Origin of the sequence: Microbacterium oryzae (genome assembly GCF_030406385.1) — a bacterium.
Lineage (GTDB): Bacteria > Actinomycetota > Actinomycetes > Actinomycetales > Microbacteriaceae > Microbacterium > Microbacterium oryzae_A.
The window spans coordinates 56639-253049 of sequence record NZ_JAUEPM010000004.1; the positions used below are offsets into that span (position 1 = coordinate 56639).

The window sequence follows — 196411 nt, forward strand, 5'->3', positions numbered from 1 at the left end:
CACGGACTCCTCCGCCGAGAGCGGTGCGAAGGACGTGGCGGACACCTCGTGATCGTATCGCGGCGCATGGACACGGCTCTCGGGAGCCGCAACATTCCGACTCCCCCGGCCCACGGCCATCCGGCCTGCGTCAGCTCGCGGCGGCTGCTTCCGCCGCGTCGTCCTCGGTGGCCACGAGCTGCCCGCAGGCCCCGTCGATCTCCTTGCCGCGGGTGTCGCGGATGGTCGTGGGGATGCCCGCGTCGTTGAGGCGGCGGACGAACTCCAGCTGCGCCGAGCGCTCCGACGCGTCCCACACCGAGCCCGGGGTCGGATTCAGCGGGATGGGGTTCACGTGCACCCACCCGCGGCCGCGGGCGTTGAGCTTGTCGGCGAGGAGGTCCGCACGCCACGGGTGGTCGTTCATGTCGCGGATGAGCGCGTACTCGATCGAGACGCGGCGGCCGGTCGCGTCGAAGTACGCGCGCGCGGCGTCGAGCGCCTCGTCGACCTTCCAGCGCGAGTTCACCGGGATGAGCTCGTCGCGCAGCTCGTCGTCTGGCGCGTGCAGCGACAGCGCGAAGGTGACGGGGATGTCCTCGGCTGCGAGCTTGCGGATGGCCGGGACGAGTCCGACGGTCGACACCGTGATGCCGCGCGCGCTCATGCCGAGGCCGTCCTTCTTGTCGACCATGACGCGCACGGCCTGCATGACGCGGTTGTAGTTGGCGAGGGGCTCGCCCATCCCCATGAAGACGATGTTGGAGACGCGCTCGGCGCTGTGGTCGTCGGACTTCTTGCCGCCGAGCTCGCCCGACGCGATGACCCGGTTGGCGCGCACGATCTGGTCGACGATCTCCGCGGCGGACATGTTGCGCGTGAGGCCGGCCTGGCCCGTCGCGCAGAAGGGGCAGTTCATGCCGCAGCCGGCCTGCGACGAGACGCAGAGCGTGATGCGGCCCGGGTAGCGCATGAGCACCGACTCGACGAGCGCGCCGTCGTGCAGGCGCCACAGGAACTTGATCGTGTCGCCGCCGTCGGTCTGCAGGCGACGCACCTCGGTCAGGAGCGGCGGGAGCATCCCGGCGACGAGCTCCTCGCGGCTCTCGGCCGGGAGATCCGTCATGTCGGCGGGGTCGCTCGTGTGGTGCGTGAAGTAGTGCTTGGCGAGCTGCTTGGCGCGGAAGCCGGGCAGGCCGAGCTCCTTCACCTTCGCCACGCGCTCCTGCGCAGTGAGGTCGGCGAGGTGCACAGGCGGCTTGCCGCGCTTCGGGCTCGCGAACTGCAGCAGCGGACGCCCGGTGTCGTCCTTCTGCTGCTGCCATCCCTCGGTGCGCGGACGCACCTGGCGCACGCCGGTGCTCTTCGGGCGTGTCGTCGTGATGTCGGGGCGCTCGCTCATGATCTCCAGGGTACGGGTCGGCCCTGCGAAGGTGCTGGTGCCGGCGCTAGAGGAACACGTCGGGGATGAGGTCCTCGTCGGGCGTTCCGGGAACCGCGGCGTAGCGCGCGAGATCGGTCACCCCCGCGTCCGCGAGGACGTCCTCCACGAGGAGCGTCTGTCCCGAGCAGCCGCGCGCGGGCTGGCTGAGCACGAGGTGCGCGGCGTCCGCGTAGATCTCGGGCGTGCGGCTGCGCGCCATCATCGCGTCGCCGCCGATGACGTTCTGCACCGCGGCCGTGGCGATGAGGGTCTTCGGCCACAGCGCGTTCGCGGCGATGCCGGCGTCGGCGAACTCGGCCGCGAGACCGAGCGTCGCCATCGTCATCCCGAACTTCGCCAGACTGTATCCGGGGTGCGCGCCGAGCCACCGCGGAGTCGTGTTGAGCGGCGGGGACAGCGACAGGATGTGCGGGTTCGCGCTCTCGCGCAGCGCGGGGATGGCCGCGCGGCTGAGCATGAAGGTGCCGCGGACGTTCACGTCCTGCATGAGGTCGTACTTCTTCGCCGGAAGATCCCCCGACCGCGACAGGTCGATCACGCTGGCGTTGTTGACGATCGCGTCGATGCCGCCGAAGGCCCCGACGGTCTCCCGCACCGCGCGCGCGATGGACTCGTCGTCGCGCACGTCTCCCACGATCGGCAGCGCCCGCCCGCCGGCGGCGCGGATGGCCTCCGCCGCAGTGTGCACCGTGCCCTCCAGTCGCGGATGGGGATGGTCGGTCTTGGCCAGCAGCGCAACGTTGGCGCCGTCGCGCGCGGCGCGCAGCGCGATGGCCAGGCCGACGCCGCGGCTGCCGCCCGACATGAGGATCGTCCGCCCCGCGAGGGAACCGTCGTGGATCATCCGCTCTCCTTCGAGCCGCACCCGGTGCGTCACCAGCGGGGGTGGATCGCCTCTCGCAGCCGCGCGTCGTAGATGCGGCGGACGCCGGACTCGAACGCGTCGCCGAGCGGCGGGATGGCGCCCGCCGCGGCGTTGCCCTGCGCCTGCGTGACCGAACGCGCCCCGGGGATGACCGTGCTGATCCCCGGCTGCTGCCACAGCCACGCGATGGCCGCCTGCGCGGGCGTCACGCCCTCCGGCGCGTGCTCGCGGACGAGGGCGGCGAACTCCTGCGCGGCGGCGACGCCGGTCGCGAAGTCCACGCCCGAGAACGTCTCGCCGACATCGAACGCCTCGCCCGCCCGGTTGAACGTGCGGTGGTCGTCGGCCGCGAACGTCGTCGACTCGTCGTAGCGGCCCGACAGCAGTCCCGACGCCAGCGGCACGCGCGCGATCACGCCGACGCCGGCTTCCCGCGCGGCGGGGAGGACCTCGTCGAGCGGCTTCAGCCGGAACGCGTTGACGATGATCTGCACGGTGGCGACATTCGGCCGGGCGATGGCCGTGAGGGCCTCGTCGACCGTCTCGACGCTCACGCCGTAGTTCGCCACGGCGCCGGACTCGACGAGCGCGTCGAGGGCATCGAACACGGCGTCGGATGAGTAGACCGCGGTCGGCGGGCAGTGGAGCTGCACGAGGTCGAGCGTGTCGACGCCGAGGTTCCGTCGCGAGCGGTCGGTCCAGGCGCGAAAGTTCTCGGCCGTGTAGTTCTCCGGCTCCTGCGCGAGCCGGCGGCCCATCTTCGTCGCGACGGTCACCTCGCCGCGGAGACCGCGCTCGTCGAGGAAGTGGCCGATGATCTGCTCGCTGCGGCCGTCGCCGTACACGTCGGCCGTGTCGAAGAGGGTGACGCCGCCGTCGACCGCGGCAGCCAGCACGCCGAGCGCGTCCGCCTCCGACACGTCGCCCCAGTCCGCGCCGAGCTGCCACGTGCCGAGCCCCACGACGGAGACCTCGCGCCCCGTCCGTCCGAGAGTGCTGTGCTGCATCATGCGCCTTTCGTCATTGGTCGCGCCGCTCTCGATCATGCCACCGGTTCAGAGCTCGAGGACGAAGGTCCACGTTCCCATCGCGACGGCTGCGGCGACCGAGACCGCCGCGATCACGACGAAGAGCAGCACGAGCAGCCCGTCCCGCAGATGCAGGCGCGACGGCCGCGCCCACGTGCGCGCGCCGGGAGCCCCGAAGCCGCGGGCCTCCATCGCCGTCGCGAGTTTGGACCCGCGGCGGATCGCCAGCACGAACAGCGCGAACGTCTGCCCCGCCAAGCGCCGCAGCCGCCCGGTGTCGGCGACGCCGCGTGCACGCCGCGCGAGCCCGAGCTCGCGCCAGTCCTCGACGAGGAGTCCGACGAGCCGCAGTCCCGCGAGCGCCCCGAGGACGAACCGCGCCGGCACCCGCAGGATCTGCGCGAGCGCGTCGGCGAGATCGGTCGGGTCGGTGGTCGCGAAGAGCACCACGGACGGCACCACGATCGCCAGCACGCGCAGCAGGATGGCCAGGGCCAGGCTGAGGGACCCGTCGCTGATGCGCAGGAGACCCCACTCCAGGTACGTCGTGCCGCTCTGGCGTCCGTACAGGGCCGTCGCGATGCAGGCGATGAGCGCCGATGCCGCGATCGGCCACAGCCGCAGCCACAGGTCGCGCGCCGGCAGGCGGGCGAACGGCAGCAGCACGAGCGTCAGCGCGAGCGAGACCCCGGCGGACACGGGATCGATGGACAGCAGCAGCGCGATCCCGAGGACGAGCGCGGCGGCGAGCTTGGCGAGCGCGTTCACGCTCCCCAGTGGCGAATCGTGCACGTCGAGCACGACGAGGCTCATGACGCGCCCGCCAGGGGCACGGCACCGAGCGCGAGGACGTCGTCGGCGAGGGCCGCGACGAGCGGATGGTCGTGGGTCACGACGACGAGTCCGGTCCCGCCCGCGCGGACGTCGTCGAGGAGAGCGGCGAGCTCCCGCCAAGTGCGCGCGTCCTGCCCGTACGTGGGCTCGTCGAGGACGAGGACGCGCGGCCGCGTCATGAGCGAGGCGGCAACGGTGAGGCGGCGCTTCTCGCCTCCCGAGAGGGTGAACGGGTTGACGTCGGCGAGAGCGGTCAGCCGCAGTCGCTCGAGCAGCTCGTCGACCGCGCGCGCGACTGCGGCGGGATCGGCCTTCAGCGCCCGCGGGCCGACCTGGAGCTCCGCACGCACGGACGCCGTGAGGAGCTGGTGCTCGGGCGACTGGAACAGCATCCCGATGCGGGTGAGCAGCTGCCGGGACGACCACCGGTGCGGGGCGGCGTGCGCGGACCCGGCGAGCTCCGAGGTGGCGGTCAGCGTTCCGTCGACGGGCGGCAGGAGACCGGCGAGCGTGGCGGCGAGCGTCGACTTGCCGGCGCCGTTCGGCCCGACGACGGCGAGAGCGCGCCCGGAGGAGACGACCGCATCGATCTCCGCGGCGACCGCGAGCGGCTCGCGCGCTCCGAACGCGCGGCGGCCGACCGCGAGGGAACGGGCGTGGAGCAGCACGGTTCCCTCCTCGCGCGGGGCGGTGCGCGGCACGTCGGGGACGACGCCGGGCACCCAGACGCCCGCCGTCGTCAGCTCGCGCTCGTGCCGGGCGAAGACGTCGACGGGGCGTCCGTCGGCGAGCAGTCCGCCGTCGGGTGCGAGCACGATCACGCGATCGACGTGGTCGGCCCACAGCTCCACGCGGTGCTCGACGACGACGAGGGTCGCGCCGGTCTGCGCCGCGGCCGCCACCACCGCGTCGCGCACGTCGAGGGCGCCGGCGGGGTCGAGGTTCGCCGTCGGCTCGTCGAGCAGCAGCAGCTGCGGCGCCATGGCGAGCGCACCGGCGAGCGCGAGGCGCTGCTTCTGGCCACCCGAGAGGGCCGATGTGGAGTGGTCGAGCGGCAGGTGGAGACCGACCGACGCGAGCGCCCGCGGCACCCGTCGCCAGATCTCGTCACGCGGGACGCCGAGGTTCTCGCACGCGAAGGCGACGTCGTCGCCGACGCGGGCGAGCACCACCTGGGCGTCGGGGTCCTGCAGCACGAGTCCGGCGCGACCGCGGGCATCCGCCGGCCGGACGCCGTCGACGAGCAGCTCGCCGGCGGCGACGCCGTCCTCCTCGTCGCCGAGCACCCCGGCCAGTCCCCGCAGCAGTGTGGACTTGCCCGATCCGCTCGCGCCGAGGAGCAGCACCCGCTCCCCCGGCTGGATGACGAGGTCGACGCCGGACACGGCCCAGCGGCTGCGGCCGGCATGACGCCAGCCCCAGCCGCGCGCGTCGACGCGGGCCGTCACGCTGCTCCGGTCGCCCCGCGCCTTGCCGTCCGCAGCTCGCGGCCCGAGGCGAACCGGTCGAGCGCCCCGGTCGCCGCGAGCGCGCGGGTGATGAGGAACGACAGCAGACCGGCGATCACGATGCCGGAGACGACCGCCGCGACGAAGTAGATCGTGCGGGCCTCGAACGCGTAGGCGGCGACCGACGAGAAGTTCGTATCGAGGATGCCGACGGCGACGCCGGCGAGGGCGCCGGAGAGGAGCGCTCCCGTGATGCGCCAGCTCGAGTAGGCGAGGATCGCGAACCCGAGCTCGGCACCCAGCCCCTCGACGATGCCCCAGATGAGAGTGGTGAAGCCCCACTGGGTGCCGACGAGCATGGACACGACGGCCGCCACGACCTCGGCGTAGAGAGCGGCACCCGGCTTGCGGATGACGAGACCTCCGAGGACGCCGGCGAACAGCCATCCGCCCGACAGGAGGCCCGACAGACCGGGCGTGAACGACAGCAGGCTGTCGAGGGCGGGCCAGGCCTGGCCCCACAGCCAGAACACGACGCCGGACGCGACGCCGATGACGCTCGCGACGACGATGTCGACCACGCGCCACGAGTAGCGGCGCCGTACGGCAGGTGTCTGGGTTCCGGAAACGGACGCGGACATTCGTTCTCCTTCCTTCGCCGGCATGACCCGGATCAGGTTCGACGGTCGACGCGCGGCTCGCGTCCTCTCAGTCCGGCTCGGCGGACTCCCGTGTGATGTGCGGCCGATTCTAGTCGCATGCGCTCGTGCGCGCCGCATCGTCGGAGCGCGAACCGGTAGCGTAGGCAGGTGCCCTCCGACGACACCCCGGCCCGCGAGCCCGCCGCCGAAGCGACGCTGCTCACGGCCCTGGGATGGGTGGACCCCGAGACGGTGGCCGCGATGCCGGCGGCCGGCCCGCTCAGCACGAGCCGTCTCGTTCCCGTCGAGCCCTCGCTGCTTCCGCCGCGACCGCGTCGCCGCGTGTGGCTGGGTCCCGCCGCGACCGCCGGCGCGCTCGCCCTCGCGTACGTCGCGGGCTGCGGCCTCTGGCCGCTGACGGAGGCCGCGCCGACGATCTCCGACCTCACCGTCGAGACGCCGATCGGCGAGGAGTTCCCCGTCACCTGGCCGGCGGATGGCAGCGCGGCGCTCGCCGCCGTCGGCGGGCCGGGCGGTCCGATCTCGTCGAACGACGAGGTGCTCCCCATGGCCAGCATCACCAAGGTGATCACGGTGCTCATGATCATCGAGCGCGCGCAGCTCGAGCCGGGCGAGGATGGCCCGTCGTACGCGTTCACGCAGGCCGACAGCGACGAGTACTGGACATACCTCTACGCGCAGGAGTCGTCCCTCGACGTGCCGGTCGACGGCACGCTGACCCTGCACCAGATGCTGCAGGGTGTGCTCCTCGGCTCAGCCAACAACTACACCGACCGGCTCGTCGACGAGATGTGGGGCACGCAGGAGGCCTGGCTCGTCGACGCGCGGGTGTGGCTCGACGAGCACGACCTGACCGGCATCACGGTGACCGATCCCAGCGGCATCGACCCCGGGAACGTCGCCGACACGCGCTCCCTCATCTCGCTCGCCGACATCGCGATGCAGAATCCGGTGCTCGCGTCGATCGTCGCGGAGAAGTCGGTGACGCTGCCCGGGGCGGGGGTCGTCGTCAACTCGAACCCCCTCATCAACGACGCGGGCGTGGTGGGGCTGAAGACCGGTTCCCTCTGGTCGACGGGCACGCCGTACTGGAACCTCCTGGCCGTGAAGGACGTCACGATCGGCCAGACGACCGTCACCCTGTACTCCGCGGTGATCGGCCAGCCCGATGAGGAGAGCCGCGAGAGCGTGAGCCGCAGCCTCCTCGAGCAGCTGGAGGAGGGCATCCAGCTCACCACCGCGGTGGCCCCCGACGTGCCCGTCGCGCATGTGCGCACCCCGTGGGGCGCGCAGAGCACGATCGTCACCGCCGACGAGGCCGAGGTCATCTCCTGGCAGGGGGTCGCGCCCGCCACCGACCCGGACTACGACGTCGAGGTCGGCGCTGACGCCGGGGACGTGGTCGGCACGCTCGCCGTTCAGGGCGGGCTGGACGACACGTCCGTCGACCTCACGCTCACCGACGACGTCCCGGCGCCTTCGTTCTGGTGGCGCCTGACGCACCCGCTCACCCTGCTCGGCCTGGACTGAGCGGGTCCGCGCGCGGACATCCATGTCTCACTCCCGGCGGGTATGACCGGACCCATCCCACAGGAAGTGAGACACGGCAGGTGCCCATGTCTCACTCCGTGCGGGTATCCCTGCGGGTATCCCGCAGGGAGTGAGACACGGTGCGTACCCATGTCTCACTCCGTGCGGGTATCCCTGCGGCTATCCCGCAGGGAGTGAGACACGGGCCACCGCTCAGGCGTCGGCGAGACCCGGGATCGCGTAGCGGCGCTCGTTGCCGAAGCGGTGCGCGGTGACCGACACGGCCTGCTCGTGCAGGAACGGCAGCATCTCCACGCGCCCCGCGGAGGTCACCGGACCGCCGTAGACCGCGACGTTCGGGGCGCCGTCGGTCGCGGCGATGACCTCGTCGAGCGGCGCCCCGACCAGGCGGACGCGTCCGCCGGTGCGAGCGAGGTCGCGCGCCCGCGTCGCCCAGGCGTCCGCGTCCTCGAAGGCGATCTCGACGCCCTCGGCGCCCAGCCAGGAGGCGACGGACGCGGGCAGCGCCACCGGTGTGCTGACGACGATGGCGGCACCGGCGCGGAGGCCGGCCGCCACGACGCGCACGAGCTCGACGACCGGGCGGTCCTCGAACCGCACCGTCACGGGAACCGGCGCGTAGCGGAGCACGTTCTGCTCGAGTCGCAGGCCCTGCACGTCACGCGCGACGCCGAACTCGTCGGCGAACGCGGCGATGTCGGCCGCGAGTGCCGACCCCAGCCAGCCCCGGCCATCCGCCTCGCCGAGGGCCGACATCGCACGACGAGCGGCGCCGTCCGTCTCACCCTGTGCACGGACGGGAGCGTCGGACCAGCTGCCCAGTCCGAAGAGGTAGCTCGGGCCGCCGGCCTTCGTGCCCGCGCCGACCGACGACTTCTTCCAGCCGCCGAACGGCTGTCGCTGCACGATGGCGCCGGTCGTGCCGCGGTTGACATAGGCATTGCCGACGTCGATGCGCTCGAGCCAGCGGGCGATCTCCGCCTCGTCGAGGGCGTGCAGCCCCGAGGTGAGGCCGTAGTCGACGGCGCGGACGATGTCGATCGCCTCGTCGAGCGTCTCCGCGGTCATGATGCCGAGCACGGGGCCGAAGTACTCCGTGAGGTGGAATTCGCTCCCGGGCTGCACGCCCTCGCGGATTCCGGGCGTCCACATCCGGCCCTCGTCGTCGAGCTTGCGCGGCTGCCGCACCCAGCGCTGGCCGGGTTCGAGCTCCGTGAGCGCGCGCTGCAGCTTGCCCTCCGCGGGGCCGATGAGCGGGCCGATGCGCGATGTGGCCTCCCAGGGCATGCCGACGGCGTAGCCCTCGACGGCGTCGATGAGCTGGCGGCGGAAGCGCTCGCTGCGCGCGACGGATCCGACGAGCACGACGAGCGATGCGGCCGAGCACTTCTGACCGGCGTGACCGAACGCGGAGTAGGCGACGTCCTTCGCGGCGAGATCGAGATCTGCCGACGGCGTGACGATGACCGCGTTCTTGCCGCTCGTCTCGGCGAGGAGCGGCAGGTCGCGGCGGAACGAGCGGAAGAGCTCCGCCGTCTCGTACGCCCCGGTGAGGATGACCCGCTCCACGCTCTCGTGCGAGACGAGGCGGCGGCCGAGGTCGTCCTCCTCGACGCGCGCCAGGTGCAGCACGTCGCGCGGAACACCCGCCTCCCACAGCGCCTCGGCGAGCACGGCTCCGCAGCGCCGCGCCTGCGACGCGGGCTTGAGGATGACCGGCGACCCCGCGGCGAGCGCCGCGAGCGTGGAACCGGCGGGGATGGCCACGGGGAAGTTCCACGGCGGGGTCACGACGGTGAGGCGGGCGGGGTCGAACGTCGCGCCGTCGACGTCGGCGAGGTGCCGAGCGCTCTCCGCGTAGTAGTGCGCGAAGTCGATCGCCTCGGAGACCTCGGGGTCGCCCTGCTCGATGACCTTGCCGCACTCCGACCCCATGACCTCGAGAAGGTCGGCGCGGTGCGCCTCGAGCACGTCGCCCGCGCGATGCAGGATGGCCGCGCGTCCCTCCGGACCGAGGGCACGCCATCCCTCGCCCGCGGCGAGTGCCTCGGCGACCATCGCGTCGACCTCTTCGACGGTGCGGAGCGTGTGCTGCGCGAGGGTCTCCTGACCGAGCGCGGAGTGCTCCATGCGCGAGCGGATGGCCGTGGCCCACTTGCGGTTGCCCGCGATGCTCGGGTCGCTGTCGGGCGTGTTGCGGAACCCGTCTCGCAGCCCCTCGGGCTGCGGCTCGCGCCGATCCTGCACGCGGTTCGGGCGCGGCACCTCGTTCGGGATGAGGTCGATCGAGGTGAGGAAGCGCTCCTTCTCCCGATCGAACAGCGCGGGGTCGGCGTCGAGGTCGAATACCGCCGACATGAAGTTCTCGCGGCTCGCCCCCTCCTCCAGACGCCGGATGAGGTACGCGATCGCGACGTCGAACTCGCGCGGGTGCACGACGGGCGTGTAGAGGAGCAGCGAGCCGACGTCGCGGCGGACGACCGCGGCCTGCGCCGTGGCCATCCCCAGCAGCATCTCGAATTCGACACCACGGCCGTCCGCGATGCCGCGCCTCTTCGCGAGCAGCCAGGCGAGGGCGATGTCGAAGAGGTTGTGACCGGCGATGCCGAGACGGACGTTCGCGACGCGCTCGGGGTGCAGGGCGTAGTCGAGCACCGCCTTGTACGACGCGTCGGTGTGCTGCTTGCTCTGCCACGTCGCGAGCGGCCAACCGTGGGTCTCGGCGTCGACCTGCTCCATCGGGAGGTTCGCGCCCTTCACGACGCGCACCTTGATGGCGGCGCCGCCGCGCTGCACGCGCTCCTGCGCCCATTCCTGCAGGCGCATCATCGCGTCGAGTGCGTCGGGGAGATATGCCTGGAGGACGATGCCGGCCTCGAGGCCGAGGAACTCGGGGCGCTCGAGGAGCCGCATGAAGACCGCGAGCGTGAGGTCGAGGTCCTTGTACTCCTCCATGTCGAGGTTGATGAAGGTGCCGTTGGCCTTCGCTGTCTCGTACAGCGGCGCGAGGGCGTCGACCGCGTGGGTGACTGCCTCCTCGAACGCCCACGGGCTGTGCGGTGCGACCGTCGACGAGACCTTGATGGAGACGTAGTCCACGTCGTCGCGCTCGAGGAGACGACGGGTGCCGGAGAGGCGGCGGTCGGCCTCCCGCTGGCCGAGGATGGCCTCGCCGAGCAGGTTCACGTTGAGCTGCACGCCCTCGCCGCGAAGCTGGGCGAGCGTCTTCCCCAGCTTCTCGTCGCGCGCGTCGACGATGAGGTGCCGCACCATCTGGCGCAGCACCACGCGGCTCGCGGGCACGACGACGCCCGGCAGCACCGGCGCGAACGCGCCGCCCAGGCGGATGAGCCCGCGGAGCGGGGCGGGGAGGAAGCGCGGGATGAGCGGGACGAGGTTCGCGAGGTTCCGCGCGGCCACGCGCGTGTCCTCGGGGCGCACGACGCCGTCGACGAAGCCGACTGTGAAGGCGAGGCCGTTCGGGTCGCGGAGGACGCCGGCGAGATTCTTCGCCGAGGCGTCGACCTTCTCGTCCCGCGCGCCGGCAAGCCAGGTGCGCACCTGGGCGATCGCCTCCTCGGCGAGCTGCCGGTCGATGCCGGGCAGGGGTTCCGAGGTGGCGGCGGAAGAGGGGGCGACGGTGGTCATGACGAGGTCTTTCTCGAGGGGATCCACTCCAGTGTGCGCCCGCGGACCCCACGGGAAAAGAGCGTTTCCCCGCGCATGACTCTTCGATATCTTCGAAGGATGGTGGCACTGTGGAACGGGCGAGGTCTGCTGCTCCTTCACGAGCTGCGCATGCGGGGAACCATCGCGGCAGTCGCGGCCGCACTGAACTACAGCGCCTCGACGATCTCTCACCAGCTGAGGCAGTTGGAGCGCGAGGTCGGCGTCGACCTCCTCGCACCGGAAGGGCGCGGACTGCGGCTCACCTCCGCCGGCGAGGCGGTGGCGCGCCATGCCCAGCGGATGCTCGCCGCACAGGAGTCCCTGCACGGTGACCTCGCCACGCTCGCGCCGTCCGCGGCTCCTCTGCGGATCGCGGCCCTGCAGACCAGCGCGCGCACGCTCATCCCCCGCATGCTCGACGCGCTTCCCGGATACCGCGTCGAGGTGGTCGTCACGCCGCCCGAGCACGGACTGTTCGAGACGGAGGCGGGCGCCTTCGACCTGGCGATGGCTGAGCAGTACCCGGGCCATACGCGCCCGCATCGCGCGGGTCTCGACCGGGAGCTGCTCGGGCGCGACCAGATCCGCCTCGCGGTGGGGGCGGCGAGCGGCGTGCGCGCGCTCGCCGAGGCGCGGGACGCGGCCTGGGTGACGGAGCCCGAGGGCACGGCGGCCCGCGCGTGGACCGTGCAGCAGTGCCGCGCCGCGGGCTTCGAGCCCGACGTGCGCTACGAGGCGACCGACTTGTCCGCCCACCTGCGGCTCATCGCAGCAGGGCATGCGGTCGGACTCATCCCCGGCCTCGCGCTGGCGGCCGAGGAGGCGGAGCTGCGCCTGATCGATCTGCCCGGCGCGCCGCGGCGCGAGGTCTTCACCGCCACCCGTCTCTCCGCGCGGGCGCTGCCCGGCGTGCGGGCCGCACGTGCGGCACTGACGGACGCATTCGCCGCTCTTCCCGAGACGTGATCCGGGGCGCGGCGAAGATCTTTCACGACGCAGTCCACGATCTCCGGAACGCCGCCGCTCGGATGGCGGTCTGATGTGATGAGGTGGCTCGCGTGGATATGACGCAGTGGCTCTGGGTGGCGTGCGCGGTGGCGGCGGTGCTGCTCATCGCGGTGGTGGTGCTTCTGGTCGTGATGCGCCGCGACCGGAAGCGGACGGCGCAGCGCATCGACGAGATCGAGACGACGCACGCGACGGAGGTGGGCGAGCAGAACCGTGCGCATGAGGAGCAGGTCGCGAGCCTCGCGCAGAATCACGAGCGTCAGGTCGTCGCACTGTCGGACGAGCACGATCGCGAGGTCGAGCGCATGCGCTCGGAGGTGCGGAACTCGCAGGACGTCGCTCGCCGCGCGCGGGAGACCCTCGCGACCGGCCTCAAGTGGGAGGCGGCCTCGCGTCGTCTGATCCTGCGCGTCTGCGAGCAGCTGGGCCTGCGCGGGAGCCTCCTCACCAACGTCGTGTTCATGCCGGACGAGGGGACCCCGGCGAGCTTCGTGACGCAGGTGGACCACGTCCTGCTGCTCGACGGTGCACGCGTGGTGATCGAGAACAAGCGCTGGCAGGGGATCCTCTTCGACGGCATGCGGCCATCCGAGGTGCATCCTGACTTCGGGAAGCTCATCGACGAGACGAGCCTCGGGGAGCGCTTCGCCCTGCAGCTGCGCAGCGACCGCGAGGCGTCGTCGATCTCCATCCACCGACACGTCGGCGAGCGGTCGCCCGTGGTTCAGGTACGGCGGTACGCGCAGCAGCTGTCGCGCTTCGTGGAGGAGGAGATCTCCGAGCCGATCTGGTTCGACACCTGCGTGCTGTACTCGCACGAGACCGCCGAGGCGCACCTCAAGCACAAAGATCAGACGGCCGGCGGCGCGACGACGTGGGTCGTCGCGGGTGCGGCAGGGCTCGAGGAGTGCCTGCGCGTGTTCGCCGGGCGCCCTACAAGCGACGACATGCAGCGCGACAACGCCGCGGTGCTTCAGGCGCTCTCGTCGCTGGGTGCCGACGCGACGACCTTCGGGAGCGACCCGGCCCATCAGCCGGGAACGTGATCCCGCGTCCAGGCGTCGACGGGGTCTCGCTCGGTCTGCAGGAAGGCGTTGATCTCGTCGGTCCTGGCACGGTCGTGCGCGATCGGACGGCCGTCGACCGCCGTCACGGATTGGACGAACGAGCCGCCCATCATCCACACCTGGTCCGCTTGGAAGAGCCGGTCGGCGGCGACGTCGTCGTACGCGGTCTGCAGACCGTTCAGCGCGGCCCAGGCGAATACCTCGACCTGGGTGGTGCCGTGCAGGATGCCGATGCGCGGGTGCGGTGTCACCACGCGGTCTCCTTCGCGCAGCACGATCGATGACTGCGGGCCCTCCAGCAGGAACCCGTCGCGCGTGACGAAGACGGCGTTCTGCACGCCGCGTCGCTCGTACTCGCGCCGGGCGGCCATGTTGGGCGCGTAGGACAGTGTCTTCGCTCCGACGAGAAGCCAGGGTGCGCGCTGCGCGGAGTCGCGCATGAGCTCGCGCTCGAGCGTCGCGATCTCGACCTCGGGACTCTTCCGCGCGTAGGCGGTGTCGACGACCGCGAAGACGGTGGCCACCTGGTCGGCTCCGCCGCGGGTGACGATCACCTTGATATGGGCCTCGGTCGCTCCGCTGTGGCGGATGGCCGCGGCCGCGAACGCATGGAGGGCGCCGGTGTTCGGCAGGGGGAGCTCCAGTGCGGCCGCCGACTGCCGCAGCCGCCGCGCGTGCAGGTGCCAGGCGAGGGGGACGCCGCCCACGATGGTCGTCGCCTCGAAGACCCCGTCGCCGCGCATGAGTCCGGCGTCGAACACCGACACCGTCGCGTGCCCGGGGTCGACGGCCCGGATGTCGGGCTCCCCCTCGAAGGACTCGTCGAGCAGCTGATCTGCCCGACCGAAGTACACCGCGACGTCGCTCATGCGATCACGCTAGCGCGGTGACTCATCGCCGTCTTCGCCTTGCACGTCCTCGCCCTGCACCGTCTCGCCGTTGCGCGGGAGCGAGCCGCGGAACGTGATGGGCACGGCCTCCGCGACCTCGGCGTCGGGACCGGCCATCGCCTGGACGTGGACGTGCGGCTCCGTGCTGTTCCCCGAGTTGCCGCAGCGTGCCAGCACGTCACCGAGGGAGACGCGCTGCCCCGGCAGCGCGCGGACGCTGCCCTGCTGCAGGTGGCAGAGGGCGACGACGATTCCCCCGCTCTCGATCAGGACATGATTCCCGGCGAGCGCCAACCACCCTGCCGCTGCTCGCCGGGCCTGCGTCAGCGCATAGGCGATCGAGGGCACCCCTCGACGCGCCGCATGGTCAGGCTGGTCATCGAACGCGGACACGACCGTGCCGTCGAGCGGCGCCAGGATCGTGCGTCCGAACCCGGGAAACGAATCGGGCGGCTCGGGATGCAGCAGGGAGGCGATCGTGAAGGGCGCTGTCCGCCGGGCGCCGACGACCGGCACGAAGTCGATGGCGTGGGCCGTTGCGAATCTCCTCGTGCCATGACCGGGCACACGGTTCGCCGGGCTGTTCTGCACCAGCCACCGCCCTTCGAAGGGGAATGCCAGGTCGATGGCGACGCTGCTCATGCGGTTCCTTCCGACGACACGGGTGCGGTCCGCGGTCACGCTGTTCCCATCTTCGACCGCCCACTGTTCCGATCGAACCCTGTTCCGATCGACCCCTGTTCCGATCGACCCCGTGCCGGCCGAGGTCATATCCGCTGGCGGATCTTCGTGTGGAGTCGGGTGGTGGAGGTCGGGGCGGGCCGGTAGCGGTGGTGTCGGTCGATCCAGATCGGGGCGGCGATGTAGGGGGTGCCGTTTCGTATCTGGATGTCCCACCCGGAGTGTTCGAGGTGGTGGTGGTGCCACCAGCACAGCAGGACGCCGTTGTCGGTCCGGGTGGGGCCGCCTCGGGCGTGGTCCTGGACGTGGTGGATCTCGCACCACGCGGCGGGAATCGTGCACCCGGGGATGATGCACCCGCCATCGCGGGCAGCGATCGCCTTCCGCTGGGTGGCGGTGAAGGTGCGCTGCACGCTGGTGAGGGACAGGATCCTCCCGTTCGGGGCGTACACGGCGCGGAGGATGTCGCCGCTGCACCCGATCCGCCGAGCGACGGACGCCGGCACGGCCCGAGAGACCCCGTCGAGATGCGCGATGCCGTGCTTCGAGCGGTTGCCGACGGGTACGGGCGGCTCGTCGTCGGGTCGAGCGGACGCGAGGTCCTGCTGCGCGACGTGAACCATCACCGTGGGGACAGCGCCTCCGAGCGTGGGAGTCTCAGCCGCGCGAGACGCGGCCTGGATCATCGCGGTGAGGGCGTCATGGCGTTTCTGCCCAGCAGTGCGGGGGTCATGGACGATCTCCTCCGCCGCCCAGGGCGCATCGCCCTGATCCTCGGGTGGGATCCCGTCGAGGAATCCGCCATCGGCGTCGGGAGCGAAGGTGACGTTGCGGGCGGGATTGGTGTGTGCGGACAGCAGCATCTGCAGCAGGGCGCCCGTCTCGGGAACGAGCGTCCCGTTCACGCGGAAAGCCCCGCTGGGCAGTTCGGTGACCGTCAGCGTCCGAGCCTTCATCGTGTGCTCGTGGTCGAGGTCGGGATCGATGCCGTCGGCGGTGAGCACGTCCACCCACGCGTCCGCGTGCGCCTTCACCACGCTCCAGGGCACCACGCACCCGGTGTCGCCGCCCGATGCGGCGAGCGCCTCGGGTGGAGTGGCGTCGTCGAGGTCGGAGTCGATGGTTCCGGTGGCGATGCCGACGAGGTGGTGCTCCATCGCCTCCACCCGATCTCGCAGAGCGGCGGGCGTGGCTCGCCGGGCGGCCTCGAGGGCCTTCAGCAGCAGCCCGACGGGCTCCGCCCCGATGAGACCGGCCGCGAACGCCGCGCCGAGCACGGGGTACTCCGCGGGGAGCGGCAGCCCCGTCGCGCTCTCCCGCTCCCGAGTGCGCTCATCGACGCGCGCGCGGGTGGCGAGGGACTGCCCGGGAACACCGGTGACGCGTTCCAGGAGCTCTCGCCCGGTCCGGCACCCGAATCCTTCCGACAGCGGGTGCTCGAGGCTCGACTTCGACGGCGGGACACCTCCCCCGCCGCGCGCGTGCGGAGTGCGTCGACGATGCGCCCGAGCTGCTCCACTCGCCCGGTCAGCAGCACCAGGTCCGCGTCCGCGACGCCCTCCACGCGCGGGAACAGGCTCGCAACCGCCGAGAGGGCGGTGTTCACCCCCGCGATGGGATCGGTCGCTGTGACCGGGCTGGCGTCCTTGACCATGCCCTCACGATACGAGCGACCACCGACACTCCCGAGGCTCAACAATCGAACATATCGAGCACTGTGAACAATTCGATGAGACTCGCCGTCGCCGACCGGCCTGTGCACATGGCGATCACACCGAGCCCGGAACAGCGCCCCTTCAACAGATGATCGGCCACACGGGAATGCCTCGCGTCGATACGCGAATGTTACGAGAGGCCCGCGCCTTGAAGTAAGAATTACGCTTAACGCGCCCGCGCATTCCTCAAGCCGCACTCGTCCGCCGGACTGGACCCATGCCATCCGACGACGACCTCGACGACGTCAGCAGAGCAGTCGGTCGATCTCCGGGAACTTCGCCGCATACCGGGCGAGGAGCTGCTCGGCGACCGCGACCGAGTCGACCAGCGGATGCGCGGCGAACGCACGCCAGGCGAGCGACCGGGATCCCTCGCGCGCAGCGGCGATCACCAGGCGCTCAGCGGCCTTGACGGGCGCGATGAGGCCGAGCATCTCGGACGAGAGGGGCGCGATCGGCAGCGGATGGACCCCATCCGCGTCCACTCGGCAGCCGACCTCGACGACCGCGTCCTCCGGCAGCTGCGGAACGCTTCCGCCGTTGCGGACGTTGAGGATCATCGTCGCGGACCGCCCAGTCGCCAGCGCCGCCATGAGGTCGAGTGCGACGCGCTGGTATCCGCCGCCGTCGACGTCCTCCGCATGCCGCTCCTCGTCCGATTCCCTGCTCTCGGCCATGTAGCTGGCCTCGCGCTCGTGCCGCACGCGCAGCCACGACGCCAGCGGATCCGTCCCCGGCTCCTGGAAGAACGCCGACTGCTGACGATCCAGGAACTCACCGCGGGTCTCCGCCGCCGCCCGGATGCGCTCCCGCGCCTCGCGCGCGAAGTAGTAGTAGAAGAGATACTCGTTCGGCAGCGCGCCGATCGCGCGCACCCAGTCGAACCCCATGAGGCGCGCCTCCTCGATCTCCTCGAGGGCGGCGTCCGACGCCAGCAGTCCGGGGAGCGCATCGCGACCGTCCACGACGAGCCCGCGCAGCCATCCGAGATGGTTCAGTCCGACGTAGTCGAAGGAGACCTCCGACCCCGCCGTCGCCCCGACTGCCTGCAGCGCGCGGCGGATGAGCCCGATCGGGGTGTCGCAGATGCCCACCACGCGGTCGCCGAGCACCGCGCGCATCGCCTCGGTCACGATGCCGGCGGGGTTCGTGAAGTTGATCACCCAGGCATCCGGTGCGACCTCGCGGATGGTCCGGGCAAGGTCGGTCATGAAGGGGAGCGTCCGCAGGGCGTAGGCGAGGCCGCCCGGACCGATGGTCTCCTGGCCGAGCAGGCCGAGCCCGAGCGCGACGCGCTCGTCGGTCACGCGTCCGGCGGATCCGCCGATCCGCACGGCGCTGAACACGAAATCCGCGCCGGCGAGGGCGTGGGCGAGGTCGGTGCTCGCGGTCACCCGCGGCGCGTGCGCGAACCGCGGCGCCAGGGCGTCGACGACACGCCGGATGGTCTCGAGCCGGTCCGCCGACACGTCGTACAGCACCAGGTCGTCGATGCGGACCGGAGCATCGTCGGCGGCGATGGCCTCGTAGACGCCCGGGATGCGGAATCCGCCGCCGCCGATGATCACGAGCTTCATGCGAAGAGCACCTCCACGTCCGCCTGCTGCAGCCGATCGCACGTCGCGCGGTCGGCCCCGGAGTTCGTCACCACGGTCGAGAGCTCCTCCGGCCCGCAGACGCCGAGCAGCCCGGTGCCGGGGAACTTCGCCCGGTCCGCAAGCACCACCACCCGCTGCGAGGACGCGATCATGGCGCGCTTCACCGGCACCTCCATTCCCGTCGTGTCCGCGATCGAGCCGTCGGCGCGCACGCCACTCGTGCCGAGGAAGCAGATCGTCGCGCGGATCTGCGCGAGTGCCTGCTCGGTGAGCGCGCCCACCATCGAGTAGTAGTTCTTCCGCAGCGCGCCGCCCAGCACGATGAGCTCGACGAGGTCGTCGTCCCGGAGCGCGTCGATGACCGCGAGACTCGCCGTGATCACGGTGATGCGGCGCCCCCGCAGCCGCTCGGCGAGGAGCGCGGTCGTGGTGCCGATATCGATGAGCACGACGTCGCCATCCGCGACGAGCTCGGCCGCTCGCTCCGCGACCGCGGCCTTCTCCTCGCTCTGGTGCGCGGCGACATCCCGGAACGGCACGCGGTCGGCTTCGACGCTGCCTCCCCCGCGCACACGCCGCAGGAGTCCGTCTGCGTCCAGGGAGTTGAGGTCACGCCGGATGGTCGAGGGCGAGACCCCGAAATGGACCGCCAGGTCCTCCACCCGCACCTCGCCGCCCGCGCGCACTCGCTCGAGGATCTTCGCCTGCCTCGTCGCCGTCAGCATGCGCGCCATGCTAGCAGTCATGATCACGCGAATACGAGCACTTGTGCGCAGCACTGCGCATGCGGGACAGTAGGAGCGGGCGCACTCGGAAAGCGCCGTGGCGGCGCTCGACCGCCGGGCAGGAAGGAGCGGCGACGTGGACATCACCCCGACGCATGACGTGCTCCTCGCCGGCCCGACGTTCTTCGATCTCGTCCTCGGCGGGCTCGATGCGGGTCCCGCTCCGGGCACCGAGGTCTTCGCCTCGCACCTCGACACGAGCCCCGGTGGCATCGCGAACCTGGCGGTGGCGACCGCTCGCCTCGGCCTCCGCACCGCTCTCGCCACCGCCCTGGGCGACGACGTCCACGGCCGCTGGTGCCGCACCGTTCTCGCCGACGTGGAGGGAATCGACCTCGCCCCCAGCACGGTGACGGCCGGATGGGAGACGCCGCTCACGGTGTCGATCGCGCACGACGGCGATCGCGCGATGGTCACGCGCGAGGACCCCGCTCCCGCGCTCGACCCGCTCGCGAGCGGGGTGAGTGCGCACGCCATCCTCGCCGATCTCCCCGCTCTCCGCCGTGCCGACGCCGAGGCTCGTGGCGACGCCTGGTGGCGTCACGCGGCGCTGGACGGCGCGCGCGTGTTCGCCGACGCGGGATGGGACCCCGCCGGCACCTGGGACGCCTCGCTGCTCGACCCGCTCGACGCCTGCTTCGCCTTCACCCCGAATGAGCGCGAGGCCGCCGCGTACACGCGGGCGGACTCCCCTGAGCGAGCCGCACGCGCGCTCGCCGACCGGGTGCCGCTCGTCGTGGTCACCCGCGGCGCGGCGGGGGCGTACGCGATCGATGCGGCCACGGGTGAGACCGCGGATGTCTCCGGCGTCGCCGTCACGGCGCGCGACACGACCGGCGCCGGCGACGTCCTGCAGGCCGCGCTCGCCTTCGGAGTCCTGCGCGAGCTCCCCCTCGCCGACGCGGTCGCGTTCGCGGTGCTGTGCTCCGCGCTGTCGGTCGAGCAGCTGGGCGGCGCCAGCGCGAGCCCCTGCTGGGGCGACATCGCCGACTGGCGCGCCGCCCACGCCGACCCGCGCTACGGCTTCGTCGACGACCTGCTCGCCGACATCCCCCATCCCCTGCCCCACCGCGCCGACCGGCGCTTCCCGTTCGCGCGCTTCGGAGCTGAGGCGCACACCCTGAGAGGAACATGACATGCACCGTCATCACCGCATGGTCGCCGTGAGCGCCGTCGGCGCGGCGTTCGCGCTCGGCCTCACCGCCTGCGCCCCCGGCGCCGACAGCACGGCGCCCGCCGAGGAGTCGCCGGCCGGCGAGGTCTCCACCGACGTCAACGAGCTCGGCGACGTCACCCTGAGCGTCTGGGACCAGGAGGTCCGCGGCGGCCAGAACGAGCAGATCGAGCAGCTGAACGCCGCCTTCATGGAGGAGCACCCGAACATCACCATCGAGCGCAACTCGCAGGCGTTCGATGACCTCGCCACGACGCTCCGCCTCGCGATCACCGACGACGACGCCCCCGACGTGGTGCAGGCGAACAACGGCCGCAACACCATGGGCGCGTTCGTCGAGGCCGGCCAGCTGCGCCCGCTCGACGACTACGCCGACGCCTACGGCTGGTTCGATCGGTACTCGCCATCGATCCTCCAGTACTCGACGTACAGCGAGGACGCGACGGAGTTCGGCGAGGGCAACCTGTACGGCCTGCCGCAGGTCGGCGAGGTCGTCGGCGTTTTCTACTCCAAGAGCAAGCTCGAGGGCCTCGGCCTCGACGTGCCGCAGGACTGGGCCGCGTTCGAGGAGGCGCTCCAGGCGGCCAAGGACGCCGGCGAGACGCCGATGCTGCTGGGCAACATCGAGAAGTGGCCGGCGCTGCACGTCTTCGGACCGCTGCAGGGGTCGCTCGTCGACGCCGAGGAGATCACCGACCTCGGCCTCGGCAACCCCGGCGCGAGCTGGACCACGCCCGAGAACGAGGAGGCCGCCGCCCACATGCAGGGCTGGGTGGAGGACGGCTACTTCAACGACGGCGTCAACGGCACCGACTACGACGCGGCATGGCAGTCGCTCGCGGCGGGAGACGGCGTCTTCCTCATCGGCGGCTCCTGGCTGGCTGCCGACCTCGAAGATGCCATGGGCGACGACGTCGGCTTCTTCGTGCCGGCCAAGGAGGACGGGACGAAGGCCACCACGGGCGGTACCGGGCTGCCCTTCGCCATCACCTCGGCTTCGGAGAATCCGGACGCCGCCGCCGCGTACATCGATTTCCTCACGAGCGACGACGCGATGGACGTGCTGGCCGAGACCGGCAACCTGCCGGTGAACGACACCGCCGAGCACGCGCCGGACTCCGGCGTGCAGGCCGACGTGTTCGCCACGTTCGGCGAGGTCACCGAGTCGGGCGCGGTACTCCCGTACCTCGACTACGCGACGCCGACCTTCGCCGACACCCTCGGGCAGGCCCTGCAGGACCTGATCGACGGACGCGTGACCCCGGCGGAGTTCACCGAGACGCTCGAAGCCGACTACAGCGACTTCACCGCCGGCGGATGACAGACACCGTCGCGATCGTCACCGGGCGGAGGGCCAGGCGACCCCCCGCCCGCGTGACGCGGCGGCGCTGGCTGCCGTACGCCTACCTCGCCCCTGCTCTGCTCCTGTACGGCCTGTTCCTGCTCGTCCCCCTCGGGCGCGCCGCGCAGTTCTCGCTGTACGAGTGGGATGGCCTCGGTGCGTCGACCTTCGTCGGTCTCGACAACTACGCGGCCGTCTTCCAGAGCGCGCAGCTGCGGGAGGCCTTCGCGCACGCGCTCGTCCTCATCGTGTTCTTCGCGGTGCTGCCGCTTGCGCTCGGCCTCGTGCTGGCGGCGCTCCTCACCCGCGCGCGCGTGCGCGGCCTGGGGTTCTTCCGGACGATCGTCTTCCTGCCGCAGGTCATCGCGATGGTGGTGATCGCGGTGACCTGGCGGCAGATCTACGCGCCGGAGGGCCCGCTCAACTCGGCGCTCGGCGCGATCGGCCTCGACTCGCTCGCCCGCGCGTGGCTGGGCGACTACGACTGGGCGCTGCCGGCGGTCGGGCTCATCGGCACCTGGGTGTCGACCGGGCTCGTCACGGTGCTGCTCATGGCGGGCATGGCGCGGATCCCCCGCGAGCAGTACGAGGCGGCCCGGCTGGATGGCGCGGGTGCGGTCCGCGAGTTCCTCGCGATCACGCTCCCCTCGGTCCGCGGTGAGATCACGGTCGCGCTGACCCTCACGATCGTCGCGGCCCTGAAGACGTTCGACCTGGTCTACGTGACCACGAGCGGCGGGCCCGGCACCTCGACCACGGTGCCGAGCTACGAGGTGTACCGCCTGGCCTTCACCATCGGCGAAGTGGGCGCCGCGGCCGCGGTCGGCATCGTCCTCACCGTCATCGTGTTCCTCATCAACGCCGTCGTGAACATGATCGGAGAGCGCCGATGAGAGTGTCCCGCTTCGAGACGGCCGCGAACTACGTCATCCTCATCGGCTTCGCGCTGGTGATCCTCGCCCCCATCGGCGTGATCGTGACGCTGGCGCTGGGCCCCGAGCGCCTCTCGTCGGGCGGCGGCCTCCACTTCGAGAACTTCGCCCGCGCCTGGGAGGTCGGCCGCTTCGGGCAGTACATGACGACGTCGGTCTCCGTCGCCGCCATCGTCGTGGTGGTCGCGGTGACCGCGTCGATCCTCGCGGGCTACGCGCTGGGAGCGATGTCGTTCCGCGGCGCGACCGCCTTCTTCTACCTCTTCCTGCTCGGCATCATGGTGCCGACGGAGGCGTTCATCGTGCCGATGTTCTTCGACATGCGCTCGCTCGGCCTCACGAACACGATCTGGGGCGTCGCGCTGCCGCAGATCGCGATGTCGATCGCCTTCGGCACGTTCTGGATGCGCACCTACTTCCGCGGCGCCAGCCGCGAGCTCATCGAGGCGGCGCGCCTCGACGGCGCCGGGTCGTGGCGCATCCTGTGGCAGATCCTCGTCCCCATCGGGCGCCCGGCCATCCTCACCCTCGTGCTGCTGACCTTCATGTGGACGTGGAACGAGTTCCTCATCCCGCTCGTCATGTCGCCGAACGGCGCGGTGCGCACCGCTCCGCTGGGGCTGGCGTTCTTCCAGGGGCAGTACACGCAGGGCACCGCGCTCCTCGCGGCGGGGGCCATCCTCGTCGCCCTGCCCGTGGTGGTGCTCTACGTCATCCTGCAGCGGCACTTCATCAAGGGCATGATCGAGGGCGCCGTCAAGTAGCGGACCAGACCCCGCTCGTGCCGCGGCGATGGCTGCCCATGAGGTGCGTGTCGACGATGCCCACCGCCTCCATGAGCGCGAACATCGTCGTCGGGCCGACGAAGCGGAAGCCGCGCGCCTTCAGCGCCTTCGACAGCGCGACCGACTCCGGCGACGTCGTGGGGATGTCTGCGAGGGTCGTCGGGACCGGAGTCTCGGATGGCCGGTGCCGCCAGATGAGGTCGGCGAGCCCGCCCTCCTCCCGCAGCGCGATCGTGGCGCGCGCGTTCCCGATCGTGGCGAGGATCTTCGCCCGGTTGCGGACGATGCGCGCGTCGCCGAGCAGCCGCTCCACGTCGTCGTCGCCGAACGCGGCGACCGCGTCGGGATCGAATCCGGCGAACGCCTCGCGGAACGCCGGGCGCTTGCGCAGCACGATCGCCCACGAGAGCCCGGACTGGAACGCCTCGAGGCTCAGCCGTTCGAAGAGCCCGGTCTCGTCTCGGATCGGCATCCCCCACTCGGTGTCGTAGTAGGCGCGCAGCAGCTCGTCGGATGCCGCCCACAGCGGCCGGGCCAGGCCATCCGCCCCGACGACGAGATCGGGAACGGGCGCGATCTCAGCCATCAGCGCTCGGTCGCCTCGTCTGCCGCGTCGACCACCTGCGCGGTCGGCGCGACGACGGGTGCCGGGCTGGCTGTCACCGGCACGGGCGCTGCTCCCTGTGCGGGCGTGTCCTCGGCGTCTGCGAGCGCCGCGACCTCCTCGTCGAGGTCCACCGCGGCGTGCTCGAACTGCGACTGGTACAGCCGCCAGTACGCGCCCTGCCGTCGGATGAGCTCGTCGTGCGTGCCCTGCTCCACGATGTCGCCGTGCTCCATGACGAGGATGAGGTCCGCGTCGCGGATGGTCGAGAGCCGGTGCGCGATGACGAACGACGTGCGCCCCTCCCGGAGCGCGGCCATCGCCTGCTGCAGCAGCAGCTCCGTGCGGGTGTCGACCGAGCTCGTCGCCTCGTCGAGGATCAGCACGCTCGGCCGCCGCACGAACGCGCGCGCGATGGTCACGAGCTGCCGCTCGCCGGCGGACAGATTGGCGGCGTCCTCGTCGAGAACTGTGTCGTAGCCATCCGGCAGGGAGTGCACGAAGCGGTCGACGTAGGTGGCGCGGGCGGCCGTCGTGATCTCCTCGTCGGTCGCCGAGGCGCGCCCGTAGCGGATGTTCTCGCGGATGGTTCCGGCGAAGAGCCAGGGATCCTGCAGCACCATGCCGGTCCGGGAGCGGACGTCGGCGCGGGTCAGCCGCGAGATGTCCTGTCCGTCGAGGAGGATGGCGCCGCCGTCGAGCTCGTAGAAGCGCATCACGAGGTTGACGAGGGTCGTCTTGCCGGCGCCCGTCGGGCCCACGATCGCCACGGTCTGACCCGGCTCCACGCGGAACGACAGGTCGCGGATGAGGGGCTTGTCCGGCGAGTACGAGAACGCGACGTTGCGGAACTCGATCACGCCGCGGCCGTCCGGAACCGCCGGCGCCTGCTCGTCGTCGGGCTCCTGCTCGTCCTCGTCCAGCAGCGCGAACACGCGCTCAGCCGAGGCGGTGCCGGACTGGACGAGCGGCAGCATGCCCCCGAGCTCCGTGAGCGGCTGGGTGAACTGCTGGGAGTACTGCACGAACGCCTGCACGTCGCCGATGCGCAGCTGACCGCTGGCGACCATGAGACCGCCGAGCACCGCGATGCCGACGTAGGTGAGCGAGCCGATGAACTGCATGCTCGGCATCATCACGCCGGAGAGGAACTGCGCCCTGAAGGCGGCCTGGTAGAGCTCCTCGTTCTCCTCCTGGAACGACTCGCTCATCGACCTCTCGCGACCGAAGACCTTCACGAGGGCGTGGCCGGAGAACGACTCCTCGACGCGCGCGTTGAGACGGCCGACCTTCGTCCACTGCGTCTGGAATGCCTTCTGCGAGCGCGGCCCGATGACGAGCATGACGAACGCGATGAGCGGCAGGGCCACGAGCGCGACGAGCGCGAGCTGCCACGAGATCGAGAACATCATGACGAGGACGCCGACCACGGTGAGCAGCGAGGTGATCGCCCCCGACAGCGCCTGCTGCAGCGTCTGCGTCATGTTGTCGATGTCGTTCGTCACGCGCGAGATGAGCTCGCCGCGCTGCACGCGATCGAAGTACGCCAGGGGCAGGCGGTTGATCTTCCGCTCGACGTCCTCGCGGAGACCGAACATCGTGCGGACCATGATCACGTTGATGACGTAGCCCTGCACCCACTGCAGCAGCGACGAGAGCACGTAGATCACCAGCGCCCAGGCGATGACCACGCGGAGGGCGTCGAAGTCGATGCCGGCGCCGAGCCGGAAGTGCTCCATCGCGCCGACCAGGTTGGCGAGCTCATCCTCCCCCGCCGCCTGCAGCGCCGCGACGACCTCGGCCTGCGACGCGCCGGCCGGGAACTGTCCCGTCAGCGTCGAGGAGATGACGCCCTCGAACACGATGTTCGTGGCCTCGCCGAGCACCTTCGGCGCGATGACGGCGAGCACGACGCCGATCGCGCCCAGCAGAGACACGAATGCGAACACCCATGCGTACGGACGGAGGAGCCCGACGAACCGCGCGAAGCTCTTGCCGAACTCCGCGGCCTTCCCCGGCGCGACCGATCCCCAGTCGCCGGAAGCCTGACGGGCCTGCTCGGCGAGCTCCAGCTCCGCCTGCTCGTCGGCGGTCGGCTGCGTCTTCTCGCTCACGCTTCCACTCCCAGCTGCGAATCGACGATCTCGCGGTAGGTCTCGTTCTCGGAGACGAGCTCCTCGTGGGTGCCGGACCCGACCATCCGCCCGCCGTCGAGCACGATGATGCGGTCGGCGTCGGTGATCGTCGAGACACGCTGCGCGACGACGATCTTCGTCACGTGCGGCAGCTCGCGCCACAGCGCCTGCCGCAGCCGGGCGTCGGTCGTCAGGTCGAGCGCTGAGAAGGAGTCGTCGAAGACGAGGATGTCGGGGGCGTGCACGATCGCCCGGGCGATGGAGAGCCGCTGGCGCTGCCCCCCGGAGACGTTCGTGCCGCCCTGCGCGATCCGCGACTCCAGGCCATCCGGCATCTCCTCGACGAAGTCCTTCGCCTGCGCGATCTCGAGCGCGCGCCACAGCTCCTCGTCTGTCGCGTCCTCCCGGCCGAAGCGGAGGTTGCTCGCCACCGTCCCGTTGAAGAGGAACGGCCGCTGCGGTACGAGGCCGATGGTCTTCCAGAGCCGCTCGAGATCGGCCGAGCGCACGTCGACGCCGCCCACCTCCACAGCGCCCGCCGTGACATCGAACAGCCGGGGGATGAGGGAGACGAGCGTCGTCTTGCCCGATCCCGTCGAGCCGATGACGGCGAGCGTCTCGCCCGGCCCCGCCTGGAAGCTCACGCCCTCGAGCACGGGCGCCTCGGCGCCCGGGTAGGTGAACGCGACGTCCTGCAGCCGCACCGCGCCGCGCCGCGGGAACTCCGTCACCGGGTTCGCGGGGCGCACGAGCGTGGACTCGCTCGCCAGCACCTCGCCGACGCGATCGGCGGAGACCGCGGCCCGCGGGATCATGATCGTCATGAAGCTCGCCATCATGACGCCGCCGAGGATCTGACCGACGTACTGCATGAAGGCGAAGAGCGTGCCGATCTGGGTCTCGCCGGCGTCGACCTGGATGCCGCCGAACCACACCACCGCGACGATCGTGACGTTGAGCACGAGCATCACGAGCGGGAACATCAGCACGAACAGCGACCCCACCTTGCGCCCGACCACCATGATGTCGGTGTTGGCCGTGCGGAAGCGATCCTCCTCGATGTCCTCGCGCACGAAGGCGCGCACCACGCGGACGCCGGTCAGCTGCTCGCGCATGATGCGGTTCACTCCGTCGAGCTTCTGCTGGTAGGCGCGGAACAGCGGCACCATGCGGCCGATGATGAGCCCCGCGATGAGGAGCAGCGCGGGGATCGAGACCGCGAGGATCCAGCTCAGGCCGACGTCCTGACGCAGCGCCATGATGATGCCGCCGATCGCGAGCATCGGCGCCTGGACGAGCATCGTGGCGCTCATCATGGACACCATCTGGATCTGCTGCACGTCGTTGGTGTTGCGCGTGATGAGAGAGCCGGCGCCGAACTGCGACACCTCGCGCTCGCTGAAGCCGCTGACCTTGCCGAAGACGTCGCGGCGGATGTCGCGCCCGGCGCTCATGGCCGCGCGCGCCGCGCAGAAGGTCGCGACGATCGACGCGAGGATCTGCCCCAGCGACACCGCCAGCATGAACAGGCCGGTGCGGACGATGTATCCCGTGTCGCCGCGCGCGACGCCGTTGTCGATGATGTCGGCGTTGAGCGTCGGCAGGTACAGCGCGGCGAGCGCCGAGGCCAACTGGAAGACGAGGACGCCGACGAGCAGCCAGCGGTACTGCCGCAGGTAGCGGATGAGGAGCTTCAGGAGCACCTCGACAGGATCCCACCGACCGGCGACATTCTCATCCCCCTCAGGTGGGAGATCGACTCAGACGGTCTCGTCGACGATCGCCTCGACCGGTTGTCAGGCCGCCGTCACGAGCGTCTCCGCCCGCACGGGATGAGCGAGCGCCTCTCCGATCGAGATCCGACGCAGCTCGTCGATCTGCGCGTCGATCATGCGATCGACCTCGGTGCCGACGGAGCCCGCGATGTGAGGGGTCAGCAGCACGTGGGGGTGGTCGTAGAGGGGATGGTCCTCCGGCAGCACCCACGGGACAGTGACGTCGAGGACGGCATGGAGGTCTCCGCTCAGGACACGCGCAGTGAGCGCGTGCTGGTCGACGATCTCACCGCGTGCGGTGTTGATGAGGGTGGCGCCCTGAGGCATCGACGCGATGTGGGCGGCCGAGATGAGCCCGTGGGTGGCTGGCAGCGACGGCGCGTGCACAGAGACGACATCGCACGTGCGGCACAGCTCCTCCAGCGACGCCGGCGTCGCGCCGAGCGCGCGCACCTCTTCATCGGACAGCGTCGGGTCGAACAGCCGCACCTCGAGATCGAACGGCCGAAGCAGATCGACGACGCGCCGTCCGATCCGCGAAGCGCCGACGATCCCGACGGTCCGGCGGTAGTTCCCGACGACCCCGAGGCCCGCCTGATCGACGGACGCCCGCCGCTCCCGGTAGGTTCGCGCGATCTCGATGACCCGCTTGTTCGCCAGCAGGATGGCCGCGAGAGTGAACTCCGCGACCGGGACCGCGTTCGCGTCGACGGCAGAGGTCACCTGGATGCCGCGATCCCAGACAGCGGCGCAGAGCTGCTCCTTCACGGACCCCGCGATGTGGAGGATCCATCGGAGGTTCGGTGCGGCGTCGAGCACGCTCTCGTCGATGCGCGGCGTGCGCCACCCGGTCACGAGCACCTCGGCCGCCGCGAGCGCCGCGCGCTCGGACGGCGTCGAGAACCCGTCGACCGTCGCCAGCAGCTCACCGTGCTCGGCGAGCCGTCGCGCGAGATGCGCCTCGGACTGGGGGGTGAAGGCACCCGAGCCGACAGCGCTGAGCACGCGGAGGCGGCGCGGCTCGGCCGCGGAGGGTGCCGAGGGAACGGAGCTCATGGATGGCCCTTCGGGAGCGGTCGACACGTCAGACCTCCGCCGTCTGCAGCGCCGGCTGCAGGGTGTGGCGCCCGCCCGCCCACACGACGTAGAGGCAGGCGGCAGCGGTGAGGCCGATGCCGAGGGCGGGAGCGGCCGTGATCACGGCGATCTGCACTGCGATGACCGCGAACGATGCGATGGTCAGGGGCCAACGGCGAACCGCGAGCACGGTCGCCACCCGGACCACGTCGCGCAGGCGCGCGCGCGGGTCCTCCGCGAGTGCGACCATCCCGACCATGCCCGCAGCGAGTGCGAGCACCGCGACGACGATCAGCAGCGGTGCGGCGATCGCACCGGCGCCGGTGGGAACGAGCACGAACACGTCGACCAAGGCGACGACGAGCACGGCGACCACCAGAGCCGACAGGGCAAGCGCTCGGCGCCACATCGTGCGCAGCGACCGCAGGAAGACGCTCAGCACCGCGCTCTCGCCGTCCGCGTGTGCACGGAAGGTGCCGAAGGCGGCGGCGACACCAGGGCCCGCCAGCGCCGCGGCCACAGCGAGCAGCGGCCACGAGAGCGACGGATCCGTGGTCACGAGCAGCACGATGAGCGGCAGGGCGAGGACGGCGAGCGCCAGATTGACGCCCAGCGCGAGGTGCACGACGCCGAAGAGGGTCGCGTATGCGCTGTGGGGGATGCGCTTCATCGTCAGCCCTTCATGCCACTGGTCGCGATGCCCTCGACGAAGAACCGCTGCCCGAGGAGGAAGACCACCGCGATCGGGACGACGGAGATGACCAGTCCGGCGAACAGCACGCCGTAGTCCACGTCGTAGAGGCTCGCGACGAAGTTGTTGAGGCCGAGCTGCATGGTCCACAGGCTGGGGTCGCGGAGGTAGATGAGCGGCCCGAGATAGTCGTTCCACGTGTTGACGAAGGTCAGCAGCGACAGGCTCGCGATGGCGGGCACCGACAGCGGCAGCATGATCCGCCACCAGATGCCGTACTCGCTGAGGCCGTCGAGTCTGGCGGCCTCAGAGAGGTCCTCGGGAACCGTCTCGTAGAACTGCTTCATGAGGAACACCCCGAACGCGCCGAACGCCTGCAGCAGGATGATCGACCACAGCGTGTTCGCGACGTTCGCGTTGGAGAGCAGGATGAACTGCGGGATCATGTACGACTGCCACGGGACGGCGATCGTGGCCACATACAGGAGGAACAGCGCATCCCGGCCGGGGAAGCGGATGCGCGAGAAGCCGTACGCGGCGAACGACCCGGTGAGCACCTGCAGCGCCGTGACGGTGACCGAGAGGACGAGCGTGTTGCGGATCCAGGTGAGGATGTCCGAGCGCGTCCAGATGTCGACGTAGTTGTCCCAGACGAACACCTCGGGCAGCCAGCGCACCGGCACCGAGAAGACCGAGTTGGCGTCCTTCAGCGAGCTCATGATCATCCAGAAGAACGGCGTGAGCATGGCGACCGCCGCGATGATGAGGACCACGTAGAGCAGCGTTCGCCCGACCGTGTTGCGACCGCGACCCGCGGGGCGCGAGCGCGGATTCGGCTCGATGCCGAAGCGCTCGCGGCGGCGGGGCGGCGTGACCAGGGTCATCGTCTCGCTCATCACGATTCCTTCCGCTTGTTCCACAGGAACTGCACGATCGTCACGAGGATGCACAGGAGGAACAGCACGACGGCCGCCGCCGAGGCGTAGCCGAAGTCGTTCTCCTGGAACCCCTTCCGGTAGATGAACTGGGAGATCACGGTCGTGGACTGACCCGGCCCGCCGTTGGTGAGCACGAGGATGAGATCGAAGATCTTGAAGGAGTTGATCGTCAGCATCACCGTGACGAAGAACATCGTCGGCCGCAGGCACGGCAGGGTGACGTTGCGGAACCGCTGGAAGACATCGGCCCCGTCCATGCGTGCTGCCTCGTGCAGCTCGCGCGGCACCGTCTGCAGCGCGGCGAGGAAGAGCACCATGTAGTAGCCCATGTCGCGCCAGGTGCTGATGATCACGACGGCGGGCATCGACCACTGGGCAGAGGTCAGCCATCCGGGCGGCTCGGAGATGCCCACGAACCGCAGCATCTCGTTGATGGGGCCGTAGTCGGGGCTGAACAGCAGGTTCCACACCAGCGCGATCGCGACGATGGAGGTGATGTAGGGGAAGAACGCCGCGGTGCGGAAGAACGCCACCCCGCGCAGCTTGTTGTTGAGCAGCAGCGCGAGCCCGAGCGACACGACGATCGTGAGCGGGATGTGCAGCACCGAGTAGTACAGCGTGTTGCCGAACGCGGTGCGGAAGCTGCCGTCGCCGATCAGCCGCTGGAAGTTCTGCAGCCCCACGAAGGTCGATGTGCCGAAGATGTTCCAGTTCGTCATCGACATGTAGAACAGCACGATCACGGGCACGAGCGTGAGCGTCGCGAAGCCGAGGAAGTTCGGCAGGATGAAGCTCCACCCGAGGAGGGTGTTGCGCATCCGCAGGCGGGATGGCCGGCGTCGGGGCCGCGGCGCCGCCGCGACCCGGACCGGCGGTTCCGTGGTGACTGTCATGGTTCTCCTCCTGTCATGTCTCACTCCCCGCGGGGAGGACGTGCGCCCTCCCCGCGGGAAGTGAGACACGGGGTGGCTTACTCGGTGCCGACCTCGTTGGCCACACGCTGCTCGGCCTCGGTGATCGCGGCATCGATATCCGTGGACCCCGACAGGATGGCCGAGTGCATGTCGTCGAGGATGTTCTGCACGGCCGCGGTCCTGCTCGAGGTCGGGTTCTCGGGGAGCGTCTCGTGCGTCTGCACGGCGAACTTCGACAGCTCGTCCTGGGGCGCGCCCTCGACGCTGAAGTACGCCTCGATGACGGGGTCGCTCAGCAGCGCGGGAGTGATCCCGATCTCGGCCAGCGCGGTCGCGGCCTCCTCGCTCGCCGCATAGGCGAGGAAGTCCTTGGCCGCCTGGACCTTCGCGTCGTCGATGTTGGCGTTGATGCCGAAGCCGGTCGGGTCGCCGAAGGTGACGGGCGTCGCGTCCATTCCGGTGGTCGAGGAGTCCTGCTGCGGGATCGGCGCGATGCCCCACTCGAAGTCGTCCGCCTCGCCCGACTCCTGCTGAGCCAGCAGCGTGGCGACGAACCAGGTGCCCATGGGGAGCATCGCGGCGTGCTGCTTGCCGAACTCGCCCTGGTAGGTGAGCTGGTTCGCCGTGACGGTGTTGAACGCCTCCTGCGCGCCGGCGTCCTGCAGCTCGATCACGCGCTCGTAGTAGGGGGCAAAGTAGTCGTACTCGCCGCTCAGAAGGTCCGCGCCCTCGGTCTGCGCCGTCGCGAAGCCCTGCACGGTGGACTTCCAGGCGTGCTGGTACGTGCCCTTGGCGGCGCCGGCGTCGGCGAGGGCGGTGGTGAGCTCCTCGGCAGCGGCCGAGTAGTCATCCCAGGTCCAGGAGCCGTCCGGATAGTCCATGTCGGCCTGATCGAAGAGAGCCTTGTTGTAGAAGAGGACCCAGGAGTCCTGGCGGTAGGGAACGGCGTAGGAGGTGCCGTCCACCTCGAAGGACTCGGCGCCGCCGATCCCGTCGGGAAGCTCGACGTCGGACACGTCCAGGAGCTGCCCGCCCTCCTGGAAGGTGTTGACGTACTTGACCTCCTTCTGCGTGATGATGTCGGGGCCGCTGCCGGCGGCGAGGTCCGCCGTGAGGAGCGTGTTGTACTCGACGGGGTCGTAGTCGACCACCTCGACGGTCACGTCGGGGTGGTCCGCCTCGAATCCGTCGGCGAGGAGCTGGAACTCCGGCGTCGTGTCGACGCTCCAGCCCGAGACGGTGAGAGTGACGGGTCCGTCGGCCTCTGTCGGCTCCGCCTCGCCGCTGCACCCGGCGAGGGCGACGGCGCCCACGGCGATGCCCGCGGTGGCGATGATGATGCGCTTCATGAGAATGCTGCTCCTTTGCTGCAGGGGGGTCTTCTCGGGGTCACCGCGGCGCGGGCTGCGCCGAGCGGATGTCTGTGAGGCTCGTGGTCGTCGTGACGCCATCGGGCCAGGTGATGTCGACGCTGTCGTCGGCCAGGGCGACGGTGGCAGCAAGCTGCGGCTCGGCGGCGAGCACGAGTTCGACCGCGAACCACTCGCCCGCGCGGGCCGCGCTCTCGAGCACGGGAACCCCGCTCGTGGGGCCGAGGGGGCTCGCGCCCTCCCGCACCTCGACGTCAGCGCTCGCGCGGTGGGACAGCGCGCGCAGGGTGCTCGTCACGTCACCCGATCGCACCTCGGCCAGCGTGTCCGGAGCCGACGCGGTGCGCGAGGTGACCGCATCGCCCGCCACGGGCCATCCGCCCCAGCGCAGCCGCCAGTCGGCGATCTCGGTGCCGGGAGCGAGGTCGTCGAGGCGGGTGAGCCGCACCTCCGTGGCGCCGCGGACGAGCGAGACGACCGTCAGGCGCCCGACCACGGACGCAGCCCCGACCAGGCCGGAGCCGTGGCGCTGCTGTCGCTCGTCGACGGCGAGCGTGTGCGCGCGCCACGTCGAGGCCGCGACGCCCAGGCCGTCGACGACACGTGCATCCAGAAGCTCCATCGCCGCACGGTGCGTCGCATCTGCTGCGTCCACCAGGGTCACCGACTGCTCGAGCGGCTCGCGCCACCCGCGCTCGTCGAGGAGGGGGCTGGTCGCCGTGGAGTAGGCCAGGCGCGCGTAGAGAGGCGAGTCGCCCACGAGCGCGCCTGCGGCCGCGTGGTCGGTGCCGTGGTTGACGACGCGGACGATGCCGTCCGCCGCGGTTCCCGCCGCCACCCACCCCGGAGCCGCGATGGCGCGGACGAAGTCCGCTGATTCCACCGGCAGCGGCTCAGCCGGAGCCGTCCACACCGGATGGTCGGCCGGGAGCGCGATGCCGAGGAGCCCCTTGGCGGCCCAGTACGGCGAGCCCGGCCCCGAGTACGACTGGGCCAGCGGCCGCCACTCGTCATGCCAGCCCATCGTGAGGAGCCCGCGGGCGTCGGGGACGCCGTGACCGGCGAAGTGCGACACGATGCGATCGGCGGCATGGCGCAGCGCGCCCGCGGAGTGGGAGGGGACCTCGGCGAGCACGCCGACCCAGAACGGCGCGGCCGCCGCGAAGCGGTAGATGAGGCTGCGGCCCTGGAGGAGCGGCGAACCGTCAGCGCCGACAAGATGCCGGGCGTCGACGAGGAAGCGGTCCAGGGCCGCCACGTCCTTCGCGGTCCTGCCCTTCGCGAGCTCGTCCGCACCCTGCATGCGCGCCCACAGCACGGGGTAGAGATGCAGCGCCCAGCCGACGTAGTGGTCGAACGAGCGCTCCTCGCCGTCCGACATCCAGCCGTCGGCGCGGATGAACGAGTCGTGCAGTGTGAGGTCGGCCTCGACGTCCTCCGCCGACCACGGGCCACCCACCGAGCGCAGGAAGGTCTGCACGACCAGGCGGAACCACAGCCAGTTCGTGCGCGGATAGGTGTCGTCGCCGACGGCGGGAGCCAGATAGTCGATGACGCGCTGCTGGGTGATCTCATCGAGACGTGCCCAGATCCAGGGGCGCGTCATGTCCAGGATGAGCGCGATCGAGGCGGCCTCCACCTTCGCCTGCGCGTGCTCCTCCAGACGCACCCATCGGTCCGGGGCCTGCGGGTCGACGCCGGTGCGGATGCCGGTGGCGAAGAAGTCGATGAGAGCGTCCACGCCCTCTCCTCGCTCGCCCGCGATGCGGAAGCCGGCGAGGAGGAAGGTTCGGGCGAACCCCTCGAGGCCGTCGACGTCCCGGCCGTAGCCGCCCGAGGCTCCGGGAGGCGTGATGCGAGCGCGGCCGGGCGAGGCCCAGGCCATAGCGCCCTTCAGGAGGCGATCGGCGTACGCCGTCCAAGCACCGCGGCTCCAGTCGGAGGCGCTCGGCGACGAGGGGGCGTGAGCGGTCACGGATTCTCCTTCGAATGACGACCTGTGGCGAACGATCAGGAGCGTATCAATCAGTTCCGGTCGATTCAAACGTTAGTTGCACGGTCCTGATCGGTTATGATCGATTTGGCCGCCGGCCGCTTCCGGAGGAGATCGATGATGACGAAGACGTCCGAGGCGCCGCCCTTCCGCGGCCCTCTCTCGCGCGAGCTCGCCGCGGAGGCGGGCGTCGCGGAGGAGCACCTCGCCGCAGCGCTCGCCGCGCGGCTGGCAGCCCCCGTCGACGCTCTGCCTCTCGCGCCCGCTTTCGATCGGGCCCCCGATGCGGTCACGCTCGCTCACCTGCTGGGACGCGCCGAGGGCGAGGCCGACACCCCCTGGCCGCAGCCGCGCGCGCATGACGCCGCGCGCTTCCACGGCGACGGCGACCGCGTCGCGTGGGAGACGCCCGCGTTCGCGCGCCAGCATCGCCTCACCCGCGTGGCCGTGCTGGCCGCCGCCACCGGCGAGGAGCGCTGGCTGGACGAGACGGTGGACGGAGTCATCATGCTGTGCGAGCAGAGCTCGTGGTGCTGGCCTGCGCATGACGACACCTTCGCGCGGCACGGCGCCGTACTCGCCACGGTGGAGGACCCGTACCTGGACCTCGGCGCCGGAGAGGTCGTCGGTCAGCTGGCATGGCTCGATCACCTGCTCGGCGGCTCTCTCGACGCGCGTTATCCGGGAGTGCGGGGTCGGATCCGGCGCGAGGCGCGCAGGCGCATCTTCGAGCCGTTCCTCGGCCGCCGCGACTGGCACTGGCTCGGCCTGGACGGCCACGTCCACAACTGGAATCCCTGGATCCACGGCAACGTCCTCGTCGCGGCTCTGCGTCTGCTCGACGGCGATGACGAGAGCGATGTCCGCGCGCGCATCGTGGCGCTCGTCGTCGAGGGGCTCGACCGCTACGTCGCGTCCCTCCCCGGCGACGGCGCGATCGACGAGGGCTACGGGTACTGGTGGAACGGCGCGTGCCGGCTGCTCGAGGCACTCGATATCCTCGCGCATGCCACCGACCTCGACCCCGTCGCGCAGATCCCCTCGCTGCGAGAGACCGTGGCCTTCCCTCACCGCATGCACCTGGGCGGGGACTGGTTCGTGAACGCCGCGGACGGACAGGCGCGCTCCGACGAGTCTCGACCATGGCATGCGCTGCACCGAGCCGCTCGTCGCGCCGACGACGCGGAGGCCGAGGCCTTCGCGGCTCTCCACCGGGACCCGAGCCGCCCGGCCGCCGACGCGACCGAAGGCCTCGGGCGCCTGCTGCGGGCGCTGTCCGATCCGGCATGGCTGAGCGCGCGGGGAAGCGCCGCGCCGCTCCCCCGGTCGGTCTGGCTGCCGTCCACGCAGATGCTGATCGCCCGGCCGCACGCCGGCTCGCCGCGAGGCCTCGCGGTGGTCGCCAAGGGCGGCCACAATGCCGAGAGCCACAACCACAACGACGTCGGAAGCGTGATCGTGGCCTCCGACGGCGTCCCCGTCGTGATCGACGCGGGCCGCCCGACCTATGACGCCCGCACCTTCGGCGCCGAGCGGTACACGCTGTGGCCGATGCAGAGCGAATGGCACAGCGTGCCCCTCGTGCGCGGCGCCGGGCAGGCAGCGGGGCGCGCACATGCGGCTGAGCTCCTGTCCGTGCGACAGGAGACCGGCGTCGACGAACTCGTCCTGGACCTCGCCGCCGCGTACGACGCTCCGGCGCTCTCCTCGTGGCGCCGGAGCGTTCGACACGAGGGCGGGTCCGTGACGGTGCGCGACGAGTGGTCGTGGAGCGACGACGACGCGGCGAGTGGCGATGGCGCGGACGCCACGCAGATCCGGCTGATCATCGCGGGCGAGATCGAGCTGGCGGCCGGCCGGGCGCTCGTGCGCCCGCTGGATGCGGCGACGCCTGTTCTCATCGAGTGGCATGGCGCCGCCCCCGCCACCGTCACCGAGCGTCTGCTCGACGACCCCATGCTCTCCGACGTGTGGGGTCGGTCACTGCGGCGCATCGAGATCGACGTCTCCGGCAAGTCCTCGGCGACGGTGACGATGCGTCAGGATGAATCCACGAGCGAGAGGACGAGGGGATGACCGACCAGACGGTGCCGCTGGCGGCCTCACGCCGCGACCTCATCCTCGACGTGCTCGCGCGCACGGGCGCGGTCAGGGTGTCGCAGCTCACCGAGGAGTTCGGCGTCGCGGCCGTCACGCTGCGCCGGGATCTTCAGCAGATGGAGTCCGAGGGCCTTCTCGTGCGCGTGCACGGCGGAGCCGTCCCCCCTCCCGGGGGCGTCGTGCCTCGTCCCACCGGCCTCGATGTCACCGCGGTCGGCGGCCGGATCGGCGTGCTCGTGCCGTCCCTCGACTTCTACTGGCCCGCGGTCGTGCGCGCCATGGAGCAGGACGCCCGTTCTCGCGGCATGTCGCTGCTTCTGCGTGGGACGTCCTACGACCTGCAGGACGAGCGGCCGGTCCTCGAGCGCATGCTCGAGGCGGACGGCGTCGCCGGCCTCGTCGTCGCCCCCAACACCGATACCGAGTACGCGCAGGACGTCGTCTCCTGGCTCGGCGCGGCGGGCGTGCCCTTCGTGCTCGTGGAGCGCGACGCCGTGCACGGGCGAGACGGTGCGCCTGTCGAGGCCGTCGCCACCGACCATGCACTGGGAGCGGTGCTCGCCGCGCGTCATCTCGCGCATCTCGGCCATCGCAGGGTGGGGCTGCTCATCTCGCGCAGCTCGCCGACCTCGCGCAAGATCATCGCCGGCTGGTCGGCCGCCTGCCGGGAGCTAGAGCTCACTCCGAGCGAGCACGTCGAGCGGCTTCTTCCCGACCCCAGCATCCCGGGCTTCTCGAAAGCCGTCGACGCCGTGCTGGACGCGGTGCTCACGGCCGGAGTGACGGCGCTGCTCGTGCACTCCGACCGCGAGGCCATGGCGATCGTCGACCTCGCGCTCGCTCGCGGCCTGGATGTCCCGGGCGACCTCTCCGTCATCGCCTACGACGACGAGTACGCGGAGCTGTTCACTCCCGCGCTCACCGCCGTGTCGCCCCCGCGCGCAGCGCTCGGACGCGCGGCGCTGGATCTGCTGCTCGCGCGCATGGCGGATCCCGAGCGGCCCGTGCACCGCGTGACGCTGAGCCCCACGCTCAACGTGCGCGCGTCAACGGGCGCCCCCCGCGATGCGCGCTAGCCCTGCGGCGCGCAGTGAGACGGCCGCCTGACGCCCCCAACGGGTCAGCGCGCCAGCTGATCGAGCCCCAGAGCCGAGGCGATGCGCTCGAGCGACCCGAGCGGGTCGTCGCCGAGCGCCTGCACGGCGACGTGGTCGGCTCCCGCGTCGAGATGCGAGTGGATGGCCGCGGCCGCGCGCTCCGCGTCGGGGCCGGCGATGAGGCGGTCGATGAACTCGTCGGACCCGCCGTCGGCGAGGTCCTCGCCCGTGGCGCCGAAGCGCTCGAGCGCGCCGACGTAGTTCGACAGGCGGGAGTATCGACGCCAGAACGCACGGGCGGCATCCCGCGCGCCATCGCCATCCGACCCGAGCGCGACCGTCACCTCGGGAGCGAGCAGCGCGTCGCCGAGGATCGCGCGCGCGTGCGCGGTGTGCGGCGGGAGGGTGAGGTAAGGATGAGCGCCGAGGGTGCGCTCTGCGGCGAGCGCGAGCGTGCGATCTCCGAGCGCGGCGAGCAGGCGCTGATCCTGGCGCACCCCCTCCGCGTCCAGCACGTCGAGGTAGGAGCGGAGCGCGGTGAGCGGCTTCACGCGCTCGGGCGTCGCCTCGCGGTGGCCCGATCCGATCCCGAGCACCAGCCGCCCGGGATGGGAGTCCTCGATGCGGTGGAACGCCTGCGCGACGCTCGCGGCGTCGGCCTGCCAGATGTTGACGATGCCGGTGGCGACGACCAGGTCCGTCGTGGCATCGAGCAGCTCCTCCACGATGACGAGGTCGGCGGCGGGCGAGCCGCCCACCCACAGCGTGCGGTAGCCGAGCTCCTCCACGCGACGCGCGAAGCCGCCATCCGCCTGACCTGCCGAGCGCCAGACGCCCCAGGCGCCGAGATCCGACTTCTGCGTCATGATCGTCCTTCCGTCTCGGAGAACAGCGTCCGCGCGGCGCGATGCGCGAAGGCCCGCCCCACGGTGTCGTCGGGCACGTCTGCCACGGCGGCGGGCTGCCACCGCGGCTGCCGGTCCTTGTCGATGACCTGGGCGCGGATCCCCTCGGCCATGTCCGGCTGCGTGCGGAGGTACCACGACATGAGGTGGTACTCCTGCTCGAGCGCGTGCCGCAGCGACGGCAGCGCGCGAGCCGAGCGGATGGCCGCGAGGGTCACGACGAGTGCGGTGGGCGAGCGCTCGTCGAGGGCGGTGAGCGCCGAAGCGGGGGTGCGCTCCTCCCCCGCGCCGATGCCGGAGGCGACGAGCTCCGCCAGGCGCGCGCGGATCTCCACGACGGTGTCGGCGGCGAACGCATGGTCGATCCACGGCTGCGCACGCTCGATGGGCCCCGCGGGCGGCGTCTCGTCGAAGAGCATGACGAGCTCGGTGGGGCTGGACGGATCGGCGCGCATCTCGAGCGCATCGACAACCGACTCGATGCTGTCGTGCGGCACGAAGTGGTCCGCGAAGCGGCAGTGGATGGCGTCGGCCGCGTTCATCGTGTCGCTCGTGAGGGCGAGGTACTCGCCGAGGCGCCCGGGCGCGTGCGCGAGCAGCCACGATCCGCTCGCGTCGGGCGAGAACCCGATCCGGGCCTCCGGCATCGCGAGTCGGGAGCGCTCTGTGACGATGCGCACATGCGCGTTGCCCGCCAGGCCGATGCCGCCGCCCATGGTGACGCCGTCGGCGATGGCGACCACGGGCTTGGGGTACTCCGCGACCGCGGCGTCCACCCGGTACTCGACGCGGAAGAAGGAGTCCGCCGCCGCCTCGCCGCCCGCCGTGATGCGCGCGTGGAGGTCGCGGATGTCGCCGCCTGCGCTGAACCCGCGCTCCCCCGCTCCCTGCAGCAGGACGATCGAGACATCCGGCTCCGCGCGCCATCCGTCGAGGGTCTCGCCGACCGTCTCGAGCATCTCCTGCGTCAGCGCGTTGATGCTCTCGGGGCGGTCGAGCGTGAGGCGTCCGACCCCGCCGCGCATCGTCGAGCGGACTCGGGTGGGCGCGGCGGTGTCGATCACGCCAGCCACGTTACCGCTCGCGCGGGGCGCGCCCGACAGGCCCCTCCGGTGGCGGCTTCCCCCGGATGTCCCACGGTTTCCCTCCTGATTCCGCCAAGATAGGGGGAACATGCATGCAGATGAAGGGGTCGAGATGACCGACGGCAAGGTGCTCGAGTTCACGGGCGTCACCAAGACCTTCGACGGGATCGCGGCCGTGTCGGACTTCACCGCCCGCGTCGACCCCGGGTTCGTCACCGCGTTCCTCGGCCCGAACGGCGCGGGGAAGACGACGACCCTGCGCATCCTCCTCGGTCAGCTCCGCGCCAACGCGGGCAAGGCGACGATCGACGGCCGGACCTTCGCGCAGCTCACCAGCCCCCGCCGTCACGTCGGCTGGGTCCCGGAGTCCCCGACCTTCCGCGCCCGCCGCACCGCGACCAAGCACCTCACGACGGTGGCGCGTCAGGCCGGCGTGCCCGCTTCGCGCGTGGCGGAGGTGCTCTCGCTCGTCGGGCTCTCCGACGTCGCCGACATGCGCATCTCCGGGTACTCGCTCGGCATGACCCAGCGACTCGCCGTCGCCGAGGCGCTCATCGGCGACCCCGGTGTGCTCATCCTCGACGAGCCCGCCAACGGCCTCGACCCCGAGGGCATCCGCTGGATGCGCCTGCTCATGCGTCGCCTGGCCGACGAGGGCCGCACCGTGTTGGTGTCATCGCACCTGCTCAGCGAGATCCAGCAGGTCGCCGACCGCCTCCTCGTCATCTCCAACGGGTCGCTCGTCTTCGCCGGCGCCATCGAGGACCTCGAGGACGCCTCCTCCCTCAGCGTCACCGTCGACGCCGCCGACCGCGCGGCCCTCTCCCGTGCGCTGCGCGACGCGGGGTACGAGTTCGAGCTCCTCCGTTCCGGCATCAGCGTGCACGGCGCCTCGGCCGCGCAGATCGGCGCCCTCGCCGCATCCGCCGGCATCGCCCTCACCACGCTGCAGCAGCGCAGCCCCAGCCTCGAGGACGTCTTCATCCAGCTCGTCAGCGGCCAGTACGTCGCCCCGATGACCGCGGCGCTTCCGCCCGCTGCCGGCGGTCCCGTGGATGGCGAGGGTGCGGAGGCGACGGATGACGCGGGTGCCGGAGCGACGGACGACCCGGGTGCGGACGTGACGGATGACGCGGGCGCCGAGGCGACGGACGACGCGGGCGCCGAGGCGACGGCCGACGCGGGTGCCGAGGCGACGGACGACGCGGGTGCGGAGGACGTCGTGATCGATCCCGAGCAGGCCGAGGGCTCCGAGCCGGACCCTGCCGAGGGCCGCGACTCCGCCGGCGATCCGGCGACCGCGGACGCCGGCGGCACGACCGAGGCCACCCCCGCCACGTGGGGCAAGCCGGCAGCGGGCGAGCCGACCAGCGACGAGGAGTTCGCGCGCGAGGTCGCCGAGGCCGACGCCTTCCTGCAGGCACCGGCCCTCGACGGCGACCCCGGCGCCGCACACGCCTGGGACGACGAGGACGTGGCTCCGCAGCTCACGCAGGACGACGCCGCCGAGGCCGAGGGGGCGTCCCCGAGCGCCTCCGGCGACGCCGACGATGCCGAGCACGCGCCGGCGGACGACGACCACGGTCAGCAGGACGAGCAGCACCACGAGCGGCATGATGAGCACGCGCCGGCCGACCACGGTGACGGCGAGCGCGACGACGCCGACGTCCCAGACGTCCTCGAGGAGCCCGACGAGATCGTCGAGTTGGACGACGACGAGGACGACGCCGCCGCCGCCGCCGAGGACCAGGACGAGACGGTCGCGGACGAGCCCCGGTCCGATCTCCCGCCGCTGAGCCTTCCCGGCTCGGCGCGGCTGGCGAATCTCCTCGCCGGCGGGTCGGAGCCGGTGGCGGGTGCCGCCGCCTTCCTCGGGCACGATCCGCTCGCAGACGACGCGGACCATCCGCCCGTGACCGCGACCTCCGCCGACGACCGCGCCACGCGGACGATCCTGATCCCGACCTTTGGCGTCGAGGAGTCCACCGAGGACGAGGACGCCGCGGTCGTCGAGGGCGAGAACGAGGAGGGGTACTCGTTCGACGACATCCTCAGCGGCGCGGACGGCGTCGGTGACGCTGACGCGTCGGGTGCAGACGGCGAGCAGTCCGACGACGACGGCGGCGTGGAGGAGAGCAGCGCCGAGGAGCGTCCCGAGGACGAGCACCGCGAGGACTGACCGCGAGGACTGGGCCGACGCGGTCGGTCCGGACGCGTCGAGTCAGACCGCGGGGCGCGGCACCGGCCGCGACGCAGGCTGCGGCGTCTTGAGGGGCTGAGTGCCCAGCTCCACCGCTTCGGCGGCCGCATCGAGGTCGAGGCGCAGTGCGCGCGTGAGCGCGAGCCCATGACGGGTCGACAGCACGAGGCGCTCGAACTCGCCCGTGCCATCCAGATCGATGACGACGCCGGGCAGGCGCCGACCACGGACGGCGATGAAGTCGTCACCGTCGGCCAGGCGCCAGGTGCCCAGCGCGACGGTTCCGGGAACGAGCGTTCCGCGAGCGCGCGCACCGCGGAGCCATGTCCACGGATCGCCGGTCAGCTGGACCTTCGCGATCGATGTGCGCGCGATGCGGATGCTCTCCCGACGGAAGGCGAGGGCGCGTTCGAGGGGCGAGAGCCCGATCTCGAGCTGCGCGTGGTCGAGGAGCAGCGTCACCATGACCACCATCCTGCCAGCGCCGCGCCGCGCCCGGGGGCGCGCGCAGTGCAAGACTGGGTCGGTGACCCTGCTCAGCGCGAACGCCGTCGAGTCCGCCCTGCAGCGCGCGGCGACCGGTGAGCGTCTGAACGCCGACGATGCGCTCGCGCTCCTCGAAGCCGACGGCCCCGATCGGGAGCGCGTGCTCGATCTCGCCGCCCGCACGCGCGACGAGGGGCTCGCCCTGGCGAGCCGCCCCGGCGTCATCACCTACTCGCGCAAGGTGTTCATCCCGCTGACCACCCTGTGCCGCGATCGCTGCCACTACTGCGTGTTCGTGGACACCCCGAATCAGCTCCTCAAGAAGGCCAAGCCGGCGTACATGTCGCCGGAGCAGGTGCTCGCCGTCGCGCGGCAGGGGCAGGCGCTCGGCTGCAAGGAGGCGCTCCTCACGCTGGGCGACCGGCCGGAGGACCGCTGGCCCGAGGCGCGCGCGTGGCTCGACGCGCACGGCTACGCCTCCACCCTCGAGTACGTCGGCGCGATGGCGCAGCTCATCCTCGACGAGACCGGGCTCCTCCCCCATCTCAACCCCGGCGTGATGCGACCCGACGAGCTCGCCGCGCTGCGGCCATCTGCCCCGTCGATGGGCGTCATGCTCGAGACGACCTCGCGGACGCTCTTCACCGAGCCCGGCCGCGTGCACCACCTCTCGCCGGACAAGGACCCGGCGGTGCGGCTCGAGCTGCTCGAGAACGCGGGCCGCGCGCGCATCCCGTTCACGTCCGGCATCCTCGTCGGGATCGGCGAGACCCTCCGTGACCGCGCCGAGTCGATGATCGCGCTGCGCGATGCGCATGACCGGCATGGGCACATCCAGGAGGTCATCGTGCAGAACTTCCGCGCCAAGCCGCGGACCGCGATGCAGGACGCCCCCGACGCCGCCCTGCACGAGTACGCGTCGGCCGTCGCCGTCACCCGCCTCGTGCTCGGCCCGCGCATGCGCGTGCAGGTGCCGCCGAACCTCTCCGACCCGCAGGAGTTCGCCCTGCTGCTCGGCGCTGGCGCCGACGACTGGGGCGGGGTCTCGCCCCTCACCGCCGACCATGTGAACCCCGAGCGCCCCTGGCCGCACGTCGACGACCTCGCCGCGCGGACGGCCGAGCTCGGCTTCACCCTGCGCGAGCGCCTCACCGCGCACCCCGAGTACGTGCGCGACGACGCGTGGCTCGACCCGGCCATCCGCGCGGCCACGCGCGCCCTCGCCGGGACCGATGGTCTCGCGCGGCAGGGGGCGGATGGCGCGGTGCTGCGCCCCGAGGGACGGGCGCCTTCCGGTGCGGCCACGGTGCCCGCCGCCGACCCGCGCGTCACCCTGTCTGCGCCCGGCGGTCTCATCGCGGCGGTCATCGAGCGCGCCGCGCAGGACCCGGCGTCGCTCGACGACGCCGAGTGGGAGCGACTGCTGGCGGCGACCGGCGACGAGCTCGACGCGCTCGCGCAGACGGCCGATGACGTGCGCCGGTACACCGTCGGCGAGACCGTCAGCGTCGTGGCGAACCGCAACATCGCCGGCACCGGCTTCCGCGCCGCGGGCGGGAGCGCGGACGACGAGTACGACCTCGCCCTCCTCGAGGCCATGGCGCGAGATGCCGTGGACCTCGGCCTCACCGAGATCTGCGTGCAGGGCGTGGTGGCCTCGACGGAGGCGCCCGACGCCTACCTCGACATCGCGCGCGCCGTGAAGAGCGCGGCCCCGGCCATCCATCTGCACGCATTCCGACCGCAGGACGTCGCCGACCTCGCCGACCGCGCCGGCCTCGGACTGGAGGGCGCGCTGGCGGCCATGCGCGAGGCGGGCGTCGACACCGTGCCGGGCACGGGTGTGAAGGTGCTGAGCGAGCGGGTGCGCCGTGAGGTCGCACCGGGCGGCCTCGAGATCGAGCGCTGGATCGAGACGATCTCGGCCGCGCACCGGGCTGGATTCCGCTCGACGGCGGTGCTGTTCTACGGGCACGTCGAGACGGCGGCCGAGCGGGTCGCGCACCTGCGGACACTGCTCGCCATCCAGGCCGCGACCGGCGGGTTCACCGAGTTCGTGCCCATCCCGATGCCCGGCTGGGGCGTGCCGCTCGTGGTCGACCGCAGGGCGGCAGACGAGCACCGCGCGATGGTCGCGGTGTCTCGCCTCATGCTGTCGGGCGCCATCCCGCACGTGCAGATCCCCTGGACGCGGCACGGTCTCGAGCTCTCCGCGGATCTCCTCCGTGCAGGCGGCGACGACCTCGGCGGCACGCTGCTGGATGGCCGCATCGGCCCTCGCGCAGGCGTCGAGGCGGGCCTGGAGCTGCCGGTCGCGACCGCGCGCGGCATCGCGAGGCGGCTCTTCCGGCCCTTCCGGCAGCGGACGACGACGTACGGGGACATTCCGCGGGGCGACGGATGACCACGATCGGCGGGGGTGCGGTCGGGGTCGGTGCAGGCGAGGCCGGCACGGCGACGGCCGGCACGGTCGAGGTCGGCACGGTCGAGGTCGGCACGGTCATCGTCGGGGCGGGGTTCGCCGGCATCGCGGCCGCGCTCGCCCTGCGCGCGGCGGGCGACGACGACTTCGTGATGCTGGAACGCGGGGCTTCGGTCGGCGGCACCTGGCGCGACAACACCTATCCGGGCGTCGCGTGCGACGTGCCCTCTTACCTGTATGCGCTCTCCGGCCATCCGTCACCCGCGTGGTCGCGCGTCTTCGCACCGGGCGCCGAGATCCGCGCCTACCTCGAAAGCGTGGTGCGCGAGGAGGGCCTCGAGCGGCACCTGCGGCTGGAGACGGCCCTGCGCGGCGCGCGGTGGGATGGCCAGGGCTGGGTCATCGAGGTCCGGACGGGACGCCCCGCGGTGATCCGCGCACGGCATCTGGTCCTCGCGTGCGGGCGGCTGACGGAGCCGCGGATGCCCGAGGTCCCCGGCCTCGAGGCATTCCCGGGCCCGATCTTCCACTCCTCGCGCTGGGACCACGACGCGGACGTCTCCGGGCGCCGCGTCGCCGTCGTCGGCACCGGCGCCAGCGCCGTGCAGCTCGTGCCCGCGCTCGTCGAGGCGGGCGCCGAGGTCACCCTGTTCCAGCGGACGCCGGCCTGGATCGTGCAGAAAGGCGACCGCGCGTACACACGGCAGGAGATCGACGCGCTGCATCATCCGGCGGCGGCAGCACGCCTCCGCGACGAGCTGTATGCCGAGGGCGAGGCGCGCTTCGCCTCCCGGTCCGGCGACGCGGCGGCCGCGGCCGCCGCGGAGGCCGTGGCGCGCGCGCACCTCTCCGCGCAGGTGGCCGATCCCGCGCTGCGCGGCGCCCTCACCCCCGGCTACGCCTTCGGCTGCAAGCGCGTGCTGCTGAGCGACGCGTTCTACCCGGCCGTCGCCTCCCCCGCGGTCCGGCTCGTGCCATCCGCTCTCGCCGCCGTCGGGAGCGACGGGCTGATCGCGGCCGACGGATCGCGTCACGCCGCCGACGTCGTGGTGCTCGCGACGGGCTTCGCCTCGACGCGGCAGCCGTACGCGCCGCTCGTGGCCGGCGAGCACGGGCTGACGCTCGACGAGCACTGGTCCGACGGCATGACCTCGGTCGGGTCGACGCTCGTGCACGGGTTCCCGAACCTGTACATCCTCGGCGGGCCGAACGCGGCCCTCGGGCACAACTCCGCTGTTCTCATCCTCGAGGAGCAGGCGGCGTTCGCAGCGGCGCGCATCGCCGGCGGTGGTGATGTGCGGGTGACCGTCGAGGCCGAGGCCGCCTACACGCGTGAGATCGTCGAGCGCTCGACCGGCACGCCGTGGGTCGCCGGCGGCTGCGACAGCTGGTACGTCGACGCCCGAAGCGGCCGCCTCACCCTCCTCTGGCCCGGCACCGTCGCGGCCTTCCGCGAGCGCCTCGCCCGCGTCGCCCGTGAACTCGACCCCCTGCCCGCGCTCGCGCACGAAGGAGCCCAGCCATGACCATCCCGTTCCGGTTCGGATACAAGGCGTCGTCGGAGCAGTTCGGCCCGCGCGAGCTGCTGGACTTCGCGGTCCTCGCCGAGGAGGTCGGCTTCGACTCGGTCTTCCTCAGCGACCACCTGCAGCCCTGGCGGCACGACGGCGGGCACGCTCCGGCCGCGCTTCCGTGGCTCGGCGCGGCGGCCGAGCGCACGTCGCGCGTGCTGCTGGGCACGTCGGTGCTGACGCCCACCTTCCGCTATCACCCGGGCGTCGTTGCGCAGGCGTTCGCGACGCTGGGCGCCATGCATCCCGGGCGCATGATCCTCGGCGTGGGCACGGGCGAGGCGCTCAACGAGGTGACGCTCGGGCTCGAATGGCCGGAGCCGCCCGAGCGCTTCCAGCGGATGAAGGAGGCCATCACCCTCATCCGCCGCCTGTGGACCGATGAGCGGGTGACCTTCGACGGCACGTACTACTCAGTGCAGAACGCCACGATCTACGACCGTCCTGAGGAGCTCGTGCCGATCTACATCGGCGCCTCGGGCCCCGCCGCTACCCGCCTCGCCGGCCGCATCGCCGACGGCTACATCACCACGAGCGGCAAGGAGCCCGCGCTCTACGCCGACAAGCTCCTGCCCGCGTTCGACGAGGGCCTGGCGAAGGCCGGCCGCACCCGCGATGACGTCGACACCCTCCTGGAGGTCAAGGTCTCCTTCCGCCCGGACCGCGCGCAGGCGCTCGAGAACACGCGCTTCTGGGCGCCGCTCGCACTGAGCCCGGAGGAGAAGACCGGCGTCGACGACCCCCGTGAGATGCAGCGCCTCGCCGATGCGCTGCCGATCGAGCGGGCGGCGTCGCGGTTCATCGTGTCGGACGACGTCGACGAGCACCTCGCCGCCATCCGCACGTACATCGATCTGGGCTTCCGGCACCTTGTGTTCCACGACCCCGGCCACGACCAGGAGGCGTTCCTGCGTCTGTACGGCACGGAGGTCCTGCCGCGGCTGCGCGCCGAATACGGCTCGTGACGGGGGCGGCGGGATGGCACGTCGTCATCCCGGTGAAGCCCGCGACGGTCGGGAAGTCGCGCCTCGCGGTGCCCGGGGTCGATCGCGTCGCGCTGGCCCGTGCGATCGCTCGCGACACCGTCGCGGCGGCGGCCCGGTCGACGCGCGTCGCCGAGGCGGTCGTGGTGACGGCGGATGGCCCCTGGCCGGACCTCGACGCCCGAGCGCCGGAGATCCCGCGCGAGACGGACCGGAAGGCGCCGACGGATCCGGAGTTCGCGGGATCTCCGGCCGTGCGCTTCGTCGCTGAGAGCGCGCCCAGCGGTCTCGACGCGGCCATCCGCACGGGCCTCGCGACCCTCGACCCCGGCCATCCGCGCGCCGTGCTGCTCGGTGACCTGCCCGCGCTGCGGCCATCCGATCTCGACGCCGCGCTCGCCCTCGCCGAGGATGTGCCGCGCGGGCTCGTCCCGGACGCCGAGGGCACCGGCTCGACGCTCGTCACGGCGCTTCCCGGCGTCGCGCTCGAGCCCGCGTTCGGCGACAACTCGGCCGCGCGGCACCGCGAGCTCGGCCACGCCGACCTGGACGTCCAGCCGGGCTCCACGCTGCGACGCGACGTCGACACGCTCCCGCAGCTTCACGACGCCGCGACTCTCGGGCTCGGACCGCGCACGGCCGCGCTGCTGGCCTCGCTCACCCCTGCGGAAGGGACCTCCGCTCCCTGATCGCCGCCTCGCCGGTGTTCGCCTGCCGGCCCGAGCGGTGCCCGGAGACATAGGCGGCGGCATCCGCGCCGCCGCGACGCCGCGCACGCCTGGTCGGGATGCCGTCGACGAACGCGTCCACGCGCTGGCGCCGGGACGCGAGCACGAGATCCGTGCCCGAGCCGGCCTCCTCGACGACGGCATTGCGGTTGTCAGTGATCCGCGCGGCCGCGCCCCCACCGAAGCCGCGGACGAACCCGCTTCGGGCGCGTCGTCTCTCGCTCTCGGAATGCCACTCGTACGCCACCCGAGCCGCATCCCACCACGCGCGCATGGCGACCATGGCCTGAATGCGGAGGCTCCCGATCAGCATCTGCGCCTGCCGCACATCGGACGCGTATCCGACGAGGATGAGGATCGAGCCGACACCGGCGAGCTCGGCTTGAAGCGGTCGGATGGTCCCCACCGCGAGGGCGACCGCGCCGCCGAGATCGCGGAGATCGCGGGCGTACGCGCCCGTGAAGACCATCCGCTCCTGCACGATCTCCTCCGGCGGGTGTCCGCCCCGCGCTCGGCGCTCATCGATGCGCGCCTGGTCGATGCCGTACTTCACCATGAGCCGCGCGGCGTGCTCGGTCAGCGCCTCGGCTTCCTCGGGCGTCGTGCTCTCGGCCTTCGCGAGCAACTTCGCGATGAGATCCAGTTTCGATTCCGTCATGGTCTCCTCCTCGATCGGATGCCTCACATCCTCCGAGGGACCACCCCCGCCAGCGGGCCAGGCTCGACGCCCCTGGGGAGGACACGCCGCGTCACGCGGGCCCTGTGCAGACGGCGTCGGCACACGGCGGGTCCGCCTCGCATGGCATGCGCCCCGCAACCACGCCGTCCGCCGCGGCGGATCCGCTCACGCGGCCGCGGCGGATCCGCTCACGCGGTGGCGGCGGCAGCCGCGCGAGCGGCGCCGGGCAGCGCCTCGAGGATGCGGCCCAGCGCGTCCTCGTCGTGCGCGGCCGTGAGGAACCACGCCTCGTACACGCTCGGCGGCAGGGCGACGCCCGCGTCGAGCATGGCATGGAAGAACGGCGTGTAGCGGAACGCCTCCTGCGTCTTCGCCGTCGCATAGTCGCGGGGCTCCTCTGGCAGGAACGCGAGGCCGAAGAGGCTGCCGGCGCGCGGGATGGCATGCACGACGCCGGCCTCCGTCAGGGCCGCACCCAGGCCATCCGCCACCGTCTTCGCGGCCGCGTCGACGGTCGCGTAGACCTCGGGGGTCGCGAGGCGCAGTGTGGTGAGCCCAGCCGCGACCGAGAGCGGGTTCCCCGAGAGGGTGCCCGCCTGGTAGACGGGGCCGACGGGCGCGAGCTGGTCCATGACGCGGCGCTTCCCGCCGAGCGCGGCCAGCGGCATGCCGCCGCCGACGACCTTGCCGAACGTGATGATGTCGGGCTCGAACAGCTCGCCCGCCTCGACCTGCAGACCCCAGTGCCCCGCGGGGTGCACGCGGAAACCGGTCAGCACCTCGTCGAGGATGAGCAGCGCGCCCGCGTCGTGCGCGATCTGCGCGAGCGCGGCGTTGTAGCCGGGCTGCGGCTGCACGACGCCCATGTTCGCGGGGGCGGCCTCGACGATGATGGCGGCGATCTCGTGCCCCCGCGCGGCGAAGATCTCGCGCACGGCGTCGAGTTCGCCGTAGGGCGCGACGAGGGTCTGGCCGGCGATCGCCGCGGGGACACCCGCCGTGCCGGGAAGCGCGAGCGTGGCCACGCCGGATCCGGCCGACGCGAGCAGTCCGTCGGAGTGGCCGTGGTAGTTGCCGTCGAACTTCACCAGCAGGTCGCGGCCCGTCGCGCCACGGGCGAGACGGATGGCGGTCATCGTCGCCTCGGTGCCGGTGGAGACCAGGCGCACCTGCTCGACGGGCTTCAGGCCCCCGGCCTGCACGCGCTCGACGATGAGGTCGGCGAGCTCCACCTCGCCCTCGGTGGGTGCGCCGAAGGAGAGCCCGCGGGTGGCGGCCTCCTGCACCGCCGCGACGACCTCCGGATGGGCGTGGCCGAGGAGGGCGGGGCCCCACGAGGCGACGAGGTCCACGTACTCGCGACCGGCGGCATCCGTCACGTATGCACCCCGCGCCGACGCGAGGAAGCGCGGCGTGCCGCCCACCGAGCCGTACGCGCGCACGGGCGAGTTCACCCCGCCGGGGATCACAGCGCGGGCGTGCTCGAACAGGGCGTCGTTCCGGTCGGTCATGCCTCTATTCTCCCGCACCCCTCCCCCGCGGCGGGCCGGACGAAGGATGACCATGTCTCACTCCCGACGGGTATGACGGCCCGTATCCCGCGTCGAGTGAGACACGGGGATGACCATGTCTCACTCCCGGCGGGTATGAACCCGCGGAACCCGCAGCATGTGAGACACGGTCGGCTCAGGCGGCCGACGCCGTAGCCTCAGTGCGCCTCGCGCAGCCAGCCCGCGGCCTCGACGGCCCAATAGGTGAGGATGGCGTCCGCGCCGGCGCGACGGATGCCCAGGAGCGACTCCTGGATGGCGCCGCGGCGGTCGATCCAGCCGTTGGCGGCCGCGGCCTCGACCATCGCGTACTCGCCCGACACCTGGTACGCCCAGACCGGCACGTCGACCGTTGCGCGCACGTCGGCGAGCACGTCGAGGTACGGCATGGCGGGCTTCACCATGACGATGTCGGCGCCCTCCTCGACGTCCATGATCGCCTCCCGGACGCCCTCGCGCGCGTTGCCGGGGTCGAGCTGGTACGTGCGGCGGTCGCCCTTCAGCTGCGAGTCGACGGCCTCTCGGAACGGGCCGTAGAAGGCGCCGGCGTACTTCGCCGAGTAGGCCATGATGATCGTGTCGATGAAGCCCTCGGAGTCGAGAGCCTCGCGGACGGCCGCCACCTGGCCGTCCATCATGCCCGACAGCCCCAGCAGGGTCGCCCCCGCGCGCGCCTGCGCGACGCCCATCGCCGCATAGCGCTCGAGGGTGGCGTCGTTGTCGACGCCGCCGTCCCCCCGTAGCACGCCGCAGTGACCGTGATCGGTGAACTCGTCGAGGCACAGGTCGGTCTGCACGACGAGCGCGTCGCCGACCTCCGACGCCAGGGCGGCCGCGGCGACGTTGAGGATGCCCTCGGGGTCGTCCGCGCCGGATCCGATCGCGTCACGCACCTCGGGGATGCCGAACAGCATGATCCCGCCGACGCCCGCTTCGGCCGCTTCGGCCGCAGCGCGCCGCAGGGAGTCGAGCGTGTGCTGGCGCACGCCGGGCATCGATCCGATGTCGACGGGCTCCGAGATGCCCTCGCGCACGAAGGCGGGCAGCACGAGCTGGGATGGCGCCAGGTGCGTCTCGCGGACGAGTCGGCGGACCGCCGGGGAGGTGCGGAGGCGACGCGGGCGGTGGGTGGGGAAGGTCATCGATCGTCCTCGGTGGCCGCGTCGGGGATGCGCACGACCTCGGTCGGGGTGGTCTCCGGGATGGCGCGCGCCTCAGCGCTCGACGGCGGGACCGGGATGTCGGCGAGCGCGTCGATCAGCGACTCCACGCTCTGCCGCGGTGCGACGAGATGGATGGGGAGGCCCGCCGCGTTCGCGTCCCGCGCGGTGCGCGGGCCGATCGCGGCGATGATCGTCTCCTCGGGGATGACGGGGAACTGCTCGCGCACCTGCTCGGCGACCGAACCGCTCGTCACGAGGATGGCGTTGATGCGGCCGTTCAGGACGTCGCGGTGCGCGCGCTCGGGAGCGGGCACGCCCACCGTGCGGTAGGCGACCACGCTGTGCACGTCGTGCCCCGCTGCGATGAGCGCGTCGGTGAGGACCGGCTTCGCGATCTCGCTGCGCAGCGTGAGGATGCGCCGCGGCTCGGGCTCGAGCGCGAGGAGCTGCCGGGCGAGGCCGGCGGCGGAGTTGTCGGTGTCGGGCACGAGGTCGACGCCGTATCCGACGGCCTGCAGCGCGGTCGCGGTGGTCTCGCCGACGGCGGCGACCTTCGTCCCCTCGGGGATCCGCGCGCCGTAGGAGTAGAGCACGTCGACGGTCGTGGCGCTCGTCACCGTGAGCCAGTGGAACCGGCCGTCGGCCAGGTCGCGGAGCGCCTGCTCGAGCGCGGCCTTGTCCTCGGTGGGAGCGAAGTTGATCAGGGGCGCGATCACCGGCGTCGCACCGCCCGCGCGGAGCCGAGCGGCGACGCTGTCGCCCCAGGGGCCGCCGCGCGGCACGAGCACCCGCCATCCGGCGAGAGGCTTTGCGGTCATAGGATCCAGTGGCTTCATGTAGTGGTCGAGGGTGTCACGAGCTCGGACGCCCCTCGGTCGAGAAGCTGACCGGCGACTGCGGTGCCGATCTCGCTCGCTCGTCGGGGGACGACGCGACGGGCGGCATCTGCACCGTCGCCGCCGCCCTGCGCATGAATATACTCCTGCGCCACGACCTCGGCGCTCTCCGCCGCGATCTCGACGCCGGGCTCCCCGTAGACCACCGCCGACACCCGCAGCTCGTCGCCCGTGAGGTCGGCGTGGATGCCGACCGGCGCGTGGCAGCCCGCCTCGACACCGGCCAGCACCGCGCGCTCGACCGTCACGGCGAACCGGGTCGCGGGGTCGTCGAGGGCTCGGATGGCGCGGAGCAGCTCGTCGTCGATGTCCAGCCGCGTCTCGACGGCGAGCGATCCCTGCCCGGCCGCGGTCGGCCATCCGCCGAGGTCCTGGAACTCCATGGCGAGGTCGATGTCCGATCCGAGCCGGGCCAGCCCCGCAGCGGCCAGCACGATCGCGTCGAGCTCGCCGTCGCGCACGCGCTGCATGCGCGAGTCGACGTTGCCGCGGAGGTCGTGCACCTGCACGCCGGGGTTGGCGCGCCGCACCTGCGCGATGCGACGGGGCGACCCCGTGCCCACGCGGGCTCCGGCGGGGAGCTCGGCGAGCGGCGTGCCGTCGCGCGTGAGCACGACATCGCGTGCGTCCGCGCGGACCGGCGTCGCGGCCACGAGGAGGCCGGGCGCCCCGGCGGTGGGAAGGTCCTTCAGAGAGTGGACGAGCAGGTCGCATTCGCCGGCGAGGAGCGCCTCGCGCAGTCGGGTGGCGAAGACGCCGGTGCCGCCGAGCTGCGACAGCGAGGCGCGCGAGACGTCGCCCTCGGAGACGATCTCGACGAGCTCGACCGGGCGGCCCGCCTTCTCCTCGAGAGCTCGCGCGACCATGGACGACTGCGACATCGCCAGCGCGCTGCGCCGGGTGCCCAGGCGGATGGCGGTGGTCACTGCAGCACCTCGGCCACCTCGGACGCGGGGATGCGTCGACCGGTGAAGAACGGCACCTCCTCGCGCACGTGGCGGCGAGCCTCGGTGTAGCGCAGGTCGCGCATCATGTCGACGAGCTCGTTCAGCTCGTCGGACTCCATCGGGAGCATCCACTCGTAGTCGCCGAGCGCGAAGGCGGCCATCGTGTTCGCAGTGACGCCGCGGAACGCCGCGCCCTTCCGGCCGTGGTCGGCGAGCATGCCGCTGCGCTCCTCGTCGGGGAGCAGGTACCACTCGTAGCTGCGCACGAAGGGGTAGACCGTCAGCCACCCCTTCGCGGCGATGCCGCGCATGTAGCCGGGCACGTGGCGCTTGTTGAACTCCGCGTCGCGGTGCACGGCCATCCCGTTCCAGGTCGGCAGGAGGTTCTTCAGCAGCTCAGTGCGACGCAGACGACGGATGGCCCGCTGCAGCTCCTCGGGCGCACCGCCGTGCACCCACACCATGAGGTCGGCGTCGGCGCGCAGGCCGCTGACGTCGTAGAACCCGCGGACCGTCACACCCTCCCCCGCGAGGAGGGAGACGATGTCCTCGAGTTCCGTCGCATCGGTCTCCGTCACCGGGCGGTCGGGGTTGCGTCGCCACACCGCCCAGAGGCTGTAGCTGTCGCCGGTCGTCTCGAGTTCGTCAGGCATGACTCCATCATGCTCCCGCTCGCGCGGAAGGCGAAAACGTCCGCCCGTTCAGCGGGCGATGAGCCGGGCGATGCCCCAGACGACGGCACCGACGGCCGCAGCGGCGCCCACGGCGGCCGCGACGGCGGCGGCGGGGTTGCCGTCGGCGAAGGCACGCGCCTTCACCGCGCCGCGCTGCATGGCGTCGGAGGCGCGGCGCGGCAGGTTGCCCTTGACCTCGATCGCGTTGAGGGCGGCCCGCAGCTCCGCGCGGGCACGCTCCACCGGGTCGTCGATGCCGCTCGGCACCACGGTCTTCGAGATGAGCGCCTCGCCGTGCATGCGATCAGAACTCATTCGCGACCTCCTTGACGATGGCGACGTCCGTGCGGGCCGCGCTGGCGGGGTTCTCGCTCTTGGCGAGGCGCTTGAACCGCAGCAGCCCCAGGAGCGCGAAGACGGCGGCGAGGATCACGCCGACGCCGAAGACGATGAGCGCGGACGCCCACACCGGCAGCCACAGCGACAGCAGCGCGATGACGAAGCACAGGAAGGCGGGGATGGCCCAGAACAGGAAGAACAGCGCGACGAGCATCCATCCGGTGCCGAACCCCGCGTCCTTCGCGGTCTTCGCCGCCCACTTCTTCGCGGCGTCGACCTCGGCGATGACGAGGTTGCGCACCAGCTCCGGCACATCGCCGATGAGCGTGAAGAGACTGTCGTCGGCGCGATCCCGCACGGGCGACGGCGGGAGCTGCGCCATCAGCCCTCGGCCTTCCCCGTGGCGCCCTTCACGTCGTCGACAGCGTCCCCGGTCTCATCGAGCGCGGCGTCCAGACGCTGGCCCGGCGTGCCGGACGTGGTGGCGGCCTTCACGACCTTGATCGCGCCGTTCCAGGCCACGCGCGGTGCCGCGAGAGCGCTCGACTTCGCGAGCTTGGAGACCTTCGCCGCCTGCGCCTGCACGACGGGAAGCTCCCACACCTCCTGCGCCCTGTCCTTGATCTGCTCGTAGCGCGCACGTCCGGCGCGCGTGCCGAGCACGTAGCCCGCACCGAGGCCGATCACGAGTCCCAGCTTCCCCCGCATCGGGTTCTCCTCACAGTCGTTCCGGCTTGCTCAGGACTCCACAGTAACCATGTATGCCGTTTTCGGCATCCGCCTTGCGCGCGCGTCGCCCGGGGTGTAGCCCCTTCAGCCGAACAGCGCCGTCCGCCGCACGCGCTCGGCCTCGGCGATCGCGTCGGGAATCACCTGGGCGAGGCCCGTGCCCGCCAGCCACGCGCCGACCGCGATGGCGCCGGGGATGGCCCGGATGGCCGTGCGCGCCTGATCGGTCGCCGCGCGCAGGCCGACGGTCGCGGCGGGCTGCGACTGGAGGTACCGCTCGCGTCGGGCGCCGCGGAGCTGGTCTGCGGCGAGCGGGGTGCCGAGGAGAGCCGAAGCCTCCTGAAGGGCGAGCGCCGCCGCCTCTTCATCGGAGAGGTGCGCGGTGGCGGGCTCCTCGTCCTGCGTGCCGAACGACACCCGCACGACATGCCGGTCGCCCGCGGCGTCGGCAACCCACTGCCACTTGGCGTTGGCGTGCGTGAGCGCCTTCGCGCGGTGGGAGCCGGGGACGGTGAGCACGCCCGTGCCGCGCGGCTTGGCGTCGAGGGCGGGAGCGTCGAGGACCAGCGTGACGATCTCCACCATGGGACCGGGGCGCGCGGGCTCCGCCGCGAGGCCCTCGGCGTGCGGCGCGAGGAGTCGGCGCGCGGTCGCCTCATCCGCCGCGACCACGACGAGGTCCGCGTCGAGAGCCGGCGCGGGGCCGTTCCCGGCATCAGACGATGTCGTCTCACCGAGCGCACCCGGGAAATCGCGGAATCCGGTGTCGCCGGGATGAGACGACATCGTCTGGCGGTCGGGCTGGCGGTCGGGCCCGTGCGCGTCCACACCGGCCGCGCCGTCTGCGAGATGCACCGTCCAACCGGCGTCCGTGCGGTCGAGCCGCTCCACGGCGCTGAGCGTGCGGATCTCAGCGCCGAGCACCTCGAGACGCTCGACGAGCGCATCGGCGAGTCGCGCCATCCCGCCCCTCAGCCCGAGGACGGCGCCGCCTGGCGCGCTCTTGCGGGCGCCGACGAGCTCGGCGACGGCGCCGGTGAGCGAGCCGGCGCGCGTGAGCGCGGCGTTGAGACCGGGCGCGGCGACGTCCGGGTCGATGTCGTCGGGGTGCGCGGAGTAGACGCCGGTCGTCACGGGCGCGACGAGGCGGTCGAGCGCCTTGGCGCCGAGACGCTGGCGCACGAGGCGCCCGAGGCTGTCGGAGTGCCCGATCGTGAGGACCGGCTTCACGCGGTCGAGGTACGCGCGCCACGCCCCGCTCCAGCCGAGGATGCGGCGCACGTCGGGCGCGAACGGGTTCGCCGGGATCCCGAGGAGGCCCCCGGCCGGGAGGGGCGCTGCGCCGACCCCCGGCACGCCCGCGACCCACGCGCCGCCCGCCCCCGTGCCGGGCGTGACGACGTCGGCGCCGAGGCCCAGCGCGTCGATGAGCGCGCGCACGTGCCCGCCGCGGGTCGCGAAGCTCTCCGCGCCGAGGTCGAGCACCACGCCGCCGACCTCGCCCGAGCGCAGCACGCCGCCGGGGCGCGCGCCGGCCTCGAGCACGGTCACGCGCATGCCGACCTTCGCGCACTCCCAGGCTGCGACGAGTCCGGCGATGCCGCCGCCCACGACGACCGCGTGCTTCTCGTGGGCGTGCGCGTACAGTTCGTCGAGCTTCTCGGTCACCGCCCCATCCTCTCAGGCGATGGCCTGGCGGGACGGTGACGAGCGCGGCTCAGAGGCTGTGGACGAGCTCCACGATGCGGGTCAGCACGGTGGGGTCGGTCTCGGGCGGCACGCCATGGCCGAGGTTCACGATGTGCGCGCGGGCGGAGCGGCCCCGCGAGACGACATCGCGCACGTGCGCCTCGAGGACGTCCCACGGCGCGGTGAGGAGCGCCGGGTCGATGTTGCCCTGCAGCGTCGTGCCGTCGCCGACGATCGCGGCGGCCTCGTCGAGCGGCACGCGCCAGTCCACGCCCACCGCCGCGGCGCGGCCGTCGAGCCGCATGTCGGCGAGCACCGGCCCGGTGCCCACGCCGAAGTGGATGACGGGCACCTCGAGGCCCTCGACCGCGACCGCCGAGTGCGGCGCCACGAACGCGCGGAAGTCCGCCGGTGCGAGCGAGCCCGCCCACGAGTCGAAGAGCTGCACGGCGGCGGCGCCTGCCTCGATCTGCGTGCGGAGGAATCCGCGCGAGACCTGCGCGAGCCATCCGGCCAGCGCATGCCAGGCCTCGGGGTCGGCGTGCATCATGGCGCGGGCGCGCAGGTGCTCCTTCGACGGGCCGCCCTCGACGAGGTAGGCCGCGAGTGTGAACGGGGCGCCGGCGAAGCCGATGAGCGGCGTGCCGGTCGCGTCGAGCTCCGCCACGACCGTGCGGACGGCCTCGCGCACGGGCTCCGCCGCCGCGACGACCTCGGCGGGATCGATCGCGGTGATGCGCTCCACATCTGCTCGAGTGCGCACGGGGTCGGCGAACACCGGACCGCGCCCCGGCACGATCTCGACGTCGATGCCCGCGAGACGCAGCGGCACGACGATGTCGCTGAAGAAGATGCCGGCGTCGACGCCGTGGCGGCGCACGGGCTGCAGCGTGATCTCCGCGGCGAGGTCGGGCGTCAGGCACGCGTCGAGCATGCGCGTGCCGACCCGCAGCTCGCGGTACTCGGGAAGCGAGCGGCCGGCCTGCCGCATGAACCAGACGGGGGTCGTCTCCGGGCGCTCGCCGCGCAGGGCGCGCAGGAGGGGCGCATCGAGGGAAGGCATGGTCTCATCCTCCCATCCGCCGCGGAGAGCGAGCAGGATGGCCGGCGCCAAGCGACGAAATCGCGCAGGGTGCCCGGAAAGCGCCGGTTAGGCAACCCTTTCTTTTCATGAATCATTCAGAACTGACTTTTACGAGGAGTAGAATGACGGATGTGCTGTTCTGCCTTTCTGCGAGTCACAAGACCGCGCCGTTCGATCTCCTCGAGCGGCTGAGCACGCAGACCACAGCCCTTGCTCCGCTCATCGCCGCGCACGGCGAAGAGGTCAAGGGCACGGTCGTGCTCTCGACCTGCAACCGCTTCGAGGCGTACATCGACCTCGACGTCCCGTCCGGCGCCGCGCGCGAGACGGGCCTCGCGGCCGCACACGAGGCCATCCGCGTCGCCACCGGCGTCACCGCCGACGACCTCGACGGCGCCGTCGAGGTCGCGGCCGGCCCGACCGTCGCCGAGCACCTCTTCTCCGTCGCGTCGGGACTGGAGTCGGTCATCGTCGGCGAGGGCGAGATCGGCGGCCAGGTTCGCCGCGCCCTCGACGAAGCCCGCGAGCACGGCACCACCTCGAGCGAGCTGGAGCGCCTCTTCCAGCGCGCCACCGAGACGCAGAAGGGCGTGAAGAACGGCACCGCCCTCGGCCGCGCCGGCCGCTCGCTCGTGCGCCTCGCCCTCGACCTCGCGGGCAGCCGCATCGCCGACTGGTCCACGCAGCAGGTGCTGCTCGTCGGCACCGGCTCGTACGCCGCCGCGACGATCGCCGCCCTCCGCGACCACGGCGTCGAGGACATCACGGTCCACTCCCCCTCCGGCCGTGGAGCGCGCTTCGCCGCCAAGCACGGGCTCTCGAGCGTCGCGCCCGAGGACTTCGCGCAGGCCGCCGTCGCCGCCGACCTCGTCATCACGTGCACCTCGCGCGAGGAGCCGGTCATCGACGCGGCGCTCCTCACCGAGGCGGGCTTCGCCGGCACCGGGATGATCATCGACCTCGGCATGCCGCGGAACGTCGCCCCCGACGTCGCGACCGTGCCGGGCATCACGCTGCTCGACCTCGAGACCATCCGCCTGCACGCTCCGCTCGAGGAGCTGCAAGCCACCGACGCCGCCCGCGCGATCGTGCAGGACGCCGCTGCGAAGTTCCACCTCGCCGGCCGTCAGCAGAGCGCGCAGCCCGCGATCATCGCGCTGCGCAAGCACGTCTTCGAGCTCACTCAGGCCGAGGTCGACCGCGCACGCGGTCGCGGCGAGGCCGAGCAGGTCGAGCAGGCCATGCGCCACCTCGTGGGAGTGCTGCTGCACACGCCGACCTCGCGCGCCGCGCAGCTCGCTGCCGAGGGTCGCTCCGACGACGTGTTCGACGCGCTCGAGACGCTCTTCGGCATCGACGCGCGTCCGGCCTCGGCCGTTCCCGCGGCGCCGGTCGCCGCCGCGCCGGTCTGCCCGTTCACGGGCGAGGCCCGGGCGTCCTGAGCCCTGCGGCACGCCTGAGGGGCCTTCGCCGCGTCCGTCCGCCGATGCCCCGGGACACCGGCTCGCCCTGAGACGATAGAGGCATGGCTCTCACGATCACGGGCGACGACGCCGCCGACACCCTCCTGAGCGACAACCCGCTCGCGCTCCTCATCGGGATGCTGCTCGACCAGCAGATCGCGATGGAGACGGCGTTCGCGGGGCCGGAGAAGATCCGCGAGCGCATCGGGTCGGTCGAGGCGGCGGCGATCGCCTCCCACGACCCTGAGGGCTTCGTCGAGGCCTTCCGCCAGACGCCGGCCGTGCACCGCTTCCCCGGTTCCATGGCGGGCCGGGTGCAGCAGCTGTGCCAGGCGATCGTCGACGATTGGGATGGCGACGCCGCGCAGATCTGGACCCGCGGCCATCCGTCGGGTGCCGACGTGCTGAAGCGGCTGAAGGCCCTGCCCGGGTTCGGCGATCAGAAGGCGCGCATCTTCCTCGCCCTCCTGGGCAAGCAGTGCGGCTTCGCCGGCGACGGATGGCGGGAGGCCTCAGCTCCGTACGGAGAGGACGGCGCCTTCCGCTCGGTCGCCGACATCACGAGCCCGGAGTCGCTGGCGAAGGTGCGCGAGCACAAGCGCGCCGTGAAGGCCGCCGCGAAGCAGGCCTGACACGGCGCGCTCGGCTCAGTGCATCACGGGGTGGGGCTGCCGCCGTTCGCGTTCACCGTGTCGCCGATGATGTAGCTCGACTCGGCCGAGGCGAGGAAGACGTAGGCCGGCGCCATCTCCGCGGGCTGGCCCATCCGGCCGAGCGGCGTCTGCTTGCCGAACTCCGCGACCTTCTCCTGCGGCTGGCCATCCGTCACCTGGAGCACCGTCCACACCGGACCGGGCGCGACGGCATTCACGCGGATGCCCTTCGGTGCGAGCTGCTGCGCGACCGCCTTCGTGAAGCCGTTGATCGCCCACTTCGTCGATGCGTAGTCGAGCAGCGTGGGCGACGGCGTGTAGGCCTGATGCGACGTCGTGTTGATGATCGTCGATCCGGGCTTCATGTGCGGCACGGCGGCCTTCGTGAGGAGGAACGTCGCGCGCACGTTGACGTCGAACGTGTCCTGCCACTGCTCGTCGGGCAGCGTGGTGATGTCCTCGTTGAAGATCTGCTTGCCGCCGTTGTTGACGAGGATGTCGATGCCGCCGAGCTCGGCGACCGCCTGGTCGACGAGACCGCGGCAGTAGTCCGGGTCGCTCAGGTCGCCGGGCAGCTGGACGGCCTTGACGCCCGCATCGCGGATGAGGCCGGCGATGCGCGCGGCGTCCTCCTCCTCCTGGGGCAGGTAGGCGATGGCGACATCGGCGCCCTCTCGGGCGAAGGCGATGGCCGTCGCCGCGCCGATGCCGGAATCGCCGCCCGTGATAAGCGCCTTGCGCCCGGCGAGACGGCCGGTGCCGCGGTAGGTGTCCTCGCCGAGGTCGGGCTTCGGGCCCATGTCGGCCTCGAGCCCGGGCTCGGTCTGGTGCTGCTTCTGCGGCTCGATGTCGCTGTAGAGCGCCGTGGGGTCGGTGAACGTGTACTGATCGCGTGCCATGTCGCATCCTTCCGTTCGTTGGGGATGCGTCCACTCTGCGCGCCGCCCGGTCGGATGTCTCGGGGTTGCGTCCGGCGGCGTCGCGGGGTAACCCCGTCCGGCATGTCCCACTTGTGCACGCCAAGACCGTGGGATGAGGTGCACAAGTGGGACATGCCGAGGGGTGCGAGCCGCTCCAGGGTGCCGACGACCGGGGACGCGACGGGGACGCGGAAGCGCCCCGCCCCGAGAACCGGGACGGGGCGTTGACGCGAAGGGCTCAGGCGCCGCGGAGACGCTCCGTGAGGTAGCCCTGCAGCGCGTCGAGCGGCACGCGCTCCTGCTCCATCGTGTCGCGATCGCGCACCGTGACCGCGCGGTCGTCGAGAGAGTCGAAGTCGACCGTGACGCAGAACGGGGTGCCGATCTCGTCCTGGCGACGGTAGCGACGGCCGATGGCGCCGGCGTCGTCGAAGTCCACGTTCCACGACGCGCGCAGCTGGTCGGCGACCTCGCGGGCGAGGGGCGACAGGCGCTCGTTGCGCGAGAGGGGGAGGACGGCGGCCTTCACCGGCGCGAGGCGCGGGTCGAGCTTCAGCACGGTGCGGGTGTCGGTGCCGCCCTTCGCGTTCGGCACCTCCTCCTCGCGGTACGCGTCGACGAGGAACGCCATCATCGAGCGGGTGAGTCCGAACGACGGCTCGATGACGTACGGCACGTACTTCTCACCCGAGGCCTGGTCGAAGAACGACAGGTTCGACTTGGAGTGCTCGATGTGGTTCGACAGGTCGAAGTCGGTGCGGTTCGCGATGCCCATGAGCTCGCCCCAGCCCTTGCCGGCGAAGCCGAAGGCGTACTCGACGTCGATCGTGCGATCCGAGTAGTGCGCGCGCTCGCCATCCGGCACGTCGAACTTCCGCATGTTCGCGGGATCGATGCCGAGGTCGATGAACCAGTTCCAGCACGCGTCCACCCAGTGCTCGAACCATTCCCCCGCCTCGGCCGGCGGCGTGAAGAACTCGATCTCCATCTGCTCGAACTCGCGCGTGCGGAAGATGAAGTTGCCGGGGGTGATCTCGTTGCGGAACGCCTTGCCCACCTGGCCGACGCCGAACGGCGGCTTCTTGCGCGCGGCCGTGACGACGTTCGCGAAGTTCACGAAGATGCCCTGCGCGGTCTCCGGGCGCAGGTAGTGCAGGCCGGACTCGTCGTCGACGACGCCCACGTACGTCTTCATGAGGCCGGAGAACGAGCGGGGCTCGGTCCACTGACCGCGGGTGCCGCAGTCGGGGCAGACGATGTCGGCCATCCCGTTCTCGGGGGCGCGGCCCTTCTTCGCCTCGTACGCCTCGATGAGGTGGTCCTCGCGGTGGCGCTTGTGGCACTGCAGGCACTCGACGAGCGGGTCGGTGAACGTCGCGACGTGACCGGACGCCTCCCAGACCTTCGTCGGCAGGATGATCGAGGAGTCGAGGCCGACCATGTCGCCGCGTCCGCGCACGAACGTCTGCCACCACTGGCGGCGGATGTTCTCCTTGAGCTCGGTGCCGAGGGGCCCGTAGTCCCACGCGGACCGCGAACCGCCATAGATCTCGCCCGCTTGGAACACGAACCCGCGGTGACGGGCGAGGGCGATGACTTTGTCGAGGCGGGACTGCTCGGCCACGGTGGCTCCAATGGTCGGAAGGGTTCGGATGGCGCGACACGGGTCGCGAGGATCCCGGGCACCGGTTCGATCCTAGACCGGAGCCCTGCGAGGAGCCGCCGAGCCGGGCTCGGGAGCGGTCGCCGCTGCGGTCGCCGCGGCGGCCGCCCTCGCGAGCCACGCCGGCGTCGCGCCGGGACGCTGCGGGGGTACGAGCCGCCCTGCCTCGGAGTCCTCGACGAGCTGACGCGTGCGCCGCTCGCGAGTCGCCTCCTGCTTGGCGGACATGATCCAATGCCGCACCGCCTTGCGATACCCCGGCGTCGCCTCCGCGAGGAACGCGGTCGCACCGGGCGACGCGTCGATGAGCGCCTGCAGCGGCGGTGACAGCTCCGCCTCCGGGTTCTCGTGCGAGTACGTCCCCGAGCGATCCTCGCGCCGCCGCTCGTACGCCGCCACGCCGGCCGGATGCATGCGCCCCTCCGCCGTGAGCCGCTCCACGTGCGCGATGTTGACCTTCGACCATGTGCTGCCCGGCTTCCGCGGCGTCCAGCGCTGCCGGCGCGCATCGCCGTCGATCGGCTGCGAGACGGAGTCGATCCATCCGAAGCACAGCGCCTCGAGCACCGCGTCCGCCCAGGTCAGCCCGCGGTCGGGCACGTGCGCGAGCCGCAGCCCCATCCACAGCTCGGTCGCGGTCTCGTGGTTCTGCTCGAGCCACGCGCGGAACTCCGCCGCATCGCGGAAGAAGACGGCGGGCCGCTCGTCCGTCCCGCCGGGGGTGCCCGGCTCCTGCGTCGTCACGCGACCAGGATGGCACGGGGCGCCGACATCGCGGATGGCGAAGCGCAGTGCCGGCGCGCGATGGCACGATGGGGGCATGGCAGCGGCATCGACGCCCGAGATCGGCATCGTCTTCCGTCCTCAGTCGGCCCCGGAGGACCTGCGCGCGGTCGCCCGTGCGGTGGAGGACGCCGGGGTGCCCGAGCTGTGGCTCTGGGAGGACTGCTTCCTCGAGGGCGGTCTGACGACGTCCGCGACCGCCCTGGCTGCGACCGAGCGCGTGCACGTCGGGATCGGCCTGCTCCCGGTGCCGCTGCGGAACCCGGCGCTGGCGGCGATGGAGGTCGCCACCCTCGCGCGACTCGAGCCCGGGCGCTTCGTGGCGGGCTTCGGGCACGGCGTGCTCGAGTGGATGGGCCAGGTGAGCGCGCGCGTCGCGTCGCCGCTCACCCTGCTGCGCGAGTACGTCACGGCGGTGCGCGCGCTGCTCGACGGTGAGACGGTCGACACGGTCGGGCGGTACGTGACGCTGCGGGACGTGCGGCTGGGATGGCCCCCGGCCGTGGTCCCCGAGATCACCGTCGGCGCGCGCGGACCGAAGACGCTGAGGCTCGCCGGGGAGATCGGCGACTCGGTCCTCCTCGACTCGGCCGCTGACGAAGCGGCGGTGCGCGCGGCGCGCGACCTCGTCGATGAGGGTCGGGCCGACTCGGGCCGCCCGGGACGCACGCACGTGCGCGTCTTCACCGAGATCGATCCCCGGGCCGACACCCTCGAGAGCCGCATCGCCGACCGTCTCGCGGAGCTGGCGGCCGGCGGGGCCGATGCCGTCGCCATCCAGGCACCTGCCGGCGCCCCAGATCCCCGTCCACTTCTGGACGCGCTGCCGCGATGACCTCCCGCGCCCTCGCGCCCGAGGAGATCACGACGTTCGCGGATGCTCCGGCGCCTCCCGGATGCAGCCCCTGGGTCGTCGAGCCCCGCGTCGAGGAGATCGAGATCGTCGACCACGACCCGGCGTGGGAGGGGCGGGCCGCGGCGCTCATCGACCGTGTCCGCGCCGCGCTGGGAGAGCGCGCGCTCGCGGTCGACCACGTCGGCTCGACCTCCGTTCCGGGGCTGCCCGCGAAGCCCATCATCGACCTCGACGTGACCGTCGCCGACTCCTCCGACGAGGCGTCGTGGCTTCCCCCGCTCGAGGCGGCGGGCTTCGTCCTCACCGTGCGAGAGCCCTGGTGGCACGAGCACCGCTGCCTCAAACCCGCCGATCGGGGCGCGAACATCCACGTCTTCTCCCCCGACAGCCCGGAGCTCGTCCGGCACGCCCTCTTCCGTGACTGGCTGCGGGCGAACGAGGCGGATCGGACTCTGTACGCCGAGACCAAGCGTCTGGCCGCCGCCGAGGCGACCGCGCGCGGTGAGGAGATGACGGCGTACAACGACCGGAAGTCCGCGGTGATCCGCGAGATCTACCAGCGCGCATTCCGCGCCGCTGGGCTCCTTGAGGGGTCGGTCACCCCCAGGGGCTGACGCCGACGCCGTCGAGTCGGAGTGGGCGCAGCTCGGGCGGAGGCGGCCAGGGCAGATCGATCAGCTCGTAGGGCACATCGATGGCACCGAAGTCGTCGGTCTTGACCACGACCCGTCCCGGTCGCACCGCGCCCGACTCGATGCGATCGGGTGAGAACTCCACCAGACGGACGCGGATGTCACGGCCGTCTCGGCGAAGAAGCCACGCCCCGGCCATCCAGGACAGGCCCTGCTCCTCGAGCACCTCCTCGGCGCTCAGCCAGTCCACGGGCTCCGTCAGGTCCGTACCGAAGAGCGACACCGCCACCCAGCCGTCGCCCGCCGGGCGCACCCAGCCGACGAGCTCGCCGTCCGACGCGCGCCGGTGCGGGATCCAGTCGGGGGTGATCATGCGCCCCACCCTAGGCGCTGAGGATGCGCCCGTTTACCTCCCGCTGCCACTCGCGCAGCTGCCACATCGGATGGTGCGGTGCCGCATTCGAGCAGAGCACGACGCCCCACACGCCGTTCTCGAGTGCCGTATCGATACCGCGCTCCGCCAGCGATCGACCGATCTCGCCCTCCTCGAAGGTCCCGTGCAATGGCGTGTAGCCGACCCAGCCTTCGCCGACGACCGCGGGGACCCGCTGCCAGCGGGCCCACTCCGCGATGGCGATCACGCGTGACTCGATCTCGCGGCGCATGACCTCGTGATACGCGGGATAGTGCGCAAAGAGCCAGTCGTCCCACGCCTGCGGGTTCAAGACGTCGTAGCCGTAGAACATCTGGTCGGTCACCACAGTCGCGCGGTACTTCCACTCCGCGGCTCGTCCGTACTCCTCGACCGTCGGCGCATCCGCCCGCAGCAGCGCGCGCAACTCGGCGTTGGGAAAGTCGCTCGACCCCTCCGACCGGATGTCTATCCGCTTCTGCAGCTCGTCGAGCACGCCGTAGCTATAGACGTGGAACTGGGCGGCGCCGAGTTCCACGGGAACGCGGTGCATGGCGAGATGCGGCGGCTTGCCGTAACTGGCGGTGACGAGGAGATCCGGGTGGCGCTCGGCGAGACGGGCGACCTCTGCCGCACCCCCGTCGGTGAGCGCCGGCAGCATGGAGAAGTCGACCTCGTTGTGCAGCTCGACCAGAGCGACGAGATGGCGCTGGCCGCGCTCGGTGATCCAGCCCAGCATGCGGTCCCATGCGTCCGCGAGCGCTCGATACCGCTCGCCGAGCGGAACGGCATCGATCGTCTCGAACCAGGTGGGATCGGCTGCGAACGCCGTCGACTGCTGGTACTCCCAGGAGGCCAGGATGAGGACGAGACCGTGCCGTTCGCACGCATCCAGCAGCTCGCCGAGCCGCTGGCGGACGTCGATGTCGTAGCCGCCCGGTGCGTCATACCACCGGGTGCGCTCTCCGTAGAAGCCCCCGTCGGCCCTCGCTCCCAGTCCCTCGATGCCGATGCGCGGATCCAGTCCGAGGTCGCCGAACGTGAGCAGCGGGGCGGCGCAGATGCGAATTGCGTTGTACCCGAGCGAGGCGGCGTCCACCACAGCGACGTCGATATCGGCGTAGGGCCCTCCCACCTCCGCTCGCGTGTACCAGGAGAAGTCCCACAGGGTGATGGTGAGCCGTTGCGGCAGGTGTGCAGGAACGACACCAGTCAGACCCTGACGGTCGTCCGAGACGGTTCCCGAGCCGAGATAGCGCTCCGTCATGCGAGTACCCCTTCCGGGTGTCGGCCCCGCGCTGCGAGTTCTCGCAGCTGGCGCGCCAGCGCGATGCGCGCGCCGGAGGTATCGGTGTCGAACAGAAGCAGCTCGGGCACCGAGGTCGCGAAGTAGTCCACCACGTCCTTCGTGCGCTCGAGCTCGTCGGCGCGGGCCTCCAGGCGCGCCCAGACGGCGCGGGCCTCCTCGTACTCCCCGAGCCGGCTGTGCGCGACCCCGATCCAGTAGTCGCGCTCGTCGGCGGGCCGCTCGTCGACGGCCAGCGGCGAGCGCGCGCACGCCCGCTGCCACGCGGACTCGGCTGCGGCGTCGTCGCCCATCTGCCGGTGAAGGTCGCCAAGGAGCACCAGCCGCTCGGCGATGGGGTCGGCGGGATGGCGTCCCTCGCCCAGGTGGGCGGGTGCCGCGACGCCCTCCTCGAGCAGCGCGATCGCGGCCCGAGCCTCCGAGTGTGCCGCCGCAATGCGGCAGGCCGCTCGGTCGTAGGCCGCGAGGGCCCGACCCTCGCCGCCCTCGAAGGGACGAAAGCGCCGCGTCGTGAGGAGGCGCCACGCCTCTTCGTTCCGCCCGACATCCAGGAGGAGGTTCGCGTGCACGACGGCCAGGTCGTCACGCTGATCGAGCAGGTCTGCGTGCTCCTCGAGCCGCGAGAGCCGCTCCCGCGCGCTCAGGCCGCGCACTCGATCGAGCACCTCGCGCTCGAAGACGAGACGCGCTTCGGGCGCGAGAGCGAGCGCGCGCTCGAGCAACCGGTCGGCGGCGGCCGGGTCGCCTCCCGTGGCCACCACCGCGAGCGCATGATTGCGCCACACCACGGGATCGATGCTGCCGCCCTCGGTCGCCGCGGCCAGGTGACTCAGTGCGTCCGCTGAGCGGCCGGCATCCAGCAGCCACATGCCGAGGAGCCCGTGCGCGACGACGTCGCCGGGGTCGGCGACGAGCGCCGCGACGAGGGCGTCGTGCTGGTCGAGTCCGGCGGGGAATGCGTAGTCGGCGGCGGCCGCGCGGGCACGCGAGCGCTCCTCATCGGCGCGCTCCGGCGGTCCGGCCTGATCGAGCCAATGCGCTCGCAGATAATGGCGCAACGGCTCGGGCACCCCGAAGCCGGGGTGGTCTCGGCGAGCGGCCGACTCCGTGACGGCGAGCGCTTCGCGAAGCGCGCCGGCGAGAGCGAACTCCGCGCCGATCTCGAGGGGAGTCCGCGGGTCGATAGAGGCGAGCGCTCCGTCGAGGGCGGCGAAACCCGGATCCAGCGGAGCAGCCGTCCGCGCCGTCTGCAGGAGCGCGCTGCTGTCTTCGCCGAGTCGTCGCAGCGCGAGGACCTCGATCCGACGCGCGGCCGGGACGACGGCGGCGACCTCGCGAGCGATGGCGAGCGCTCGGGCCGCGTCGCCTCGGCGCAGCGTGATCCGAGCGCGCACCAGCGTGGCGGCCGGCTGCCACGCCGCGTTCCACGCCGCTCGCCCGAGTACGCGCTCGGCCTCGTCGAAGTCGCCGAGGCGTTCGAGGACAAGGCCCAGCAGATAGCCGGTCTCGCCGTCGCGGGGGTTGAGGTTCCGGCGGGTCTGGCGCGCCATCGCCCGCTCGAGGAGCACGCGAGCGTCGTCGTACTCGGCCCGGCGGAGGCGCCAGCCGGCGAGCAGAGTCGCGGCCCGGAGGTCGGACTCGTCGCGCCGCAGCGCCTCCTCCAGGTATGCCACCGCCGACCGCGACGGGTGACGGTACTGCATGAGATGGACGGCGGTCAGGTAGAGCTCGTCGGCGGATTCGATCTGCTCGGGCTGCGGCGGCGCCGTCGCGACCCAGGGAGCGCCGTGGTCGCGCCGCTCCGACTGCCACTGCGCGAGCACCCGGTCCGCCGTGCGGACCACGACGCAGTCGACCGCGGCCGCAGGCACGGCGACCTGCACGGGGGCGTCCGGAGCGAGCGAGACGCGCTCCTCCCGAACGTCCTCTCCGACCACGATCTCGATCCGCGCCTCCGGGAACGCGCGCGTGACGAGGACGCCCACCCGCGTGCCGTCGCCATCCGGTCTCACGGAGATCGCGGCGTCGAGCGACGCCTGGCGCGCCGGCCCGATGTCGTGGATCGGATACCAGTACTGGCTGAACGTCCTCGTCTCCCCCGGCAGGAGCCAAGCGAAGTCGGGCTGGTTGTCCGTGTAGACGCCGGCCATGAGCTCGACATAGGGGCCGTCGCCATCCGTCAGCTGGTCATCCCAGGCGCGGCCGATCTCGCCGTCGCCCCAGGTCCACTGCTTCTTGCCGGGCGAGAGGGCGTGATCCGCCCAGTGGACGAAGCCCGCGTCGGCGCCGTGGTCGTAGCCGCCGAAGAACTCGTCGTCGGTGTCGGTGATCATGTACGACGTGGGCACCGGGATATTGCTGTAGATGTCGATTCGGTCCGCCCCTTCGCGCTCGGCGGCGAGCGCGGGGTAGTCCACGCCGTAGTACGGCCGGTCTGCGCGCGGGAACGCCGTGATCGCGCGCCGTGCGTGGTCGGCCACGTAGGTGACGTCATCAGGGAAGAACGACTGGTACTGCTCGTGCGAGCGGGCCGCGACGTTGGCCCACCAGAGGAACGTCTGCGGGGCATCCGTGCGGTTGTGCAACCGCACGTCCGCCTCGATGAGGGTGGAGCCGGGTCGCAGGCGCACCCCGTGGACCGACTGCATGCGCTGGAGCGGGTCGATGTCTCCGTGCCAGACCACGACGGCGCCATCGGCCTCGCGCTCGATCGATGTCTCGACGGGCAGGAAAGTGGCGGGGCGGTGATGCTGCGGCCAGTTGAACTCGACGCCGCCGGAGATCCACGGACCCGCGAGCCCCACGAGCGCCGGCTTGATGACGTTGTTGCGGTAGAAGAAGTCGTAGTCGGCGACCTTGTCGTACCCGATATGGATGCGTCCGCCGATCTCCGGCAGGAGCATGAGCCGCACGTACGCATTCTCGAGGTGGATCGCCCGCCAGCGCCGTGGGCGCTTCTCGTGCGAGATGGCATCGGTCATGGGCAGCGGGTAGACCTTGCCGCTCGACCCCTGGTAGACGCGGCGGTCGAGGAACAGGGGATAGCGGTCGGGGGCGGCCGGATCGTACGTGTCGATGACGACGTCCTCCTCCCAGCAGGCGACACCGCCCGCGTCGAGGATGTCGCGCTGGTCGGCGGGTGCACCGGGCAGGCAGATGCGGCTGAGGTCTTCGGTCACACTCCCACGCTACGAACGGGCATGGCCGCGCGGAATGGGCGATCCTCGTCGGCACATGGACGAACCGATGATCGAAGGCGCACAATTGAGGGATGGAACGCGCCGACGGCTTCGAACGGCAGCGCCTCAGCGTCGTCCCTCGCCCCCTGGTCGCCGCAGCACTCGAACGCCCCGTGACCCGACGGATGGTCGTGACCGATGCGGGATGCTTCCCTCGGGCCGAACATCACGGCAGGCGGCGACCTGGCGGGGCCGAGGAGACCATCGTGATCGTCTGCACGGCCGGCGCGGGCTGGGTCGAGACACGAGCCGGACGACGGCGTATCGGCTCGTCGACGGCGGTGGTGATCCCCGGAGGCGTCCCCCACTCCTACGGTGCGGATGCGAACGACCCCTGGACGATCTGGTGGTGCCACGTGCGTGGTACCGACGTGTCGGAGCTCGTGGTGGCCACGGGTACAACCGACGCCGATGTGACACTGTCGCTGCGCACTCCGGAACGTGCGACCTCGCTCATCGACGAGATCGTGACGAGCCTGGAACGGGATGTCAGTCCTGCTCGGCTGCTGGCGACCAGCGGGATGGCGTGGCGCCTCCTCACGCAGCTCGTCGTCGACCGACTGCTGCCGCACCGCGACACCACGCTCGAGCGCGCCATGCGCTACCTGGAGGAGCGTGTGGATGGGCGGGTGCAGGTGCCTGCGCTCGCGGCTCTGCTGGGCGTCTCCGCGTCGCACCTATCGGCGCAGTTCCGGAAGGCCACCGGCGGCGGAGTGCTCGCGCACCACACCTCGCTCAAGATGGCTCGCGCACGCACATTGCTCGACACGACCGACCTCAGCGTCGCGGAGGTCGGTCGGCATATCGGGATGGCAGACGCGTTCTACTTCTCCAGGCAGTTCCGAGCCGTGCACGGGATGAGCCCGCGCGCATACCGGGAGACGCGCAAGGGCTGAGCGCGACGGCGCTCCTCCCTTGCGCGTGTCGCGTCAGCCCTTCGTCGCCCCGGCGGTGAGGTCGGCCCGCCAGAACCGTTGCAACCCCACCATCAGCACGACCAGCAGCAGCGCCGAGACCGCGGACCCCGCCACCACGAGCGCGTAGAAGTCGGGGTCGCGCTGGGTCTGCGAGTTCCAGAGCGTGAGCCCGAGCGTGACGGGGAACGTCTGCGTGTCGTTCAGCATCACGAGCGGCAGCAGGTAGTTGTTCCAGATCGTGACGAACTGGAAGAGGAAGATGGTCACGAGCGCGGGGACCATCATCCGCGCCGACATGGTGGCGAAGATGCGGACCTCGCCCGCGCCATCCAACCGCGCCGCCTCGATCACCTCGTCGGGCACGCTCGAGGCCGCGTGGATGCGCGCAAGGTACACCCCGAAGGGGCTGACCATGCTCGGCAGCAGCACGGCCCAGTAGGAGCCGGTCATGCCGACCGTGTTGAGCAGGAAGTACAGCGGCAGCGCGATGACGGTCGCCGGCACGAGCACCCCGCCGAGGATGATCGAGAACAGCGCCTCGCGGCCCCGGAAGGGGTACTTCGCGATGGCGTAGCCGCACGCCGAGGCGATGAGCATGGCGACGAGCGCTCCGACGCCGGAGTACAGGATGCTGTTGAGGACCCAGCGGGTGAAGAGCCCGCCGTCCTGCGTAAACAGCAGCACGAGGTTGCCCCACGCGCGCGGTGTGTCCGAGAACCAGAGCCCGAAGGTGCCGAAGAGATCAGCGGGCGACTTGGTCGCGGCGACGAGGACCCAGACGAGCGGCAGCAGGAAGTAGATCGCCGCCACCACCAGGACGGCGTTGACCGCCACGTCCGAGACGGTCCCGCGCCGAGGAGCGCGCCGCGAGGGTGTCGAGGTCACCATGCGCGGTTCCCCTTCCGGTTGACGAGGCGGAGGAACCCGAACGAGAACGCGAAGCCGATGACGGCCACGACCACGGCCATCGCCGCGGCGAGGTTCGGGTTGCCCTGGGCGAACGCCTGGTTGTAGGCGGCGAGGTTGGGCGTGTAGGTCGAGCTGATCGCGGTCGTGAGCGGGCGCAGCACGAGAGGCTCGACGAACAGCTGCAGGGTGCCGATGATCGTGAACACGGTGACGAGGATGATCGACGGGCGCACGAGCGGGAGCTTGATGTGCCAGATCGTCGACCAGGAGGATGCGCCGTCGATGCGAGCGGCCTCATACAGCTCAGACGGGATCGCGTCGAGCGCGGCCATGAGGATGATCATGTTGTACCCGGCGAAGCCCCACAGCGCGATGTTCGCGATGGAGAAGAGGACTGTTCCACCGGAGAGCGGGTCGGCGTCGATGCCTACCGCGGATAGCGCCTGAAGCACCGGGCTCGTAGCGGGCACATAGAGGAAGCCCCACAGCAGCGTGGCGACCACCCCCGGCACGCCGTAGGGCGCGAAGTAGAGGACTCGGAACACCCGAGGGAAGCGAGCGCGCCCGGAGTCCAGCAGCAGGGCGAGGCCGAGCGCGGTCACGACCATGAGCGGCACGAGGATGGCGGAGAAGAGGATGAGCCGCCAGAGGCTCTCCACGAAGGTGGGGTCCGACAGCGCTCGGGCGTAGTTGTCGAAGAGCACGAAGGTCGGCGTCGAGGCGCCGAATCCAAGACCTGAGCTCCGCGTCGCGAAGAGGCTCTGAACGATGGCGTAGATGATCGGTGCGACGAAGAACAGCACGAACATCACGACGAAGGGGAGGACGAAGAGCCACACGGCGGCGGGGAGCCGACGACGGGGAGCGCGGACGGTCACGGGGTCTCCAGACAGAGGGGCGGGGCGTGCCGGCGTGCGCCGGCCCGCCCCGCAGGAATCACTTGTTGACCGAGATGCCGCGCTCTTCGAGCGCCGCGACCATGTCGGTCTGGGTCTTCGTGTACGCCTCGGTGATCGGCTCACCTGCGTCGACGGCGGCCTTCACGTTGTCCGTCAGCGACGCGAAGAGCGTCGATGACAGCGGCGGCCAGGTCCAGTCCGTCGCGACGGCCGCGTCGGACTCGGCGAACACATCCCAGATGTCCTGACCCCCGTAGAAGGCGAAGACCTCGGGCGCGTCCTGCAGCGACGCGATCTCGGACGTGTCGGCGATCGCCGGCCATCCCGCACCGACCTCGGTGAGAATGCTCACGCTCTCGGGGTCGGAGTTCAGCCAGAGCGCGAACTCTGCCGCGGCTTCGGGGTCCTTCGAGCCCTTCAGCACCGCGCTCGCGGAACCGCCCGCCCAGGTCGCGGAGGCCTCGTCGCCGGCGTTCCACTGCGGCATCGCACCGACGGCCCAGTTGCCGGAGGTGTCCGGTGCGGTGCCACGGAGGATGGCGTCCGCCCAGGAGCCGGAGATCCACGTGACGACATCGCCGTTCTGGATGTCGGCGTTCCACTCGCTCGAGAAGTCGGCCTCGATCTTCACCAGATCCTCGTCGATGAGCTTCTGCCAGAACTCCGCCACCGTGAGCGTCTCCGGGCCGTCGATGTCGACCGTCCAGGCGTCGTTCTCGGCGGCGAACCAGCTCGCACCGCCCTGCTGCGCGAGCCCGATCATCCAGGGTGCTTGGTTGAAGGCGAACGCGGCGATGTAGCGGTCGGGGTCAGAGGCACGGATGACCTTGGCCGCCTCGTAGAACTCGTCCCAGGTCGTCGGGTACGCCAGGCCGAGCGAGTCGAAGATGTCCTTGCGGTAGAACTGTCCCAGGGGACCAGAAGCCTGCGGAACCGAGTACACGCGGTCGTCGAAGACACCCGTCTGCCACTGCCACGGCACGAAGAGATCCTCGGAGTCGCCGACGTAGTCGGTGATGTCCTCCAGGGCGTCATTCACGAGGAAGTCGGGCACGGCGTCATAGCCGAGCTGCACGACGTCCGCCGGGTTGCCGGCTTTCACTGCCGACAGCATCTTCGCGTACCCTCCGTCGGGGCCCGCGGTGATCGTCTCGAGAGTCACGTGGATGTCGTCGTGCGATTCGTTGAACGCGTCGACCGCCTGGTCGATGTTCGGCACCCACGACTGGAAGGTGATCTCGGCTGGCTCATCGCTCGACCGTGTGTCGCCGCTGCCGGCGCTGCACCCGGCCACGACGAGCGCGAGCCCGGCGCCGAGCGCGACGGCACTGAGCGTACGGAATCCGCGGCGCTGCGTGATGGACATATCTGCTCCTTCGCAAGGGAAGCTCAGCGCGAGGGGCCGCCGAGCGTTTCCGAGAGTAGTTCCGCTGAAACGTTCCAAGGAATGTCGAAAACGCGCGCGCACCTGGAGGATCCGACGAGGGCACGACGATTCACCGCAACCGGTCCCCGTCAGCACGACCACGGCGTAGGCGCCAGCCCGCGGATAGTCTGAACGAGATGCGCGACGACGAGAACCCCCGCCGGCGGCGCACGCGGCACCCGCCCCGCTTCCTGACCGTCGGGGTGCTCGCGTTCGCGGGGCTCTGCTCCTCGTTCATGTTCACGCTGGTCGTGCCGCTGCAGGCCGAGCTGCCGATGCTCCTCGACGCATCCCGCGAGGACACGTCGTGGGTCGTCACCATCACGCTGCTCGTCGCGGCCGTCGCGACCCCGATCTCAGGGCGCCTGGGCGACATGTACGGCAAGCGCCGCGTGGTCGCCGTGCTGCTCGTGCTCCTCGTCGCGGGATCGCTCATCGCCGCCCTCGCGAGCTCGATCACCGGCGTGATCATCGGCCGCGCCCTGCAGGGCGGCGTGACCGGCGTCATCCCGCTCGGCATCGCGATCATGCGCGACGTGCTGCCGCCCCGACGTCTCGGAACGGCGGTCGCTCTGATGAGCGCGACCATGGGCGTGGGCGGCGCCATCGGCATGCCGGTGGCGGCATATCTCGCCCTCCACACCGACTGGCACACGCTGTTCTGGCTGGCCGCGGCGCTCGGCGCCGTGGGCCTCGTACTCGTCCTGCTCTTCGTCCCGGAGGACATCCTGCGCTCGTCGGGGCGGCTCGACGTCCTCGGCGCGATCGGGCTGGCCGTGGCGCTGACCGGACTGCTGCTGTTCGTCTCGCGCGGCGCAGAGTGGGGCTGGGGCTCCACCGCGACGCTGATCTGCGGCATCGGCGGGCTCGTGGTGCTCCTCGGGTGGGGCGTCTACCAGCTGCGCGTTCGGGACCCGCTCCTGGACCTCCGGGTCGCGGCGCGACCGGCGGTGCTCTTCACGAACATCGCCGCGGTGGGGATGGGGTTCGCCCTCTTCTCCTCGAACGTCGCCTTCCCGCAGCTGCTGGAGCTGCCCGTCGAGACGGGCTCCGGGTTCGGCCTCGACATGCTGGGTGCTGCGCTGATCGTCATGCCCGCGGGGCTCGTGATGATGGTGATCTCGCCGCTGTCCGGATGGCTCGAGCGCACGATCGGGCCGCGCCCCCTGTTCACGGGCGGAGCGTCCTTCATCATGCTCGCCTACGTTCTCGTGCTGCTGTGGTCGAGCGAGGTCTGGCACATCTTCGTCGCCAACCTCCTCATCGGCGTGGGGATCGGCTTCACGTTCGCCGCCATGCCGCTGATCATCATGCGGGCGGTCCCGGCCGACGAGACGGGCGCGTCCAACGGGCTGAACGCGCTGTTCCGATCGGTGGGCACCTCGAGCGCATCCGCCGTGCTCGGCGGCGTCCTCGCCACCATGAGCATCGAGATCGACGGCGTCGCGGTCCCCACCCGGGCGGCGTTCGATCTGTGCTTCTGGCTCGCGATCGCCGCGGGCATCGTCGCCGTCGTGCTGTCGCTCTTCATCCCCCGCCAGCCGATCGAGGGCCATCCGTCCATCCGCGACTGACCGCGAGTAACCGACGGTCACGCGATGCGACACGAGGCGCGCGAGAGCGGTAGCGTCGCGACGGGGCCCACCCCCGGAGCGAACAAGGAGCAGCATGACGACCATCGAGACGACCACCGCCGGCAGCCTGCCGCGCACACAGGCCCTCATCGACGCCAACGCGGCGCGGACCTTCGAGGATGACGGGTTCACCCTGACCTCGACGCCCGAGTACGAGGAGCTGGTGGCCGAGGCCGTTCGCGACGTCGTGGAGCGTCAGCGCGAGGCGGGCATCACGCAGCCCGGCGACGGCGAGTTCGGCAAGGCCATGTCGAGTTCCGTCGACTACGGCGCCTGGTGGGGATACTCCTTCCAGCGCGTCAACGGCCTCTCCCTCACCGAGGAGAACATCTTCACCCAGCAGCCCGTGCGCTCCGAGCCCGGCAGCGTCCGGCTCACCTCGTTCCCCGACCGCCGCGACTGGACGATCTTCCGCGACGCCTACACCGACCCGGCCAGCGGCATCTCCACGGGCAAGAACGCCACGGCCTTCCCGACCACGACCGGCGAGATCTCCTACCGGGGCCACGACGCGGTCGCCGCCGACGTGCGCCACCTCGCCGGCGCGCTCCGCGAGGGCGAGCGCGGCTTCCTGACCGCGATCGCCCCCGGGTCCGCCGCCCGCATCGCGAACGACTACTACGGCAGCGAGAACGAGCACATCCAGGCGTGGGTGGCGGCGCTGAAGCCCGAGTACCAGGCGATCACCGACGCCGGCCTCATCCTCCAGCTCGACGACCCGTCGCTCGCCGAGAACTGGGACCAGATCAACCCCGAGCCGACCGTCGAGGATTACCTCGCCTTCACGCAGATCCGCATCGACGCCATCAACGACGCGATCGCGGGCCTCCCCAAGGAGCAGGTGCGCCTGCACCTCTGCTGGGGCTCGTGGCACGGCCCCCACACCACCGACATCGAACTGAAGCACATCCTCAAGACGGTGCTGGGTGCGAAGGTCGGGCAGATCTCGTTCGAGGCCGCCAACGCGCGCCACGAGCACGAGTGGGCAGTCTGGGAGGAGAACAAGGACCTCGTCCCCGACGACCTCGTCCTCGTCCCGGGCGTCATCGGGCACTCCACGAACCTCGTCGAGCACCCCGACCTCGTCGCGCAGCGCATCGAGCGCTTCGCGAAGATCGTCGGCCCCGACCGCGTGATCGCCGCGACGGACTGCGGTCTCGGCGGCCGCGTGCACCCGCAGATCGCGTGGGCCAAGCTCGACGCGCTCGGTGAGGGCGCGCGCCGCGCGGCCAAGCGCCTCTGAGCCGCCAGCCAACGACAGGATGGTCCCTTCCGCGACGCGGGGAGGGACCATCCTGTTTTCGCGGTCAGCGCTGCCGTGCTCGCGAGCGCGGGCGGGCGGGCGGGATGGGCGGGCCGGCGACCGGGGCGCCGACGAATCCGACGAGCTCGCCGATCCCCTCCACCGTCATCCGCACCTCATCCCCTTCCTGGAGCGGGGGGAGGTCGCTGCCGCGCCCCCACAGCTCCCCGAGGCACCCGCCGTTGCCGACGGTGCCGGAGCCGAGGATGTCGCCCGGCACGACCCGTGAGTTCCGCGACGCGTAGGCGACGAGCTCCGGGAAAGGCCACCCCATGTTCGAGACGAGGTCCTCGCCGTAGCGCCGGCCGTTGACGGACACCTCGGCCCGCAGGGCGAGGAAGCCGTCGTCGTCGAGGTACGGCTCCAGCTCGTCGGCCGTCACGATCCAGGGTCCAAGGGTGGTGGCGAAGTCCTTGCCCTTGCAGGGACCGAGCTTGACCTTCATCTCCCGCGCCTGCAGGTCGCGCGCCGACCAGTCGTTCATGATCGTGTAGCCGAAGATCCGCTCGGCCGCGTCGGCGACGGTGAGGTTCTCGCCGTCGCCGCCGAGCACGACGGCGACCTCGAGCTCGAAGTCGAGGCGCTGCGTCTCCGGCGGCGCGATGACCTCTCCGGGACCGGCGATCGTGTGCGGGTTGGTGAAGTAGAACGTCGGGGCCTGATACCACTCCGGCACGACCTCGCCGCGGCCGTCGACCGAGGCGCTCACACCCTCGACGTGCTCCTCGAACGCGACGAAGTCGCGGACCGATGCCGGTGCCAGCGGAGCGCGCAGCGCCACCTCGGCGAGCGGGGCCACGGGAGTTCCCGCGCGCTCGCGCAGGGCGACCAGCGCCCCGAGACCGGCGGCCAGGACCTCGGCCACGGTCAGCTCGTCAGGGAACGGGAGCACCCCGCCCTCCTCGATGAAGCCGTCCTCGTCCGCTCCCTGCCGGCTCCAGCGGCCGATCCTCATGCGCCCTCCGCGAGAGCGGGCAGCAGGAGGTGCGCGCGCACGTCGAACGCGCCGCTCATGCCGGCAGCGCCATCTGCTGGGCGACGCCGAAGATGAGCCCGGCCGCGTCCGCGTCGCGATTGTGCTCGAGCTGCCAGCGGCCCAGCTGCACGGAGGCCTCGACCACCGCTCGGGCGCGAGGAGCGCGGCGGGCGTGGAAGGCGTCCCACAGGTCCTGGTCGACCGCGTCGGCCCCGACGAGCAGGTCGGCGAGCACGATGCCGTCCTCGAGCGCCTGCGCGGCACCCTGCGCGACCGTCGGCGGGCAGCTGTGCGCCGCGTCGCCGATCACCACGATGCGGCCGCGGTTCCAGGGGCCGTCGATGATGTGCGAGGTGAACCACGTGTAGTTGATGCGACTCGCCTCGGACAGGGTCGCCCGGATCTCGTTCCATGGGCCGCCGTATGCCGCCGCGATGCCCTTCATGATCTCCGCGGCCTCCTCGGGCCCCACGCCGAAGCGGTCCTGCGCGTCCTCGACGAGGAAGGCGTACATGGTGTCCTCGCCCGTGGGGGTGTACCCCGCGATGTAGGCGGGGCCGCCGTAGTACAGCTGGCTCTGCGTGACCTCGGCCGGGCGGGGCACGAAGGCGCGCCAGATGCCCATCCCGGTGTGCTCGGGCTGGATCTCGATGCCGATCAGCTCGCGCACGGTGGAGTGCAGCCCGTCCGCGCCGATGAGGAGGTCGAACTCGCCCGCCGGCGCACCGCCGGCCTCGACGAGCACACCGGACTCGGTCTCCCGGACCCCGGTGATCTTCGTGTCGAAGTGGATGCGCACCCCGAGCGACTCGGCGCGGGCGACGAGGATGCGCGCGAGGTCCGGGCGGTACATCCCCATGCAGGCGGGGAAGTCGGGGCCGCCGGTCTTCACCTCGGGGAGCTCGGCGATGATCGCGGCGTCAGGACCCGGACCGCGCAGCGTGAGCCCCTCGAACGGGTAGCCCTCGGCGGCGACCTCCTCCCATACGCCGAGCCGCCCGAGCGCGCGCAGGGCGTTGCCCTGCAGGGTGATGCCGGAGCCGAGCGCAGACAGCTCGGGCTTCAGCTCATACACGTCGACGGAGACGCCCGCCTCGGCCAGGGGGATGGCGGCCGCCATGCTGGCGGCACCGCACCCCGCGATCGCGACCTTCTTCACTGCGGTCATGGAAGAACCTCCTCGTTCTCGGATGTCTGAAGGGATGTCTAGAGGATCGCCAGGGGGTTCACCGGCGGCCTGAGGGCGCCCGTGATCGGCACGGTGGCGGGCCGCGTCGGCGCGGTCGGGCCCCCGACCGGCACGGGAACGGGGCGCTCAGCCTCGGCCATGCACAGCGTACGGGTTCAGCAGCGCTTCCCTGATCTCGTCGGGCACGCCCTCCTCGGTGGCGGAGGGGCCGTCGGCCGGCGGGAACGACTCGGTCATCGACATGGGCATCGCGCCGTTGCGGTAGAGGTTGTTCGAGCCGAGCGACGGCTTCCACGTCTGGGGCTCCCAGTCCGGCACGTAGTTGCGGTAGCCGCCGGTGTTGAGCTCGATGCGCAGACTCGAGGGCTCCCGGTAGTACAGGAACGTCTGCTCGCCGATCCCGTGGATGTTCGGTCCGTACTCGATGCGCGTGCCGTTCTCCATGAGCACGTCGGCGGCGATGAGCAGCTCCTCGCGGGTGTCCACCCAGAAGGCGTAGTGGTTGACGCGGCCGGCGCGCGAGGAGCCGTCGAGCACGACGCCGAGGTCGTGCGACTTCTCATTGGTCGTCAGAACGCTGAAGACGGAGATGGGCGCCTCGTCCAGCACGGTGCGGGCCATGATGCGGAACCCGAGCACGCGCTCGTACCACGTGGCGAACTCGTCGACATCGCGCGCGGCGATCGTGACGTGGTCCAGTTGCCGCGGCGCACCGGCGTGGGAGGAGCGGCGCTGCGGGCGGTCGGGGAAGATCGAGGCCTGGTCGGCGCCGGAGACGTAGTGCTCGACGTCCCAGTGCAGCGTCATGGGGTGCCCCTGCGGGCCGACGAAGCGATACGCGCGGCCGATCGCGTGACCTTCGAACCACTCACCCTCGATGCCCTCGGACTCCAGGCGGCGGACCGCCTCCTCGAGGGCCTCCGGGCTCGTGGTGCGCCAGGCCGCGGTCTCGAGGGCGGGCTCCTCGCCCGGCACCACGATCACGCTGTAGCGGTAGTAGTCGCCCCAGCAGCGGAGGTACACGGCGCCGTCGATGCGGTCGACGACCTGGAGGCCGACCTGCTCCTCGTAGAACTTCACCGACGCGTCGACGTCCGGCGACGTGATGGCCACGAAGGACAGGTGGGAGAGCAGTTTGATCATCTTCGATCCCTTCTCGGGGTGAGTCTGGATCCACTCTCGACCTGGCTCGCGCATCAGGGAACTCGAATTCGCCAATCCTCACTATCGCCGCCGTTTATGGTCCAGCAACTCCTCGTCCACCTCGTTCACGATCATCGATAGCGGCCATTCGGATCGCTGATAGCGGCTCGATCCGGCCGTCGCTGCGCCTACATTCGGAAGCCACGGCACCGCCGCCGCAGGACGCGGGCGCTGCGTGTGGACGAGGGAGTGACACGACGTGATCGACAAGCAGATCGAGACGCCGGCTGAGGCCGTCGCAGACATCCGCGATGGAGCGAGCCTCGCCGTCGGCGGCTTCGGGCTCTCCGGGAACCCGATCGCCCTCATCGAGGCGCTGCTGGCGCAGGGCACCACCGGGCTATCCATCGTGTCGAACAACTGCGGCGTCGACGACTGGGGTCTCGGCATCCTGTTGGCGGCACGCCGCATCCGCAAGATGACCTCCTCCTATGTCGGGGAGAACCGCGAATTCGAACGGCAGTTCCTCTCCGGCGAGCTCGAGCTCGAGTTGACCCCGCAGGGGACACTCGCGGAGAAGCTCCGCGCCGGCGGCGCGGGGATCGCCGCGTTCTTCACCGAGACGGGAGTGGGCACACAGGTGGCGGACGGGGGCCTCCCCCGCCGCTACGCCCCCGACGGCAGCGTCGCCGTGGCCTCGCCGGGCAAAGACGTCCGCACCTTCGACGTCGGCGGCCGCCGCCGCGAGTACGTCCTCGAGGAGGCGATCACCACCGACTTCTCCCTCGTCCACGCCTGGAAGGGCGACCGGCACGGCAACCTCGTCTTCCGCAAGGCCGCGCGGAACTTCAACCCGCTCGCCGCGATGGCGGGCCGCGTCTGCATCGCGCAGGTCGAGGAGCTCGTCGAGCCGGGGCAGCTCGATCCGGACGCCGTGCACCTGCCGGGGGTGTTCGTCCACCGGGTCGTGGACGTGGGCCCGGACATCGTCAAGCGCATCGAGAAGCGCACCGTCGCCGCCGGAGGGAACTGACATGGCGCTCACCCGCACCGAGATGGCCGCCCGGGCGGCCGCGGAGCTGCACGACGGCGAGTACGTGAACCTCGGCATCGGCCTCCCGACCCTTGTGCCGAACTTCATCCCGCCGGGCGTGACGGTCGTCCTGCAGTCCGAGAACGGCATCCTCGGCGTGGGGCCCTACCCCCGCGAGGATGAGGTGGACCCCGATCTCATCAACGCGGGCAAGGAGACGGTGACGACCCTCGCCGGCGCGGCGTTCTTCGACTCGGGGCTCAGCTTCGGGATGATCCGCGGCGGCAAGATCGACGCTGCCGTCCTCGGCGCCATGCAGGTGTCCGCCGGCGGCGACCTCGCCAACTGGATGATCCCGGGCAAGATGGTGAAGGGCCCAGGCGGCGCGATGGACCTCGTGCACGGCGCCGGCCGCGTCATCGTGCTCATGGAGCACGTCGCGAAGGACGGCTCGCCGAAGATCGTCGAGAACTGCTCGCTTCCGCTCACCGGACGCGGCGTCGTCGACCGCATCATCACGGACCTCGCGGTCGTCGACGTCACCGCGTCCGGCCTCGTGTTGCGCGAGCTGGCCCCCGGGGTCACACTCGACGAGGTCATCTCGGCGACCGGACCCGCGCTGACCGTCGCCCTCGAAGAGGAGGAAGCCGCATGAATCCCGCAGACGTCGTGATCGTCGCCGCCGCCCGCACCCCGCAGGGGCGGCTGAACGGCCAGCTCGCCGCCCTCACTGCCTCGCAGCTGGGCGCGGCCGCCATCCGCGGCGCCCTCGCCCGCGGTGCGGTCGATCCGGGCGCGGTGGACGCGGTGATCCTGGGCCAGGTGCTCCCGGCCGGCGCTGGGCAGAACCCTGCCCGGCAAGCGGCCATCGCGGCGGGCATCGGCTGGGCGGTCCCCGCGCACTCGGTGAACAAGGTGTGCCTGTCGGGGCTGACCGCCGTCATCGATGCCGCGCGCATGATCCGCCTCGAGGACGCGGAGGTCGTCGTCGCGGGCGGCATGGAGTCGATGTCCCGGGCGCCGCACCTCTTGATGGGCTCGCGCACGGGCTGGTCGTACGGGTCGGTCGAGGCGCTGGACCACATGGCGCACGATGGGCTGACCGACGCCTACGACGGCGTGAGCATGGGCTCGTCCACGGAGACCCACAACACTCGCCTCGGGATCGGCCGCGAGGAGCAGGACGCGGTGGCGGCGCTGTCGCACCAGCGGGCCGCCGCCGCCGCGAACGTCCTCGACGAGGAGATCGTGCCGGTGGAGATCCACCAGCGCCGCGGCGAGCCCGTGGTCGCGAGCCGCGACGAGGGCATCCGGCCGGAGACGACGACGCAGACGCTCTCGCGGCTGCGGGCGGCGTTCGCCGAGCAGGGCACGATCACTGCGGGCAACTCCTCCCAGATCTCCGACGGAGCCTCGGCCGTCGTCGTGACCACGCGCGCGCGAGCGGAGGCGGAGGGCTGGACGGCCCTGGCGACCGTGGGGGCGTCCGGGCAGACCGCCGGTCCCGACAACTCGCTGCAGGGGCAGCCGGCCTCGGCCATCCACAGCGCTCTGCAGAAGCAGGGCATCGCGGCCGACGAACTCGACTTCGTCGAGATCAACGAGGCGTTCGGCGCCGTCGTGGTGCACTCGGTGCGCGAGCTGGGCCTCTCCTCCGACATCGTGAACATCCATGGCGGGGGCATCGCCATCGGACATCCGATCGGAGCCTCGGGGGCGCGTCTCGTCGTCCACGCCGCGCACGAGCTCGCCCGACGCGGCGGCGGCACCGCGGCGGTGGGGCTGTGCGGCGGAGGCGGGCAGGGCGAGGCGCTGATCCTCACGCGCTGACCCGCGGGGCAGGTCATCAGTGAACCCTATGCAGGGGTTCGAGCGATCGATGCCGGTGATACGCTTCGAGGACGCTCGTCGTCGAGCGAATCGCCCCGAATCGAGGACCACGTCGCCGTGCCCGATCAGCCCCCGCTCTCTCGGCTCGACCTGAACCTGCTGGTGTCGCTGGACGCCCTCCTCACCGAGCGCAGCGTGACGCGCGCCGCGGAGCGCCTGCACCTGAGCCAACCGGCGCTGAGCGCCTCGCTCTCGCGCCTGCGCGCGCACTTCGACGACCCGATCCTCGCGCGCCGAGGCAACGCCTACGAGCTGACCCCGCTTGCGCTGCGCCTCACCGAGCACACCACCACCGCCCTCGAGGCGGCGCGCCGCGTATTCGAGAGCCAGGCCTCGTGGAACCCCGAGCAGTCCACGCGCGAGTTCTCGGTGTTCGGCTCCGACTACGGCTTCGCCACGATCGGACGGACGGTGAGCCGCCTCGCCCGCGAGCGGGCGCCCGGCGTCCGATTCCGATTCATGCTCCACAACCAGACCATCGTCGAGGATGCGGCGACCCGTCTGCGGGGGGCCGACGCGATGCTCATCCCGCACGGCTTCCTGGCCGACCTGCCGTATGCCGACCTCTGGCACGACGGATGGGTCGGCGTGGTGAGCAGGGAGGACGACAGCATCGGCGAACGCGCGAGCATGAGCGACCTCGCCGAGCACCCGTGGGTGTTCACCTATCAGTCGCGGGACGCCTTCACCTCGGCGAGCCGGCAGGTGCAGCAGCTCGGGATCGAGGCGCGTGTGGAGGCCGTCGTGGAGAGCTTCCTCGCGCTGGGCCACTTCGTCGAGGGCACCGACCGGCTCGGTCTCGTGCAATCCGCGCTGGCGCCGATCGTCGAGCGGTCCGCACGGGTGCGCACCTTCGCGCTGCCCTTCGACGCCACGCCCGTGCTCAACGCCCTCTGGTGGCATCCGGTCCACGACCGCGACCCCGAGCACCGTTGGATGCGGGAGCTCTTCGTCGACGCCGCAGCGGACCTCGCCGCGGCGACCGGTGAAGCGATCCTTCCGTAGACTCGGGCCACGGCGTGCCCGAGCGCCGGGCGGGAGGGTGACGCGAGGGTGACGACACGGACGGCGTTCGGGTGGTCCCGCCTGGCGGCGGCCGCCCTGTGCCTCGTCGCGCTCGTGCATCGCCTGCTGTGGGGGCTGGGGTCGCAGACCATCGCGGGAGAGAACTTCCTCGCCTACCTCACCATCCAGTCCAACATCGCGTTCCTGGTTCTGGCCGCCATCGCGGGGGTGATCGCACTGCGGCGCGGGGAGGACCCGCCCTGGCTCACCACCGCGCGCGCCCTGGTGCTGAGCTGGACGATCACGGCGGGCCTCGCGTTCGGGCTGATCGTCTGGCAGGCGAGCATGCGCGGCATCGCCATGAGCGTGCCGTGGTCGGACGTCGTGCTGCACTTCGTGCTGCCGATCTGGACGATCCTCGCTTGGGTGTTCGGTCCCGGCCGGCGTGCGGCGTCGTGGCGCGTGGTGCCGTTCGTCCTGCTGTACCCGGTGCTCTGGGGCGCGTTCACGCTGTGGCGCGGCACCGTCGTCGGCTGGTACCCCTACTACTTCCTCGACCCGCGCCAGGTCTCGGGCCTCGGCGAGTTCTGGGGCTCGTGCGCGGTGGCGCTGGCGATCTTCGCCGCGGTCGCCTCCGGGCTCGTCCTGCTCAGCCGGGTGCGCACGACCGCCGGGAACTGAGGCGTCCAGGCGCGCGCCGGCGTCACTCCCGGGCGAAGAACGCCAGCGAGGCGAGCGCCGCAGTCACCGCCTCGTCGTCGTCGAGCGCGGCGAACTCCGCCGCGGCGCCGCCGCCCACGAGCCCGACGAGCACCGGCTCACCCGTCACCGGCTCGAGGTTGAACCAGGTGCGGATGAGCGCATCGCCGCCCACGACGTGCCAGATCACGGCGTCGGTGGACCAGAAGCGCTCCTCGAAGCGCAGCCATGCCGTCTCGATGGTCCCCATCCCGAGCGCGGCGAGCGCCCCGCGATGCGCGGTCGGCAGCGCCGGAGCGAATTCGATGGACTCGCTCTGCAGCACTCCGAGCGGAACCGTGACGACGACGCGGTCGAACGACAGCGCCTCCCCCGTCGCGATGCGGAGGCTCACGCCGCGTTCGTCGTAGGCGATGCGGACGACCGGCGACGACAGCGTGACCTGGATGTCGGTCAGCGGACTCTCGACGAGCCCGCTCAAGTCGCCCGCCGCGCCGACGAGCGTCTCGGGCGGGATGGCCGGAGGGAACCAGCTCGAGGCGGCGCCGGGATCGGCGCCGGTCGTCGCGGCGAGCCAGGCGAGGGAGGCCTCGAGCGCGGGGTCCTCGACGTCGGCGCCGGCCTCATCGAGCGCGTCGGCGAGAGACGAGTCAGCCGGCTGGTCGGCCGCACGGTCCGCTGCCTGCCGCACCGCGTCGAAGCCGGGCGCCGCCGTCTCGCCCGACTCGGACCATCCGATCGCCGGCTCGAGATCGAGCTCCTCGACGCCCAGCAGGCGCAGGCGCCCGAGGAAGGCGGCGTCGTCCTCGCCGAGGGTCCATGCGCCCAGCTGCAGCGGGACCGGCCACGCGTCGTCGGGGACGGAGTGGATGCGGCCGCCGACGCGGTCGCGCGCCTCGAACACCGTGACGTCGAACCCCGCGTCCGCGAGGCTCCGCGCGACCGTCGCGCCGGCCGCGCCCGCGCCGATCACGGCCATCCGCTCGCCCTCGACCGCTCGGCCGAGCACCTCGGCCGCCGCGCGCGCGCCGGAGTCGTACGCGCCGAGCACCGAGCCCGGCCGGTCGGATGCGGTGGCCTCGCCGGCGAAGAAGACGCGGCCCTCGAGCGGGGCGGCGAGCGCGGCGCGCTGCTGCGGTGTCGCCCCGACCGGCACGAAGCTCACAGCCCCCCGGGAGAAGGGGTCGCTCGTCCATTCGCTGCGGAGCCACCGCTCGGGCCGCGGCAACGCGGGTGACGGCGTCGGCGTCATGGTCGTCGCGCTGGGGGTGGCCGTGGGCGTCGCGCTTCCGGTCGGCGAGGGGGATGGCCGCTGGCCGCCGGTGCACGAGGCGAGCAGCATCGCGGCGGCGCCCGTTCCGGCGCCGACGAGCAGGGTGCGGCGCGTGATCCTCATCGTGTGGCCAGACTATCCCGCGCCGTGCGGTTCGCCAGTGCCGCCCCTACTGGTTGCTGAACGCCGCGTCGAACGACGCCGCGGGCAGCTGCCACAGCAGCGAGCGGATGTAGCCGACGGCCTCGGCCGCACCGTGCAGGCGATCCATGCCCGCGTCCTCCCACTCGATGGAGATCGGGCCGTCGTAGCCGATCGACGCGAGCGCGCGGAACGCGTCCTCCCACGGGATGTCGCCGTGCCCGGTCGAGACGAAGTCCCAGCCGCGCCGCGGGTCGCCCCACGGCAGGTGCGAGCCGAGGATGCCCTGCCGGCCCGACGCGTGGCGGATCCGCGTGTCCTTGCAGTCCACGTGGTAGATCCGGTCGGCGAAGTCGGTGATGAACGAGACGGTGTCGATGCCCTGCCACGCCATGTGCGACGGGTCCCAGTTGAAGCCGAACGCGGGGCGCCGGTCGATGGCCTCGAGCGTGCGCACGCTGGTCCAGTGGTCGTACGCGATCTCCGACGGGTGCACCTCGTGGGCGAAGCGCACGCCCTCGTCGTCGAAGACGTCGAGGATGGGGTTCCACCGGTTCGCGAAATCCTCGTACCCGGCGTCGATGACCTCGGCCGGCACCGGCGGGAACATCGCCACGTACGGCCAGATCTTCGAGCCCGTGAAGCCCACGACGGTGTCGACGCCGAGCTTCCGCGCCACGCGCGCCGCGCGCTTCATGTCCTCTGCCGCACGCTGCCGCACGCCCTCCGCGTCGCCGTCGCCCCACACGTAGTCGCGCAGGATGGCCTGGTGGCGGAAGTCGATCGGGTCGTCGCACACGGCCTGGCCGGCGAGGTGGTTCGAGATCGCCCACACCTTCAGGCCGTACCTGTCGAGGATGTCCAGCCGCGACTGCACATAGGCGTCGTCCTCGTCGGCCCGCTGCAGGTCGAGGTGATCGCCGGATGCGGCGATCTCGAGCCCGTCGTAGCCCCACTCGGCCGCGCGCTGGGCGAGCTCCTCGAATGGCATATCGGCCCACTGCCCCGTGAAGAGCGTGACGGGATGGCGTGCGTCGGTCATGGGTCCTCCTGGATCAGGCGTCGAACGGCGTCGCGACCCACGCGCCGGAGCGCGCGGACTCCACGACCGCCTCGGTGAGCTGCGCGGCCCGCAGGCCGTCGCGGAAGGTGGGCAGCCCCTCGGGCTCGGCGCCCGTCGTGGCCGCGTATGCGTCGGAGACGAACGCGTTGAAGGCGTCCTGATAGCCCATGGGATGGCCCGAGGGCACCCGGCAGAGGCGGGCCGCGTCGGGCGCGAGGAGGCTCTCCTCGCGCGGCAGCAGCAGCGCGCCGTCGCGTCGTCCGATCCAGAGGTCCTCCGGACGCTCCTGCTCGAAGCGGTACGCGGCGTCGCCCGTGTGCACCTCGAGCGTCAGGCCGTTCTTTCGGCCGGCGGCCATCTGGGTGACGAGCGCCGTGCCGGGCGCCCCGCCGGAGAGCTGGAACAGCACGGCCGCGATGTCCTCGTTCTCGACCGGACGGCCATCCCGCTCGTCGTACACGGTCCGCGTGAGCGCGCACAGCCGCACGACCCGCTCCCCCGTGACGAACTCCAGCAGGTCGAACAGGTGCGAGCCGATGTCGGCGAACGCGCGCGACGCGCCCCCCGCCGCGCCCGCGCGCCAGTTGCCGTCCTCCTGCTCGAGCATCCAGTCCTGCAGGTAGGCGGCGTCGATCGAGAGCACGGCCTCGCCGCCGCGCGCGATGCGCGCCCGCGCCTCGCGCACCATCGGGTGATAGCGGTAGACGAAGGGCACAGCTCCCACGACGCCCGCCTCCGTCTGCGCATCGACGAGGCGTCGCGCGTCGGCCGAGGTGGTCGCGATCGGCTTCTCGCAGACGACGTGCTTGCCCGCCGCGAGGGCGGCCAGGGTCTGATCGGCGTGCTGAGCGTTCGGCGTGCACACGTGCACGACGTCGACCGCGGCGTCCGCGAGGAGCGCGTCGACTCCCGAGAACGCGTCCTCGACGTCCAGCTCCGCAGCGGCGCTGGAGGCGCGATCGGGTGACGACGAGGCGAGGCCGCGCAGGCGCGCGCCCGCCGCCCGTGCCGCTCGCGAGTGGACCCGAGCCATGAACCCGCCGCCGAGGAACCCCGCGCCGATGTCAGCGCTCATAGGGAGTCCAGTCCGCCGGGATGGGCTCCGGCCGCTCGATGCGGCTCGTGACGGCCACGCTCTCGCCGGTGGCGACGGAGGTGTCGATGGCGATCATCGTCTCGAGCACGTGCAGGCCGATGTCGCCGGTGGCGCGGTGCGGCTGCCCCGAGCGGATGCCGCGCACCATGTCGACGATGCCGAGACCGCGACCGCCGACGACGCCGTCGGTCGCGAGGTCCTCCCACACCGGCTCGGGCTGGGACACGGTCGGCGCGCGGAGGATGCGCAGCGGCCCCTCGAACATGTTCGGGTCGGGGATGGCGAGGGTGCCCTCGGTGCCCGTGATCTCGACCACGCCCATCCGCGTGAGCGCCGACTCCCAGCTGAAGATGCTGGAGCTGGTGCCGCCGGACTCGAATTCGAGGATGGCGTTGACGTGCGTCGGGACGCTCACGGGGAACTCCGCACCGATGCGCTCCCCGGCGCGGACGGTGCGCGTGGGCGTGCTCGTCAGACCGGCGGCGGATGCGCGCGCGACGGACCCGAAGACGTTCACGAGGGTGGTCAGGTAGTACGGGCCCATGTCGAAGACAGGTCCGGCGCCCGGAGCGAAGAAGAACTCCGGGTTCGGGTGCCAGCGATCGGGCCCGAGGCTCATCATGGCGGTCCAGGCGCCGATCGGGCGGCCGATCTCGCCGCGGGCGATCGCGCGCAGCGCGCTCTGCACTCCCTGCCCGAGGACGGTGTCGGGCGCGATGCCGACGCGCAGCCCCTTCTCGGCCGCGCGGGCGACGAGCTCCTGACCGGAGGCGTAGTCGACCGCGATCGGCTTCTCGCTCCACACGTGCTTGCCGGCCTCGACGGCCGCCAGCGACACCTGCGCGTGGACGGCCGGGATCGTGAGGTTCACGACGAGCTCGACGTCGGGGTGTGCGAGCACCTGGTCGGGCGTTCCGGAGAACCCGACCTCGTGCTTCTGCGCCTGCGCGGCGGCGCGCACGGTGTCGATGTCGCCGACGGCGACCACGCGCACGTCGGGGAACTGCCCCAGGTGCTCGAGATACGTGTCGCTGATCATGCCCGCGCCGATGAAGCCGACGCCGACGGGTTCTCGTTCGCTCACAGGCCTGTCTCCTTCTGTCTGTTCCGGTGCGACGTCACGCGCCGAGCAGCGCCCGCGTGCCCGCGAGGCCCTGGGCGATGCCGTCGAAGATGTCGCCGCGGTACTCGTCGAACTCGACCACGAGCAGCTCCGTCTGCGGCGCCGCCTCGAGGACGGGCTGCCAGGCGATCGCGCCCTGGCCGGCGGGGAGCTGATCCTCGCGGTCCTTGCTCAGGGCCCCGTCGATCTCCGGCGCGTCCTTGATGTGCAGGAAGCGCACGCGCGAGCCGAGCGTCTCCAGGAGCGCGGGCACGTCGGCGCCGCCGACGGCCGCCCAGTACGCGTCGACCTCGAGGGCGACGTCGTCGGGCAGGGCCCCCGCGAGCACCTCGAGCGCGGTCTGGCCGTCGAAGCGGTTCTCGATCTCCCAGTTGTGGTTGTGGTAGCCGAACGACAGCCCGTAGCTGCGCGCCTTCTCCGCGTTCGCCGCCAGCTCGTCGGCGATGCGCAGCACCTCGTCGCGGCTGGTCCACCGCTCCGGCGCGATGAACGGGTCGATGAGGGTCGTCACGCCCAGCGCCTGGGCGGCTTCGAACGCGCGCTCGGGCTCGCCGACGGACAGCGGCGCGTGGGCGGTGGGCGCGGCGAGCCCGTGGGCGGCAAGCGCGGCCTCCAGCTGCGGACGCCACTCGACGATGTTGAACAGCTCGATCTGCGTGAAGCCGATCTCCGCCGCACGCGCGAGGGCGGCGTCGACATCCTGCGCCACGGCGTCGCGGATCGTGTACAGCTGCAGGGCGACGGTGGCGTCGGACATCTTCGTTCTCTTCTCTCGTCGGCGGCGGCGGACGATGCCGCGGATCGCGACGCTACCAGACTTCTGCTTTCTAGCAAGCAAAAGCTGCGCATTTCCCGCGGAATCGGCGCCGCCGCGTCGAGAGGGCGACGGCCCCCTGCGCTGGGGGGCCGCTACTTCGTGGCGAAGGCGGCGTCGAAGGCCGCGTCGGGCGGGGTGATGGCGTTGAGCTTGCGAACGAACGCGAGCGCCTCGGGGGCGCCCTGGAGCCGGTTCATGCCGGCGTCCTCCCACTCCACGCTCGTGGGTCCGTCGTAGCCGATGGCGTTCAGCGCCCGGAACAGCGGCTCCCACGGCACCGCACCGTGACCGGTCGAGACGAACGTCCACCCGCGCCGCGGGTTCGCCCACGGCAGGTGCGAGCCGAGCACCCCGTTCCGGCCATCCAGGTTCGTCACCGACTCCTTCACGTGCACGTGGAGGATGTGGTCGGCGAAATCCAGCACGAACGCGACCGGGTCCAGCTGCTGCCACATGAAGTGCGACGGGTCGAAGTTGATGCCGAACCCCGGCCGGTGCCCGATCGCCTCCAGCGTCGCCTTCGCCGTCCAGTAGTCGTATGCGATCTCCGAGGGGTGGACCTCGAGCGCGAACCGCACCCCGACCTCCTCGAACACGTCGATGATCGGATCCCAGCGGTCGGCGAAGTCCCGGTAGCCGGCGGCGATCATCTCGTCGCTCGCGGGCGGGAACATCGCCACGTACTTCCAGATCGACGACCCCGTGAAGCCCGTCACCGTCCTCACCCCCAGCTTCGCCGCGAGCCGGGCCGTGTTCTTCAGCTCCTCCGCCGCCCGCCGCCGCACACCCTCCGGATCTCCGTCTCCCCACACCCGATCCGACAGGATGTCCCGATGCCGCTGATCGATCGGGTCATCGCACACCGCCTGCCCCTTCAGATGATTCGAGATCGTCCACACCTTCAGCCCGTGGTGCTCGAGGATGTCGAGCCGGTCCTGCACGTACGCGTCGTCATCCCACCGCCACGGGTCCAGATGATCCCCCCAGCACGCGATCTCCAGACCGTCGTACCCCCACTCCCCCGCAAGGCGGCACACCTCCTCAAACGGCAGATCAGCCCACTGACCCGTGAACAACGTCACCGGACGCGTCATCGCGAATCCCTCTCTCCTCCGGTGCTCATGGGCACCTCCATCCAGCGCGCCTCCGCCGACGCGCTCTCCTCGACCGCCGCCAGCACCCGCTGCACATGCAGTCCTTCCTCGAAGGAGGGCGCCGGGGTCGTCCCCGACGCGATGCCCTCGATGAGGTCCTTCACCTGATGCGAGAACGCGTGCTCGTAGCCGAGCATGTGACCGGCGGGCCACCATCCCTCGAGATACGGATGGCCTGGCTCGGTGACGACGATCCGCGTGAATCCCTGCTCGGTCACGGGGGCATCGCGGTCGTAGACCCACAGGACGTTGAGGTCCTCCAGGTCGAAGGCGATGGCTCCGCGGTCGCCGGATAACTCGACCGACAGCGCGTTCTTGCGCCCGGTGGCGAAGCGTGTCGCTTCGAAGCCCGCCAGCGCGCCGCACTCCAGCCGCGCGGTGAACATCGCCACGTCGTCGACCGTGACCGGCCCCATCTCCTCGCCGCCCACGCCCGCGATGCCGATGCGCTCGGTCTCGACCGGGCGCTCGGTCACGATCGTGTCGAGCACGCCCGTCACCCGCTCGATCCGCTGCCCCGTGAGGAACTGCACGAGGTCGACGGCGTGGCCACCGATGTCCCCAAGGGCTCCCGCGCCGGCCTTCTCCTTCTCGAGGCGCCACGACAGCGGCGCCCGCGGGTCGACGAGCCAGTCCTGCCGATACGCCGAGCGCACCTGCTGGACACGCCCGATGCGGCCATCGGCGACGAGGTCTCGCGCGAGCGAGAGCGCCGGCACGCGCCGATAGGTGAACCCCAGCATCGCGACGATGCCGCGTTCCGCCGCGCTCCGCGCGGCCTCGGTCATCCGCTCGGCCTCGGCCACGGTGTTGGCGAGGGGCTTCTCGCACAGCACGTGCTTGCCGGCCTCGAGCGCGGCGATCGCGATCTCGGCGTGGGAGTGGCCGGGCGTGACGATGTCGACGACGTCGATGTCATCGCGTGCGATCACCTCGCGCCAGTCGCTCGCGGCCTCGCGCCATCCCCACGTCCTTGCCGCCTCCGCGACCGCGGTCGCGTCACGGCCGACGATCACCGACAGCTCGACGGCGCTCGGCAACGCGAAGACCCGCGGCGCCGTGCGCCAAGCCTGCGAGTGCGCGGCGCCCATGAAGCCGTGGCCGATCATGGCGACCCGCAGCGTCCTCGTCATGTCTCACCCCTTCGTGCGACTCGGGCGCGAGGCCCGGCTGAACGGGGGCGCCGCCGTCGGCGCCCCCGCGTCGATCAGGACTCGAACGCCAGATCGATGTAGTCGGCGACGTTGTCCTTCGTCACGACCGGCGCGTCGAGCACGATCCGGTACGGCACGCTGGGGGTGACGAGGTCGCTCATCGTCTTCTCCTGGGCGACGAGGCGCGCGAGCGCGATGCCATCCGCGGCCTGCGTCGAAGGGTAGATGACGGTCGCCTTGATGACGCTGTCGTCAGCCTCGATGCGGTCCATCATGTTGACGCTGCCGGCGCCGCCGACGAGGAAGAACTCGTCCCGCCCCGCGGCCTCGATGGCGGCCAGCACGCCGACCCCCTGGTCGTCGTCGTGGTTCCAGATGGCGTCGATCTCCGGGTTCGCCGACAGCAGCTGCGACGCGGCGGACTCGCCGCCCGCGACGGTGAAGTCGGCCGCCACGCGGGGGCCGACCTCGAGATCGCAGTCCTCGAGCGCGTCCGAGAAACCCTGCGAGCGGTCCTGGGTGAGCGGCAGCGAGTCGATGCCGGCGATCTCGGCGACGACGGCGTCGCTCTGCCCCTCCAGCTGCTCGCAGATGTACGTGCCGGCGCTCACGCCCATGCCGTAGTTGTCGCCGAGGATGGTGGATCGCGAGGCGAACGTGCTGGAGAACTCGCGGTCGACGTTGATGACCGGGATCCCCGCCTCCATCGCCTGCAGGGCGACCTCGGTCAGCGCGGCGCCGTCGGTGGGGAGCAGGACGATGGCATCCACGTCCTCGTTGATGAACTGCTCGACGGCGGCGATCTGCTGGCTGGCGTCGTTCGTGCCCTCTGCCTGGCGCAGCTCGACGTCGTCGAAGCTCTCCGCCGCGGCCAGCGCACCGGAATTGATCGCCCCCAGCCAGCCGTGATCGGCCTCGGGGCCCGACCATCCGATGACAACGGTGTCGCCTGAGGCCGCGTTCTCGTCGCTGGACGTCCCCTGCTCGGCGACGTTCTCCTCGGGAGTCGTCTCGCCGCCGTCGCTGGTGCAGCCGGCCAGCAGTCCGACCGCGACGAGGGCCGCAACGCCCGTCACCAGGGAACGAGCGCCGGGTCTACGCATTGTCCGCATGTCTCCTCCTTGAACGTGATGCAGATGCGCCAATGCGTCCCCACGCCGCAGCGCATCCGATTTCGGAGAAGGTGTCCACATTGACGAGGTCAAGCTAACAGAAGCGGGCAAGGGGTGTACAGCTTTCGCTGACGGCTCGTCAGAAGTGCGCCTTACCGCTGTGACGACCGGGGAGAGGCCGGGTCAGCGTGACATTCTGCGAGCGGCGAGCCTCCGCCTCGAAGCCCCCGCTCGCCCCTGTACGACGGATGAGCGAGCTGTTATGTTCATCGCGTGATCAAAGATGACCACCGATCGACATTACTGTCCATGCGCCAGGTGAAGAAGAGCTTTGCAGGCGTGAAGGCACTTCGCGGCGTCGACCTCGACGTCCGCCCCGGCGAGGTGCACTGCCTGCTGGGTCAGAACGGCGCGGGCAAGTCCACACTCATCAAGACGCTTGCGGGCGTTCACCAGCCCGACTCCGGCGAGATCGTCTGGCAGGGCGAGACCGCCGACATCACCCACCCCCAGAAGGCCATCGAGCTCGGCATCGCCACGATGTATCAGGAGCTCGACGTCGTCGACGGCCTGACGATCGCCGAGAACATCTTCCTCGGCCACGAGCTGGACCGCGGCGGATTCACCCGTCGCGCGGAGTCCGCGCGCGAGACCCGGCGCCTGCTCGAGCGACTGGGACACGGCTCCCTCTCCCCGCACACCGAGGTCGGCTCGCTCAGCGCCGCGGAGAAGCAGATCGTGAGCATGGCGCGCGCCCTGTCGCACGACATCAAGCTCATCGTGATGGACGAGCCCTCCGCCGTGCTCGACGCCGAGGAGGTGCGGAAGCTCTTCCACGTCGTCCACGAGCTCACAGCGCAGGGGATCGCCGTGATCTACATCACGCATCGTCTCGAGGAGATCCGCACGATCGGCGATCGAATCACGGTGCTGAAGGACGGCCGCAGCATGGCGAGCAATCTCGCCGTCGCCGACACCCCCACCGATGTCCTCATCCGCCACATGACTGGCCGGACCGTCGAGAACGTCTTCCCTCCGGCCATCCCGCTGCCGGCGGATGCCCCCGTGCTGCTCGAGGTGGACGGCCTCGCTCTCGACGGCGTCTTCGAGGACGTGTCGTTCTCGGTCCGTGCCGGAGAGGTCGTCGGGCTCGCCGGGCTGGTCGGCTCCGGGCGCTCGGAGATCGTCGAGACGGTGTACGGGGCACGCCGCGCCACCTCCGGCACGGTGCGAATCGCCGGGAAGACACTGCCGCGCGGCTCCGTCGCCGCGGCGGTGGCCGCTGGCGTGGGACTCAGCCCCGAGGAGCGGAAGTCGCAGGGACTCGTGCTCGGCGAGCCGATCTTCCGCAACGTGACCCTGTCGTCGTTCGGGCGGCACGCGAAGGGCGGCTTCCTCGACGAACGGGCCGAGCGGCGCGTCGCGCGCGAGCAGATCGAAGCGCTGGAGCTGCGCCCGGCCGATCCCGACCGCCCCGCCGCGACCCTGTCGGGCGGCAACCAGCAGAAGATCCTGCTCGCGCGCTGGCTTGTCCACGGCAGCCGCGTGCTGCTGCTCGACGAGCCCACGCGTGGCGTCGACGTGGGCGCGCGCGCGGAGATCTACGGACTCATCCGACACCTCGCCGCTGCCGGCCACGCCGTCGTCGTCATCTCCAGCGAGATCGAGGAAGTGCTCGGCCTCGCGGACACCGTGCTCGTCGTCGGCGACGGACACGTCCTCGCCGCTCTTCCCGCCTCGGAGATCGACGAGCACGGCGTGCTAGATCTCGTCATGAAAGGAGCTGCGGCATGAGCGCGCAGACGTCCCCGGATCTCGCCGACCCCACCACGGCCACCGTGACCACCGCGCCCGCATCGCCCCTGCGCCGGCTCTTCTCGAGCTCCGCCGGGCGCAACCTCGGCCTTGTGGTGGCGCTGCTCATCATCGTCATCGTCGGCGCGATGACCGCGCCCGGCACCTTCACCACGTTCGACAACGCGCTCGTCATCCTGCGCCAGGCGTCGATCATCGGCGTGATCAGCATCGGCATGACCTTCGTGATCATCTCCGGCGGCATCGACCTGTCGGTCGGCGCGGTGACGGCGCTCGCCTCGGTGGCGGCGTCGCTGGCCGTCGTGCAGGACCTCGCGGACTCGATCCACTGGACCCTGATGATCCTCATCGCCCTCCTCATCGGCCTCGGAGCGGGGCTCATCAACGGCGTCGTCGTCGCCTACGGCCGAGTCGCGGCGTTCATGGCCACACTCGCGATGCTCGTCGGCGCCCGCGGAGTGGCGGAGATCCTCGCCGACAACCGCACCCTCGTCATCTCGGACCGCGACTTCGTGCGCGCACTCAACGTCGACATCCTGGGCGTCGACATCCTCATCTGGATCTTCGCCCTGGTCGCGGTCGCGGGCTGGCTGCTCCTGAACCGCACCACGTTCGGCCGCCGCACGGTGGCGATCGGCGGCAACCGCGAGGCCGCGCGCCTCGCGGGCATCAAGGTGAAGCGGCACACCGTGTGGCTCTACGCCCTCTCTGGGCTCACCGCGGGCATCGCGGCCGTGATGATCCTCGGGCGCACCACGGCCGGCACCTCGACGCACGGGACCCTGTGGGAGCTCGACGCCATCGCCGCTGTCGTCGTCGGCGGCACCCTCCTCATCGGCGGCCGCGGCACGATCACCGGCACCGTGTTCGGGGTGCTGATCTTCGCCACGCTGTCGAACGTCTTCGTGCAGAACAACCTCTCCTCCTCGGTGCAGGCCGTGGCGAAGGGCGTCATCATCGTCATCGCCGTGCTCCTGCAGCAGCGCTTCGCGGCGCGGGACACGCGCTCGAGCTGAGCCGTGGACGACGGGCAAGCGGCGCGAACCGACACCGCTTCGCCCGTCGTCGCAGCATGAGGGAGCGGACGCGCACGTAGGATGACGTGTCCGTGTCGAGCCGCGATCTTCTGCGGCGGCGCAGGGAGAGGAAGCGACATGCCAGAGGGATCGACGGGCCGCGCCGATGTCGGTCAGCTGTTCCAGCTGCTGCGCGACGGCGTGCCGCGCACGCGCGCAGAGCTGGCGAAGTCGACGGGGCTCGCCCGATCGACCGTCGCCGCGCGCGTGGACGAGCTCATGAGGATGGGGCTCATCACCCCCGCGGCCGACGCGGTGTCCACGGGCGGTCGCCCGCCCTCGCAGTTCGCCCTGAACCCGGCGGCCAAGGTCGTCGTCGCGGCCGACCTCGGCGCTTCGCACGCGACCGTCGCGATCACCGACCTGACCGGCGCTGTCCTGTCCGAGCACAGCGAGCGCATCGTCATCTCGGATGGCCCGGAGCCGGTCCTGACGTGGCTGATCGAGAGCGCGCATCGGCTGCTGGAGGAGACGGGGCGCGGCGAGGCCGACGTGGCGGCGATCGGCATCGGCCTGCCCGGCCCGGTGGAGTTCTCCACGGGCCAGCCGGTGAACCCGCCGATCATGCCGGGCTGGGACCGGTTCGACGTGCCCGGATGGGTGCGCTCACACCTTCCCGTGCCCGTGCCGGTCCTCGTCGACAACGATGTGAACATCTCCGCGCTCGGCGAGCGCGCCACGTCCTGGCCCGGCGCCGACCACTTCATGTTCGTGAAGGTCGCCACCGGCATCGGCGCCGGCATCATCTCCGGAGGTCGGCTGCAGCGCGGCGCGCAGGGCATCGCGGGAGACATCGGCCATGTCCGCGTGGCTCGCGGCGTCGACATCCCCTGCCAGTGCGGCAACACCGGCTGCCTCGAAGCGCTCGCCTCCGGGCCCGCGCTCGCGCGCGCGCTCAGCGAGCGTGGCGTGATCGCGCGGAGTGGAGGCGATGTCGTGGAGCTCGTCAAGCACGGCAACCTCCAGGCGATCCAGGCGGTCCGCCAGGCCGGACGCGACATCGGCGAGATCCTCACGGCGTCGGTGAGCCTCATCAACCCGTCGGTCATCGCCATCGGCGGGTCGATGGCACGCGTGGGCGAGCACCTCATCGCCGGGGTGCGCGAGATCGTCTACACGCGCTCGACGCCGCTGGCGACCGAGCATCTGTCGATCGTGCAGTCGGCGGCGGCGGACCGGGCGGCGGTCGTGGGCGCGAGCATGCTCGCGGTGGAGCACGCGCTCTCCCCCGCAGGCCTCACCACGAGCTTCGGCCGCGTCGCGGTCTGACACCGCTCACGCCCCGCGCACGCCTCCGCTCACAGCCCCGCGGAAACGCGGGAGGGGTCCGCGCATCGTCACGACGCGCGGACCCTCCCGATGCGGGTCAGACGCGGGTGAGGAGCTCCCGGACGACCTCCGTGCCGTCGACCTCGCCGCCGAAGCCCAGCAGCGTGCGCAGCGGCATCGACTCCAGCATCCGCACCATCTCCTCGTCGGAGATGATCGCGGCCACCTGAGCGCCCTGCTGACCGAGCGCCTCCGCCAGCACCTCGGCGCCCTGCGGGTGGCGCTGCCAGTCGCCCACGGTCGACTCGGCGTCGAGCGAGAAGACCGGAGCGGGCACGTCGAGCTCGATCGTCTCGGCCGCCGCGATGTCACGCGAGGACGTGCCGACCTCGACCGTGAACGCGCCGGGCTCGACGGTCCAGCCGTCCTCGCCCCAGAACGCGAACGCGCGGTCGTCGAGAGCGAGGCTCACGCGCGTCGACTCGCCGGCGGCGAGGCGCACCTTCTGGAACGCCTTCAGCTCGCGCACCGGGCGGTCGACCGAGGCCTCCGGGTCGCCCACGTAGACCTGCACGACCTCCGCGCCCGCGCGCGAGCCCGTGTTCGTCACGGTCACCTCGACGACGGCGTGCGCGCGGCCGGACTCGGGAACCGACACCGCGACATCCGACAGCTCGAAGGTCGTGTAGCCGAGACCGAAGCCGAACGGGAAGGCCACGTCGCGCTCGGTCATGTCGTACCAGCGGTAGCCGACATAGATGCGCTCGCCGTAGACGACCTTCTTCGGCGTGCCGGGGAAGTTGACGTGCGCGGGGTTGTCGGCGAGGCGCAGCGGGATGGTCTCGGCCAGGCGCCCGCCGGGCTCTGCGATCCCGAACAGCACGTCGGCGGCTGCCGAACCGGAGGCCTGGCCGCCCAGCCACGCCTCGAGGATGGCCGGGACGCGGCCCGCGATGCCGTCGAGCGAGACCACGGAGCCGTTCGAGAGCACGACGACGACGTTCGCGTTCACCGCGACGACCGCGTCGAGCAGCTCGCGCTGCACGGCGGGCAGGTCGAGGTGGGTGCGGTCGAAGCCCTCCGACTCCTCCGCATCGGGCAGCCCGAGGAAGAGCACGACGGTCTCGGCGCCGCGGGCGGCGGTGACGGCCTCGGCGACGAGCGCGGCGTCGGACTGACCGTCCAGGCGGAAGCCAGCCGCGAACGCGACGTCGCGGCTGGTCGCCTCGCGGACGGCCTCGAGCGCGGTGTCGAGGCGGGTGGGGTTGATGTGCGAGCTGCCGGCGCCCTGGTAGCGCGGCGCGCGCGCGAATTCGCCGATGACGGCGATCGCGCCGCCCTTCTCGGCCGAGAGCGGGAGGACAGCGCCCTCGTTGGCGAGGAGCACGGTGCTCTCGGCCGCGATGCGCCGCGCGAGGGCGTGGTGCGCCTCGAAGTCGACGGCCTCGGTCGCGCCGCGGTCGGCGCGGAGGCGGTCGTGCACGGCGAGGATGCGCGAGACGGCGAGGTCGATCGCGGCCTCGTCGAGTTCGCCCGCCTCGAGGGCGGCGCGGACGTCGGCGGCGTGGCGCCCGCCCGCGGCGGGCATCGTGAGGTCGAGACCCGCGGCGACGGCGGCCGGCGGGTTGTTGACGGCGCCCCAGTCGGAGACGACGTAGCCCTGGTAGCCCCACTCGTCGCGCAGGACGTCGGTGAGGAGCCAGCGGTTCTCCGACGCGTAGACGCCGTTGATGCGGTTGTACGAGCACATGACCGTCGCGGGCTGCGCCTCCTTCACCGTGCGCTCAAACGCGGGGAGGTAGATCTCGCGGAGGGTGCGCTCGTCGACCTCCGCGCTGATGCGCATGCGCTCGAACTCCTGGTTGTTCGCGGCGAAGTGCTTGAGCGAGGCGCCCACGCCCTGCTGCTGGACGCCGCGCACCCAGGCCGAGCCGAGCGCGCCGGCCAGCAGCGGGTCCTCGGAGAAGTACTCGAAGTTGCGCCCGCACAGGGGCGAGCGCTTGATGTTGACGCCCGGGCCGAGCAGCACGTCGACGTCGAGCGCACGGCTCTCGCGACCGAGGGCCTCGCCCATCTCGACGAGGAGCTCGGGGTCCCACGTGGACCCGGTCGCGGCCGCGGTCGGGAACGCGGTGGCGGGGTGGCTGTCGTTGATGCCGAGGTGGTCTGCGGCACCGGACTGCAGGCGCACGCCGTGCGGGCCGTCCGTCAGGGTCGCGCCCTCGATCTCGGCGTGCTCGATGCCGCGAGTGGACCAGAAGGTGTCGCCCGTGAGCAGGGAGATCTTCTCATCGAGGGAGAGGCGGGAGACGGCTGGGTGCATGGGGAGGCCTTTCTCGGTCCGTGCCGGACCTCGTCGCCGAGGTCGCTTACGCGCTTCAGTATGGGGTTGAATGTACCCCGAGCCCTTTCCGAACGCAAGGAAGCGCATGGCCCCTCCCTCTTCCCGCGGCACCCGCGCCGTCCGGGTGACCGCCGCCGACGTCGCCGCCGCGAGCGGGGTCTCTCGCGCCACCGTGAGCTACGTGCTCAACGACACCCCGGGACAGACGATCCCGGAGACGACCCGGCGACGCGTCATGCAGGCGGCCGCCGACCTCGGCTACGTGCCGAGCGTCCATGCGCGCGCCCTCGCGTCGGGGAGCACGGGCATCGTCGTGATCGACACCAGCACCATCCCCCACGGCGAGCTCGTCGCGAACGCGACCCGCGCGCTGTCGCGCGCACTCGTCGAGCGCGGCTACGTGCCGGTGGTGAACCAGTACACCGGCGCCGACGCAGGCGGCGAGGTGCTCGTCGCGCTCGCCGAGCGGCTGCGCCCGGAGGTCGTGCTGGCTCTCGGCGATCTGGATCCCGCGCTCGTCGCTCGGCTCGAGGGCATGGGCGTCGCGCGCGTCGTGGCGGCATCGTCGCAGGACCACATCGGCGTGATGGCGACGCTGCAGGTGGCGCATCTCGCCGAGCACGGGCATCGGTCGCTCGTCTACGTCGCGCCGCCCGAGCCGGAGCTCGCGGGGCTCTCCGAGCTGCGGCTGGCCGCCGCCCGCGCAGAGGCGACCGCACGCGGGGTCGCGCTCACGGCCATCCCGCTCGCCGAGCAGGAGCCGCTGGCCGCCGAGCTCGTGCGGCTGCGTGCCGCGGGGGCGACGGCCGTCGCGGCGTACAACGACGAGGTGGCCGTGGGCGTGCTCGGCGCCGCGCGCCGCGCGGGCATCGCCGTGCCGGTCGAGCTCGCCGTCATCGGGATCGACGACCTGCCGCTCGCCCGTCGCACCCACCCGCAGCTCACGACCGTCTCGCAGAGCGACGGCGACCATCCGCAGATCGGGCCGGAGCAGATCGACGCCGTCCTCGCCGGCGAGCAGCCGATCCTCCCGCCGGTGCGGCCGCGCGTCGTGGTCCGCGGCTCGGTCTGAGGTCGCGACCGACTACGCGGCGAGGCGGCGGAAGCGGTCGCTCACGCGCGTCGATCCCGACACCACGACCTCGGCGCCGGCGACGCCCGGGGCGCCGACATGCAGGATGGCCCTGGCCAGGACCTCGTCGCGCACCTCGCGTCGCGCATGATCGTCCGCCAGCATCTCCACGAGCGCGGCGACCTCGGCCTCCGCGCGTGCGGCGATCGGGAACCACGGCAGCGCCGCACGCCAGGCGCGGAAGGCCAGCAGCAGCAGGTCGTGCCGCTGCTCGACGTGCGCGCGCTCGTGCGCGATGACCGCCACGAGCTCGTCGGCGTCGAGGCGGTCGAGAAGCCCCCGCGACAGCACCGTCACCGAGCCGACGCCGCGCGGCAGGCAGTACGCCACCGGCACGGCGTCGTCGAGCACGCGCGTGCGGGCACGCGTCGGGTGCGGCGACGACAGCAGATCCAGCAGCGACAGGTGGCGGCGGCGCTGGCGCACCACCTGCACGATCGTCACGGCGAGGTGGATGAGCAGGTACAGCGCGAAGGCCCCCGCAGGAGCGAGCGCGAGCAGATGGCGGCCAGGGGCGGCCGCGTAGCCGGCGAGCGCGAGGGCGCCGATCATCGACAGTCCGCCGGCGAGGCCGATCGCCTGCCACAGCAGCAGCGCGATGACGGGCGCCCGCATCGGCCACACCGCCCGCGACAGGACGACCGGCACGGGCCAGGCCAGCGCGAGCGCGAAGAGGCCGAGCGCGACCGCGCTCCACACGATCATCTCGTGCGGGATGACGAGGGCCCCGTCGAGCCCGGAGGCCACGGCGTCGGCCGCGAAGCGCGTCACGGGCGCTCGCTCAGACCGCGCCGCGCAGCAGCTTGCGGAGCACGGCCGCGTCCTCCTCGGAGACGCCGCCGACGAACCGCTCGAGCACGGCCATCCGGTCGGCGGATTCGCCGAGCACCTCGTGCATGAGCTCGGCCACGTGGTCCGCGCGCGAGGCGACGGGCGTGTAGCGATGCGGCCGCACGGAGCGATCGGAGGCGACGAAGCCCTTCTTCTCGAGGCGCGACAGCACGGTCAGCAGGGTCGTCGCGGCGAGCGCGCGCCCCTGCTCCAGCTCGAGTCGGTCCTTGACGTCGTACGCGGTCAGGGGCATATCCGCATCCCACACCGCGTCCATGACGGCGCGTTCGAGTTCGCCCAGCGTTCCCATGCGCACCTCCCTGCTTCCCGATCCTCGCGACCACGGCCATCCGCACCGGTCGTGATCTGCCGCAATTCTACCCCCGGTCGAACTTGTTCTACGATCAGTCGAACTAGTTCTACAAGGCGTAGAATTAGACGTGGTCGAGCGAGGCGCCCGACCCGATCCCCCCGAAGGAGAACCCGCGTGGACGTCCTCGACATCGCCCGCTGGCAGTTCGGCATCACCACCGTCTACCACTTCCTCATGGTCCCGCTCACGATCGGGCTCGGCATGAGCGTCGCGATCTTCCAGTCCGCCTGGGTGCGCACGGGCGATGAGCGGTTCCTGCGCATGACGAAGTTCTGGGGGAAGCTCTACCTCATCAACTTCATCGTCGGCGTGGCGACCGGCCTCGTCCAGGAGTTCCAGTTCGGGATGGCCTGGAGCGAGTACTCGAGGTTCGTCGGCGACGTGTTCGGCGCCCCGCTCGCCCTCGAGGGGCTGCTGGCGTTCTTCGTGGAGTCGACGTTCCTCGGCGTGTGGATCTTCGGATGGGGCCGCCTGCGGAAGGGCATCCACCTCGCCGCTCTCTGGTGCGCCGTGGTCGGCTCCTGGGTCTCGGCGTACTTCATCATCGTCGCGAACTCGTGGATGCAGCACCCCGTCGGCGTCGAGCTCGGCGACGACGGCCGCCCGGTCATGACCGACATCTGGGCGGTGCTGACGAACAACACCGCGATCGCCGCGTTCACGCACACGATCCTCGGCGCGCTGGTCGTCGCCGGCATGTTCCTTCTCGGGCTGTCCTGGTATCACCTGTGGCGGCGGCGCCACGACGGCATCGACTCCGTCGACGACGACGGGCGCGTCATCGTCGGACGAGCGGATGTCCCGGGTCGCGACGAGAAGGATCACGGCGTCTGGCTGTGGTCGCTCCGCTTCGGCGCGGTCGTCGCCATCCTCGGCTTCGCGGGCACCGTCATCTCCGGCGACGTCCAGGGCAAGCTCATGTACGAGCAGCAGCCCATGAAGATGGCCGCGGCGGAGGCCGCCTGCCACACCGGCTCGTCCTTCTCCGTGCTGTCCCTCGGCGACCCCGGCTCGTCGGACTGCTCCGATGTCGTCACCCTCATCGAGATCCCCGGCGTCCTGGGCTTCCTCGGCACCGGCGAGTGGGGCGCGGAGATGCCCGGCATCAGCGACCTCGAGCCGCAGTACGTCGACCAGTACGGCGAGACCATCCCCGACGACGCGCTCTACGGCGACCGGGCCGGCAGCGAGGTGCAGTACGTACCGGTCATGTGGATCACGTACTGGGGCTTCCGGCTCATGATCGGGCTCGGCGGCATCGTCGCGGGCGCCGCCGTCATCGCGCTGTGGCTCACCCGCAAGGGGACCGTGTCGCGCTCGCCCTGGATCATGCGCCTCGCGCTCCTGGGCATCCTCGCCCCGTTCGCGGCCAACATCGCGGGCTGGATCTTCACCGAGATGGGCCGCCAGCCGTTCGTCGTCGCACCGAACCCCGACGCCACGGGCGTCGACGGGGTGTTCATGTTCACGGCGGCGGCCGTGTCGCCCGGCGTCACGGCCGGCGAGCTGCTGTTCTCCGTCATCTCGCTGGCGGCCGTGTACGCGGTGATGCTCGTCTTCGAGCTCTTCCTGCTCGTGAAGTACGTGCGCGGCGGGGTGGCGAGCGCCATGCCGGAGCTCGCTCCCGCGCATGATCGCGACGACCATCCGGATGGCGACGGACCGCGGGACGACGTGCTCGCGTTCGCCTACTGATCGACTGCAGAGGAACCCCCATGGATGCTCTTCCCGTCTTCTGGTTCATCGCCATCGCCGCCCTCTGGACCGGCTACCTCCTGCTGGAGGGCTTCGATCTCGGCGTCGGCATGCACATGCTCTTCGGCACCCGCGAGGAGCGCGACCGCCGGGTCATGCTCAACACGATCGGCCCCGTGTGGGACGGCAACGAGGTGTGGCTCATCACCGCGGGAGCTGCGACCTTCGCCGCATTCCCGCACTGGTATGCGTCGCTGTTCTCCGCGCTCTACATCCCGCTGACGATCACCCTCATCGGGCTGATCATCCGCGCGGTGGGCATCGAGTACCGCGGCAAGGTCGCGACCGCCCGGTGGGCGCGCTTCTGGACGCGGTGCATCGGCATCGGCTCGGTCATCGTCACGTTCTGCGTGGGCGCAGCCCTCGCTCTCACCTCGACGGGCCTGCCACTCGACGAGAACGGCAACCGCGTCGGCGGGCCGTTCGTGTGGCTCACGCCGCCGGCGATCATCGGCGGCCTCGCGGTCGTCGGCTTCGCCCTCGCGCACTCCTCGACCTTCCTCGCACTGAAGTCGGATGGACCCGTCCGCGCCCGCGCGGGCCGGTTCTCCTCTCGATGGGCGCCGCTCTGCCTGACCCCCGCCGCGGTCTGGGCGCTGTGGGTGCAGTTCGCGCACGGCGGCACGCTGCTGTCCTGGGCGCTCGTCGTGCTCGCGGTGGCGGCCGCGGTCTGGGGATGGTCGAACGCGCGCCGCCGCCGTGAGGGCCGCGCCTTCATCGGGTACGCCGGGTTCGGCGTCTTCGGCGTCACCGCGATCTTCGCCGGCATGTTCCCGCGCGTGCTGCCCTCGACGATCGACCCGGCCTTCGACCTCACCGTGTGGACGGCGTCGAGCGGCCAGTACACGCTGGGGGTCATGACCGTCGTCGCGTGCGTGGGCCTTCCGGTCGTCCTCGTCTACCAGGCGTGGAGCTACTGGGTCTTCCGCCGTCGGGTGACCCCGGGGATGATCCCGGACGTGCACGTCGTGCTCCCGGCGATCCTCCGCGCCAAGTGAGCGGCATGACCACCCCGGACGCCGAGCGAGCGGAGCGAGACGAAATCCGGGCCCTCCGTCCGGACGTTGAGCGAGCGGAGCGAGACGAAATCCGGGCCCTTCGTCCGGACGTTGAGCGAGCGGAGCGAGACGAAACGCCGCAGCCCGCCCTCGACAACGGCTCACCCCGTTTCGTCTCGGTCGCTGGCGCTCCCTCGCTCAACGTCCGAGAGGGGGACGCGGAGCGAGACGAAATCCGGACCCTCCGTCCGGACGTTGAGCGAGCGGAGCGAGACGAAACGACGCGACCCGACGTCGACCCCTGGGTCCTCGAGGCGAAGCGCGCCGCGGGTGCGCCCGGCTTCCGGCGCCCCGACATCGGCCCGGTCCCCCGTGCGCGGCTCGTCGCCCTCGGCGCGCTGGCCGCGCTCCGAGCGCTCGGCCTCGTCCTCATCGCCGACGCCATCGCCCGCGGCATCGCCGCCCTCGCCGCCGGCGGCCTCGACACCGCGGCCGCGCGCGCCATCCTCATCGCCGGAGTCTTGGGAGCGCTGCTGCGCGCGGGCGCCGAATGGGCCACCGCCGTCACGGCGCGTCGGGTCGCGAGCGAGGTGAAGCGCGACCTCCGCTCCCGGCTCTGGCGACGCATCGCGGGCGGTGACGCGTCCGGCGGCGGCACCGCCGTGCTGGCCGCCGACGGACTCGACGACCTCGACGACTACTACGTGCAGTCCATCCCCGCGCTCATCGCCGCGGCGGTCGTTCCGCTTGTCGTGGGTCTGCGGATCCTCGGCGCCGACTGGATCAGCGCGGGCGTCGTGGTCCTCACCGTGCCGCTCGTGCCGCTGTTCATGATCCTCATCGGCAAGCACACGCAGCAGCGCACCGACGCCGCGCTCTCGGCTCTCACGCGTCTCGCGGACCACCTCGCCGAACTCGCTCGCGGACTCCCCGTGCTCGTCGGCCTCGGCCGGGTGGAGGAGCAGACGGATGCCCTCGACGGCATCCAGCGCGCCTATCGCACGCGCACGCAGGAGACCCTTCGCTGGGCATTCCTCTCCGCGCTCGCACTCGAGCTCATCGCGACGATCTCCGTCGCGCTCGTCGCGGTGCTCCTCGGCATCCGCCTGCTGAACGGCACCGTCGAGCTGGCCCCGGCCATCCTCGCTCTCGTCCTCGCGCCCGAATGCTACGCCGCCCTCCGGGAGGTGGGGACTGCGTTCCACGCCTCGCAGGACGGCCTCGCCGCCCTCGACCGCGCGAAGGCGCTGCTGGCGCGGCCCGCTTCGCGGGACGTCCGCGACGGCGGCGCCTCCGCGGCGGTCCGGATCGAGAACCTCGCCGTCCGGTACGCCGGCCGCGAGCACGACGCCTTCGCCCCGGTCACGACCGACCTCTCCGGCATCGTCTCGGTCGTCGGGCGCAGCGGCGCCGGCAAGTCGACGCTGCTCGCGGCGCTGACCGGCACACTCCCCGCCGACGCTGCGGTGACCGGGCGGATCGTGGGCCTCGGGGCGGATGGCGTGGGCTGGGCACCGCAGGCCCCCCGCGGCTTCGCGGGCACTCCAGCCGAGGAGCTCGCCCTCTACGGCGCTGCGGACCCGCTCGGTGCGCTGAACGAGCTCGGCCTCGCGCACGTGGCAGCCGCGTCGATCGCCGAGCTGAGCCCGGGCGAGGTCCGCCGTCTGGCCGTGGCGCGCGCCCTGGCGCGCGTGGATGCGGGCGCTCGCCTGCTCGTGCTCGACGAGCCGACCGCGCATCTCGACCGGACGTCGGCGGATCGCGTGCGCGCGGCCATCCGTCGCCGCGCGGAGCGGGCGACCGTCGTCCTCGCGAGCCACGAGCCGGAGACGCTCGCCCTCGCGACGCTCACCCTCGCCCTCACCCCGGTCGCCCCCGCGGCCGTGTCTCACTCCGCGCGGCCATCCGCCCCCGATACCCGCAGCGACCGAGACATGGGCACCCCCGCACCCGCCCCCATGTCTCACTCGGCGCGGCTATCGGAGCGGCATACCCGCAGCAACCGAGACACGGCGGATCAGGCGAGGGGCCTCAGCCTGCTCTCGCTCCTCCGGCCCGAGCTTCCCGCATGGGCGGGAGCGGTCGGGCTCGGCGTCGTCGCCACCGGACTCGGACTCGCGCTCACGGCGGTGTCGGGATGGCTGATCGTGCGCGCGAACGTGGAGGAGTACATCATGTACCTCCTCGTCGCGATCGTCGGCGTGCGGGCGTTCGGCATCGGCCGCTCGGTCGGCCGGTACGCCGAGCGGCTCGTCACGCACCGCGCGGCGTTCCGCACGGTCGACGGACTGCGCCTGCGGCTGTGGCGCGCGATCGCCGCCCGCGGCGCGGGATCCCGCCGCCTCCTCGAGGGCGGCGCGCCGCTGGACTACCTCGTCACGCTCGCCGACGACCTGCGCGACCAGCTGCCGCGCGTCGTCGCACCGCTCGCGATCGGCGTGCTGGCCGCGCTCGGCGCGGTGGTGACGACCTGGTTCGTCGTGCCGCACCTGACCGTGCCCGTCCTCGTCGTGCTGACCGCGGCCCTCGCGCTCGCGGCCTGGCTGTCGTCCGTCGCCGAGCGGGGCGCCGGGCGCGCTCGCGTCGCCGCCCGATCCGAGATCGTCCGCGGCACCGCCGCCCTTGCCGCCGCATCCGCCGACCTCCGCGGCAACGGGATGGCCCCCGCCGCGCTCGACGCGCTCGACGCCGCCGCCGCTCGACTCGCGGACGCCGAACGCCGCGCCTCCTGGGCCGGCGGGCTCGGCACCGCCGTCGTCACCGCGGCCACGGCCATCCTCGCGGTCGTCGTCGCGCCGCTCTCCCCCGGCGTCCCCGCCGAGAGCGCCTCCGTCATCGCCCTCCTCGCACTCGCGCTCCTGGACCCGCTCGCCGGATTCGTCGCCGCCGCACAGCGCGTACCGGCCCTGCGCGAGGTGATCGGCCGCCTGGCTCCCGTGCTGCGTCCCGCGCCCACCGCCGCGTGGGGCGAGCAGCAGCCCGAGGGTCCCGTGCACGCCGTCGACCTCGACGCCGTCGCCGTGCAGTATCCCGGCGCGGACCATCCGGCCGTGTCGGATGTCTCGGGCACGGCGGCCGCCGGGCGCTGGCTCGTCGTCGCGGGGCCGTCGGGGTCGGGCAAGTCCACGCTGCTCTCGGCGATCATGGGCGCGCTTCCCGTCGCACGCGGCGCGATCCGCGCCGACGGCGCCGCGCTCACGTCGCTCGACGAGCGCGCCTGGCGTGGCCGCGTGGCCTGGTGCCCGCAGGACGCGTACGTCTTCGACTCCACCCTCCGCGGCAACCTCCTCCTCGCCCGCGGCCATGACGAGGCACTCGACGACGCGACGCTGCAGGACGCGCTGATCCGGGTCGGGCTCGGACCGCTGCTCGCTTCGCTGTCGGATGGCCTGAGCACGCGGGTGGGAGCGGCCGGCTCCGCGCTCTCCGGCGGCGAGCGCCAGCGACTCGCGGTCGCGCGGGCGCTGCTGGCGCGAGCCGATGTCATCCTCCTCGACGAGCCGACCGCGCACCTCGACGCCCCGACCGCCGCGACCATGATGGCGGACGTCCGCGCCGCGACCGAAGACCGGGTCGTCGTGCTCGTCTCGCACCGCGACGAGGACCGGCGCCCCGACGACGCCCTCGTGCACCTCTGATCGGCGTCGCCCGCGTGCGAGAGTAGTGCGGTGACCGATCCCGCCGCGGACCTCCGGCGCGTGGCCGTCGTGGTGCTCGAGGGCGCGAAGCCGCTCGATGTCGGCATCCCCGCGCAGGTGTTCACGACGCGCGCGAGCATGCCCTACGAGGTGCGCGTCTGCGGCGCGGCGCCCGGACTCGTCACCGGTGGCGACGGCCTGTCGTATCACGTGGCCCACGGGCTCGAGGCGCTGGAGTGGGCGGATCTCGTCTTCATCCCGGGCTACCGCCGCCCCGATCAGGACGACCCCCCGGCGGCCGTCGTCGACGCGCTGATCGCCGCGCACACCCGCGGCGCCCGGCTCGCGGCCATCTCGACGGGCGCCTTCGCGCTCGCGGCGACCGGCCTCCTCGACGGCCGCCGCGCGACCACGCACTGGCACTACACGCGCGCGCTCGCCCGTGGGCACCCGCGCATCCGCGTGGATGAGAACGTCCTGTTCGTCGACGAGGGGAGCGTCCTGACCTCCGCCGGCGCGGCGTCCGGCATCGACCTGTGTCTGCACATCCTGCGGGCGGATCTCGGCGTCGCCGCCTCCAATCACGCCGCCCGCCGCCTCGTCGCGGCGCCGTACCGCAGCGGCGGGCAGGCGCAGTACGTGCCCCGCAGCGTGCCCGAGCCCATCGGCGAGCGCTTCGCCGCGACGCGGGAGTGGGCGCTCCATCGCCTCGGCGACCCGCTCACGCTCGAGACGCTCGCGCGTCACGCCGCGGTGTCCGCGCGCACTTTCTCACGCCGGTTCCTCGAGGACACCGGCTACACCCCCATGCAGTGGGTGATGCGCGCACGCATCGATCTCGCGCGCGAACTGCTGGAGCGGTCGGAGCTCGGCATCGAGCAGATCGCCGCCGACGTCGGCCTCGGCACCGGGGCCAACCTGCGGCAGCACTTCCAGCGCATCCTCGGCACCACTCCGACCGACTACCGCCGCACCTTCACCCGCGGCGGATGAGGCTAGGTGCCCACCGCGCCGGCCCGTCCTCGAGCGGAGCGGTCAGGCGAGGACGACGACTTTGCCGGCGATCCGGCCCTCGGCGGCCTCGGCATGCAGCGCGGGAAGTTCGTCGAGGGGGATGCGCCGGGTCACCTCGACGGCGAGCGCGCCCTCGTCGACGAGTCCGACCAGCTGGGTGAGCCGATCGCGGTTCGGGAGAACGAACACGGTCGCCGCGCGGACCCCGCGTGCCGCGTCGCCGGGGGTGGCCATGAACGCCGTGGTGCTGACCACAGCGCCACGATTCCGCACGACCTGCACGTAGGTCTCGAACAGGTCGGGGTCGATCGGCGCGAGGTTGAGCAGCACGTCCACCTGATCGTCTAGTGCATCGAGCAGGTCTGTCGTCGTGTGGTCGATGATCTGGTCAGCGCCGGCGGCGCGGACCGCGTCGCTGCTGCGCGGGCTCGCCGTGGCGATGACGTGGACGCCGGCACGCTTGGCGAGCTGGATTGCGTACTTGCCGACGACACCGCCTGCTCCCACAATGAGGACCCGCTGACCCCGCTCGAGGTGGCCCTCGTCGAAGAGGGCCTGCCACGCGGTCAGCGCGACAGACGGCAATCCTGCCGCGTCCGCGAGCGGCAGGGTCTTCGGCGCCGCGACCACGGCCTCGACGGGGGCGAGAACGAATTCGGCCGCGCCCCCGTCCCGCTCCATGGGGAGGAACGCGATCACCGCGTCGCCCATCGCGACTCCCCGCACGTCATCGCCGACGGCGTCTACCGTTCCGGAGACGTCGTAGCCGGGCACGTGCGGCAGCTGGACCGGGATCGGCAGGAAGCCCGCCCGCATCCCGGCGTCCGCCGCGTTGAACGCCGACGCGGCGACCCGGATGCGCACCTGCCCCGCGCCGGGTTCCGGCCGATCGATGTCCACGATCCGGAGGACCTCGGGACCGCCCACCTCGGAGAACTGCACTGCCTTCATGATGTCATCCCTTCTGTAGTTGCTTCGAATTCGAAGCGCTAGGTGGACCGTAGCACTGCTTCGAATATGAATCAACTATTAGAGTGGACGTCATGACCGACGCGCCCCGATCCCTGACGCCCACGCAGCTGACCGCCTACCTGGCGTTCACCGAAGCAGGAAGCCTCCTGCGCCCCGCGGTCGAAGCGCAGCTGCGTGAGGCGGGGCGGTTGAGCTATGTGCAGTTCCAGCTCCTCGCGCGGCTGAACGACGCCCCCCACGGCCATCTGCGCATGACCGACCTCGCCGACGGCGTCGTGTACAGCCGCAGCGGACTCACCTACCAGGCCACTCTGCTCGAAGACCGGGGCCTGATCACGCGGTCGCTGTCCTCGGAGGATGAGCGCAGCACTGCGGTCGCCCTCACCGATGACGGCCGCGAGGTGCTGGCCGCCGTGTTCCCAGGACATATCGAGACGGTCCACCGACTGCTCTTCGCACCGCTGTCAGACGGCGACGCCGCTCACCTCGCGCGCATCCTCGGGCGCGTGACCGAGCACCTGCGCGCCGCACCGCCGCGGTCGGCCACGCGCCGCCGGAAGACCTGACGTCCGCGGATGAGACTCACCGCTCCCGCTCGAGCCACGCGCGCAGCCGCTCCAGGGGCCAGGTCGTGATGACGCGGTCGGCCGGGACTCCCGCCCGCTCCGCGCGCTCGGCGCCGTAGTCCAGCAGCGACAGCTGGCCGGGCGCGTGCGCGTCGCTGTCGATCGAGAACAGGCACCCCTTCTCCAGCGCGAGCGCGATGAGCTCGTCCGGCGGATCCTGGCGCTCGGGCCGCGAGTTGATCTCCACCGCTACGCCGTGCTCCGCGCACGCGTCGAACACGGCGTCCGCGTCGAACTCGGACGGCGGCCGCGTGCCGCGCGAACCCTCCACGAGGCGGCCCGTGCAGTGCCCCAGCACGTGCGTGCGGGGGTTGCGGATGGCCCCGAGCATCCGGCGGGTCATGTCGCGGCGATCTGCGCGCAGGTGGGAGTGGACGCTCGCGACCACGACATCGAGCCGCCCCAGCAGCGCGTCCTCCTGGTCCAGGCCGCCGTCGTCGAGGATGTCGACCTCGATGCCGCTGAGCAGCGTGATGCCGTCGCCGGAGAGGCCGGTCACCACCTCGAGCTGCGCCGTCAGCCGCTCCGGCGACAGCCCGTTCGCCACCCGCAGCCGCGGCGAATGATCGGTGAGGGCGAGGTACTCGTGCCCCAGCCGACGACCCGCCGCCACCATCAGATCGATGGAGGTGAGGCCATCCGACCACTCGGAGTGGCTGTGGAGGTCGCCGCGGAGCGATGCTCGCAGCTCGCTGCGCCCGGCGACGCCGGTGCGCTCGCGGAGATCGGCGAGGTAGGCCGGCACGTCACCCGCGAGCGCCTCCTGAATGACCCGGAAGGTCGTCTCCCCGATCCCCTCGCGCCGGCGGAGCGACGCCGCATCACGCAGCTCCTCGGGCGCGAGCGATGCGATGACATCGGCGGCACGTCGGAACGCCTTCGACTTGTAGCGCGACGAACGCTCGCGCTCGAGGAGGTAGGCGATCTCGGCCAGCGCATCGAGCGGATCCATCTCGTCAGTCTGCCGCGGCGATCCGGCGCGGGCACTGGCGGGATCCTTTCGGACCCTGTCCTTCTCGCCGCTGTCGCGATCGGGCGGGCCGGGAGACGCTGAAGGGGTATCGACGGGATTGACGCTCGCACCGCCACCTCGTCTGCCATACCTTTCGAACGGGCCTGACGCACAGTGGGCCCGTTCGGCTGTTTCCGGCCCGGCTCAGGCGCAGATCTTCGCCACCGTGCGGAGGTTCCTCGTCGTCGTGACTGCCTTCCAGCGCGGCTTCGCCAGCTGCTTCGCGAACGCCGTGTCGACGCTGGCCCCCTTCGGCGGCGTCCAGTAGACGACACCCGGCCCCGGTGCGATCGGGTCCTCGTCGGATGGCTCCGCGCTCGCGAGGAGCTCCTCGCGCACCGCGGCGTCGGCGCAGAACACGACGTACGGCTGGCGCGCGTCATCCGTCGCGTCGAACGGGAAGCCGTCGAGCGCCGCGCGCATCTCCGCGAGGGTCACCAGGACGATCCACGCGTCGTACCCGAAGCGCTCGGCCAGCGCCCGCTCGAGGTCGCCCTTGAGGGCGCGACCATCGCCATCCGCGGAGAACCGCACGTTGCCGCTGGCGAGGTAGGTGCGGGCGTCTGCGTACCCGCGCTCGACGAACAGCGTCCTCAGATCCGCCGAGCGGACGGTGATGCCGCCGACGTTCACTCCGCGCAGCAGCGCCACGTACTCGGTCATGCCCCGACCCTACGGGCGGGCCCGGACATCCGTCAGTCGCGGATGAGCGAGAGCGTGGCCGCCTCGAGCGCGGTCTGCCGGGCGATCTCATCGGCATGCTCGAGGCGCACCGCCTCGGCGATGGTGCGCCCCTCGTCGAAGGCCGACACCACACGCGGGTCGACATACGACGTGCGGGCCATGGTCGGGGTGTTCCCGAGGAAGCTCGCCACGTCGCGCATGGTCGCGGTGACGGCCTTCCGCTTCTTCGTGGTGCTCGCGCGCTCGTCGAGTTCGAGCGAGCGCTCAGCCAGCTTGGTCGCGGCCAGCACCGTCGCGTGCCAGGTGCGGAAGTCCTTCGCGGTGGCGTTCGCCCCGGTCGACGCGCGCACGTAGTCGTTGACGAGGGTCGCCGTGAGGCGCCGCCATCCCGTCGCATCCCGGTAGGCCAGCAGCGCCGGCTCGCCGTCGCGGCGCCGGCGCATGCTCTCGATCGCCGCGACCACGCCCGGGTCGGCGATCTCGATGCGGTGGTTCACACCCGACTTGCCACGGAAGCGGAACACCAGCGCATCCCCCGAGCGCCGCACGTGCGCGCGCTCGAGCGTGGTGAGCCCGAAGCTCCCGTTCTTGTCGGCGTACACATCGTCGCCGATGCGGAAGCAGCCGATGTCGAGCATCCGTACCGCGGCCGCGCAGGCGCGGTTCACCGGCATGCCGTCCAGCGCGAGCTCGCCGAGGATGGAGGGACGCGCGAGCCCCAGTGCGGCCCCGAAATCCAGCACTCGGTCGAACTTGAGCGCATCCCGACGCGCGCGCCACTGCGGGTGGTAGAGGTACTGCCGGCGCCCGGCGTCGTCCGTTCCGACCGCCTGCAGATGGCCGTTGGGATAGGGCGTGATCCACACGTCCTTCCAGGCGGGCGGGATGGCCAGGGCCTTGATCCGCTCGACGGCCTCGGCCGGCAGGCGCTCGCCGTTCTCGTCGAGGTAGGTGAATCCGCTGCCCGAGCGGCGACGTGTCCAGCCCCGATCCTGAGGAGAGGTGCGGCGCAGGCGAGGCATGCGGCGAGTCTGCCCGCGGAGCCTCGGCTCACGGCAGGCCTTGACACGGGGCGGCAGAGGGCCGAGGGAGACTGAGGGGGTGACCACACGATCGTCGATGAGCAGCTCGGTCGCCCTCGTCCTCGGATCCTGCGTGTCCCTGCAGTTCGGCGCGGCGCTCGCCGTTCAGCTGTTCCCCGCACTGGGGTCGTGGGGAGTGACCGCACTGCGACTGACCATCGCCGCCCTCCTCCTGCTCGTCGTCGTGCGCCCGAGGGTGCGGAGCTGGAACCGCTCGCAGTGGCTGGTCGTGATCGCGTTCGGCCTGTCGCTCACCGGCATGAACGGCTTCTTCTACGCCGGGCTCGAGCGCATCCCGCTCGGCACGGCCGTCGCGATCGAGTTCCTCGGACCGCTCGTTCTGGCCGCGGTGCTCACCCGGCGACTGCTGGACTTCGCCTGGGTCGCGCTCGCGCTGGTCGGCATGGCGTTGCTCGGGGTCGACAGTGCGCTCGGCGTCGCGCTCGACAGGCTCGGCGTGGTGTTCACGCTCATCGCCGCGGTGTTCTGGGCGCTGTACATCCGCGCGAGCGCCCGAGTCGGCCAGCTCGTGCCGGGGATGGGCGGTCTCGCCGTCGCGCTCGTCGTCGCGTCGGTCGTGCTTCTGCCCTTCGGCGTGCCCGCGGCGGAGGCCTCGTTCGCGCAGCCCCACCTCCTCGCGCTGGCCGCGGGGACGGCGCTGCTGGCCTCGGTCGTGCCGTACACCCTCGAGCTCCTGGCGCTCCGGCGCCTGCCGCAGCGCGTGTTCGGCGTGCTCCTGAGCCTCGAGCCGGTCGTCGCGTCCGCAGCGGGATGGCTCATGCTGAGTCAGGAGATGAGCGCGCTCCGCATCGTGGCGGTCGCGCTGGTGGTCGTCGCGAGCATCGGCACCGCCCTCGCCGCGCGCAAGGCGAGCGAGGACGCCCCGGGAGCGGCCCTCACCGGCGAGGTCCCGGTGATCCGCGACTGAGCGCGGTTGCTCTCGCGGGCTACGCGCCGAGGAAGGTCGTCGGGTCGAACTCGGCGATCGGGATGACGCGCAGACGCGGCAGCTGCGCGTCGAACACGGCCGCGTCGTACTCGAGATCGAAGCGGTGCAGGCCCGGCAGCGCGGAGTAGCCGGCGTTGCGGAACTCGTTGAACGCGACGACCGCCACCCGCCGGTCGCCGCCGATCAGCGCCGCGACGTCGTCGAGGAAATCTCCGTCGTGGCTGACGAGCATCACGTCATCTTCGCGCCCGACGAGCGCCTGCAGCGTGCGCTGAATGGCGATGTCGACGACCTTCTCGTCCGGCGCGCCGGAGAGGAGGACCACCTCGTAGTCCATCGCCTTCAGCGCCTGCACGAAGCTCTGCGGGATGGTCTGGGACGCGTTGATGAAGAAGACGCCGCGGGATGACTGGTTCCACTGCCGGGCGGCGAACGACATCAGCCGATCCCACCGGGGACGCTCCTCGGGCTGCGGACGGCGGCCGATGATCGACGTCCCGAGCGTCGCGTCGATGTTCTCGCCGTCGACGAGCACCCAGGTCGTACCGCTTCCGCGCATCTCGCGCCTCCCCGTCCGGCGCCGTCCTGCGGTGGCCGGGCCTTCCTCGATCCTACGAGGCGTGGCAGGCGACTACTCGCACACAGCGGAGAGCGCGGACTTCGCCTGCTCGATGGCGGCGATGCTCTCGGGTGCGGACAGGTCCGAGACGCCCGCCAGCGCGGTGGACTGCGTGCGGATGAGCTCCCCGATCTGTCCCCCGACGTCGTCGGCCAGGTCGTCGAGGGTCTGCACGAGCGAATCGCGAGCGGCGCCCAGTTGCTCCTGCGTCACGCCGACCTGGCCGACCGCCTGCCGGTACTGCCCGTACGCGTCATCCGCGGTCGCGCAGATCTCCTCGACCGGGACACCGAGCGCGTCTGCCGCGACGTGCGTCGCCTGGGCGCAGCCCGTGAGGGCCGACAGCAGACCGACGGCGAGCAGCGGTACGAGGGCGGGTCGACGCATGCCACGACGGTACCGGCCCGTCGCTGAGAGACCGGCCCCGGCCATCCGCCCGCCCCTGCCTGTCAGGGCACCCGGTGCCCGGCCGCCCGCGTCAGCTCGTACCACTCGGCGCGCGTCAGCGGGATGTCGCTGCCGGCAGCGGCGGCCGCCACCCGCTCGGGCGTCGTCGTTCCCAGCACGACCTGCATCCCGGCGGGATGACGCGTGATCCAGGCCGTGGCGATGGCCATGGCGTCGACCTCGTACTGCGCGGCCAGGCGGTCGATGACCGCGTTGAGCTCGGGATAGTCGGACGAGCCGAGGAAGACCCCCGTGAAGAAGCCGGACTGGAACGGCGACCACGCCTGGAGGGTGATGTCGTTGATCCGGCTGTACTCCACGAGACCGCCGCCGTCGAGCACCTGCGACTGCTCCACGCCGGCCATGTTCGCGGCGATCCCCTGCGCGATGATCGGCGCGTGCGTGATGGACAGCTGCACCTGGTTCGCCACGATCGGCTGTCGCACGGACGTGCGCAGCAGATCGATCTGGCGCGGCGTGTGGTTCGAGACGCCGAAGGCGCGCACCTTGCCGGCCGACTCCAGCTCGTCGAACGCGCGGGCCACCTCGTCGGGCTCGACCAGAGCGTCGGGGCGGTGCAGGAGGAGGACATCGATGTAATCGGTCTCGAGGGCGCGCAGGGATCCCTCGACCGACTCGATGATGTGCTCGTAGGAGAAGTCGAAGTACGGGCCCTCCCGCACGATCCCGCACTTCGTCTGGATGGTGAGCTCCGCGCGCTCGGACGAGGAGAGCTGCATCGCCTCTGCGAACCGCCGCTCGCACTGGTGCGGCTCGGTGCCGTAGATGTCGGCGTGATCGAAGAAATCGATCCCCGCGCCGCGGGCGGTGTCGACGAGCTCGCGGATCTGCTCGTCGGTCTTGTCCGAGATCCGCATGAGACCCGCGACGACGTTGGGAACCTGCTGGCCAGTGGGTCCGAGAGGGACGGTCCTCATCGAGTGTCCTTTCGATCGATGCCGACAGCGTCATCGGCGCTTCCCACGATAGGGCCGGCCACGGACGTCGCGGCCGACCGGATGCGCGGCTAACACGACCGGGCGCGCGCGACAAGGCCGCGACAGCCGTCGCCGCTCCTTCGTAACCTGGCCATCCACGCGACCGGAAGGAACACGATGGCTGAGACCAAGAACGACACCGCGAACGCATCGAAGAGCACGACGGAGAAGAACCGCCGGCGCCCGGCACGCGGCGGAAGCGGCGCCGACGTCACCAAGGAGCAGAACGCGGAGCACGGCTTCGCCGCCTCGAAGGAGCTGAGCGAGCGGCTCCAGGCCGTGCTCGTCGACCTCATCGAGCTCTCGCTGCAGGGCAAGCAGGCCCACTGGAATGTCGTCGGGACGAACTTCCGCGACACGCACCTCCAGCTCGACGAGGTCATCGAGTCCGCCCGCGAGTTCTCCGACACCATCGCCGAGCGGATGCGCGCGCTGCACGCGCTGCCCGACGGGCGCAGCGACACCGTCGCCGAGGGCACGACGCTGCCGGAGTTCCCGCAGGGCGAGATCGCCACGAGCGAGGTCATCGACCTCATCACCGAGCGCATCGACGCCGTCTGCCAGACATGCCGCGATGTGCATGACGACGTGGACGAGGAGGACCCGACCACCGCGGACATCCTGCACGCCGTCCTCGAGCGCCTCGAGCAGCTGTCCTGGATGGTCAGCGCCGAGAACCGCACGCCCCGCGCGAACCGCTCGCGCTGAGTCAGCGGAAGCGCTGAGTCAGCGGGAGCGCTTCACCACCACGCGCTCGACACTCGCCGTGCCGACCTCGACCCCGGGCCATGCGTCTGCGGGCAGGTCGAGCACGGCGAGCGTCGTCGTCGGGTAGCTGAGCGGCACGCGCTCCCGATCGGCCGACAGCACCGCCACCAGGTCGTGGATGCCCGGATTGTGGCCGACGACCAGCACGGTCTCCGCATCGCCGCCGCGCTCGCGCACCACCTGCAGGAGGCGCCGCGCCGACGCCGCATAGGCGTCGTCCTCGAACTGCGCGACGGGAGCGGTCGGCAGCTCCGATGCGAGCTGCTCCCACGTCTGCCTCGTGCGGCGGGCGACGGAGACGAGCGCGGCATCCGGTGTGAGGCCGTGCGCGGCGAGATAGGCGCCTAGATCACGGGCGTCCGCTGCGCCCTGCGCCGTCACGGGGCGCTCGAGGTCGTCGACGCCATCTGGCCAGTCCGCCGTCGCGTGGCGGACGAGCAGCAGGCGGACCATCAGCCCCGCGGCTCGTCTTCGCCCGGCTGCCCGAACCCTGGTCGCACCGCCGCGTCGTCACGGACGTCGATGCGGGTGACACCGTCGCGACGGGTGACGTCGATGCGCGGCTTCGCGTCCTCCTCCGTCGCCTCCGGGGCGGACGTCAGCTGATCGCGACGCTTCTCCTCGTCGCTCATGTCGTGCGGTCCCATGGGTCCTCCTCGGCGCTCTTCCTCCGGCGACCATATTCCATTCGCGGCATCCCGTCTGCCCCTTGCGCTGGTTCGCTCGGGTAGCACTGGTCGGCCTCCCCCACAAGGCGGATGCGAATGCCACGACACCGTGCCTATGGTGGAAGAGCGGTCAGGGTGGACCGCTGCGCCGCGACGCGAGGAGCGTCGTCGCCGAGTAGAGGAGATGCAGTCATGACCATCGCGGATCACGGCACGCACACGACATGGTGCCCGGTTCCGGGCGGCCTTCAGGTGGCGAACCGGGGCGGAGCGTTCATGGGTTTCATCGAGAAGCTGCCGGGAGGCGGATTCGCCGCGTTCGACGCGCACTCGGAGCGCATCGCGGACTTCGCCGGCCTGGCCGAAGCGCGCGCCGCTGTCGAATCCGGCCGACGGGCATCCGATCAGTCGTAGAGAGGACGTTCGGAGACGATCACGTCGTCGGTCATCGGGATGGGGCCCATGATCGATGGGCTCCCGTCCTCGATGAGCACTTGCACTCCCGCCGCTTCGAGCGCGGCCACGTCGAGCTCGACGGCCACGAGCGGCAGTGAGCTGTCGCCGAATTCGCTGGCCACGACGTCGTCGACGCGTTCCTCGGTCGTCGCGTGGATGAAGCCGGCTTCCTCCAAGGGGATCCCGCGCGTCGATACGCGGTACATGCCGGGTGCGCGGCTCAGCTCCCAGTCGTCCTCGACGGCGATGTGGAAGACGACGTCGTAGCGCTCGTCACTGTCGGTCATGCTCGCTCCTCGGATCGTCTGGCTTCGGCTCGCCGCACGGCTGCCGCCACGGCTGCCGCACGGCTGCCGCACGGCTGCCGCACGGCTGCCGCCACGGTAGCCGGGGTGCGGGCGCGCGGAGGAGACGGTTGACAGCGGCCACTCGGAGTCAGGGCGTGGACACGAAACGGGGACGATCCCGAAGGATCGCCCCCGCTGGTCCCCGCGGCGCCCGGCGCGGATGCTCGGGTCAGGGCAGGTCTTCCACGTCGACGGAGTCCCCGTCCTGGTTCTGACTGTCGCCCTCGCCTGCGCCGCTGAGAGGGCCGCGGACCGCGTCCGGCGGCACCTCGCCATCGCTCGAGCCGAGGCCCGCAGGACCATCGGGCAGGCGCTCCGGGGATCCCTGCGCGTTCTCCTGGGCCAGTTTGTCGTCCGCTTCGTTCTGCATAGGGCGAGCCTTCTCGTCGGCATCGCGGCCAGCGAGGGGATTGACAGACGCGCTCGCTCGGCTCTCGGGCCGGATGGCCTGGGCTGTGCTCGGCAGGCCGGTCGCCGCGGGCGGGCGCGTGAGTAAGCAGAGCGCTTTCTATCGGTGCCGGATTCGTTTGATCCGCCGTAAACGCTCTGCGCACAGTTTCCCTGCTTAGGCGCGTCGTAAGAGAGTTATCCACAGCGGTCGGATCTTCGATACTGGGGGCCAGGAATGTCCGTGGTCGCTTCTATCGTGAAGGCATGGTCAACGACGCCAGCCCGGTCACGCGAACCGCTCCCGCCACTTCGGTGAGTGCGGCCGCGGAGCTGCTGGACGGGGTCTTCGGGCTGGTCGAGCAGCTCCCCGACGCCGAGCTCGTGGCGCTGACGGGGCGGGTGGAGCAGCTGGGCCGGATGGTTGACGCCGTTCGCGTTCGAACGGCAGGAGAGGTGACGCGACGCTCGAGGCCCGGGTTGGAGCATCCGCTGTCCGAGGGGCTGGGGTGCCGCACCGGGAGGGAGGTGCTGGAGCGGGTGACCGGGGTGCCGGGGGTGACGCTGTCGGGTCGGGCGCGGTTGGATGAGCGGACCCGGCAGCGGGAGTCCGCGACGGGGTTGCCGCTGCTGCCGGAACGCCCGGTCCTCGCGGCGGCGCTGGCGGCCGGGCGGATCGGGGTGGAGCCGGCGGCGCTGCTGGTGAAGGCGTTCGATACGGCGTCGAAGGCGCTGCCGGCCGAGGAGCGGTACAAGGTCGATGCGATGGAGGCGCACCTGGTCGGCATCGCCACCGGCGCGATCTCCTCCGACCTCGACGACGCTGCCGTTCCCGATCCGCTTGTCGACCTCCTGGGCCCCGCGACCGAGACCGCTGCAGGCGCCGCTGGTGCCGATGCCGATGCCGATGCGGATGCGGAAGCCGATGGTGCTGCCGCAGGTGGGGTGTTGCCGCCGCCGTGGAGCGTGGTGAAGGCGCACGCGGATGCGTGGGTCGATGTGCTCACGGCGGACGGGTTCGATCCGGACCATGAACACGACAAGGCGTTCCGCGCTCGGAGTCTGACGGTCACGGAGCTTCCGAACGGGAACTTCCGGGTGAACGGGGTCCTCGTCCCCGAAGCCGGCGCCCTCCTGCAGGTCCTCCTCGCCGCGCACACGAACCCCGCCCGCACCGTGGCGTTCGCCGGCCCGGACAGGGCGGCGGGTGACGGGTCTGCCCCGACGTCGGACGCAAACGCCGACGGCGCCGACGGCACGGAAGACGCGGACGCCGGTGCCGGTAGCGGGTTTCTCGACGGGCTGGATCCGGAGGATCAGGGCGAGAAGCCCTGGCAGGCCGAGGAGATCGTCCACGACCCCCGCACCGCCACGCAGAAACGCCACGACGCCCTCGTGGCAATGCTCTACGCCGCGTCCCGCGCCGCGGAGACCCCCACCCTCGGCGGGGCCGCCCCGACCGTGATGATCCACATCACCTGCAACGACCTCACCACCACCCGACCCGATGCCGGAACGAGTGGGGGGACGCAGTGGGACGGCTCCTCGGAGCGGGGAAACGACTGCCCTCCAGGTCCGCCACGTCCGCCAGGCGCGCCTCCGCCTCCGGACACTCCGCCTCCGCCGTCCTCGCCACCGTGGTCACCGCCGCAGCGACGCCACTCGGGAATCGCGCACCTCGACGGCGCCTCCCGGGCCGTGCCGGCATCCGTCGCCCGGCGGATCGGGTGCAGCGGCGACATCCTCCGGGCCGTGCACGCCCCGAACGGGAGGATCCTGTCCCTCACCAGCGTGCAGCGCACCTTCACCGCCACCCAGCGCAAAGCCATCGTCGCCCGAGACGGCGGGTGCATCATCCCCGGGTGCACGATTCCCGCCGCCTGGTGCGAGATCCACCACGTCCAAGACCACGCCCGAGGCGGCCCCACCCACACCGACAACGGCGTCCTGCTGTGCTGGTGGCACCACCACCACCTCGAACACTCCGGATGGGACATCCAGATACGAAACGGCGCCCCCTACATCGCCGCCCCGAACTGGATCGACCGACACCACCGCTACCGGCCCGCCCCCACCTCCACCACCCGACTCCACACGAAGATCCGCCAGCGAATATGACAGCGGCACCGGTCGAGCGCGGCGCGGGGCACGGGGCCGGGACGGGTCGGGCCTGGCGCGGACGGAATCCACACGGCCGCCGGAGCCAGCGACACCAGCGGCGTCAGCGCGTCAGCGCCGGATGGGAGTCTCCGAGATGATGACCTCGGGAATCATGGGAATGGGCGCGAGGATGCGCGGCGCGCCGTCGACCCACTCCACGGCGATTCCCGCAGCCTCGAGGCCCGCCGCACTCAGCGCGATGTCCAGGAGGGGCAGCGAGATGTCGGCGTACCGCGCGCCCACCACGTCGTGCACGCGCTCCGCGACGACGGCGTGGACGAAGCCGGTATCGTCGAACTGGACACCCCTCGTGGAGACCTCGTACTCGCCGAAGGCCCGGCTCATCTCCCAGTCGTCCTCGATCGCGACGTGGTGGATCTCGGCCTCCATCGCGCATCACCTCCCGATAATGAAACGATTCGGTAGCTTTCCTCTACGATAATCCTCATGACCGGGAAGCGGGGCCGACCGACAGCTGAGGAGCGCGACGCGCGCCGGCAGCGCGTGCTCGGCGTGATCTCACGAGTGCTGGTGGACGAGGGCTACGCTGCCCTGTCGTTCGATCGCGTCGCCAGCGAGGCTCGCGTGGCGAAGCGCACGCTCTACTCGGACTTCGAGTGCCGCGCGGGCATGCTGCGCGCTGCCGTCCGCCATCACCACGCCTACCTCGACGCGCCGCCGGGCGCAGCGGACGACGTGCTCGCGGCGGCGATCGCCGTGGCGTCGTCGCTCCTGCGCGAGGAGGCGATCGCGTTCCAGCGTGCGGTCATCTCGGCGGCCCCGAATCATCCGCAGATGGCGTCGGAGTTCCACGCGTCCGGTCCGCGCGCCGCGCAGCTGTTCCTCGCCGAGCGGATGCCCCACGAGACCGCGGACGAGCGCGAGGATGCTGCCGAAGCCCTGCTGTCCCTGCTGCTCGGCGAGTACCACCGCCGGCGACTCATCGGCATCGCACCCGCGCCGACGGACGAGGAGATCCGTACGCGGGCGAAGCGCGCGGTCCGCCTCGCCCTCGGCGGCTCGGCAGCGGCCGACCGGCGGCAGCTGATCGACGCCGGCTGACCGCTCCCCGGCACGAGGCGGCCTCACGACGTCGACGTCAGGAGGACGGCGGCAGGCAGCGGATGGCCCGGAGCTCGCCTTCCAGGGACACCTGCCCCGCACCGTGCGGCACGAGGGCTGTCGCACCGCGCGTCAGCGCGAGCTCGCCGTCGTCCCACCGGAGAGTTCCCTCGCCTTCGAGCACCACGAGCACCGCGAATGCGGCGTCGAGGGTGGCGCGCCCTTCGATGAGCTCCGCGCGGAACGTCTCGTCGGCCTCCGTCGGCAGCACCGGCCCCGCCGACGCGCGGCCGTGCAGGGCATCGAGCCGCGGCGCATCGAGCCGCGTGAGCGGGACCGCATCGAGGGCGGTCGCGAGCGGCAGCCCGAGCAGCGCGGACGCGCGATCGAGCGCGGGGAACGGCGCGTACTCGAGCACGATCGACATGTCGACGGGCTCCTGCAGCTCGACCAGCGTGATATCCGGCCCGATGGCGTGGACCGTCCCGGCCGGCACGTACACCCAGTCGCCCGCGCGCACCTCGACGTGGTTCAGCGAGTCGCGCAGCGCATCGACGTCCTGTCGCTCGAACCAGTCCTCAAGCTCGTCGCGCGCGACGTCCCGCGCGAAGCCCAGCCAGACGTCCCCTGTCGGGGCGTCGCCGGTGTCCACGATCAGCCACGCCTCGCTCTTGCCGTGATGAGTGCCGAGATGCGCGGCGGCGAACTCGGCGTCGGGATGCACGTGCGTGAAGAGCCGCTCGCCGGTGCTCAGCAGCTTGACGAGAAGACCCGTGTCGTCACCGAGCCGCTGCGGATGGCCGGAGCCCAGCCATCCGATCGGGTCGCCGGCGATGGCGTCTCGCAGGAGCCGGCCATCGGGCAGCGTGCTCAGGCCGACTGAGTCGCTGCCGTGGATGCAGGTGGTGGAGCCGACGAAGTCCTCCGGCGCCCACCCGCTGGTGGAGCCCTCGCCCCGGAGCGCGCGGATGCCGGCTCCGCCGCGATACGGACGCGCCTCCGGCTGGTTCGGTCCGAGCAGAAGGGGTGCGAGCGCGCGCCGGGCCGTCGTCATGCCGTCAGTCTTGCGTCCTCGCTCGATCGACTCAACCGGCCCCGGCGCGCCGCCTCCACCCCGCGCGCCCCAATCCGCTGCGCTCCCCGCCTCGAAGAGGTGGCAGCGACGAAGGGAAACGCACTCATGTCACTCGCCATCATCGGGTTCCTCGGGGGACTCATCACGGGCATCTCCCCGTGCATCCTCCCCGTGCTGCCCGTCATCTTCCTCACCGGCGGCGCGCAGTCCGCCCGGAGTCAGGGGGAACAGCCCACGGAGGGCGTGTCGCGCTGGCGCCCGTACCTCGTGGTGCTCGGTCTCATGACGAGCTTCACCCTCGTGACGCTCCTCGGCTCGCTCGCGCTCGGCGCACTCGGCCTGCCGCAGGACGTGATCCGCTGGATCGGCATCGCGCTCCTCGCCCTCATCGGCGTCGGGCTCCTCATCCCCGCGGTCGAGCGCCTGCTGGAGAAGCCGTTCTCCTGGTTGCCTCAGCGCGAGGTGTCGAATCGCCGCAACGGCTTCGCGGTGGGTCTCGCGCTCGGGACCGTGTTCGTGCCCTGCGCCGGGCCCGTGCTCGCCGCCATCATCGTCGCGGGCTCGACCGGCCGCATCGGGCCGGAGACCGTGCTCCTCACCATCTCGTTCGCGATCGGCGTGGCCATCCCCCTGCTCGTCTTCGCCCTCGCCGGCCGCGGCGTCATCGAGCGCATCCGCGCATTCCGCCGCCGCGAGCGCGGCCTCCGCATCGCCGCGGGCATCGCCATGCTCGCCCTCGCGGTCGGCCTCGTCTTCAACGTGCCGGCGGCGCTGCAGCGGCTCGTGCCGGACTACACCGCGAATCTGCAGCAGCAGCTCGCGGAGGACGAGGACGTGCAGGAGGCCCTCGACCTCGGCGGCATCGTCACCGACGAGAACCGCGAGCTCGACCAGTGCACGAACGGTGCCGACGAGCTGGAGTCGTGCGGCACCGCCCCCTCCATCAAGGGCATCGAGCAGTGGCTCAACACGCCGGATGGCGAGGGTCTCGATCTCGAGGATCTCCGCGGACAGGTGGTCCTCATGGACTTCTGGGCGTACTCCTGCATCAACTGCCAGCGCAGCATCCCGCAGGTCGTCGCGTGGGACGAGGCCTACCGTGACGCGGGGCTGCAGGTGATCGGCGTGCACTCCCCCGAGTACGCGTTCGAGAAGGATGTTGGCAACGTGCGGGCGGGTGCGGCGGACTTCGGCATCGAGTACCCCGTCGCCCTGGACAACGACCTCGCCACCTGGACGAACTACCGCAACCGGTACTGGCCCGCGCACTACCTCATCGACGCGGAGGGCATCGTTCGTCACATCTCGTTCGGCGAGGGGAACTATGCCGCCACCGAGAAGATGATCCGCGAGCTCCTTGTCGATGCCGACCCCGAGACCGAGCTTCCCGACACCACCGACGTGGACGACCGCACGCCGACCGACCCCGACCGGACGCCAGAGACGTTCCTCGGCTGGACGAAGGATGTCAACTACGCCGGCACGACGCCGTACACCGATGGCACCGCGGGCTTCACGGTGCCCGACGACCAGCCCGCCGACTCGTTCGCGCTCGACGGACGATGGACGATCGCCACGCAGTACGCGACCCCCGGCGACGGGCTCGCGACGATCCGGCTGAACTACTCCGCGAGCGAGGTGCGCATCGTCCTGGCCGGCGAGGGCCGCATCACCTCGACTGTGGACGGCGGCGACCCGGAGATCATCGAGGTCGGCGGCACCCCGCGCTCGTACCAGCTGCGCGATGGCGACCCCGGCTCCGGCACCATCGAGGTCGAGGTCGACCCGGGCGTGGAGGTGTACTCCTTCACCTTCGGGTGACGCTCCCTGCGCAGACGAGAGCGGCGGATGGCCTGGGCCATCCGCCGCTCTCGCGTATCGGTCGTGCGGGTCAGTCGGTCGGCATCGCGGCGATCGGGTCGCCGGTGGGGAGGCCGGTGGGCGATCCGCCCTCCTGCTCGATCGTCACCGCGACGACGTCACCCGGGGCGAGCTCGCCCTCGAGGAGGGTCGGCTCGTCCTCGCCGCCGTCGAAGACGCCCGCGGGGATCGGCTGGTCGCCGCGGACGAGCCACAGCTCGTACTGGCGGCCGTCGTCGAGCTCGGGCGCCTCGTCGGCGAGGACGACGACCTCGCCCAGCGAGTGAGACCAGTGCATCTCGAGGGTTCCGCCACCGGGCAGCTCGCCCGCGAGCACCTGCGCGTCGTCGGCCTCGGCGATCTGCTCGAACGCGACGACGGCGTCGGACTCGCTGCGCAGCTGAGAGATGGTGACGGCCCCGACGCCCACGACCGCGAGACCCGCGATGGAGGCAGCGAGCGTGAACCAGCGACGTCGACCGACGCGAGCGGATGGCGCGGGTTCGGCAGCCGGGCGGCCGTTGGCCGGAGCCGCGAGCGAAGCGCTCGCGTGAGCTGGAGCATTCGGAACCGGCGCCTGGGAAGCAGCAGGATCCGCGCCCGCCGGGCCCGGGCCATCCGCCACCTGCGGCTGCTCGGCGATGCGCGCGAGGAGCGCGGCGCGCAGATGCGCGGGCGGAACCACCTCGGGCGTCGCGTCGGCCAGCAGCGCGGCGGTCTCCTCGTCGCGGTCCGCGCGGTCGCGCAGTGCGGGATCCGCGGCGAGCGCGGCGTCGAGCCGGGCGGCGTCCTCCGGGCTCAGCGCGTGGAGGGCGCGAGCGGCGAGCAGCTCGTCCACGTCCTTCTCGGTCATGCCGGCACCCCCATCTGCGTCCTCAGGCGCGACAGTCCATCGCGCATCCTCGTCTTCACCGTGCCCAGCGGCGTGGCCGTGAGCGCCGCGATCTCGCTCTGCGAGTATCCCCCGTAGTACGCGAGGGTCAGGGCTTCCCGCTGGTTCTCGGGAAGGGTGCGGAGCGCCTCCACGACGCGCCTCCCCTCCCACCGCAGCTCCACGTCCTCCGCGACCCCGTCGAAGGGCACGCCCAGATCGCGGAAGCCCACCCGGACATCCCGGTCGGTGCTCGCCTGCGCGGATCGCACCCGGTCGACGGCTCGCCGGTGCGCGATGGTGAGGACCCATGTCCTCCCCTGTCCTCTCTTCGGAGCGAACCGCGCGGCGGATTGCCAGATCTCGAGGAACACCTCCTGCAGCACCTCCTCGCCCTGCGCGCGGTCGACGAGCACCCGCAGGATGAGGCCGAACACGCGCCCGGAGATCATGTCGTAGAGCTGCGCGAAGGCGCCCTGGTCGCCCGTGGCGATGCGCTGAAGGAGGTCGCCGACATGGTCGGCGGGGTCGTCGGCGAACTCATCCACCTCGACGCCGTCGATCACCATGCCCTCAAGCATGCCGCACGCGCCTCCTCCTCTGTGTCCGCCTCGACACGCGGCGGCATTCAGACCGATTTCGAGGATCTTCCAATCCGGTTCGCGGACGAGCCCGAATACGTCGTGAAAGCCGAGAGGCAACGTCCCGCACCGGGGCGATCACCGTTCCAGAGGAGAAGGCAATGTCCACGAAGAAGTCCACGTTCACCGGCGCCGCTGTCCTGTCGCTCGTCGCCGTCTTCGGCCTCACCGCCTGCAGCGGCGGCTCGACCATGTCGGAGGAGGAGTCGTCGAGCTCGTCCAGCGACTCCAGCACCATGACCGAGGAGTCGACCGCTCCCGAGGAGACGCCCGCGGAGGCCGAGGAGGGCATGATGGCCGACCCCGCCGCGAACCTCGTCGGCCCCGGCTGCGCGGACTACGCCGAGATGGTCCCGGATGGCCCTGGCTCGGTCGAGGGGATGTCGGCCGATCCCGTCGCGGTCGCCGCCTCGAACAACCCGCTGCTCACCACGCTCGTCTCGGCCGTCTCGGGTGAGCTGAACCCCGACGTCAACCTCGTCGACACGCTCAACGGCGACGAGTTCACGGTCTTCGCGCCCGTCGACGATGCGTTCGCGAAGATCGACCAGGCCACGATCGACACGCTCAGCACCGACGCCGACATGCTGACGTCGATCCTCACCTACCACGTCGTCCCCGGCCAGATCGCGCCGGACGACATCGATGGCATGCACACCACCGTGCAGGGCACCGACCTCGAGGTGACCGGCTCCGGCGACGAGCTCATGGTCAACGGCGCCAACGTCATCTGCGGCGGCGTGCAGACCGCCAACGCCACCGTGTACCTCGTCGACACGGTGCTCATGCCCGCGGAGTGACCCGCGCGGATGGATGAGGGGCGGTCGGGCGAGAGCCCGGCCGCCCCTCCCGCGTGTCCGGGTTCCCGCTTGCCGGGGCAGGATGGTGGGGTGAGCTACCAGGTGGAGGAGACGACGTCCGAACACACGGCGCGACGGGTGCGGCTCCACACGAACGCGCACTTCACGGCGCTCGTGTCGGCGTTCGAGGAAGCCGTCCCCGCCCTCTCCGACGCCGAGGCGCTCGCGCAGGTGTCGGGCGACTGGGCGGGCTTCATCCGCGGTCTGCAGTGGGAGTCGCCGAGCGGATTCGTCCGCGTCGCGACCGCTCGCCCGAGCGACCTCCTGCAGCACGCGGGAAGCACCGCACAGAGCGTCGTGTGGCTCATCGCCCACCACGCGATCGCCGCGCGCCTGTTCCGGCATGACGCCGGCACCATGCTCTACTCGCCGCTGCGCGTCGAAGCGCACACGTCTCGTGACCCCGGAACCACGCTGAGCTTCGAGGTGCCCAGCGCGCAGCTCGCGGGCTTCGGCATCAACAAGGTCACCCAGGCGGGTGCCGAGCTCGACCGCGCGCTTGGCGACCTCCTTGAGGACCTGGGCCTGCCCCGCCCGACTGCGCTGCGACGCTGACCCGGGCCCGACCGGTCGCGGTCAGACCTCGAGCAGCGCCCGCAGCTCGGCGATCGAGCGCCCGAAGACGAACCGGGCGACACGAGCTCCGGGTTCCGAGGCGACCTGCACGACGGTCGCTCCGCGCGACAGGCGATCGGAGAGCCAGGCGGGATCGAGCTGAAGGAAGTAGCGGAAGTGGATCTCGACCGGCCCGCGCCACAGGGCGCGATCGGCGACCAGCAGCCGGACACCCTCGTCGACCGACCAGACCGCCGTCACCGCGCCATCCACGACGATGACCCACGACCATCCGCGGGATCTGATCTCGGGCGAGTTCCGCTCGATCGCCGTGCTCAGCGGCGTGCCACGCGCGACGGTCGTCACCCGCGCGTGCGACGTCATGTCGTCGCCCATCGCCACGCTGTCGCGATCGAGGCGGAGTTCGATCGCTCGCCAGGGCACGGGTTCAGCCTAACCAGGGGGCGGTTCAGGCGGACATGATCGGCTCGCCCTCCTCGGCCATCCGCGGCACGACCCGGATGGCCGAGATGCGCCGTCGGTCGATCCCCGCGACCTGCAGGGTGGCGCCGGGCACCTCCACGGCGTCGCCGACCTCGGCGAGGCGACCGAGCTGCTCCATCACGAAGCCCGCGATCGTGTCGGACGAGCCACGCGGGAGCTCCAGCCCGGTGGCCTCCTCGAACTCCTGGAGGTTGAGCCGGCCGTCGAGCACGCCGCCCGTGGTCGTCGGGTCCGTCGCGGTGTCGTACTCGTCGAAGATCTCGCCGACGACCTCCTCCACCAGGTCCTCCAGGGTGACGATCCCGTCGGTGCCGCCGTACTCGTCCACCACGACCGCGATGTGGTGGCTCTCCGCGCGCAGGCGGGTGAGGGTCGGCAGCAGTCGAGCGGTCGACGGGATGTACGGGATCGGCCGCACGAGCAGGCGCAGCGGTCGGTCGGGGTCCTCGGCCCCCGCTTCGAACACGTCGCGGACGTGGACGAAGCCGGTGATGTCGTCGATCGACGTGTCGGCGACCGGATAGCGCGAGAACGGCAGCTCGCGCACCTGGGCGACGGCCGCGCCGATCGTCGCCGTGTCGTCCAGCGCCACCACCTCCGGGCGCGGCCGCATGACCTCGCTGATCTGGCGTCCGCGCAGGGAGAGCACGTCGTCGAGGATGCGGCGTTCGTCCTCGGGCAGTCCCTGATGGGTGGCGACGATGTCGCGGATCTCCTCGTCGCTGATCTCGTCGGCGGTCTTGTGCGGATCGCCGCCCAGCAGCCGGACCAGCGCATTCGTGGACACCGACAGCAGCCAGATCACCGGGCGCATGACCTTCGCGAAGCCGTCGAGCACCGGCGCCACCGCGTAGGCGAACTGCGCGTTGCGCTGGATGGCCAGTCGCTTGGGTGCGAGCTCTCCCAGCACGAGCGACAGGTACGCGATGACGAGGGTCAGCAGCACCGTGGCGATGGTGAGCGCCACCTGCTCGGAGACGCCGAGGAAGCCCAGCAGCGGCGCCACCGACGGGGCGATCGAGGTGGCGCCGTACGCGGCGGAGGCGAACCCGGCGACGGTCACCCCGATCTGCACCGCCGAGAGGAAGGTGTTGGGGTTGCGAGCGAGGGCGGCGACCTTGGCGCCGCGTCGTCCGCGCGCGGCGAGGCCGTTGAGCTGGCTCTCGCGCAGCGTGACGAGCGCCATCTCGGTGGCCGCGAAGACGCCGCCGATGAGGACGAAGGCGATGACGAGGCCGATGTTCACGAGGAGGTCGTTCATCGCGTCCGTCCCTCCCCTCGCGTGCGCGGTGCGCCCGGGGTCACCCGGGCGCCGGGACTGTCGGAGTCGGGGGACGATTCAGGACAGTGCGCGCTTGTCAAGAGAGTTCCTTCTCGGTGTCGTCGGCGAGGCGGTGGACGGCGGGCTTGCCGCGGTCGGCGCGGGTCTTGGCGAGGCTCGCGACGGTGGCCACCGCGATGGTCGCGCCGATGAAGAGCAGCGAGAACCAGATCGGGATCTCGGGCGCCCACTCGATGTGCTGGCCGCCGTTGATGAACGGCAGCTCGTTCACGTGCAGCGCGTGGAACACGAGCTTCACGCCGATGAAGGCGAGGATGACTGCCAGTCCCTGCGCGAGGTACACGAGGCGCTCGAGCAGTCCGCCGATGAGGAAGAACAGCTGACGCAGGCCCATGAGCGCGAACGCGTTCGCGGTGAAGACGATGTACGCCTCGTTCGTGAGGCCGTAGATCGCCGGAATCGAGTCCACCGCGAAGATCAGGTCGATGAAGCCGATCGCGACGATCGTCAGGAACATCGGGGTGAAGAAGCGCTTGCCGTCCTGCCTCACCGTGAGGCGGTCGCCATGGTACTCGTTCGCGACCGGCAGCACTCGGCGCACGAACCGCATGAAGCGCCCGTTCGCGGGGTCCGACTCGTGGTCGCCGAACGCCTGCTTCCAGGCGAGCACCAGCAGCAGGGCGCCGAAGAGGTAGAACACCCACGAGAAGTTCTCGATGAGCGCCGCGCCGACGGCGATGAAGGCGCCGCGCAGGATGAGGGCGATGACGATGCCGATCATCAGCACCTTCTGCTGGTACTTCTTCGGCACCGCGAAGCCGGTCATCACGATGAGGAAGACGAAGAGGTTGTCGATCGACAGCGCCTTCTCCGTGAGGTAGCCGGCGAAGTACTCGCCGCCGTACGTCCAGCCGGAGACGACGCCGATGCCGACGCCGAACAGCAGGGCCAGGCCGATGTAGAAGGCCGACCAGCGAGCGGACTCGCCGATCGACGGCTCGTGCGGCTTCCGCACGTGCGCGAAGAACTCGTAGACGAAGAACGCGATCGTGACCGCGATCGTGATGATCCAGACGAGGGGGGTGATGTTCAAGAAAGGCTCCAGACCTGGCGCGAACAGATTCGGCGTCAAGGTCTTCTCCATCCCGGAGGACCGGTGACCCGGGATGCGATGCATCCGTAATGACGAGCCGACCGTGTCGGAGTACTCCCCTTGGACTTGCGAGCCTAGCGCAGCAGGCTATGCAGGGGCTGTGAGCGGTGTTCCCGATGTCCATGCCGCGAGAACCGCACCACGGAATCGGATGGCCAGGACGACGGTGACGGAGATCTCAGTCGCCGCCGCCGAACTCGCTGACCGGCGCCATGTCGGCGAATCGCGAGTAGTGGCCCTGGAACGCGACCTCGAGGTTCGCCGTCGGGCCATTGCGGTGCTTGGCGACGATGATCTCGGCGCCGCCGGGGTTGTCGTTCTTGTCGTACACCGACGGACGGTGGAGCAGCATGACCATGTCGGCGTCCTGCTCGATCGATCCCGACTCTCGCAGGTCGCTGACCTGGGGGCGCTTGTCCTGACGCTGCTCGGGGCCACGGTTCAGCTGTGACAGCGCGATGACCGGCACCTGGATCTCCTTCGCGAGCAGCTTCAGCGCACGCGAGAACTCCGAGACCTCCTGCTGACGCGACTCGACCTTCTTGCCGCTCGTCATGAGCTGGAGGTAGTCGATGATGACCATCTTCAGGCCCACACGCTGCTTGAGGCGGCGGCACTTCGCCCGGATCTCCACGAGCGTCATGTTCGGGCTGTCGTCGATGTAGAGCGGCGCGTCGTTGATGCGGCCCCGGGTGGACGCGACCGTGGTCCAGTCGCGCGAGTCGAGCGTCCCCTTGCGCATCGACTGCAGCGGGATGGCGCCTTCCGCGCTGAGCAGGCGCATCGCGATCTCGCTGCGCCCCATCTCGAGCGAGAAGAAGATCGTGGGCATGTCGTTCTTGATCGCGGCGGCGCGGGCGAAGTCGAGCGCGAGCGTGGACTTTCCCATGGCGGGGCGGGCGGCGATGATGATCATCTGCCCGCCGTGCAGGCCGTTGGTGAGCTGATCGAGCTCGGTGAAGCCGGTGGGGATGCCCGTCATCTGGCCGTCGCGACCGCGTGCCGCCTCGATCTCGTCGACGGCGGCATCGACGGCCACGGTCAGCGGCACGTAGTCCTCGGTCTGCTCGGTGCCGGTGACGTTGTAGATCTCCGCCTGCGCGGCGTTGACGAGCTCCACGGCCTCGCCCTGGCCCTGGTAGCCCATCTGCGCGATCTTCGTGCCGGCGTCGACCAGGCGACGCAGCAGCGCACGCTCGGCGACGATGCTGGCGTAGTACCCGGCATTGGCGGCCGTCGGCACGATCGACGTCAGCGAGTGGAGGTAGTCCGCGCCACCCGCGCGCTGCAGGTCGCCGGTCTTGATGAGCTCGTCGGTGACGGCCACGACGTCGGTGGGCTCGCCGTGCGAGTACAGCGACAGGATGGCTTCGAAGATGACCTCGTGCTTGGGCACGTAGAAGTCGGGGCCGCGGAGGGTCTCGATGACATCGGCGACCGCATCCTTCGACAGGAGCATGCCGCCGAGCGTGCTCTGCTCGGCGATCACGTCGTGCGGCGGCGTTCTGTCCCGCTCGCGAGGCCCTGCGAGACGGTCTTCCCCGATTTCAGCGATCGACACGCGCGCTCCTTCTCTCGGCCCCTCGCGGGGGTGATCCACTCCATGACAGCAGCGACCACCGACACCCGCCTGGACGAGAGTAAGGGCCCGCTTCCCACCGACCAAAGCAACCTGTGGATAACTCTGTGGAGGAGCTCTGCAAAACGCCGTGATACGTGTGGAATCGGCCTGTGGACAGAAAAGACTCGCCGGGCGATCTCGGCCTGCGAAAGTTACCTGCACCTGGCCTTTTACTTTCACACAACCTGTGGAGAGATATGTGGTTAAACGTGTACTTGAAGGTTTGTGGTAGTTCACCGGGACTGTGTACAACAACCTCGCCAGCACGCTGATATCTCAGCGCTGGGAGCGCTCCTCATGACACGCAGAAGCGGCGCGGATCCGAGGATCCGCGCCGCTTCCGGGCGTTCGCGAGAACTTACTTCTTGAGCGCGATGACCTGCAGCGGGATGACCGCGGTCACCTCGTCGTGCAGACGCACGAGCGCCTCGTGGTCGCCGACGACCTTGATGGGGGACGGCAGCGTGATGGTGCGCTTGTCCAGCTGGCCGAGGCCGGCCTCCGCCACCGCGGCGGCGATGTCGGCCGGCTTGACCGAGCCGAACAGACGACCCTCGGCGCCGGCCTTGACGGCCAGACGCACGCGGGCGTTCTCGAGGGTGTTCTTCAGGGCGACCGCGTCGTCGTGCGACGCGATGGCGCGAGCTTCGCGGGATGCGCGGATGTCCGCGACCTGCTTCTCGCCACCGCGGCTCCACGCCACGGCGAAGCCCTGGGGGATGAGGTAGTTACGGGCGTAGCCGTCCTTGACCTCGATCACGTCTCCGGCGCTGCCCAGGCCGTCGACCTCGTTTGTGAGAATCAGCTTCGACATGGGTGCTCCTTAGCGGCCAGCGCCTGCGTAGGGCAGGAGCGCCATCTCGCGTGCGTTCTTGATCGCACGGGCGATCAGGCGCTGCTCCTGCACCGAGACACCGGTGATACGACGGGCGCGGATCTTCCCACGCTCCGAGATGAACTTGCGAAGGGTCGCGACGTCCTTGTAGTCAATGACGCCGACCCGGATCGACTTCGCGGGAGCGGCGTTCTTCGCGCCCTTCCGCGGCTTGCGGCGGTCGCCGCTCGACTTTCCAGCCATGTTGGGTCCTTTAGAGAGATTGAGTCCTGAATCAGAACGGGGTGTCGTCCGAGAACGACCCCGGGGTGCTCCATGCGTCGGCGCCGGACTGGCCGGGTGTCGCCCAGGGCTCCTCCGAGACCTGCTGCTGCGGACGCTGCTGCTGCTGCTGGCCGTAGCCACCACCACCCGCGTTGCCGCCGCCGTAGTTCCCGCCGCCGGCGTTGCCGCCGCCGTAGTTGTTCCCGCCGCCGCCACCGGCAGCGCGGGTCACCTGTGCCGTCGCGTACCGCAGCGAGGGGCCGATCTCGTCGATCTCGAGCTCGATGGAGGTGCGGCGTTCGCCCTCCTTCGTCTCGTAGGAGCGCTGACGCAGCCGGCCCTGCGCGATGACGCGCATGCCCTTCGTCAGCGATCCGGCGACGTGCTCGGCGAACTCGCGCCACACGCTGGCACGGAGGAACAGGGCTTCGCCGTCCTTCCACTCGCCGGACGCACGATCGAAGTTGCGCGGCGTCGAGGCGATCGTGAAGTTCGCCACCGGCAGGCCGTTCTGCGTGTAACGCAGCTCGGGGTCAGCCGTGAGGTTCCCCACGACGGTGATGACGGTTTCGCCTGCCATGGTGCGTTAGGCCTTCGCCGCCGTCTTGCGAGCTGCCTTGTCCTCGGCGCGCTTGGCCTCGGCAGCCACCAGAGCGATGGCCTCCTCGGCACGCAGCACCTTGGTGCGCATGATCAGCTCGTTGAGCTTGAGCTGGCGGTCGAGCTCGACCGTCGCCTCGCTCGTCGCGGTGAAGTTGACGACGGCGTAGATGCCCTCGTTCTTCTTCTGGATCTCGTATGCCAGACGGCGCTTGCCCCAGATGTCGACGTTCTCGATCGATCCACCGCTGGTGGTGATGACCGACAGGAACTTGTCGAGGTGTGCGGGAACCTGGCGCTCGTCGACCTCAGGCTGGATGATGACCATGAGTTCGTACTGGTGCGTCACTTACCCACCTCCTTCGGACTTGAACGGATGCCGGGCATTTCCCGGCATCAGGAGGGTGTGTGCATGTCGGCGGCTTGCTGCAGACAGGGCTGCTGCGGCCGCACAACCTTCATAGCGTACCCGATGAGGGGCGCTTGACCCAAGCCGAGAGGAAGACGGATGGCCGGGGCCGGTCAGAACGTGAGCGACGCCTCGTCGTCGACGGACAGCGAGAGCACCACGGTCTCCACGACGTCGTGCGCCTCGATCCGCCGCTCGACCTCGCGCAGGCGCCGCGCGGCGTCGTGCTCGCGGGCGTCGCCGGCGAGGTCCACCTCGGCCACGAGGAACAGCCGATTGGGCCCGACGTACTCGATGTGCAGGTAGGTGACGCGCTCGATGTCTGACGACTTCAGGAGCGCGCGTCCCACCCGCGCCCGCAGCTGCGAGGAGACGTTCGTCCCCACGAGGAACGCCATGTTCCGCCCGATGAGGATGACCGCGACGATGCCGAGCAGCACGCCGACGAGAATCGACCCGATCGCATCCCACGCGGCCACGCCGGTGATCTGGTGCAGGGCGATGGAGCCGCCGGCGATCACGAGGCCGACGAGCGCCGCGGCATCCTCGAAGAACACCGCGCGCAGCGTCGTGTCGCTCGTGTCGATCACGAAGTCCCACGTCGAGGAGCCGCGCTGCCGTGCCAGCCGACGCGAGCGCACGAGCGCCTGCACGAACGAGGCGCCCTCCAGCACGAAGGCGATCGCGAGCACGACGTAGGCGACGACGGGGCTCTCGACCGGTTCATCCGCCGCGAGCTCCTGGATGCCGTGCATGATCGACACGATCGACCCGGCGGTGAAGATGCCGAATGCCGCGATGAGCGACCAGACGAAGGCGCTTCGTCCGTACCCGAGCGGATGGCGGGCATCCTTCTTCCGGGCGCCGCGGCGGTCGGCGATCAGCAGGAACACCTCGTTGCCCGCGTCGGCCCAGGAGTGGGCGGCCTCGGCCACCATCGACGCCGATGAGGTCATGACGGCGGCGACGGTCTTCGCGATGGCGACGAGCACGTTGGCCAGGAAAGCGATGAGCACCGTCACCCGGTCAGGCTACTCCCGCCCCGATACCCGGTTCGCCAGTGCGGGCGACACGCTCCGTGGCCGACAACCGGTTCCCCCGCACTGGCGAACCGGAAGAAGCCTGCAGACGTCAGGCGCGCAGCCGCCGCCGCAGCGCCGCGATCGCGTCGGGGCTGCCCCCGGCGCCGAGGAACCACGCCTCCGTGCCGCCCGCGCCGTCCAGCCGGTCGAGGAGACCCTCCATCGCGCTCGCGGGCGCCGCGAAGATCTCCCTCGGGATGTCGAGCGCGAGCCTCGCCCCGACGGTCCACGCCGCCACGGTGCGGCGAGCGCGCGCGAGCACGCGAGGCATGTTCGCCGCAGTGCGCACGTAGTCGGCGACGATGTCCTCCCGCGCGACTTCGGCGAGCGCGAGGGCGACCGCGATCGTGACGCCCGTGCGATCCTTGCCGGCCGTGCAGTGGACGAGCGCCGCGCCATCCGCCCCGGCGATCTCCTCGATCGCCCGCACGAGGAGCGCCGCCGCCTCGCCTTCGAGCATCGAGGCGTACATGCTGCCGAGCCCCGCGTGCAGCAGGCCGGTCCCGTCGCTCGCGTCGGCGTCCAGGGAGGCCCGCCCGCCGAGGAGCGGCAGATCGACGACGCGGCTGCGCCCGAGGAACGGATGCCGCTCGCTCTTCTCCGCCTCGTCGCGCAGATCCACGACGACCGCGGGCGGCCACGGCACGATGTCGGGCGCGGCGTCTCCCGAGTGCGGAGCGTCGCTGCGCAGCAGCGCTCCCGATCGCAGCTGCGGGATGGCCGTCGCCACGTCGCGCAGGTTGGCCAGCCCGGAGGGGATCGCGTTCATCGGTCCTCCTTCTCGGTGCCGGCGGCGATGCGGGACGGGTCCACCGCCATCCCCCGCCACGCGACGATCAGCGCCTCGCGGCAGCGGACGGCCACCGCCGGGTCGTCCATGCCGACGCCGCGCACCACGGACTGATAGTAGAAGACGCCGTTCATGAGGTCGATGCAGGCGTCGATGTCGATGTCGGCGCGCAGGTCGCCGCGCCGGATGCCCTCCTCGAGCAGCGCGGCCACGGCACCGCGGCGTCGTGCGACGTGCGAGCGCCAATACGCCTGCGCGAGCCTGCGATCCGTCATCGCCAGCCGGATGCGGAGGCGGAACCGCTCCTCGGTGTAGCCCGTCCCGGCGGCGCCGCTCGTGTAGCCGGCGACGAGCGCTTCCAGCAGGTCGCCCTCGAGCGGGATGCTCGGCACCTCTCGACCCACGTCCAGGGCGGCGGCCAGCAGGTCGGTCATGCTCGGCCAGCGCCGGTAGAGCGCTGCACGGCTCACTCCGCTGAGCTCGACGACCCGGCTGACGGTGACCTCCTCGCCGCGCTCGAGGAGTTCCGCCGCTGCCTCGAGGATCCGCTCGTCGTGCCCCTCCGCCCGCGGACGGCCGGGCCTGCGACGGTCAGGGTCGCGCTGCCGCGCGGCCCCGGGGACGGTGGCGTCGATCACGCGAGCGCGCGCCGCCGCAGCCGCGCGATGAGGGCCTCGTCGAGTCCGGCCGCGCGCAGCGGCAGGAGGGGGTCGCCGTGGCGCTCGGTGAGGGCGGCGAGCAGACCTCGCATCGGCGCGGGTGAGAACTCGGCGCGGGCCGCGGCGCGGGCGGCCTCGTCCAGGTCGACGCCGAGCCTGAGCATGAGCGGCGTCATGATCGGGGCGATGCGGCGCATGATCGCGGCGGAGTTGGCGCCCGTGCGGACGTAGTCCGCGACGATGTCATCGTGCTCGGCGCCGAGGGCGAGCAGGATCGACGCGGCCAGCACGCCGGTGCGGTCCTGCCCGGCCGCGCAGTGGAACGCGACCGTGTCGGGGGCGTGCGCGATGATGGCGAGCGCCGTCACGATCTGCGGGGACGCACCCTCGACCATCCGCGCGTACATCTCCGCGAACTCGGCCTGCGCGAGCGGGATGTCGGCGCTCGCTCGCCCGATGCTGGCCATGAGGGGCACGTGGTGGTAGTTCACGGCGGCGTGGGCGGCGAGCGCGCCGCGACCGGTGAGGGCCACCTCGTCCGACGAGCGCAGGTCGATGACGGCGCTGAGGCCTGCCGCGACGAGCTCGTCCGCGACCGCGCCGGTGACGATCGAGAGGTCGTCCGCCCGGATGGCGAAGCCCTCTCGCACCGCTCCCCCGGCGACGGGTATGCCGCCGAGATCGCGCAGGTTCACGGGCGCCGAGAGCGGGATGGCCGGGGCGTCGACGAGGGTCATGTGATCTTCCTTCGGATGATGGCGCTCGCCTGGTCGATGACCGTGACGAGCACGATGATGCAGATGACGATCGCGGAGAGGTGCCCGTAGTCGTACATCTTCATGGCGGTGGTGAGCTCGAGGCCAATGCCGCCCGCGCCGACCATCCCGAGGATGGTGGCGCCGCGCACGTTGCCCTCGAAGAGGAGGAGCGTGTAGGAGACCAGGAGGGGTGCGGCCTGCGGCAGCACGCCGTACTGGATGACCTGGCGCTGCGAGGCGCCGACGGCCTGCATGGCGGTGACGGGGCCGCGGTCCACGGCCTCCATCGCCTCGGCGAAGATCTTGCCGATCGATCCGATGGAGCCGATCGTCATCGCGAGGATGCCGGCGAAGGGCCCGAGGCCGACCGCCGAGACGAACATCAGGGCGAAGACGAGGTCGGGGAGCGACCGGATGACGTTCATGATCCAGCGCGTCGGGTAGTACAGCCACCTCGGCGCGAGGTTCGACGCGGCGCCGAACGCGACCACGAGCGACAGCACGGCGCCCAGCACGGTTCCCACGATCGCCATCTGCAGCGTCTCGATGAGGAGGCGCACGATGACATCGAACTTGTCCCATGTCGGCGGGAAGAGGCGGGCGAGGAAGTCGCCCATGTTGACGGCGCCCTCGCCCAGCTTCGCGATGTCGAACTCCGCACCGACGGACGACCACACCAGCAGGATGGCCACGAGCGGCGCTCCCAGGAGGAATCGCGCGCGCGGGACACGGAAGGCGCGCTCCATCCGCGCGCGCTCGCGCGGGTCGAGCTGCGGATCGCGGATGGTTCCGCCTCGCGGGGCGGCCGTGCGTTCAGGCGATGCCGTCGACATCGTCGTCCTCCTCGCGGTGCGCGTAGATGGGCTCGAGCGCGGCGGCGTCGAGGTGAGAGGTCGGCGCCGAGACGAGCACCTCGCCGTGCCGCAGACCGACGACCCGGTCGGAGTGGGCGAGCGCGAGCGGCATGACGTGGAGGCTCACGAGCACGGGGATGCCGTCCTCCCGGGCGATCCGCTGCAGCAGCTCGAGCACCTGGTGCGACATCCGCGGGTCGAGGGATGCCACGGGCTCGTCCGCGAGGATGAGCTTCGGGTCCTGCATGAGCGCGCGGGCGATCGCCACGCGCTGCTGCTGGCCGCCGGAGAGCGACCGGGCCTCGTCGTTCGCCTTGTGCGCGATGCCCACGCGGTCGAGCAGCTCCAGCGCGCGGCGACGGTCGGCGCTCGAGAAGCCGCCGACGAGGTTGATCGTGCCCGCCCCGTGCAGCGCTCCGGTCAGCACGTTGGTCAGCACGCTGAGGCGCCCGACGAGGTTGAACTGCTGGAACACCTGACCGACGGAGGCGCGCACCGCGCGCAGCTGCCCGCGACGCAGGTTCGTCATGTCGAACCCGCCCACCCGAACGGTGCCCGCGGTGATCGGGGCGAAGCCGGTGAGGCTCTTCATCAGGGTCGATTTGCCGGAGCCGGACGATCCGAGGAGGGCGACCATCTCGCCGGGAAGGAGGTCCAGGTCGACGCCGTCGAGGACGAGGGGGCCGTCGCCGTAGGCGACACGGAGCTCGCGCACGGAGACGAGCGGCAGCCGCTGGCGCAGCTCGCCCGTCGAGGGAGCGACGCCGACGGTGGAGACCCCCATCAGCCGAGGTCCGAGATGTCGACGTCGGCGACCGCGGCGATGTCGACGAACGGCTGGAAGATGTCGTCCGAGGGTTCGAGGATCGGCTCGGTGCCCTGCATCGCCTCGAACATCGCGCCGAGCTCGTCGGCGTTCTCCTCGACGAAGACCTCCGGCAGCGCCTCGAGCAGCAGCTCGCGCTTGTCCTCGGCGAGATCCTGGTCGGCGAGGACGGTGACCGCGACCGGCATCGACGCGCTCTCGCCGATCGAGCGGGTCTCCCCCTCCTCGAAGGGGAACATGGGGTCGCCGGCCCCCGCCATCTTCGGGAAGATCGTCGACGTGCAGGCCACGTCGACCTGTCCCTCCTGCAGGGCGATGAAGCTCATGTCGTGCCCGCCGGAGAAGGTGGCGGTGTAGTCGACATCCTTCTCCAGACCTGCGTCGTGCAGCATCGACACCGGCATGAAGTAGCCGGAGCTCGAGGCGGGGTCGGCGAAGGCGACGACCGTCTCGGGGGTGATGTCCTCGAGGGACTGCAGGGGCGAGTCGTCGAGCACGAGGCAGGTCGACACCGGGTCGTCGTTGCCGGGCCACGCCACGAGCGAGTCGACCTCGCCGGTGTTGACGGCGAGCGCCGAGGGGAAGCCGCTCATGAAGCCGATGTCGACGTGGTGGTTGCGGAGGGCCTCGACGACCGCGGTGTAGTCGGGCACGTCGACGATCTCGACCTCGCGCCCGGTCTCCTGCTGCACGAGCTCGGAGAAGGCCTCGATCGGATTGGCGGCGCTGGGGTCATCGCCGAGCGGGGTGGTCGCGAAGGTGATGGGGGCATCGGAGTCAGCCGCCGCAGCGGCTTCCGAGGAGGAGCTCGAGCAGCCGGAGAGGGCGACGGCTCCGAGTGCGAGCAGTCCGAGGGCGGGGAGGGCGCGGACGCGCATGGGGTGTCCTTTCGGGAGGAGATATCGCGACTGGCGATATCGGAAAGGCAACCGCGCTCAGGTGACCGGGAATTGCGAGACCGACGGACTCGGAAGGGAACCTCGGGTGAACGTCCGGTGACGCCGGCCCTGGCCGCGGCCTCGGGCGCTCCCGCGCCTCCAGTAGCGTGAGGCGCATGTCCGACACGACTCAGGGGGTGCCGTTCGACGCGCGCGCTCTCACCGAGCCCGTCGATCCAGCCGACGCCAAGGCGTTCGCCGCGGAGCTGTCCCGCCGTCATCCCCGCACGAGCACGGCCGCCGTCCTGGGCGTCGTGGCCGTGGTCGCCGTGGCCCTCGTGCTGGTCGTCGTCGGGGGTGGAGTCCTCTTCGCGGTCGGCGCGCTGATCGCCGACGGCTCCGCGAATGCGGGCGGCCTCATCCCCCTCATCGGCGCCGCCATCATCGGCGGCGGCCTGGTCTGGGCCGTCGCCGCGTACCTCCGCGCGCAGCGCGTGCGCCGCTACCGCCTCGACCGTTTCGCGCGCGCGAACGGCATGTCGTACCTCCCCGCGCAGAGCACGCCCGCTCGCCCCGGCATGATCTTCGGCCTCGGACACTCCCGCCGCGCCGAGGACATCCTCCGGGGCGAGGCGCCGCGCTTCGCGGAGTTCGCGAACTACGAGTACACGACGGGCTCCGGCAAGCACAAGACAACCCATCGCTGGGGATACGTCGCCATCCGCCTGGATGCGCCCCTGCCGCACATCGTGCTCGACGCGACCGGCAACAACAGCGTCTTCGGATCGAACCTGCCCGTCGGCTTCCGGCGCGATCAGCGCCTGTCGCTCGAGGGCGACTTCGACGAGCACTTCGCCCTGTACTGCCCCGAGGGGTACGAGCAGGACGCGCTCTACCTCTTCACGCCCGACATCATGGCGCGCTTCCTCGACCACGCCGGGCAGCTCGACGTGGAGATCGTCGACGACTGGATGTTCCTCTACACGCGGCGGAAGGTCACCACGCTCGACCCGGCGACGTGGGCGTGGCTCTTCTCCGTCGTGGGCGCGCTGATCGGCAAGCTCGACCAGTGGGGGCGCTGGCGCGACGACCGCCTGACAGGCGCCCTCCGGCCGGTCGCCGCGGGAGTGGCGCCCGCGCTGTCGGCCGCCCCCGCGCTGACGCCGCCGCGCGGGGTCGCCGCACCGGGCCGCCGTCTGCGGCGGCGCTTCCCGTGGCTCGTGCTCGTCGCCGTCATCGCGGGCGTCGCCTTCTTCGTGCTCGACGTACTCGGAAGCGGCGGCTGAGGCGTCAGGCGACGGCGTCAGTCGAGGCGGCCGCGTGAGTCGTGGCGGCGGTCAGGCGACCGCGGCCTCGCGCTCCAGCCGCCGTCCTGACGCGCGGTACCACTGGGCGCAGAAGACGACGACGATCGCGAGCTCGACCACCCCGCCGACGTAGTACATCGTCTGCGCGCCGAGCTGGCCATCCGCCAGCCCCGCCGAAGCCGGCGGGTTCGCGAAGAGGTGCTTCGCGAGCACGGCATGCGCGGCCATCGTCAGCACGAGAACCACTGCGCGCAGAACGCGGCTGGTCGGATGCGGGTCGGGGTCGACGCCGACGATGGATGCTGTGAAGAGGTAGCCGACGATCACGCTGTGCACGTGGACGAAGACGTGCACGAGCGCGCTCCCGTGCGCGGCGTCGTAGATCCAGGTGGCGTAGACGAGCCAGAGGCTCACGGCCGAGACGACGCCCATCGTCACGGGGTGGACGAGCAGGCGGATGGGGAGGCTTCCGAGCAGCCGCGAGAGGCGCCGGGCGGGCGTGGTGTCGAGCGTCCGCAGGGCGAGGGTGACCGGGGCCGCCAGCACGAGGAGGAGCGGGGCGAGCATGCCCCCCACGACGTGGCCCAGCGCGTGGGCGACGAAGCTCTCGTGGGATGCGGCCGCGAACGGCCCGAGAATCGGGGCGGCGGCCGCGACCAGGCCGGCGCACCAGAGCGCCACCCGGTACCAAGGCCAGGGGCGGCCGTTCCGGCGCGAGGACAGCGCGCCGCCGATGTAGACCACGACGAGGAGGGTCGCCGGGATGAGGATGATCGTGTCGAGACCCGCGGCCGCGCCGTGCTCGTGCACCTCTGCCACCGCCCTTGCGGCGGTCCGAGCCAGGGCGGTCATGCGCGGCGCCGCGCGCGGACGTCGCGCGTCTTCACGATGAGCACGATGCCCGCGGCGAGGAGCACGATGGCCGGCGCGTTCCAGGCGATGTCGTAGGGGAGCACGTTCTCGACGTAGCGGACCTGGTGGAGCCGGAGGACCTTGTGCTGGACGATGCCGTCGTAGAGCTGGAATGCGCCCGCACCGAGGAGCACCCCGCCCCACCAGCGGTGCCACCGGAGCGCGTGCCGTCTCCGCAGGTCGGCGAGGAGGAACAGTCCCGCCACCGTGCCGAACCAGCTCAGGGCGTGGAAGAGGCCATCCGACACGAGGCCCGCGGCGGGAGTGCCGCGGTCGTAGAAGTGGTGCCAGTGCAGCAGCTGGTGGAACACGGCCTCGTCGATGAACGCGACGAGGCCGATGCCGAACAGCACCCCCGACCAGGCGTTCTGCGCGCTGCGCGTGTCACGAGTGGCATCGACCATGGGTCCACCCTGCCGCGATCCGCTCCCGAGGTGAAGAGCGTGGACATCCCACCCCGCCCCTGCTAGCTCGCCTCTGACACAGCCCCCGGCCATCCGCAACCCCCTCCCGGCTTCCGGCGACGCTTCGCAGACTCGCAGGAGACGAGGAGGACATATGAAGGCGTTGACGTATCGAGGCCCGTACAAGATCCGCGTCGAGGAGAAGCCCGATCCGCGCATCGAGCATCCGAACGACGCGATCGTGCGCGTGACGCGCGCCGCGATCTGCGGTTCGGACCTGCACCTGCTGCACGGCATGCTCCCCGACACCCGCATCGGGCACACGTTCGGGCACGAGTTCATCGGCATCGTGGAGGAGGTCGGCCCGTCGGTGCAGCGGCTCTCCGTGGGCGACAAGGTCATGGTGCCGTTCAACATCTTCTGCGGCTCGTGCGTGTTCTGCCAGCAGGGGCTGTTCTCGAACTGCCACAACGTGAACGCGAACGCGACGGCGGTCGGCGGCATCTACGGCTACTCGCACACCGCTGGCGGGTACGACGGCGGTCAGGCCGAGCGCGTGCGCGTGCCGTTCGCGGATGTCGGACCCATGATCATCCCCGAGTGGCTGCACGACGAGGACGCGCTGATGATCACCGACGCGTTCTCGACCGGGTACTTCGGCGCCCGGCTCGGGCACATCAAGGAGGGCGACACGGTCGCCGTCTTCGGCGCAGGGCCCGTGGGGCTCGCTGCCGCCCGCTCGGCCTGGCTGATGGGCGCCGGTCGCGTCATGGTGCTCGACCACCTCGACTACCGGCTCGAGAAGGCGCGCTCGTTCGCATACGCCGAGACGCATGCGCTGTCGGAGATCGGCGACCCCGTGCTGCATATGAAGCGCGAGACCGACCACCTCGGCGCCGACGTCGTCATCGACGCGGTGGGCGCCGAGGCTGATGGCACGGTCATGCAGCACGTCACATCCGCCAAGCTCAAGCTGCAGGGCGGCTCGCCGGTCGCGCTCAACTGGGCGATCGACTCGGTCCGGAAGGGCGGCAACGTCTCGGTCGTCGGCGCGTACGGACCCATCCACAGCGCGGTGCGCTTCGGCGACGCGATGAACAAGGGGCTGACCATCCGCGCCAACCAGACGCCGATCCGCATGATGTGGCCGGCCATCCTGGATCACATCCGCGCTGGCCGGATCTCGCCGCGCGAGATGATCACGCACCGGATCCCCCTCGATGACATCGTCGAGGGCTATCACATGGTCTCGGCGAAGCTCGACGACTGCGTGAAGACGGTCATCGAAGTCTCGGACAGCTGAGGAGGATGCACATGTCCGCAAACGTCGACGCACTCCGCCCCCGCATCCCCGGTTGGGGCATCGAGCGGGAAGAGGGATGGCTCGAGGCGCATACGCCCGACCCGAGCGAGTTCGCTGCTCCCTGGGCACTGGAAGACCGCATGGATGGCCGCGGCCGGGAGCGCTCCATCGAGTACCCGGATGTGACCCCGGTCTACGGCTCGGCGCAGCCGCTGCACGGTGTGTCCGGCGCCATCCGCCGATACGCCTACGGGCGCTACAGCGAGAACACGCTGCGACACTGGCTGCTGCTGGTGGCGGGCGACCGTGTGGATTCGATCGGCGCGCACGCGCGGTCGCTGTTCACGCTGCGGCCCGATAATCCGATCACGCAGACGGGCGTGCTGGGCGAGTTCAGCCGCCGTCCGATCGGCTCGCGCGTCGGGCGCGGGCGGATCGACTACAAGCACACGTGGCTCGACCCGATCCTCATCGCCGGGCCGTGGGTGCTGACCGCCATCGTGTCCGTGAAGCTGCTCGGGAAGGTGTTCGGCGCCAAGAAGCACTGATCACTCGTAGGGAGCGCGCGCCGCACCCTCGGGCTGACGCGCGGCCCCCCATCGCTACGACGCGCGCGTCAGCCCGAAGTGCTGGAGCTCCTCCTCGGTGAGCATTCGCGAGCGGATGAGGAACCGCTTGCCGGTCGGCCCCTCGACGCTGAATCCGGCGCCCCGGCCGGGCACGACGTCGATGGTGAGGTGCGTGTACTTCCAGTACTCGAACTGCGACTGCGACATGTAGACCTCGATCGGGTCGTCGAGCCCCGCGTCGACGGCCCCGAGCAGCACGTCGCCCGACCCCGTCAGGAACATCCCGACGGGATAGCACATCGGCGAGGACCCGTCGCAGCAGCCGCCCGACTGGTGGAACATCAGCCGCCCGTGCTGTGCGGTGAGCGTCCGCAGAAGCCCCGCGGCCTCATCCGTGACCGCCACCCTGCTGAGCCCGTCAACCATCCGCTCACCCTTCCGTGAGAATTCACCACCACCGCGAGAATGCCGTCAGCGCCGGGATTGTCGCGGCGCAACTGTATTGTCGCGGGATGGGCACGCCCGGCACGCCCGGGCGGGGGCCTGGGGAGCCCCCGCCCGAGGGGATCCGATCCGGATCAGAAGAAGCCCGTGGGCCCTTCCGCATACGAGACGAGGAGGTTCTTCGTCTGCTGGTAGTGCGCGAGCATCTGCAGGTGGTTCTCGCGGCCGATGCCCGACTGCTTGTACCCGCCGAACGCCGCGTGAGCGGGGTACTGGTGATAGGTGTTCGTCCACACGCGACCGGCCTCGATCGCGCGACCGGCGCGGTAGCAGACGTCGGCGCTGCGGCTCCAGACGCCCGCGCCGAGGCCGTAGAGGGTGTCGTTCGCCGTGGTGATGGCGTCGTCGTACGTGTCGAAGCTCGTGACCGAGAGGACGGGGCCGAAGATCTCCTCCTGGAAGATCCGCATGCTGTTCTGCCCCTCGAACACGGTCGGCGCGACGTAGTATCCGTCGGTCAGGTCGCCGCCGAGGTCGACTCGTTCGCCACCGGCGAGCACCTTGGCGCCCTCCTCCTTGCCGATCTGGATGTACGACAGGATCTTCTCGAGCTGGTCGTTCGACGCCTGCGCGCCGATCATCGTCTCGGGGTCGAGCGGGTTGCCCTGCTTGACCCTCGAGACCCGGTCGAGGCCATCCGCGAGGAACGAGTCGTAGATCGACCGCTGGATGAGCGCCCGCGACGGACACGTGCACACCTCGCCCTGATTGAGGGCGAACATCGCGAAGCCCTCCTTCGCCTTCTCGTAGTACGAGTCCTGGGCGGCCGCGACGTCCTCGAAGAAGATGTTCGGGCTCTTGCCTCCGAGCTCGAGCGTCACCGGGATGAGGTTCTGCGACGCGTACTGCATGATGAGGCGCCCGGTCGTGGTCTCGCCCGTGAACGCGATCTTGCGGATGCGCTTGTGCGAAGCGAGCGGCGCGCCCGCCTCGATCCCGAAGCCGTTCACGATGTTCACCACGCCAGCCGGCAGCAGGTCGCCGATGAGGTCGAACAGCAGCAGGATGGACGCCGGCGTCTGCTCGGCCGGCTTCAGCACGACGCAGTTGCCCGCGGCGAGCGCGGGAGCGAGCTTCCACGTGGCCATGAGGATGGGGAAGTTCCACGGGATGATCTGGCCCACCACGCCGAGCGGCTCGTTGAAGTGGTACGCGACGGTGTTCTCGTCGATCTGGCTGATGCCGCCCTCCTGCGCGCGCAGGACGCCGGCGAAGTACCGGAAGTGGTCGACGGCCAGGGGGATGTCCGCGGCGAGCGTCTCGCGCACGGGCTTGCCGTTCTCCCAGGTCTCCGCGACGGCGATCATCTCGAGGTTCTGCTCGATGCGGTCGGCGATCCTGTTGAGGATCACGCCGCGCTCGGCGGGGCTGGTGTGGCGCCAGGAGGCGAACGCCTTCCACGCCGTCTCCACGGCGCGGTCGATGTCCTCGGCGGTGCCGCGGCCGACCTCGCAGAACGGCTTCCCGGTGACAGGGGTGATGTCCTCGAAGTACTCGCCCTTGATCGGCTCGACGAACTCGCCGCCGATGTAGTGGCCGTACCGCGAGCGGTACTGCGCGACCGAGCCCTTGTCGCCGGGTGCGGCGTAGATGCTCGAGACGCCCTCTTCCACGATGGTCATTGCTGTCTCCTTCGACTGCGTGACGTTGCGGGGTCTTCCCGCGCGGGTGTGTCGCCACGCTACGTCGGCGCAGGTTGCATCCGGTTGCACGGGGCGGGCGCCCTCTCCCGCCAGACGATGTCGTCTCACCGCCGGGACACGGTATTGCGCGGTTTTCCGTGTCGCCAGGACGAGACGACATCGTCTGGTCGCCCGGAGAACCTCGTGGTCGCCGGAGAACGCCGCCCCCGCCCGAGGAACGCCACCCCGCCCGTGTCAGCGCTCGAGCAGCTCCAGCCGCGCGACGATCCCCGCGCGCCGCGGCGAGCGCGCGGGGAGCATCCGCAGCACCTGCCGCAGCGCCTCGTCATCGTCCGCGCCCGCGTCCGTGTCCACGTACGACAGCAGCACGTCGACGCCAGCCTCCGCCAGCAGCGCCTCCCGCAGAGACGTGCGGATGGTCTCGCGCAGCTCTTCGACGCCGGGTGCGGTCGAGGCGGGCAGCACGTCCCCGCGATATGCGGCGAGCGCGACGCGGTGGGCGCCGCGTCCGAGGAGCGAGAGCACCTGCTGCGCATCCGTCTCGACCTCCCCGGCCATCCGATACGGACGGGACTCGGGCACCAGCGCGGGTGCCGTCCGCTCGAGGAGCTTCCGCAGCCGCACCATCTCGGGCCGCAGCGTGCCGGTCGCCGCCGGGTCGCCATACACGAGCTCCGCCAGTCGCTCGGCGGTGATGCCCTGGCGGTGCGTCGCGAGCATGAGCACGATCTCGGCGTGACGCGCCCCGAGCTCGACGACGCGCTCCATCCCCTCGCCCGACAACGTGAGCAGCGCGCGGTCCCGCCCGAGCACGGTGAGCGTCGCGCGCGAGCCCACCCGCGCCGGTCGGGACGCCGGGAACCGCCCCTCTGCCGGATGCCGATCCGCCCGCAGCCGCGCGACCATCAGCTCTCCCTCGACCGCGCGCGCCGTCGCGTCGACGAGCAGCTGCGCCTGCGGGCTCGCGGCCTCGTCGCGTCCCGTGACATCGATGACGCCGATGAGCCGTCCGGTCTCCGGATCCCGCACCGGCGCCGCCGTGCACGACCACGCCTGCACGAAGCGGTTGAAGTGCTCGGCCCCGCGCACCTGCACCGAGCGCCCCAGCGCGAGCGCGGTGCCGGGAGCCGCCGTGCCGACGCGATCCTCCGCCCAGTTCGCCCCTGCGACGAAGCCCATGTCGCCGGTGAGGTTCCGCACACGGCGGTCGCCCTCGACCCAGAGCAGGCGCCCGGCGGCATCGCCGACCGCGACGGCGACGCCCGCCGCCTCCGCGTGCCCCGGCAGCAGCAGTCCGCGGATGAGCTCGAGCGCTCCGGCGAGCGGATGGCCGCGCCGGTACGTCTCGAGGTCCTCCCCCTGCAGCTCGAGCACCGGCAGCGTCTCGGCTCCGACAGCACTGACGACCGAACGGCCCCACGAGTCGCGGACGATCGAGCGCACCTGCGCGAGCCGCGGATCGGACGCGTTGCCCGCCAGCAGCTCGTCGTGCGCGCGCTCGACGATCAGGCGCGGGGCGCGTGCGGCCTCGCTCGTGAGCCACGGCGACGACATGTCGCTCCTTCCTCGGTGAGGGAGCGGATGCGACCAGTGTAGAGCGCCGCGACTCGGTCTACTGCGGGGCGCGCACGGAGAGGAACGCCGTGCGCTTGCGCAGGTGGAAGCCGAGCTTCTCGTAGCCCGCGATCGCGTTCACGTTCGTCGCGGACGCGTGCATCATCGCCCGGTCACCGCGCTCGCGGATGTGGAACGCCACGTCGAGCACGAGGCGCGACGCGAGCCCCTGCCGGCGGTGCTCCTTGTCGACGGACACCGCGCTGATCTCCGTCCAACCCTCCGGGTGCAGGCGCTCCCCCGCCATCGCGACCAGTCGGCCATCCCGACGGATGCCGATGTAGCGCCCCAGCTCGTGCGTGCGCGGGCGGAACGGCCCCGGCTGGTTGCGCGCGACGATCGCGAGCATCTCCTCGACGTCGTCGGCATCGAGCTCGACGGCCTCGTCGAACGGCGTCGGCTGCAGCCGATCCGTCTCGATGAGCTGCACGCCCGCGCCGCGGCTGACCTCGGCCCATCCTTCGGGGAGCTCGGGGTCGGCGTTCGAGACGCTCACGACGGCGCCGGGCCCGAACACGTCGATCACCGCGTCCCACACATCCGGGTCGCTCCAGGAGCGCACGCCGGTGAAGGGCGACACGTCGTCGGGGTAGCGCTTGACGAGCTCGTTGCCGATGGCGAGGTGCGCGTGCGCGCCGGTGAGGGATGACCAGGCCGGGTTGTCGAGAATCGGCTCGTCGAGGGCGGTGTCGGGTTCGAGCGGGATGGCCGTGGTCATGAGCGCCTTTCGGTCGTGCGGGTGGGGCAGGCTCGGTGGTCCAACAGCGGATGGCCGCGCTCCCTTCCCGACACGCGGGACCCGCCCAACCCTCGCCATCCCTACCATCGGAGCATGGAACCGGGCGAGCGCCTCTATCTCCTCGTCACGCTGCATGGCGTGTGGCCGGAGGTGTGGCGGGAGTTCGAGATCGACGGCGGCCTGAGCGTGCGTCAGCTGCACATGGCGCTGCAGGTGATCATGGGCTGGCGCGAGATGCACCTGCACGAGCTGCGCGAGGGCATCCCACCCGGGTTGCAGGTCACGCAGAAGCAGCTGCGCTGGGGTGCCCCGTCGCCCGACGATCCCGATCTGCTCGACGAGACCGAGTGGACGATCACGGGCGCGCTCGAGGAGTTCGCGCTGGAGTACGAGTACGACTTCGGCGACGGCTGGCTTCACATCGTCCAGGTCCATCCGGAGGTGAAGCCGCACGCGACGACGCCGCCCGTGCGGATCATGAGAGGAGAGAACCGGGCACCCTGGGAGGACTCGGGCGGCCCTGACGGATACGCGCACAAGCGCGAGGCGCTCGCCGACCCGAATCACCCGGAGCGCCGTGCGGTGAAGCGCTGGCTCGCCGAGACCGTCGGCCCGTGGGCGCCGACCGACCCGACGGCGTTCGATGCGCCGTCGATCCAGGCCGAGCTGAACCTCCTCTTCAATCCGCGGGGATCGGGCATCGAGCAGGGCGACCTGTCGGGGCTGGTGAAGGTGAAGGAGCTGCGTCCGGCCGGCGACGTGGACGAGGCCTCCCCGATCGTGATGTTCGCGTCGAACCTGCCCCCGGCCATCCGCTCGGAGCTGCGTCAGCACCTCTACCGCACCGCCGTGCTGACGCCCATCGAGATCGACGAGGAGACGGCCGCGCGCATCATCCGCCCGTTCGCCTGGCTCATCGAGGCGGTCGGCGCGGACGGACTCGACCTGACGACCGCCGGATGGCTGCCGCCTTCGGTGGTCCTCGACGGGATGACCCGGCTCGGATGGCTCGACGGATGGGTCGGCAAGGGCAACCGAGAGGACCTCACCCCTCCCATCGCGAACCTCCGCGAGGTGGCGCAGCGGATGGGCATCGTGCGCGTGCAGAAGGGGCGGCTCCTGCTCGGTGCCCCCGCCAAGAAGGCGCTGGGCGACAGTCGCGCACTGCTGCGGCTCGTCGCCCGGGGCCTGTATCGCGGGCTGCAGGACGCGGAGGTCGACGCCGCGGTGCTGCACCTCCTCGCGATCGCGGACGGCACCCCGGCTTCCGAGCGCTGGCAAGCGGTCGCGTTCGGCATGCGGATGGTCGGCTGGGAGCACCCGAGCGGCGAGTTCACCGCCACCGACATGCGGATGGCGACGGCCGAGACCGACCGTCTGCTCTCGATCCTCTTCGACCGCCGCGTGCGCGCCGAGCAGGCAAGCGAGGACCTGAAGCTGTTCGCCCGCGAGGCGCTGCGGTAGGCCCCTCAGGCGCCGCCGGTGAACCCGCTCGCCCGCAGCGTCACGATCTCGAACCCGCGCAGATCGAGTTCGACCGTACCGTCGGTGATCGCCCGGGACTGCGTGCCGACCGGGCGCTCACGCAAGTCCACGAGCTCGATTCGTAGCGCATCGATATGGACCCGCGCAGTGGTTGACACGCCGAGTGCCTCATAGAGACGCACGATGAGATCCCCTGACCCGTCTTCGGCGAGCTTGACCGTGTGTATCACCACGCCCTCCCCGTCGACTCGCGCGAGCGGAGCGATCTCGGCGGCAGCCCCCCGCACCATGCGCAGCCCGGTGTCGAGGTCGTATGCGGCGGCCACAGCGTCGCCCACCGACCCGATGACCAGCCGCGATCGGAAAACATGGGTCCCCTGATCGCTCTCCGGGTCAGGATAGAGCGGCCCCCGCAGAAGGGTCTGACGCACCTGGGTCGCATAACCCGCCGACCCGTCGTTAGGAACCCGTGTGATGTCATGACCGTACGTCGAGTCATTCACGACAGCAGCACCAGTCCGGCCGTCGCCGACATGGACCCATCGGTGGGCGACGGTCTCGAACTTCGCCGCTTCCCACGATGTGTTCTCGTGGATGGGCCGTTCAATGAAACCGAACTGTGTCTCGGATGTCGAGCGGCGCGCGTCGATGCGGAACGGGAAGGCGAGCTTGAGCAGGCTCTGACGCTCATGCCAGTCGACCGTGGTCACGACGTCCACGCCGGCATTCTCGCGACTCAATCGCACCTCCTGGCTCACTCGGGATGCGCCGAAGGCCCGGACGATGCGGACGCCGGAGCCGTCGTCGAGTGGCTCGACCTCGGCCTCGGCCGGTAGTGCGACGCGCTGACGGCGGTAGTGCTCATCGATATCCCACGCGTCCCAGTCCGTCGGGAGGTCGTGATGAAGGTGCAGCTCGTTGCCGTGGTGACCGCCACCGAAAAGCGGTCGGCCGTTGGAGAGCTCCCGCAGGTTCTCGAAGGTGCCGTCGGACGCGATGCGCAGCTCCACCAGCGCGTTCCGAAGCACCACCGCTTTCCCGTCTCGCTCCACCACCGTTCGCGGAGGCTCGCTGGCGTCATGCACCGCGATTCCCAGGGCCGCGACTCCCGCGCGCGGGAACGGCGAGGCGTTCGCGACGAGTTCGATCTCTCCGGTTCCTGCGAGGGCGGACAGCGCGTTCGCGATGATGCTCTGGAGCTCGGCATGAGTGTCGGCGTGGAGGCGCTCAGCGTCCTGATGAACCCAGGAGATGGAGCTCCCGGGCAGGATGTCGTGGAACTGCAGCAGCAGAGTCCGTTCCCACAGGCGCGAGAGCGCGTCGGAGGGGTAGCTCGCTCCGGTGCGCACCGCGGCGGTGGCCGCCCACAACTCGGCCTCGCGCAGCAGTGCCTCCGCCCGCCGATTGCCGCGCTTTGTGCGTGATTGAGAGGTGTATGTACCGCGGTGCAGCTCGAGATACATCTCGCCCATCCAGACCGCGGGCTCCACCGCCTCCTCCTCCGCTTGCGCGAAGAAGTCGGCGGGTTGCCCGAATGCCACGTGCGGAAGACCCTCCACGTCCGCCGCGCGCCGACCCGCTTCGAGCATCTCTCGCGTGGGGCCGCCGCCTCCATCGCCGTATCCGAACGGGACGATTCCTCCGGTGAACTGAGCGTGGTCCTCGAAGTTCTCAGCGGCATAGATGAGCTCTGCGGGCGTCAGATCAGAGTTGTACGTGTCCACCGGCGTGAAATGAGTGAGGATGCGCGTTCCGTCGATCCCCTCCCACTCGAAGGTGTGGTGCGGCATTCGGTTCGTGCGGTTCCAGGACAGCTTCTGTCCGAAGAACCACCGCGCCCCGCTCGCGCGCGCGATCTGAGGCAGGGCACCGGAGTAACCAAAGCTGTCAGGCAGCCACACCTCCTCGCATACGATGCCGAACTCCCGCTCGAAGAACCCCTGTCCTGCGACGAACTGGCGCACGAGCGATTCGCCGCTGGGCATGTTGGTGTCCGATTCGACCCACATCCCGCCGACCGGGACGAACTGGCCTCGCTCGACGCGCTCACGGATCCGCGCAAAGAGATCCGGATAGTGCTCCTTCATCCACTGGAACTGCTGGGCAGAGGAGCACGCGAACACGAAATCCGGGTTGTCCTCCATGAGCGACAGCACATTCGAGAACGTCCGAGCGCACTTCCGGATGGTCTCCCGCAGCGGCCAGAGCCACGCGGAGTCGATGTGCGCGTGCCCGACGGCTGTGAGGGTCATTGAGGTCGCGTGAGCGGGCGCCGCGAGCACGTGGGCGAGCACGGCGCGGGCCCTCTTCGCGGTCCGCGCCGGATCCGCCGGATCCAGTGCCTCGAGCATGTCTTCGAGGGCCGCGAGCACCAACTCGCGACGGCGTCGACTCGTCGTCGCGCTCACCGCGATACCGCGCAGGACCTCCGCGTCGTGCCGCAGCCCGGTCATCTCGACGTCCCGAAGCACCAGTGCGGCGCCTCCGAACCGGTAGATCAACTCCTCCCCAGCCGAATCCCACCCCCCGAGACGCGACAGCGGAATGAGCTCCGTTCCAGAGGGCGTGCTCATCGTCGGGTTAGCCGCCGCCTCCACCCAGAACTCCACGGCATCCCCGCCGTCGTGCTGAAGGAGGACACGATGGTTGAGCGGCGAGAGACCGCGGACGATCTCTCCCGTCGACGTATGCACGAGGCCCTCCGCCTGGAACCCGGACTGCGCACTGGTGAAGCCCAGATCGATGGCCAGTTCAAGCGCCGTGCCGTTTCGGAGAGAGGAGTCGGTGCGCCATTCGCCGGGAACACTGCCGACGACGTGCATCCACACGGTGTCCCATGCGCGACCCCAGAGATCGCCGGGGGCGAGTGTCGCGAACTCGCCCGCTGTGCCGACGGAGAACGGAACGGGCTCGCCCCCGACTGCGCGAGCGGCGACCTGCAATGGCGCTGTCGCACGCGTCTCCCTCGGAACGATCGACTCCCGCAAGACGCGGTCCAGACGCCGGACAATCTGTGTGGAAGCATCCCGCTGGCGGATCTCGGTCATGACACTTCTCTCTCGTCGATGAGCGGCACCGCGCTTCCCTGCGCTCGACGCCTTCGTTATTCAATCATATGGATAATCGGAACGACACCATCCGCCGGTTGATGACACTCATGCGGCTCAGATCGGGAGGAAGAGCTGCGTGGGAGCGTCGAACGTCGTGGCCCACATCGCAAGAGACGCTGCGCCGACCGCCCCGACGTCATCGTTGGTCGAAGCCCCACGGGTTTCGACGTCGTGCAGCGCGCGGAAGAGGAAGGCCTTGCTGATCAGCGGCGGCGCGATACGGAGCACGGCGGACATGAGGGCCGGCCACTGCGGGCCGCCGAAGACGATCGCCTCGAGGTCGAGTGCGTTGGCGAGTTGCGACGCGACACGGGCGTAGCTGCGTGCGGCTCGATCAACGATGGCCGCCTCCTCTCCACCGGGATGGTCGACAGCGACCGCACAGAGTTCCGCAAATGCCTTCTCGACAGCCCTCGCGTCGCCCAGGTCAACCGAAGCCACGAGTCCTCGCGCAGCCGCCTCCCCGACCAGGGTCGCCGGAAGAGCCGTCAGGCTGAGGCAGCCTCGTCCACCGCAGGGGCAGATCGGGCCGTTGGGGTCGCCGCTCATGTGACCGATGTTTCCGAGATTGCTGCTGGCGCCCCTTCGAACCTCTCCGTCCAGCACGATCCCCGCACCCGCCCCCGTTCCCAGATAGACGAAAGCGAAGTTCTGCGGAGGTCGTGGGCTGCTCCACAGCTCGCCGAGCGCGGCCGCCGTGGTGTCCTTCTCGACGACGACGGGCAGCCCGAGGCGCCTCTCGAGCTCAGCACGGAGCCCGACGTCCTCCCAGCCGGGCAGGTTCGGCGCATCTCGCACCGAGCCGTGCAGGACATCGATCGGACCGGGAGTCGCCACTCCGATGCCGGCGACGCGGTCGGTAGGCACTCCGGCCGCTTCGATCAGTTGCCTGATGCGCAGCTCGATCTCAGCGAGCATCGCCTCGGGCTCCGGTGTGTCGGGGGTGCGCATGCTCAGGCGCTGCACGATGTCTCCGGCGAGCGTAAAGACGACGAACGTGAGCCGAGCGGGATCAATATGCAGGCCGATCGTAAAGCGCCCGCTGGCATTGACCTCGAAGATCGTGCGGGGTGCACCCCCCGTACCGGCCGAGACGCGCCCCGTCTCGCGGATGAGATCCGCATCGCTCAGCCGGCGACAGATGTTCGAGACCGTCTGAGCCGTCAGCCCCGTCTCGCGTACGAGCTCCACCCGACTGATTCCCCGCGACCGGCGGACGAGGTCGAGGACGAGCATCTGGTTGTAGTCGGCCACCCGAGGGAGGTTGCTTCCCCGCCTGCGGGCGCTTCGGAGCGGGTGCGGGGACGACGCGGACGCAGCTCTCATCCACCGATCGTAGACGAGGATCACCTATTGACACACTCAAATTGATGGAATTAACTGACCGTGTCCGCGTCAATGGAGAGGCAACGTCAATGAAGTCCATGAGGTCCCTGCCGGTATTGATCACCGGCGTGCTGGCCGTGAGTGCGCTTGCAGGCTGCTCGCAGAACTCCCCCGACGACGACGGTGTCGTCGAACTCACCTTCAGACAGTTCGACCCGGCAGATCAGGTGGAGGGCCTGGTCGAAGCGGTGGACACCTGGAACGCGGACCACTCCGAGATCCAGGTCGAGCTTGAAACCGTCACGCCGAACAACCCGCAGCAGTTCGCTCGCGAGGCGAACTCCGGTTCCGGGCCCGACGTGATCCATATGGCGCTCGCGGATGTGGCCTTCCTCGCACAGCCACGCGTGCTCCTGCCGCTGGACGATCTCATGGCATCGGAGCCACTTGACAGCGCCGACGACCTTCTCGCGACTGAGATGACCGTCCTCGATGGCACGACCTGGGGAGTGCCGTGGACAGCGGACACGATGGCACTCGTGTACCGGCCTGACGTGCTCGAGGATGCCGGCGTCACGGCGACGCCGGAGACATGGGAGGAGTTCCAGAAGGTCGCAGAGCGCATCACCGAGGACAGCGACGGCGCCGTCAACGGCTTCTGCTTCGCAGCGGGTGCGCAGCAGAGCGCGGCGCAATGGTTCCCGATCAACTACTACCTCTGGAATCACGACTCGTTCCTCATCGAGAACGAAGGCGGCAGTTGGCAGGTGGGGGTGACACAGGACGAGCTGGCCGAGACGATCGACTACTTCAACACCTTCTTCACCAGCGGCACGACGCCCACCTCCATGCAATCGCTGACGGACTACGCCGACCCGGCGATCGCCGCGGCGTTGGACGACGGGTCGTGCGCCATGACGTACATGCCGCCCGCGGCGTTCCGGGCGGTGCGCGACCAGGTGAGCGCGGAGCTCGCCACAGCGCCGATGCCTGGCGGGCTCGTGGACGGCTCCACGCACCTGGGTGGGCGCGCCCTGGGAATCAACGCCAACAGCGAGCACCCCGAGGAGGCGTGGGAGTTCATCACGTATCTCATGAGCAGCGACACCTTCGCGACCTACTCGCAGTATCCGGCGTCGGCGCAGACGCTCACCGAGCTGGAGGTCGATCCGACCGAGCAGGGCTTCGTCGACCAGCTGCCTCACGCGGTCCCTTTCGCGAAGTACATCGGGGCACCCGTCACCACCGCGTCGCTGCAGGAACTCGTCAATCAGCAGTTCTCGGCAGTCTATTCGGGTCAGTCCGACAGCCAGACGGCAGCCAAGGCGATCATCGACGCGATCGAACAGGGCCTTCAGGGCTGATGACGTCCGTGACGAGACGCCGGGGTGAACGACTTCAGCCGTATCTGTTGAGCGCCCCGGCGCTCGTCATCGTGGCGCTGCTGTTCCTCTTCCCCTCCATCTACAACGTTATCCTCGCGTTTCAGAAGCTCTCCCCGTTCGAGGCTCCCGGGGACGCGGAGTGGTCGGGACTGCGCAACTTCCAGAACGTCGTTGGCGACCCTCAGTTCGGCGGTGCCGCGTTCAACACGGTCTTCTGGCTCACGCTGGTGACAGTCGTTATGCGACTCATCTTCGGGCTCGCCCTCGCCGTTGCACTGCATTCACCGGTGCTGGGACGGTGGAGGGTGCGCGGTCTTGCGCGCACGATGGCCCTCATCCCCTGGATGGTGCCGCCCGTGGTCGCCGTCGCCGCATGGAAGTGGATTCTGGACGGCAACTCGGGGGTGCTCAACCAGGCACTCGCGGCGCTGGGCCTCATCGACGGAGGAATCCCGTTCCTCGCTCAGACGAGCACGGTGTGGTGGTGCATCGTCGCGATCGTCGTCTGGCGGGAGCTCCCGTTCGTCGTCATGGTGTTGCTGGCGGGGTTGCAGTCAATCCCGGATGAGCAGTACGAGGCCGCCTCGCTCGATGGCGCCGGATGGTGGAAGTCCTTCCTCAACGTCACGGTTCCGAACCTGCGCCCTGTGCTCACCGTGGTGGTGCTGGTCACAGTGATCGCGACGTTCAACAACTTCGTCTACGTCTGGCTTACCACCGGAGGGGGCCCCGGCACCTACACAGCGGTTCTCGCAACCGAGCTCTACTCGACGGCCTTCTTCGGGAACGACCTCGGCGGAGCCGCGGCGATCGGGCTCATCATGACCGCGATCATGGCTGTGTTCGCCGTGATGTACATGCGAGTGACATCGAAGGAGGACGCCCGATGAGCGAGACCCGTGCCGTGATCACGTCCTCCGGCGCGCATGCACGCGGTCGCTTCGGCTCCGAGAATCGACGTGCTTCGGATCTGCTCCTGCTCATCCCGCTCTTCGCCGTGCTGCTGATGATTGTCTTCCCCGTGCTGTGGATGACGTACAGCTCCCTGCGTCCCGCTCGGTCCATCGCCGCCGGGCTGACATGGGGATCCGCGTTCTCTGAGCTCAGCTTCGACTCCTACGAGCGATTGTTCGACGGCACGGGCTTCGGGCACTACCTGGTCAACAGCCTTCTCATCTGTCTCGTCGGCACACTGGTCACTGTGGTCGTCGCGGCACTCGCCGGATTCGCACTGTCGCGCTACGCCTTCCGCATCAAGAAGCTCGTCATGCTCCTACTCGTAGCGACGCAGCTGCTGCCCTTCGTGGTGCTCGTGACACCCGTTTACCTGTTCTTCGCCGAGCTAGGCCTTCTGAACAGCTACGCCGGCATCGTCATCGTCTATGTCGCGATGACTCTGCCGCTGGCAGTGCTACTCATGACGGGTTTCTTCAACGCGGTCCCGCGCACGCTCGACGAGGCCGCGCGGGTCGACGGCGCGTCGACGTTGACGGTCATCGCGCGCATCATCGCGCCGCTCACCTGGCCAGGCATCGTCACCGTCTCGGTGACTGCCTTCATCGCGATGTGGGAGGAGTTCCTCTTCGCCCAGGTGTTCCTCACCGACGACGCCCTCAAGACCGTGCAGGTAGGTCTCGCCGGGCTCTTCGGCGAGTACGGGACCGACTGGGGAGTCGTCATGGCGGCGTCGGTCGTCGCGGCCCTACCCACCATCATTCTGTTCTCACTGCTGCAGCGCCGGCTCGTCGCCGGCGTCGCCGCCGGCGCCATCAAGGAGTGAAAGTGACACGACCCAACGTCGTCATCATCTACGCGGACGACCTGGGCTGGGGGGATGTGGGGTGCTTCGGCTCCGAGGACATCCAGACCCCTGCCATCGACGAGCTCGCCGCATCCGGCCGCCGCCTCACGCAGTGGTACGCCAATTCGCCCGTGTGCTCGCCGTCCCGCGCGTCGCTCATGACCGGGCGGTATCCCGCTCACGCCGGAGTCGAGGCCATCCTCGGCGGTACGCGCCAGACGCGAGGGCTGCCCGCCCAGGAGACGATCGCATCGGAGCTGAAGCGCCGCGGCTACCGCACCGCCCTCTTCGGCAAGTGGCATCTGGGAGCGGCACCAGAGTACGACCCCCTCCATTACGGGTTCCAGGACTTCTTCGGGTTCCGAGCCGGCTGCGTGGACTACTACTCACACATCTACTACTGGGGCGACCACAACCCGGTGCACGACCTGTGGGAGGGCGACCAAGAGGCATGGCACAACGGGGAGTACCTCACCACCGTCATCGGCGAGCGCGCGTCGCGCTTCATCGAGCAGAATGCCGGCCGCCCCTTCTTCTGCTACGTGCCATTCAACGCCCCCCACTATCCAATGCACGCACCTCAGCAATACATGGAGCGGTATGCGCACCTCGACGGAGGGCGCCGCACGATGGCGGCGATGGTGAGCGCGATGGACGACGCTATCGCTCAGATCCTCGCGACCCTGGATCGGCTCGGCCTGCGGGACGACACCATCGTCTTCTTCTCGTCGGACAACGGACCCTCCGCCGAAAGCCGCAACTGGCTCGACGGCGAGGAGGTGTCGTACAACGGCGGCTCGACCGGCGGTCTCCGAGGCACGAAGGGATCCGTCTTCGAAGGCGGCATCCGCGTGCCATCTATCGTGTCGTGGCCGAGTCGACTGGCCGCAGGGCACGACTTCGCTGAGGTCGGATCCATGATGGACGTCCTCCCGACGATCCTCGAGGCCGTCGACGACGGCGGCGCGGGCTATGCCGACCGAATCGACGGGCGATCACGGCTGGCGGAATGGCTGTCGCCAGGTGCCGACGCCGCCCGCGCCATCCTCCCCGTCTTCTGGTCCTACGAGGGCCAATGGGCAGTGCGTCGCGCGGAGTGGAAACTCGTCGTGAATGCCCGCGAGGGAATGGTGCCACCGGTCGTCGTGGATCGTGCGCTCTTCGACCTCGCCGCCGACGGGGCTGAGACTGTCGATGTCGCCGATCGCTTCCCCGATCAACTGGCTCGACTGGAGGCCGACCTCGACGCCTTCCGACGGAAGCATGCTGAATGGACACAAGTGGGTGCGCCGGACGCGGTCTAGCTGAGGTGCGAGGGCACGAATTCGGTCGACGTCTTTGGCAGGGTGGAGGCATGCGTCGCATCGCCCTCGGAACCGTCGCGGCGCTGATCGTCGCCGCGATCGCCCTTGCTCCCGTGCAGACGGCCGGGTACTGCGCGGACTCGCCGATGTCGGGGGCGTCCTTCTGCGACACCACCACGGCATCACTGATCGGGCTGCAGACGAGCGTCTGGGCTTGGGCAGGTGCAAGCGTCCTCGTCCTCGCCGTCGCCTGGTGGCTCGCGCGTCGGCAGCGCAGCTGAACTCGACGTAGGGTGCCGTCATGGCCATCACGAGCATCGAACTGCTGCTCGACGCGAGCCTCGAGGAGGCGGTGCGAAGCGAGTGGCAGGCGCTCGCCGACGCGCGCCTCTCGAGCCTCGCCGCGCACACCTCCGCGAGCAACCGTCCGCACGTGACGCTGCTCGTGCGGGAGGAGGTGGCGCAGCACACGTTCGCCGCCCAGGTCGCACGCCTTCCGCTGCCGGTGACGCTCGAATCGCCGTCGGTGTTCGCGCACAGCGACCGCGGCGTGCTGGTCCGACGCGTCATCGTCACCCCCGAGCTCGCCGAGCTGCACCGCGACGTGCACCGCGAGGCGGGGCCCGGTGACGACAAGCCGCATACGCGTCCCGACGAGTGGACGCCGCATGTGACGCTCGCCCGTCGCCTCCGCCTGACCAATCTCGACGCAGCCCTGGCCATCCTCGGCGCCGAGCTGCGCGGGCAGGCCGTCGGCATGCGGCGCTGGGATGCGGGCACTCGCACCGTGACTCCGCTCGGCTGAGCGTCGCCCGGCGGATGTCAAGGGCTGGGCCCTCGTGACGGCGTTCTGCTGGGATGGCGGCATGAGCGACACGAACAGCAACAGCGAGCACTACTCAATCCCCGACCCGGCGACGCAGCACACCGAGCGTGAGGACACCTCGGTCGTCCCCGACCTCGGTGCAGACCCCGTCGAGGAAGAGGAGAAGCGCATCGCCGGCGTCGACGACGACAGCGACCTGCCCGACCGCGTCTGAGCAGGGGTCAGCGCGCAGGTCGGGAGGAACACGCTGCTCGGGAGGATGGTCTTCCCTCCATTCGTCCTCCCCAGTGCGTTTCTCCTCCTGAACGCCGGGCAGGCTGAGCCCGGGCAGGCTGAGCGCCCGGCCTCCTCAGCGCCCGAGCCTCCTCAGCGCCCGAGCAGCGCCGCGACCTCGTCGAGGACCTCGAACGGGGTCGTCGTGTGCGGGGAGAACCGGATGCGGTCATCCCCGATGAGGGTCGTCTGCACGCCGGCGAGCGCGAGCTCCGCGTGTAGGCGAGGAGCGTCCGAGAACCGGGCGACGACGATCCCGGCGCGCTCCGCAGCCGACGCGGGCGAGACGACGGACACTCCGTGCGAAGCCAGCCGCTCCGTGAGGCGGCTCGCGCGGGCTGACACCCGCAGGGCGACCTCGGCCACGCCCTCGTCCTCGATCCCCTCGAGCGCGGCCGTCAGCGCCGCGGCCGCGGAGGGCGCGCCGTTGGTCACGGTGAATCCCCGTGCGTCGGCACGGCGGCGGTGCTCGTCACCGGAGTAGACCCCGGCATTCTCCACCCCCACCCATCCGGTGAGGAGCGGCTCGAGGCGACTCAGCGCGCGCGGCGAGAGGGCGAGGAAGCCCGTCCCCCATCCTGCGCGCAGCCACTTCTGGCCGCCGACGGCGATGACGTCGGCCGTACGCCAGTCCTGCTGCACGACGCCCATCGCCTGGATCGCGTCGACGACGAGGAGACGATCGCCGATGACCTCCCGCAGGGCACCGAGATCGACCCGGTAGCCCGTCTGGAAGCTCACCGCGCTCACGGCCACGGCGACGGTGTCGGCGGTCAGCGCGCCGGCGACGTCGTCCGGAGACATCGGCCGCTCGGGGGCGGCCGGCTCCACGACCTCCACCTCGAGGCGGCCCGCCTCGGCCGCCCGCCACCAGGGGTAGAGGTTCGCCGGGAACTCCGCCCGCGAGACCAGGACGCGTCCCGACGGCACGGCGAAGGCGGTGTGCAGGAGTCCGGTCGAGGTGTTGGGCATCAGCGCGATGCCGTCCGCCGCGAAGCCGGTGACACGCGAGACCGCCGCGATCGCCCTCTCGTCCTCCCGGTGCAGCTCGGCCGCCGGCACGCCCGCCGCCGCGCGCTCGTCGACCCGATGCGCCGCGGCGAGCACCGGCTGCGTCGGCGGACCGAAGCTCGCGAAGTTGAGGTACCTCTCCGTCATCCGAGCTGCGCGACGCCGTCGACGCGGCGCGGCAGACCGAGCGGGTTCGCCTCCTGCAGGGCCGGAGGAAGCAGGGCGTCGGGGACGTTCTGGTAGGCGACCGGCCGCAGGAAGCGGCTGATCGCCGCCGTCCCCACCGAGGTCGTGCCGACCGCCGTGGTGGCCGGGTACGGTCCGCCGTGCTGCTGAGCCCAGGTCACCGAGACGCCGGTGGGCCACTGGTTCCACAGCACGCGCCCCGCCTTCTCGGCGAGCAGCGGGAGCAGTGACCTGGCGGCCTCGTCGTCCTCCCGGGCGACGATCGTCGCCGTCAGCTGCCCGTCGAGGCGACGGGCGATCTCGAGCATCTCGACCTCGTCCTCGTAGGTCACCACGAGCGCGGCGGGACCGAACATCTCCGACACCAGCCCGTCGACGTCGGCGAGGACGGTGGCAGCGGTGGTGCGCAGCAGCGCCGGAGCAGGGTCGCCTGCTCCCGACACGAGGGGGGTCACGCCCTCGTGTCCGCTGATGTCGGCGAACGACGACGAGAAGCCGGAGGCGATGGCGTCGTTGAGCAGCGGCGAGCCGTCCGGCACCGAGGCCTGCGTGAGACGCTCCACCACGGCCGAGCCGTGGGGCGCCAGCAGGACCCCGGGCTTCGTGCACAGCTGGCCCGCGCTGCCCATGACCGACGCGAGGAAGCCGTCGGCGATCGACTCCGCGTCGGCGTCGGCCGCGCGCCGGGTGACGAAGGCGGGATTCACGCTGCCGAGCTCCCCGTAGAACGGGATGGGCTCATCGCGCTGGTTGGCGATGTCGAACAGAGCTCGCCCGCCGGCGATGGACCCGGTGAACGACGCGGCCTTGATGGCCGGCGCACGGAGCGCCCGCACCCCCGCGTCCGATCCGAAGATCGTCTGGAAGAGACCTTCGGGAGCGTCGGCCGCGCGCAGGGCGTCGACCAGCACCCGGGTCGTGGCCGCGGAGAGCTCGGGATGGCCCGGGTGCGCCTTCAGGACGACCGCGCATCCCGCGGCGAACGCGCTCGCGGTGTCACCCCCGGCGACGGAGAACGCGAAGGGGAAGTTGCTGGCGGCGAAGACGAGCACGGGGCCGAGCGGCTCCAACTGGCGGCGCAGATCGGGGCGAGGTGCGCCCATCGGCCACTCCGGGTCGGCGTGATCGATGCGGGCATCGATCCAGGAGCCCTCCTCCAGCACCTCGCCGAACAGCCGCAGCTGGAACGTGGTGCGCTTGAGCTCCCCGCGCAGGCGGCCCTCCGCGAGGTGGGTCTCGCGCTGAGCGAGCGCCACGAGCTCGTCCGCGTGCGCGTCGAGGGCGTCGGCGGACGCGGTGAGTGCGCGGACGCGGTCAGCGATCGCCGTGTGCTTCCAGGTCGCGGAAGCCGCGGCGGCGCGTGCGACGATCGTGTCGACCTCTTCGGCCGAGGTGCTGTCGATGCTCATCGGGTGTCCTCCTTGTGTGGGCTGTCCATCAGATCGGCGATCTCGCCGAGGCGGATCGGCACGCCCACCGGCCGCTTGGCCAGGGGCTCCAGGTCGTGTTCGGTCGAGGGGATGCCGGTGCGCTCGCTCACGAGCTTCGACACGGCGAAGCCGCATACGCGCCCCTGGCACCATCCCATGCCGGGTCGCGCAGTCACCCGCACATCCCGGGAGTCGTCGGCGCCGAGGCACGAGACGGTATCGGCCACCTCGGCGACCGTCACCTCCTCGCACCGGCAGACGAGGGTGTCCGGCCGCAGCCATCCCGACCACTCCGCGGGCGCGGGGCTCGCGCGATGCATCCCGACCGCGAACCGACGCCCGCGGGCGATGCGGCGCCGCAGGCGCGTCACCTCGCGTGCGGCCTCGCCGCGACCAAGGTCAGCGGCGATCGCCCGCGCGGCGAGCTCGCCCTCGGCGCACGACTGGATGGCCCCGCCGATGCCGGTGGCCTCGCCGGCGGCGAAGACGCGGGGGTCGGACGTGCGCAGGTCGCCGTCGACGTCGACGATGAGCGACTCGTCCACGTCGACGCGGGTGCGGAGCCCCATCCCGACGGCGAGTTCGAGTTGCGGCGTGAAGCCCCAGCCGAAGGCGACGAGGTCGACGTCGAGGGGCCGCTCGCTGCCGGCGATCGTGCGGCCGCGCGCGTCCACGCGCTGCAGCACCACTCCGGAGACGCGGGACCCGCCGTGCACCTCGCTCACGACCGTCCGCGTGCGCAGTGGAATGCGGTGGCGCAGGAAGGTGGCGGCGTAGCCGACGCCCTCGAGCAGCTTCCCCGGCTCCTGCACCGCGCGCAGCGGCGTCGCGGCCCACCGGGAGAGGGCGTTCGCATCGCAGACGGCGACCACCTCGACGCCGGCTTCGGCGAGGCCGGCCGCCACGGACAGCAGGAAAGGTCCGGTGCCCGCGACGACCGCTCGGCGTCCGGCCGTCACCTGGTGAGCCTTGAGGAGGGCCTGCACGCCGCCGGCCGCCATGACGCCGGGCAGCGTCCATCCCGGAACGGGAAGCTGCCGGTCGTAGGCACCGGTCGCGATGAGCAGCCGCCGGCCGCGCACCGCCCGCTCCTCGGGGCCCCACGCGTCCGCGCCGACGGCGGCCGTGGTGTGCAGCACGAGGTCCTCGTCGGCCGGCGCGTCCACGCGCCACACCTGCCGCTCCGCGACGTGCCGGATCCGGCCATCCCGGATCGCGGCGGCGAGGCGGGCACGCAGATCGGTGAAGCGGTCCCAGTGGTGATGGCCGGTCGACTCCGGCCGGTCGAAGCCGTCGCGGTGCCGCTCGTCGGGATGGCGCCAGTACTGTCCGCCGGTCTGCGCTCCCGCGTCGACGAGCGTGACCCGCAGGCCGAGCTCGGCGGCCGCCACGGCCGCGGAGAGGCCGGCCGGCCCCGCGCCGACGACGACGAGGTCGGCGGTCGTCGTCGAGATCATGCCTGCTCCTCCGGGATCGGCAGTGCGGCATCCGGGTGCTCGCTGCGCACGTCCTGCCCGTCGCGGGCAGGCGTCACGCAGGCGCGCTGCACGCGCTGGCCGTCGACGGTGACGAGGCAGTCGAAGCACACGCCGATCCCGCAGAACAGCCCGCGCTCCGTGCGCTCGCGCCGCGTCGTCCGCCACGACGCGATGCCCTGCGCCATGAGGGCGGCGCCGACCGTCTGCCCCGGGCGGAACGGAATCGGGCGGCCGTCGAAGGTCAGCGTCGCCCCGGCGGGTGCGTCTTCGGTCATGCGGCGAGCTTCCCTTCGAAGCGTTCGGGTCGGAACGGCGCGAGGTCGAGGTCGGTCTCCTCGCCCCGGAGCGCCTGCGTGAGGAGCTTCGCGATCCCGACGGACAGCCCGATCCCGGCGCCCTCCTGGCCGGCCGAGTGCCACAGACCGGGGAGGCGCGCGTCCGGCCCGATGACGGGCAGGTGGTCGGGGCAGTAGGGGCGGAAGCCCGAGTAGGTGCGCAGCAGCCGGAGGTCCGCGAGCGCGGGGAAGAGGCCGATCCCCGCCCGCGCGATGCGCGAGACGGCGTCCATCGAGAACCGCTCGTCGAAGCCGACGCGCTCGCGGCTCGCACCGAGCAGGATGGTCCCGCTCGGGGTGCCTTCGACGACGGGCGAGACCTGCAGGCCGGCATCCGAGCTCGCCACGTCGCCGACGTAGCCCGCGGAGTACACCTTGTGGTGGATGGTCACGGGGACGGGCTCGGTGACCAGCACGAAGCCCCGGCGCGGCAGCACGGGGAGATCCAGATCCGCCAGTGCGGCGACGTCGCTCGCCCAGGCGCCCGCGCAGTTGATCACGGCGCCCGCGCCGATGACGCCGTCGGGCGTCCGCACGCCGGAGACACGGCCACCCGCGGTCTCGATCGCGAGCACGGGGGTGCGGGTGAGGACCCGCGCGCCGTTCTCGCGGGCGAGCTTCAGGAGGTGGTGCGTGGCGAGGACCGGCTGCACCTGAGCGTCCTCCGGGTAGAACGCGCCGCCCGCGAGCGCCGGGTTGATGTAGGGCTCGAGCCGCCGCACGTCGGCGATGTCCGGCAGCAGCTCGACCTCGATGCCGAGGCCGCGCTGGTGCTCGGCGACCGCCGTGAGCGCGGTGGCACTGGCGTCGTTCTCTGCGACGATGATGCCGCCCTTGGACTCGAACTCCCACGCCGCGGCGTGCTCGGCGAGGTCCTCGCGCCACACGTTCTGCGCGTATCGGGCGAGCTCGAGCTCGGGGCCGAGCTCCTTGTCGGAGACGAGGAGATTCCCCTCGCAGCGGCTGCTGGTTCCCGACGCGATGGAGCCTCGCTCCACGACGACGACGCTGAGCCCCGCCGCCGCCGCGAAGCAGGCGGTGGCCGCGCCCATGATGCCCGCGCCGATGATGACGAGGTCGGCGGGCTTGGCGGCGCGGATCACGACGCGCTCGCGGCCTCGCCGGCGGCGGGGTCGGACCAGTCCGTGAGGACGTGCTGGATGTGAGCGTGCACGAGGTCGCGCGCCAGCGCCGCGTCGCCCTGCTCGATGGCGTCGACCATGGCGTGGTGCTCGCGTGCGGACGCGGAGAGGCGCCCCTGACGGAAGAGCGTCGACAGCCCGAACAGGCGCGTCTGCGAGCGCAGCGACGCCACGAGCTCGGTCAGACGGTCGTTGCCGGCGTGCTGCAGCAGCGCGAGGTGGAAGTCGCTGTCCGCAGAGAGGTAGCTGACGAGGTCGCCCTCTTCCGCGTGACGGAGGATGGCATCGCACTGCTCGCGGAGCTCGGGGAGAGCGCCGGCGGGGATGAGCGGCGTGGCGATCTCGACGGCCGGCGGCTCGAGGAGGAGGCGGATCTGGGTCACTTCGATGAGGTCCTTCTCGGCGACCTCCGTCACCTGGAAGCCGCGGTTGGGCATCGCCACCACCAGACCCTCGCGCACGAGGTCGAGCATCGCCTCGCGGATCGGGGTCGCCGAGACGCCGAACTGCTCGGCGAGGCTCGGGCCGGAGTAGACCTGCCCCGGCTGCATCTCGCCGCTGATGATCGCGGAGCGGAGCGCCTTCTTCACCGTCTCCCGGATGCTCGGCTGCTTCTGCAGCCGGACGACGTTGCGCGTCGCGGGTGTGGTCACGATGCCCCTTCCTCCGAGTGGCCCGACCGGTGCGGTGCGAGCCTCCTCATGATCTTCTCGGCGATGGCGAGATCCTCCCAGGACATGCCCACGCCCGCGTACACCGCCGGGCGTCCCGGCCGGCGCTCGATGCCATCGCCGACGAGCTCGCGCAGGTTGGCGACGTGCTGCAGTCCGGCTTTCCAGCCATCGACGGAGCGGGCCTGCAGGAGATTGCCGCTCTCACGGAAGGCCGACGCGCGTGCCTCGACGACCAGGTCGGCGCCGCGCACGAGGTCGGCGCCCAGCTCGCGGTGGTCGGGGCCATGGGCGCCGATGGCGGCGACGACGGCGTCGGGCGCGACATCGTCGAGATCGAGGACCGGCGCGGACGACGAGGTCGCCGTCACGATGACGTCCGCTTCCCGCGCGGCCTCGCGCGAGCCCGGACGGGCCTCCATGCCGTCGGCGGCGAGTCGGTCGGCGAGGGCGGCCGCGCGCTCGGCGTTCCGCCCGACCACGTCGACGCGGCCGACGGGGAGGATGTCGGCGAGTGTGCGCACGTGGGCCTCGGCCTGCGGCCCCGTCCCCATCACGAGGAGGCGGTCGATGCCGTCGCGGGCGCCCGACGAGTCCGCGCGCAGCAGAGCCCGGATGGCCGCGGCCGTCACCGCGGGCGTGCGGAGGATGGTGAGGTAGGTCCCTTCGAGGAGCGCGGCCGGCTGCAGCGTCTGCGCATCGAAGAGGAGGTACCAGGCGTGGATCTTCGGCAGCCCGCGAGCGGGGTTGCCGGGAGCGACCGTGGCGACCTTCACGCCGGCATGGGCGGACGACTCGGCCGGCATGAGGAGGAACTCCCCCGCGCCCAGCTGCCGGAACAGACGCGGGGTGTCGGCCTCGACGTCCTGCCCCGCCCGCAGCGCCTCCTCGATCGCCGCCACCGCGTCCGCCCGGGTGAGGGCGGACGCGATCGCCGCGGCATCGATGACCGGAACGCTCACAGCACGAAACCCTGCGGGAACGGGTCGCTCGGGTCGAGCATGTACTGGGCGGTGCCGGTCACCCAGGCGCGGCCGGTGACCGTCGGGATGACCGCCGGGACTCCCGCGACCGTCGTCTCCTCGACGAGCCGGCCGGTGAAGGACGTGCCGATGAAGGACTCGTTGACGAAGTCCGCTCCCAGCGCGAGCTCGCCCCGCGCGTGCAGCTGCGCCATCCGCGCGCTCGTCCCCGTTCCGCAGGGAGAGCGGTCGAACCATCCCGGATAGATCGCCATCGCGTGCCGCGAGTGCTGCGGCGTCGACCCCGGAGCCTCCAGGTACACGTGGTGGCACCCGCGGATGGACGGGTCGACCGGGTGGACGGGCGCGTCGGCGGCCTCCACGGCCGCCATGATCGCGAGCCCCGCCTGCAGCAGGTCGTCCTTGTGCGCGCGGTCGAACGGGAGTCCGAGGGAGTCGAGCTTGACGATCGCGTAGAAGTTCCCCCCGAAGGCGAGGTCGTACCCGACGGTGCCGTAGCCGGGCACCTCGACCGAGCGGTCGAGCCCCACCACGAACGACGGCACGTTGCGGATGGTCACGCGATCCGCGTGCCCGTCCGTGACGGCCACCTCGGCGATGACGAGCCCGGCCGGGGTGTCGAGGCGGATGGTCGTGACCGGCTCCTCGACGGCGACCATGCCCGTCTCGACGAGCACGGTCGCCACGCCGATCGTCCCGTGCCCGCACATCGGCAGGCAGCCGGACACCTCGATGTAGAGCACGCCGTAGTCGGCGTCGGGGCGGGTGGGCGGCTGGAGGATCGCACCGCTCATCGCACTGTGCCCGCGCGGCTCGGTCATGAGCAGCGTGCGGAGGTCATCCCGGTTCGCCATGAACCAGAGTCGGCGCTCCTCCATCGTCGCGCCGGGAAGCGTGCCGACTCCCCCGACGATCACACGGGTGGGCATGCCCTCCGTGTGCGAGTCCACGGCGTGGTACAGATGCCTCGTTCGCACGGTCTTCCCTCTCCGATCAGCGGATCAACGGTATCCCTTGGCCAGGACGGCCTCGGTGTCGGCGATGATCTGGTCGCGGATGGCCTCCGGAAGCGGCAGGCGCGGCGGGCGCGTGGTGATCCCCACCGGCGCGACGCCGGCGACCTGCTGCGAGAGCTTGATGGCCTGGACGAACCACGTCTTCGAGTCCCAGCGCAGCAGCGGGTGCAGGTCGCGGTAGATCTCGTGCGCGCGCGCCCACTTCGCGGGGTCGTTCGAGGTCGAGAGGTCGTACAGCTCGACGGTCGCGGCCGGGATCGCGTTCGGGTAGCCGGCGACCCAGCCGACGGCGCCGTTGATGCCGAGCTCGAGCACGACGTCGTCGGAGCCTATCGAGATGTCGAGGCCGGGAGCGAGCTCGCGGATCTCGTACGCGTGGCGGACGTCGCCCGAGAACTCCTTGACGGAGACGATGAGGCCCTCGTCGAACATGCGCGCGAGCAGGTCGGGGCGCAGGTCCACCTTGGTGTCGATGGGGTTGTTGTAGGCGAGGACCGGAAGGCCCACCGCAGCGACGCGGCGGAAGTGCTCGACGACCTCGTCATCGCTCGCGCGATACGCGTTCGGGGGAAGGAGCATGACAGCGGGAGCGCCGTTCTCCGCGGCGTGCTCGGTGAGGCGCACGCTCTCGAGCGCACCGTACGCGCCGACACCCGGGATGACGGCGACGCCCTCGGGGGCCGCCTCGACGGCGGTCAGGAAGACCTGCTTGCGCTCGTCCTCGGTGAGGGTCTGGTATTCGCCGAGCGAGCCGTTGGGGATGATCCCGGTGACGCCGTTGGCGGTCGTGAAGCGGACGTGCTCGGCGTACGCGTCGTAGGCGACGGAGAGGTCTTCGTGGAACGGGAGGGTGGTGGCGAGGTTGACGCCGTGCCAGGGCTTCTTCTCAGTCATAGTCGTCTTTCTGGCGGACGCTCAACGCGCGTCATCGGATGAGTACAATTGCAATGCTAGTAGGAGCGATGCGTGCTTGTCTATGACGACATCACGCTGTCTCCGCGGATTCGAGGGCGGGAAGCACCAGCTGCTGGCGCGCGCCCTCGTTCCCCGCGCGATCCGTGGCGGAGAACTCGATGATCTGCTCCCGATCGCCGAGCGTGCGGACGAACGCCTCCTGGAACGTCGCCCAGAACGTGCCCTCACCGCCCCACTGGATCCGCTCCACCCCGGAGGTGTCGTCCTGCGCGATGAGGGTGATCTCCACGCTCGCGCCGAGCGAGCGCACCCGCGCCTCGACGGCGGGAGCCGCGGTGTCCACGGCCAGCTCACGCGTGGCGTACCCGGTGAGCCCCGCCGCGCTCGTCGCGCGCGCCGCCACGCGGACGACGCCCTCGGCGTCGACCGGCACGGGGCCGTCGTAGACGCGCCACGGCTCCTCGCCGATCCGCACCTCGACGAGGGGCTCGCCCTGCTCGCCCTCCGATACATCGATGGCCGCGACCGTGACGACCGGCGCCGCCGTGAACCAGCCCGAGCCGCCGGGAGGCGTGCCGGTCTCGATCGTCACGTGCGGGGGGAGCGGGACGTCGTCGAGGCCGCTCGGCAGCGCCCAGACGACATCGCCGGCCTCGCTGCTCTCCCATCGCGCCGCCTCGCCGTCCGCGGCGGTGACGCGCGAACTCCAGCCCGCGCCCGTCCCACCGATGTCGGCGGCACCGGCGGCGGTGAGCACCCGCTCGAGTTCGGCCCGCGTGAGCAGCCCGTCGCGTCGCGCGGCGAGAGCGCTCTCCAGCACCCGGTCGAGGAACTCGTGCCGCGTGCGCGGGAGGGGCTCCGACCAGACGTCGTCGAGAAGCGTCCGCCCGTCCGCGCGCACGCGCGCGGGAACATCCGTCGCGGTGCCGGCGAAGGCGATCTCGGCCGCTCGCGCGCGCACGTACACGTGGTAGCGCGCATCGGAACCGGTCCAGACGGGCTCGAAGCGCATTCCCGAGATCGCGACGTGGCCATCCGTCTGCAGTCGCGCGCCCGCGTCTGCGGCGGCACTGCTCTCGAAGGCGTGGTCGTCGAGGAGGGTGCCGTCGAGCCGGCGCAGGCCGTCGAGCGGCAGCTCGCGCGTGGTCGTCGCGTCGTCACGGGCGACGAGCACGCTCGGCCCGAGGTGCACGCTGCGGAGGGCCGGGTCGTCGATGGCGCCCTCCGCCTGCAGGGTCATCGGCACGTCGATCTCGACGACCTCGCCGCGGCTCCACCGACGGGCGATGGCGACGTACGCTCCCGGCTCACCGGCGCGCACCTCGTCGCCCACACGCAGCGTGGCGGGGCCGGACGCCCAGGCGGGGATGCGCACGTGGAGCGTGAGCTCGACGGCATCCGCCTCCGGCTCGACGCGCAGCGCCGTGCGCCCGCTCCAGGGATGGCCGCTGTCGAGGACGACGTCGACGGCCTGTTCCCCCCACGAGAGACGGGCCGGCACGAGGAGGTTGACCCACAGCTCAGGACCGCCGTCGGCCGCGCGGAAGAAGACCGTGTCCTGGTGCTTCACATGGTTCTCCAGGCCCGTCCCGCCGCAGCACGTGCCGACGTTGTCGAACTCGGGCAGCGCGCCGGGGTCGACCGGGAACATGTAGGCGACCTCGGGGCTCGTCGTGGAGCGGACTGCCCGCCGCGACGCCAGCACGTGGTTGAGCGACGCGCGCTCGTAGTAGGCCATGTACCGCGGATCCTCGGTGTGCTGGAAGAGCAGCCGCGCGATCTTCAGGAGGTTGTACGTCGCGCAGGTCTCGGCGTTCCGGCGTCCGATGTGCCCCGCAACCGTCTGCGGCGGTCCCCAGAGCTCGCTCTCGCCGGTGCCGCCATGAGCGAAGATGCGTCCGGGGACGATCTGCTCCCACAGGCCGATCACGGCGTCGAGGTATCGGCGCTCGCCGGTGACCTCGTACTCGCGGACGTATCCGATGAGCTGCGGCAGGTGCTGGTTGGCGTGCATCCCGGTGAGGATGTCGGTGCCCGCAGCTCCCGCGTCGATGAGCCGGTCCATGTCGAACAGCCGCGCGGTGTCGAGGAACTCCGGGATGCCGGCGACGCGGCTGAGCCGCGCGAGCGTCTCGTTCATCCCGCCGTACTCGCCCGCGATGTACAGCGACCACATCCGCTGGATGCGGTCGTGGTCGAGTCGGCCGAGCCGCTGGGCGACCCAGCGTCCCATGGCGACGACGATCTCCAGCGCGCGCTCGCTGCCGACGAGCTCGTACGCGTCGAGCAGCCCGGCCATGATCTTGTGGCACGTGTAGTACGGAGCCCAGATCTCGCCGTACGGGGCGAAGTGCTCCAGTCGCGCGAACTGCCACTCGCCGTAGGCGGCGAGGAAGCCGGGGTGGGAGAAGCGGCCGGTCGCGGCGAGCGCCTCCTGCACCTCGCCGAGCCCGTCGACCATCTCGTCGACCTTCGCGCGCAGCGCCTCGTCGCGCTCGCTCGCAGCGGCCAGCGCCAGCATCGACAGGAAGTGGCCGGCGTAGTGCCCCCGCAGCAGGTTCGCGGTCTGCGCGCGGTCCTTCCCCGGGTAGTCGTCCTCGCCCCAGGCCTCCTCGTTCGGATGGCCGAAGCCCTCCCAGGCCCCGGGCGGCTCGGCCCCGAAGGTGTCGAGGCCCGCATTCGCGCGGAACACCGCGAGCAGGCGGTCGACCGGGTACGCGCGTGCGAGCTCGAGCATGGCGTCGCGCGCACGGAGGTAGACGCTGCCCTCGCCGAGGGCGACGTCGCCGAGCGGGAACGGCTCGAGGCGCGGCGCGGCACCCGTCACCGTGGGGCCATCCGCTCGCCGACCCAGCGCTCGATGCCGGCGGCGTCGATGGGGAGGGCGTCGGAGAGGACCTCGGAACCGGTCTCGGTGACGAGGATGTCGTCCTCCAGGCGCACGCCGATGCCCCGCAGCTCCGGCGGCAGGGTGAGGTCGTGCGCGTGGAAGTAGAGCCCCGGCTCCACCGTCATGACGACGCCCGGCGCGAGGTCGGCGCCCATGTAGTCCTCGTAGTGCGCCTGACTGCAGTCGTGAACGTCGAGCCCGAGGTGGTGGCCGATGCCGCACGCGAGGTACCGGCGGTGCTGCTGGCCCTGCGGTGACAGCGCCTCGTCGACGGAGACCGGCAGCAGACCCCAGTCGTGGAGGCCCGTCGCGATGACCTCCATCGCCGCGAAGTGGAAGTCGAGGTAGGGCGTACCGGGCCGGATCTGGGCGAGGCCGGCGCGATGGGCCTTCTCCACGAGGTCGTGCACCTCTCGCTGCGTGGCATCGAACGTGCCGTCTGCGGGGAAGGTGCGGGTCACGTCGGCGGTGTAGAGCGAGCGCGCCTCGACGCCCATGTCGAGCAGGAGGAGCGCGTCGTCGTGCACCGGCCCGTCGCAGCGCACCCAGTGCAGGATCGGCGCGTGCGCTCCCGAGCCGACGATGGTGGAGTAGCCCGGTCCGTTGCCGAGGGTGCGGGCGTGACGGTCGAACGTGCCCTGCAGCCAGCGCTCGCCGAGGCCCTCGGCGATCGCGCGCGGGATCTCCGCGACCGTCGCGCCGAAGCCGCTGACGGTGGCGTCGATGGCCTCGCGCAGCTGCCCGATCTCCCACGCGTCCTTGACCATCCGCAGGTTCGACAGCGTGCGCTCGAGCTCGTCCGAGGCCTCCGCCCCGGGGACGACGGCGACGGCGGAGCGCGCGACCAGGGCGCCGTCGAGGCGAGAGGTCGCGGTGCCGAGCTCCGCGAGCGGGCGCACCTCGATGCCGAGGGCATCCGCCCACTCGGGAAGCCCCGCCGACGGCCCGACCCAGAGCTCGCCGTGCAGGGCGTTCGAGAAGAATCCGGCGTCGCCCGGTCGGAAGGGCGGCGGCATGTAGAGCACGGCGTCGTGCCCGCCGTCGCGGGCCCACATCACGAGCACGGCGTCCTCGACCTGGCAGGAGGTGAGCCACACGAAGCTGCTGTCGGCGCGGAAGCCGTAGGCCGCGTCGTCGTTGCGGATGGGCGCGGTGCCGGCGGCGACGACGAGGCTCTGCCCCGGGAGCGCGGCGCTCAGGCGATCGCGGTGGGCGGCGCTCGCGGCGGCCGCGCCGACGGGGAGGTCGGGACGGGTCTGGACGTCGGCCCATCCGCCGCCGATCCACTGCGTGAAGGCGGGGATGTCCGCCAGGCGCGGGTAGCGCGTTCCCGCGTACGGCGGGCGCGAGGTCGTCTCGGTCATGCTGTCTCTCCTCCGCGGTCGCGGACGATCTCCCGCAGGCGCGTGAAGGTGCGCCCCGAGCCGATGCCGTCGTGTTCGTATTCGTTGGTGACCCACCAGCCGGCGTTGCCGAGCCGGCCGAGGGTGTCGAGCTGCAGCCCCGCGTCGACGTACATGTCGTCGAAGTACACGGCGGCGGCGACCGGAACCTCGTTCGCCGCGAGCCGATCGAGGTCGTAGAGGGGGCTCCAGTCTGTGCGTGCCGCGAGCTCGTGCACCGCCGGCGCGAATCCGCGCAGCACGCGGATCTCGTCGAACATCCACGGGAAGGCCATCTCGCCCGTGAAGAGCAGCGGGCGCCGGTCCTCGTCGAAGGCCGGGCGGCGGTCGCGCTCCGCCTGCGCGGCCCAGCCGGTGGCGCCGCTGTCGGGGTCGCCGTACAGGGTCTCCTGCAGCGTCCAGAACAGCGGGTTGCCCGCCGTCGAGCTGAGCGTCAGGACGTCCTGCAGGAACGCCTCGGAGAACCGGCCGGGGCGCACGAACGCCTTCTCGATGAGCCAGTGCAGGCGCTCGTGTCCGGGCTTCATGCCCATGTCGATGCCGAGGGCCTGGAAGCGGCGGATGGTGAGGACGTCGCCGTCGGGCAGCAGCACGTCGCCCGCGGCGAGCGCGTCGGCGATCTCCGCCACGCGCTCGACGTCGTCGGGATAGCGCCGGTACAGCTCGGCGGTCTTCGTCGCGACGCGGTCGAACGTGCGCCGGTAGACCTCGCTCGCTCGCGGCGGCGTGCCGGGCACGCCCCCGCAGACGTAGCTCGCCGCCAGGCCCTCGGGCGCGAAGGACAGATACGTCAGGGTGATCCAGCCGCCGTAGCTCTGCGCGAGCGCCGCCCAGCGCCGACCGCCGTAGAGGGCGTGGCGCACGTGCTCGAGGTCGCGCACGATCGAGTCCGCGCGGAAGTGGGCGAGGAAGTCCGCGCCGGCACGGCCATCCCCTCGCTCGGCGACGACACGCGCGTCGAGCGGCGTCGATCCGCCGGTGCCGCGCTGGTCGACGAGGACGACGCGGTAGGTGTCGAGCGCCTCCGCGATCCAGCCGTCGCGCGCGACAGGGCGCGGGTTCGCGCCGCCCGGCCCGCCCTGCAGGTAGGTCAGCAGGGGCGTCTCCGGGCGATCGCGCTCGGGGTCGACGAGCTCGCGGACGAGCAGCTCGATGCTCTCGCCGCCCGGCTCCGCCCAGTCGAGCGGCACGGTCACGCGCTGCTCGCGCACGCGCATCCCGCGCAGCATGTAGGTCGTCGTCATCGTGCCCCCTCCGCGGCGTGCAGGCTCTCCTCGCGTCGCCGCTCCGCCTCGCGGCGCCGACGGTCCCACTCGGGGTTGATCCGCGGCACCGCGGAGAGCAGCGTGCGCGTGTACTCGTGCTGGGGCGCTTCGAAGATCTCGTCGCGCTCGCCGGTCTCGACGATCCGCCCCTGACTCATCACGGCGACGCGCGTGGCGATCTGCCGGACGACGGCGAGGTCGTGCGCGATGAACAGGTAGCCGAACCCCTCGTCGGCCTGCAGGTCGCGCAGCAGGTTGATGACCTGCGCCTGCACCGACACGTCGAGCGCCGAGACCGCCTCGTCGCAGATGACGAGCTTCGGGCCGACGGCCAGCGCCCGGGCGATGCCGATGCGCTGCGCCTGACCGCCGGAGAACTGCGAGGGGAGGCGGTCGGAGAAGTCGGGGTTCAGCCCGACGCGCTCCATGAGGGAGCGGGTGAACGCGCGGGCCCCGCCGGGGATCTTCCGTCCCTGGTAGACGAGGGGCGCCGTCACGAGGCGCTCGACGGAGTGCCGGGGGTTCAGCGACGAGAACGGGTCCTGGAAGATGACCTGCACCTTCCCGCGGAAGTCGTGGAGCGCCCGCCCGCTGAGCGCCGTGACGTCCTGCCCCTCGAACTCGACGGTGCCGGCGTCGACGTCCATGAGGCGCGCGACGAGGCGGGCGGTCGTCGACTTGCCGGACCCCGACTCCCCCACGAGCGCCATCGTCTCGCCGCGGCGGATCTCGAGCGAGACCTCGTCGACGGCGCGGAACGTCTTCTTCTTGCCGAGCACCGATGCCCGCCCGGTCGCGAAGTCCTTCACGAGCCCCGTGGCACGGCACAGCGGAGTGTCGGTCGACATCGGAGCGGCGCTCATCGGGTTCCTCCTGTCGCGGTCGGGATGGCCGTGGTCCGCAGCGTCCCGATCTCGTCGTCGATGCGCGGCACGGCATCCAGCAGCCGGCGCGTGTAGTCGGCCTGCGGATCGCTGAAGACCTGCTCGGTCGTCCCCTGCTCGACCACCGCGCCCTCGCGCATGACGACGATGTCGTCGGTGACCTCGCTCACGACAGCGAGGTCGTGCGTGATGAGGATGAGGCTCGCGCCGGTGTCCTGCCGGATCTCCGAGAGGAGGTCGAGGATCTGAGCCTGCACCGTGACGTCGAGCGCGGTGGTCGGCTCGTCGGCGATGATGAGGTCGGGCTCCATGCTCAACGCCATGGCGATCATGATGCGCTGGCGCATGCCTCCCGAGAACTGGTGCGGGTAGTGGTCGATGCGCTGGGCGGCATCGCGGATGTGCACGCGCTCGAGCGCCTCGATGGCGACACGTCGCGCTTCGCGCCGGGACACGCCGCTGCGGTGGGAGAGGTACGCCTCGACGATCTGCGTGCCGACCTTGTAGTACGGGTTGAGCGACGACAGCGGGTCCTGGAAGATCATCGCGATCCGGTCGCCCCGCACGCCGCGCATCTCCCGCTCCGGAAGCGCGGTGAGCTCCCGGCCGTCGAACGAGATGCGGCCGGTGGCGCTGCCGCCCTTCGGCAGCAGGCCCATGACGGCGAGGCTCGTCATCGACTTGCCCGATCCCGATTCGCCCACGATGCCGAGGGCGCCGCCGCGCGGCACCGAGAAGCTCAGGTTCTTCACGACGTCCGCGCGGCCCTTGGCTGTGGCGAATGAGACGGTGAGGTCGTCGACCGTGAGAAGCGCGCCCTGGTTCGTGGTCGGGCCGTTCATGCCTTCGCTCCTGTCCGGACGCGCGGGTCGATCGCGGAGTAGAGCAGATCGACGACGAGGTTGCCGATGATCACGAAGAACGCCGACAGCAGCGTGACCGCCATGATGACGGGCTGGTCGTTGCTCGAGATCGAGTCGGCGGTGAGCTTTCCCACGCCGTTGAGACCGAAGACCGTCTCGGTGATGACCGCGCCGCCGAGGAGGCCGGCGAGGTCCATCCCGAAGATCGTCACGATCGGGGTGAGCGCGGGGCGCAGCGCGTGGCGGCGCCAGACGAGGCTCGGCGCCAGGCCCTTCGCCCGCGCGGTGCGCACGAAGTTCTCCTGCATCGTCTCGATGACGTTGGCGCGCGTGAGGCGCGTGTAGACCGCGGCGTATCCGATCGCGAGCACGATCCACGGCATGAGGAAGTTGAGGAACCAGCGGCCCGGGTCCTGGCTGAACGGCACCGCCTGCGGGAACGGCAGCCAGCCGAGCGCGACGACGAGGACGAACTGCAGCGCCAGCGCGAGGACGTAGTTCGGCACCGACATCGAGCCGAGGGTGAGTCCGGCGAAGAAGCGGTCGAGGAAGCGCCCCTCCTTCACCGCGCTCAGCACGCCCGAGGTCACACCGCCGAGCACCCACAGCACCGCGGCGCCGATGGCGATCGTCGCGGAGATCGGCAGCCGCTGCACGATCATGTCGCCGACGAGCTGGCTGGTCTGGAAGGAGTAGCCCAGGCACGGCGCGGAGCAGGCGACGTCGGCGCCGGCGATGACGAAGGTGCGGCCGGCGAAGAGCCCGCCGACGTAGGTGAAGAACTGCGTCCAGAACGGCTCGTCGAGGCCGAGGCTCGTGCGGATCTGGTCGATGCGATCGGGTGTGCAGTTCTTGCCGCAGATCTGCACGGCCGGATCCGGCGACAGCACGAAGAAGATGACGTAGGTGAACAGCGTCACCAGGAACAGCACCAGGGCCATCCCGAGCAGACGCGAGATGATCAGACGGGTCACGCGCGCACCTCTCCGCTGCCGACGATGACGCGCACCCGGTCGCCGAGCGTCGTGAACGACAGCACGAGCAGGAACAGGAAGACGCCCGGGATGATGAAGTACATCGGGTCGACCGCGTACCAGGGGGCGGCCGCCGCGATCATCTGACCCCAGCTCGGGGTGGGCGGCACAACGCCGACGCCGAGGAACGACAGCCCCGCCTCGGTGCCGACATAGCCGGGGACGGCCAGGGTCGCCATCACGATGATGGTCGACTGCAGGTTCGGGAGGATCTCCCGGAAGATGATCTGCGCGTGGCTCGCGCCGGAGGCCTTCGCCGACTCGACGAACTCGCGCTCCTTGAGCGAGAGCGTCTGCGACCGGACGATGCGCGCGAGGTACGGCCATCCGAACAGCGAGATGACGAGCACGAGCAGCAGCACCCGGTTGTCGGCGGGCAGGGCCGACAGGATGGCGATCATGAAGATGAGGGCGGGGAACGCCATCAGGAACTCCATGACGCGCGAGATGACGGTGTCGACGAAGCCGCCGAAGTAGCCGGCGAGGAGTCCGAACACCACACCGAGCAGGGTGGTGAGGGCGGTGGCGCTCAGGGCGACGGTCAGCGAGACGCGGGCGCCGTAGACGATGCGCGCGAAGATGTCCCGGCCGCTGCCGGGCTCCACGCCGAACCAGTGCTGCGCGCTGATTCCGCCCAGGGGGCCGAGGGGGATGGCGCCCATGTTCGGGTCGATCGCCGACTGGTCGAACGCGTACGGCCCCCATCCGCTGACCGCGACGATGAGCGGGGCGAGGATGGCCGCGAGGACCATGAGGACGATGTAGCCGGTGGACAGCACGGCGGGCACATCGGTGGCGAAGGCGCGGAGCAGGCGACGGCCCGGGGCCGTCGGCGACTCCTCGCGCATGTGCGCGGGGTCGCCGACGGCCGGGGTCTCAGCCTCGATTCCGGTCGAGGTGACGGTCATCTCAGCCCTTCGAGGGGTCCTTCAGCCCGACGATCGTCAGATCCGTCATGTTGGTGCTGGGGTAGTACCCGGTGATGTTCTCGCCGGGGAGGAAGATGCCCTTCTCGAGCACGAGCGGCGCGATCGGCGAGAGCTCCATGATCTGCTCGTCGAGCTCACCCCACGCGGTCGCAGCCTCCTGCGGGTCCTCCATCGCGCGGATCTCGTCGATGCGCTGGTTGACCTCCGGGTCGTTCAGCTGCGCGAGGTTCTGGTTGCCGCGGTCGACGATGTTGCGCCCGTCGAAGAGCGGCGGGATGAACGTGCTCGCGCTCGAGGCCCAGTCCGGGCACCATCCGGTGATGGCCGCCTCGTTCTGCTGCGCCGGGGTGGCGATCGTCTCGTAGTAGATCGAGGTGTCGATGACGTTGAGGTTGACCGTCACGCCGATCTTCTCGAGCGACTGCTGGATGGCCTCGGCCTGCGCCTGCGCGGTGGGCTGGTTGCGGATGTCGAGCGTGAACTCGAAGCCGTCTTCGAGGCCCGCTTCGGCGAGCAGCTCCTGCGCCTTCTCGGGGTCGCCGGCGTTGCCCTCGCTCGGGTACAGGTCGAACTCCTGGTGGCCGGTGACGGCCGGCGGGATGATCGTGGTCGCGATATCGGCGAGCTGGTTGCCGCCAGACGCGTTCTGCACCGTGGCACGGTCGATCGCCCAGTTCACGGCCTGGCGCACCTTGACGTCGTCGAAGGGCTCCTTCGTGGTGTTCATCGACATGTAGGTCGTGCAGTACGCGTCTGCCGAGATGGTGCGCTCCTGCAGCTCGGGCGTCTGCAGACGCGGGAGCGACGAGCCGCTGATCTTGGAGGCGATCGCGTTGGCGTCGGTGCCCTGGCCGGCGATCATGCGCTCGTCGATGGTGGCGGGGTCGATGCCGATCTCGAACTCCCACTCGTCGGGGTAGGCCTCGCGGACGTCGTCGGTGTCCGGGTCCCAGTTCTCGTTGCGCACGAGGTGGATGGAGCTGCCCGGCGTGTAGCTGTCGAGCGTGTAGGGGCCCGAGGCGATGACGTCGTTGATGAACTCGTCGCCCGCGCCGGTGCCCTCGGGGAACGGGACGGCGTTGGCCTGGGCGAGGACGTTGTCGAACTCGGGGAACGGCGCCTTGAGGTGGAAGACGATCGTCTTCTCGTCGGGCGTCTCGATCGTCGGGAGGTCGCCCGAGAGGTACGGGCCCTGGTAGTCGTCGGGAGCGTCGATGACCATCTTGAGGTACGGCGAGCCGATGCCGATGTCGGGGTCCCAGGCGCGCGAGATGCCGAACTTCACCTCGGCGGAGGTGATCGGGTCGCCGTTGTCGAACTTCAGCCCGTCCTTCAGCGTGTAGGTCCACGTCAGGCCGTCTTCCGAGGCCTCGCCGAGCCCGGTGGCCATGTCGGGGACGATCGCGTTCGGGTCCTCCGCATCGCCCGCCGCCTGCATCGTCAGCCCGCGGTACAGCAGGCGGTAGAACGCGTTGACGCCGCCGTCCCAGCCGCGAGCCGGGTCGAGGTACGAGAAGTCCGCGTTCTGCAGCATGTGCACGGTGCCACCGGACTGCGGCCCGGTGGTCTCCTGGTTCGCGGCCGACTCTTCGCCGCCGCCACCTCCGGCGCAGCCCGTCAGAAGCAGCGCGCCCGCGACACCCAGCGCGAGCGCCGCCTTCCTCATGTTCGTAGTCACAGCGTCGGTCCTACCTTCCTTGTGCCCCATCGCATGATCGGGACACTAGCAGCGAGCAATACGAGAGTGCAATGTACAACTGCACTCTTTCTACCGCTTCGCGTCGCGTCAGGAGGGCGGGGAAACGAGAACGTCACGCCGGATGACGCAGATGTAACGTGCGCGCAACAGAATCGCCCGCGGGCGCCGGGGCGGTGGGCGGCGTGCGGTGGCTCCGCGAGCCAGCGTCATCGCTCCCGCACCGCTCGGTCGCTCACCCGCACCGCGTCATCGCTCCGAGACCGCGTGCCCCGCGCGCAGTGCCGGAGCGACCGCGCACGGCGCGAGCGACGACGCGGTTTCGGTCCGGCGCGGCGACCGGCGACCGGCGCGCGGCGACCCGCGTCCGGCGCGGCGACGCCGCGTCCGAGTTCAGCCCTCGCGCGGACGGATGAGCCGCAGCAGCGGGCCCTCGAGCAGCAGGAGCAGCAGCCAGAACGCCCCGACGGTCGGAAAGAGCACCGCGAGCACGAGGGCGAGCGCCATGAGGAGGGCCCCGAGCCAGCGGTCCCAGAAGCCCACCACCCGCATGGCGACGAGTCCGGAGCGCTCGAGCAGCAGCGCCTGCACCCGCACGAGGAGGCTGCTGAGGAGGATCGTGCCGATGTACACCCCGAGCGCGAGCGGATCATCCGCTTCGCCGAGCACGTCGAGCGCGGTGGCGACGGGCAGGAACACGATGGTGGCGAGCCAGAGCAGCTCCAACCGGATGACCGCCGGCGTGTACCCGCTCGCGCGGGCGAAGAGCCGGTGGTGCGCATGCCAGATCACCGCGACGACGACGAAGCTCAGCGCCGCCGTGAGGAGTGACAGGGCGTTCGCGGCGAAGAAGCGCGCCGCGCTCTCGGCCTCGATCGCCTGCTCGACCATGGGCAGGACGATGAGCGTGATCGCGATCGCCACCACCGCGTCGCCGAACGTGACGAGCCGCTCCAGCGCGGTCACATCACCGCGCCCCTGCTCCTGGTCGCGGGGCCTCATGCCGCCAGGGTAGGGGCAGTGCCGGGCCCGGGCCAGCGCCGGGACTACATCGACGAGCGCTCAGGGCGGGCGGTTGATTCAGGACTCTCGAAGCCTGGGAGCCAGCGCTCCACGAGATCGGCAAGGTCGTCCGGGTAGACCGTCGCGGCCGTCGCCCGCAGCTCGCTGAGCGACCACCACCTCATGCCGCGCTGCGTCCGGGTCTCGTGGCTCAGCCATCCGGCGCGGTCGGGCTCGAACGGGGCGACGCGCACGATGAAGAACGCCTGCCGCTGTCGGATGGTCTCCTGCTCGAACACGAACTCCACCGCGTCCTCGTGGATGATCGGGCCCAGCTGCTCGCGCGTGAGCGTTAGTCCGGTCTCCTCCCGCGTCTCGCGGATGGCCGCCTCGATCGCCGTCTCGCCCCGGTCGAGCCCGCCGCCGATGGTGAACCAGTACCAGCCGTGCGCCGGTCGGGCAGGGTCGTGCCCCTCGATCAGCAGCACGCGGTCCTCGTCGTCGAGGAGGACGACGCGTGCGGCCTCCCGCTCGCGGATGGCCTCGGCCTCGCTGGTCTCGCCGCACACGCTCTCCAGCGTAGAAGGGGCGCTCTCCGCCCGTTCACTGAGCTGCCACTTGCGGGCGACGTCCGTGGGCGACGATCAGAGGTCGCTGTCAAGGCCCGTGACCGCAACCGCTTGCTCCGGTCGGATGAAGACATGAGCGATCAGGATCACAGCGACAGCCTTCCTCAGCCACGGCACACGGACGAGAACGCCGCGGAGCTCCTGCCCGACCTCGAGGCCGACGAAGCCGGAGAGCAGCCGTCGCCCGACGACTTCGGCGACGCCGCGAACGGACACGCCTGAGTCCGCACCGCAACGGCACGGTGCGGAAAGGCCGATCGGCAGGGCAGGCGGCGGCCCTGTCAAGGGCCGTGACGGCACGCGCCGTCCGCGATCGGATGGGGGCATGAGCCACAACGACAAGGACGACCACAGCAAGTCCCTCACGAGCCACGACGGTCAGCCGAGTGATCAGGAGGAGGCGTCGAACGGCGCCGACGAGGCGTCGGCCGAGTCCGTCGACGACAGCCAGGCGCACCTCGACGGGCTCGGCATCGCTCCCGACGATCCGGCCTGAGCCATCCGCGATGATCGTGGGGTGACGAACCGACGGCGCCGCGCCGGCATGACCCCGCTGAATGGCCAGGGCCTCGCCCTCGGGGATGCCCGCGGAACCCACGTGCTGCTGCGCCCGGACCGCCTCAGCTACGTGAAGGATGGCCGCGAGAGCGAGTCCGCGGCGTGGAGCGAGGTGCGCAGCATCGAGCTGGACGTTCCGACGACCGGGTGGCCGGTGCCCGCCCTCGGGGATGTGGTGATGCCGCTGCTCTCCGGCGTCTTCGTCAGCATCATCGATCCGCCCGAGGTGCGCCCCTTCTACGTCACCGTGCGGGTGCCGGGCGTCGAGCACGACTGGGAGGTCGGCTCGCATCACGTCGTCGGCTACAGCCGGCGCACCGCGGACGTCATGAAGCGCACGGTCGAGTACCTCCGCCGCACCGCCGCCGCACGAGCGATGCTCCGCGAGCCCGCGCGGCTTCTCGAGCGCCTGCCTGCGAGCTGACCGCGCCAACCCCGGGCCCGGTTTCCCCTCCTCCGCGAGGATGCGCTTCACTGGACGCAGCACTGCTGCATCGCCGCGCCGACGCGGCCCGGAAGGAGCATCCCTTGTCTCTGCTCGACTCGCTGACGTCCGCTCTCGCGGGCGGCGCCATCCGCTTCATCGACCTCACGAACCCGCTGTCGTCCGAGACGCCGACCCTGCGCCTGCCGGAGCCGTTCGCGAACCTCGTCGACTTCCAGCTCGAGCAGGTGAGCGCGTACGACGAGCCGGGCCCGTTCTGGAAGCATCACAACCTCACCACGGGCGAGCACATCGGCACGCACATCGACGCTCCCGTGCACTGGATCTCCGGTCGCGAGGGGCATGACGTGTCGCAGATCCCGCCCGCTCGGCTCATCGGGCCGGCCGTCGTGATCGACAAGCGCGCCGAGGTCGAGCGCGACCCGGACTACCTCCTCGACGTCGCCGACATCGAGGCGTGGGAGGCCGAGCACGGCCGGCTGCCCGAGAACGGATGGCTGCTGTTCCGCACCGGATGGGATCGGTACGCCGATTCGCAGGAGGCGTTCCTGAACGCCGACGACACCGGCTCGCACACGCCGGGTATCACCGCGCGCGCCGCCGAGTGGCTGGCGACCGAGCGCCCGATCTCGGGTTTCGGCGTCGAGACCGTCGGGATCGACGCGGGTCGCGGCGCGGAGCTCGACCCGCCCTTCCCCGCGCACTACCACCTGCTCGGCAACGACAAGTACGGCGTCACGTCGCTGCAGAATCTCGCCGAGCTGCCGCCGACCGGCGCGGTGCTCATCGTCTCGCCCCTGCCGATCGTCGGCGGCACCGGCAGCCCCGCCCGCGTCTGGGCGCTCGTGGAGGACGCGGCCGCCGCGGACGCCCGGTGACCGCCAGCGACGTCACGGTCGCCGAGCTCGTCGGGCGCACGCTCGGCCGGCTCGGCGTCGGCCGCGTGTTCGGCGTCGTGGGGAGCGGCAACTTCCACGTCACGAACGCCCTGCGCGACGCCGGCGTTCCGTTCACGGCGATGCGCCACGAGATGGCCGCCGCGACCGCCGCCGACGCCTTCGCGCGGATGTCGTCGACCGTCGCCGCCGTGAGCGTGCACCAGGGGTGCGGGCTGACGAACGCGACGACCGGCATCGCCGAGGCGGCGAAGAGCCGCACGCCGCTCCTCGTGCTGGCGGCCGAGTCGGGCACCGGCGACGTCACGAACAACTTCGCGATGGACCAGGATGGCCTCGCCCGCAGCGTGGGAGCGGTCGCCGAGCGCATCTACTCGCCCGAGACGGCGCTGCGGGATGTCGTCCGCGCGTTCCGGACGGCCCGTGACGAGCGGCGCACGGTCGTTCTCAGCCTGCCGATCGACATCCAGGCACGGCAGGTGCCGGCGGAGCTGCTCGAGGCGCCGCTGCACGCCGACGCTCCCCTGCCCGTGGCACCCGATGCCGCCGCGGTGTCGGCGCTCGCCGATCTCGTCGAGCAGTCGGAGCGCCCCGTGATCCTCGCCGGGCGCGGCGGGCGCACCGCCGGCCCCGAGCTGCGCGAGCTCGGTCACGAAGCGGGCGCGCTTCTCGCCGTCGGCGCGGTCGCGAAGGGCCTCTTCGCGGGTGACCCGTTCGACCTCGGCATCTCCGGCGGATTCTCCTCGCCCCTCACGGCAGAGCTGCTGCGAAACGCCGACCTCGTGATCGCGTTCGGCTCCGCGCTCAACAACTGGACCACGCGTCGCGGAACCCTCATCGGGCCATCCGCCGCCCTCGTGCAGGTGGACGTCGAGCCCGCCGCGCTCGGGGCCATCCGCCCGATCACCCTCGGGGTGCTGGGCGATGCCGCGGCGACCGCCCGCGCCCTCACCGCCGAGCTTCGTGCCCGCGGCACCGCCCGCCGCGGCTATCGCACCGGTTATCGCACCCAGGACGTAGCCGCGCGGATCGCGACCGAGTCGCGGTGGCGCGACGTCCCGATCGACGATCTGTCGACATCCACTCGCATCGACCCCCGCGTGCTCACCGCGCGGCTCGACGACCTTCTGCCGCGCGAGCGGATCGTGTCGATCGACTCGGGCAACTTCATGGGGTACCCGAGCCAGTACCTCGAGGTGCCCGACGAGTTCGGGTTCTGCATGACGCAGGCGTTCCAGTCGATCGGGCTCGGCCTCTCGACCGCGATCGGCGCCGCGCTCGCCCGCCCCGACCGGATGCCCGTGCTCGGCACCGGCGACGGCGGCCTGCTGATGGCGATGAGCGAGTTCGAGACCGCCTGCCGGCTCACGCTGCCGCTCGTCGTCATCGTCTACAACGATGCCGCGTACGGTGCGGAGGTGCACCATTTCGGGGCGAAGGCGGACCTCGCGACGGTCGAGTTTCCCGACACGGACTTCGCCGCGATCGCCCGCGGGTACGGGGCGGCGGGCGTGACGGTGCGGACCCTCGACGACCTCGACGCGGTCGCCGAGTGGGTCGCGTCGAAGCCATCGGCGCCGCTCGTCATCGACGCGAAGATCGTCTCGGATGGCGGGTCCTGGTGGCTGCAGGAGGCCTTCGCCGTGCACTGAGGCGGCTGCCCACGCATGGCCTCAAAGCGCATACGGCCTGAATCCGGACGCCTCGTCGCGCGCCGACGCGCGAGGGCGAAGCGCCCCACTTAACCCGACCCATCACCCTGGCATTTTGACGCGCCGGCGCTGGTGCAGGCACGCTTAGCTGTGCCCGGGGGCCGGGCTGCGTTCAGCGATGGCGTCTTGCACTCCTGACTAGGGCGCTTCAGCTCGAATGTGAACATGGGAAATCCCGATGAGTAATACGCCGTCGCCCGGGTGGTACCAGGATCCTTCTACCCAGAACGCGTTGCGATGGTGGGATGGCCAGCAGTGGACCTCGCACCTGTCATCCCCTCCTGAAGAGCTGGCAAGCAAGAAGTCGTCACGACGACGAATCTGGTTGTGGGTCGCACTCTTCACCGTGGCGCTGATCCCGATGCTGCTCCTTGCACCCGTCATCGCGCCGATCGCACTCGTGGTGCTCGTGACCGCGATCATCGGCTGGAGCCGAGGCTCGCGAACGTGGCTGCGCCTACGATCGAAGCGGGCCGCGATCACCGTTACGGCCGCAGCAGCAGCGGTGCTGCTCGTGACGGGAAGCGCGACCGCTCTCATCGGTGGCGGCGATAGCCCCACTGAGGCTTCCGCCTCAAGCTCGACTTCCGACCGCCAGGCGCGCGTTGCCGCGCCCGAGCCCACTCCCTCCTCAACTCCGTCCGCGACTCCCACTCCGACACCGACGCCCACTCCCACGGCACGGGAGGAGGTGGTCGTCGAGGCCATCGCCTTCGCCTCGACGACGGTCGACGACTCCCAGCTCCCGAGCGGAGAGCGCCACGTCACGACGGAGGGACGTGCCGGAGAGCGCACCCTGACATACCTGATCACGGAGCTCGACGGCGCGGAGATCAGCCGCGAGCTCGTCTCCGACGTCGTCACGGTCGAGCCGGTGGCCGAGGTCGTCGCCGTCGGCACCTATGTGGCCCCGCCGCCGGAGCCCGAGCCCGCACCCGCCCCACCGGCAGCACCCGAACCCGCGCCCGCTCCAGAGGCGGCGCAGCCTTCGAACGGGTGCGACCCGAACTACGCCGATGCGTGCGTCCCGATCGCCAGCGACGTCGATTGTGCCGGAGGGAGCGGCAACGGCCCTGCGTATTTCGACGGCGTGGCTCGTGTGGTCGGCACCGACATCTACGACCTCGATCGGGATGGAGACGGCTTCGCCTGCGAGCCCTAGGTAGACGCGGCCACTCGCGGAAGCGCCAGCGCCCCCTGCCACCTTCAGGCTATCCCCGCCCCCGGGGCTTGCCGCAAGGCCCCCGATACGGAGCAGAATGAGCCGCCGTGAGCGGAAGGGGCTCCTCATGTACGACCTGATCATCATCGGCGGCGGGCCGACGGGCATGATGCTGGCGAGCGAACTGCGCCTGCACGACGTGAGCGTGCTCGTCCTCGAACGAGACGCGGAGCCCACCCGCCTCGTCCGCTCCCTCGGGCTCCACGCACGCAGCATCGAGATCCTCGACATGCGCGGTCTCCTCGGGCGCTTCCTCGAACACGGCACCGCCTACCCCGGCGTCGGACGCTTCGCCGGCATCGACAAGTCCCAGCCCGAGCACCTCGACACCGCACACGGCTACATCCTCGGCATCCCGCAGCCCGTCACCGACCGGCTCCTCACCGAGCGCGCCGCGGAACTCGGCGCCGAGATCCGTCGCGGCGCCGAAGTCGCCGCCTTCTCGCAGGACGAGGATGGCGTCACCGTCGAACTCGCGGATGGCACGAGCCTGCGTTCCCGATGGATGGTCGGCTGCGACGGCGGCCGCAGCTTCGTCCGCCGCACGCTCGGCATCGGCTTCCCGGGCGACCCGGCCACGACGGAATGGCTGCTCGGCGAGATGGACGTCACGACGCCCGCGGATGAGGTGGCCGCGATCTCTGACGAGGTCCGGAAGACGCAGCGCGGCTTCGGCATCGGTCCGACCCCGGATGGCCACTTCCGCGCCGTCGTGCCCGCCGCTGCGGTCTCCGACTACCGCTCGGCCGCGCCCGACTTCGAGGAGTTCCGCGCGCGCTTGCGCGCGGTCGCCGGCACCGACTTCGGCACCCACTCCCCCATCTCGCTCACCCGGTTCACCGACGCGACCCGTCTCGCGGACCAGTACCGCGTCGGTCGCGTGTTCCTCGCCGGAGACGCCGCCCACGTGCACCCGCCGCTCGGCGGGCAGGGCCTGAACCTCGGCATGCAGGACGCGTTCAACCTCGGCTGGAAGCTCGCCGCTGACATCCGCGGATGGGCCGCGCCCGACCTGCTCGATACGTACTTCACCGAGCGGCATCCGGTCGCCGCCGACGTCCTCACGATCACCCGTGCGCAGAGCGTGCTCATCGACCCCGCGCCCGGACCGCAGGCGGTCCGCCGCCTATTCGCCGAGCTCATGGACTTCGACGACGTCAACCGGTTCCTCGCCGAGCGGATCGCGTCCATCGGCATCCGCTACGACCTCGGCTCCGACCATTCGCTCGTCGGGCGCCGGCTGCGCGACCTCCCGTCGACAACGGGGCGACTGTACGAGCGGATGCGCGCGGGGCGGTGGCTGCTGCTCGATCAGACGGGGCGGCTATCCATCGACGGATGGTCCGAGCGGGTCGACCGGATCACCGACGTCGGTGAGGAGCTGGATGCGCCGGCCGTGCTCCTGCGGCCCGATGGCCACATCGCGTGGGTCGGAGAGGAACAGAACGCGCTCGACGCGGCCCTGCACAGGTGGACGGCGGACTCACTCCCAGGGGTTGAGTAGCTCGACACCCGCCTCGACGAAGTCTTTCGTGTTGCGCGTCGCGCAGACCGCGCCCTTCGCGCGGCAGATGGCGGCGATCTGCGCATCGGCGGTCGAGGTGGGGAGACCGGCTTGACGACGCAGCTCGAGCACCTCGGCGTACTGCTCCGCGGCTCGGTCGTCGAAGGGCAGCACCGCGTCCGTCTGCCGGTACGGGAGCATCGCCTCGTGGATCGCGACCTGGAGCGCGGCCTTCCGCCTGCCGTCCGGCAACGCGCGCACGCCGGCGAGAAGCTCGGCGAGGGTGATCGAAGTGATTGCGACGTCATCCGCGACGGTCGACAACCAGGAGATGACGCGAGAGTCCGGTGACGCCCTGAAAAGCTCCGAGACGACGTTGGTGTCGAGAACGATCATTCGAAGTCCGCCGCTCGCGCGACATCCTCGCGGGCCGGAATGGGCAGATCGTCGAATCCGCCGACACTCTGAGCTGCCTGCAGAAGCGCGAGACCGACGTTTGGCACGTGCGAACGCGTGCCGGCTTCGATCAGCTCGCGCGCCTCCGCCTCCATCGAGCGGCCGTGCCTCTTCGCCTGAAGAGCCAGCAGCTTCTTCGTGCCCTCATCGAGGTTCCGGATGACGATCGATGCCATGACGCCACCTCCTCCTTCGAGAAATGATAGCGCGGACGATATCACCCGTCACGCCGCCGGCGGCCGCGCGACGAGCACCTCCCCCTCGCCGTCGAGGCTGATGGGCCCGTGGCTCGCCGGCACGAGGTGCGTACTCCCGGCTGCGACCGGCGCCCCGTCGAGCGTCACCGATCCGCGCGCGACGACGAGGATGGCGTAGCCCGCGTCGACGACGGATGGCCCAGCCACCGGCACCCGCTCCAGCCGGAAGTACGCGTCCGCCGCAGGTGGGAACACCGACCCCTGCGACGGCGCCGTCTGCACGAGCAACGCCAGCTCCTCCGTCGACCGCGCCCGCCGGTTCACCGCCTCCAGAGCGACGTCGAACCCGAGCCCGAGGTGGCCGTCCTTCGCGCCGTCGAGCTGGAAGCCCTCCCACTCCAGCAGGATCGACAGGTCCCCCGGCTGCTGCAGCTCGAGCAGGAAGACGCCCACGCCGATCGCGTGCAGCTCCCCCGGCGGCACCCAGACGACATCGCCCGGCTCCACCTGCACCTCGTGCAACAGGCCGAGGAGCGCGTCGACATCCTGCGCCTCCACCAGCGCCGCAAGCTCCGCCGCGGAGACATCGCGCCGCAGACCCACGTGCACCGACCCGCCCTGCAGGATGTACCAGGCCTCGGCCTTGCCGTGCGCGTGCCCGAGGTGCTCCGCGGCGAACGCATCGTGCGGGTGGGCATGCACCGGCAGCCGCTGCCCGGCGTCGAGCAGCTTCACGAGCAGGCGCGCGTCATCGCCCCAGCGGCGCACGTGGTCCGCGCCGAGCCAGAACTTCGGGTCGGCCGCGATCGCGTCGCGCACCAGCGGCCCGTCCGGCAGCCGCGACAGCCCCAGCTCGCCCTCGCCGAAGATCGTCGTCACCGAACCCACCCAGTCCTCCGGCTCGCGCTCCGGTGCAACGGACTCTTCCCGAAAGGAAGCGATCCGCTCACCCCCGCGATAGAACCGCTCGGGCGGACGGTTCGACGGCAGCTCGACGATCACGCGACTGCCTCCTCTCGTGAGGCGCACGCCGCGACGAAGCCGCCGACGAAGGTGTCGCCGAGCCCGATCGTCGTGGGCGACGCGACGTCGATGTCGAACGCCGCGACGCCGGTGAACTCCGGGAGGGAGGCCACGACTCGAGCTCCCCCCGCATGCCGCGGCAAGGCCCCGGTCTCGTCAAGGTCCGCGGGCGTGAAGCGGTCGCCGAGGCGGAAGCGCGTGGCGGCCATCCGCACCGCGCTCTCGAGCGCGGCCTCGTGCCGGTGGGCCTCCGGGCCGACGGCCAGCGCCCAGTACCGCGTGTGCACCGCGAGCGCCGGCGCGGGGATGAGCCGGTGGATGTCCCGCAGTGCGGCTGAGACATCGGCCACGTCGAGCAGGTTCACCGGGCGCCCGAGGTACTCCTGCAGCTCGTCCTCGTTCATCCCGTACACGTCGATCCGCGGCAGCAGGCGGGCCCGGATGGTCTCGGAGAACTCCCGACGGTAGAAGCCCGCGTCCTCGTAGTAGACGAGCGCGTCATCCGGTAGCCAGCGCATCGCCGCGAGCAGCGGGTCCAGCCGACTCGACAGCAGAGATGCGTCCTGCATGGTGTTGAAGCCGGAGACGAGGAAGACGTCCGCGTCGGCGAGCTCCCTCCCGAGGTCCGCGGCGAGCGCCATCTCCCGGTTGGGCGCGTCGTTGGCGAAGATGAGCCGGTTCGGCGCCGGTGCGATCACCTCCGCGTCGACGAGCTGCACGCGGGCTCCGGCGGGGTACTGCACGATGAGGTGGGGGTCGAGCGAGTCCTCGGTAGCCGAGCAGACGTAGCGAATCGACGACGGCAGCAGGCGCCGCACGTTGTCGTCGATGCTCACGAGGTGCTGCACGCTGGGGATGCCGAGCTGATCGAGGGCGAGCCCCGCGCGCACCCCGGTCCCGCCGAGCGTCACGGCCTTCTCGAACCGGTCCGCGAACCGCTCGAGGATCTCCGATGACGTCACGAACCGCTCCCCGCCCCCGCCCGCGGCGACGAAGGCGAGGATCGTGACGACGAGGGACCGCTCATCCGTGATCGGCGCCGACGTCGTCAGCTCACCCCGGCGGATGGCGAACTCGCGCGCCAGCGCGTCGAGCGTCGCCGCCTCCCACCGCACCTCGTAGTCGACGGTGCCGCCGAGCCCCAGAACGAGCGATCCCATGCCCGACCCCCTCCCTCGTCGCGATCTCAGTACAGCGAGGCCTTGCCGGCGGCTCCGAAGAGGTCGATCTTCTCCGCGGCGGTCACCTTCATCGCCTCGAGCGGCTCCGGCTGGATGGCGTTCGGCTCGCGCAGGCGCTCGTCGGTGCCGAGGATTTCGCGCATGCGGTTGTGGTACGAGACCTTGATGTCGCTGGAGATGTTGATCTTGTTCACGCCGAGCGACACCGCCCGGGCGAGCTCGGCATCCGGGTTCGACGAGCCGCCGTGCAGCACGAGCGGGATGCCGACGGCCGCCTTGATCTCCTCGAGCAGGTCGTGGCGCAGCTCGGGGTTCTTGTTCGCCGGGTACAGGCCGTGCGAGGTGCCGATCGCGATGGCGAGGCTGTCGACGCCGGTCTCCTCCACGAAGCGCACGGCGTCCGCGGTGTTCGTGTAGATGATCTCCGCCGCGCCCGACTCGCCGTAGCTGTCGTTCGCGCCGATCGTGCCGAGCTCGCCCTCCACCTGCACGCCGGCGGCGTGCGCGGCCTCGACGACCTTGCGGGTGAGCGCGACGTTCTCCTCGAACGGCTGCAGCGACGCGTCGATCATCACCGAGGTGAACCCGGCCTGGATGGCCATGATCATCTGCTCGTAGGTGCCGCCGTGGTCCCAGTGGATGGCCACGGGCACGTGCGAGCGGTGCGCGCGGGCGTGCATCGCGGGGATGAGGTCGGTGGTGATGTGGGCGACCTCGTCGGGGTGGATGGCGATGATGACCGGAGCGGCCTTCTCCTCGCTGATGTCCATGATCCCCTTGAACATCGCCCAGTCGCTGATGTTGAACGCCGGGATGGCGAAGTTGTTCTCGTTGGCGACGTCGAGGATGGACTTGCCGGTGTACAGCACTGTGGTTCTCCTTTGATGGATGGTCGAGGTCGGTCAGCTCTTCACCGAGCCGGCCGTGAGGCCGCTGATGAAGTAGCGCTGCAGCACGAGGAAGAGGATGAGCACGGGGATCGAGCCGAGGATGCTCATCGCCATGATCTGGTTCCACTCGTAGGAGTGCTGGCCCATGAGCAGCTGGATGCCGATGGGCACCGTGCGCATGTCGTTGGTGCGCGTGAGGGTGAGGGCGAAGAGGTACTCGTTCCACGCGATCATGAACGTGTAGATCCCCACGGAGACGATGCCGGGCACGGAGATCGGCACGAGGATCCGCCAGAGGGCCGTCATCGACCCGGCGCCATCCATCCGCACCGCCTCGTCGAGCTCGCGCGGCAGGGTGTTGAAGTACCCGGTCATCATGATGATCGCGTAGGGCAGCGTGAACACCATGTAGGTGAGGATGAGCCCGGGGTAGGTGTTGTAGAGCTTCAGCGCCACGACGAGGCCGAAGTACGGGATCAGCAGGGTGATGGGCGGCACCGCCTGCACGCTGATGATCACGACGTTCAGCACCCGCTTGCCGCGGAACTCGAAGCGGCTGAACGCGTACGCGGCCTGGATGGCCACGAGGAGCGTCAGCAGCGTCACGGTGCCGGCGACGACGTAGCTGTTGAGGAAGAAGCGGACGGTCTCGGGCGTCGTGAGGATGGTGATGTACGCGTCGAACGAGAACGAGTCGGTGACGAGCCGGGGCGGCAGCTCGAAGATCTCGGTGTTCGACTTGAACGAGCTCGAGAGCATCCACAGCACGGGTCCGGCGGCGAAGATCGCGCCGAGGACGAGCCCGATGATGACGCCGATGCGGGCCATCCGGGTGCGGGTCGCGCGGGTGGTGTGGCCCGCGCGGGTGCTGCGAGAACGGGTGGTGCTGCGGGTGGTGACGGCCGCGGTCGCCATGTCAGTCCCTCGCCTTCTGGTGTCGGACGTAGAGCACCGCGAGCACCATCGACATCAGCAGCACGAGGACGGCGGAGGTCGCGGCGACGGCGAAGTCGTACTGGGCGAATGCGAGCTTGTAGGTGAAGGTGCTGAGCACCTCGGTGACGTCGATCGGGCCGCCGCCGGTGGTCATCCAGATGAGGGCGAACTGCTGCGACGTCCAGATGAAGTCGAGCAGCAGGAGGCTGACGATGATGGGCCGCAGCTGCGGGATGGTCACGTTCCAGAACCGCTGCACGCCGTTGGCGCCGTCGACCGTCGCGGCCTCGTTGAGCTCGCCCGGGATGCCCTGGAGGCCGGCGAGCAGGCTGACCATGAAGAACGGGTAGCCGGCCCAGATGTTGATGAAGGTGACCGTGCCGAGCGCGAGCTGCGGCGAGGCGAGCCACTCCACGTCGGTGGTGAGGAGGAAGTTGATGATGCCATTGGGGGCCAGGAGCATCCGCCACAGCACCGCGATGACGGCGGCGGTGAAGAGCCACGGCAGCACGTAGAGGGCCCGGAAGATGGCTCGCGGCACGACGCCGATGAGCGTGCTGTTCAGCAGCATCGCGAAGGTGAGCCCGATGACGAGGTGCGCGGCGACGCTCACGCCCGTGAAGTAGAGGGTGTTGCCTGTCGCCTTCCAGAAGCCGGGGTCGGAGAGCACCTCGACGTAGTTGGCGAGGCCGACGAAGCCGGACGAGGCGCCCATGACGGCGCGGTCCTGGAAGGAGTACCCGATCACCATGACGATCGGGACGATCATCAGGACGAGGAGCAGGAGAAGCGTCGGGGCGAGGAAGCCGTAGGACTCCCCGGCCTTCCGCAGCTGGCGGCGCCTCCGCGAGAGCGGAGCTCCGGTGACGATCGCCTCCGTGTCGGGAGCGATGAGGGTGTGCGAACTCATGGTGCGTCGACCTCCGTGGGGGTGGGGGGGGGGGGCGGGGGGGGGCCGCCCCGGCCGGGAGTTGGGGGGTGTGCACATTAAGCTCTGGCGACACCCCCAGACACACCGGCCCGGAGGCCGGCGGGGGGGGACGAAGCCCCCCCAACCAGCGGCGCGCGCCCGCCGGGCGGTGCGCGCGCGCCGGCCGGCGG

184 protein-coding genes, 1 pseudogene and 1 riboswitch (1 of these 186 only partly in view) are annotated in these 196411 nt (G+C 71.1%); of the genes and pseudogenes, 62 read left to right on the forward strand and 123 right to left on the reverse strand.

The annotated features are described in order from the left end of the window. The 7 genes from QWJ90_RS07845 to QWJ90_RS07875 form a co-directional block, all read right to left on the reverse strand. Nucleotides 1-45 carry the 5' portion of an amidase gene (locus QWJ90_RS07845; RefSeq protein WP_290107144.1) on the reverse strand. It extends 1383 nt beyond the left edge of the window, so 45 of the gene's 1428 nt are visible here — the first part of the coding sequence; its start codon is at nucleotides 43-45; the stop codon falls past the left edge of the window. An 85-nt stretch (nucleotides 46-130) separates the two neighbouring features. Next, nucleotides 131-1381, reverse strand: a complete 1251-nt coding sequence (gene rlmN / locus QWJ90_RS07850) for a 23S rRNA (adenine(2503)-C(2))-methyltransferase RlmN (protein ID WP_290107145.1) — start codon at nucleotides 1379-1381, stop codon at nucleotides 131-133. Between the two features lie 46 nt (nucleotides 1382-1427). Beyond that, nucleotides 1428-2267 carry an SDR family oxidoreductase gene (locus tag QWJ90_RS07855; RefSeq protein WP_290107146.1) on the reverse strand — a complete coding sequence of 280 codons (840 nt, stop codon included), beginning with the start codon at nucleotides 2265-2267 and terminating at the stop codon, nucleotides 1428-1430. A gap of 29 nt (nucleotides 2268-2296) precedes the next feature. Then, nucleotides 2297-3295: an aldo/keto reductase gene (locus QWJ90_RS07860; protein WP_290107338.1), complete on the reverse strand. Its 999-nt coding sequence runs from the start codon at nucleotides 3293-3295 to the stop codon at nucleotides 2297-2299. Between the two features lie 48 nt (nucleotides 3296-3343). Further along, nucleotides 3344-4129: an energy-coupling factor transporter transmembrane component T family protein gene (locus QWJ90_RS07865; RefSeq protein ID WP_290107147.1), complete on the reverse strand. Its 786-nt coding sequence runs from the start codon at nucleotides 4127-4129 to the stop codon at nucleotides 3344-3346. Further along, nucleotides 4126-5598 (reverse strand): ABC transporter ATP-binding protein, encoded by a 1473-nt coding sequence (locus tag QWJ90_RS07870; protein WP_290107148.1) that lies wholly within the window; start codon nucleotides 5596-5598, stop codon nucleotides 4126-4128. The genes QWJ90_RS07865 and QWJ90_RS07870 overlap by 4 nt, the downstream gene beginning before the upstream one ends. Further along, entirely contained in the window at nucleotides 5595-6239 is a 645-nt protein-coding gene (locus QWJ90_RS07875) for an ECF transporter S component (protein WP_290107149.1), read from the reverse strand. Before QWJ90_RS07875 ends, QWJ90_RS07870 begins: the two co-directional genes overlap by 4 nt. Continuing rightward, a riboswitch (TPP riboswitch) is annotated at nucleotides 6231-6341 on the reverse strand. Its footprint overlaps the gene before it by 9 nt. A 66-nt stretch (nucleotides 6342-6407) precedes the next feature. On the opposite strand from QWJ90_RS07875, the gene QWJ90_RS07880 reads away from it, so the two are divergent. Then, nucleotides 6408-7790, forward strand: coding sequence for a D-alanyl-D-alanine carboxypeptidase family protein (locus tag QWJ90_RS07880; protein ID WP_290107150.1), 1383 nt, complete (start codon nucleotides 6408-6410; stop codon nucleotides 7788-7790). 213 nt (nucleotides 7791-8003) lie between these two features. Here the strand turns inward: QWJ90_RS07880 and QWJ90_RS07885 are convergent, their stop codons facing one another. Then, nucleotides 8004-11459 (reverse strand): bifunctional proline dehydrogenase/L-glutamate gamma-semialdehyde dehydrogenase, encoded by a 3456-nt coding sequence (locus tag QWJ90_RS07885; RefSeq protein WP_290107151.1) that lies wholly within the window; start codon nucleotides 11457-11459, stop codon nucleotides 8004-8006. 99 nt (nucleotides 11460-11558) lie between these two features. Between QWJ90_RS07885 and QWJ90_RS07890 the strand changes: the two genes are divergently transcribed. Together QWJ90_RS07890 and QWJ90_RS07895 are read left to right on the forward strand one after the other, a co-directional pair. Continuing rightward, a complete protein-coding gene (locus QWJ90_RS07890; protein WP_354670424.1) occupies nucleotides 11559-12446 on the forward strand; it encodes a LysR family transcriptional regulator in 888 nt (295 codons plus the stop codon). Between the two features lie 98 nt (nucleotides 12447-12544). Then, nucleotides 12545-13534: a nuclease-related domain-containing protein gene (locus tag QWJ90_RS07895; RefSeq protein ID WP_290107341.1), complete on the forward strand. Its 990-nt coding sequence runs from the start codon at nucleotides 12545-12547 to the stop codon at nucleotides 13532-13534. On the opposite strand, the gene QWJ90_RS07900 is transcribed toward QWJ90_RS07895, so the two are convergent. From QWJ90_RS07900 to QWJ90_RS07920, 5 genes are all read right to left on the reverse strand, one after another. After that, nucleotides 13519-14424 carry an aminotransferase class IV gene (locus tag QWJ90_RS07900; RefSeq protein ID WP_290107152.1) on the reverse strand — a complete coding sequence of 302 codons (906 nt, stop codon included), beginning with the start codon at nucleotides 14422-14424 and terminating at the stop codon, nucleotides 13519-13521. The two genes, QWJ90_RS07895 and QWJ90_RS07900, sit on opposite strands and share 16 nt — an antisense overlap. 9 nt (nucleotides 14425-14433) lie before the next feature. Beyond that, nucleotides 14434-15087, reverse strand: a complete 654-nt coding sequence (locus tag QWJ90_RS07905) for a M23 family metallopeptidase (RefSeq protein ID WP_290107153.1) — start codon at nucleotides 15085-15087, stop codon at nucleotides 14434-14436. Nucleotides 15088-15212: 125 nt separating this feature from the next. After that, nucleotides 15213-16403: an HNH endonuclease signature motif containing protein gene (locus tag QWJ90_RS07910; protein ID WP_290107154.1), complete on the reverse strand. Its 1191-nt coding sequence runs from the start codon at nucleotides 16401-16403 to the stop codon at nucleotides 15213-15215. Between the two features lie 683 nt (nucleotides 16404-17086). Next, nucleotides 17087-18418 (reverse strand): 6-phospho-beta-glucosidase, encoded by a 1332-nt coding sequence (locus QWJ90_RS07915; RefSeq protein ID WP_290107155.1) that lies wholly within the window; start codon nucleotides 18416-18418, stop codon nucleotides 17087-17089. After that, a complete protein-coding gene (locus QWJ90_RS07920; RefSeq protein ID WP_290107156.1) occupies nucleotides 18415-19164 on the reverse strand; it encodes a DeoR/GlpR family DNA-binding transcription regulator in 750 nt (249 codons plus the stop codon). The genes QWJ90_RS07915 and QWJ90_RS07920 overlap by 4 nt, the downstream gene beginning before the upstream one ends. 136 nt (nucleotides 19165-19300) lie before the next feature. On the opposite strand from QWJ90_RS07920, the gene QWJ90_RS07925 reads away from it, so the two are divergent. Genes QWJ90_RS07925 through QWJ90_RS07940 form a run of 4 tightly spaced genes read left to right on the forward strand, consistent with a single transcriptional unit; the run spans nucleotide 19301 to nucleotide 23436 of the window. Beyond that, the gene (locus tag QWJ90_RS07925) at nucleotides 19301-20359 is read left to right on the forward strand and encodes a carbohydrate kinase family protein (protein WP_290107157.1); all 1059 of its coding nucleotides are present in this window, start codon (nucleotides 19301-19303) and stop codon (nucleotides 20357-20359) included. Between the two features lies 1 nt (nucleotide 20360). After that, on the forward strand, nucleotides 20361-21719 hold the full coding sequence (locus tag QWJ90_RS07930; protein WP_290107158.1) for an ABC transporter substrate-binding protein: 1359 nt from the start codon (nucleotides 20361-20363) through the stop codon (nucleotides 21717-21719). Then, the gene (locus tag QWJ90_RS07935; protein WP_290107159.1) at nucleotides 21716-22633 is read left to right on the forward strand and encodes a carbohydrate ABC transporter permease; all 918 of its coding nucleotides are present in this window, start codon (nucleotides 21716-21718) and stop codon (nucleotides 22631-22633) included. The genes QWJ90_RS07930 and QWJ90_RS07935 overlap by 4 nt, the downstream gene beginning before the upstream one ends. Next, on the forward strand, nucleotides 22630-23436 hold the full coding sequence (locus QWJ90_RS07940) for a carbohydrate ABC transporter permease (RefSeq protein ID WP_290107160.1): 807 nt from the start codon (nucleotides 22630-22632) through the stop codon (nucleotides 23434-23436). Before QWJ90_RS07935 ends, QWJ90_RS07940 begins: the two co-directional genes overlap by 4 nt. On the opposite strand, the gene QWJ90_RS07945 is transcribed toward QWJ90_RS07940, so the two are convergent. From QWJ90_RS07945 to QWJ90_RS07985, 9 genes are all read right to left on the reverse strand, one after another. Further along, on the reverse strand, nucleotides 23429-24043 hold the full coding sequence (locus tag QWJ90_RS07945; RefSeq protein ID WP_290107161.1) for a DNA-3-methyladenine glycosylase I: 615 nt from the start codon (nucleotides 24041-24043) through the stop codon (nucleotides 23429-23431). The two genes, QWJ90_RS07940 and QWJ90_RS07945, sit on opposite strands and share 8 nt — an antisense overlap. Then, nucleotides 24043-26175 carry an ABC transporter ATP-binding protein gene (locus QWJ90_RS07950; RefSeq protein ID WP_354670425.1) on the reverse strand — a complete coding sequence of 711 codons (2133 nt, stop codon included), beginning with the start codon at nucleotides 26173-26175 and terminating at the stop codon, nucleotides 24043-24045. The genes QWJ90_RS07945 and QWJ90_RS07950 overlap by 1 nt, the downstream gene beginning before the upstream one ends. Beyond that, a complete protein-coding gene (locus QWJ90_RS07955; protein ID WP_290107162.1) occupies nucleotides 26172-27899 on the reverse strand; it encodes an ABC transporter ATP-binding protein in 1728 nt (575 codons plus the stop codon). Before QWJ90_RS07955 ends, QWJ90_RS07950 begins: the two co-directional genes overlap by 4 nt. A 93-nt stretch (nucleotides 27900-27992) precedes the next feature. Beyond that, complete coding sequence (locus QWJ90_RS07960; RefSeq protein WP_290107163.1) at nucleotides 27993-29027, reverse strand: hydroxyacid dehydrogenase; 1035 nt, start codon at nucleotides 29025-29027, stop codon at nucleotides 27993-27995. A gap of 28 nt (nucleotides 29028-29055) precedes the next feature. Continuing rightward, the gene (locus tag QWJ90_RS07965; RefSeq protein ID WP_290107164.1) at nucleotides 29056-29718 is read right to left on the reverse strand and encodes a ferredoxin-NADPH reductase; all 663 of its coding nucleotides are present in this window, start codon (nucleotides 29716-29718) and stop codon (nucleotides 29056-29058) included. A gap of 2 nt (nucleotides 29719-29720) precedes the next feature. After that, the gene (locus QWJ90_RS07970; RefSeq protein ID WP_290107165.1) at nucleotides 29721-30635 is read right to left on the reverse strand and encodes a carbohydrate ABC transporter permease; all 915 of its coding nucleotides are present in this window, start codon (nucleotides 30633-30635) and stop codon (nucleotides 29721-29723) included. Further along, on the reverse strand, nucleotides 30635-31570 hold the full coding sequence (locus tag QWJ90_RS07975; protein ID WP_290107166.1) for a carbohydrate ABC transporter permease: 936 nt from the start codon (nucleotides 31568-31570) through the stop codon (nucleotides 30635-30637). Before QWJ90_RS07975 ends, QWJ90_RS07970 begins: the two co-directional genes overlap by 1 nt. A gap of 77 nt (nucleotides 31571-31647) precedes the next feature. Beyond that, nucleotides 31648-32940 carry an ABC transporter substrate-binding protein gene (locus QWJ90_RS07980; RefSeq protein WP_290107167.1) on the reverse strand — a complete coding sequence of 431 codons (1293 nt, stop codon included), beginning with the start codon at nucleotides 32938-32940 and terminating at the stop codon, nucleotides 31648-31650. 40 nt (nucleotides 32941-32980) lie between these two features. Beyond that, nucleotides 32981-34936 (reverse strand): DUF2264 domain-containing protein, encoded by a 1956-nt coding sequence (locus QWJ90_RS07985; protein WP_290107168.1) that lies wholly within the window; start codon nucleotides 34934-34936, stop codon nucleotides 32981-32983. Nucleotides 34937-35074: 138 nt separating this feature from the next. On the opposite strand from QWJ90_RS07985, the gene QWJ90_RS07990 reads away from it, so the two are divergent. Together QWJ90_RS07990 and QWJ90_RS07995 are read left to right on the forward strand one after the other, a co-directional pair. Next, entirely contained in the window at nucleotides 35075-37030 is a 1956-nt protein-coding gene (locus QWJ90_RS07990) for a heparinase II/III domain-containing protein (RefSeq protein WP_290107169.1), read from the forward strand. After that, a complete protein-coding gene (locus QWJ90_RS07995) occupies nucleotides 37027-38130 on the forward strand; it encodes a substrate-binding domain-containing protein (RefSeq protein WP_290107170.1) in 1104 nt (367 codons plus the stop codon). The genes QWJ90_RS07990 and QWJ90_RS07995 overlap by 4 nt, the downstream gene beginning before the upstream one ends. 44 nt (nucleotides 38131-38174) lie before the next feature. Here the strand turns inward: QWJ90_RS07995 and QWJ90_RS08000 are convergent, their stop codons facing one another. Then, nucleotides 38175-39017 (reverse strand): TIGR03620 family F420-dependent LLM class oxidoreductase, encoded by an 843-nt coding sequence (locus QWJ90_RS08000; RefSeq protein ID WP_290107171.1) that lies wholly within the window; start codon nucleotides 39015-39017, stop codon nucleotides 38175-38177. Then, the gene (locus tag QWJ90_RS08005; protein ID WP_290107172.1) at nucleotides 39014-40120 is read right to left on the reverse strand and encodes an enoyl-CoA hydratase/isomerase family protein; all 1107 of its coding nucleotides are present in this window, start codon (nucleotides 40118-40120) and stop codon (nucleotides 39014-39016) included. Before QWJ90_RS08005 ends, QWJ90_RS08000 begins: the two co-directional genes overlap by 4 nt. Nucleotides 40121-40253: 133 nt before the next feature. Between QWJ90_RS08005 and QWJ90_RS08010 the strand changes: the two genes are divergently transcribed. Beyond that, the gene (locus tag QWJ90_RS08010) at nucleotides 40254-42320 is read left to right on the forward strand and encodes an ATP-binding cassette domain-containing protein (RefSeq protein WP_290107174.1); all 2067 of its coding nucleotides are present in this window, start codon (nucleotides 40254-40256) and stop codon (nucleotides 42318-42320) included. Between the two features lie 42 nt (nucleotides 42321-42362). On the opposite strand, the gene QWJ90_RS08015 is transcribed toward QWJ90_RS08010, so the two are convergent. After that, on the reverse strand, nucleotides 42363-42806 hold the full coding sequence (locus QWJ90_RS08015; RefSeq protein WP_290107175.1) for a hypothetical protein: 444 nt from the start codon (nucleotides 42804-42806) through the stop codon (nucleotides 42363-42365). Nucleotides 42807-42867: 61 nt separating this feature from the next. Here QWJ90_RS08015 and cofG point away from each other — a divergent pair, with 61 nt between their 5' ends. Genes cofG through cofC form a run of 4 tightly spaced genes read left to right on the forward strand, consistent with a single transcriptional unit; the run spans nucleotide 42868 to nucleotide 48492 of the window. Then, nucleotides 42868-45231, forward strand: a complete 2364-nt coding sequence (cofG, locus tag QWJ90_RS08020) for a 7,8-didemethyl-8-hydroxy-5-deazariboflavin synthase CofG (protein ID WP_290107176.1) — start codon at nucleotides 42868-42870, stop codon at nucleotides 45229-45231. Next, nucleotides 45228-46775 (forward strand): flavin-containing monooxygenase, encoded by a 1548-nt coding sequence (locus QWJ90_RS08025; protein ID WP_290107177.1) that lies wholly within the window; start codon nucleotides 45228-45230, stop codon nucleotides 46773-46775. The genes cofG and QWJ90_RS08025 overlap by 4 nt, the downstream gene beginning before the upstream one ends. Then, the gene (gene fgd, locus QWJ90_RS08030) at nucleotides 46772-47785 is read left to right on the forward strand and encodes a glucose-6-phosphate dehydrogenase (coenzyme-F420) (RefSeq protein WP_290107178.1); all 1014 of its coding nucleotides are present in this window, start codon (nucleotides 46772-46774) and stop codon (nucleotides 47783-47785) included. The genes QWJ90_RS08025 and fgd overlap by 4 nt, the downstream gene beginning before the upstream one ends. Next, complete coding sequence (gene cofC, locus QWJ90_RS08035; RefSeq protein WP_290107179.1) at nucleotides 47782-48492, forward strand: 2-phospho-L-lactate guanylyltransferase; 711 nt, start codon at nucleotides 47782-47784, stop codon at nucleotides 48490-48492. Before fgd ends, cofC begins: the two co-directional genes overlap by 4 nt. Here cofC and QWJ90_RS08040 read toward each other — a convergent pair. The 11 genes from QWJ90_RS08040 to hemE all read right to left on the reverse strand — a co-directional run bounded on the left by QWJ90_RS08040 (nucleotide 48461) and on the right by hemE (nucleotide 58260). Continuing rightward, nucleotides 48461-49189: a DUF2786 domain-containing protein gene (locus QWJ90_RS08040; protein WP_290107180.1), complete on the reverse strand. Its 729-nt coding sequence runs from the start codon at nucleotides 49187-49189 to the stop codon at nucleotides 48461-48463. The two genes, cofC and QWJ90_RS08040, sit on opposite strands and share 32 nt — an antisense overlap. Nucleotides 49190-49398: 209 nt before the next feature. Beyond that, entirely contained in the window at nucleotides 49399-50721 is a 1323-nt protein-coding gene (hemL, locus tag QWJ90_RS08045) for a glutamate-1-semialdehyde 2,1-aminomutase (RefSeq protein ID WP_290107181.1), read from the reverse strand. A 197-nt stretch (nucleotides 50722-50918) separates the two neighbouring features. Continuing rightward, the gene (gene hemB / locus QWJ90_RS08050; protein ID WP_290107183.1) at nucleotides 50919-51902 is read right to left on the reverse strand and encodes a porphobilinogen synthase; all 984 of its coding nucleotides are present in this window, start codon (nucleotides 51900-51902) and stop codon (nucleotides 50919-50921) included. After that, nucleotides 51899-52741: a uroporphyrinogen-III synthase gene (locus QWJ90_RS08055; RefSeq protein WP_290107184.1), complete on the reverse strand. Its 843-nt coding sequence runs from the start codon at nucleotides 52739-52741 to the stop codon at nucleotides 51899-51901. The genes hemB and QWJ90_RS08055 overlap by 4 nt, the downstream gene beginning before the upstream one ends. A 14-nt stretch (nucleotides 52742-52755) precedes the next feature. Next, nucleotides 52756-53745, reverse strand: coding sequence for a hydroxymethylbilane synthase (gene hemC / locus QWJ90_RS08060; RefSeq protein WP_290107185.1), 990 nt, complete (start codon nucleotides 53743-53745; stop codon nucleotides 52756-52758). Continuing rightward, nucleotides 53742-54419 (reverse strand): hydrogen peroxide-dependent heme synthase, encoded by a 678-nt coding sequence (hemQ, locus tag QWJ90_RS08065; protein ID WP_290107186.1) that lies wholly within the window; start codon nucleotides 54417-54419, stop codon nucleotides 53742-53744. The genes hemC and hemQ overlap by 4 nt, the downstream gene beginning before the upstream one ends. Nucleotides 54420-54467: 48 nt before the next feature. Continuing rightward, nucleotides 54468-54755: a hypothetical protein gene (locus QWJ90_RS08070; protein ID WP_290107187.1), complete on the reverse strand. Its 288-nt coding sequence runs from the start codon at nucleotides 54753-54755 to the stop codon at nucleotides 54468-54470. Next, entirely contained in the window at nucleotides 54745-55161 is a 417-nt protein-coding gene (locus tag QWJ90_RS08075; RefSeq protein WP_156242812.1) for a phage holin family protein, read from the reverse strand. Before QWJ90_RS08075 ends, QWJ90_RS08070 begins: the two co-directional genes overlap by 11 nt. After that, nucleotides 55161-55487: a hypothetical protein gene (locus QWJ90_RS08080; protein WP_290107188.1), complete on the reverse strand. Its 327-nt coding sequence runs from the start codon at nucleotides 55485-55487 to the stop codon at nucleotides 55161-55163. Before QWJ90_RS08080 ends, QWJ90_RS08075 begins: the two co-directional genes overlap by 1 nt. Nucleotides 55488-55592: 105 nt before the next feature. Beyond that, a complete protein-coding gene (locus tag QWJ90_RS08085; RefSeq protein WP_290107189.1) occupies nucleotides 55593-57176 on the reverse strand; it encodes a protoporphyrinogen/coproporphyrinogen oxidase in 1584 nt (527 codons plus the stop codon). Nucleotides 57177-57225: 49 nt separating this feature from the next. Further along, nucleotides 57226-58260 (reverse strand): uroporphyrinogen decarboxylase, encoded by a 1035-nt coding sequence (gene hemE, locus QWJ90_RS08090; RefSeq protein ID WP_290107190.1) that lies wholly within the window; start codon nucleotides 58258-58260, stop codon nucleotides 57226-57228. A gap of 152 nt (nucleotides 58261-58412) precedes the next feature. Here hemE and QWJ90_RS08095 point away from each other — a divergent pair, with 152 nt between their 5' ends. Then, nucleotides 58413-59723 carry a glutamyl-tRNA reductase gene (locus QWJ90_RS08095; RefSeq protein ID WP_290107343.1) on the forward strand — a complete coding sequence of 437 codons (1311 nt, stop codon included), beginning with the start codon at nucleotides 58413-58415 and terminating at the stop codon, nucleotides 59721-59723. 83 nt (nucleotides 59724-59806) lie between these two features. Continuing rightward, nucleotides 59807-60376 carry an HhH-GPD-type base excision DNA repair protein gene (locus tag QWJ90_RS08100; RefSeq protein ID WP_290107191.1) on the forward strand — a complete coding sequence of 190 codons (570 nt, stop codon included), beginning with the start codon at nucleotides 59807-59809 and terminating at the stop codon, nucleotides 60374-60376. Between the two features lie 23 nt (nucleotides 60377-60399). Here the strand turns inward: QWJ90_RS08100 and QWJ90_RS08105 are convergent, their stop codons facing one another. The 3 genes from QWJ90_RS08105 to QWJ90_RS08115 all read right to left on the reverse strand — a co-directional run bounded on the left by QWJ90_RS08105 (nucleotide 60400) and on the right by QWJ90_RS08115 (nucleotide 63724). Further along, nucleotides 60400-61296, reverse strand: coding sequence for an SDR family oxidoreductase (locus QWJ90_RS08105; RefSeq protein WP_290107192.1), 897 nt, complete (start codon nucleotides 61294-61296; stop codon nucleotides 60400-60402). A gap of 259 nt (nucleotides 61297-61555) precedes the next feature. Next, a complete protein-coding gene (locus QWJ90_RS08110) occupies nucleotides 61556-62941 on the reverse strand; it encodes a glycine--tRNA ligase (protein ID WP_290107193.1) in 1386 nt (461 codons plus the stop codon). Nucleotides 62942-63013: 72 nt separating this feature from the next. Then, complete coding sequence (locus tag QWJ90_RS08115; RefSeq protein ID WP_290107194.1) at nucleotides 63014-63724, reverse strand: YdeI/OmpD-associated family protein; 711 nt, start codon at nucleotides 63722-63724, stop codon at nucleotides 63014-63016. A gap of 76 nt (nucleotides 63725-63800) precedes the next feature. Here QWJ90_RS08115 and QWJ90_RS08120 point away from each other — a divergent pair, with 76 nt between their 5' ends. Both QWJ90_RS08120 and QWJ90_RS08125 read left to right on the forward strand, forming a co-directional pair. Next, nucleotides 63801-64598: an LLM class flavin-dependent oxidoreductase gene (locus QWJ90_RS08120; RefSeq protein ID WP_290107196.1), complete on the forward strand. Its 798-nt coding sequence runs from the start codon at nucleotides 63801-63803 to the stop codon at nucleotides 64596-64598. After that, the gene (locus QWJ90_RS08125; RefSeq protein ID WP_290107197.1) at nucleotides 64595-65233 is read left to right on the forward strand and encodes a GrpB family protein; all 639 of its coding nucleotides are present in this window, start codon (nucleotides 64595-64597) and stop codon (nucleotides 65231-65233) included. Before QWJ90_RS08120 ends, QWJ90_RS08125 begins: the two co-directional genes overlap by 4 nt. Here the strand turns inward: QWJ90_RS08125 and QWJ90_RS08130 are convergent. The 3 genes from QWJ90_RS08130 to QWJ90_RS08140 are packed head-to-tail and all read right to left on the reverse strand — an operon-like array spanning nucleotide 65217 to nucleotide 70148. Further along, nucleotides 65217-65624 carry a hypothetical protein gene (locus QWJ90_RS08130; protein WP_290107198.1) on the reverse strand — a complete coding sequence of 136 codons (408 nt, stop codon included), beginning with the start codon at nucleotides 65622-65624 and terminating at the stop codon, nucleotides 65217-65219. The genes QWJ90_RS08125 and QWJ90_RS08130 overlap by 17 nt on opposite strands. A 10-nt stretch (nucleotides 65625-65634) precedes the next feature. Then, nucleotides 65635-66930, reverse strand: coding sequence for a cellulase-like family protein (locus QWJ90_RS08135; RefSeq protein ID WP_290107200.1), 1296 nt, complete (start codon nucleotides 66928-66930; stop codon nucleotides 65635-65637). After that, nucleotides 66927-70148: a DUF5107 domain-containing protein gene (locus QWJ90_RS08140; protein ID WP_290107201.1), complete on the reverse strand. Its 3222-nt coding sequence runs from the start codon at nucleotides 70146-70148 to the stop codon at nucleotides 66927-66929. The genes QWJ90_RS08135 and QWJ90_RS08140 overlap by 4 nt, the downstream gene beginning before the upstream one ends. A gap of 92 nt (nucleotides 70149-70240) precedes the next feature. Here QWJ90_RS08140 and QWJ90_RS08145 point away from each other — a divergent pair, with 92 nt between their 5' ends. Further along, the gene (locus QWJ90_RS08145; protein ID WP_290107202.1) at nucleotides 70241-71104 is read left to right on the forward strand and encodes an AraC family transcriptional regulator; all 864 of its coding nucleotides are present in this window, start codon (nucleotides 70241-70243) and stop codon (nucleotides 71102-71104) included. A gap of 33 nt (nucleotides 71105-71137) precedes the next feature. Here QWJ90_RS08145 and QWJ90_RS08150 read toward each other — a convergent pair whose 3' ends face one another. From QWJ90_RS08150 to QWJ90_RS08160, 3 genes are read right to left on the reverse strand one after another with little or no spacing between them, the layout of a single operon-like run. Continuing rightward, nucleotides 71138-71959 (reverse strand): carbohydrate ABC transporter permease, encoded by an 822-nt coding sequence (locus QWJ90_RS08150; protein ID WP_290107203.1) that lies wholly within the window; start codon nucleotides 71957-71959, stop codon nucleotides 71138-71140. Between the two features lie 47 nt (nucleotides 71960-72006). After that, nucleotides 72007-72912, reverse strand: coding sequence for a carbohydrate ABC transporter permease (locus QWJ90_RS08155; RefSeq protein WP_290107204.1), 906 nt, complete (start codon nucleotides 72910-72912; stop codon nucleotides 72007-72009). A gap of 58 nt (nucleotides 72913-72970) precedes the next feature. Then, nucleotides 72971-74299 (reverse strand): ABC transporter substrate-binding protein, encoded by a 1329-nt coding sequence (locus QWJ90_RS08160; RefSeq protein WP_290107206.1) that lies wholly within the window; start codon nucleotides 74297-74299, stop codon nucleotides 72971-72973. Between the two features lie 197 nt (nucleotides 74300-74496). Between QWJ90_RS08160 and QWJ90_RS08165 the strand changes: the two genes are divergently transcribed. Then, nucleotides 74497-75933 (forward strand): MFS transporter, encoded by a 1437-nt coding sequence (locus tag QWJ90_RS08165; protein WP_290107207.1) that lies wholly within the window; start codon nucleotides 74497-74499, stop codon nucleotides 75931-75933. A gap of 94 nt (nucleotides 75934-76027) precedes the next feature. Continuing rightward, nucleotides 76028-77236 carry a cobalamin-independent methionine synthase II family protein gene (locus QWJ90_RS08170; protein WP_290107208.1) on the forward strand — a complete coding sequence of 403 codons (1209 nt, stop codon included), beginning with the start codon at nucleotides 76028-76030 and terminating at the stop codon, nucleotides 77234-77236. A 64-nt stretch (nucleotides 77237-77300) separates the two neighbouring features. On the opposite strand, the gene QWJ90_RS08175 is transcribed toward QWJ90_RS08170, so the two are convergent. The 3 genes from QWJ90_RS08175 to QWJ90_RS08185 form a co-directional block, all read right to left on the reverse strand. After that, complete coding sequence (locus QWJ90_RS08175) at nucleotides 77301-78251, reverse strand: fumarylacetoacetate hydrolase family protein (protein WP_290107209.1); 951 nt, start codon at nucleotides 78249-78251, stop codon at nucleotides 77301-77303. Nucleotides 78252-78306: 55 nt separating this feature from the next. Further along, nucleotides 78307-79440: an FAD-dependent monooxygenase gene (locus tag QWJ90_RS08180; RefSeq protein WP_290107210.1), complete on the reverse strand. Its 1134-nt coding sequence runs from the start codon at nucleotides 79438-79440 to the stop codon at nucleotides 78307-78309. Nucleotides 79441-79587: 147 nt separating this feature from the next. Beyond that, nucleotides 79588-80604 (reverse strand): VOC family protein, encoded by a 1017-nt coding sequence (locus tag QWJ90_RS08185; RefSeq protein ID WP_290107211.1) that lies wholly within the window; start codon nucleotides 80602-80604, stop codon nucleotides 79588-79590. Nucleotides 80605-80863: 259 nt separating this feature from the next. Here QWJ90_RS08185 and QWJ90_RS08190 point away from each other — a divergent pair, with 259 nt between their 5' ends. From QWJ90_RS08190 to QWJ90_RS08210, 5 genes are all read left to right on the forward strand, one after another. Further along, a complete protein-coding gene (locus tag QWJ90_RS08190) occupies nucleotides 80864-81637 on the forward strand; it encodes a CoA transferase subunit A (protein WP_290107212.1) in 774 nt (257 codons plus the stop codon). A gap of 1 nt (nucleotide 81638) precedes the next feature. Continuing rightward, a complete protein-coding gene (locus QWJ90_RS08195) occupies nucleotides 81639-82292 on the forward strand; it encodes a 3-oxoacid CoA-transferase subunit B (RefSeq protein ID WP_290107214.1) in 654 nt (217 codons plus the stop codon). Continuing rightward, nucleotides 82289-83467, forward strand: a complete 1179-nt coding sequence (locus QWJ90_RS08200) for an acetyl-CoA C-acyltransferase (protein WP_290107215.1) — start codon at nucleotides 82289-82291, stop codon at nucleotides 83465-83467. The genes QWJ90_RS08195 and QWJ90_RS08200 overlap by 4 nt, the downstream gene beginning before the upstream one ends. 117 nt (nucleotides 83468-83584) lie before the next feature. Further along, nucleotides 83585-84532 (forward strand): LysR family transcriptional regulator, encoded by a 948-nt coding sequence (locus tag QWJ90_RS08205; RefSeq protein ID WP_290107216.1) that lies wholly within the window; start codon nucleotides 83585-83587, stop codon nucleotides 84530-84532. Nucleotides 84533-84580: 48 nt separating this feature from the next. Further along, nucleotides 84581-85213, forward strand: coding sequence for a Pr6Pr family membrane protein (locus QWJ90_RS08210; RefSeq protein ID WP_290107217.1), 633 nt, complete (start codon nucleotides 84581-84583; stop codon nucleotides 85211-85213). Nucleotides 85214-85235: 22 nt separating this feature from the next. Here the strand turns inward: QWJ90_RS08210 and QWJ90_RS08215 are convergent, their stop codons facing one another. From QWJ90_RS08215 to QWJ90_RS08250, 8 genes are all read right to left on the reverse strand, one after another. Next, nucleotides 85236-86627: a flavin monoamine oxidase family protein gene (locus QWJ90_RS08215; RefSeq protein ID WP_290107218.1), complete on the reverse strand. Its 1392-nt coding sequence runs from the start codon at nucleotides 86625-86627 to the stop codon at nucleotides 85236-85238. Between the two features lie 46 nt (nucleotides 86628-86673). Beyond that, a complete protein-coding gene (locus tag QWJ90_RS08220; protein WP_290107219.1) occupies nucleotides 86674-87687 on the reverse strand; it encodes a sugar phosphate isomerase/epimerase family protein in 1014 nt (337 codons plus the stop codon). A gap of 13 nt (nucleotides 87688-87700) precedes the next feature. Continuing rightward, entirely contained in the window at nucleotides 87701-88783 is a 1083-nt protein-coding gene (locus tag QWJ90_RS08225; protein ID WP_290107220.1) for a Gfo/Idh/MocA family protein, read from the reverse strand. Then, the gene (locus tag QWJ90_RS08230) at nucleotides 88773-89888 is read right to left on the reverse strand and encodes a Gfo/Idh/MocA family protein (RefSeq protein WP_290107221.1); all 1116 of its coding nucleotides are present in this window, start codon (nucleotides 89886-89888) and stop codon (nucleotides 88773-88775) included. The genes QWJ90_RS08225 and QWJ90_RS08230 overlap by 11 nt, the downstream gene beginning before the upstream one ends. Nucleotides 89889-89922: 34 nt before the next feature. Then, on the reverse strand, nucleotides 89923-90684 hold the full coding sequence (locus tag QWJ90_RS08235) for a sugar phosphate isomerase/epimerase family protein (protein ID WP_290107222.1): 762 nt from the start codon (nucleotides 90682-90684) through the stop codon (nucleotides 89923-89925). Nucleotides 90685-90836: 152 nt separating this feature from the next. Then, on the reverse strand, nucleotides 90837-91838 hold the full coding sequence (locus QWJ90_RS08240; protein WP_290107223.1) for a sugar phosphate isomerase/epimerase family protein: 1002 nt from the start codon (nucleotides 91836-91838) through the stop codon (nucleotides 90837-90839). Beyond that, nucleotides 91835-93031: a Gfo/Idh/MocA family protein gene (locus QWJ90_RS08245; protein WP_290107224.1), complete on the reverse strand. Its 1197-nt coding sequence runs from the start codon at nucleotides 93029-93031 to the stop codon at nucleotides 91835-91837. Before QWJ90_RS08245 ends, QWJ90_RS08240 begins: the two co-directional genes overlap by 4 nt. A gap of 74 nt (nucleotides 93032-93105) precedes the next feature. Then, on the reverse strand, nucleotides 93106-94164 hold the full coding sequence (locus QWJ90_RS08250; RefSeq protein WP_290107225.1) for a substrate-binding domain-containing protein: 1059 nt from the start codon (nucleotides 94162-94164) through the stop codon (nucleotides 93106-93108). A 309-nt stretch (nucleotides 94165-94473) separates the two neighbouring features. Here QWJ90_RS08250 and QWJ90_RS08255 point away from each other — a divergent pair, with 309 nt between their 5' ends. The 3 genes from QWJ90_RS08255 (at nucleotide 94474) to QWJ90_RS08265 (ending at nucleotide 98324) form a co-directional block, all read left to right on the forward strand. Further along, nucleotides 94474-95958 (forward strand): sugar ABC transporter ATP-binding protein, encoded by a 1485-nt coding sequence (locus QWJ90_RS08255; protein WP_290107226.1) that lies wholly within the window; start codon nucleotides 94474-94476, stop codon nucleotides 95956-95958. Next, complete coding sequence (locus QWJ90_RS08260) at nucleotides 95955-96995, forward strand: ABC transporter permease (RefSeq protein WP_290107227.1); 1041 nt, start codon at nucleotides 95955-95957, stop codon at nucleotides 96993-96995. The genes QWJ90_RS08255 and QWJ90_RS08260 overlap by 4 nt, the downstream gene beginning before the upstream one ends. 138 nt (nucleotides 96996-97133) lie before the next feature. After that, a complete protein-coding gene (locus QWJ90_RS08265; RefSeq protein WP_290107228.1) occupies nucleotides 97134-98324 on the forward strand; it encodes an ROK family transcriptional regulator in 1191 nt (396 codons plus the stop codon). Nucleotides 98325-98421: 97 nt separating this feature from the next. Here QWJ90_RS08265 and QWJ90_RS08270 read toward each other — a convergent pair whose 3' ends face one another. Continuing rightward, a complete protein-coding gene (locus QWJ90_RS08270; RefSeq protein ID WP_290107229.1) occupies nucleotides 98422-100647 on the reverse strand; it encodes a beta-glucosidase family protein in 2226 nt (741 codons plus the stop codon). 106 nt (nucleotides 100648-100753) lie between these two features. On the opposite strand from QWJ90_RS08270, the gene QWJ90_RS08275 reads away from it, so the two are divergent. Further along, nucleotides 100754-101740, forward strand: coding sequence for a LacI family DNA-binding transcriptional regulator (locus QWJ90_RS08275; RefSeq protein WP_290107230.1), 987 nt, complete (start codon nucleotides 100754-100756; stop codon nucleotides 101738-101740). A 12-nt stretch (nucleotides 101741-101752) separates the two neighbouring features. Here QWJ90_RS08275 and QWJ90_RS08280 read toward each other — a convergent pair whose 3' ends face one another. Together QWJ90_RS08280 and QWJ90_RS08285 are read right to left on the reverse strand one after the other, a co-directional pair. Next, nucleotides 101753-102571, reverse strand: coding sequence for a M56 family metallopeptidase (locus QWJ90_RS08280; protein ID WP_290107231.1), 819 nt, complete (start codon nucleotides 102569-102571; stop codon nucleotides 101753-101755). Nucleotides 102572-102581: 10 nt separating this feature from the next. Next, the gene (locus QWJ90_RS08285) at nucleotides 102582-102941 is read right to left on the reverse strand and encodes a BlaI/MecI/CopY family transcriptional regulator (protein WP_290107232.1); all 360 of its coding nucleotides are present in this window, start codon (nucleotides 102939-102941) and stop codon (nucleotides 102582-102584) included. A gap of 177 nt (nucleotides 102942-103118) precedes the next feature. Between QWJ90_RS08285 and QWJ90_RS08290 the strand changes: the two genes are divergently transcribed. The 4 genes from QWJ90_RS08290 to QWJ90_RS08305 are packed head-to-tail and all read left to right on the forward strand — an operon-like array spanning nucleotide 103119 to nucleotide 110388. Then, nucleotides 103119-104699, forward strand: a complete 1581-nt coding sequence (locus QWJ90_RS08290; protein WP_290107233.1) for a cytochrome ubiquinol oxidase subunit I — start codon at nucleotides 103119-103121, stop codon at nucleotides 104697-104699. A gap of 20 nt (nucleotides 104700-104719) precedes the next feature. Further along, nucleotides 104720-105757, forward strand: coding sequence for a cytochrome d ubiquinol oxidase subunit II (gene cydB / locus QWJ90_RS08295; protein WP_290107235.1), 1038 nt, complete (start codon nucleotides 104720-104722; stop codon nucleotides 105755-105757). Nucleotides 105758-105762: 5 nt separating this feature from the next. After that, on the forward strand, nucleotides 105763-109395 hold the full coding sequence (gene cydC, locus QWJ90_RS08300; protein ID WP_290107236.1) for a thiol reductant ABC exporter subunit CydC: 3633 nt from the start codon (nucleotides 105763-105765) through the stop codon (nucleotides 109393-109395). Nucleotides 109396-109425: 30 nt separating this feature from the next. Beyond that, nucleotides 109426-110388 (forward strand): GlxA family transcriptional regulator, encoded by a 963-nt coding sequence (locus QWJ90_RS08305; RefSeq protein WP_290107237.1) that lies wholly within the window; start codon nucleotides 109426-109428, stop codon nucleotides 110386-110388. Between the two features lie 42 nt (nucleotides 110389-110430). Here QWJ90_RS08305 and QWJ90_RS08310 read toward each other — a convergent pair whose 3' ends face one another. Then, entirely contained in the window at nucleotides 110431-111360 is a 930-nt protein-coding gene (locus QWJ90_RS08310) for an NADP-dependent oxidoreductase (RefSeq protein WP_290107238.1), read from the reverse strand. Nucleotides 111361-111452: 92 nt separating this feature from the next. Between QWJ90_RS08310 and QWJ90_RS08315 the strand changes: the two genes are divergently transcribed. Next, nucleotides 111453-111947, forward strand: coding sequence for a MarR family winged helix-turn-helix transcriptional regulator (locus tag QWJ90_RS08315; protein ID WP_290107239.1), 495 nt, complete (start codon nucleotides 111453-111455; stop codon nucleotides 111945-111947). 16 nt (nucleotides 111948-111963) lie between these two features. Here the strand turns inward: QWJ90_RS08315 and QWJ90_RS08320 are convergent, their stop codons facing one another. The 3 genes from QWJ90_RS08320 to QWJ90_RS08330 all read right to left on the reverse strand — a co-directional run bounded on the left by QWJ90_RS08320 (nucleotide 111964) and on the right by QWJ90_RS08330 (nucleotide 114725). After that, nucleotides 111964-112959: a PHP domain-containing protein gene (locus QWJ90_RS08320; protein WP_290107240.1), complete on the reverse strand. Its 996-nt coding sequence runs from the start codon at nucleotides 112957-112959 to the stop codon at nucleotides 111964-111966. A 204-nt stretch (nucleotides 112960-113163) separates the two neighbouring features. Beyond that, a complete protein-coding gene (locus QWJ90_RS08325) occupies nucleotides 113164-113682 on the reverse strand; it encodes a DUF1697 domain-containing protein (RefSeq protein ID WP_290107242.1) in 519 nt (172 codons plus the stop codon). Nucleotides 113683-113714: 32 nt separating this feature from the next. Further along, nucleotides 113715-114725 (reverse strand): DNA topoisomerase IB, encoded by a 1011-nt coding sequence (locus tag QWJ90_RS08330; protein WP_290107243.1) that lies wholly within the window; start codon nucleotides 114723-114725, stop codon nucleotides 113715-113717. Nucleotides 114726-114804: 79 nt separating this feature from the next. Between QWJ90_RS08330 and QWJ90_RS08335 the strand changes: the two genes are divergently transcribed. Beyond that, on the forward strand, nucleotides 114805-115713 hold the full coding sequence (locus QWJ90_RS08335; RefSeq protein ID WP_354670427.1) for an EamA family transporter: 909 nt from the start codon (nucleotides 114805-114807) through the stop codon (nucleotides 115711-115713). A 19-nt stretch (nucleotides 115714-115732) separates the two neighbouring features. Here the strand turns inward: QWJ90_RS08335 and QWJ90_RS08340 are convergent, their stop codons facing one another. From QWJ90_RS08340 to QWJ90_RS08350, 3 genes are all read right to left on the reverse strand, one after another. Beyond that, entirely contained in the window at nucleotides 115733-116293 is a 561-nt protein-coding gene (locus QWJ90_RS08340) for an NYN domain-containing protein (RefSeq protein WP_290107244.1), read from the reverse strand. Nucleotides 116294-116365: 72 nt separating this feature from the next. Beyond that, complete coding sequence (locus tag QWJ90_RS08345; protein ID WP_290107245.1) at nucleotides 116366-116740, reverse strand: hypothetical protein; 375 nt, start codon at nucleotides 116738-116740, stop codon at nucleotides 116366-116368. A gap of 62 nt (nucleotides 116741-116802) precedes the next feature. Next, nucleotides 116803-117738 (reverse strand): aldo/keto reductase, encoded by a 936-nt coding sequence (locus QWJ90_RS08350; RefSeq protein ID WP_290107246.1) that lies wholly within the window; start codon nucleotides 117736-117738, stop codon nucleotides 116803-116805. A 177-nt stretch (nucleotides 117739-117915) separates the two neighbouring features. Here QWJ90_RS08350 and QWJ90_RS08355 point away from each other — a divergent pair, with 177 nt between their 5' ends. Continuing rightward, nucleotides 117916-118506 carry a Dps family protein gene (locus QWJ90_RS08355; RefSeq protein WP_290107247.1) on the forward strand — a complete coding sequence of 197 codons (591 nt, stop codon included), beginning with the start codon at nucleotides 117916-117918 and terminating at the stop codon, nucleotides 118504-118506. Between the two features lie 18 nt (nucleotides 118507-118524). On the opposite strand, the gene QWJ90_RS08360 is transcribed toward QWJ90_RS08355, so the two are convergent. Both QWJ90_RS08360 and QWJ90_RS08365 read right to left on the reverse strand, forming a co-directional pair. After that, entirely contained in the window at nucleotides 118525-119019 is a 495-nt protein-coding gene (locus QWJ90_RS08360; RefSeq protein WP_290107248.1) for a SixA phosphatase family protein, read from the reverse strand. After that, nucleotides 119019-119213, reverse strand: coding sequence for a multidrug transporter (locus QWJ90_RS08365; RefSeq protein WP_290107249.1), 195 nt, complete (start codon nucleotides 119211-119213; stop codon nucleotides 119019-119021). Before QWJ90_RS08365 ends, QWJ90_RS08360 begins: the two co-directional genes overlap by 1 nt. A gap of 213 nt (nucleotides 119214-119426) precedes the next feature. Between QWJ90_RS08365 and QWJ90_RS08370 the strand changes: the two genes are divergently transcribed. Continuing rightward, a complete protein-coding gene (locus QWJ90_RS08370; protein WP_290107250.1) occupies nucleotides 119427-119648 on the forward strand; it encodes a hypothetical protein in 222 nt (73 codons plus the stop codon). Here QWJ90_RS08370 and QWJ90_RS08375 read toward each other — a convergent pair. Beyond that, nucleotides 119639-119977, reverse strand: coding sequence for a DUF952 domain-containing protein (locus QWJ90_RS08375; RefSeq protein WP_290107252.1), 339 nt, complete (start codon nucleotides 119975-119977; stop codon nucleotides 119639-119641). The two genes, QWJ90_RS08370 and QWJ90_RS08375, sit on opposite strands and share 10 nt — an antisense overlap. A 229-nt stretch (nucleotides 119978-120206) precedes the next feature. Further along, on the reverse strand, nucleotides 120207-120407 hold the full coding sequence (locus QWJ90_RS08380) for a hypothetical protein (RefSeq protein WP_290107253.1): 201 nt from the start codon (nucleotides 120405-120407) through the stop codon (nucleotides 120207-120209). A gap of 284 nt (nucleotides 120408-120691) precedes the next feature. Here QWJ90_RS08380 and QWJ90_RS08385 point away from each other — a divergent pair, with 284 nt between their 5' ends. Further along, nucleotides 120692-122542 carry an HNH endonuclease signature motif containing protein gene (locus QWJ90_RS08385; protein WP_290107255.1) on the forward strand — a complete coding sequence of 617 codons (1851 nt, stop codon included), beginning with the start codon at nucleotides 120692-120694 and terminating at the stop codon, nucleotides 122540-122542. A 111-nt stretch (nucleotides 122543-122653) separates the two neighbouring features. On the opposite strand, the gene QWJ90_RS08390 is transcribed toward QWJ90_RS08385, so the two are convergent. Continuing rightward, a complete protein-coding gene (locus QWJ90_RS08390; protein WP_290107256.1) occupies nucleotides 122654-122974 on the reverse strand; it encodes a hypothetical protein in 321 nt (106 codons plus the stop codon). Between the two features lie 57 nt (nucleotides 122975-123031). Here QWJ90_RS08390 and QWJ90_RS08395 point away from each other — a divergent pair, with 57 nt between their 5' ends. Beyond that, entirely contained in the window at nucleotides 123032-123646 is a 615-nt protein-coding gene (locus QWJ90_RS08395; RefSeq protein WP_290107258.1) for a TetR/AcrR family transcriptional regulator, read from the forward strand. A 37-nt stretch (nucleotides 123647-123683) separates the two neighbouring features. Here the strand turns inward: QWJ90_RS08395 and QWJ90_RS08400 are convergent, their stop codons facing one another. Then, nucleotides 123684-124700, reverse strand: coding sequence for a class I mannose-6-phosphate isomerase (locus tag QWJ90_RS08400; protein ID WP_290107259.1), 1017 nt, complete (start codon nucleotides 124698-124700; stop codon nucleotides 123684-123686). Between the two features lie 126 nt (nucleotides 124701-124826). Between QWJ90_RS08400 and QWJ90_RS08405 the strand changes: the two genes are divergently transcribed. Next, nucleotides 124827-126542, forward strand: a complete 1716-nt coding sequence (locus QWJ90_RS08405; RefSeq protein ID WP_290107260.1) for a cytochrome c biogenesis protein DipZ — start codon at nucleotides 124827-124829, stop codon at nucleotides 126540-126542. A gap of 70 nt (nucleotides 126543-126612) precedes the next feature. On the opposite strand, the gene QWJ90_RS08410 is transcribed toward QWJ90_RS08405, so the two are convergent. After that, a complete protein-coding gene (locus QWJ90_RS08410) occupies nucleotides 126613-127434 on the reverse strand; it encodes an anti-sigma factor (protein ID WP_290107261.1) in 822 nt (273 codons plus the stop codon). Continuing rightward, the gene (gene sigK, locus QWJ90_RS08415; protein WP_290107262.1) at nucleotides 127431-128033 is read right to left on the reverse strand and encodes an ECF RNA polymerase sigma factor SigK; all 603 of its coding nucleotides are present in this window, start codon (nucleotides 128031-128033) and stop codon (nucleotides 127431-127433) included. Before sigK ends, QWJ90_RS08410 begins: the two co-directional genes overlap by 4 nt. Nucleotides 128034-128194: 161 nt before the next feature. Here sigK and QWJ90_RS08420 point away from each other — a divergent pair, with 161 nt between their 5' ends. Together QWJ90_RS08420 and QWJ90_RS08425 are read left to right on the forward strand one after the other, a co-directional pair. Then, entirely contained in the window at nucleotides 128195-128893 is a 699-nt protein-coding gene (locus tag QWJ90_RS08420; protein WP_290107263.1) for a fasciclin domain-containing protein, read from the forward strand. Between the two features lie 90 nt (nucleotides 128894-128983). Next, complete coding sequence (locus QWJ90_RS08425) at nucleotides 128984-129508, forward strand: hypothetical protein (protein ID WP_290107264.1); 525 nt, start codon at nucleotides 128984-128986, stop codon at nucleotides 129506-129508. 21 nt (nucleotides 129509-129529) lie between these two features. Here QWJ90_RS08425 and QWJ90_RS08430 read toward each other — a convergent pair whose 3' ends face one another. From QWJ90_RS08430 to phnD, 15 genes are all read right to left on the reverse strand, one after another. Further along, on the reverse strand, nucleotides 129530-129952 hold the full coding sequence (locus QWJ90_RS08430; RefSeq protein WP_290107265.1) for a hypothetical protein: 423 nt from the start codon (nucleotides 129950-129952) through the stop codon (nucleotides 129530-129532). A gap of 25 nt (nucleotides 129953-129977) precedes the next feature. Next, nucleotides 129978-131273, reverse strand: coding sequence for a hemolysin family protein (locus tag QWJ90_RS08435; RefSeq protein WP_290107266.1), 1296 nt, complete (start codon nucleotides 131271-131273; stop codon nucleotides 129978-129980). Between the two features lie 97 nt (nucleotides 131274-131370). Continuing rightward, the gene (locus QWJ90_RS08440; RefSeq protein ID WP_290107267.1) at nucleotides 131371-132387 is read right to left on the reverse strand and encodes a TerC family protein; all 1017 of its coding nucleotides are present in this window, start codon (nucleotides 132385-132387) and stop codon (nucleotides 131371-131373) included. 238 nt (nucleotides 132388-132625) lie between these two features. Continuing rightward, nucleotides 132626-134008, reverse strand: coding sequence for a replicative DNA helicase (dnaB, locus tag QWJ90_RS08445; protein WP_156242749.1), 1383 nt, complete (start codon nucleotides 134006-134008; stop codon nucleotides 132626-132628). A gap of 418 nt (nucleotides 134009-134426) precedes the next feature. Beyond that, nucleotides 134427-134882 carry a 50S ribosomal protein L9 gene (rplI, locus tag QWJ90_RS08450; protein ID WP_290107269.1) on the reverse strand — a complete coding sequence of 152 codons (456 nt, stop codon included), beginning with the start codon at nucleotides 134880-134882 and terminating at the stop codon, nucleotides 134427-134429. Nucleotides 134883-134891: 9 nt separating this feature from the next. Next, the gene (gene rpsR, locus QWJ90_RS08455) at nucleotides 134892-135146 is read right to left on the reverse strand and encodes a 30S ribosomal protein S18 (protein WP_029146075.1); all 255 of its coding nucleotides are present in this window, start codon (nucleotides 135144-135146) and stop codon (nucleotides 134892-134894) included. Between the two features lie 31 nt (nucleotides 135147-135177). Next, complete coding sequence (locus QWJ90_RS08460) at nucleotides 135178-135747, reverse strand: single-stranded DNA-binding protein (RefSeq protein ID WP_290107270.1); 570 nt, start codon at nucleotides 135745-135747, stop codon at nucleotides 135178-135180. Between the two features lie 6 nt (nucleotides 135748-135753). After that, nucleotides 135754-136116 carry a 30S ribosomal protein S6 gene (gene rpsF / locus QWJ90_RS08465; RefSeq protein ID WP_156242746.1) on the reverse strand — a complete coding sequence of 121 codons (363 nt, stop codon included), beginning with the start codon at nucleotides 136114-136116 and terminating at the stop codon, nucleotides 135754-135756. Between the two features lie 173 nt (nucleotides 136117-136289). Beyond that, nucleotides 136290-137198, reverse strand: coding sequence for a cation diffusion facilitator family transporter (locus tag QWJ90_RS08470; RefSeq protein ID WP_290107271.1), 909 nt, complete (start codon nucleotides 137196-137198; stop codon nucleotides 136290-136292). 109 nt (nucleotides 137199-137307) lie between these two features. After that, on the reverse strand, nucleotides 137308-138027 hold the full coding sequence (locus tag QWJ90_RS08475; protein ID WP_290107273.1) for a tyrosine-protein phosphatase: 720 nt from the start codon (nucleotides 138025-138027) through the stop codon (nucleotides 137308-137310). Then, nucleotides 138024-138686 carry a TetR/AcrR family transcriptional regulator gene (locus tag QWJ90_RS08480; protein WP_290107274.1) on the reverse strand — a complete coding sequence of 221 codons (663 nt, stop codon included), beginning with the start codon at nucleotides 138684-138686 and terminating at the stop codon, nucleotides 138024-138026. The genes QWJ90_RS08475 and QWJ90_RS08480 overlap by 4 nt, the downstream gene beginning before the upstream one ends. Further along, a complete protein-coding gene (locus QWJ90_RS08485; protein WP_290107275.1) occupies nucleotides 138683-139444 on the reverse strand; it encodes a tyrosine-protein phosphatase in 762 nt (253 codons plus the stop codon). The genes QWJ90_RS08480 and QWJ90_RS08485 overlap by 4 nt, the downstream gene beginning before the upstream one ends. Further along, the gene (gene phnE / locus QWJ90_RS08490) at nucleotides 139441-140298 is read right to left on the reverse strand and encodes a phosphonate ABC transporter, permease protein PhnE (RefSeq protein ID WP_290107276.1); all 858 of its coding nucleotides are present in this window, start codon (nucleotides 140296-140298) and stop codon (nucleotides 139441-139443) included. The genes QWJ90_RS08485 and phnE overlap by 4 nt, the downstream gene beginning before the upstream one ends. Further along, nucleotides 140279-141103 (reverse strand): phosphonate ABC transporter ATP-binding protein, encoded by an 825-nt coding sequence (gene phnC, locus QWJ90_RS08495; RefSeq protein WP_290107277.1) that lies wholly within the window; start codon nucleotides 141101-141103, stop codon nucleotides 140279-140281. Before phnC ends, phnE begins: the two co-directional genes overlap by 20 nt. After that, a complete protein-coding gene (gene phnD / locus QWJ90_RS08500) occupies nucleotides 141103-142023 on the reverse strand; it encodes a phosphate/phosphite/phosphonate ABC transporter substrate-binding protein (protein WP_290107279.1) in 921 nt (306 codons plus the stop codon). Before phnD ends, phnC begins: the two co-directional genes overlap by 1 nt. Nucleotides 142024-142199: 176 nt before the next feature. Here phnD and QWJ90_RS08505 point away from each other — a divergent pair, with 176 nt between their 5' ends. Further along, nucleotides 142200-143309 carry a hypothetical protein gene (locus tag QWJ90_RS08505; protein WP_290107280.1) on the forward strand — a complete coding sequence of 370 codons (1110 nt, stop codon included), beginning with the start codon at nucleotides 142200-142202 and terminating at the stop codon, nucleotides 143307-143309. Nucleotides 143310-143360: 51 nt separating this feature from the next. On the opposite strand, the gene QWJ90_RS08510 is transcribed toward QWJ90_RS08505, so the two are convergent. Together QWJ90_RS08510 and QWJ90_RS08515 are read right to left on the reverse strand one after the other, a co-directional pair. Further along, on the reverse strand, nucleotides 143361-144182 hold the full coding sequence (locus QWJ90_RS08510) for a cytochrome c oxidase assembly protein (RefSeq protein ID WP_290107281.1): 822 nt from the start codon (nucleotides 144180-144182) through the stop codon (nucleotides 143361-143363). Next, nucleotides 144179-144646, reverse strand: coding sequence for a DUF2243 domain-containing protein (locus tag QWJ90_RS08515; RefSeq protein WP_290107282.1), 468 nt, complete (start codon nucleotides 144644-144646; stop codon nucleotides 144179-144181). Before QWJ90_RS08515 ends, QWJ90_RS08510 begins: the two co-directional genes overlap by 4 nt. A 154-nt stretch (nucleotides 144647-144800) precedes the next feature. Between QWJ90_RS08515 and QWJ90_RS08520 the strand changes: the two genes are divergently transcribed. After that, a complete protein-coding gene (locus QWJ90_RS08520; protein WP_290107283.1) occupies nucleotides 144801-145949 on the forward strand; it encodes a zinc-dependent alcohol dehydrogenase in 1149 nt (382 codons plus the stop codon). Between the two features lie 11 nt (nucleotides 145950-145960). Beyond that, nucleotides 145961-146497 (forward strand): hypothetical protein, encoded by a 537-nt coding sequence (locus QWJ90_RS08525; RefSeq protein ID WP_290107284.1) that lies wholly within the window; start codon nucleotides 145961-145963, stop codon nucleotides 146495-146497. Between the two features lie 54 nt (nucleotides 146498-146551). Here the strand turns inward: QWJ90_RS08525 and QWJ90_RS08530 are convergent, their stop codons facing one another. The 4 genes from QWJ90_RS08530 to QWJ90_RS08545 all read right to left on the reverse strand — a co-directional run bounded on the left by QWJ90_RS08530 (nucleotide 146552) and on the right by QWJ90_RS08545 (nucleotide 150997). Next, on the reverse strand, nucleotides 146552-146944 hold the full coding sequence (locus tag QWJ90_RS08530; protein WP_290107285.1) for a DUF779 domain-containing protein: 393 nt from the start codon (nucleotides 146942-146944) through the stop codon (nucleotides 146552-146554). 152 nt (nucleotides 146945-147096) lie between these two features. Beyond that, entirely contained in the window at nucleotides 147097-148644 is a 1548-nt protein-coding gene (gene exaC / locus QWJ90_RS08535; RefSeq protein ID WP_290107286.1) for an acetaldehyde dehydrogenase ExaC, read from the reverse strand. Nucleotides 148645-148899: 255 nt separating this feature from the next. Beyond that, nucleotides 148900-150219: a GAF domain-containing protein gene (locus tag QWJ90_RS08540; protein ID WP_290107287.1), complete on the reverse strand. Its 1320-nt coding sequence runs from the start codon at nucleotides 150217-150219 to the stop codon at nucleotides 148900-148902. Between the two features lie 58 nt (nucleotides 150220-150277). Continuing rightward, nucleotides 150278-150997: a GNAT family N-acetyltransferase gene (locus QWJ90_RS08545; RefSeq protein WP_290107289.1), complete on the reverse strand. Its 720-nt coding sequence runs from the start codon at nucleotides 150995-150997 to the stop codon at nucleotides 150278-150280. Between the two features lie 114 nt (nucleotides 150998-151111). On the opposite strand from QWJ90_RS08545, the gene QWJ90_RS08550 reads away from it, so the two are divergent. After that, nucleotides 151112-152482 (forward strand): plasmid pRiA4b ORF-3 family protein, encoded by a 1371-nt coding sequence (locus QWJ90_RS08550; RefSeq protein ID WP_290107291.1) that lies wholly within the window; start codon nucleotides 151112-151114, stop codon nucleotides 152480-152482. 5 nt (nucleotides 152483-152487) lie between these two features. Here QWJ90_RS08550 and QWJ90_RS08555 read toward each other — a convergent pair whose 3' ends face one another. Then, complete coding sequence (locus QWJ90_RS08555) at nucleotides 152488-155550, reverse strand: alpha-mannosidase (protein ID WP_290107292.1); 3063 nt, start codon at nucleotides 155548-155550, stop codon at nucleotides 152488-152490. A gap of 117 nt (nucleotides 155551-155667) precedes the next feature. Continuing rightward, entirely contained in the window at nucleotides 155668-156867 is a 1200-nt protein-coding gene (locus tag QWJ90_RS08560) for an ROK family transcriptional regulator (RefSeq protein ID WP_290107293.1), read from the reverse strand. A 161-nt stretch (nucleotides 156868-157028) separates the two neighbouring features. Between QWJ90_RS08560 and QWJ90_RS08565 the strand changes: the two genes are divergently transcribed. The 7 genes from QWJ90_RS08565 to QWJ90_RS08595 all read left to right on the forward strand — a co-directional run bounded on the left by QWJ90_RS08565 (nucleotide 157029) and on the right by QWJ90_RS08595 (nucleotide 162469). Beyond that, entirely contained in the window at nucleotides 157029-158303 is a 1275-nt protein-coding gene (locus tag QWJ90_RS08565) for an ABC transporter substrate-binding protein (protein WP_290107294.1), read from the forward strand. 47 nt (nucleotides 158304-158350) lie between these two features. Continuing rightward, nucleotides 158351-159214, forward strand: coding sequence for a carbohydrate ABC transporter permease (locus tag QWJ90_RS08570; RefSeq protein ID WP_290107295.1), 864 nt, complete (start codon nucleotides 158351-158353; stop codon nucleotides 159212-159214). Next, nucleotides 159211-160104, forward strand: coding sequence for a carbohydrate ABC transporter permease (locus QWJ90_RS08575; RefSeq protein WP_290107296.1), 894 nt, complete (start codon nucleotides 159211-159213; stop codon nucleotides 160102-160104). Before QWJ90_RS08570 ends, QWJ90_RS08575 begins: the two co-directional genes overlap by 4 nt. 2 nt (nucleotides 160105-160106) lie before the next feature. Further along, on the forward strand, nucleotides 160107-161429 hold the full coding sequence (locus QWJ90_RS08580; RefSeq protein WP_290107297.1) for a sulfatase-like hydrolase/transferase: 1323 nt from the start codon (nucleotides 160107-160109) through the stop codon (nucleotides 161427-161429). 50 nt (nucleotides 161430-161479) lie between these two features. Further along, on the forward strand, nucleotides 161480-161710 hold the full coding sequence (locus QWJ90_RS08585; protein WP_290107298.1) for a hypothetical protein: 231 nt from the start codon (nucleotides 161480-161482) through the stop codon (nucleotides 161708-161710). 20 nt (nucleotides 161711-161730) lie between these two features. Further along, complete coding sequence (locus tag QWJ90_RS08590) at nucleotides 161731-162234, forward strand: 2'-5' RNA ligase family protein (protein WP_290107299.1); 504 nt, start codon at nucleotides 161731-161733, stop codon at nucleotides 162232-162234. A 61-nt stretch (nucleotides 162235-162295) separates the two neighbouring features. Then, complete coding sequence (locus QWJ90_RS08595) at nucleotides 162296-162469, forward strand: hypothetical protein (RefSeq protein WP_290107300.1); 174 nt, start codon at nucleotides 162296-162298, stop codon at nucleotides 162467-162469. 152 nt (nucleotides 162470-162621) lie between these two features. On the opposite strand, the gene QWJ90_RS08600 is transcribed toward QWJ90_RS08595, so the two are convergent. The 19 genes from QWJ90_RS08600 to QWJ90_RS08690 all read right to left on the reverse strand — a co-directional run bounded on the left by QWJ90_RS08600 (nucleotide 162622) and on the right by QWJ90_RS08690 (nucleotide 184230). Then, entirely contained in the window at nucleotides 162622-163686 is a 1065-nt protein-coding gene (locus tag QWJ90_RS08600; RefSeq protein ID WP_290107301.1) for an aminotransferase class V-fold PLP-dependent enzyme, read from the reverse strand. Further along, nucleotides 163683-165134: an aldehyde dehydrogenase (NADP(+)) gene (locus tag QWJ90_RS08605; RefSeq protein ID WP_290107302.1), complete on the reverse strand. Its 1452-nt coding sequence runs from the start codon at nucleotides 165132-165134 to the stop codon at nucleotides 163683-163685. The genes QWJ90_RS08600 and QWJ90_RS08605 overlap by 4 nt, the downstream gene beginning before the upstream one ends. After that, on the reverse strand, nucleotides 165131-166612 hold the full coding sequence (locus QWJ90_RS08610; protein ID WP_290107304.1) for an NAD(P)/FAD-dependent oxidoreductase: 1482 nt from the start codon (nucleotides 166610-166612) through the stop codon (nucleotides 165131-165133). Before QWJ90_RS08610 ends, QWJ90_RS08605 begins: the two co-directional genes overlap by 4 nt. Then, nucleotides 166609-166908 carry a (2Fe-2S)-binding protein gene (locus QWJ90_RS08615; RefSeq protein WP_290107305.1) on the reverse strand — a complete coding sequence of 100 codons (300 nt, stop codon included), beginning with the start codon at nucleotides 166906-166908 and terminating at the stop codon, nucleotides 166609-166611. Before QWJ90_RS08615 ends, QWJ90_RS08610 begins: the two co-directional genes overlap by 4 nt. Then, the gene (locus QWJ90_RS08620; protein ID WP_290107306.1) at nucleotides 166905-168071 is read right to left on the reverse strand and encodes an NAD(P)/FAD-dependent oxidoreductase; all 1167 of its coding nucleotides are present in this window, start codon (nucleotides 168069-168071) and stop codon (nucleotides 166905-166907) included. The genes QWJ90_RS08615 and QWJ90_RS08620 overlap by 4 nt, the downstream gene beginning before the upstream one ends. Next, a complete protein-coding gene (locus QWJ90_RS08625; RefSeq protein WP_290107307.1) occupies nucleotides 168068-168763 on the reverse strand; it encodes a GntR family transcriptional regulator in 696 nt (231 codons plus the stop codon). Before QWJ90_RS08625 ends, QWJ90_RS08620 begins: the two co-directional genes overlap by 4 nt. Further along, the gene (locus QWJ90_RS08630) at nucleotides 168760-169743 is read right to left on the reverse strand and encodes an ornithine cyclodeaminase family protein (RefSeq protein WP_290107308.1); all 984 of its coding nucleotides are present in this window, start codon (nucleotides 169741-169743) and stop codon (nucleotides 168760-168762) included. The genes QWJ90_RS08625 and QWJ90_RS08630 overlap by 4 nt, the downstream gene beginning before the upstream one ends. Continuing rightward, entirely contained in the window at nucleotides 169740-170741 is a 1002-nt protein-coding gene (locus QWJ90_RS08635) for a proline racemase family protein (protein WP_290107309.1), read from the reverse strand. The genes QWJ90_RS08630 and QWJ90_RS08635 overlap by 4 nt, the downstream gene beginning before the upstream one ends. Before the next feature lie 24 nt (nucleotides 170742-170765). Beyond that, nucleotides 170766-171674, reverse strand: a complete 909-nt coding sequence (locus tag QWJ90_RS08640; protein WP_290107310.1) for a dihydrodipicolinate synthase family protein — start codon at nucleotides 171672-171674, stop codon at nucleotides 170766-170768. Nucleotides 171675-171765: 91 nt separating this feature from the next. Continuing rightward, complete coding sequence (locus QWJ90_RS08645; RefSeq protein ID WP_290107311.1) at nucleotides 171766-174522, reverse strand: glycoside hydrolase family 127 protein; 2757 nt, start codon at nucleotides 174520-174522, stop codon at nucleotides 171766-171768. Then, a complete protein-coding gene (locus QWJ90_RS08650; protein ID WP_290107312.1) occupies nucleotides 174519-175949 on the reverse strand; it encodes an aminopeptidase P family protein in 1431 nt (476 codons plus the stop codon). Before QWJ90_RS08650 ends, QWJ90_RS08645 begins: the two co-directional genes overlap by 4 nt. After that, a complete protein-coding gene (locus QWJ90_RS08655) occupies nucleotides 175946-177232 on the reverse strand; it encodes an alpha/beta fold hydrolase (protein WP_290107313.1) in 1287 nt (428 codons plus the stop codon). Before QWJ90_RS08655 ends, QWJ90_RS08650 begins: the two co-directional genes overlap by 4 nt. Then, nucleotides 177229-178116, reverse strand: a complete 888-nt coding sequence (locus QWJ90_RS08660; RefSeq protein ID WP_290107314.1) for an ATP-binding cassette domain-containing protein — start codon at nucleotides 178114-178116, stop codon at nucleotides 177229-177231. Before QWJ90_RS08660 ends, QWJ90_RS08655 begins: the two co-directional genes overlap by 4 nt. Continuing rightward, a complete protein-coding gene (locus QWJ90_RS08665; protein WP_290107315.1) occupies nucleotides 178113-178979 on the reverse strand; it encodes an ABC transporter ATP-binding protein in 867 nt (288 codons plus the stop codon). Before QWJ90_RS08665 ends, QWJ90_RS08660 begins: the two co-directional genes overlap by 4 nt. Beyond that, nucleotides 178976-179974, reverse strand: a complete 999-nt coding sequence (locus QWJ90_RS08670; RefSeq protein WP_290107316.1) for an ABC transporter permease — start codon at nucleotides 179972-179974, stop codon at nucleotides 178976-178978. The genes QWJ90_RS08665 and QWJ90_RS08670 overlap by 4 nt, the downstream gene beginning before the upstream one ends. After that, on the reverse strand, nucleotides 179971-180942 hold the full coding sequence (locus QWJ90_RS08675; protein WP_290107317.1) for an ABC transporter permease: 972 nt from the start codon (nucleotides 180940-180942) through the stop codon (nucleotides 179971-179973). The genes QWJ90_RS08670 and QWJ90_RS08675 overlap by 4 nt, the downstream gene beginning before the upstream one ends. Nucleotide 180943: 1 nt before the next feature. Beyond that, a complete protein-coding gene (locus QWJ90_RS08680) occupies nucleotides 180944-182641 on the reverse strand; it encodes an ABC transporter substrate-binding protein (protein WP_290107319.1) in 1698 nt (565 codons plus the stop codon). Nucleotides 182642-183052: 411 nt separating this feature from the next. Then, nucleotides 183053-183661 (reverse strand): TMEM175 family protein, encoded by a 609-nt coding sequence (locus QWJ90_RS08685; RefSeq protein ID WP_290107320.1) that lies wholly within the window; start codon nucleotides 183659-183661, stop codon nucleotides 183053-183055. 44 nt (nucleotides 183662-183705) lie between these two features. Next, a complete protein-coding gene (locus QWJ90_RS08690; protein ID WP_290107321.1) occupies nucleotides 183706-184230 on the reverse strand; it encodes an NUDIX hydrolase in 525 nt (174 codons plus the stop codon). A 132-nt stretch (nucleotides 184231-184362) separates the two neighbouring features. Here QWJ90_RS08690 and QWJ90_RS08695 point away from each other — a divergent pair, with 132 nt between their 5' ends. From QWJ90_RS08695 to QWJ90_RS08730, 8 genes and pseudogenes are all read left to right on the forward strand, one after another. Next, nucleotides 184363-184512, forward strand: a complete 150-nt coding sequence (locus QWJ90_RS08695; RefSeq protein ID WP_290107322.1) for a hypothetical protein — start codon at nucleotides 184363-184365, stop codon at nucleotides 184510-184512. Between the two features lie 103 nt (nucleotides 184513-184615). Next, nucleotides 184616-184786 (forward strand): hypothetical protein, encoded by a 171-nt coding sequence (locus QWJ90_RS08700; protein WP_290107323.1) that lies wholly within the window; start codon nucleotides 184616-184618, stop codon nucleotides 184784-184786. Nucleotides 184787-184807: 21 nt separating this feature from the next. After that, the gene (locus tag QWJ90_RS08705; protein ID WP_290107324.1) at nucleotides 184808-185272 is read left to right on the forward strand and encodes a hypothetical protein; all 465 of its coding nucleotides are present in this window, start codon (nucleotides 184808-184810) and stop codon (nucleotides 185270-185272) included. Between the two features lie 104 nt (nucleotides 185273-185376). Beyond that, nucleotides 185377-186171, forward strand: a complete 795-nt coding sequence (locus tag QWJ90_RS08710; protein ID WP_290107325.1) for a cyclase family protein — start codon at nucleotides 185377-185379, stop codon at nucleotides 186169-186171. Next, nucleotides 186168-187841 (forward strand): thiamine pyrophosphate-binding protein, encoded by a 1674-nt coding sequence (locus QWJ90_RS08715; RefSeq protein ID WP_290107326.1) that lies wholly within the window; start codon nucleotides 186168-186170, stop codon nucleotides 187839-187841. The genes QWJ90_RS08710 and QWJ90_RS08715 overlap by 4 nt, the downstream gene beginning before the upstream one ends. 238 nt (nucleotides 187842-188079) lie before the next feature. Beyond that, nucleotides 188080-188175: pseudogene (locus QWJ90_RS08720) on the forward strand (DUF2510 domain-containing protein); the annotation flags it as partial. 51 nt (nucleotides 188176-188226) lie between these two features. Beyond that, nucleotides 188227-189063: a G5 domain-containing protein gene (locus tag QWJ90_RS08725; RefSeq protein WP_290107346.1), complete on the forward strand. Its 837-nt coding sequence runs from the start codon at nucleotides 188227-188229 to the stop codon at nucleotides 189061-189063. A 127-nt stretch (nucleotides 189064-189190) separates the two neighbouring features. Continuing rightward, on the forward strand, nucleotides 189191-190627 hold the full coding sequence (locus QWJ90_RS08730; protein ID WP_290107327.1) for an FAD-dependent monooxygenase: 1437 nt from the start codon (nucleotides 189191-189193) through the stop codon (nucleotides 190625-190627). Here QWJ90_RS08730 and QWJ90_RS08735 read toward each other — a convergent pair. Genes QWJ90_RS08735 through QWJ90_RS08765 form a run of 7 tightly spaced genes read right to left on the reverse strand, consistent with a single transcriptional unit; the run spans nucleotide 190607 to nucleotide 196220 of the window. Beyond that, complete coding sequence (locus tag QWJ90_RS08735) at nucleotides 190607-191023, reverse strand: type II toxin-antitoxin system VapC family toxin (RefSeq protein ID WP_290107328.1); 417 nt, start codon at nucleotides 191021-191023, stop codon at nucleotides 190607-190609. The genes QWJ90_RS08730 and QWJ90_RS08735 overlap by 21 nt on opposite strands. Beyond that, nucleotides 191020-191259 carry a FitA-like ribbon-helix-helix domain-containing protein gene (locus QWJ90_RS08740; protein WP_290107330.1) on the reverse strand — a complete coding sequence of 80 codons (240 nt, stop codon included), beginning with the start codon at nucleotides 191257-191259 and terminating at the stop codon, nucleotides 191020-191022. The genes QWJ90_RS08735 and QWJ90_RS08740 overlap by 4 nt, the downstream gene beginning before the upstream one ends. 48 nt (nucleotides 191260-191307) lie before the next feature. Beyond that, nucleotides 191308-192282 carry a class I mannose-6-phosphate isomerase gene (locus QWJ90_RS08745; protein WP_290107331.1) on the reverse strand — a complete coding sequence of 325 codons (975 nt, stop codon included), beginning with the start codon at nucleotides 192280-192282 and terminating at the stop codon, nucleotides 191308-191310. Beyond that, nucleotides 192279-193463, reverse strand: coding sequence for an ADP-dependent glucokinase/phosphofructokinase (locus tag QWJ90_RS08750; protein ID WP_290107332.1), 1185 nt, complete (start codon nucleotides 193461-193463; stop codon nucleotides 192279-192281). The genes QWJ90_RS08745 and QWJ90_RS08750 overlap by 4 nt, the downstream gene beginning before the upstream one ends. Nucleotides 193464-193489: 26 nt before the next feature. Then, complete coding sequence (locus QWJ90_RS08755; protein ID WP_290107333.1) at nucleotides 193490-194353, reverse strand: ketose-bisphosphate aldolase; 864 nt, start codon at nucleotides 194351-194353, stop codon at nucleotides 193490-193492. 33 nt (nucleotides 194354-194386) lie between these two features. Then, complete coding sequence (locus tag QWJ90_RS08760; RefSeq protein WP_290107334.1) at nucleotides 194387-195289, reverse strand: carbohydrate ABC transporter permease; 903 nt, start codon at nucleotides 195287-195289, stop codon at nucleotides 194387-194389. Nucleotide 195290: 1 nt separating this feature from the next. After that, nucleotides 195291-196220: a carbohydrate ABC transporter permease gene (locus QWJ90_RS08765; protein WP_290107336.1), complete on the reverse strand. Its 930-nt coding sequence runs from the start codon at nucleotides 196218-196220 to the stop codon at nucleotides 195291-195293. Nucleotides 196221-196411 lie beyond the last annotated feature (191 nt).

Bases quoted from the DNA above. Each gene is read 5' to 3' on its own strand.
- QWJ90_RS08360 (WP_290107248.1), bottom strand. From the start codon at position 119,019: ATGGTCCGCCTGCTGCTCGTCCGCCACGCGACGGCGGACTGGCCAGAT.
- QWJ90_RS08380 (WP_290107253.1), bottom strand. From the start codon at position 120,407: ATGCAGAACGAAGCGGACGACAAACTGGCCCAGGAGAACGCGCAGGGA.
- cydC (WP_290107236.1), top strand. From the start codon at position 105,763: ATGACCACCCCGGACGCCGAGCGAGCGGAGCGAGACGAAATCCGGGCC.
- QWJ90_RS08765 (WP_290107336.1), bottom strand. From the start codon at position 196,220: ATGAGTTCGCACACCCTCATCGCTCCCGACACGGAGGCGATCGTCACC.
- hemL (WP_290107181.1), bottom strand. From the start codon at position 50,721: ATGACCGACCGGAACGACGCCCTGTTCGAGCACGCCCGCGCTGTGATC.
- phnE (WP_290107276.1), bottom strand. From the start codon at position 140,298: ATGTCGACGGCATCGCCTGAACGCACGGCCGCCCCGCGAGGCGGAACC.
- QWJ90_RS08650 (WP_290107312.1), bottom strand. From the start codon at position 175,949: ATGACCGAGACGACCTCGCGCCCGCCGTACGCGGGAACGCGCTACCCG.
- QWJ90_RS07930 (WP_290107158.1), top strand. From the start codon at position 20,361: ATGCACCGTCATCACCGCATGGTCGCCGTGAGCGCCGTCGGCGCGGCG.
- QWJ90_RS07855 (WP_290107146.1), bottom strand. From the start codon at position 2,267: ATGATCCACGACGGTTCCCTCGCGGGGCGGACGATCCTCATGTCGGGC.
- QWJ90_RS08585 (WP_290107298.1), top strand. From the start codon at position 161,480: ATGCGTCGCATCGCCCTCGGAACCGTCGCGGCGCTGATCGTCGCCGCG.
- rplI (WP_290107269.1), bottom strand. From the start codon at position 134,882: ATGTCGAAGCTGATTCTCACAAACGAGGTCGACGGCCTGGGCAGCGCC.
- QWJ90_RS07965 (WP_290107164.1), bottom strand. From the start codon at position 29,718: ATGAAGCGCATCCCCCACAGCGCATACGCGACCCTCTTCGGCGTCGTG.
- QWJ90_RS08080 (WP_290107188.1), bottom strand. From the start codon at position 55,487: ATGCGGGGGAAGCTGGGACTCGTGATCGGCCTCGGTGCGGGCTACGTG.
- QWJ90_RS07885 (WP_290107151.1), bottom strand. From the start codon at position 11,459: ATGACCACCGTCGCCCCCTCTTCCGCCGCCACCTCGGAACCCCTGCCC.
- QWJ90_RS08655 (WP_290107313.1), bottom strand. From the start codon at position 177,232: ATGACGACGACCTACATGCTGCGCGGGATGCGCGTGCGCGAGCAGCGC.
- sigK (WP_290107262.1), bottom strand. From the start codon at position 128,033: ATGCTTGAGGGCATGGTGATCGACGGCGTCGAGGTGGATGAGTTCGCC.
- QWJ90_RS08475 (WP_290107273.1), bottom strand. From the start codon at position 138,027: ATGAACGCGATCCCCTCCGGGCTGGCCAACCTGCGCGACGTGGCGACG.
- QWJ90_RS07860 (WP_290107338.1), bottom strand. From the start codon at position 3,295: ATGCAGCACAGCACTCTCGGACGGACGGGGCGCGAGGTCTCCGTCGTG.
- QWJ90_RS07875 (WP_290107149.1), bottom strand. From the start codon at position 6,239: ATGTCCGCGTCCGTTTCCGGAACCCAGACACCTGCCGTACGGCGCCGC.
- QWJ90_RS07990 (WP_290107169.1), top strand. From the start codon at position 35,075: ATGACGAAGACGTCCGAGGCGCCGCCCTTCCGCGGCCCTCTCTCGCGC.
- QWJ90_RS08595 (WP_290107300.1), top strand. From the start codon at position 162,296: ATGAGCGACACGAACAGCAACAGCGAGCACTACTCAATCCCCGACCCG.
- QWJ90_RS08550 (WP_290107291.1), top strand. From the start codon at position 151,112: ATGGAACCGGGCGAGCGCCTCTATCTCCTCGTCACGCTGCATGGCGTG.
- QWJ90_RS08515 (WP_290107282.1), bottom strand. From the start codon at position 144,646: ATGGTCGATGCCACTCGTGACACGCGCAGCGCGCAGAACGCCTGGTCG.
- QWJ90_RS08540 (WP_290107287.1), bottom strand. From the start codon at position 150,219: ATGTCGTCGCCGTGGCTCACGAGCGAGGCCGCACGCGCCCCGCGCCTG.
- QWJ90_RS08285 (WP_290107232.1), bottom strand. From the start codon at position 102,941: ATGGGAACGCTGGGCGAACTCGAACGCGCCGTCATGGACGCGGTGTGG.
- QWJ90_RS08245 (WP_290107224.1), bottom strand. From the start codon at position 93,031: ATGACGAGGACGCTGCGGGTCGCCATGATCGGCCACGGCTTCATGGGC.
- QWJ90_RS08120 (WP_290107196.1), top strand. From the start codon at position 63,801: ATGGCAGCGGCATCGACGCCCGAGATCGGCATCGTCTTCCGTCCTCAG.
- QWJ90_RS08330 (WP_290107243.1), bottom strand. From the start codon at position 114,725: ATGCCTCGCCTGCGCCGCACCTCTCCTCAGGATCGGGGCTGGACACGT.
- QWJ90_RS07915 (WP_290107155.1), bottom strand. From the start codon at position 18,418: ATGAAGCTCGTGATCATCGGCGGCGGCGGATTCCGCATCCCGGGCGTC.
- rpsR (WP_029146075.1), bottom strand. From the start codon at position 135,146: ATGGCTGGAAAGTCGAGCGGCGACCGCCGCAAGCCGCGGAAGGGCGCG.
- QWJ90_RS08590 (WP_290107299.1), top strand. From the start codon at position 161,731: ATGGCCATCACGAGCATCGAACTGCTGCTCGACGCGAGCCTCGAGGAG.
- QWJ90_RS08730 (WP_290107327.1), top strand. From the start codon at position 189,191: ATGTACGACCTGATCATCATCGGCGGCGGGCCGACGGGCATGATGCTG.
- QWJ90_RS07980 (WP_290107167.1), bottom strand. From the start codon at position 32,940: ATGAAGCGCATCATCATCGCCACCGCGGGCATCGCCGTGGGCGCCGTC.
- QWJ90_RS08260 (WP_290107227.1), top strand. From the start codon at position 95,955: ATGAGCGCGCAGACGTCCCCGGATCTCGCCGACCCCACCACGGCCACC.
- QWJ90_RS08040 (WP_290107180.1), bottom strand. From the start codon at position 49,189: ATGACGGAATCGAAACTGGATCTCATCGCGAAGTTGCTCGCGAAGGCC.
- QWJ90_RS08355 (WP_290107247.1), top strand. From the start codon at position 117,916: ATGGCTGAGACCAAGAACGACACCGCGAACGCATCGAAGAGCACGACG.
- phnC (WP_290107277.1), bottom strand. From the start codon at position 141,103: ATGGGGGTCTCCACCGTCGGCGTCGCTCCCTCGACGGGCGAGCTGCGC.
- QWJ90_RS08520 (WP_290107283.1), top strand. From the start codon at position 144,801: ATGAAGGCGTTGACGTATCGAGGCCCGTACAAGATCCGCGTCGAGGAG.
- QWJ90_RS08575 (WP_290107296.1), top strand. From the start codon at position 159,211: ATGAGCGAGACCCGTGCCGTGATCACGTCCTCCGGCGCGCATGCACGC.
- QWJ90_RS08340 (WP_290107244.1), bottom strand. From the start codon at position 116,293: ATGCGCGGAAGCGGTACGACCTGGGTGCTCGTCGACGGCGAGAACATC.
- QWJ90_RS08275 (WP_290107230.1), top strand. From the start codon at position 100,754: ATGGCCCCTCCCTCTTCCCGCGGCACCCGCGCCGTCCGGGTGACCGCC.
- QWJ90_RS08195 (WP_290107214.1), top strand. From the start codon at position 81,639: ATGGCGCTCACCCGCACCGAGATGGCCGCCCGGGCGGCCGCGGAGCTG.
- QWJ90_RS08685 (WP_290107320.1), bottom strand. From the start codon at position 183,661: ATGAGGCCCCGCGACCAGGAGCAGGGGCGCGGTGATGTGACCGCGCTG.
- QWJ90_RS08390 (WP_290107256.1), bottom strand. From the start codon at position 122,974: ATGGAGGCCGAGATCCACCACGTCGCGATCGAGGACGACTGGGAGATG.
- QWJ90_RS08615 (WP_290107305.1), bottom strand. From the start codon at position 166,908: ATGACCGAAGACGCACCCGCCGGGGCGACGCTGACCTTCGACGGCCGC.
- QWJ90_RS08675 (WP_290107317.1), bottom strand. From the start codon at position 180,942: ATGACCGTCACCTCGACCGGAATCGAGGCTGAGACCCCGGCCGTCGGC.
- QWJ90_RS08345 (WP_290107245.1), bottom strand. From the start codon at position 116,740: ATGCGTCGACCCGCCCTCGTACCGCTGCTCGCCGTCGGTCTGCTGTCG.
- QWJ90_RS08165 (WP_290107207.1), top strand. From the start codon at position 74,497: ATGCGCGACGACGAGAACCCCCGCCGGCGGCGCACGCGGCACCCGCCC.
- QWJ90_RS08640 (WP_290107310.1), bottom strand. From the start codon at position 171,674: ATGACTGAGAAGAAGCCCTGGCACGGCGTCAACCTCGCCACCACCCTC.
- QWJ90_RS08735 (WP_290107328.1), bottom strand. From the start codon at position 191,023: ATGATCGTTCTCGACACCAACGTCGTCTCGGAGCTTTTCAGGGCGTCA.
- QWJ90_RS08740 (WP_290107330.1), bottom strand. From the start codon at position 191,259: ATGGCATCGATCGTCATCCGGAACCTCGATGAGGGCACGAAGAAGCTG.
- QWJ90_RS08265 (WP_290107228.1), top strand. From the start codon at position 97,134: ATGCCAGAGGGATCGACGGGCCGCGCCGATGTCGGTCAGCTGTTCCAG.
- QWJ90_RS08315 (WP_290107239.1), top strand. From the start codon at position 111,453: ATGACCGACGCGCCCCGATCCCTGACGCCCACGCAGCTGACCGCCTAC.
- QWJ90_RS08055 (WP_290107184.1), bottom strand. From the start codon at position 52,741: ATGACCGCAAAGCCTCTCGCCGGATGGCGGGTGCTCGTGCCGCGCGGC.
- QWJ90_RS08435 (WP_290107266.1), bottom strand. From the start codon at position 131,273: ATGAACGACCTCCTCGTGAACATCGGCCTCGTCATCGCCTTCGTCCTC.
- QWJ90_RS08395 (WP_290107258.1), top strand. From the start codon at position 123,032: ATGACCGGGAAGCGGGGCCGACCGACAGCTGAGGAGCGCGACGCGCGC.
- hemE (WP_290107190.1), bottom strand. From the start codon at position 58,260: ATGCCTTCCCTCGATGCGCCCCTCCTGCGCGCCCTGCGCGGCGAGCGC.
- phnD (WP_290107279.1), bottom strand. From the start codon at position 142,023: ATGCGCGTCCGCGCCCTCCCCGCCCTCGGACTGCTCGCACTCGGAGCC.
- QWJ90_RS08420 (WP_290107263.1), top strand. From the start codon at position 128,195: ATGTCCACGAAGAAGTCCACGTTCACCGGCGCCGCTGTCCTGTCGCTC.
- QWJ90_RS08310 (WP_290107238.1), bottom strand. From the start codon at position 111,360: ATGAAGGCAGTGCAGTTCTCCGAGGTGGGCGGTCCCGAGGTCCTCCGG.
- QWJ90_RS07940 (WP_290107160.1), top strand. From the start codon at position 22,630: ATGAGAGTGTCCCGCTTCGAGACGGCCGCGAACTACGTCATCCTCATC.
- cydB (WP_290107235.1), top strand. From the start codon at position 104,720: ATGGATGCTCTTCCCGTCTTCTGGTTCATCGCCATCGCCGCCCTCTGG.
- QWJ90_RS08510 (WP_290107281.1), bottom strand. From the start codon at position 144,182: ATGACCGCCCTGGCTCGGACCGCCGCAAGGGCGGTGGCAGAGGTGCAC.
- QWJ90_RS07895 (WP_290107341.1), top strand. From the start codon at position 12,545: ATGACGCAGTGGCTCTGGGTGGCGTGCGCGGTGGCGGCGGTGCTGCTC.
- QWJ90_RS08545 (WP_290107289.1), bottom strand. From the start codon at position 150,997: ATGACCACGGCCATCCCGCTCGAACCCGACACCGCCCTCGACGAGCCG.
- QWJ90_RS07945 (WP_290107161.1), bottom strand. From the start codon at position 24,043: ATGGCTGAGATCGCGCCCGTTCCCGATCTCGTCGTCGGGGCGGATGGC.
- fgd (WP_290107178.1), top strand. From the start codon at position 46,772: ATGACCATCCCGTTCCGGTTCGGATACAAGGCGTCGTCGGAGCAGTTC.
- QWJ90_RS08405 (WP_290107260.1), top strand. From the start codon at position 124,827: ATGTCACTCGCCATCATCGGGTTCCTCGGGGGACTCATCACGGGCATC.
- QWJ90_RS07890 (WP_354670424.1), top strand. From the start codon at position 11,559: ATGGTGGCACTGTGGAACGGGCGAGGTCTGCTGCTCCTTCACGAGCTG.
- QWJ90_RS08505 (WP_290107280.1), top strand. From the start codon at position 142,200: ATGTCCGACACGACTCAGGGGGTGCCGTTCGACGCGCGCGCTCTCACC.
- QWJ90_RS08350 (WP_290107246.1), bottom strand. From the start codon at position 117,738: ATGAGGACCGTCCCTCTCGGACCCACTGGCCAGCAGGTTCCCAACGTC.
- QWJ90_RS07920 (WP_290107156.1), bottom strand. From the start codon at position 19,164: ATGCTGACGGCGACGAGGCAGGCGAAGATCCTCGAGCGAGTGCGCGCG.
- QWJ90_RS07960 (WP_290107163.1), bottom strand. From the start codon at position 29,027: ATGAGCTCCGTTCCCTCGGCACCCTCCGCGGCCGAGCCGCGCCGCCTC.
- QWJ90_RS08175 (WP_290107209.1), bottom strand. From the start codon at position 78,251: ATGAGGATCGGCCGCTGGAGCCGGCAGGGAGCGGACGAGGACGGCTTC.
- QWJ90_RS08400 (WP_290107259.1), bottom strand. From the start codon at position 124,700: ATGACGACGGCCCGGCGCGCGCTCGCACCCCTTCTGCTCGGACCGAAC.
- QWJ90_RS07970 (WP_290107165.1), bottom strand. From the start codon at position 30,635: ATGAGCGAGACGATGACCCTGGTCACGCCGCCCCGCCGCCGCGAGCGC.
- QWJ90_RS08100 (WP_290107191.1), top strand. From the start codon at position 59,807: ATGGCTCTCACGATCACGGGCGACGACGCCGCCGACACCCTCCTGAGC.
- QWJ90_RS08565 (WP_290107294.1), top strand. From the start codon at position 157,029: ATGAAGTCCATGAGGTCCCTGCCGGTATTGATCACCGGCGTGCTGGCC.
- hemQ (WP_290107186.1), bottom strand. From the start codon at position 54,419: ATGCCTGACGAACTCGAGACGACCGGCGACAGCTACAGCCTCTGGGCG.
- QWJ90_RS08000 (WP_290107171.1), bottom strand. From the start codon at position 39,017: ATGACGCAGAAGTCGGATCTCGGCGCCTGGGGCGTCTGGCGCTCGGCA.
- QWJ90_RS08530 (WP_290107285.1), bottom strand. From the start codon at position 146,944: ATGGTTGACGGGCTCAGCAGGGTGGCGGTCACGGATGAGGCCGCGGGG.
- QWJ90_RS08660 (WP_290107314.1), bottom strand. From the start codon at position 178,116: ATGAGCGCCGCTCCGATGTCGACCGACACTCCGCTGTGCCGTGCCACG.
- QWJ90_RS08130 (WP_290107198.1), bottom strand. From the start codon at position 65,624: ATGATCACCCCCGACTGGATCCCGCACCGGCGCGCGTCGGACGGCGAG.
- QWJ90_RS08010 (WP_290107174.1), top strand. From the start codon at position 40,254: ATGACCGACGGCAAGGTGCTCGAGTTCACGGGCGTCACCAAGACCTTC.
- hemB (WP_290107183.1), bottom strand. From the start codon at position 51,902: ATGACCTTCCCCACCCACCGCCCGCGTCGCCTCCGCACCTCCCCGGCG.
- QWJ90_RS08385 (WP_290107255.1), top strand. From the start codon at position 120,692: ATGGTCAACGACGCCAGCCCGGTCACGCGAACCGCTCCCGCCACTTCG.
- QWJ90_RS07900 (WP_290107152.1), bottom strand. From the start codon at position 14,424: ATGAGCGACGTCGCGGTGTACTTCGGTCGGGCAGATCAGCTGCTCGAC.
- QWJ90_RS08105 (WP_290107192.1), bottom strand. From the start codon at position 61,296: ATGGCACGCGATCAGTACACGTTCACCGACCCCACGGCGCTCTACAGC.
- QWJ90_RS08700 (WP_290107323.1), top strand. From the start codon at position 184,616: ATGAGCCACAACGACAAGGACGACCACAGCAAGTCCCTCACGAGCCAC.
- QWJ90_RS07975 (WP_290107166.1), bottom strand. From the start codon at position 31,570: ATGACAGTCACCACGGAACCGCCGGTCCGGGTCGCGGCGGCGCCGCGG.
- QWJ90_RS08525 (WP_290107284.1), top strand. From the start codon at position 145,961: ATGTCCGCAAACGTCGACGCACTCCGCCCCCGCATCCCCGGTTGGGGC.
- QWJ90_RS08025 (WP_290107177.1), top strand. From the start codon at position 45,228: ATGACCACGATCGGCGGGGGTGCGGTCGGGGTCGGTGCAGGCGAGGCC.
- QWJ90_RS08015 (WP_290107175.1), bottom strand. From the start codon at position 42,806: ATGGTGACGCTGCTCCTCGACCACGCGCAGCTCGAGATCGGGCTCTCG.
- QWJ90_RS08665 (WP_290107315.1), bottom strand. From the start codon at position 178,979: ATGAACGGCCCGACCACGAACCAGGGCGCGCTTCTCACGGTCGACGAC.
- QWJ90_RS08695 (WP_290107322.1), top strand. From the start codon at position 184,363: ATGAGCGATCAGGATCACAGCGACAGCCTTCCTCAGCCACGGCACACG.
- QWJ90_RS08255 (WP_290107226.1), top strand. From the start codon at position 94,474: ATGCGCCAGGTGAAGAAGAGCTTTGCAGGCGTGAAGGCACTTCGCGGC.
- QWJ90_RS07865 (WP_290107147.1), bottom strand. From the start codon at position 4,129: ATGAGCCTCGTCGTGCTCGACGTGCACGATTCGCCACTGGGGAGCGTG.
- QWJ90_RS08320 (WP_290107240.1), bottom strand. From the start codon at position 112,959: ATGGATCCGCTCGATGCGCTGGCCGAGATCGCCTACCTCCTCGAGCGC.
- QWJ90_RS08460 (WP_290107270.1), bottom strand. From the start codon at position 135,747: ATGGCAGGCGAAACCGTCATCACCGTCGTGGGGAACCTCACGGCTGAC.
- QWJ90_RS08145 (WP_290107202.1), top strand. From the start codon at position 70,241: ATGGAACGCGCCGACGGCTTCGAACGGCAGCGCCTCAGCGTCGTCCCT.
- QWJ90_RS08760 (WP_290107334.1), bottom strand. From the start codon at position 195,289: ATGGCGACCGCGGCCGTCACCACCCGCAGCACCACCCGTTCTCGCAGC.
- QWJ90_RS08170 (WP_290107208.1), top strand. From the start codon at position 76,028: ATGACGACCATCGAGACGACCACCGCCGGCAGCCTGCCGCGCACACAG.
- QWJ90_RS08240 (WP_290107223.1), bottom strand. From the start codon at position 91,838: ATGACGCGTCCGGTGACGTTGTTCACGGGTCAGTGGGCTGATCTGCCG.
- QWJ90_RS08220 (WP_290107219.1), bottom strand. From the start codon at position 87,687: ATGACCGACGCACGCCATCCCGTCACGCTCTTCACGGGGCAGTGGGCC.
- QWJ90_RS08270 (WP_290107229.1), bottom strand. From the start codon at position 100,647: ATGCACCCAGCCGTCTCCCGCCTCTCCCTCGATGAGAAGATCTCCCTG.
- QWJ90_RS08555 (WP_290107292.1), bottom strand. From the start codon at position 155,550: ATGACCGAGATCCGCCAGCGGGATGCTTCCACACAGATTGTCCGGCGT.
- QWJ90_RS08750 (WP_290107332.1), bottom strand. From the start codon at position 193,463: ATGGGATCGCTCGTTCTGGGGCTCGGCGGCACCGTCGACTACGAGGTG.
- QWJ90_RS08605 (WP_290107302.1), bottom strand. From the start codon at position 165,134: ATGAGCATCGACAGCACCTCGGCCGAAGAGGTCGACACGATCGTCGCA.
- QWJ90_RS08375 (WP_290107252.1), bottom strand. From the start codon at position 119,977: ATGACCGACAGTGACGAGCGCTACGACGTCGTCTTCCACATCGCCGTC.
- QWJ90_RS08215 (WP_290107218.1), bottom strand. From the start codon at position 86,627: ATGAGGATCACGCGCCGCACCCTGCTCGTCGGCGCCGGAACGGGCGCC.
- QWJ90_RS08325 (WP_290107242.1), bottom strand. From the start codon at position 113,682: ATGACCGAGTACGTGGCGCTGCTGCGCGGAGTGAACGTCGGCGGCATC.
- QWJ90_RS08200 (WP_290107215.1), top strand. From the start codon at position 82,289: ATGAATCCCGCAGACGTCGTGATCGTCGCCGCCGCCCGCACCCCGCAG.
- QWJ90_RS08075 (WP_156242812.1), bottom strand. From the start codon at position 55,161: ATGGCGCAGCTCCCGCCGTCGCCCGTGCGGGATCGCGCCGACGACAGT.
- QWJ90_RS08370 (WP_290107250.1), top strand. From the start codon at position 119,427: ATGACCATCGCGGATCACGGCACGCACACGACATGGTGCCCGGTTCCG.
- QWJ90_RS08125 (WP_290107197.1), top strand. From the start codon at position 64,595: ATGACCTCCCGCGCCCTCGCGCCCGAGGAGATCACGACGTTCGCGGAT.
- QWJ90_RS08225 (WP_290107220.1), bottom strand. From the start codon at position 88,783: ATGAGCGCTGACATCGGCGCGGGGTTCCTCGGCGGCGGGTTCATGGCT.
- QWJ90_RS07995 (WP_290107170.1), top strand. From the start codon at position 37,027: ATGACCGACCAGACGGTGCCGCTGGCGGCCTCACGCCGCGACCTCATC.
- QWJ90_RS08070 (WP_290107187.1), bottom strand. From the start codon at position 54,755: ATGAGTTCTGATCGCATGCACGGCGAGGCGCTCATCTCGAAGACCGTG.
- QWJ90_RS08410 (WP_290107261.1), bottom strand. From the start codon at position 127,434: ATGACCGAGAAGGACGTGGACGAGCTGCTCGCCGCTCGCGCCCTCCAC.
- QWJ90_RS08250 (WP_290107225.1), bottom strand. From the start codon at position 94,164: ATGCGGACAATGCGTAGACCCGGCGCTCGTTCCCTGGTGACGGGCGTT.
- QWJ90_RS08485 (WP_290107275.1), bottom strand. From the start codon at position 139,444: ATGACCCTCGTCGACGCCCCGGCCATCCCGCTCTCGGCGCCCGTGAAC.
- QWJ90_RS08160 (WP_290107206.1), bottom strand. From the start codon at position 74,299: ATGTCCATCACGCAGCGCCGCGGATTCCGTACGCTCAGTGCCGTCGCG.
- QWJ90_RS08185 (WP_290107211.1), bottom strand. From the start codon at position 80,604: ATGATCAAACTGCTCTCCCACCTGTCCTTCGTGGCCATCACGTCGCCG.
- QWJ90_RS07905 (WP_290107153.1), bottom strand. From the start codon at position 15,087: ATGAGCAGCGTCGCCATCGACCTGGCATTCCCCTTCGAAGGGCGGTGG.
- QWJ90_RS08135 (WP_290107200.1), bottom strand. From the start codon at position 66,930: ATGACGGAGCGCTATCTCGGCTCGGGAACCGTCTCGGACGACCGTCAG.
- QWJ90_RS08600 (WP_290107301.1), bottom strand. From the start codon at position 163,686: ATGACGGAGAGGTACCTCAACTTCGCGAGCTTCGGTCCGCCGACGCAG.
- QWJ90_RS07935 (WP_290107159.1), top strand. From the start codon at position 21,716: ATGACAGACACCGTCGCGATCGTCACCGGGCGGAGGGCCAGGCGACCC.
- exaC (WP_290107286.1), bottom strand. From the start codon at position 148,644: ATGACCATCGTGGAAGAGGGCGTCTCGAGCATCTACGCCGCACCCGGC.
- QWJ90_RS08180 (WP_290107210.1), bottom strand. From the start codon at position 79,440: ATGACCGCAGTGAAGAAGGTCGCGATCGCGGGGTGCGGTGCCGCCAGC.
- rlmN (WP_290107145.1), bottom strand. From the start codon at position 1,381: ATGAGCGAGCGCCCCGACATCACGACGACACGCCCGAAGAGCACCGGC.
- QWJ90_RS08235 (WP_290107222.1), bottom strand. From the start codon at position 90,684: ATGTCCGACGCCACCGTCGCCCTGCAGCTGTACACGATCCGCGACGCC.
- QWJ90_RS08610 (WP_290107304.1), bottom strand. From the start codon at position 166,612: ATGATCTCGACGACGACCGCCGACCTCGTCGTCGTCGGCGCGGGGCCG.
- QWJ90_RS08365 (WP_290107249.1), bottom strand. From the start codon at position 119,213: ATGGGACCGCACGACATGAGCGACGAGGAGAAGCGTCGCGATCAGCTG.